This window comes from Streptomyces sp. NPDC000404 (assembly GCF_040300365.1).
In the GTDB taxonomy this organism is placed as follows: Bacteria; Actinomycetota; Actinomycetes; order Streptomycetales; family Streptomycetaceae; genus Streptomyces; species Streptomyces ramulosus.
In genome coordinates this window covers 342,356-570,121 of sequence record NZ_JBEPDN010000001.1, presented here as the reverse complement: position 1 = coordinate 570,121, position 227,766 = coordinate 342,356, and the positions used below count along the sequence as shown (strand labels likewise).

At 73.9% G+C, this 227,766-nt stretch carries 201 protein-coding genes, 1 other RNA gene, 1 pseudogene and 1 riboswitch (2 of these 204 only partly in view); of the genes and pseudogenes, 100 read left to right on the top strand and 103 right to left on the bottom strand.

What is annotated here, in order from left to right:
• The 3 genes from proP to ABT345_RS02515 form a co-directional block, all read right to left on the bottom strand.
• A protein-coding gene (gene proP, locus ABT345_RS02525) for a glycine betaine/L-proline transporter ProP (protein WP_386460010.1) crosses the window boundary here: on the bottom strand, window positions 1-765 show its 5' portion. It extends 738 nt beyond the left edge of the window; the window shows 765 of its 1,503 coding nt (coding positions 1-765); the start codon lies at window positions 763-765; the stop codon falls past the left edge of the window.
• 440 nt (window positions 766-1,205) lie between these two features.
• Window positions 1,206-2,219, bottom strand: a complete 1,014-nt coding sequence (locus tag ABT345_RS02520) for a CU044_5270 family protein (protein ID WP_345083725.1) — start codon at window positions 2,217-2,219, stop codon at window positions 1,206-1,208.
• Complete coding sequence (locus tag ABT345_RS02515; RefSeq protein ID WP_345083723.1) at window positions 2,212-2,751, bottom strand: RNA polymerase sigma factor; 540 nt, start codon at window positions 2,749-2,751, stop codon at window positions 2,212-2,214. The genes ABT345_RS02520 and ABT345_RS02515 overlap by 8 nt, the downstream gene beginning before the upstream one ends.
• A 116-nt stretch (window positions 2,752-2,867) precedes the next feature.
• Here ABT345_RS02515 and ctaD (ABT345_RS02510) point away from each other — a divergent pair, with 116 nt between their 5' ends.
• Both ctaD (ABT345_RS02510) and ABT345_RS02505 read left to right on the top strand, forming a co-directional pair.
• Window positions 2,868-4,517 (top strand): aa3-type cytochrome oxidase subunit I, encoded by a 1,650-nt coding sequence (ctaD, locus tag ABT345_RS02510; RefSeq protein ID WP_386460006.1) that lies wholly within the window; start codon window positions 2,868-2,870, stop codon window positions 4,515-4,517.
• Complete coding sequence (locus ABT345_RS02505; protein WP_345083721.1) at window positions 4,514-4,861, top strand: hypothetical protein; 348 nt, start codon at window positions 4,514-4,516, stop codon at window positions 4,859-4,861. The genes ctaD (ABT345_RS02510) and ABT345_RS02505 overlap by 4 nt, the downstream gene beginning before the upstream one ends.
• Before the next feature lie 106 nt (window positions 4,862-4,967).
• On the opposite strand, the gene ABT345_RS02500 is transcribed toward ABT345_RS02505, so the two are convergent.
• From ABT345_RS02500 to ABT345_RS02485, 4 genes are all read right to left on the bottom strand, one after another.
• Window positions 4,968-5,645 carry a hypothetical protein gene (locus ABT345_RS02500; protein ID WP_345083719.1) on the bottom strand — a complete coding sequence of 226 codons (678 nt, stop codon included), beginning with the start codon at window positions 5,643-5,645 and terminating at the stop codon, window positions 4,968-4,970.
• Window positions 5,646-5,953: 308 nt separating this feature from the next.
• Window positions 5,954-6,481 carry a DUF6114 domain-containing protein gene (locus ABT345_RS02495; protein WP_345083717.1) on the bottom strand — a complete coding sequence of 176 codons (528 nt, stop codon included), beginning with the start codon at window positions 6,479-6,481 and terminating at the stop codon, window positions 5,954-5,956.
• A 1-nt stretch (window position 6,482) separates the two neighbouring features.
• Entirely contained in the window at window positions 6,483-7,100 is a 618-nt protein-coding gene (locus tag ABT345_RS02490) for a DUF6230 family protein (RefSeq protein ID WP_345083715.1), read from the bottom strand.
• A 410-nt stretch (window positions 7,101-7,510) separates the two neighbouring features.
• Window positions 7,511-8,743 (bottom strand): cytochrome P450, encoded by a 1,233-nt coding sequence (locus ABT345_RS02485; protein ID WP_345083713.1) that lies wholly within the window; start codon window positions 8,741-8,743, stop codon window positions 7,511-7,513.
• A 333-nt stretch (window positions 8,744-9,076) separates the two neighbouring features.
• Here ABT345_RS02485 and ABT345_RS02480 point away from each other — a divergent pair, with 333 nt between their 5' ends.
• The 3 genes from ABT345_RS02480 (at window position 9,077) to ABT345_RS02470 (ending at window position 12,035) form a co-directional block, all read left to right on the top strand.
• A complete protein-coding gene (locus ABT345_RS02480; RefSeq protein ID WP_345083711.1) occupies window positions 9,077-10,246 on the top strand; it encodes a steroid 3-ketoacyl-CoA thiolase in 1,170 nt (389 codons plus the stop codon).
• A gap of 67 nt (window positions 10,247-10,313) precedes the next feature.
• On the top strand, window positions 10,314-10,982 hold the full coding sequence (locus tag ABT345_RS02475; RefSeq protein WP_345083709.1) for a HEAT repeat domain-containing protein: 669 nt from the start codon (window positions 10,314-10,316) through the stop codon (window positions 10,980-10,982).
• A gap of 6 nt (window positions 10,983-10,988) precedes the next feature.
• A complete protein-coding gene (locus tag ABT345_RS02470; protein ID WP_345083707.1) occupies window positions 10,989-12,035 on the top strand; it encodes a HEAT repeat domain-containing protein in 1,047 nt (348 codons plus the stop codon).
• Window positions 12,036-12,088: 53 nt separating this feature from the next.
• On the opposite strand, the gene ABT345_RS02465 is transcribed toward ABT345_RS02470, so the two are convergent.
• From ABT345_RS02465 to ABT345_RS02440, 6 genes are all read right to left on the bottom strand, one after another.
• Entirely contained in the window at window positions 12,089-13,021 is a 933-nt protein-coding gene (locus ABT345_RS02465) for an ECF transporter S component (protein ID WP_345083704.1), read from the bottom strand.
• Window positions 13,018-14,742, bottom strand: coding sequence for an ABC transporter ATP-binding protein (locus ABT345_RS02460; RefSeq protein WP_345083702.1), 1,725 nt, complete (start codon window positions 14,740-14,742; stop codon window positions 13,018-13,020). The genes ABT345_RS02465 and ABT345_RS02460 overlap by 4 nt, the downstream gene beginning before the upstream one ends.
• Entirely contained in the window at window positions 14,739-16,115 is a 1,377-nt protein-coding gene (locus ABT345_RS02455; RefSeq protein ID WP_345083700.1) for a CbiQ family ECF transporter T component, read from the bottom strand. Before ABT345_RS02455 ends, ABT345_RS02460 begins: the two co-directional genes overlap by 4 nt.
• Window positions 16,112-16,765 (bottom strand): SCO2322 family protein, encoded by a 654-nt coding sequence (locus ABT345_RS02450; RefSeq protein ID WP_345083698.1) that lies wholly within the window; start codon window positions 16,763-16,765, stop codon window positions 16,112-16,114. Before ABT345_RS02450 ends, ABT345_RS02455 begins: the two co-directional genes overlap by 4 nt.
• The gene (locus ABT345_RS02445) at window positions 16,765-18,036 is read right to left on the bottom strand and encodes an SCO2321 family membrane protein (RefSeq protein WP_345083696.1); all 1,272 of its coding nucleotides are present in this window, start codon (window positions 18,034-18,036) and stop codon (window positions 16,765-16,767) included. The genes ABT345_RS02450 and ABT345_RS02445 overlap by 1 nt, the downstream gene beginning before the upstream one ends.
• Before the next feature lie 170 nt (window positions 18,037-18,206).
• A riboswitch (cobalamin riboswitch) is annotated at window positions 18,207-18,349 on the bottom strand.
• Between the two features lie 204 nt (window positions 18,350-18,553).
• Window positions 18,554-19,603: a Strvi_7410 family MBL fold metallo-hydrolase gene (locus tag ABT345_RS02440; RefSeq protein WP_345083694.1), complete on the bottom strand. Its 1,050-nt coding sequence runs from the start codon at window positions 19,601-19,603 to the stop codon at window positions 18,554-18,556.
• 425 nt (window positions 19,604-20,028) lie between these two features.
• Between ABT345_RS02440 and ABT345_RS02435 the strand changes: the two genes are divergently transcribed.
• From ABT345_RS02435 to ABT345_RS02425, 3 genes are all read left to right on the top strand, one after another.
• Complete coding sequence (locus ABT345_RS02435; protein ID WP_345083692.1) at window positions 20,029-21,480, top strand: aldehyde dehydrogenase; 1,452 nt, start codon at window positions 20,029-20,031, stop codon at window positions 21,478-21,480.
• On the top strand, window positions 21,480-21,740 hold the full coding sequence (locus ABT345_RS02430; protein ID WP_345083690.1) for a ferredoxin: 261 nt from the start codon (window positions 21,480-21,482) through the stop codon (window positions 21,738-21,740). Before ABT345_RS02435 ends, ABT345_RS02430 begins: the two co-directional genes overlap by 1 nt.
• A 358-nt stretch (window positions 21,741-22,098) precedes the next feature.
• Window positions 22,099-22,653: a hypothetical protein gene (locus ABT345_RS02425; protein ID WP_345083688.1), complete on the top strand. Its 555-nt coding sequence runs from the start codon at window positions 22,099-22,101 to the stop codon at window positions 22,651-22,653.
• Between the two features lie 426 nt (window positions 22,654-23,079).
• Here the strand turns inward: ABT345_RS02425 and ABT345_RS02420 are convergent, their stop codons facing one another.
• Window positions 23,080-23,739 (bottom strand): TetR family transcriptional regulator, encoded by a 660-nt coding sequence (locus tag ABT345_RS02420; protein ID WP_345083686.1) that lies wholly within the window; start codon window positions 23,737-23,739, stop codon window positions 23,080-23,082.
• A 243-nt stretch (window positions 23,740-23,982) separates the two neighbouring features.
• Between ABT345_RS02420 and ABT345_RS02415 the strand changes: the two genes are divergently transcribed.
• The 4 genes from ABT345_RS02415 to ABT345_RS02400 all read left to right on the top strand — a co-directional run bounded on the left by ABT345_RS02415 (window position 23,983) and on the right by ABT345_RS02400 (window position 28,124).
• Window positions 23,983-25,350, top strand: a complete 1,368-nt coding sequence (locus ABT345_RS02415) for a glycosyltransferase family 4 protein (RefSeq protein ID WP_345083684.1) — start codon at window positions 23,983-23,985, stop codon at window positions 25,348-25,350.
• Window positions 25,351-25,427: 77 nt separating this feature from the next.
• Window positions 25,428-26,162, top strand: coding sequence for a class I SAM-dependent methyltransferase (locus ABT345_RS02410; protein WP_345083682.1), 735 nt, complete (start codon window positions 25,428-25,430; stop codon window positions 26,160-26,162).
• Window positions 26,159-27,229 carry a prenyltransferase/squalene oxidase repeat-containing protein gene (locus ABT345_RS02405; RefSeq protein ID WP_345083680.1) on the top strand — a complete coding sequence of 357 codons (1,071 nt, stop codon included), beginning with the start codon at window positions 26,159-26,161 and terminating at the stop codon, window positions 27,227-27,229. Before ABT345_RS02410 ends, ABT345_RS02405 begins: the two co-directional genes overlap by 4 nt.
• A gap of 85 nt (window positions 27,230-27,314) precedes the next feature.
• Entirely contained in the window at window positions 27,315-28,124 is an 810-nt protein-coding gene (locus ABT345_RS02400) for a maleylpyruvate isomerase family mycothiol-dependent enzyme (protein WP_345083678.1), read from the top strand.
• A 47-nt stretch (window positions 28,125-28,171) separates the two neighbouring features.
• On the opposite strand, the gene ABT345_RS02395 is transcribed toward ABT345_RS02400, so the two are convergent.
• The 5 genes from ABT345_RS02395 to ABT345_RS02375 all read right to left on the bottom strand — a co-directional run bounded on the left by ABT345_RS02395 (window position 28,172) and on the right by ABT345_RS02375 (window position 32,581).
• A complete protein-coding gene (locus tag ABT345_RS02395; RefSeq protein WP_345083676.1) occupies window positions 28,172-29,182 on the bottom strand; it encodes an LLM class F420-dependent oxidoreductase in 1,011 nt (336 codons plus the stop codon).
• A 208-nt stretch (window positions 29,183-29,390) separates the two neighbouring features.
• On the bottom strand, window positions 29,391-30,239 hold the full coding sequence (locus ABT345_RS02390) for a hypothetical protein (protein ID WP_345083674.1): 849 nt from the start codon (window positions 30,237-30,239) through the stop codon (window positions 29,391-29,393).
• Window positions 30,240-30,437: 198 nt separating this feature from the next.
• Complete coding sequence (locus tag ABT345_RS02385) at window positions 30,438-31,331, bottom strand: N-acetylmuramoyl-L-alanine amidase (protein WP_345083672.1); 894 nt, start codon at window positions 31,329-31,331, stop codon at window positions 30,438-30,440.
• Window positions 31,332-31,350: 19 nt separating this feature from the next.
• Entirely contained in the window at window positions 31,351-32,010 is a 660-nt protein-coding gene (locus tag ABT345_RS02380; protein WP_345083670.1) for a class I SAM-dependent methyltransferase, read from the bottom strand.
• A 286-nt stretch (window positions 32,011-32,296) separates the two neighbouring features.
• Window positions 32,297-32,581, bottom strand: coding sequence for a hypothetical protein (locus ABT345_RS02375; protein ID WP_345083668.1), 285 nt, complete (start codon window positions 32,579-32,581; stop codon window positions 32,297-32,299).
• 91 nt (window positions 32,582-32,672) lie between these two features.
• On the opposite strand from ABT345_RS02375, the gene ABT345_RS02370 reads away from it, so the two are divergent.
• The 6 genes from ABT345_RS02370 (at window position 32,673) to ABT345_RS02340 (ending at window position 41,590) form a co-directional block, all read left to right on the top strand.
• Window positions 32,673-34,955 carry an acyl-CoA dehydrogenase family protein gene (locus ABT345_RS02370; protein WP_345083666.1) on the top strand — a complete coding sequence of 761 codons (2,283 nt, stop codon included), beginning with the start codon at window positions 32,673-32,675 and terminating at the stop codon, window positions 34,953-34,955.
• Window positions 34,956-35,008: 53 nt separating this feature from the next.
• Complete coding sequence (locus ABT345_RS02365; RefSeq protein WP_345083664.1) at window positions 35,009-36,202, top strand: lipid-transfer protein; 1,194 nt, start codon at window positions 35,009-35,011, stop codon at window positions 36,200-36,202.
• A gap of 162 nt (window positions 36,203-36,364) precedes the next feature.
• Entirely contained in the window at window positions 36,365-37,804 is a 1,440-nt protein-coding gene (locus tag ABT345_RS02360; RefSeq protein WP_345083662.1) for an MFS transporter, read from the top strand.
• 772 nt (window positions 37,805-38,576) lie between these two features.
• Window positions 38,577-39,461, top strand: a complete 885-nt coding sequence (locus tag ABT345_RS02350; protein ID WP_345083660.1) for a MaoC/PaaZ C-terminal domain-containing protein — start codon at window positions 38,577-38,579, stop codon at window positions 39,459-39,461.
• 40 nt (window positions 39,462-39,501) lie between these two features.
• A complete protein-coding gene (locus ABT345_RS02345; RefSeq protein ID WP_345083658.1) occupies window positions 39,502-40,578 on the top strand; it encodes a Zn-dependent alcohol dehydrogenase in 1,077 nt (358 codons plus the stop codon).
• Window positions 40,579-40,639: 61 nt separating this feature from the next.
• Window positions 40,640-41,590: a 3-oxoacyl-ACP reductase gene (locus ABT345_RS02340; RefSeq protein WP_345083656.1), complete on the top strand. Its 951-nt coding sequence runs from the start codon at window positions 40,640-40,642 to the stop codon at window positions 41,588-41,590.
• Between the two features lie 63 nt (window positions 41,591-41,653).
• On the opposite strand, the gene ABT345_RS02335 is transcribed toward ABT345_RS02340, so the two are convergent.
• Window positions 41,654-42,529, bottom strand: a complete 876-nt coding sequence (locus tag ABT345_RS02335) for a Rossmann-fold NAD(P)-binding domain-containing protein (protein WP_345083654.1) — start codon at window positions 42,527-42,529, stop codon at window positions 41,654-41,656.
• A gap of 54 nt (window positions 42,530-42,583) precedes the next feature.
• A complete protein-coding gene (locus ABT345_RS02330; RefSeq protein ID WP_345083652.1) occupies window positions 42,584-42,991 on the bottom strand; it encodes a nuclear transport factor 2 family protein in 408 nt (135 codons plus the stop codon).
• A gap of 102 nt (window positions 42,992-43,093) precedes the next feature.
• Here ABT345_RS02330 and ABT345_RS02325 point away from each other — a divergent pair, with 102 nt between their 5' ends.
• Window positions 43,094-43,669, top strand: coding sequence for a TetR/AcrR family transcriptional regulator (locus ABT345_RS02325; protein ID WP_345083650.1), 576 nt, complete (start codon window positions 43,094-43,096; stop codon window positions 43,667-43,669).
• Window positions 43,670-43,750: 81 nt separating this feature from the next.
• Here the strand turns inward: ABT345_RS02325 and ABT345_RS02320 are convergent, their stop codons facing one another.
• Entirely contained in the window at window positions 43,751-43,918 is a 168-nt protein-coding gene (locus ABT345_RS02320) for a hypothetical protein (protein ID WP_345083648.1), read from the bottom strand.
• 139 nt (window positions 43,919-44,057) lie between these two features.
• Window positions 44,058-45,683 (bottom strand): hypothetical protein, encoded by a 1,626-nt coding sequence (locus ABT345_RS33200; protein ID WP_386459987.1) that lies wholly within the window; start codon window positions 45,681-45,683, stop codon window positions 44,058-44,060.
• Between the two features lie 234 nt (window positions 45,684-45,917).
• On the opposite strand from ABT345_RS33200, the gene ABT345_RS02310 reads away from it, so the two are divergent.
• The 4 genes from ABT345_RS02310 (at window position 45,918) to ABT345_RS02295 (ending at window position 49,865) form a co-directional block, all read left to right on the top strand.
• A complete protein-coding gene (locus ABT345_RS02310; RefSeq protein ID WP_345085077.1) occupies window positions 45,918-46,949 on the top strand; it encodes an ABC transporter substrate-binding protein in 1,032 nt (343 codons plus the stop codon).
• A 160-nt stretch (window positions 46,950-47,109) separates the two neighbouring features.
• Window positions 47,110-47,982: a Nif3-like dinuclear metal center hexameric protein gene (locus ABT345_RS02305; protein WP_345083646.1), complete on the top strand. Its 873-nt coding sequence runs from the start codon at window positions 47,110-47,112 to the stop codon at window positions 47,980-47,982.
• Entirely contained in the window at window positions 47,979-48,722 is a 744-nt protein-coding gene (locus ABT345_RS02300) for a zinc ribbon domain-containing protein (protein ID WP_345085074.1), read from the top strand. The genes ABT345_RS02305 and ABT345_RS02300 overlap by 4 nt, the downstream gene beginning before the upstream one ends.
• 3 nt (window positions 48,723-48,725) lie before the next feature.
• Window positions 48,726-49,865: a bifunctional RNase H/acid phosphatase gene (locus ABT345_RS02295; protein ID WP_345083644.1), complete on the top strand. Its 1,140-nt coding sequence runs from the start codon at window positions 48,726-48,728 to the stop codon at window positions 49,863-49,865.
• Window positions 49,866-49,926: 61 nt separating this feature from the next.
• Here the strand turns inward: ABT345_RS02295 and eda are convergent, their stop codons facing one another.
• Window positions 49,927-50,577: a bifunctional 4-hydroxy-2-oxoglutarate aldolase/2-dehydro-3-deoxy-phosphogluconate aldolase gene (gene eda, locus ABT345_RS02290; RefSeq protein WP_345083642.1), complete on the bottom strand. Its 651-nt coding sequence runs from the start codon at window positions 50,575-50,577 to the stop codon at window positions 49,927-49,929.
• A gap of 71 nt (window positions 50,578-50,648) precedes the next feature.
• Window positions 50,649-51,446, bottom strand: coding sequence for a peroxide stress protein YaaA (gene yaaA / locus ABT345_RS02285; protein ID WP_345085071.1), 798 nt, complete (start codon window positions 51,444-51,446; stop codon window positions 50,649-50,651).
• Window positions 51,447-51,938: 492 nt separating this feature from the next.
• Here yaaA and ABT345_RS02280 point away from each other — a divergent pair, with 492 nt between their 5' ends.
• Both ABT345_RS02280 and rnpB read left to right on the top strand, forming a co-directional pair.
• The gene (locus ABT345_RS02280; protein ID WP_345083640.1) at window positions 51,939-53,450 is read left to right on the top strand and encodes an RNB domain-containing ribonuclease; all 1,512 of its coding nucleotides are present in this window, start codon (window positions 51,939-51,941) and stop codon (window positions 53,448-53,450) included.
• 39 nt (window positions 53,451-53,489) lie between these two features.
• Window positions 53,490-53,890: RNase P RNA component class A (rnpB, locus tag ABT345_RS02275), an RNA gene on the top strand.
• A 339-nt stretch (window positions 53,891-54,229) separates the two neighbouring features.
• On the opposite strand, the gene ABT345_RS02270 is transcribed toward rnpB, so the two are convergent.
• Entirely contained in the window at window positions 54,230-55,351 is a 1,122-nt protein-coding gene (locus tag ABT345_RS02270; RefSeq protein WP_345083638.1) for a pentapeptide repeat-containing protein, read from the bottom strand.
• Window positions 55,352-55,909: 558 nt separating this feature from the next.
• Here ABT345_RS02270 and ABT345_RS02265 point away from each other — a divergent pair.
• Window positions 55,910-56,245 (top strand): hypothetical protein, encoded by a 336-nt coding sequence (locus ABT345_RS02265; RefSeq protein WP_345083636.1) that lies wholly within the window; start codon window positions 55,910-55,912, stop codon window positions 56,243-56,245.
• Between the two features lie 504 nt (window positions 56,246-56,749).
• Here ABT345_RS02265 and ABT345_RS02260 read toward each other — a convergent pair.
• Window positions 56,750-57,397, bottom strand: coding sequence for a hypothetical protein (locus ABT345_RS02260; protein ID WP_345083634.1), 648 nt, complete (start codon window positions 57,395-57,397; stop codon window positions 56,750-56,752).
• 415 nt (window positions 57,398-57,812) lie between these two features.
• Here ABT345_RS02260 and ABT345_RS02255 point away from each other — a divergent pair, with 415 nt between their 5' ends.
• Window positions 57,813-58,211, top strand: coding sequence for a hypothetical protein (locus ABT345_RS02255; protein WP_345083632.1), 399 nt, complete (start codon window positions 57,813-57,815; stop codon window positions 58,209-58,211).
• A gap of 184 nt (window positions 58,212-58,395) precedes the next feature.
• Here ABT345_RS02255 and ABT345_RS02250 read toward each other — a convergent pair whose 3' ends face one another.
• From ABT345_RS02250 to ABT345_RS02235, 4 genes are all read right to left on the bottom strand, one after another.
• Entirely contained in the window at window positions 58,396-59,763 is a 1,368-nt protein-coding gene (locus tag ABT345_RS02250; protein ID WP_386460113.1) for a hypothetical protein, read from the bottom strand.
• 409 nt (window positions 59,764-60,172) lie between these two features.
• A complete protein-coding gene (locus ABT345_RS02245; protein ID WP_345083630.1) occupies window positions 60,173-61,117 on the bottom strand; it encodes a PhzF family phenazine biosynthesis isomerase in 945 nt (314 codons plus the stop codon).
• Between the two features lie 167 nt (window positions 61,118-61,284).
• Complete coding sequence (locus tag ABT345_RS02240; protein WP_345083628.1) at window positions 61,285-62,118, bottom strand: SDR family oxidoreductase; 834 nt, start codon at window positions 62,116-62,118, stop codon at window positions 61,285-61,287.
• Between the two features lie 321 nt (window positions 62,119-62,439).
• Complete coding sequence (locus ABT345_RS02235) at window positions 62,440-63,339, bottom strand: DUF4429 domain-containing protein (RefSeq protein ID WP_345083626.1); 900 nt, start codon at window positions 63,337-63,339, stop codon at window positions 62,440-62,442.
• Between the two features lie 293 nt (window positions 63,340-63,632).
• Here ABT345_RS02235 and ABT345_RS02230 point away from each other — a divergent pair, with 293 nt between their 5' ends.
• From ABT345_RS02230 to ABT345_RS02205, 6 genes are all read left to right on the top strand, one after another.
• On the top strand, window positions 63,633-65,285 hold the full coding sequence (locus ABT345_RS02230; RefSeq protein ID WP_345083624.1) for an alkaline phosphatase D family protein: 1,653 nt from the start codon (window positions 63,633-63,635) through the stop codon (window positions 65,283-65,285).
• A 159-nt stretch (window positions 65,286-65,444) separates the two neighbouring features.
• Window positions 65,445-66,767 (top strand): multidrug effflux MFS transporter, encoded by a 1,323-nt coding sequence (locus ABT345_RS02225; RefSeq protein ID WP_345083622.1) that lies wholly within the window; start codon window positions 65,445-65,447, stop codon window positions 66,765-66,767.
• A 35-nt stretch (window positions 66,768-66,802) separates the two neighbouring features.
• Window positions 66,803-67,942 carry a serine hydrolase domain-containing protein gene (locus tag ABT345_RS02220; protein ID WP_386459978.1) on the top strand — a complete coding sequence of 380 codons (1,140 nt, stop codon included), beginning with the start codon at window positions 66,803-66,805 and terminating at the stop codon, window positions 67,940-67,942.
• 386 nt (window positions 67,943-68,328) lie between these two features.
• Window positions 68,329-69,288, top strand: a complete 960-nt coding sequence (locus tag ABT345_RS02215) for a small ribosomal subunit Rsm22 family protein (protein WP_345083620.1) — start codon at window positions 68,329-68,331, stop codon at window positions 69,286-69,288.
• Between the two features lie 67 nt (window positions 69,289-69,355).
• Window positions 69,356-69,952, top strand: a complete 597-nt coding sequence (locus tag ABT345_RS02210) for a TetR/AcrR family transcriptional regulator (RefSeq protein ID WP_345083618.1) — start codon at window positions 69,356-69,358, stop codon at window positions 69,950-69,952.
• A gap of 149 nt (window positions 69,953-70,101) precedes the next feature.
• Entirely contained in the window at window positions 70,102-70,845 is a 744-nt protein-coding gene (locus ABT345_RS02205) for a bifunctional DNA primase/polymerase (protein WP_345083616.1), read from the top strand.
• 60 nt (window positions 70,846-70,905) lie between these two features.
• Here the strand turns inward: ABT345_RS02205 and ABT345_RS02200 are convergent, their stop codons facing one another.
• From ABT345_RS02200 to ABT345_RS02180, 5 genes are all read right to left on the bottom strand, one after another.
• Window positions 70,906-71,868 (bottom strand): SCO2278 family lipoprotein, encoded by a 963-nt coding sequence (locus ABT345_RS02200; RefSeq protein ID WP_465270456.1) that lies wholly within the window; start codon window positions 71,866-71,868, stop codon window positions 70,906-70,908.
• Entirely contained in the window at window positions 71,765-72,757 is a 993-nt protein-coding gene (gene efeU / locus ABT345_RS02195) for an iron uptake transporter permease EfeU (protein WP_345083612.1), read from the bottom strand. The genes ABT345_RS02200 and efeU overlap by 104 nt, the downstream gene beginning before the upstream one ends.
• A gap of 60 nt (window positions 72,758-72,817) precedes the next feature.
• Window positions 72,818-74,128 carry an iron uptake transporter deferrochelatase/peroxidase subunit gene (gene efeB / locus ABT345_RS02190; RefSeq protein ID WP_345083610.1) on the bottom strand — a complete coding sequence of 437 codons (1,311 nt, stop codon included), beginning with the start codon at window positions 74,126-74,128 and terminating at the stop codon, window positions 72,818-72,820.
• Window positions 74,125-75,273 carry an iron uptake system protein EfeO gene (efeO, locus tag ABT345_RS02185; RefSeq protein WP_345083608.1) on the bottom strand — a complete coding sequence of 383 codons (1,149 nt, stop codon included), beginning with the start codon at window positions 75,271-75,273 and terminating at the stop codon, window positions 74,125-74,127. Before efeO ends, efeB begins: the two co-directional genes overlap by 4 nt.
• 451 nt (window positions 75,274-75,724) lie before the next feature.
• Entirely contained in the window at window positions 75,725-76,036 is a 312-nt protein-coding gene (locus tag ABT345_RS02180; protein WP_345083606.1) for a hypothetical protein, read from the bottom strand.
• Between the two features lie 147 nt (window positions 76,037-76,183).
• Between ABT345_RS02180 and ABT345_RS02175 the strand changes: the two genes are divergently transcribed.
• Entirely contained in the window at window positions 76,184-76,843 is a 660-nt protein-coding gene (locus ABT345_RS02175; protein WP_345083604.1) for a PhzF family phenazine biosynthesis protein, read from the top strand.
• Between the two features lie 48 nt (window positions 76,844-76,891).
• On the opposite strand, the gene ABT345_RS02170 is transcribed toward ABT345_RS02175, so the two are convergent.
• Both ABT345_RS02170 and map read right to left on the bottom strand, forming a co-directional pair.
• Window positions 76,892-77,569: a biliverdin-producing heme oxygenase gene (locus tag ABT345_RS02170; RefSeq protein ID WP_345083602.1), complete on the bottom strand. Its 678-nt coding sequence runs from the start codon at window positions 77,567-77,569 to the stop codon at window positions 76,892-76,894.
• A gap of 132 nt (window positions 77,570-77,701) precedes the next feature.
• On the bottom strand, window positions 77,702-78,559 hold the full coding sequence (map, locus tag ABT345_RS02165; protein WP_345083600.1) for a type I methionyl aminopeptidase: 858 nt from the start codon (window positions 78,557-78,559) through the stop codon (window positions 77,702-77,704).
• A 67-nt stretch (window positions 78,560-78,626) separates the two neighbouring features.
• Here map and ABT345_RS02160 point away from each other — a divergent pair, with 67 nt between their 5' ends.
• Entirely contained in the window at window positions 78,627-78,857 is a 231-nt protein-coding gene (locus ABT345_RS02160; RefSeq protein ID WP_143940444.1) for a hypothetical protein, read from the top strand.
• A 184-nt stretch (window positions 78,858-79,041) separates the two neighbouring features.
• Complete coding sequence (locus ABT345_RS02155; RefSeq protein ID WP_345083596.1) at window positions 79,042-80,118, top strand: substrate-binding domain-containing protein; 1,077 nt, start codon at window positions 79,042-79,044, stop codon at window positions 80,116-80,118.
• Between the two features lie 30 nt (window positions 80,119-80,148).
• Here the strand turns inward: ABT345_RS02155 and ABT345_RS02150 are convergent, their stop codons facing one another.
• Genes ABT345_RS02150 through ABT345_RS02140 form a run of 3 tightly spaced genes read right to left on the bottom strand, consistent with a single transcriptional unit; the run spans window position 80,149 to window position 83,347 of the window.
• Window positions 80,149-80,772 carry a hypothetical protein gene (locus ABT345_RS02150; protein ID WP_345083594.1) on the bottom strand — a complete coding sequence of 208 codons (624 nt, stop codon included), beginning with the start codon at window positions 80,770-80,772 and terminating at the stop codon, window positions 80,149-80,151.
• A 52-nt stretch (window positions 80,773-80,824) separates the two neighbouring features.
• Complete coding sequence (locus ABT345_RS02145) at window positions 80,825-82,336, bottom strand: sialate:H+ symport family MFS transporter (protein ID WP_345083592.1); 1,512 nt, start codon at window positions 82,334-82,336, stop codon at window positions 80,825-80,827.
• A gap of 51 nt (window positions 82,337-82,387) precedes the next feature.
• The gene (locus ABT345_RS02140; RefSeq protein ID WP_345083590.1) at window positions 82,388-83,347 is read right to left on the bottom strand and encodes a dihydrodipicolinate synthase family protein; all 960 of its coding nucleotides are present in this window, start codon (window positions 83,345-83,347) and stop codon (window positions 82,388-82,390) included.
• A gap of 179 nt (window positions 83,348-83,526) precedes the next feature.
• Here ABT345_RS02140 and ABT345_RS02135 point away from each other — a divergent pair, with 179 nt between their 5' ends.
• The 7 genes from ABT345_RS02135 (at window position 83,527) to ABT345_RS02105 (ending at window position 90,212) form a co-directional block, all read left to right on the top strand.
• Window positions 83,527-84,210, top strand: coding sequence for a FadR/GntR family transcriptional regulator (locus ABT345_RS02135; RefSeq protein ID WP_345083587.1), 684 nt, complete (start codon window positions 83,527-83,529; stop codon window positions 84,208-84,210).
• Between the two features lie 472 nt (window positions 84,211-84,682).
• Window positions 84,683-85,774: a sialidase family protein gene (locus ABT345_RS02130; RefSeq protein WP_345083585.1), complete on the top strand. Its 1,092-nt coding sequence runs from the start codon at window positions 84,683-84,685 to the stop codon at window positions 85,772-85,774.
• The gene (locus ABT345_RS02125; RefSeq protein WP_345083583.1) at window positions 85,771-87,099 is read left to right on the top strand and encodes an ABC transporter substrate-binding protein; all 1,329 of its coding nucleotides are present in this window, start codon (window positions 85,771-85,773) and stop codon (window positions 87,097-87,099) included. The genes ABT345_RS02130 and ABT345_RS02125 overlap by 4 nt, the downstream gene beginning before the upstream one ends.
• The gene (locus ABT345_RS02120) at window positions 87,096-88,079 is read left to right on the top strand and encodes a carbohydrate ABC transporter permease (protein ID WP_345083581.1); all 984 of its coding nucleotides are present in this window, start codon (window positions 87,096-87,098) and stop codon (window positions 88,077-88,079) included. Before ABT345_RS02125 ends, ABT345_RS02120 begins: the two co-directional genes overlap by 4 nt.
• Window positions 88,076-88,921: a carbohydrate ABC transporter permease gene (locus ABT345_RS02115; RefSeq protein ID WP_345083579.1), complete on the top strand. Its 846-nt coding sequence runs from the start codon at window positions 88,076-88,078 to the stop codon at window positions 88,919-88,921. The genes ABT345_RS02120 and ABT345_RS02115 overlap by 4 nt, the downstream gene beginning before the upstream one ends.
• Before the next feature lie 91 nt (window positions 88,922-89,012).
• Window positions 89,013-89,762 (top strand): NADPH-dependent F420 reductase, encoded by a 750-nt coding sequence (gene npdG, locus ABT345_RS02110; RefSeq protein WP_345083577.1) that lies wholly within the window; start codon window positions 89,013-89,015, stop codon window positions 89,760-89,762.
• A gap of 225 nt (window positions 89,763-89,987) precedes the next feature.
• The gene (locus tag ABT345_RS02105) at window positions 89,988-90,212 is read left to right on the top strand and encodes a hypothetical protein (RefSeq protein WP_345083575.1); all 225 of its coding nucleotides are present in this window, start codon (window positions 89,988-89,990) and stop codon (window positions 90,210-90,212) included.
• A 94-nt stretch (window positions 90,213-90,306) separates the two neighbouring features.
• Here the strand turns inward: ABT345_RS02105 and ABT345_RS02100 are convergent, their stop codons facing one another.
• Together ABT345_RS02100 and ABT345_RS02095 are read right to left on the bottom strand one after the other, a co-directional pair.
• On the bottom strand, window positions 90,307-90,930 hold the full coding sequence (locus ABT345_RS02100) for a hypothetical protein (protein WP_345083573.1): 624 nt from the start codon (window positions 90,928-90,930) through the stop codon (window positions 90,307-90,309).
• 52 nt (window positions 90,931-90,982) lie between these two features.
• Window positions 90,983-91,777, bottom strand: a complete 795-nt coding sequence (locus tag ABT345_RS02095) for a site-2 protease family protein (protein ID WP_345083571.1) — start codon at window positions 91,775-91,777, stop codon at window positions 90,983-90,985.
• 500 nt (window positions 91,778-92,277) lie between these two features.
• Between ABT345_RS02095 and ABT345_RS02090 the strand changes: the two genes are divergently transcribed.
• On the top strand, window positions 92,278-95,775 hold the full coding sequence (locus ABT345_RS02090; protein WP_345083569.1) for an AfsR/SARP family transcriptional regulator: 3,498 nt from the start codon (window positions 92,278-92,280) through the stop codon (window positions 95,773-95,775).
• A 46-nt stretch (window positions 95,776-95,821) separates the two neighbouring features.
• Here the strand turns inward: ABT345_RS02090 and ABT345_RS02085 are convergent, their stop codons facing one another.
• From ABT345_RS02085 to panB, 3 genes are all read right to left on the bottom strand, one after another.
• On the bottom strand, window positions 95,822-96,652 hold the full coding sequence (locus ABT345_RS02085) for an ABC transporter permease (RefSeq protein ID WP_345083567.1): 831 nt from the start codon (window positions 96,650-96,652) through the stop codon (window positions 95,822-95,824).
• Window positions 96,649-97,677 carry an ATP-binding cassette domain-containing protein gene (locus ABT345_RS02080; protein ID WP_345083565.1) on the bottom strand — a complete coding sequence of 343 codons (1,029 nt, stop codon included), beginning with the start codon at window positions 97,675-97,677 and terminating at the stop codon, window positions 96,649-96,651. Before ABT345_RS02080 ends, ABT345_RS02085 begins: the two co-directional genes overlap by 4 nt.
• A 121-nt stretch (window positions 97,678-97,798) precedes the next feature.
• Complete coding sequence (panB, locus tag ABT345_RS02075; RefSeq protein ID WP_345083563.1) at window positions 97,799-98,692, bottom strand: 3-methyl-2-oxobutanoate hydroxymethyltransferase; 894 nt, start codon at window positions 98,690-98,692, stop codon at window positions 97,799-97,801.
• Between the two features lie 189 nt (window positions 98,693-98,881).
• Between panB and ABT345_RS02070 the strand changes: the two genes are divergently transcribed.
• The 4 genes from ABT345_RS02070 to ABT345_RS02055 all read left to right on the top strand — a co-directional run bounded on the left by ABT345_RS02070 (window position 98,882) and on the right by ABT345_RS02055 (window position 103,940).
• Entirely contained in the window at window positions 98,882-100,501 is a 1,620-nt protein-coding gene (locus ABT345_RS02070) for a DHA2 family efflux MFS transporter permease subunit (protein ID WP_345083561.1), read from the top strand.
• Window positions 100,498-101,133 carry a TetR/AcrR family transcriptional regulator gene (locus ABT345_RS02065; RefSeq protein WP_345083559.1) on the top strand — a complete coding sequence of 212 codons (636 nt, stop codon included), beginning with the start codon at window positions 100,498-100,500 and terminating at the stop codon, window positions 101,131-101,133. The genes ABT345_RS02070 and ABT345_RS02065 overlap by 4 nt, the downstream gene beginning before the upstream one ends.
• 323 nt (window positions 101,134-101,456) lie before the next feature.
• Window positions 101,457-102,389 (top strand): endonuclease/exonuclease/phosphatase family protein, encoded by a 933-nt coding sequence (locus tag ABT345_RS02060; protein WP_386460110.1) that lies wholly within the window; start codon window positions 101,457-101,459, stop codon window positions 102,387-102,389.
• 321 nt (window positions 102,390-102,710) lie between these two features.
• Window positions 102,711-103,940: an MFS transporter gene (locus ABT345_RS02055; protein WP_345083555.1), complete on the top strand. Its 1,230-nt coding sequence runs from the start codon at window positions 102,711-102,713 to the stop codon at window positions 103,938-103,940.
• A gap of 1 nt (window position 103,941) precedes the next feature.
• Here the strand turns inward: ABT345_RS02055 and ABT345_RS02050 are convergent, their stop codons facing one another.
• Window positions 103,942-105,696: an NAD+ synthase gene (locus tag ABT345_RS02050; protein ID WP_345083553.1), complete on the bottom strand. Its 1,755-nt coding sequence runs from the start codon at window positions 105,694-105,696 to the stop codon at window positions 103,942-103,944.
• Between the two features lie 162 nt (window positions 105,697-105,858).
• On the bottom strand, window positions 105,859-107,457 hold the full coding sequence (locus ABT345_RS02045; RefSeq protein ID WP_345083551.1) for a multicopper oxidase family protein: 1,599 nt from the start codon (window positions 107,455-107,457) through the stop codon (window positions 105,859-105,861).
• A 672-nt stretch (window positions 107,458-108,129) separates the two neighbouring features.
• Here ABT345_RS02045 and ABT345_RS02040 point away from each other — a divergent pair.
• From ABT345_RS02040 to ABT345_RS02030, 3 genes are all read left to right on the top strand, one after another.
• Complete coding sequence (locus tag ABT345_RS02040; RefSeq protein ID WP_345085061.1) at window positions 108,130-108,951, top strand: alpha/beta fold hydrolase; 822 nt, start codon at window positions 108,130-108,132, stop codon at window positions 108,949-108,951.
• Window positions 108,952-109,263: 312 nt separating this feature from the next.
• On the top strand, window positions 109,264-110,625 hold the full coding sequence (glnA2, locus tag ABT345_RS02035) for a gamma-glutamylpolyamine synthetase GlnA2 (protein ID WP_345083548.1): 1,362 nt from the start codon (window positions 109,264-109,266) through the stop codon (window positions 110,623-110,625).
• A 58-nt stretch (window positions 110,626-110,683) separates the two neighbouring features.
• On the top strand, window positions 110,684-113,707 hold the full coding sequence (locus ABT345_RS02030) for a bifunctional [glutamine synthetase] adenylyltransferase/[glutamine synthetase]-adenylyl-L-tyrosine phosphorylase (protein WP_345083546.1): 3,024 nt from the start codon (window positions 110,684-110,686) through the stop codon (window positions 113,705-113,707).
• Window positions 113,708-113,788: 81 nt separating this feature from the next.
• Here ABT345_RS02030 and ABT345_RS02025 read toward each other — a convergent pair whose 3' ends face one another.
• From ABT345_RS02025 to ABT345_RS02010, 4 genes are all read right to left on the bottom strand, one after another.
• Window positions 113,789-114,802 carry an aldo/keto reductase gene (locus tag ABT345_RS02025; RefSeq protein ID WP_345083544.1) on the bottom strand — a complete coding sequence of 338 codons (1,014 nt, stop codon included), beginning with the start codon at window positions 114,800-114,802 and terminating at the stop codon, window positions 113,789-113,791.
• 236 nt (window positions 114,803-115,038) lie between these two features.
• Entirely contained in the window at window positions 115,039-115,833 is a 795-nt protein-coding gene (locus ABT345_RS02020) for an SDR family NAD(P)-dependent oxidoreductase (RefSeq protein ID WP_345083542.1), read from the bottom strand.
• 98 nt (window positions 115,834-115,931) lie between these two features.
• Window positions 115,932-116,756 (bottom strand): aldo/keto reductase, encoded by an 825-nt coding sequence (locus tag ABT345_RS02015; protein ID WP_345083540.1) that lies wholly within the window; start codon window positions 116,754-116,756, stop codon window positions 115,932-115,934.
• Window positions 116,757-116,858: 102 nt separating this feature from the next.
• Window positions 116,859-118,082 (bottom strand): MFS transporter, encoded by a 1,224-nt coding sequence (locus ABT345_RS02010; protein WP_345083538.1) that lies wholly within the window; start codon window positions 118,080-118,082, stop codon window positions 116,859-116,861.
• 193 nt (window positions 118,083-118,275) lie between these two features.
• On the opposite strand from ABT345_RS02010, the gene ABT345_RS02005 reads away from it, so the two are divergent.
• Entirely contained in the window at window positions 118,276-118,743 is a 468-nt protein-coding gene (locus ABT345_RS02005) for a MarR family winged helix-turn-helix transcriptional regulator (protein ID WP_345083536.1), read from the top strand.
• A gap of 82 nt (window positions 118,744-118,825) precedes the next feature.
• On the opposite strand, the gene ABT345_RS02000 is transcribed toward ABT345_RS02005, so the two are convergent.
• Window positions 118,826-119,452, bottom strand: a complete 627-nt coding sequence (locus ABT345_RS02000; protein ID WP_345083534.1) for a TetR/AcrR family transcriptional regulator C-terminal domain-containing protein — start codon at window positions 119,450-119,452, stop codon at window positions 118,826-118,828.
• Between the two features lie 165 nt (window positions 119,453-119,617).
• On the opposite strand from ABT345_RS02000, the gene ABT345_RS01995 reads away from it, so the two are divergent.
• Complete coding sequence (locus ABT345_RS01995) at window positions 119,618-121,150, top strand: APC family permease (RefSeq protein WP_345083532.1); 1,533 nt, start codon at window positions 119,618-119,620, stop codon at window positions 121,148-121,150.
• Between the two features lie 58 nt (window positions 121,151-121,208).
• Entirely contained in the window at window positions 121,209-122,822 is a 1,614-nt protein-coding gene (locus tag ABT345_RS01990; RefSeq protein ID WP_345085058.1) for an amidohydrolase, read from the top strand.
• Between the two features lie 37 nt (window positions 122,823-122,859).
• Here the strand turns inward: ABT345_RS01990 and ABT345_RS01985 are convergent, their stop codons facing one another.
• Genes ABT345_RS01985 through ABT345_RS01975 form a run of 3 tightly spaced genes read right to left on the bottom strand, consistent with a single transcriptional unit; the run spans window position 122,860 to window position 126,588 of the window.
• Complete coding sequence (locus tag ABT345_RS01985; RefSeq protein WP_345083530.1) at window positions 122,860-123,717, bottom strand: phosphatase PAP2 family protein; 858 nt, start codon at window positions 123,715-123,717, stop codon at window positions 122,860-122,862.
• A gap of 36 nt (window positions 123,718-123,753) precedes the next feature.
• Window positions 123,754-124,947, bottom strand: coding sequence for a LacI family DNA-binding transcriptional regulator (locus ABT345_RS01980; RefSeq protein WP_345083528.1), 1,194 nt, complete (start codon window positions 124,945-124,947; stop codon window positions 123,754-123,756).
• Between the two features lie 24 nt (window positions 124,948-124,971).
• Window positions 124,972-126,588, bottom strand: coding sequence for a glycoside hydrolase family 13 protein (locus ABT345_RS01975; protein WP_345083526.1), 1,617 nt, complete (start codon window positions 126,586-126,588; stop codon window positions 124,972-124,974).
• A 261-nt stretch (window positions 126,589-126,849) separates the two neighbouring features.
• Here ABT345_RS01975 and ABT345_RS01970 point away from each other — a divergent pair, with 261 nt between their 5' ends.
• Genes ABT345_RS01970 through ABT345_RS01950 form a run of 5 tightly spaced genes read left to right on the top strand, consistent with a single transcriptional unit; the run spans window position 126,850 to window position 132,568 of the window.
• Complete coding sequence (locus ABT345_RS01970; RefSeq protein ID WP_345083525.1) at window positions 126,850-128,124, top strand: extracellular solute-binding protein; 1,275 nt, start codon at window positions 126,850-126,852, stop codon at window positions 128,122-128,124.
• On the top strand, window positions 128,121-129,056 hold the full coding sequence (locus tag ABT345_RS01965) for a carbohydrate ABC transporter permease (protein ID WP_345083523.1): 936 nt from the start codon (window positions 128,121-128,123) through the stop codon (window positions 129,054-129,056). The genes ABT345_RS01970 and ABT345_RS01965 overlap by 4 nt, the downstream gene beginning before the upstream one ends.
• A complete protein-coding gene (locus ABT345_RS01960) occupies window positions 129,053-129,913 on the top strand; it encodes a sugar ABC transporter permease (RefSeq protein WP_425584425.1) in 861 nt (286 codons plus the stop codon). The genes ABT345_RS01965 and ABT345_RS01960 overlap by 4 nt, the downstream gene beginning before the upstream one ends.
• A 1-nt stretch (window position 129,914) precedes the next feature.
• Window positions 129,915-131,534 (top strand): glycoside hydrolase family 13 protein, encoded by a 1,620-nt coding sequence (locus ABT345_RS01955; RefSeq protein ID WP_345083519.1) that lies wholly within the window; start codon window positions 129,915-129,917, stop codon window positions 131,532-131,534.
• Window positions 131,531-132,568, top strand: coding sequence for a LacI family DNA-binding transcriptional regulator (locus tag ABT345_RS01950; protein WP_345083517.1), 1,038 nt, complete (start codon window positions 131,531-131,533; stop codon window positions 132,566-132,568). The genes ABT345_RS01955 and ABT345_RS01950 overlap by 4 nt, the downstream gene beginning before the upstream one ends.
• Window positions 132,569-132,587: 19 nt before the next feature.
• Here ABT345_RS01950 and ABT345_RS01945 read toward each other — a convergent pair whose 3' ends face one another.
• Window positions 132,588-133,445: a maleylpyruvate isomerase family mycothiol-dependent enzyme gene (locus ABT345_RS01945; RefSeq protein ID WP_345083515.1), complete on the bottom strand. Its 858-nt coding sequence runs from the start codon at window positions 133,443-133,445 to the stop codon at window positions 132,588-132,590.
• Window positions 133,446-133,603: 158 nt separating this feature from the next.
• On the opposite strand from ABT345_RS01945, the gene ABT345_RS01940 reads away from it, so the two are divergent.
• Complete coding sequence (locus tag ABT345_RS01940) at window positions 133,604-134,086, top strand: GNAT family N-acetyltransferase (protein WP_345083513.1); 483 nt, start codon at window positions 133,604-133,606, stop codon at window positions 134,084-134,086.
• 60 nt (window positions 134,087-134,146) lie between these two features.
• On the opposite strand, the gene ABT345_RS01935 is transcribed toward ABT345_RS01940, so the two are convergent.
• Both ABT345_RS01935 and ABT345_RS01930 read right to left on the bottom strand, forming a co-directional pair.
• Window positions 134,147-134,335 carry a DUF397 domain-containing protein gene (locus tag ABT345_RS01935; protein WP_345083511.1) on the bottom strand — a complete coding sequence of 63 codons (189 nt, stop codon included), beginning with the start codon at window positions 134,333-134,335 and terminating at the stop codon, window positions 134,147-134,149.
• Window positions 134,332-135,162, bottom strand: a complete 831-nt coding sequence (locus ABT345_RS01930) for a helix-turn-helix domain-containing protein (RefSeq protein ID WP_345083509.1) — start codon at window positions 135,160-135,162, stop codon at window positions 134,332-134,334. The genes ABT345_RS01935 and ABT345_RS01930 overlap by 4 nt, the downstream gene beginning before the upstream one ends.
• Before the next feature lie 154 nt (window positions 135,163-135,316).
• Between ABT345_RS01930 and ABT345_RS01925 the strand changes: the two genes are divergently transcribed.
• From ABT345_RS01925 to ABT345_RS01900, 6 genes are all read left to right on the top strand, one after another.
• The gene (locus ABT345_RS01925) at window positions 135,317-135,781 is read left to right on the top strand and encodes an ATP-binding protein (RefSeq protein WP_345083506.1); all 465 of its coding nucleotides are present in this window, start codon (window positions 135,317-135,319) and stop codon (window positions 135,779-135,781) included.
• A gap of 97 nt (window positions 135,782-135,878) precedes the next feature.
• Window positions 135,879-136,319: a hypothetical protein gene (locus ABT345_RS01920; protein WP_345083504.1), complete on the top strand. Its 441-nt coding sequence runs from the start codon at window positions 135,879-135,881 to the stop codon at window positions 136,317-136,319.
• 109 nt (window positions 136,320-136,428) lie between these two features.
• Window positions 136,429-136,896, top strand: a complete 468-nt coding sequence (locus ABT345_RS01915; protein ID WP_345083502.1) for a DUF3995 domain-containing protein — start codon at window positions 136,429-136,431, stop codon at window positions 136,894-136,896.
• 122 nt (window positions 136,897-137,018) lie between these two features.
• The gene (locus ABT345_RS01910) at window positions 137,019-137,303 is read left to right on the top strand and encodes a hypothetical protein (protein WP_345083500.1); all 285 of its coding nucleotides are present in this window, start codon (window positions 137,019-137,021) and stop codon (window positions 137,301-137,303) included.
• A 102-nt stretch (window positions 137,304-137,405) separates the two neighbouring features.
• Window positions 137,406-137,888, top strand: a complete 483-nt coding sequence (locus ABT345_RS01905; RefSeq protein ID WP_345083498.1) for a GreA/GreB family elongation factor — start codon at window positions 137,406-137,408, stop codon at window positions 137,886-137,888.
• 97 nt (window positions 137,889-137,985) lie between these two features.
• The gene (locus ABT345_RS01900; RefSeq protein WP_345083496.1) at window positions 137,986-138,618 is read left to right on the top strand and encodes a M15 family metallopeptidase; all 633 of its coding nucleotides are present in this window, start codon (window positions 137,986-137,988) and stop codon (window positions 138,616-138,618) included.
• Between the two features lie 216 nt (window positions 138,619-138,834).
• Here ABT345_RS01900 and ABT345_RS01895 read toward each other — a convergent pair whose 3' ends face one another.
• The 3 genes from ABT345_RS01895 to ABT345_RS01885 form a co-directional block, all read right to left on the bottom strand.
• Entirely contained in the window at window positions 138,835-139,977 is a 1,143-nt protein-coding gene (locus tag ABT345_RS01895) for a serine hydrolase domain-containing protein (RefSeq protein WP_345083494.1), read from the bottom strand.
• 263 nt (window positions 139,978-140,240) lie between these two features.
• Window positions 140,241-140,750: a GNAT family N-acetyltransferase gene (locus ABT345_RS01890; RefSeq protein ID WP_345083492.1), complete on the bottom strand. Its 510-nt coding sequence runs from the start codon at window positions 140,748-140,750 to the stop codon at window positions 140,241-140,243.
• Window positions 140,751-140,909: 159 nt separating this feature from the next.
• Complete coding sequence (locus ABT345_RS01885) at window positions 140,910-141,983, bottom strand: GNAT family N-acetyltransferase (protein WP_345083490.1); 1,074 nt, start codon at window positions 141,981-141,983, stop codon at window positions 140,910-140,912.
• Window positions 141,984-143,122: 1,139 nt separating this feature from the next.
• On the opposite strand from ABT345_RS01885, the gene ABT345_RS01880 reads away from it, so the two are divergent.
• Window positions 143,123-143,953 (top strand): thioesterase family protein, encoded by an 831-nt coding sequence (locus ABT345_RS01880; RefSeq protein ID WP_345083488.1) that lies wholly within the window; start codon window positions 143,123-143,125, stop codon window positions 143,951-143,953.
• Window positions 143,954-144,037: 84 nt separating this feature from the next.
• On the opposite strand, the gene ABT345_RS01875 is transcribed toward ABT345_RS01880, so the two are convergent.
• On the bottom strand, window positions 144,038-144,169 hold the full coding sequence (locus tag ABT345_RS01875) for a hypothetical protein (RefSeq protein ID WP_345083486.1): 132 nt from the start codon (window positions 144,167-144,169) through the stop codon (window positions 144,038-144,040).
• A 4-nt stretch (window positions 144,170-144,173) separates the two neighbouring features.
• On the opposite strand from ABT345_RS01875, the gene ABT345_RS01870 reads away from it, so the two are divergent.
• Window positions 144,174-144,425, top strand: a complete 252-nt coding sequence (locus tag ABT345_RS01870) for a hypothetical protein (protein ID WP_345083484.1) — start codon at window positions 144,174-144,176, stop codon at window positions 144,423-144,425.
• Window positions 144,426-144,476: 51 nt separating this feature from the next.
• Here the strand turns inward: ABT345_RS01870 and ABT345_RS01865 are convergent, their stop codons facing one another.
• From ABT345_RS01865 to ABT345_RS01855, 3 genes are all read right to left on the bottom strand, one after another.
• A complete protein-coding gene (locus ABT345_RS01865) occupies window positions 144,477-144,695 on the bottom strand; it encodes a helix-turn-helix domain-containing protein (protein ID WP_345083482.1) in 219 nt (72 codons plus the stop codon).
• On the bottom strand, window positions 144,695-145,192 hold the full coding sequence (locus ABT345_RS01860; RefSeq protein WP_345083480.1) for a DUF2975 domain-containing protein: 498 nt from the start codon (window positions 145,190-145,192) through the stop codon (window positions 144,695-144,697). The genes ABT345_RS01865 and ABT345_RS01860 overlap by 1 nt, the downstream gene beginning before the upstream one ends.
• Window positions 145,193-145,273: 81 nt before the next feature.
• Window positions 145,274-145,888: a TetR/AcrR family transcriptional regulator gene (locus ABT345_RS01855; RefSeq protein WP_345083478.1), complete on the bottom strand. Its 615-nt coding sequence runs from the start codon at window positions 145,886-145,888 to the stop codon at window positions 145,274-145,276.
• Window positions 145,889-146,005: 117 nt separating this feature from the next.
• Between ABT345_RS01855 and ABT345_RS01850 the strand changes: the two genes are divergently transcribed.
• On the top strand, window positions 146,006-146,971 hold the full coding sequence (locus ABT345_RS01850) for an alpha/beta fold hydrolase (protein WP_345083476.1): 966 nt from the start codon (window positions 146,006-146,008) through the stop codon (window positions 146,969-146,971).
• A 96-nt stretch (window positions 146,972-147,067) separates the two neighbouring features.
• On the opposite strand, the gene ABT345_RS01845 is transcribed toward ABT345_RS01850, so the two are convergent.
• From ABT345_RS01845 to ABT345_RS01820, 6 genes are all read right to left on the bottom strand, one after another.
• The gene (locus tag ABT345_RS01845) at window positions 147,068-147,766 is read right to left on the bottom strand and encodes a TetR/AcrR family transcriptional regulator (protein ID WP_345083474.1); all 699 of its coding nucleotides are present in this window, start codon (window positions 147,764-147,766) and stop codon (window positions 147,068-147,070) included.
• Between the two features lie 36 nt (window positions 147,767-147,802).
• Complete coding sequence (locus tag ABT345_RS01840) at window positions 147,803-148,927, bottom strand: PDR/VanB family oxidoreductase (RefSeq protein ID WP_345083472.1); 1,125 nt, start codon at window positions 148,925-148,927, stop codon at window positions 147,803-147,805.
• A gap of 1 nt (window position 148,928) precedes the next feature.
• A complete protein-coding gene (locus ABT345_RS01835) occupies window positions 148,929-149,843 on the bottom strand; it encodes a metal-dependent hydrolase (RefSeq protein ID WP_345083470.1) in 915 nt (304 codons plus the stop codon).
• A gap of 110 nt (window positions 149,844-149,953) precedes the next feature.
• Window positions 149,954-151,924: a hypothetical protein gene (locus ABT345_RS01830; RefSeq protein ID WP_386459937.1), complete on the bottom strand. Its 1,971-nt coding sequence runs from the start codon at window positions 151,922-151,924 to the stop codon at window positions 149,954-149,956.
• A gap of 113 nt (window positions 151,925-152,037) precedes the next feature.
• A complete protein-coding gene (locus ABT345_RS01825; RefSeq protein ID WP_345083468.1) occupies window positions 152,038-152,322 on the bottom strand; it encodes a DUF397 domain-containing protein in 285 nt (94 codons plus the stop codon).
• Between the two features lie 58 nt (window positions 152,323-152,380).
• On the bottom strand, window positions 152,381-155,521 hold the full coding sequence (locus ABT345_RS01820; protein ID WP_345083466.1) for an alpha-N-acetylglucosaminidase: 3,141 nt from the start codon (window positions 155,519-155,521) through the stop codon (window positions 152,381-152,383).
• 542 nt (window positions 155,522-156,063) lie between these two features.
• Here ABT345_RS01820 and ABT345_RS01815 point away from each other — a divergent pair.
• Complete coding sequence (locus ABT345_RS01815) at window positions 156,064-156,837, top strand: GNAT family N-acetyltransferase (RefSeq protein ID WP_345083464.1); 774 nt, start codon at window positions 156,064-156,066, stop codon at window positions 156,835-156,837.
• Window positions 156,834-157,646, top strand: a complete 813-nt coding sequence (locus ABT345_RS01810) for a lysophospholipid acyltransferase family protein (protein WP_345083462.1) — start codon at window positions 156,834-156,836, stop codon at window positions 157,644-157,646. Before ABT345_RS01815 ends, ABT345_RS01810 begins: the two co-directional genes overlap by 4 nt.
• Window positions 157,647-157,710: 64 nt before the next feature.
• Here ABT345_RS01810 and ABT345_RS01805 read toward each other — a convergent pair whose 3' ends face one another.
• Complete coding sequence (locus ABT345_RS01805; protein ID WP_345083460.1) at window positions 157,711-158,361, bottom strand: winged helix-turn-helix domain-containing protein; 651 nt, start codon at window positions 158,359-158,361, stop codon at window positions 157,711-157,713.
• Window positions 158,362-158,938: 577 nt separating this feature from the next.
• On the opposite strand from ABT345_RS01805, the gene ABT345_RS01800 reads away from it, so the two are divergent.
• The 4 genes from ABT345_RS01800 to ABT345_RS01785 all read left to right on the top strand — a co-directional run bounded on the left by ABT345_RS01800 (window position 158,939) and on the right by ABT345_RS01785 (window position 163,191).
• Window positions 158,939-159,826: a Gfo/Idh/MocA family protein gene (locus ABT345_RS01800; RefSeq protein ID WP_345083458.1), complete on the top strand. Its 888-nt coding sequence runs from the start codon at window positions 158,939-158,941 to the stop codon at window positions 159,824-159,826.
• Between the two features lie 125 nt (window positions 159,827-159,951).
• Entirely contained in the window at window positions 159,952-161,538 is a 1,587-nt protein-coding gene (locus ABT345_RS01795; protein ID WP_345083456.1) for an AMP-binding protein, read from the top strand.
• 113 nt (window positions 161,539-161,651) lie between these two features.
• Window positions 161,652-161,924 (top strand): hypothetical protein, encoded by a 273-nt coding sequence (locus ABT345_RS01790; protein ID WP_345083454.1) that lies wholly within the window; start codon window positions 161,652-161,654, stop codon window positions 161,922-161,924.
• Between the two features lie 346 nt (window positions 161,925-162,270).
• Entirely contained in the window at window positions 162,271-163,191 is a 921-nt protein-coding gene (locus ABT345_RS01785; RefSeq protein WP_345083452.1) for a LysR family transcriptional regulator, read from the top strand.
• Between the two features lie 319 nt (window positions 163,192-163,510).
• Here the strand turns inward: ABT345_RS01785 and ABT345_RS01780 are convergent.
• Both ABT345_RS01780 and ABT345_RS01775 read right to left on the bottom strand, forming a co-directional pair.
• Window positions 163,511-164,047 (bottom strand): annotated as a pseudogene (locus tag ABT345_RS01780) (PadR family transcriptional regulator); the annotation flags it as partial.
• Window positions 164,048-164,245: 198 nt separating this feature from the next.
• Window positions 164,246-166,273 (bottom strand): oxidoreductase, encoded by a 2,028-nt coding sequence (locus ABT345_RS01775; protein ID WP_345083448.1) that lies wholly within the window; start codon window positions 166,271-166,273, stop codon window positions 164,246-164,248.
• Between the two features lie 350 nt (window positions 166,274-166,623).
• On the opposite strand from ABT345_RS01775, the gene ABT345_RS01770 reads away from it, so the two are divergent.
• Window positions 166,624-167,496, top strand: coding sequence for a HalD/BesD family halogenase (locus ABT345_RS01770; protein WP_345083446.1), 873 nt, complete (start codon window positions 166,624-166,626; stop codon window positions 167,494-167,496).
• A gap of 70 nt (window positions 167,497-167,566) precedes the next feature.
• On the top strand, window positions 167,567-169,402 hold the full coding sequence (locus ABT345_RS01765; protein ID WP_345083444.1) for a choline/carnitine O-acyltransferase: 1,836 nt from the start codon (window positions 167,567-167,569) through the stop codon (window positions 169,400-169,402).
• Window positions 169,403-169,764: 362 nt separating this feature from the next.
• Here ABT345_RS01765 and ABT345_RS01760 read toward each other — a convergent pair whose 3' ends face one another.
• Both ABT345_RS01760 and glnA read right to left on the bottom strand, forming a co-directional pair.
• The gene (locus ABT345_RS01760) at window positions 169,765-170,625 is read right to left on the bottom strand and encodes an Fpg/Nei family DNA glycosylase (protein WP_345083442.1); all 861 of its coding nucleotides are present in this window, start codon (window positions 170,623-170,625) and stop codon (window positions 169,765-169,767) included.
• A 179-nt stretch (window positions 170,626-170,804) separates the two neighbouring features.
• On the bottom strand, window positions 170,805-172,214 hold the full coding sequence (gene glnA / locus ABT345_RS01755; protein WP_345083441.1) for a type I glutamate--ammonia ligase: 1,410 nt from the start codon (window positions 172,212-172,214) through the stop codon (window positions 170,805-170,807).
• A 245-nt stretch (window positions 172,215-172,459) separates the two neighbouring features.
• Between glnA and ABT345_RS01750 the strand changes: the two genes are divergently transcribed.
• Complete coding sequence (locus tag ABT345_RS01750) at window positions 172,460-172,927, top strand: RDD family protein (RefSeq protein ID WP_211266141.1); 468 nt, start codon at window positions 172,460-172,462, stop codon at window positions 172,925-172,927.
• 176 nt (window positions 172,928-173,103) lie between these two features.
• Here ABT345_RS01750 and ABT345_RS01745 read toward each other — a convergent pair whose 3' ends face one another.
• The 4 genes from ABT345_RS01745 to lipB all read right to left on the bottom strand — a co-directional run bounded on the left by ABT345_RS01745 (window position 173,104) and on the right by lipB (window position 176,140).
• Window positions 173,104-173,799 carry a DUF4191 domain-containing protein gene (locus tag ABT345_RS01745; RefSeq protein WP_345083438.1) on the bottom strand — a complete coding sequence of 232 codons (696 nt, stop codon included), beginning with the start codon at window positions 173,797-173,799 and terminating at the stop codon, window positions 173,104-173,106.
• Window positions 173,800-173,809: 10 nt separating this feature from the next.
• Window positions 173,810-174,025, bottom strand: coding sequence for an SCO2195 family GlnR-regulated protein (locus tag ABT345_RS01740; protein ID WP_345083436.1), 216 nt, complete (start codon window positions 174,023-174,025; stop codon window positions 173,810-173,812).
• A 215-nt stretch (window positions 174,026-174,240) separates the two neighbouring features.
• Complete coding sequence (gene lipA, locus ABT345_RS01735) at window positions 174,241-175,191, bottom strand: lipoyl synthase (protein WP_345083434.1); 951 nt, start codon at window positions 175,189-175,191, stop codon at window positions 174,241-174,243.
• Window positions 175,192-175,315: 124 nt separating this feature from the next.
• The gene (gene lipB, locus ABT345_RS01730; protein WP_345083432.1) at window positions 175,316-176,140 is read right to left on the bottom strand and encodes a lipoyl(octanoyl) transferase LipB; all 825 of its coding nucleotides are present in this window, start codon (window positions 176,138-176,140) and stop codon (window positions 175,316-175,318) included.
• Between the two features lie 394 nt (window positions 176,141-176,534).
• On the opposite strand from lipB, the gene ABT345_RS01725 reads away from it, so the two are divergent.
• Entirely contained in the window at window positions 176,535-177,989 is a 1,455-nt protein-coding gene (locus tag ABT345_RS01725) for an NsdA family TPR-like regulatory protein (RefSeq protein ID WP_345083431.1), read from the top strand.
• Between the two features lie 75 nt (window positions 177,990-178,064).
• Here ABT345_RS01725 and ABT345_RS01720 read toward each other — a convergent pair whose 3' ends face one another.
• From ABT345_RS01720 to ABT345_RS01710, 3 genes are all read right to left on the bottom strand, one after another.
• Window positions 178,065-179,354 carry an FAD-dependent oxidoreductase gene (locus tag ABT345_RS01720; RefSeq protein WP_345083430.1) on the bottom strand — a complete coding sequence of 430 codons (1,290 nt, stop codon included), beginning with the start codon at window positions 179,352-179,354 and terminating at the stop codon, window positions 178,065-178,067.
• Window positions 179,355-179,769: 415 nt separating this feature from the next.
• Window positions 179,770-180,651: a TIGR01777 family oxidoreductase gene (locus tag ABT345_RS01715; RefSeq protein WP_345083428.1), complete on the bottom strand. Its 882-nt coding sequence runs from the start codon at window positions 180,649-180,651 to the stop codon at window positions 179,770-179,772.
• Between the two features lie 37 nt (window positions 180,652-180,688).
• Complete coding sequence (locus tag ABT345_RS01710) at window positions 180,689-181,207, bottom strand: DUF4240 domain-containing protein (RefSeq protein ID WP_345083426.1); 519 nt, start codon at window positions 181,205-181,207, stop codon at window positions 180,689-180,691.
• Between the two features lie 149 nt (window positions 181,208-181,356).
• Between ABT345_RS01710 and tnpA the strand changes: the two genes are divergently transcribed.
• From tnpA to ABT345_RS01690, 4 genes are all read left to right on the top strand, one after another.
• A complete protein-coding gene (gene tnpA / locus ABT345_RS01705) occupies window positions 181,357-181,791 on the top strand; it encodes an IS200/IS605 family transposase (RefSeq protein ID WP_386459922.1) in 435 nt (144 codons plus the stop codon).
• Window positions 181,788-183,146, top strand: a complete 1,359-nt coding sequence (locus tag ABT345_RS01700) for an RNA-guided endonuclease InsQ/TnpB family protein (RefSeq protein WP_345083424.1) — start codon at window positions 181,788-181,790, stop codon at window positions 183,144-183,146. The genes tnpA and ABT345_RS01700 overlap by 4 nt, the downstream gene beginning before the upstream one ends.
• 158 nt (window positions 183,147-183,304) lie before the next feature.
• On the top strand, window positions 183,305-185,197 hold the full coding sequence (locus ABT345_RS01695) for a hypothetical protein (protein ID WP_345083422.1): 1,893 nt from the start codon (window positions 183,305-183,307) through the stop codon (window positions 185,195-185,197).
• A gap of 153 nt (window positions 185,198-185,350) precedes the next feature.
• Entirely contained in the window at window positions 185,351-186,292 is a 942-nt protein-coding gene (locus ABT345_RS01690) for an SDR family oxidoreductase (protein WP_345083420.1), read from the top strand.
• Window positions 186,293-186,493: 201 nt separating this feature from the next.
• Here ABT345_RS01690 and ABT345_RS01685 read toward each other — a convergent pair whose 3' ends face one another.
• The 11 genes from ABT345_RS01685 to ABT345_RS01635 form a co-directional block, all read right to left on the bottom strand.
• Complete coding sequence (locus ABT345_RS01685; RefSeq protein WP_345083419.1) at window positions 186,494-187,543, bottom strand: helix-turn-helix transcriptional regulator; 1,050 nt, start codon at window positions 187,541-187,543, stop codon at window positions 186,494-186,496.
• A gap of 327 nt (window positions 187,544-187,870) precedes the next feature.
• Window positions 187,871-190,534, bottom strand: coding sequence for a pyruvate dehydrogenase (acetyl-transferring), homodimeric type (aceE, locus tag ABT345_RS01680; protein WP_345083417.1), 2,664 nt, complete (start codon window positions 190,532-190,534; stop codon window positions 187,871-187,873).
• Between the two features lie 231 nt (window positions 190,535-190,765).
• On the bottom strand, window positions 190,766-191,389 hold the full coding sequence (locus tag ABT345_RS01675; protein ID WP_345083416.1) for a GntR family transcriptional regulator: 624 nt from the start codon (window positions 191,387-191,389) through the stop codon (window positions 190,766-190,768).
• A 200-nt stretch (window positions 191,390-191,589) separates the two neighbouring features.
• On the bottom strand, window positions 191,590-193,311 hold the full coding sequence (gene sucB / locus ABT345_RS01670) for a 2-oxoglutarate dehydrogenase, E2 component, dihydrolipoamide succinyltransferase (protein ID WP_345083414.1): 1,722 nt from the start codon (window positions 193,309-193,311) through the stop codon (window positions 191,590-191,592).
• An 89-nt stretch (window positions 193,312-193,400) separates the two neighbouring features.
• A complete protein-coding gene (gene lpdA, locus ABT345_RS01665; RefSeq protein ID WP_345083412.1) occupies window positions 193,401-194,789 on the bottom strand; it encodes a dihydrolipoyl dehydrogenase in 1,389 nt (462 codons plus the stop codon).
• A 379-nt stretch (window positions 194,790-195,168) separates the two neighbouring features.
• A complete protein-coding gene (locus ABT345_RS01660) occupies window positions 195,169-196,716 on the bottom strand; it encodes a leucyl aminopeptidase (RefSeq protein ID WP_345083410.1) in 1,548 nt (515 codons plus the stop codon).
• Between the two features lie 369 nt (window positions 196,717-197,085).
• Entirely contained in the window at window positions 197,086-197,925 is an 840-nt protein-coding gene (locus ABT345_RS01655) for an adenosylcobinamide-GDP ribazoletransferase (protein WP_345083408.1), read from the bottom strand.
• A gap of 44 nt (window positions 197,926-197,969) precedes the next feature.
• Window positions 197,970-198,686 (bottom strand): hypothetical protein, encoded by a 717-nt coding sequence (locus tag ABT345_RS01650; protein WP_345083406.1) that lies wholly within the window; start codon window positions 198,684-198,686, stop codon window positions 197,970-197,972.
• A 256-nt stretch (window positions 198,687-198,942) separates the two neighbouring features.
• Window positions 198,943-199,989 carry a nicotinate-nucleotide--dimethylbenzimidazole phosphoribosyltransferase gene (cobT, locus tag ABT345_RS01645; protein WP_345083404.1) on the bottom strand — a complete coding sequence of 349 codons (1,047 nt, stop codon included), beginning with the start codon at window positions 199,987-199,989 and terminating at the stop codon, window positions 198,943-198,945.
• 226 nt (window positions 199,990-200,215) lie between these two features.
• A complete protein-coding gene (locus ABT345_RS01640; RefSeq protein WP_345083402.1) occupies window positions 200,216-201,022 on the bottom strand; it encodes a class I SAM-dependent methyltransferase in 807 nt (268 codons plus the stop codon).
• A 62-nt stretch (window positions 201,023-201,084) separates the two neighbouring features.
• A complete protein-coding gene (locus tag ABT345_RS01635; protein ID WP_345083400.1) occupies window positions 201,085-202,431 on the bottom strand; it encodes a bifunctional adenosylcobinamide kinase/adenosylcobinamide-phosphate guanylyltransferase in 1,347 nt (448 codons plus the stop codon).
• A 177-nt stretch (window positions 202,432-202,608) separates the two neighbouring features.
• On the opposite strand from ABT345_RS01635, the gene ABT345_RS01630 reads away from it, so the two are divergent.
• Window positions 202,609-202,821, top strand: coding sequence for a hypothetical protein (locus tag ABT345_RS01630; protein ID WP_345083398.1), 213 nt, complete (start codon window positions 202,609-202,611; stop codon window positions 202,819-202,821).
• Window positions 202,822-202,899: 78 nt separating this feature from the next.
• Here the strand turns inward: ABT345_RS01630 and ABT345_RS01625 are convergent, their stop codons facing one another.
• Window positions 202,900-203,616, bottom strand: coding sequence for a class I SAM-dependent methyltransferase (locus ABT345_RS01625; RefSeq protein ID WP_345085049.1), 717 nt, complete (start codon window positions 203,614-203,616; stop codon window positions 202,900-202,902).
• Between the two features lie 158 nt (window positions 203,617-203,774).
• Window positions 203,775-204,371 carry a DUF3043 domain-containing protein gene (locus tag ABT345_RS01620; RefSeq protein ID WP_345083396.1) on the bottom strand — a complete coding sequence of 199 codons (597 nt, stop codon included), beginning with the start codon at window positions 204,369-204,371 and terminating at the stop codon, window positions 203,775-203,777.
• A 285-nt stretch (window positions 204,372-204,656) separates the two neighbouring features.
• Between ABT345_RS01620 and ABT345_RS01615 the strand changes: the two genes are divergently transcribed.
• From ABT345_RS01615 to ABT345_RS01595, 5 genes are all read left to right on the top strand, one after another.
• Window positions 204,657-205,454, top strand: a complete 798-nt coding sequence (locus tag ABT345_RS01615) for a PspA/IM30 family protein (protein WP_345083394.1) — start codon at window positions 204,657-204,659, stop codon at window positions 205,452-205,454.
• A gap of 57 nt (window positions 205,455-205,511) precedes the next feature.
• Complete coding sequence (pspAA, locus tag ABT345_RS01610) at window positions 205,512-205,790, top strand: PspA-associated protein PspAA (protein WP_345083392.1); 279 nt, start codon at window positions 205,512-205,514, stop codon at window positions 205,788-205,790.
• An 88-nt stretch (window positions 205,791-205,878) separates the two neighbouring features.
• Window positions 205,879-207,153, top strand: coding sequence for a sensor histidine kinase (locus ABT345_RS01605; protein ID WP_345083390.1), 1,275 nt, complete (start codon window positions 205,879-205,881; stop codon window positions 207,151-207,153).
• The gene (locus tag ABT345_RS01600) at window positions 207,150-207,839 is read left to right on the top strand and encodes a response regulator (RefSeq protein WP_345083388.1); all 690 of its coding nucleotides are present in this window, start codon (window positions 207,150-207,152) and stop codon (window positions 207,837-207,839) included. Before ABT345_RS01605 ends, ABT345_RS01600 begins: the two co-directional genes overlap by 4 nt.
• A gap of 221 nt (window positions 207,840-208,060) precedes the next feature.
• Entirely contained in the window at window positions 208,061-211,237 is a 3,177-nt protein-coding gene (locus ABT345_RS01595) for an efflux RND transporter permease subunit (RefSeq protein WP_345083386.1), read from the top strand.
• A 103-nt stretch (window positions 211,238-211,340) separates the two neighbouring features.
• Here ABT345_RS01595 and ABT345_RS01590 read toward each other — a convergent pair whose 3' ends face one another.
• Window positions 211,341-212,228 carry an MBL fold metallo-hydrolase gene (locus tag ABT345_RS01590; protein WP_345083384.1) on the bottom strand — a complete coding sequence of 296 codons (888 nt, stop codon included), beginning with the start codon at window positions 212,226-212,228 and terminating at the stop codon, window positions 211,341-211,343.
• 213 nt (window positions 212,229-212,441) lie between these two features.
• On the opposite strand from ABT345_RS01590, the gene ABT345_RS01585 reads away from it, so the two are divergent.
• On the top strand, window positions 212,442-212,603 hold the full coding sequence (locus ABT345_RS01585) for a hypothetical protein (RefSeq protein ID WP_345083382.1): 162 nt from the start codon (window positions 212,442-212,444) through the stop codon (window positions 212,601-212,603).
• A 90-nt stretch (window positions 212,604-212,693) separates the two neighbouring features.
• On the opposite strand, the gene nadA is transcribed toward ABT345_RS01585, so the two are convergent.
• Entirely contained in the window at window positions 212,694-213,884 is a 1,191-nt protein-coding gene (gene nadA, locus ABT345_RS01580; protein ID WP_345083380.1) for a quinolinate synthase NadA, read from the bottom strand.
• A 357-nt stretch (window positions 213,885-214,241) separates the two neighbouring features.
• On the opposite strand from nadA, the gene ABT345_RS01575 reads away from it, so the two are divergent.
• On the top strand, window positions 214,242-214,598 hold the full coding sequence (locus tag ABT345_RS01575; protein ID WP_345083378.1) for a HesB/IscA family protein: 357 nt from the start codon (window positions 214,242-214,244) through the stop codon (window positions 214,596-214,598).
• Window positions 214,599-214,840: 242 nt separating this feature from the next.
• Here ABT345_RS01575 and ABT345_RS01570 read toward each other — a convergent pair whose 3' ends face one another.
• Window positions 214,841-216,328: a hypothetical protein gene (locus ABT345_RS01570; protein WP_345083376.1), complete on the bottom strand. Its 1,488-nt coding sequence runs from the start codon at window positions 216,326-216,328 to the stop codon at window positions 214,841-214,843.
• 201 nt (window positions 216,329-216,529) lie between these two features.
• Complete coding sequence (locus tag ABT345_RS01565) at window positions 216,530-216,754, bottom strand: hypothetical protein (protein ID WP_345083374.1); 225 nt, start codon at window positions 216,752-216,754, stop codon at window positions 216,530-216,532.
• Window positions 216,755-216,891: 137 nt separating this feature from the next.
• Between ABT345_RS01565 and ABT345_RS01560 the strand changes: the two genes are divergently transcribed.
• Window positions 216,892-217,866, top strand: coding sequence for a carbohydrate kinase family protein (locus tag ABT345_RS01560; RefSeq protein ID WP_345083372.1), 975 nt, complete (start codon window positions 216,892-216,894; stop codon window positions 217,864-217,866).
• 82 nt (window positions 217,867-217,948) lie between these two features.
• Here ABT345_RS01560 and ABT345_RS01555 read toward each other — a convergent pair whose 3' ends face one another.
• Window positions 217,949-219,340, bottom strand: coding sequence for a cysteine desulfurase/sulfurtransferase TusA family protein (locus ABT345_RS01555; protein WP_345083370.1), 1,392 nt, complete (start codon window positions 219,338-219,340; stop codon window positions 217,949-217,951).
• Window positions 219,341-219,655: 315 nt separating this feature from the next.
• Between ABT345_RS01555 and ctaC the strand changes: the two genes are divergently transcribed.
• The 4 genes from ctaC to ABT345_RS01535 all read left to right on the top strand — a co-directional run bounded on the left by ctaC (window position 219,656) and on the right by ABT345_RS01535 (window position 224,138).
• Complete coding sequence (ctaC, locus tag ABT345_RS01550) at window positions 219,656-220,624, top strand: aa3-type cytochrome oxidase subunit II (RefSeq protein ID WP_345083368.1); 969 nt, start codon at window positions 219,656-219,658, stop codon at window positions 220,622-220,624.
• On the top strand, window positions 220,621-222,357 hold the full coding sequence (ctaD, locus tag ABT345_RS01545) for an aa3-type cytochrome oxidase subunit I (RefSeq protein WP_345083366.1): 1,737 nt from the start codon (window positions 220,621-220,623) through the stop codon (window positions 222,355-222,357). The genes ctaC and ctaD (ABT345_RS01545) overlap by 4 nt, the downstream gene beginning before the upstream one ends.
• Window positions 222,354-222,752: a cytochrome c oxidase subunit 4 gene (locus ABT345_RS01540; protein ID WP_345083364.1), complete on the top strand. Its 399-nt coding sequence runs from the start codon at window positions 222,354-222,356 to the stop codon at window positions 222,750-222,752. Before ctaD (ABT345_RS01545) ends, ABT345_RS01540 begins: the two co-directional genes overlap by 4 nt.
• Before the next feature lie 114 nt (window positions 222,753-222,866).
• Window positions 222,867-224,138, top strand: coding sequence for a L,D-transpeptidase (locus tag ABT345_RS01535; RefSeq protein ID WP_345083362.1), 1,272 nt, complete (start codon window positions 222,867-222,869; stop codon window positions 224,136-224,138).
• Window positions 224,139-224,157: 19 nt separating this feature from the next.
• Here ABT345_RS01535 and ABT345_RS01530 read toward each other — a convergent pair whose 3' ends face one another.
• The gene (locus ABT345_RS01530; RefSeq protein WP_345083360.1) at window positions 224,158-224,559 is read right to left on the bottom strand and encodes a response regulator transcription factor; all 402 of its coding nucleotides are present in this window, start codon (window positions 224,557-224,559) and stop codon (window positions 224,158-224,160) included.
• A gap of 298 nt (window positions 224,560-224,857) precedes the next feature.
• Here ABT345_RS01530 and ctaE point away from each other — a divergent pair, with 298 nt between their 5' ends.
• From ctaE to qcrB, 4 genes are all read left to right on the top strand, one after another.
• Window positions 224,858-225,478 carry an aa3-type cytochrome oxidase subunit III gene (gene ctaE, locus ABT345_RS01525; protein ID WP_030281841.1) on the top strand — a complete coding sequence of 207 codons (621 nt, stop codon included), beginning with the start codon at window positions 224,858-224,860 and terminating at the stop codon, window positions 225,476-225,478.
• Window positions 225,479-225,558: 80 nt separating this feature from the next.
• Window positions 225,559-226,368, top strand: coding sequence for a cytochrome bc1 complex diheme cytochrome c subunit (gene qcrC, locus ABT345_RS01520; protein ID WP_345083355.1), 810 nt, complete (start codon window positions 225,559-225,561; stop codon window positions 226,366-226,368).
• The gene (qcrA, locus tag ABT345_RS01515; protein WP_345083353.1) at window positions 226,365-227,426 is read left to right on the top strand and encodes a cytochrome bc1 complex Rieske iron-sulfur subunit; all 1,062 of its coding nucleotides are present in this window, start codon (window positions 226,365-226,367) and stop codon (window positions 227,424-227,426) included. Before qcrC ends, qcrA begins: the two co-directional genes overlap by 4 nt.
• Window positions 227,423-227,766, top strand: partial view of a cytochrome bc1 complex cytochrome b subunit gene (qcrB, locus tag ABT345_RS01510; protein ID WP_345083351.1) — the 5' portion only. The gene runs 1,294 nt beyond the window's last position; 344 of the gene's 1,638 nt are visible here — the first part of the coding sequence; its start codon is at window positions 227,423-227,425; the stop codon falls past the right edge of the window. Before qcrA ends, qcrB begins: the two co-directional genes overlap by 4 nt.

Genomic DNA, 227,766 nt, shown 5'->3' with positions numbered 1-227,766 from the left:
CTGCGCGAAGGCCGGGGTCTCCTCCAGGCGCATCCGCAGGTAGAGGCCGATGATGCCCATCGGGCCCGCGATCAGGAACGGGATCCGCCAGCCCCAGGACAGCAGGTCGTCGGTGGAGAGCAGCGCGGTCATCAAGGTGACCAGACCGGCGCCGCCGATGTAGCCCGCCAGGGTGCCGAACTCCAGCCAGCTGCCGAGGAAGCCGCGCTTCTTGTCGGGCGCGTACTCGGCGATGAAGGTGGACGCGCCGCCGTACTCACCGCCGGTCGAGAAGCCCTGCACCAGGCGGGCGACGAGCAGCAGGATCGGGGCGCCGACGCCGATCGAGGCGTACGAGGGGATCAGGCCGATGCAGAAGGTGCCCGCCGCCATCATGATCATGGTGAGGGCGAGGACCTTCTGGCGGCCGATGCGGTCGCCGAGCGGTCCGAAGACCATGCCGCCGATCGGCCGGACCAGGAACGCCGCGGCGAATGCGCCGAACGTCGACAGCAGCTGCGCCGTCGGGTTCCCGGACGGGAAGAAGACCTTGCCGAGGGTGACGGCTATGTAGCTGTAGACGCCGAAGTCGAACCACTCCATCGCGTTGCCCAGCGCCGCGGCGGAGACCGCGCGCTTGACCATCGCCGGCTCGACGACGGTCACCTCGCCGGCTGACCCGCCGGAGGGTGTTCCCCCGGTGCGCTGTTCCGAGTCGGATGCGGCAGCCGTCCGGCTGCCGCTCTTGCCACGGGGCCCCGATGCGACGGGGGACTGCGTCGGCACGTGCTCGCTCGCCTGCGCTCTCTGGGTCGACTACAAGAAAAAGTCCCGTCACGGGTGACGGGCGAAAGTCGACCATAGGGGCAGACTCGGTCATCACGGACGGTGCACGGATGACCGCGCAAACACTCCCCTACCCGCTCCTCGCAGGGCAAACGCGGCTTCCGTCGTGGTCGTGCGGCGAGCCGTGGTGTGAGCCATATCGCGGCGAGAGCCTGCAACCGCACGCCGGGGTGACGCGGCCCACACCCCGCGCGAGCCGCCCCGGCGCGCGCCCCGCCCGCACGCCTTTCCGCGGCCCCGCCGACCCGTTCGTCTGCCCCGGACCGGGCCCGGCAAACGCGAACGGCGCGGCGGCCCGCAGGGGGCCGCCGCGCCGGGGGATCGTCGCGTCACTCAAGGATCCGCCCGTCCCGCCGGGGCCGCCACCCGGCGGCCGCCGCTCACTCCATCCACGCCTCGTACGACAGCACCGCACCGGCCTTCACCCGCGTCCCGGGAATGTCCTCCGTCGTGGTCGTCTCGCTGCCCAGGAGACGGCCGTCCGCGGGGTCGAGGATCAGCATCTGGCGGATGCCCTCCATGGCGCCCGGGCGCCCGGTGCAGACGTACGCCTGGCCGCGGCGGCCCAGCCGGTCGGTGACGGGCCCCACCGGGCGCAGCTCCCCGGCGCCGGCGAGCAGCCGCACCACGGCGGCGTTCTCCCGCGGGCCCGGCGTCCACTCCTGACGGAACGCGGACAGCGCCTGGAGCAGCTGCGGCGTCCCGCCGTCCGCCTCGCCGTACAGCGCGCCCAGCAGCCGCCGCAGCGCCTTGGGGTCCTCCGGCGGCGGGGTGCGCGACGCCAGACCGCCGCGCTGCGTCTCGGCGCCCGCCGGGTACGCCACCCGGTGCAGCACCTTCCCGTCCTCGACGGTGCTGCGGCGGCCGTCGCCGGTGGTGTGGATCACCGGGCGCCCCGGGTGGCGCGGATCGGTCGCCACCACCAGTTCGGTGCCGCTGCCGTCGGCGTTCCACCGGGTCAGCCGCTCCTCGGGCACGGTCACCGGCGGCGCGTCCGCGGTGCCGGTGCGGCGGTCCAGGTACCAGCTCTGCAGATGGCTGCCCCGGTGCGGCCCGGCCCCGGGGTCCGCCGCGGCGGCGTACGCCTCGGCGCGCCGCGCCAGCTCGGCCAGCGGCACGGACGGCGCACCGGAGCGCACCTGGAGGGCGGCCGGCACCGCGGCGGCGGGCGTGGAGCCGGGCCCGGAGAGGGTGTAGGCGAGCACCGCGAAGAGGGCCAGCGCCGCCGCCTCGGCGCGGAGCACCAGCCGCCGGCCGATCTTCCGGCGGCGGTTGCGGTACAGCAGCTGGTTCAGCGCCCGCTCGGCCCGGTGGTCGAGGGGCTGATCCCGCCAGGGGCCGGTGTGCGCCGGCGCGGGATCGGCCGTGCGCAGCAGCTCCAGTTCGTCATCCATCGCACTCGCCTCCTGCTCGCGCGGACACCGGTGTCCGCATCCGGTCGATCTGGGTACGGAGCCGGGCCCGCGCCCGGTGGAGCCGCATCGCCGCCGCGCTCCGGCCGCAGCCGAGGGTGACGGCGAGTTCGTCGACGGTCAGCTCCTCCCATGCCGTCAGCCGCAGCACCTCCTGGTCGGCGGGGGAGAGCCGGGCGAGCGCCTCGTGCACCCAGGAGCCGGGCCGCTCGGCGTCCGGGCTCTCCACCGTCCCCCTGCGGTGCGCGATCTCGTGGTTGCCCAGGCGGTGCAGGAGGCGGCGGTAGCGGCCCTTGCCGCGCACCGTGTTGGCCAGGCAGTTGCGGGCCACCCCGTACAGCCAGGGCAGCGGCGCGTCGGGGAGGTCCGCGCGGCGGCGCCACGCGGTGGAGAAGACCTCCGCGACTATTTCCTCGACCTCGTCCGCCTGCCCGTCCAGCCGCCGCGCCACGAAACGGCTGACCGCCCAGTAGTGGGCGCGGTAGGCAGCGGCGAAGGCATCGTCCGTGCTCATGATCGGTTGGTGTCCGGCACGCCCCCGATCGTCACACCCCGCCACGGTGATCCATCCCACGGCCCCCGCGGGCGCGCGGCGGTGACACCGGACGGGCCGCCGGACACCTACCGGACATGAGAACTCCCGTGAAGTGGCTGACGACCACGGACCACAAGGCGATCGGCACGCTCTATCTCGTCACCGCGTTCGCGTTCTTCTGCATCGGCGGGGTGATGGCGCTGCTCATGCGTGCCGAACTGGCCCGGCCCGGCCTGCAGATCCTCTCGAACGAGCAGTTCAACCAGGCGTTCACGATGCACGGCACGATCATGCTGCTGATGTTCGCGACGCCGCTGTTCGCCGGGTTCGCCAACTGGATCATGCCGCTGCAGATCGGCGCGCCGGACGTCGCCTTCCCGCGGCTCAACATGCTGTCGTACTGGCTCTATCTGTTCGGGTCCCTGATCGCGGTCGGCGGGTTCCTCACGCCGCAGGGGGCGGCGGACTTCGGCTGGTTCGCCTACTCCCCGCTGTCCGGCGTCGTCCGGACGCCGGGTGTCGGCGCCGACATGTGGATCATGGGGCTGGCGCTGTCCGGCTTCGGCACGATCCTCGGTTCGGTCAACTTCATCACCACGATCATCTGCATGCGCGCCCCCGGCATGACGATGTTCCGCATGCCGATCTTCACCTGGAACGTCCTGCTGACCGGCGTCCTCGTGCTGCTCGCCTTTCCGGTGCTCGCCGCCGCGCTGTTCGCCCTGGAGGCGGACCGGAAATTCGGGGCCCACATCTTCGACGCGGCGAACGGCGGGGCGCTGCTGTGGCAGCACCTTTTCTGGTTCTTCGGGCATCCGGAGGTCTACATCATCGCGCTGCCGTTCTTCGGCATCATCTCCGAGGTCATTCCGGTCTTCTCCCGCAAGCCGATGTTCGGCTACATCGGTCTGATCGCCGCGACGATCTCCATCGCGGGCCTTTCGGTGACGGTCTGGGCACACCACATGTACGCCACCGGCGGCGTCCTCCTGCCGTTCTTCTCCTTCATGACCTTCCTCATCGCGGTGCCGACCGGAGTGAAGTTCTTCAACTGGATCGGCACCATGTGGAAGGGCTCGCTCTCCTTCGAAACCCCGATGCTCTGGGCGATGGGCTTCCTCGTCACCTTCGTCTTCGGCGGGCTGACCGGCGTCCTCCTCGCCTCGCCGCCCCTCGACTTCCACGTCACCGACTCGTACTTCGTGGTGGCCCACTTCCACTACGTCATCTTCGGCACGGTCGTCTTCGCGATGTTCTCCGGATTCCACTTCTGGTGGCCGAAGTTCACCGGCAAGATGCTGGACGAACGGCTCGGGAAAATCACCTTCTGGACGCTGTTCATCGGCTTCCACGGCACCTTCCTCGTCCAGCACTGGCTGGGCGCGGAAGGCATGCTGCGCCGCATCCCGGACTATCTGGCGGCCGACGGATTCACCGCGCTGAACACCATATCGACGATTTTCTCGTTCCTCCTCGGCCTCTCCGTCCTGCCGTTCTTCCACAATGTCTGGAGGACCGCGAAATACGGAAAGAAGGTCGAGTCGGACGATCCGTGGGGCTACGGCCGCTCCCTGGAATGGGTGACCTCCTGCCCGCCGCCGCGCCACAATTTCCTGACCCTGCCGCGTATCCGCTCCGAATCCCCGGCGTTCGATCTGCACCATCCGGAGATAGCCGCCGAGGACGATGCGCTGCGGAGCGGGGAGCGGGCGGCGCTGGTGCCCGAGCGGAGCGGACGGGCATGAGCGAGACGACCGGCGGCATGCGGACCGACGCGGCGATCAACGAGATCGAGGGCTTCCTGCTGTGGGAGGCGGAGAAGCGCCGGGCGCGGAGCCGGGCCGAGGAGTTCTGCGCCGGGCTGCCCTGGCTCACCGGGACCCAGCGCGCGGAGGTCGCCCGCCACTACTGCCGCGACCAGGCGGAGCTGTCGCGGGACACCCTGGAGCGCATCGCCGCCCGCGCCACCGAGCTGCGCGCCGAGTACGCGGGCGTCCACCGGGCGCTGCGGCGGCGGTTGTTGACCGGGTACGCGGCGGGCACGGTCGCGCTGGCGGCGGCGGTGGGGTTCGCCCTGGCCGGCAGATGAGGCGCCGCCGCTCCCGGCGGTGCCGCCGGTGGCCGTGGGGGAGCGGCCACCGGCGGCGGGACCGGTGCGGTGCGTGGGCCGACCGGTGCGTGGGCGGTGCGGTGGATCAGCTGCCGACGGTGATCTGGGACGCCGCGTCGGTGGTGTCGCTGACGTTGTAGGTGGCGTTGAACTTCGAGCTGGTCGCGGTCGTCGGGCAGCCGAAGCCGCCCTCGACCTTCACCGGCACCGCCGCATCGGTGAACTTCAGGGTGGACGGCGCGCCGTTGGTCCAGGTGCCGTTGACGGTCGCCGCCGCCGTCGGCGCGGCGGTCACCGTACAGCTGGCCAGACCGCTGGTCTTCAGTACGAACCCGCCCGACGGCATGGTGAGCCCGGCGGTCACCGGGGAGCCGTTCTGCAGGGCGACGGTCCAGTCGCCGGTCGTGGTGACGGTGGCGCTGACGCCCGGCATGCTCGTGGTGCAGGAGCTGTAGGTGGGCGCGGAGACGGCGCTGCTCACCGGCCCGGAGGCGTTGGTGTTGCCGGGCGCGGCGGGCACCGAACCGGTGGCGGCGGAGGCGGTGCAGGTCACCGTCACCGAACCGGCGGCGAACGTCGCGGAGCCGGAGAGCTTCGCGCCGAAGGCGTGCCCGGCTGGTGTGACGGTGGTGGACGCGGCGGCGGTGCCCGCGGTGGGGGCGGGCTCGGCGGTCGCCGGCCCGGTCACGGCGAGCGTCAGCCCGAGGGCCGCCGCGATACCGGCCGACGCGGTGAGCACGGTGCGGGGCAGGTGCTGGGTCATCACTGGACTCCTTCGTACGGGAGGGTGCCCGGGGGCCCGGGCCGTGAGGGGGAGTGCGGTGGTGCGGGCGCGCACGGCGGCGCGGGGGCGCGCGGCCGCGCGGCGTCAGGGCGCGCACGGCAGCGCCGCGCGCGGGGTGAGGACAGCCGTACGGGGCCGGTAGGCCGAGGGGGGTGCCGTACGGAAGACGGGGACGGACTCGGGTGACGGACTCCGGGGACGGACTCCGGGGCGGGCGGGGGCTACCGCGTCACGGAAGACGGTTCACGAAAGACGGTTCACGGCAGGCGGCGGCACGGGAGGTGACGTCACGGCAGGCGGCTTTCGACGGCCGTATCCGGTGCGCCGGGCGTCCCGGGCGGGGCCGTGGCGACGTCCGGCGGGCCGGAGGCCGCAGCCGTATCCGATGCGCCGGGCGCCTCGGCCGCGCCGGGCGCCTCGGCCCGGTCCCCGTCCGCGTTCCCGTCCGGTGCCGGCCCGCTTCCCACCGGCTGCCAGGCGAAGATCATGGCGCCGCCGAGGATGCCGAGGAGGGTGCCGAGCAGGAAGCCGCCGAGGTTGGACATGACGAGCGCGGCCATCGCGCCGAGCACGGTCAGGACGCCGGCCAGGGTCCGGTGCTGCGGGGTGAACCACGCCGACAGGCCCATCAGGACCATCACCAGCCCCATCAGCACCGACGGGACTCCGGCGATGCCCTGCTGGAGCATGATCTTCAGCGGGGCCAGCGGCAGGGCGCAGATCTCCGCCCCGGCCAGCACCGCCGCCAGCCCGCCCCAGAAGGGACGGCCCCGGCGCCAGCGCCGCCAGCGGGCCCGCGCTCGGGCGGCGCCCATCTCAGAAGCATTCCTTCGTGCCCTTGGACACCTTCATGCTGAGCCCGGAGAGCTTGAACGTCCCGGCGTTGGTGGACCAGGCGGTCTGCCGCAGATGGTTGATGGCGACGTCGTCGGCCTGCTGCGCGAAGAGATCCTGGAGGCCCTTGGCGTCGTCCGGGCCCTTGTCGAGCGTCGAGGCGTCCCGCCCGATCTCGATGCGGTGGAAGGAGGCGTCACCGGCGAGCTGGGTGGCGTCGACGAACAGGTTGGTGGCCTGTACGGGCTTGTCGGCGCCGGCCGTCAGGTTGAGCGAGATGTCGCCGAGGACCGGCAGGTGGGTGACGACGGACTGGCACAGATGGTGCAGTTCGGCGGTCTTGATGGCGGTGACGGCGACCGGCAGCAGGTCGCCCCTGGCGTTGGTGTCCACGCTGCCGTACTGGGCGAATCCGTCGCCGGTGAGGCGGTCCGCGGACACCTTGAACTGCTGCCCCGAGACGGCGAACGAGGCCGCGAGCGCCCCGTTGGCGAGGGCGATGCCCAAGGCGGCGGTGCCGGCGACGGCCGGGACGGTCAGCACGGCGAACCGCCGCCAGCTGATGCGTCCCGTGACGTGTCTGCCGTGTGCGTCCTTCACGACGTGTCCCCTTCGAAGAGTGCGGTGGGTCGCGCTGTCGAACGTGTGGGGGCGTGCCAGGTGCGGGGGTGCGCGGCGTACGGTCCGGGCGTCGCGGCCGGCGGGCGGCGTGGGGCGCGGGCGGGCACGGTGGCCGTGCGGCGGTACGGGAGCGGACGGCAGGCGCTACGGACGGCGCGCTGCCGATGGCGCTGAACTACCGGTGTTACCACGGGTGTTACCGGCGAGTTGAATGTAATTCCGCCGCTGTCCGCTGGCAAGGACACGCGTGCGACGGTTTTCGGCCGACTGCGCGGCCGGTGGCGTGGCCCGGCGGCGCGGTCCGGTGGGCGCGCGGCCCCGCCGCCCCCGGGCGCGCACGAAAGCCCGCCGCCCCGGAGGCGACGGGCCCGTCCCGTACGGCGGCGGGGCTACACGTACCGCACCCGCATCTCCTTCACGCCGTTGAGCCACGACGAGCGCAGCCGGCGGGGCGCGTCGGTGAGGGTGATGTCCGGCAGGGCGTCGGCGATGGCCTGGAAGATCAGGTTGATCTCCAGGACGGCGAGGGACTTGCCGAGGCAGAAGTGCGGTCCGCCGCCGCCGAAGCCGAGGTGCGGATTGGGGTCGCGGGTGATGTCGAAGACCTCGGGGTGGTCGAAGACGTCCGGGTCGTTGTTGGCGGAGGCGTAGAAGACGCCGACCCGCTGGCCCTCCCGTATGCGCGCGCCGCCCAGGGTGGTGTCCTGGGTGGCGGTGCGCTGGAAGGAGACCACCGGCGTCGCCCAGCGCACGATCTCCTCGGCGGCGGTGGCGGGCCGCTCCCGCTTGTACAGCTCCCACTGCTCGGGGTGGGTGAGGAAGGCGTGCATGCCGTGGGTGATGGCGTTGCGGGTCGTCTCGTTGCCCGCCACCGCCAGCAGCAGCACGAAGAACCCGAACTCGTCGGAGCCGAGGTTGCCGTCGTCCTCCGCGGCGACCAGCTTGCTGACGATGTCCTTGGCCGGGCACGCCTTGCGGTCGGCGGCGAGGTTCATCGCGTACGAGATCAGCTCCATCGCGGCGGTGGTGCCGACCTCTTCGGTGATGGCGAGTTCCGGGTCGTCGTAGGCGATCATCTTGTTCGACCAGTCGAAGATGCGCGCCCGGTCCGCCTGGGGGACGCCGATCAGCTCCGCGATGGCCTGGAGGGGCAGTTCGCAGGCGATGTCGGTGACGAAGTCGCCGGTGCCGGAGCGGCGCGCGCCCTCGACGATCGCCCCGGCGCGCTCGCGCAGCGCGTCCTCCAGCGCCCGCACCGCGCGCGGGGTGAAGCCGCGCTGCACGATCTGCCGGACCCGGGTGTGCTCGGGCGGGTCCATGTTCAGCATGATCAGCTTCTGGACGTCGATCTGGTCGCGGGTCATGGAGTCGTTGAAGCGGATGATCGACGTGTTGCGGTGCGCGGAGAAGATGTCCGGTTTGGTGGACACCTCCTTGACGTCCTCGTGGCGGGTCACCACCCAGTAGCCGTCGTCGCCGAAACCGGCGATGTTGTGCGGCTGGGCGCACCACCACACCGGCGCGGTCTCCCGCAGCCGGGCGAACTCGGGGAGCGGGACGCGGGACTGGTAGACATCGGGGTCGGTGAAGTCGAAACCCTCGGGCAGCGCGGGGCATGGCATCGGCGGCTCCTGATCCGGTCCGTCGCGGCCCGGCGACCGGCCGTCGCGGGCCGGGTGGCGCCGGCGCCACCACTGGTTCTGACGAGTCATCAGATGTCGCGGCGAAGGTAGTAACGAGTTCTACAAGTGGCAAGGGCTGCGGCGTCATTCGCCCGTCGGCAAGGGCGCCCCGGCGGCCAACTCCGGCGCGCGGGACGCCGATACCGCGGCTGCATGCCCCTTGCGCCCCCGGGGTACGGCTCATGAGACTGACCGCAGAACTAGAACGCGTACTAGTTCTTCTTCCGTGGGTGCCGGGACGCCCCGCGGACGCGAGGAGAGGACGAGTCAGTCATGGCCGCGGAACCCGTCATCGTCGAAGCCGTACGCACCCCCATCGGCAAGCGCCAGGGCGCGCTCGCCAACCTCCACCCCGCCTACCTCCTGGGCGAGACGTACCGCGAACTCCTCGGCCGTACGGGCCTCCAGCCCGACTGCGTCGAGCAGATCGTCGGGGGCACCGTCACCCACGCCGGCGAGCAGTCGATGAACCCGGCCCGCAACGCCTGGCTCACCATGGGACTGCCCTACGAGACCGCCGCCACCACCGTCGACTGTCAGTGCGGCTCCTCGCAGCAGGCCAACCACATGGTCGCCAACATGATCGCGTCCGGCGTGATCGACATCGGCATCGGCTGCGGCGTCGAGGCGATGTCCCGGGTGCCGCTCGGCAGCGGCTCCAAGCACGGCCCCGGCAAGCCCTGGCCCGACGAGTGGCACGTCGACCTGCCCAACCAGTTCGAGGCCGCCGAACGCATCGCCCGCCGCCGCGGGCTGACCCGCGAACGCGTCGACGCGCTCGGCCTCCTCTCCCAGCAGCGCGCCCAGCAGGCCTGGGCCGAGGAGCGCTTCAAGCGGGAGACCTTCGCCGTCCAGGTCCCCACCACCGAGGAGGAACAGGCCGCGGGCCAGGGCATGTGGCGGCTGGTCGACCGCGACGAGGGGCTGCGCGACACCACCATGGCGGCGCTCGGCGGCCTCAAGCCCGTCATGCCGCAGGCCGTCCACACCGCCGGCAACTCCTCGCAGATCTCCGACGGCGCCGCCGCCGTGCTGTGGGCCTCCAAGCGCATGGCCCGCGCCCTCAAACTCAAGCCGCGCGCCCGCATCGTGGCGCAGGCGCTGGTCGGCGCCGATCCGCACTTCCACCTCGACGGGCCGGTCGACGCCACCCGCACCGTCCTCGGCAAGGCCGGGATGACCCTCAAGGACATCGACCTCGTCGAGATCAACGAGGCGTTCGCCTCCGTCGTCCTGTCCTGGGCGCAGGTCTTCGACCAGGACCTGGAGAAGGTCAACGTCAACGGCGGCGCCATCGCGCTGGGCCACCCCGTCGGCGCCACCGGCGCCCGCCTGATCACCACCGCCCTGCACGAACTGGAACGCCGCGACAAGGAGTTCGCACTGATCACGATGTGCGCGGGCGGGGCGCTGGCGACGGGGACGATCATCCAGCGGCTGTGACGGGACGGAATCCGGCTTGACCTTCACACGGTGCGAAGGTCTTCGCTGAGCCCCGGAGGTGGTCGAGATGACCCTGCCGGACAAGGACACACCCACCACGCGCGCGCTCCGGGCGCTGGCGCACGGCGACGCGTCGGTACGGCTGCGGGCCGCGCTCGCGGTCGGCACGGACCCGGGGTCGCCGTGCGTGGCGCCGCTCATCGAACGGTGCGCGATCGAGCCGGAGTTCTCCGTACGGGAGATGCTGACGTGGGCGCTCACCCGGCACCCGTCGGACGCGACGCTCCCCGGGCTCCTCGGTGAGCTGCGCTCGCCGCGCGCGCAGGCCCGCAGCCAGGCGCTGCACACCCTGTCCAAGATCGGGGACCGGCGGGCGTGGCCGGCGCTCACCCGCGCCCTGCTGACCGACGCCGACGACGAGGTGGCCCGCAGCGCCTGGCGCGCGGCGGTCGTCCTCGTACCGGAGGAGGAAGCAGCGGAGCTGGCCGCGGCGCTGGCCACGCAGCTCGGGCGCGGCGGGCGGGAGACGCAGCTGAGCCTGAGCCGGGCGCTGATCGCGCTCGGCGCGGCGAGCACACCGGTCGTGGACGCCGCGACGCACGACCGCGACCCGGGCAGACGCCGCCATGCGCTCGCCACGGAGCGGCTGCGGCGGGACCCGGACGCCGGGTTCGATTGCGCGATCGAGGAGGCGAAGCGCATCGTGGCTCTCGGCACGGCCGGCCGGGAGGGGTGAGCGACGGTGCTGATCGGCGAGGTGGCGCGGCGCTCCGGGGTCACCGCCCGGATGCTGCGGCACTACGACACGCTCGGCCTGGTGCGGCCGACGGGCCGCAGCGGCTCCGGGTACCGCGAGTACTCCGGCGACGACCTGCGGCGCCTCTTCCACGTCGAGAGCCTGCGGTCGCTGGGGCTGTCGCTGCGGGAGGTCGGGCGCGCGCTGGACGGCCCCGGCTTCGCGCCCGCCGCGCTCGTCGACGACCTCATCCGGCAGACCCGGGAGCGCATCGCCGCGGAGACGGCGCTGCTCACCCGGCTCCGCCGGATCGGCGCCGCGGAGCCCGCCGACTGGCCGGACGTCCTCCAGACCGTCGCCCTCCTCCAGGAGCTGGGGTCGCCGAGCGCCGGACGCCGCCAGCGCGCCGCCCTGGCCGCGGCGGCGGACGGCCCGGCACCGGTGGAAGCCCTGGTCGAGGCGGTGCTGAGCGAGCGGGAGCCGAACGTCGCCGGCGCCCTGAAATGGGCCCTGGCCCGCTCCGGGGACGGCGCGCCGCAACTGCTGGCCGAGGCCCTCGACGCCCCCGCCGCCGCGGTCCGCCGGCGCGCCGTACAGGCCCTCGCCGCGCTCCCGGACGACGCGGCGCGGGCCCCGCTGCGCGCCGCCCTCGCCCACCCCGACACCGCGGTCCGCCGGGACGCGGCCCTGACGCTCGGCGCCCGGGGCCTGACCGAGGCGGTCCCCACCCTCGTCGGGATGGTCGCCGAGGGCGCCAACGACGTCGACGCGGCCGATGCGCTGAGCACCCTGGCGGGCGACCCGGCGGTCGCGGAGGAGATCGCCGCCAGCCTTACCGCCCGCCTCACCCCGGGCCCCGCGGGCGCCCCCGCCCGCCGGCGCCTCGCCCAGGCACTGGCCGGCGTCCCCGGCCCCACGGCGTCCCGCGCCCTCACGGAACTGGCACGGGACGAGGACCCCGGCGTGGCGGTGACTGCGGGGTACGTCCGCATGCTGCGGGAGGCGGAGGCGGAGGCGGCGCCGGGCGGGGGCGGCGGGGTGCGGGGTTCCTGAGGGTTGCGGCGTGCGGGCGTTGGCCCGGTGGGTGGGTGCAGGGTTGCTGCCGGTTACGGCTCGCGGGCCGCGCCCCGGCCGGACGCCGCACGGGAGCCCGGCCCGCTCGGCGACGGCTCCACCGGTACCGGCGGCTCCGGCTCCGCCTCCGGCGCCGCGAACTCCACCGGTGCGTCGAACGCCGCCCGCCGGGTCGCCCGTCGCAGCGCCTTCAGCAGGGGGCCGCCGACGGTCAGCGTGAGGACCACCGTGACCGCCGCGCGCGGCAGGTCCCAGCCGAGCGAGGTCGCCAGGCAGTACGCCAGGTAGCGGGCCAGGTTGTCGGCGAGCGGGTCGCCGGGCACGAAGGAGACGCCCGAGGCCAGGCCGGCGATGTACGGCCAGCCCTGGAGGTTCATCACCAGGCCGTAGCCGACCGCGGCCACCGCCCCGTACCCGGCGAGCAGCGCCAGCTCGCGGCGACCGCGCAGCCGGTCGGCGCCGGGCAGCAGTCCGGCGCCCATCGACACCCAGCCCATCGACAGCATCTGGAACGGCATCCACGGCCCGACGCCGCCGGTCAGCAGCGCCGACGCGAACATCGCCACCGACCCGAGGACGAACCCGAAGCCGGGGCCCAGCACCCGTCCGGCCAGCACCATCAGGAAGAACATCGGCTCGATGCCCGCGGTGCCCGCGCCGAGCGGGCGCAGCGCGGCGCCCGCCGCGGCCAGCACGCCGAGCATCGCGATGGCCTTGGCGTCCAGACCCGAGTCCCCGATCGTCGCGACGACCACGGCCAGCAGCATCGGCAGCAGCGCGGCGAACAGCCACGGCGCGTCCGCGGAGTGCGCGAGCCCGGAGGCGGAGGCGGCCAGCAGCGGCCAGCCGAACGCCATCACGCCCGTCGCCGAGACGAGCGCCAGCGCGACGACGGACCGGGGCCCGAGCCGCACCGCCCGCGCCTGCCGTCCCGCGCCCGTGGCCGGCTCCCGTACGGCCGTCACGGCGTGGCCTCCAGGGCGCGGGCCACCTGCGGCACCGTCAGCCACGGCAGCGGCGCGAGGATCTTCGCGACCTGCGGGGCGAACGCGGGCGAGGACACCACGACCTCCTCGGTCGGCCCGTCGGCGACGATCTCCCCGCCGGCCAGGATGACGACCCGCCGGGCGAGTTCGGCGGCGAGTTCCACGTCGTGGGTGGCGAGGAGGATGCCGTGCCCCTGCGTCGCCAGCTCCCGCAACACCTCGATCAGCCGCGCCTTGGCCGCGTAGTCCAGACCGCGCGTCGGCTCGTCGAGCAGCAGCAGCGGCGGCCGCGCGGTCAACACCACGGCCAGCGCCAGCGTCAGCCGCTGGCCCTCGGACAGGTCCCGCGGATGCGTCGCGTCCGAGACGCCCGGCAGCAGCCGTGCGACCAGCGTGCGGCAGGTGCCCGGCGCGGCGTCCGCGTCCCGGTCGGCGGCGGCGCACTCGGCGGCGACGGTGTCCGCGTACAGCAGGTCCTGCGGCTCCTGCGGCACCAGTCCGACGTGCCGGACCAGCGTGCCGGGCGCGGTGCGGTGCGGCACGGCGCCGCCGACGGCGACCGACCCGGACGCCGGTTCGTGCAGCCCCACCAGCGCGCCAAGCAGCGTCGACTTCCCGGCGCCGTTACGGCCCATCAGCGCCACTGTCTCCCCGGCGCCGACGGTCAGATCGACGGCGCGCAGCGCCTCGGTCCGGCCCCGGCGGACGGCCAGCCGCCGCACCTCGGCGAGCGGCGCCCCGGGCACGGCACCCTCCGGCGCGCCCCGCCCGGCGCCGCGGCGCCGCAGCAGACCGGACCGCTTCGGACGCCGCGTACGGGCCGGGGGAGCGGGCGCGGCGCCCTCGGGCGGCGGTTCCGGGGCGTCCGGCCGAGACGGCTCGGCAGTGCCCAGCCGGGCGCGGAGTTCGGGGGCCCGGCGGCGGGCGTCGCGTACCGACAGCGGCAGCGGCGACCAGCCGGCCAGCGCCCCGAGGTCGACGACCGGCGGCCGCACGGGGGAGTGCGCCATCATCGCGGCGGGCGGGCCCTGCCGCGGCGCGGCGCCCGGCCCCGGCATCAGGATGACCTGGTCCGCGTACTGCACCACCCGCTCCAGGCGGTGCTCGGCCAGCAGCACCGTCGTCCCCAGATCGTGGACGAGGCGCTGGAGCACGGCGAGAACCTCCTCGGCGGCGGCCGGGTCCAGTGCGGACGTCGGCTCGTCGAGGACCAGCACCTTGGGGTGGGCGGTCAGCACCGACCCGATGGCCACCCGCTGCTGCTGCCCGCCGGAGAGCGTGGTCAGCGCACGGTCGCGCAGCCCGGCGAGCCCCAGCAGGTCCAGCGTCTCCTCGACCCGGCGCCGCATCACGTCCGGTGCGAGCCCCAGCGACTCCATGCCGTACGCCAGCTCGTCCTCGACGGTGTCGGTGACGAACCGGTCCAGCGGGTCCTGGCCGACCGTGCCGACCACATCGGCCAGTTCGCGCGGCGGGTGGGTGCGGGTGTCGCGCCCGGCGACGGTGACGCGGCCGCGGAGCGTGCCGCCGGTGAAGTGCGGCACCAGCCCGCACACCGCGTTCAGCAGCGTCGACTTGCCGACACCGGACGGGCCGACGAGGAGGCACAGCTCCCCTTCGGCGACGGTCAGGTCGACCCCCTGCACGGCGGGCGCGGACGCCTCGTCGTAGGCGACCGAGACCTGCTCGAACCGGATCACTGCGCGGGCTCCTTCGTGGGGCGGGCGGGGGAAGAGGCGTGGGAGGCGGGGCGCTCCCGGCGGGCGGGCGCCCGGCCGATGAGCCGTTCCCGGCCGATGAGCCGTTCCCGGCCGGTGGGCCGTTCCCGGCCGGCGCCCGGCCCCGCGCCGACGGCGGCGCGCCCGGGAGACTCCTGGCCGGCGGGCGACCGGTCGGCGGGCGCCGGGCGTCCGGCCCGTGCCCGCCCGGTGGCCCGCGCCCGCCCGCCGCCGTCCGGCCCCGCACCGGGGCCGTCGCCGTCCCGCCCGGTCAGGTCCGCCGGGCGCGGCGCCACCCACGCCGGGAGCAGCCCGACGAGGACGGAGAGCGCCGGCCACAGCGGCAGCCGCGGCGCGGTCAGCGGCACCGCCGGCGGGTGTAGCGCCTCGGGCGCGTAGCCGCCCGCCGCGATCAGCAGCGCCGCCACCGCCACGCCCGCGCCCGCCACCAGCCAGGCCCGTACGCCCCACCGCTCGGGCCGGTACCGGGTCCGCACCGCGCGGCGGCCGCCCAGCCACAGCCCGGCCAGCGCCGCCACCAGCCCCGCGAGCAGCAGCGGCAGCCCGAGGCCCGCGCCCGCCTGCGCCAGCAGACCGTACGTCCCGGCGCACACGCCCAGCAGACCGCCGAGCGTCAGCGCCGCCGTGATCCGCCGCACCGCGCGCGGCACCTCGGCGCGGCGCCCGTAACCGCGCGCGTCCATCGCCCCGGCCAGCGCCACCGAACGCTCCAACGCGCCCTCCAGCACCGGCAGCCCCACCTGGAGCAGCGCCGCGAACCCGCGGTCCGGGCGGCCGCGCAGCCGCCGCGCCGCCCGCAGCCGCCGCACATCGGCGACCAGATGCGGCGCGAACGTCATCGCCACCACCACCGCCACACCAGCCTCGTACAGCGCCCCCGGCAGCGACTTCAGCAGCCGCGCCGGGCTCGCCAGGGCGTTCGCGGCGCCCACGCAGATCAGCAAGGTGGCCAGCTTCAGCCCGTCGTAGAGCGCGAAGACCAGGCCCTCGGCGGTGACCTTGCCGCCGACCCGGACGCCCTGCGCCCAGTCGGGCAGCGGCAACTCCGGCAGCGTCACCAGCGTGTGCGTCCCGGGGATCGGCGACCCCAGCAGGAACGCGAAGACCAGCCGGATGCCCAGCACCAGCAGCCCCAGCTTCACGAACGCGCCGTACGACCGGGCCCACGGCGCATCCGTCCGGCGCGCCGCCACCACATACCCGGCCACCGCGATCAGCAGCCCCAGCAGCAGCGGATTGGTCGTCCGCGACGCCGCCGCGGCCAGCCCCAGCGCCCACAGCCACCAGGCGCCCGCGTGCAGCGCCGTGCTCCGGGTGGCCCGCGGCGCCCTCATCCGCGACGGCGACGGGCCTGCCACACCGCCGCCGCCCCCAGCACCACGACCACCGCGCCGCCACCGATCAGCCCGGCCGACGGTCCGCCGTCGCCGTCCGCCGCGGCCGACGGCCGCCCCGACGCCTTCGGCTCCGCGGCGCCCGCACCGCTCACCTGCTCCGCGCAGCCCGCCTCCGGATACCCGGCGACCCCGCACAGCATCCCCTGCGCGTCGTACCGCAGCGGCTTCACCACCGCGGCCAGCGCCTCAGCGGCCGACGCGTCCTCGGGCACCCGCGCACACGCGGTCCGCTCCGCCGGCGGCCGCTCACCGTCCGGCGCGTCCGCCGCCGACCCGAAGTCGACGACCACGCCGACCCGCTTCGTCCCGGACTTCTCGGGCGTACCGGAGCACAGCTTCCCGAAATCGGCCGCGGCCCGCGGCCGGTCCACCGCCGAGGACTCCGCGCTCACCGTGAACCGGAACCCGGCCACCGCACCGTCCGCGGGCCGCAGCGTCGCCGGGCCCTGCGTCGCGTACGCCCACTTCCCGGCCGCGCCGTCCCAGAACGACCAGTACCGGTACTCCTGCGCCTGCGCCGGGCCCGCGACCGACACCGATATCGCCCCGGCCAGCGCCAGCGCACCGGCCCACCGCGCACCCCGCATCACTTGCCGCGCTTCCGTCGGCCGCTCATCAGGAACCCGATGCCCGCGCCCGCGGCGAGCCCCACCGGCACCAGCCACCAGGCGCTGATCGACCCGGTGCCCTTCTCCTCCGGCACCGGCTTCCGCGCGCCCTGAGACGGCTTCGGGCCGGTCGCGTTCAACGCCGCCACCAGGTCCGTACCGCCGAAGTCCCGCGGATCGGCGCCCGCGGCGTGCGCCGCGAGCACCAGCTGCGCATACGCCGCCGGACCGGCCGGCTTCGCCCACGCCGGGCCGTTCCTCTCCAGCCACGCCAGCGGCTTGGCCGCCGCCGCGCCGTGCCCGCCGGCGGCCAGCGCCACCACCGCGTCCGCGGTGTTCCCGACGTCCGGCTGCGGCTTCGCGCCCGGCATCGCCGACATCAGATGCTGCCCGTTGGCGTCCATCTCCTTCACCAGGTACGCGCTCGCCCCCGAAGCGGCCTGCTTCAGCGCGGCGGCATCCGCCCCGGACGGCTCCTTCTTCCCGTCGCCGCACTCCGGCGCGGCCACCGGCGTGTCCGCGTCCTTGCCCGCCGCCGGGACGACGAAGCCCTTGCCGAGCGCACCGGTCGCCGCGGCGGCCGAGGCGTCCGCGTTGGCCGCGGCGCCCTTGAGCTGGAAGGTGAACGCACCCCGCTCGGCGGGCTTCGCGGCGCACCCGAGCCGGAACGTCAGCAGCCCCTCGTACGGCGTGTGGCCCTTCGGCGACTTGACCTTCGCCGGGTCCTGGCCCGCCGCGGTGAGCGCGCCGATGACCACCGCGGTGGAGTTGGCGTCGCTCGGCGACCCCGGCATCGACGGCCAGCCGCCGTCGTCGTTCTGCACCGACGTCAGCCAGCGCACCGCCTTCTCCACCGTCGCGCCGTGCCCGCCGAGCGCCGCCAGCGCCTGCACCGCCGCGCCCGTCTGGTTGGTGTCCCGCATCGTCGAGGCGCCGCACGCCTTCGACGCATCGGCGCGGTACGCGGTGAACGCGCCGTCGGCGCACTGCTGACCGGTCAGCCAGTCCACGGCCCCGGCGGCGGGCGTGACCTGCACGGTGTGCTGGGCGAGCAGCGCCAGCGACTGCCGCCACACGCCGTCGTACTGCGGGTCGCCGGAGCCGTACAGGCCCGCGGGCAGCTTCCCGGGGGACGGCGCCGGGGCGGCGGACGCGGCGGGCGCGGTCGCCGCCAGCGGTACGAGCGCCGCGGCGCACACCACGGCGGCGCGGCGCAGCAGCGCGGCGCGGGAAGGGGCCAGGGGGGCCATCGTCGGTGCCTCTCAGTCGGATCGCTCGGGGCGTCGCGGGGTGGGTGGCCACGCTCGGCCGTCCACCTGCGCGGGCGGCCGGGGCCGTGCGCGAGGGCACCGGGCTCAGCTCCGTATACCTCGACGGTGCCGCCGTCCGTCCGGCCGCGGCATGCGGCCCGCCGGCGGCGGGAGCCTGTCGTGCCCACTCGGGTGTTCCGGCTCGGACGGGGCGCGCACATGCGCACGTCCGCCCTGACGGTTGCGGGTCAGCGCCGGATTTTCACCGGCTTCCCCCGATCGGGCACGCATGGAGTTGTCCGCACATTTTAGCGGCCACCCCACCGAAGCGACCGGGGACGGGGCAGCGGCCACCGCCTCCCGGGGGACGGCGGGGCCCGGCGCCCGGCCGCGCACGACCGCCACCGGGGCGCGGCGGACACCGCCGTACGGCGGCGAACGGGCCCGCCGCCACCGGAGCGGGGCGGCCACCGCCGTCCCCGGTGGCCGCCCCGCCGTGTCGTACGCGCCGTACGCCTCACACCGCCCGGTACGTCACCGGATTCGACCCCGGCACCGCCGCCGCCCGGCCCAGCACCATCAGCCGCCGCAGATGCGCCTCGGCCTCCGCCACCGCGATGGTCCGCGAGGCGTACGGGATCCGCTCCCACGGGCGGTTCCACTCCATCGCCACCGTCAGCTGCCACAGCGTCAACGGCTCCGCCAGCAGCCGCACCAGCCCGCCGAGCCGCGCCTCGTGGTGCGCGAGCAGCGCCCGGGCGCGGCCCGCCGCATCGGTGAACGGATGCTGATGGGCGGGCAGCACCTCCGCCGGGTCGAGCCGCGCGACCCGCTCCAGCGACGCGAGGTAGTCGCCCAGCGGATCGGCCGGCGCCTCGTCCGGCCCCTCGTACACCCCGATGTGCGGGCTGATCCCCGGCAGCAGATGATCACCGGAGAACAGCCGCCCGAACCCGGCGCCCACCTCGTCGCCGCGCGCCCCCGGCGCCCGTCCCGGATGCGCCTCCTCCAGATGCAGACAGACATGGCCGGGCGTGTGGCCCGGCGTCCAGACGGCGCGCAGCCGGCGACCGGGCAGATCCAGCAGTTCGCCCGGGGCGATGTGCCGGTCCGGCACCGCCGCCCGCTGCCCGGGCAGTTCCCCGCCGCGCGCTGTCCGCAACGGCGCGAGGTGCTCCTCGGGTGCCCCGGCGGCGGCCAGCCGCGCGGCCAGCTGCGCCCGCCACGCGGCGGGCCGGGCCTGCCGGGTGCGCCGGACGACCTCGGCGTCCGCCGCGTGCATCGCGATCCACGCACCGGACGCCTCCCGCACCGCGGCGGACAGCCCGTGGTGGTCGGGGTGGTGGTGGGTGAGCAGCACGCCGTGGATGTCGGCGACGGCGAAGCCGCAGGCGGTGATCCCGGCGGTCAGCGCGTCCCAGGAGGCGGGGTCGTCCCAGCCGGTGTCGATGAGCACCGGCCCGCGGCCGGTCTCCAGCAGATGGACGAGGGTGTGGCCGAGCGGATTGCCGGGGAGCGGCACGGAGATGCTCCACACCCCGCCCCGGTGGTCGGTCACCTGCGTCATCCCGGTCCCCTCTCGGTGTGCCGCCCGTCGGGTTCGCGCCGTCCGCATGCACCGGACCACCGCCGTGGGCCGGGACGCCACGTCACTATAACTAGAACGAGTTTCAACGGAGTTCCGCTCGGGGAGGCGATGTCGGTGCAGGCCCCGCCGCCGGTTCCCGGGGCCCTGTGGACTCCTGCTCCGGCAGGTGGTATCAGTTCAACGACCCATAACTGACGCGCCGTCAGAACCAGCCGAGTGACGCTCCATCGACATCCCTTCGGCACCCATTCGGTGCCCCTTCGGCACGGCTCCGGTGCCGCCCCGCCCACCCCGGCGGACGGCCCGGGACGGCGCGCCCCACACGCTCGACGCGCAGGCAGTTGACGGAAGTTACCGCCCGACCCGGACACCCGGCGGGCGGCCGACCGCGGGAGGCGGCAGCCATGAGCGACCTCGTCGAACACGGCAAGCTCTACATAGGCGGTGCGCTCGTCGACCCCGCCGGACCCGACACCCTCGACGTGATCTCCCCGCACACCGAACAACTCATCGGCCGCGTCCCGCACGCCACCCGCACCGACGTCGACCGCGCCGTCACCGCCGCCCGCGCCTCCTTCGACTCCGGCGTCTGGGCCGACGCCCCGCTGGACGAACGGATCGCGGTCATCACCCGCATCAAGGACGCCTTCGCCGTCCGCAGCGAGGAGATCGCCAAGGTCATCAGCGCCGAGAACGGCACCCCCTACACCTCCGGCGTGATGGTCCAGGCGCTCGCCGCGATGCTGGTCTGGGACGCCGCACTCACCGTCGCCCGCGACTTCCCCTTCGAGGAACGCCGCACCGGCATCCTCGGCCCGCTGATCGTCCGCCGCGAGCCCGCCGGCGTCGTCGCCGCGGTCGTCCCCTGGAACGTCCCGCAGTTCACCGCCGCCGCCAAACTCGCCCCCGCCCTCCTCGCCGGCTGCTCCGTCGTCCTCAAGGTCTCGCCCGAGACCCCGCTCGACGCGTACCTCCTCGCCGACATCGCGACGGAGGCGGGCCTGCCGCCGGGCGTCCTGTCGATCCTCCCCGCCGACCGCGAGGTCAGCGAATACCTGGTCGGACACCCCGGCGTCGACAAGGTGTCGTTCACCGGCTCCGTCGCCGCCGGCAAACGCGTCATGGAGGTCGCCGCCCGCAACCTCACCCGCGTCACCCTGGAACTGGGCGGCAAGTCCGCCGCGGTGATCCTGCCCGACGCCGACCTCGACACGGCGGTCGCCGGGATCACCCCGTTCGCCTGGATGATCAACGGCCAGGCGTGCGTCGCCCAGACCCGCATCCTCGCCCCGCGCTCCCGCTACGACGAGATCGCCGAGCGGTTCGCCGCCGCCGCGAACGCCCTGACCGTCGGCGACCCCCTCGACCCCGCCACCGAACTGGGCCCCCTCGTCGCCCGCCGCCAGCAGCAACGCTCCCTCGACTACATCGCCCTCGGCCGCCAGGAGGGCGCCAAGCTCCTCGCCGGCGGCGGCATCCCGGCCGACCGGCCCACCGGCTGGTACGTCGAACCCACCCTCTTCGGCGACGTCACCCCCGCCATGCGCATCGCCCGCGAGGAAATCTTCGGCCCGGTGATCTGCCTGCTCCCGTACGAGGACGAGGCGGAGGCGGTGCGTATCGCCAACGACTCGGAGTACGGCCTGTCCGGCTCCGTGTGGACCGCCGACACCGACCACGGCGTCGACCTCGCCCGCCGCGTCCGCACCGGCACGTACTCCGTGAACACCTTCAGCATCGACATGCTCGGCCCGTTCGGCGGCTACAAGAACTCCGGCATCGGCCGCGAATTCGGCCCCGAGGGCTTCGGCGAATACCTGGAGCACAAGATGATCCACCTCCCGGCAGGTGCGTGATGGGCGACCGCTGGCAGGTCGACGTCGACCGCGGCGTCTGCATCGGCTCCGGCCTGTGCGCCGCCACCGCCCCCGGCCACTTCCGCCTCGACAGCGCCCGCCAGTCCCATCCGTCGGCGCCGGAGACGGACGCGGCCGAGCCCGTTCTGGCGGCGGCCGAGGGCTGCCCGGTGGAGGCGATCGCCATCACGCTGGCGAGCAGCGGAGAAGCGGTCTTTCCACCGGGGGAGGGAGAGGTGGAGGGAGAGGGGGAGGGGTAGGCGGAGGCGGGGGAGGCCAGGGCGCGGGGGTGTTCAGACGGGGTGTGAGGCGTCGGGGCGGGCGCGCGGCCCGAGGGCGTGGAAGGGGTAAGTCCGCCGCGGCTGCGGGTAGTTGGCCCGCAAGGGGGCCTCCCGACCCTTACGGGATCTTCCCTACGGGCCCCCGCCACCGCCCCCACCCCCGACCCCCACCCCGTAGCCCCCTCCCACCAGACGTCAGCGGAGCGTTACCGGTACGTCGGTGAAGCATCAGCGGCGGTCGGCAGTCTTGTTCTCAGAAGCCGGAACACCCCTCGCAGAGAACGGGAAGAACGTGTCGCACCCCACCCGCCGCTACGCTCGTAAGGCCGCTGCCGCCATGGTGATCACGATCGCCGCATTCGGGCTCACCGCCTGCCAGGACGGCGGCACCGACACCTCGTCCTCGTCCTCCGCGGTGTCCCCCGCGGGCAGCGCCAAGTCCTCCGAGAACAAGGCCCCCCAGGGCTCCGCCGGCGGCGCGGCGGCCGACACCCCCAACAAGTCCGGCGTGAAGTGCACGGACCAGATCAACTACGCGGGCGACCCGCGGTCCAACGCCGAGATCAACTCCATCGGCGAGCGGACCGGCCACTGCCCGGCGCCGGAGAAGGGCACCAAGCCGGTGGGCACGCCCAAGAAGCCGGGCACGAAGTGCACCGACCAGATCAACTACGCCGGCGACCCGCGCTCCAACGCCGAGATCAACTCGATCGGCGAGCGGAGCGGCCAGTGCCCGGCGCCGGAGAAGAAGAGCGCCGAGCCGGCGGGTACGCCGAAGAAGCCGGGCGTGAAGTGCACGGACCAGATCGACTACGCGGGCGACCCGCGCCCCAACGCCGAGATCAACTCCGTCGGCGAGGAGAGCGGTTACTGCCCGCCGATCCAGAAGTGAGCAGGTAGCACGCGCCACGGGGCGGGGGATACGCACCGCACACAGGGCCCGACGCGAACGGCGTCGGGCCCTGCGGCGTGGTGCGGAGCTGTACGGGAGCTGTACGGCGGAGCTGTACGAAGAGGACGCGTGGTCGCTGTGCGTCCGGCGGGCGGGCTTGGCGCTGACCCGTAGGGAACATCCCGTAAGGGTCGAAAAGGCCCCCTCGCGGGCCAACTACCCCTGCCCCCACCGGAAGGAACCCCTCCCGCCCCGCCGGGGCGAAACCCCCGCCCCCACCGAGGCAATGCGCCCGGCCCCCCATCAAGGCAAAGCCCCCGCTCGCACCAGGGCGAAACCTCCCACCCCACCGAGGCGCCCCCCCCGCTCCAGCCGGGGTACCCCCACGCCCCGCCCCACCGAAGTCGGATCACCCCCGAAGTCAACTCACCCCGTCACTGCTCCCGCCCCGCTCCCATCCCCGTCCGCCCCCGCCGCCACTCCGATCAGCCGGCAGGCCATCTCGATGTCGATCTTCACCTGGGCGATGGACGCCCGTCCCGACAGCCAGGTGATCAGCGCGGAGTGCCAGGTGTGTTCGATGACGCGGACGGCGGAGAGCTGTTCGGGGGTGGGCGGGCCGTCGAGGCCCATGGCGTCGAGGATGATCGTGGTGGTGAGGCGGGAGACGGTGTCGACCTCGGGGCTGACGGAGCGGTCGGCGAAGGTGAGGGCGCGCACCATGGCGTCGGCCAGGTGGGGTTCGCGCTGGAGGGCGCGGAAGGCCCGCATGAGGGTCTGGGCGACGCGGGCGCCGGGGTCCTCGTCGGACGGCGGGCGTTTGCGGAGCGTGGTGTGCAGGTGTTGCAGCTGGTCCTGCATGGTGGCGACCAGCAGGTGCACCTTGGACGGGAAGTAGCGGTAGAGGGTGCCGAGGGCGACGCCGGAGGATTCGGCGACCTCGCGCATCTGGACGGCGTCGAAGCCGCCGCGGCCGGCCAGCCGGGCGCTGGTGTGCAGGATGCGTCGGCGCCGCGCCTCCTGACGTTCGGTCAGGGGTGGACTCGCGGGAAGTGCCGGCCTGGCCGCCCTGGATTCCGTAGTCATATGTCCCATTCCATGGCATTTCGTCCGCGATGCGGTGCTGTGCCGGTGGTGCGATCGGCACAGCATGGCAGGGGCCCCGGCCGTGGCGCGAATCACCCGATGCGGCTCCTCGCGCTCCGCGACCGGCCGGTAGATTCAACAGCTCGTGAACTGATCAGTAGCTCTTCAGTTCTGAAACTTGTTCTAGATTACCGCCAGCGGTTACGCTCCGGCGGACGTCCAGTGAGGAAAAGGGGGCCGCGCGTGACCGCAGAGGCCGTCCAGGCAGCGACGCCACGCCCCGGTGGCGCTCCCTCCACCACCGCCCGGCCGCACGGCGACGACCCCCTGCGCATCGCGATGCTGACGTACAAGGGGAACCCGTTCTGCGGCGGACAGGGCGTCTACGTCCGCCACCTCTCCCGCGAACTGGCCCGCCTCGGACACACCGTCGAGGTCATCGGTGCCCAGCCCTATCCGGTGCTCGACGAGGGCGTCCCGCTCACCGAGCTGCCCAGCCTCGATCTCTACCGTCAGCCCGACCCGTTCCGCACGCCGAAGCGCGGCGAGTACCGCGACTGGATCGACGCGCTGGAGGTCGCCACCATGTGGACCGGCGGCTTCCCCGAGCCGCTCACCTTCTCCCTGCGGGCCCGGCGTCACCTCGCCGCCCGCCGCGGCGAGTTCGACGTCGTCCACGACAACCAGACCCTCGGCTACGGCCTGCTCGGCGGCCCCGGTGCGCTCGGCGCCCCGCTGGTCACCACCATCCACCACCCCATCACCGTCGACCGGCGCCTCGACCTCGCCGCCGCCGGCGGAACGGCCCGCCGCCTCTCCGTCCGCCGCTGGTACGGCTTCACCCGGATGCAAAAGCGCGTCGCCCGCCGCCTGCCGTCCGTCCTCACCGTCTCCGGCTCCTCGCGCCAGGAGATCATCGACGACCTCGGCGTCCGCCGCGACCGCATCCACGTCGTGCCCATCGGCGCCGACACTGACCTCTTCGCCCCGGACCCGTCCGTCCCCGAGGTGCCCGGCCGCATCGTCACCACCTCCAGCGCCGACGTCCCCCTCAAGGGCCTGGTCCACCTCGTCGAGGCGCTCGGCAAGGTCCGCACGGAGCACCCCGACGCGCACCTCGTCGTCGTCGGCAAACGCGCCGACGACGGGCCGGTCGCCGCCGCCGTCGAACGCCTCGGCCTCTCCGGCGCCATCGAGTTCGTCAAGGGCATCACCGACGCCGAACTGGTCGACCTGGTGCGCGGCGCCCAGATCGCCTGCGTCCCCTCCCTCTACGAAGGGTTCTCGCTGCCCGCCGCCGAGGCGATGGCCACCGGCACCCCGCTGCTCGCCACCACCGGCGGCGCCATCCCCGAGGTCGCCGGGCCCGACGGCGAGACCTGCCTCGCCGTGCCGCCGGGCGACGCCGAAGCCCTCGCCGGCGGACTGCGGCGCCTCCTCGGCGACGCGGCCCTCCGCCGCCGGCTGGGCGCCGCCGGACGCGAACGCGTCCTCGCCCGCTTCACCTGGCGGCAGGCGGCCCTCGGCACCGCCGAGCGCTACCGCGAGGCCATCGCCCGGCAGTCCGCCACCGCCCGCGCCGCCGCCCCGAGCCCCGCCGGGCGCGCCTAGCCCCGCCGGGCGAGCCCGGCCCCCGTCACCGCCCCAGAGTTCCACCGCCCCGCCCCGCCGGACGAAAGCAGAACGCCGTGCTGACCGTCGACTTCTCCCGCTTCCCGCTCGCCCCGGGCGACCGCGTGCTCGACCTGGGCTGCGGCGCCGGTCGCCACGCCTTCGAGTGCTACCGCCGCGGCGCGCAGGTCGTCGCCCTCGACCGGAACGCCGACGAGATCCGCGAGGTCGCCAAGTGGTTCGCCGCCATGGAGGAGGCGGGTGAGGCGCCCGCCGGCGCCACCGCCACCGCCATGGAGGGCGACGCACTGGCCCTGCCGTTCCCCGACGACTCCTTCGACGTCGTGATCATCTCCGAGGTCATGGAGCACATCCCCGACGACAAGGGCGTCCTCGCCGAGATGGTGCGGGTGCTGCGCCCCGGCGGCCGGATCGCCGTCACCGTCCCGCGCTACGGCCCCGAGAAGATCTGCTGGGCGCTGAGCGACGCGTACCACGAGGTCGAGGGCGGCCACATCCGCATCTACCGCGGCGACGAACTCCTCGCCAAGATGCGCGCCGCCGGGCTCAAGCCGTACGGCACCCACCACGCCCACGGACTCCACAGCCCCTACTGGTGGCTGAAGTGCGCCTTCGGGGTCGACAACGACCAGGCGCTGCCGGTCAAGGCGTTCCACAAGCTGCTGGTCTGGGACATCATGAAGAAACCGCTGGCCACCCGGGTCGCCGAGCAGGCACTCAACCCGCTCATCGGCAAGAGCTTCGTCGCCTACGCCACCAAGCCGCACCTGCCCGAGGCGGCCGCCAAGTGACCAGCCCCGGCCGCACCGAACGCCTCGTCCTCCCCGGGGTGCTCACCGCCGAACAGGCCGCCCGTACGGTCGCCGGCATCCTCGCCACCCAGCGCACCGACGGCGCCATCCCCTGGTTCCGCGGTCACCACCTCGACCCGTGGGACCACACCGAGGCGGCCATGGCGCTCGACGCCGCCGGCGAGCACGAGCGCGCTGCGGCGGCGTACGAGTGGCTGCGCCGTCACCAGAACCCCGACGGCTCCTGGTACGCGGCCTACGCCGACGGCGACGCGGACGAGCCCACCGACCGCGGCCGGGAGACCAACTTCTGCGCCTACCTCGCGGTCGGCGTCTGGCACCACTTCCTGTCCACCGGCGACGAGACGTTCCTCGACCGCATGTGGCCCGCCGTCTACGCCGCGACCGAGTTCGTCCTCGCGCTTCAGCAGCCCGGCGGCGAGATCGGCTGGAAGCGGGAGGACGACGGCACGCCCGTCAACGAGGCGCTGCTGACCGGCTCCTCCTCCGTCCACCACGCGCTGCGGTGCGCGCTGGCCATGGCCGAGCAGCGGGAGGAGCCGCAGCCCGACTGGGAGCTGGCGCTCGGCCGCCTCGGCCACGCGCTGCGCGAGCACCCCGAACGCTTCCTCGACAAGTCCCGCTACTCCATGGACTGGTACTACCCGATCCTCGGCGGCGCGGTCCGCGGCGCCGAGGCCCGGGAGCGGATCGACGCCCGATGGGACGCGTTCGTCGTCCCCGGGCTCGGCGTGCGCTGCGTGCTGCCCAACCCGTGGGTCACCGGCGGCGAGAGCGCCGAACTGGCCCTCGCGCTGTGGGCGATGGGCGAGTCCGACCGCGCCGTGCAGATCCTCTCCTGGATCCAGCACCTGCGCGCCGACGACGGCATGTACTGGACCGGGTACGTCTTCGACGACGAGACGATCTGGCCACGGGAGCGGACCTCCTGGACCGCCGGTTCGCTGCTGCTCGCGGTGGCGGCGCTCGGCGGCGACGAGGCCACGACGTCGGTCTTCGGCGGCGAGAACCTGCCCATCGGCCTCGCCCCGGACTGCTGCCGCTGACGCCGCGCCCGGCGGCGAAAACGGCTCGCCAGCGCGTTCGGGAAAATCCGGCGCGTCCCGGAAGCCGCCGCGTTACGGTGCGCCCATGACACTCCAAGGATCACTCAGCCACGAGCGGTACTGTGCCGAACTCCTCGCGGAGGCCGAGGCGTTCCGGGACGCCGTGCGCGGCGCGGACCTCACCGCCACCGTGCCGACGTGCCCGGACTGGAAGCTCGTCGACCTGATCCGGCACGTCGGCGGCGCGCACCGCTGGGCCGGGGCGATGGTCGCCCGCCGCGCCACCGAAGCCGTCCCGTTCGCCGATATCCCGGACATCCAGGGCCCCGAGGGTGACGACCCGGACGCCCTGGACCGCTGGCTCGCCGAGGGCGCCGAGGAGACCGTACGGGCGCTGCGGGAGGCCGGGCCGGAGGGCGCGGTGTGGACGTGGACGCCGGAGCGGCGGGCCGGGTTCTGGTCGCGGCGGATGGTCCACGAGACGGTCGTGCACCGCGCCGACGCCGCGCTGACCGCCGGTGTGCCCTTCGAGGTCGCCCCGGAGGTGGCGGCGGACTGCCTGGAGGAGTGGTTCCAGCTGGGCGCGCTGCCCGAGGTCGCGGCGCGGCTGGCCGACCGCGAGGGCGTCACGTCGCCGTTCGCGCCCGGCCGTTCGGTCCATCTGCACGCCACCGACGCCCCGCCGGAGCTGACCGCCGAGTGGCTCCTCGACCTCTCCGGTGACCGCGTCGTCCACCGCCGCGCCCACGAGAAGGCCGCCGTGGCGGTCCGCGGCCCGCTGACCGACCTGCTCCTGCTCGCCTTCCAGCGGCTGCCCGCCGACAGCGACCGCGTCGAGATCATCGGCGAGCGCGAGGTGCTCGACGACTGGCTGACGTACGCGACGTTCGGCTGAGCGGGCGAGCGGGCGGCCGGGCCGCAGCCGCGCCGGTCCGCGGGCCGCTAAGCCGTCAGCTCCGCCAGCACCCGCAGCGTGTGCGGATCGGGCGCGGTCACCAGCAGATCGGTGACCGGGCCCGTCCGCCACAGCGCCAGCCGCTCCGCGATCCGCTCCCGCGGCCCCACCAGCGAGATCTCGTCCGCGAACGCGTCCGGCACGGCCGCCATCGCCTCGTCCCGGCGGCCCGTCAGGAAGAGTTCCTGGATCCGGTGCGCCTCCTCGGCGAACCCCATCCGGGCCATCAGCCGGGCGTGGAAGTTCTTCGCGGCGTGCCCCATGCCGCCGATGTAGAAGCCGAGCATCGCCTTGACCGGCCACAGCCCCTCGGCGACGTCGTCGCAGACCACGGCCCGTACCAGCGGCGCGATCCGGAAGCCCGCCGGCGCCGCGCGCAGCGACTGTTCGTACACGCCGGTGCGCAGCGGCGACCAGTACAGCGGCAGCCAGCCGTCCGCGATCCGGGTGGTCTGCGCGATGTTCTTGGGACCCTCGGCGCCGAGCAGCACCGGCAGGTCGGGGCGGAGCGGGTGGGTGATCGGTTTGAGCGGCTTGCCGAGCCCGGTGGCGCCGGCGCCGCGGTAGGGCAGCGGGTGGTACGGCCCGTCCGACGTCACCGGGGCGCCGCGCCGCAGCACCTGCCGGACGATGTCGACGTATTCGCGGGTCGCGGTCAGCGGGCTCGCCGGGAACGGCCGCCCGTACCAGCCCTCGACGACCTGCGGCCCGGACAGCCCCAGGCCCAGCAGCAGCCGCCCGCCGGAGAGATGGTCGAGGGTGAGCGCCTGCATCGCGGTGGCCGTCGGGGTGCGCGCGGCCATCTGCGCGATGCCGGTGCCCAGGGCGATCCGGGAGGTGTGCGCGGCGATCCAGGTGAGCGCGGTGAACGCGTCCGAGCCCCAGGACTCCGCGGTCCACACCGAGGCGTAGCCGAGCCGTTCGGCCTCCCGGGCCAGCTCCAGATGGCGGGGATCGGGGCCGCGGCCCCAGTAGCCGAGCGCCAGCCCCAGTCGCATGCCCGCCCCTCCCGCCGCCGGAAACCGCAGAGCCCGCACCAGAACTGACGTAGCGTCAGGAACGGTCGGGTGGGCGCACTGTACGGCGCGGTGCCGGGCGGTGCAACGGTCCCTCGTCCGGCGCGAGACGCCCCGCCCGCCCCCGGACAGCACGAAGGCCCCCTGCCGGAAGGCGAGGGGGCCGTCGTACGGCGGTGACGCGAAGGCGTCAGCCGCGCTGGATGCCGGTGGTGTCCTGCAGGACGCCGCGGCGGCCGTCCTGCGTCTGCGCGATCAGGGCCTGACCGCGCTGCTCCACCGCGAGGTACCAGGTGCCGGGCGCCAGCTCCGCGATCGGCGACGGCGAACCGTCCTCGCCGTACAGCGGACGCGCCACCGGCACCGCGAACCAGAACGCCGCGAACTCCGCGGGCGCCGCCGCGCCCTGCGCGCCGCCGACCGTGCCGCCGGCCGCCGCGGGCTGCTGGCCGCCGTAGCTCTGCTGCGCCGGATCGGGCTGCTGCTGACCGCCGGGGTAGCCGTATCCCTGGCCCTGCGGCTGCTGCTGCGCGCCCGGGTAGCCGTAGCCCGGCTGCGGACCGGCGCCGTACGGAGCGGCCGCGGCCTGCGGCTTCGGGGCGCCGAGCAGCGGCGCGCTCAGGGCCGGGACCAGCGGCGTGGCGATGGCCCCCGCGGCCAGCACCAGCGCGGCGATCAGGCCGAGGATGTGGCCCGCCGAGGCACCGCTGCCGTTGACGATCCACCAGAACTCGGTCCAGACGACGAACACCGACAGCACGACGCCGATCTGGCCCAGCTCCAGACCGAGGACCTTCGGGGGCTGCGGCAGCGCCCGCGCCAGCACGATCAGGGCCGCGGCGATGACGCCCGCGAGGTACACGCACATCAGCAGCGGCAGCGCGTCCCAGGCGTTGGGGCCCGAGGACGGCGCCGGGCAGTACTTGCCGACACAGTCGGAAGCGCCGGTCGAATAGAGGGGGAGGAACGAGGCGATGAACAGCAACACCGCTGCTCCGGTCACCACGCCGTCACCTCGACTGAGGGAGCGGATGTTCACGTAAAGGTCCTTTGTCGGTTTCGGGTTCGGATCGTCGCTGTCGCTCGGTGCGCGGCGGGAGGCGCGGCGGTGGCCCCCCATCGTAAAGGCGAACCTATCGCCCGGGCGGGCGGGCCGTCCTGCCGGTCGATGCACCGTAGGGGAACACCGGGAGCCCGCGGGGGCGCATTCCGTGCCCGGCGTTCCGGGAGGTCCGTCTCAATCCTCCAAGAAGTCCGTAATGCCCTCGGCGATGCCGCGCGCGGCCTTTTGCCGCCACTGCGGATCGGTCAATTGCGCGGCGTCCTTCGGATCGCGCATATTGCCGCACTCGATGAAGACCTTCGGCACCTTCGAAAGGTTGAGACCGCCGAGATCGGAACGGACGTCGAGGCCCGTTCCGTCGCCGAGGTAATTGGACGGGGCGCTGCCCGTCACGGCCCCGAAGCGCGCGGCCAGTTGCGTGCCGAGCGCCCGCGACGGCGCCACGATCGCGGAGGTGTCCGCCTTGCCCGCGGTGACCCGCGCCGGGAGGATCACATGGAATCCGCGGTTGCCCACGGCCGAACCGTCCGCGTGCACCGACACCGCGGCATCGGCGTGCGCGGAGTTGCCCAGCGCCGCCCGCTCGTCGACACAGGGCCCGTACGGCCGGTCGCCGTCCTGCGTGAACACCACCTTCGCGCCCTCCTTGTGGAGCAGCTCCCGCGCCCGCCGCGCGACATCCAGCGTGTACGACGCCTCGGCGTAGCCGTCGTCGGTCGACGTGCCGGTGGTGTCGCACTCCTTGCGGGCGTTGCCGACGTCCACCGGGCGGGCGATCTTTGCGGTGTGGTCGCGGTTGCGCAGGTTGTGCCCCGGATCGAGGAGGACGACCTTGCCGGTCAGCCTGGCGTGCCCCGAGGGGGCGTGGCCCGCGCCGTGCCCGGTGGGGGCGTGCGACGGGGCGGGCGCGCCGTGCGGCGCCGCCGCCGGCGGCTCGCCGTCGGCCGACCGCCGGAGGAACCAGCCCGCCGCCCCGGCGGCGACCACCGCCACCAGCAGAACGGCGACGAGGACGCCGCGCCTGCGACGACGGGGCTCGGGGTGCGGGGAGGAGGGGCCGGAGAACACGTCGGTGATGGTAGCCCGCTCAGATTCCGGGGCCGGTGCGCCGCAGTACGTGCAGGGAACGGCAGGACGAGATCTCGGTGAACGCACCGGACTCCAGCGCCCGCCGGTAGATCCGGTACGGCGCCTGCCCGCCGTCCGCCGGGTCCGCGAACACGTCGTGGATGACCAGCAGCCCGCCCTCCGCGAGGTGCGGCGCCCAGCCCTCGTAGTCGGCGGTGGCGTGCTCGTCGGTGTGCCCGCCGTCCACGAAGACCAGCCCGACCGGCGCCCCCCACACCGCCGCGACCTGCGGCGACCGCCCGACCAGCGCGATCACGTGGTCCTCCAGACCGGCCGCGTGCAGGGTGCGGCGGAACGTCGGCAGGGTGTCCATCCGGCCCACCTCCGGGTCGACCACCGACGGGTCGTGGTACTCCCAGCCCGGCTGCTGCTCCTCGCTGCCCCGGTGGTGGTCGACCGTGAGCGCCGTCACGCCCGCCGCCCGCGCCGCGTCGGCGAGCAGGATCGTGGACCGCCCGCAGTACGTGCCGACCTCCAGCAGCGGCAGCCCGAGCGCCGCCGCCTCCACCGCGGCGGCGTGCAGCGCCCGCCCCTCGTCCACGGGCATGAACCCCTTGGCCGCCTCGAAGGCGGCGAGGGTCTGCGGCGCGATCTGAACGTCGGCGGGCACGGCGGCCATGGCGTCCTCCTGGTCGTACGGTCCGATGGGATTCCGCCCGGGGCGGGCCCGGTGGGTCATGGTGCCGTACGGGGGAGAGCGGGGAGCGGGTGGGGGCCGGTGCCGGACGGAAATCCGGAAAGAGGAGCCGCGGATCCGTATTCCGGAGAGCGCTATCCGGGCGTTCCGGGGGCGGGGGTACGACGGCCATTCCGGATTACCGGCAATTCGCCGGTCGGCGTACGGGAATCGGGGCCGGGAAAAGGGAGAGCGGAATGCGGGACGGAATCGGCCGTGGCGGTGGCGTTCACCCGCCTCGGGCCTCGTTCTCGTACGCGGACGGGGGATCGGCCAGTTCGGGGTGACGGTGCCAGTAGCCCTCGCCGTGCAGCGTCAGCATCGCCCAGTGCCACGCCTCGTCGTGGAAGATGAGCCCGCGCAGCGGCGCACCGGCCGGTTCGTACGGGTAGCGCCCGAGCGCCGCGGCCCGCGCCTCCTGCGGGGTGCGGTCGCCGTACCGGCACAGCACCCAGGCGTAGAGACGGCGCTCCTCCTCCAGGTAGGCGCGGTACTCGGTCTCGGTCCAGGTCATGCGGGGAGCCTAGGCGCGCCCGCCGCCGGAGCCGTCATCCGGCCCACATCTGACCTTCCGTCAGATTGAAACGTGTTCTACTCTGCCCGCCATGGGCATCGGAATCACGCAGGACCAACGTGACCTGGCCGAGGCGGTGCGGGGCTGGGCCGCACGGGCCGTACCCCCCGAGGCGGTGCGCGCGACGGTCGACGCGGGGGAGACCGGGAAGGCGTCCCGGGAACGGCCCGCTCACTGGGGCGAGTTGGCCGCGCAGGGGCTGCTCGGGCTGCACCTTCCGGAGCGCGCGGGCGGGGGCGGCGGCACCGCACTCGACCTCGCGGTCGCGCTGGAGGAGCTGGGCGCGGCGCTGTTCCCCGGGCCGTATCCCGGCAGCGTCCTCGCCGCCGAGCTGCTGCACCGCGGCGGCGCGGACGACCTCGCGGCGGCGCTCGCCACCGGCGACCGGATCGGCGCCGTCGCCCTCGGCCCCGGTAGCCTCACCGCCACCGCCACCCCCGGCGGCTACGTCCTCGACGGCACCGCGCCCCCGGTCGTGGGCGGCGGCCCCGCCGACCTGATCCTGCTGGCCGCCCGGGACGCCACGGCGACGGAAGGCGCCGGGGAGGCGCCGGACCCGGCGGCCACCGGGGAATCCCTGGCCATCGGGGATGCCGGGTCCGCCGGGGATGGCCGGCCCGCGCCCCTCTGGTTCGCCGTCGACGCCGCCGCCCTCTCCGTCCGCGTCCAGCGCTCCGCCGACCCCACCCGCCCCACCGCCGAGGTGCGGGCCGACACAGTGACCGTGCCCGCCTCCCGGCGGCTCGCCGTCGACTCCGCGCTCGTCCGGGACCTCGCCGGGGTGCTGTACGCCGCCGAGAGCTGCGGCACCGCCGCCCGCACGCTGCGCACCGCCACCGAACACGCCGCCGTACGCGTCCAGTTCGGGCGGCCCATCGGGCAGTTCCAGGCGGTCAAGCACCTGTGCGCCACCATGCTGATCCGCTGCGAGACGGCCCGGGCGCTGGTCTGGGACGCGGCGCGGGCGCTCGATGCGCCGCCCGCCGAACGCGGACTCGCCGCCGCCCTCGCCACCGCCACCGCCCTCGACGCCGCCTTCGACAACGCCAAGGACTGCATCCAGATCCTCGGCGGCACCGGCTTCACCTGGGAACACGACGCCCATCTGCATCTGCGCCGGGCCACCGCCACCCGCCAGCTCCTCGGCCCCGGCGACAGCCACCGGCAGCGCGCCGCCCGCCTCGCCGCCGACGGCGCCCGCCGCGCCCTGAACCTCGAACTGCCGCCCGCCGCCGAGGAGTTCCGCCGCCGGGCCCGGACCGCGCTCGGCGCCGCCCGCGGCCTCGACCCGGCCGCCGCCCGCCGGGCGCTGGCCCCCTCCGGGTACGCCGCCCCGCACCTGCCGCCCCCGTACGGACTCGGCGCCGGGCCCGTCCAGCAGCTCGCCATCCAGCAGGAGACGGCCGCCGCCGGGATCGTGATCTCCGGCCTGTCCATCGCCACCTGGGTCGTCCCCGCCCTCCTCACCCACGGCACCGAGGAGCAGCGCGCCCGCTATCTGCCGCCCACCCTCCGCGGCGACCTCGCCTGGTGCCAGCTCTTCTCCGAACCCGAGGCCGGATCCGACCTGGCGTCGCTGCGCACCCGCGCCGAGCGGACCGCCGGCGGCTGGCGGATCACCGGCCAGAAGGTGTGGACCTCCGCCGCCCGCGAGGCCGACCACGGCATCCTCCTCGCCCGCACCGACCCCGACGCCCCCAAACACCGCGGCCTGACCTTCTTCGTCGTCGACATGCGCGCCCTGGGCATCACCGTCCGCCCGCTGCGCGAGATCACCGGCGACGCCCTCTTCAACGAGGTGTTCCTCGACGGGGTGGAGCTGCCCGCCGATGCGGTGGTCGGCGCCGTCGGCGACGGCTGGAAGGTCGCCCGCACCACCCTGGGCAACGAACGCGTCCACATGGCCGACCAGATGACGTTCGACACCGGTCTCGCCACCCTCCTCGACCACGCCGCCCGCCGCGACGGCGCCGTCCGCGCCCGCGCCGGGGCGCTCGCCGCCGAGGCGCACGCCCTCGGCTGCCTCGCCCTGCGCACCACCCTCCAGCAGGTCGCCGGCGAGGAACCGGGCGCCGGGGCCAGCATCCGCAAGCTCGTCCAGACCGCCCACCAGCAAAAGAGCGCCGAACTGGCCCTGGAACTCCTCGGCCCCGGCGGCGCCCTCGACGAGGGGCCGGGCGCCCGCGCGCTGCACGGCTTCCTGATGTCGCGCTGCCTGACCATCGCCGGCGGCACCACCCAGGTCCAGCTCAACGTCGTCGCCGAACGGCTCCTCGGCCTGCCCCGCGACCCCGAACCGCGCCCCCTCATCTGACCCGCATCCGGCCCGCGCCCCCGGGGCGCGGCCGCCGACGCCCAGGAGGCACCGTGACCGGCAAGGCGTACATCGTCGGCGTCGGAATGACGCCCTTCACCAAACCCGAGACCGGCGACCGGCAGTACGCGGACCTCGCCGCGGAGGCGGGCGGCAACGCCCTCGCCGACGCGGGGATCGGCTACGACGCCGTCGAACAGGTCCCCGTCGGCTACTGCCACCAGCCCTCCACCGCAGGTCAGCGCGCCGTCTACGGGCTGGGCATGACCGGCGTGCCCGTCTACAACGTCAACAACAACTGCGCGACCGGCGCCACCGCCCTGATGCTGGCCCGCCAGTTCGTCGAGGCCGGCGTCAACGACTGCGTGCTCGCCCTCGGCTTCGAGCAGATGCGGCGCGGCGCGCTCGGCGCGGGCGCCGGCAGCGGCGACTTCGCCGCCTCGCCCGTCGCCCGCCACTACGGTGTGATGGCCGCCACCCACGGCTTCGGGAAAACCCCGCCCACCGCCCAGCTCTTCGGCAACGCCGCCCGCGAGCACATGGACCGCCACGGCACCACCGCCGAACAGCTCGCCGCCGTCGGCGCCAAGAACCACCGCCACTCCGCGCACAACCCGTACGCGCAGTTCCGGGACGTCTACACGGTCGAGGAGATCCTCGCCGCCCCCGTCGTCCACGCACCGCTGACCCGGCTCCAGTGCTCCCCGACCTCGGACGGCGCGGCCGCCGCCGTCGTCGCCTCCGAACGGTTCGTCGCCGCCCACGGCCTCGCCGACCGCGCCGTCGAGATCGCCGCGCAGGCCATGACCACCGACACCGAGGAGAGCTTCGCCTCCGGCACCTGCACCGACGTCGTCGGCACCCCGCTGACCCGCGCCGCCGCCCGCCAGGTCTACGAGGAGAGCGGCCTCGGCATCGAGGACGTCGACGTCATCGAGCTGCACGACTGCTTCTCCGTTAACGAACTCCTCACCTACGAGGCGCTGGGCATGTGCGCCGAGGGCGCGTCCGGCGCGCTCGTCGCCGACGGCGCGACGACCTACGGCGGCCGCTGGGTGGTCAATCCGTCCGGCGGGCTGATCTCCAAGGGCCACCCGCTGGGCGCCACCGGCCTCGCCCAGGCCGCCGAGCTGGTGTGGCAGCTGCGCGGCACGGCCGGTGAACGGCAGGTGACCGGGGCCCGGACCGGCCTCGCCCACAACATCGGCCTCGGCGGCGCCGCGGTGGTGACCCTGCTCCGCAAGTGACCCCGGAGAAACGGGAGTTGGGAGGCGTGCGGGCCCCGAACCGGGCCGCCCCGGGGCAGCATCGGTCGTAAGTCCTAGGACCCTGCCCGCGACCTGCGACGGGTCCGGGACCAGGCCGATATCCGATACCTGTTCGGTCCGCCGGGTGCGACCATTGACCTCATGCCGTCTGCTGCCACGTCCACCGCCCTGCCCGCACCCCCACGCCCCGGAAGAACCGCACCCGGCTGGCTCGTCACGCTGCTCGTCTGCGCCGGCCAGTTCCTCGTCATCCTGGACGTCTCCGTCGTCAACGTCGCACTGCCCGCCATGCGGTCGGGCCTGGGCCTGAGCGAGCTGGGCCTGCAGTGGATCGTCAACGCCTACGTCATCACTTTCGCCGGCTTCATGCTCCTCGGCGGGCGCGCCGCCGATCTCTTCGGCCGTAAGCGGATATTCGTCCTCGGGCTGGCGCTCTTCACCGTCGCCAGCCTCGCCGGGGGAGTGGCGCAGCAGCCCTGGCAGCTGATCGTGGCCCGCTCCCTCCAGGGCATCGGCGCGGCCGTGCTCTCCCCCGCCACCCTCACGATCTTGACCACCTCCTTCCCGACCGGCCCCGCCCGCACCCGGGCCATCGCCACCTGGACCGCGGTCGGCGCCGGCGGCGGCGCGGTCGGCGGCCTGGTCGGCGGGGTGCTCACGCAGTACCTGTCCTGGCGCTGGGTGCTGCTGATCAACGTCCCCGTCGGCGCGCTGGTGCTGCTCGGCGCCGTGCTCTGGCTCACCGAGAGCCGCCAGGCCACCGCCCGGCGCCTCGACATACCCGGCGCGCTGCTGGCCACCGCCGGTCTGGGCCTGGTGGCCTACGGCATCGTGCGGACCGAGACGGCCGGCTGGGGCTCCGCCGCCGCGCTGCTGCCGCTCTTCGCCGGGCTGGCGGTCATCGCCGCCTTCCTCGCCGTCGAGGCGCGCGCCAAGGCGCCGCTGATGCCGCTCGGCATGTTCCGGATGCGGGCGGTCTCCTCGGCCAACGCCGCGATGCTGCTCTCCGGCGCCGCGATGTTCTCCATGTGGTACTTCCTCTCCCTCTACATGCAGAACGTCCTCGGCTACTCCCCGCTGCGGGCCGGGCTCTCCTTCATCCCGCACTCGCTGAGCATCGTCATCGGCTCCAAGCTCGCTCCGCGGCTGATGCACAAGATGGGCGCCAAGACCCTCGCGGTGTGCGGTGCGGCGCTCTCCGCGTGCGGCATGCTCTGGCAGGGCACCATGGGCGTCGATGGCACCTACCTCGGCACGCTGCTCGGCCCCGGCATCCTGATGGCGTTCGGCGCCGGACTGTCCGCCACCCCGGTCGCCGCCATCGCGACCTCCGGCGCCGCCCCCGGCGAGCAGGGCCTGGTCTCCGGGCTGATCAACACCTCCCGGCAGATGGGTGGCGCGCTGGGCCTGTCCGTCCTCTCCACCGTCGCCGCCGCCCACGCCCTGACCGGCGACGGCCCCGCGGCCCTGGCGAGCGGCTACGGCCTGGCCTTCCACGTCGGCGCGCTGGTGCTGGTGGTGGCCATCGCCTTGATGCTCACCGCCCTGCCGCGCCGCCGGGAGGACGCGACCCGCGGCTGATCACAGGGCGGGGCGGGGGCCGGCGCGGTCCGGGCGGCAGGCCTGTTCGCGGGCGCCGGGCCCCGGGCCGCCGCGGACGGTCCTCGCGCCGCCGCGTCCGGCCTCGGGCCGCCCCGCCGCGTCCGGCCCCGGGGCGATCACCCGCTCCACGGCGGCCCCGCCCGGCCGTGGCCCCCGCCCCTCGCCCGGCGCAGACCCCCGGGCCGTTTCCGAAGGCAGTCAGGGCAACCACCCTGCACGACGGCAGCCGGGTCCGCAGATCGGCGACCACATCCGGTCCGCTGCCGCCCGGCGGCTCGAAGCCGAGCAGCGCCACGTCCGGCCACGGCGAGGAAGCGGGAAACGAGAGGCCGCCCCTCCGGCACATGTCACCGGTGGCGCCCGAGGCTCTATAACTGACGCACCGTCAGAGGGGTTCCGGGCGCCGGGCGGATCGGCTATACAGGAGCCCATCGGCTAGAACGCGTTCTAAAAGCGCGGGCGCGCCCCGGAGCCACCGGACGCGCACCGGCCCCACCCGCCCCGAAGCCACCGGGCGCGCACCGGGACCACCGCCCGCCACCGGCCCGAGCCACCCAGGTCCGGGCCGCCCGACCCCGGGCCGCCGCCCCGGAGAGCGCCCGCACGCCCGGAGCCACCGGGCGCCCCGCTCCCCGGCAGGCCCGGCCCCGCGCCGCCGGACGCGTCCCGGCCGAACCGGTACGGCCCCGGCCCGTCGACGGTGCGGACGGCGGGCCGGGGTCCTCACACCCCTAAGGAGCGAGACAGCCCGATGCCCATCGACGTCGCCAAGGCCACCGCCGCCCCGCCCCGGACCACCGAACTCGCCTGGGACCACAAGGACGTTCAGCTCTACCACCTCGGCATCGGCGCCGGCGCGCCCACCCCGGAGAAGGAACACCCCGCCACCGACCCCGACGAGCTGCGCTACACCCTGGAGAGCGGGCTGCACGTGCTGCCCAGCTTCGCCACCGTCGCCGGCGGAGGCATGGCCGTCGCCGGGGGACTCTCCGCCCCGGGCATCGACGTCGACCTCGCCGCCGTGCTCCACGGCGGCCAGACCGTCACCGTCCACCGCCCCCTCCCGGTCAGCGGCCGCGCCACCCAGACCTCCACCGTGCCCGCGGTCCACGACAAGACCAAGGCGGCGGTCATCGTGCTGCGCTCCGAGGTCGCCGACGACGACGGGCCGCTGTGGACCTGCGACACCCAGATCTTCGTCCGCGGCGAGGGCGGCTTCGGCGGCGACCGCGGCCCGTCCGCCCGCATCGAGGTGCCCGAACGCGCCCCCGACCTCACCACCGAACGCCGCATCCGCGAGGACCAGGCCCTCCTCTACCGCCTCTCCGGCGACTGGAACCCGCTCCACGCCGACCCGTCGTTCGCGAAGCTCGCCGGGTTCGACCGGCCCATCCTGCACGGCCTGTGCTCGTACGGCGTCGCCCTCAAGGCCGTCGTCGACACCGCGCTCGGCGGCGACGTCTCCCGGGTGCGCGCCTACACCACCCGCTTCGCCGGGGTCGTCTTCCCCGGCGAGACGCTGCGCCTGCGGCTGTGGCGCGACGCCCCGGCGCCCGGCCGCATCCAGGTGCTGGTCACCGCCGCCGACCGCGACGACGCCCCGGTCCTCGCCGACACCGTCGTCGACCACACCTGACCCACCCGCACCGCCCGTTCGTACGAGAAGGAGCCGCACCGTGCGCGCAGCCGTACAGCACGAGACAGGACAGGACACCCTCGACGTCCTCGACGACGTCGAAGCGGTGGGCTTCGGTCCCGGCAAGGTCAGGATGCGGGTGCGGGCCACCGGCCTGTGCCACTCCGACCTCTCCGCGATGAGCGGGGTGCTGCCGCAGCCCGCGCCGTTCGTCCCCGGCCACGAGGGCGCCGGCGAGATCACCGACGTCGGCGACGGCGTCACCGCCCTGTCGCCCGGCGACCGCGTCCTGATGTGCTGGCTGCCCGCCTGCGGCGCCTGTCCGTCCTGCAAGCGCGGCCAGAGCCATCTGTGCCTCGCCGGTTTCATGAACGCCGGGACGCCCAACTTCAAACGGCCCGGCGGCGACGTCTTCGGCTTCGCCGGGACCGGCACCTTCGCCGAGGAGGTCGTCGTCCCCGCGCACTGCGCCGTCCCCATCCCCGACGACGTGCCGTACGACATCGCCGCCCTCATCGGCTGCGGCGTCACCACCGGCCTCGGCGCCGCCGTCAACACCGCGAAGGTGGAGGCCGGATCGTCCGTCGCGGTCATCGGCTGCGGCGGCGTCGGCATCTCCGTCATCCAGGGCGCCCGGGCCTGCGGCGCCGCCCACATCACCGCCGTCGACCCGGTGCCCGCCCGCCGCGAGGCCGCCCTCCGCTTCGGCGCCACCGAGGCACTGGCGCCCGATGCCCTCGCCGACGCCAAGGCCAAGGTCACCGCCGGCGAGGGCTACGACTACGTCTTCGAGGTCGTCGGCAAGTCCGCCACCGCCCGCACCGCCTACGAGACCACCCGCCGCGGCGGCACCCTCTGCATCGTCGGCGCGGGCGCCCTCGACGACACCTTCCAGGTCAACATGTTCGAGCTGTTCTTCGACGAGAAGCGCATCCTGCCCTCCCTCTACGGCGGCGGCGACGTCCTGCGCTCCTACGAACGCGCCATCGCCCTGTGGCGGGCCGGCCGCATCGACCTCGAAGGGCTGATCACCCACCGCGTCCGCCTCGACGACATCAACGACGCCCTCGACCAGATGCGCACCGGCGCCGCCCTGCGCACCTGCATCGAGCTGTGACCGCCCGGGCCCGGGCCGCGTCCCGCGTGCCCGCCCGCCCCCGCGACCGAGAGGAACGGCATTGACCGGCACCGCACTTCCCCTGGACGGCCGCACCGCCGTCGTCACCGGCGCGGGCCGCGGCCTGGGCCGCGCCGAGGCCCTGGAGCTGGCCCGGCTCGGCGCCGCCGTCGTCGTCAACGACTTCGGCGCACCGGGCCGCGACGGCTCCGGCGAGGCGTCCGCCGCCCCCGCCGCACAGGTCGTCGCCGAGATCACGGCGGCCGGCGGCCGGGCCGTCGCCCACACCGGCGACGTCGCCGACCACGCTCAGGCCCGCGAGCTGATCGAGCTGACCGTCGCGACCTTCGGCGGCCTCGACATCCTGGTCAACAACGCGGGCATCCTCCGCGACCGGATGATCTTCTCCATGACCGAGGACGAATGGGACTCGGTCATCCGCGTCCACCTCAAGGGCCACTTCAACACCACCCACTTCGCCGCCGCCCACTGGCGCGCACAGGCCAAGGCGTCCGGCGCGCCCGCCTACGGCCGGATCGTCAACACCTCCTCCGAGGCGTTCCTCGCCGGCTCGGCGGGCCAGCCCAACTACGCCGCGGCCAAGGGCGGCATCGTCGGCCTGACTACCTCCACCGCGCTGGCGCTCGCCAAGTACGGCGTCACCGCCAACGCCATCTGCCCGCGCGCCCGCACCCGCATGACCGAGGACGTCTTCGCCGGGTTCGCCGAACCCACCGACGGCGGCCTCGACCCGCTGGCGCCGGAACACGTCGCCCCGCTCGTCGGCTACCTCGCCTCCCCGGCCGCCGCCCGCGTCAACGGACAGCTGCTGGTCGTCCACGGCGGCATGGTCGCCGTCGCCGAACGCCCGCGGATCGCCGCGCAGTTCGACAGTGCGAAGGAGACCTTCACCTACGACGAACTGGACGCCCGGCTCACCCCGTACTACGCGGAGCGCCCGGCGGGGGAGACCTTCGCCGCCACCGAGGTGCTGGGGCTCAAACGGGCCTGAGTGCGGGCGGCGCGGGGCGTGTGGCCGCGGGGGCGCCCGGCCGCCGGCCCCGCGCCTGCGCGGTCACGGCCGCGCGCCGGGCGTGAAAGCCGCGGCGTGCGCCGCCGCGAACTCGGCGAACGCGCGGGGCGGACGGCCGGTGATCCGCTGCACGGCGGGCGTGACCCGGTCCTCCGCCCCGTCCGCGATCCGCGCGTCCAAAGCGGCGAGCACCGCGGCGAACTCCTCGGGCACCTCCGCCGCGAACCGCTCCCGCATCCGCGCCGCGGAGACCGCCTCGTGCCGCACCGGGCGGCCCGTCACCGCGCCGATCACCGCCGCCACGTCCGCGTAGCTCAGCGCCTGCGGGCCGGTGAGCACCGGGGCGTCGTCGAGCGGGCGCACGGCGGTGAGGGCGTGCACGGCGACCGCCGCGATGTCGTCCGCGTCGATGAACGCCACCCGGCCCGCACCGGTGGCGGTGGTGAGCACCCCGTCCGCCCGGACGCTCCGGGCGTGCTGGTGGTCGCCGGTGAAGTTCTGCATGAACCACGAGGGCCGCAGCACCGCCCACTCGGGGAACAGTCCCGGCAGCGCCGCGTGCACCGCGCCCGTCCCCGGATCGTCCGCCCCGATCTGCGACGAGCTGAGCAGCACCGCACGGACGGCGCCCGCCTCCCGGGCCCGCCGCAGGAACGGCAGCATCACCGCCGCCGGATCGGCCGCACCGACCGGCGGGACGAGGTACAGGCCGCGCACCCCCGCCAGCGCCGCGTCGTGGGTGCCCGGCTCGTACCAGTCGAACCGGACGCCGCCCGGGTGCTCCGGGACCCGCCGCGCGGCCGCCCGGACCGGCACGCCCCGCCGGATCAGGCCGTCCGCCACCCGGCTCCCGGTGGTGCCGGTGGCTCCGGTCACCAGCGTGAGCGGCGCGGCGGACGGACGGGGTGCAGCGGACATGACGGCTCCTCATGAACGGCGGGATGCGGGAAAGGGCGGGACGGGCGCGGCGGTTCACGGCCGCAGCGAGGCGGGCGCGTTCAGGGGGTTCCAGTAGTCCCGGTAGCGGACGATGCGGCCGTCCCGGACGGTGACGACGGCGATGTAGTCCATCGCGAACGGCTCGTCCTCCACCACCGCCCGGCCCCGTGCGGCCATCTCCACCACGATCGTCTCCGGGTCCCGGGTCTCGTGGATCTCCAGGCGGGGGAAGGCGTGCAGCGCGATATGGGCGGGATAGTCGCGCATATAGGCGGCGACGGCGGCGCGGCCCTCCAGCCGGGCCGGGGCGCCGGGCGGCGCGAACGGGAACTCGAAGACCCCGTCCTCGTCCCAGAGCGCGACCCAGCCGTCGATGTCCGCGGCCAACAGCAGCCGCAGACCGTGGCGGTAGAGATCTGCGGGGGAGCGGTGGGTGAGCATCACAGGGCCTCCGGGCGTGCGGCGGCAGCGGACCGCTAGAATGCGGACCGCCGGTCCGCTTCAATTTACGGACCGACGGTCCGCTTTGTAAAGGGAGACCCCGTGCCGCCACGCAAGCCCCGCTCGGACGCGGCCCGCAACCGCGAGGCCGCCCTCACCGCCGCGGAGACGCTCTTCGCGCGGGAGGAGGACGCCGCCCGCGTCACCATGGACGCCGTCGCCGCGGCGGCGGGGGTCGGCAAGGGCACGCTCTTCCGCGCCTTCACCGACCGCGACGGCCTCATCCTGGCGCTCGTCGACCGCCGCTCCGACGCGTTGCGCGCCCGGGTCGAGGGCGACGAACCGCCCCTGGGCCGCGCCGCCCCGCCCCGCGAACGGGTGGTGGCGCTGCTGGACGCGCTGGTCACCTTCAAGCTCGACAACCGCCGGCTCGTCCTCGCCCTCGAACAGGGCGGCGCGGCCAGCCCGTTCCGCTCCCCGGCGTACGGCTGGTGGCACGGTGCGCTGACCGATGCCTGGCGGGAGCTGGGTGACCCGGATGATGCGCCGTTCCTCGCGCATCTGATGCTCGCCGCCGTCCGCGCCGACCTCATCGAGCATCTGACGACCGCCGAGGGCCGCCCGCCCGCCGAGATCCGCGACCGCCTGACCCGCTACGCCCGCTCCCTCATGCCGTGACGCCCCGGAACGGCGACGGCCCCCGCCGCCCTTCCGGAGAAGGGGGCGGGGGCCGTGACAGGCTCCGGGGCGCCTGGGGACTCAGGCGTTCTGGGGCTGCTTGGCGCGGCGGTGACGGCCGTTGGCGGCCGCCTTGGCCTCCTCCGTCGCTGCCGGTCCGCGGTGCCTGCCGGAGCCTTGGGCCTCGGCGGCCTGGGCGGATGCCTCCTGGGGGCGCGCCTCGGTCGTGTCGGTCTGGGCTTCGGGCATGAAAAGTGTCACTCCGTCGGATCGCTTACGGCTGTACGCGTCGGGACCGCCGCGGTGTCGCCGCCGATGGGCCGGGTCGACCAGCTGCGCGGGGGACGTCCCGCGCTCCGTGAAGAGTGAACAGAACAGGGCGACCCCCTTAGCCCCGCTGAATCCTAACGGGGCGGGTGATCACGCTCCACCGGGCCTCCCCGGCCGACAGCGGCGCCTCCTGCAACGGCACCGGCCGGTGCTGAGAAGGATGCGCGGGGCCCGCGTACGGTTCCCGGAGCGGGGCGTCCGGTTGGGGGGATGGCGTGGAGGAACCGCCGTCCCGGGGCGGCGGGAACGCCGCGCCGACCGGGGCGATCCGGGTGCGCTCCTGCCACCGCCGGACGGCGTCCAGGTTGTTGCGCACCGGCAGCGGCGGGCGGGTGGTGCGCAGCCCCTGCATCGTCCGCACCGCCTGCGGCAGCCGCGGCCGCTCCGCGTCCGGCGTCTGCACGGTGGCCCCCACCGGCGATGCGGGCGCGGCGGCCGGAACCGGCGGGACGGATGCGCCGGCCGGAACCGGCGGCACCGGCCCGGGCTCCGGCGCCCGCGCCGCGGGCAGTACCGGCGCCGGGGCGGGCGCCGGGAGCAGCGCCGCCACCGGCGCCGCGACGGGCGCCGCCGGGCCCGGCGTCACGTCGGACAGCGCCTCCGGCAGCACCTCCGGCATCGGCTCCGGCTCCGGTGCGGGCTCCGCCGTGCGTGGCCACGGCCCGTCGGACGGCTCCAACGGCACGGCCATCCGCGCCAGACCGCACGCGACGGCGTCCGTGACGTACGGCAGCAGCAGTTCGCCGTCCGCGCTCCAGCGGCCCGCGCCGGACAACCAGCCGTCGGGGGCCGGGAATTGGCGCAGGCCCTTGGCGGCGGGACGCCAGACGCCGAGACGCTCGCCGCCGGCGTCCTCGATGCGCCACGCCACCGCGCACTGCTCCGGCGTCAGCATCTGCCCGGGCTGGACGGCGAACGGGGTGAGCGCCGCGCCCGGTGGCCGCAGGCAGGAGGGGAACCGCACCGGGAGCGCGCTGCCCAGGACGCCCCAGCCCAGCCGGTCCTCACCCGGTGCGTCGGAGCGGACCAGCAGCAGTCCGCTGTGCGGATCGGCCAGCAGCAGCCGGTCGTTGCTCTCCTCGGTGATCTGGAGCAGGAGTGTCGTTTCGCCGTCACGGGTCAGGTCGACGGCGACGGTCTTCGTCCGCCCGTCCAACTCCTGGTCGACGGCGAGCAGCTGCCCGGAGCGGTCCAGCCAGGCGCCGCCGGTGCACCGCCCGGGCAGTTCCGCGAGGTGTTCGGGGCCGTCCGGACCGCCGTGCAGCAGCCACAGGGAGGTGGAGGTGTCACCCGGTGTCAGCGCGTGCGCGCTGCGGCCGCCCGGCGCCGGGGGCAGCAGCGTCAGCTCCGGCGCCTCGATGGTGCCGAGCGGCAGCTCACCGGTGCCCGGACCCGTCGGGTACAGCAGCGCGAGGGCGAAGCCGTCCTCGACCGGCCGCCGGATCAGCACCCGGCCGTCCGCCAGCGGCAGCAGCGCGCTGTCCGGCGCCTCGGGGGCGTCGCCGGGCAGCGGCACGGCGTAGGGCTCCGGCCCGCTCAGCGTCCAGCGCTCCGGGAACCAGCCGTTCCCTGTGCCGTCCTGACGCACCAACCGGGCCGCGTACGAGCCGTCGGCGGCGATCGTCAGCGGCGCGCGGGGCGGACGTCCGAGCGCCGAACTGTCTTTCCTGATACGGACCGTCATCGGATGGTCACCTCCAGTCATCATGCCGAAGGTAGTTTTCGGACTTCCGGCCGATCAATGTGTGTGGTGAGGGTTCACGCATAAGGGTGGCGAAAGTCCGGTTCGCCGGTCTTGACGGGGGTCTCTGTGCTGCGAGTTTCAAGCATGCGTAAAGTAAGGGCTGCCTAACCTCACGTTGCGCCGGGTGTGCCGCCTGCCGTGGACCGCCCGCAGTCCGACCCCCTGGAGTACGCGATGTCCCTTCGCCGCCGCGGCACCGCCGCCGCAGCCCTCGCCGCCGCCGGTGCCCTCGCCCTCGCGGCCTGCGGTTCCGCAGACGGGGGCGGCAAGAGCGACAACGGCGCCGGTTCCAAGTCCGTCGCCCAGGGCGGCAAGGACTTCGCCAAGGCGGCCGAGGAGACGGCCAAGATGGGGACCGACGCCAAGGCCGGTCAGTTCCCCCGCACCATCGAGCACGCCATGGGCACCACCAAGCTCGACGCCGCCCCCAAGCGCGTCATCGTCCTCGACGTCGGCGAGCTGGACAACGTCGTCTCCCTCGGCATCAAGCCCGTCGGCTACGCCCCCACCGAGGGCGACGAGTCCCTCCCGGACTACCTGAAGAAGGACGCCGGCGACCCCAAGAGCGTCGGCACCATCAACGGCCTCAACCTGGAGGCCATCAACAAGCTCAAGCCCGACCTGATCCTCGGCAGCAAGCTCCGCGCCGAGAAGCAGTACGCGCAGCTCGCGAAGATCGCCCCGACCGTCTTCTCCATCCGCCCCGGCTTCACCTGGAAGGAGAACTACCTCCTCAACGCCGCCGCGCTCGACAAGACGGCCGAGGCCGAGGCGAAGCTCGCCGCGTACCGGGAGAAGGCGAAGAAGCTCGGCGAGGACATCGGCCCGAAGAAGCCGACCGTCACCATGCTGCGCTACATGCCGCAGTTCACCCGCCTCTACGCCCAGCAGTCCTTCATCGGCACCCTCCTCAAGGACGTCGGACTGCCCCGCCCGAAGAACCAGCAGGTCGACGATCTCGCCACCGAGGTCAGCCCGGAGAACATCAACCAGGCGGACGCCGACTGGATCTTCACCGGCGTCTACGGCGACCCGAAGGCCACCAAGCGGGACACCGCCGAGTCCAACCCGCTGTGGAAGAACCTCAAGGCGGTCAAGGACGGCCACGCCAAGAACGTCAAGGACGAGACCTGGTACCTCGGCCTCGGCGTCACCGCCGCCGACAGCGTCCTCGACGACCTGCGCGGATACCTCGTCAAGAAGTGACGCCCGGGTGTATGGATCACGAGCGTCGCCGACACCCGTGATCCATGCACCCGGTCCCGGCGGCGCGGCGCCGCACCCCGCCGCCGCACCGCCGGGCACCCGCCGCCGCCCGCCGGGGACGCGGGACGCCGGGCCCTGCGTGGGAGGTAACCTTCCACCCGTGCCCGCACTGTCTGAAGTCCTCACCGCTCTCGACGCCCTCTGGCCCGCCGAGCGGGCCGAAGGCTGGGACGCCGTCGGCACCGTCTGCGGCGACCCCGCGGCGCAGGTCGAGCGCGTCCTGTTCGCCGTCGACCCCGTCCAGGCGATCGCCGACGAAGCGGTCTCCCTCGGCGCCGACCTCCTCGTCACCCACCACCCGCTCTATCTGCGCGGGACGACGACGGTCGCGGCGTCCACCGTCAAGGGCAAGGTCGTCCACACCCTCATCCGCGGCGGCATCGCCCTGCACGTCGCGCACACCAACGCCGACACCGCCGACCCGGGAGTCTCCGACGCCCTGGCCGGCGCCCTCGACCTGCGGATCACCGGCCCGCTGGTGCCGGACGCCACCGATCCGCACGGCCGCCGCGGCCTGGGCCGGATCTGCGAACTGCCGCACCCGATGACCCTCGCCGAGCTGACCGCGCACGCCGCGGCCCGGCTGCCGGCCACCGCGCAGGGCATCCGCGCGGCCGGCGACCCGGAGCGCGTCATCCGTACGCTCGCCGTCTCCGGCGGCTCGGGCGACAGCCTCTTCGACGCGGTGCGGGCCGCCGGTGTGGACGCCTTCCTCACCGCGGACCTGCGCCACCACCCGGCCTCCGAGGCCACCCAGAGCGTGGGCGCCGTCCCCCCGGCGCTGCTCGACGCCGCGCACTGGGCCACCGAGTGGCCCTGGTGCGAGCAGGCCGCCGCCCAGCTCGACGCCGTCTCCGACCGCCACGGCTGGGGCCTGCGCACGCACGTCTCCCGTACGGTCACCGACCCCTGGACCGCCCACGCGGCGTCCGTCCCTCCCACCCCGACCCACACCACAGGAGCCCCCCGCTGAACGCCGCGCCCGCCGACCAGATCCGCCTCCTCGACGTCCAGTCCCTGGACGTCCGCCTCACCCAGCTCGCGCACAAGCGCAGCACCCTCCCCGAGCTGGCCGAGCTGTCCGCCCTGGAGGCCGAACTCACCCAGCAGCGCGACCTGCTCGTCGCCGCGCAGACCGAGGAGAGCGACACCACCCGCGAGCAGACCAAGGCCGAGCAGGACGTGGACCAGGTGCGCCAGCGCGCCGCCCGCGACCAGAAGCGCCTGGACTCCGGCGCCGTCACCTCGCCCAAGGACCTGGAGTCCCTCCAGCGCGAACTGGCCTCCCTCGCCAAGCGCCAGGGTGACCTGGAGGACATCGTCCTGGAGGTCATGGAGCGCCGTGAGGCCGCCCAGGCGCGCGCCGCCGAGCTGGACGGCCGCGTCCAGGCCGTCCAGGCCAAGGTCGACGACGCCACCGCCCGCCGCGACGCCGCCTGCACCGAGATCGACGCCGAGGTCGAGACGGTCACCAAGGAGCGCGAGCTGACCGTCGCCGACATCCCCGCCGACCTGCTGAAGCTCTACGACCGGCTGCGCGAGAAGCACGGCGGCGTCGGCGCGGCCCGCCTCTACCAGCGGCGCTGCGAGGGCTGCCGCCTGGAGCTGGACCTCACCGAGCTGAACGACGTCCGCTCGGCCGCCGCCGACGCCGTCGTGCGCTGCGAGAACTGCAGCCGCATCCTGGTCCGCACGCCCGACTCCGGTCTGTAGGCCGTGGCCCGCACCCTGATCGTCGAGGCCGACGGCGGCTCCCGGGGCAACCCGGGCCCGGCCGGTTACGGCGCCGTCGTCCTCGACGCGGCCACCGGCGAAGCCCTCGCCGAGGCCGCCGAGTTCCTCGGCACCGTCACCAACAACGTCGCCGAGTACCGCGGTCTCGTCGCCGGGCTGCGGGCGGCGCACGCCCTCGACCCGGCGGCCCGGATCCGGGTGCGGATGGACTCCAAGCTCGTCGTCGAGCAGATGTCGGGCCGCTGGCAGATCAAGCACCCCGACATGAAGCCGCTCGCCGCCGAGGCGGCCGCCGCCCACCCGGCGGACCTGGTCTCGTACGAGTGGATCCCCCGGGCGCGGAACAAGCACGCCGACCGGCTCGCCAACGAGGCGATGGACGCCGGGCGCGACGGCCGGCAGTGGCGGCCCGCGGACTCCCGCGCCGCGCTCGACACCCCGGCGCGCACCGGCAAGGACACGACCGAGGCGGCCGCCCCCGGCTGGGGCGACGCGGACCTCGGCAAGCCCGCCACCCTCGTCCTGCTGCGCCACGGCGAGACGGCGCTGACCCCGCAGAAGCGCTTCTCGGGCAGCGGCGGCAGCGACCCGGAGCTCTCCCCGGCCGGACTGCGGCAGGTCGAGGCGGCCGCCGCCGCGCTGGCCGCCCGCGGCACGATCGAGGAGGTCGTCAGCTCCCCGCTGCGCCGCTGCCGGCAGACCGCCGCCACCGTCGCCGACCGGCTCGGCCTCGACGTCCGCATCGAGGACGGGCTGCGCGAGACGGACTTCGGCGCCTGGGAGGGCCTGACGTTCGGCGAGGTCCGCGAGCGCTACCCGGACGACCTCGACGCCTGGCTGGGCTCCACCCGGGTGGCGCCGACCGGCGGCGAGGCGTTCGCGACGGTGGCCCGCCGGGTCGCCGCCGCCCGCGACGCGCTGACCGCCCGCTACGCGGGCCGCACCGTCCTCGTGGTCACCCACGTCACGCCGATCAAGACGCTGGTCCGGCTGGCGCTCGGCGCGCCGCCCGAGGCGCTGTACCGCATGGAGCTGTCCGCCGCGTCGCTCTCCGCCGTCGCGTACTACGCCGACGGCAACGCCTCGCTGCGGCTGCTGAACGACACCTCGCACCTGCGCTGACGCGGTACGACGACGGGCCCGGCACCCTCCGCAGGTGCCGGGCCCGTCGTCGTACCGCGGATCAGCGGGCCAACGCGGCCGCCCCGCGGGCGAGTTCGGTGACCCGGCCCCAGTCCTTGGCGGCCAGCGCGTCGGCCGGGAGCATCCAGGTGCCGCCGACGCAGCCGACGTTGGGCAGCGCGAGGTAGGACGGCGCGGAGGCGGCGCCGATGCCGCCGGTCGGGCAGAACCGGGCCTGCGGCAGCGGCGCGGCCAGCGACTTCAGATACGGGGTGCCGCCCGCGGCCTCGGCGGGGAAGAACTTCATCTCCGTCACGCCCCGCTCCAGCAGCGTCACCACCTCCGACGCCGTCGAGACGCCGGGCAGGAACGGCACCCCGGCGTCCTGCATCGCGGCCAGCAGCCGCGGCGACCACCCGGGGCTCACCAGGAACCGCGCACCGGCGCCGCACACCGCCGTGACCTGCTCGGGCGTCAGCAGGGTGCCCGCGCCGACCACCGCGTCCGGGACCTCGGCGGCGATGGCGGCCAGCGCGTCGAGCGCGGCGGGCGTCCGCAGCGTCACCTCGATCGCGGGCAGCCCGCCGTCCACCAGGGCACGGGCGAGCGGCACGGCGTCGGCGACGTCCTGGATCACGACGACCGGAATGACGGGGGCGAGGCCCAGCACGGAGGCGGGCACATCGGGCGCGGGGGAGGGAGCAGCGTGCATCACGCGCCCATACTGCGCCTGACTCTGCACACTTCGCAACGAGTGTTGCGCACCATGCAACGCGCTCGTTCTCAGACCTCCGTGACGACCACATCCACCGCCCACGGCCGGCCCGCCCGCGCCGGAGCCTCGGCCTCCACCGTGTACCCGAGCGCCCGCAACGCCTCCACCAGCTCCGCCGGGCCCTTGGGATCCGCTCCGGAGGTCAGCAGATCGCGGACCATCCGCCCCTTCGTCGCCTTGTTGAAGTGGCTGACCACCGACCGCTTCTCCACCCCGTCCACGATCTTCGACTGGAGCACCCGCACCGTCGCCGTCCGCCCCGCGACCTCGCCCTTCGGCTTCCACGCCGTCGCATACGCCGCCGACCGCAGATCCAGCACCGGCCCGGACGCCGCGACCTCCGGCAACACCCGCGCCATCGGCTCCCGCCAGTACACCCCGAGCGCCCCCAGACCCGGCAGCTTCACCCCCATCGAGCAACGGTAGGAGGGGATCGCGTCACCGGGCCGCACCGCGCCCCACAGCCCCGAGAACACCAGCAGCGACCGGTCGGCCCGCTCCCGCGCCGCCGCGTCCAGCGTCGTCAGCCCCAGCGCGTCGTAGAGCACCCCGGTGTAGACCTCCGCGGCCGGGCGGGTGCCCGCCGTCCGCAGCGCCGCGTTCTTCGCGACCTCGCCCCGCAGCCCCACGCCGATGCCCAGCGTCTCGCGCGCCTTGTCCTCGTCACCCGAGCAGAGCGCGATCAGCTCCGCCAGCACCGCCTCCCGCGCGGCCCCGAGCCCCGGCAGCGACAACCCGGCCACCTCCAGCGGCGCCCCCTCGCCCCCCGCGGCCTTCCCCTCGGACGGCGGCAACAGCACCAGCACGGTCTTCTCCTTCACGCGGCAAAAGCTGTACGAGGCCCCCGGCGCAGCTGCCCGGCAGGCCCCGCCAAAGGGTAGATCCTGCCGAGGGTCACGACGGAACCGCAGCTCAGGGCCGCGAGCCCGGTCTTGCACCCGGCCGGCTTCCGCCGGGCCCGCCACCCCGCGCCCAAGGCCGGGCCCGCCACTCCGCGCCCAAGGCCGGGCCCGCCACTCCGCGCCCAAGGCCGGGCCTGCCACTCCGCGCCCAAGGCCGGGCCCTTCCGTCCACCCCGCCACGGAACCGCAGCTCACGCCCGTGAGAGCCGCCCCGCACCCGACCGGCCCCCGCTCGGCTTCCGCCGACCCTCGCCACCCCGCACCCAAGGCCGAGCCCTGCCACCCATCGCGCCACGGAACCGCAGCTCACGACCGCCATACCGGCCGCACCCGACCGGCCCCGGACCGCCCCGCCGTACCGCGCCGGGCCCGCCGCACCGCCCTACGCTCGGTGCCATGCCCCGCCGCCCCATGCACGTGACCGACGCCGCGCAGGACCCGCTGCGCGCCGCGCTGCGCGGACTGCGCTGGCGGCTGGAGATCCCTGAACACTTCCCGCCCACCGCCCAGGCGGAGGCCGACAGCGCCGCCCTCGCCCCGCGCATCCCCACCGCCACCGGCGACGTGGCCACCGCCCACAGCCTCGCCGACGCCACCGACCTGCCGCTCTTCACCCTCGAACCGCCCGGCGCCCCGGACCTCGACCGCGCGATGTTCCTCGCCCGCCGCCCCGCCGGACGCGGCTTCCGCCTCCACTACGCCGTCGCCGACGTCGCCTCCTTCGTCACCCCCGGCGGCGCCCTCGACGCCGAGGCCCACCACCGCGTCACCACCCTCCACTTCCCCGACGCACGCGTCCCCCTCCACCCGTACGCCCTCAGCGAGCGGGCCGCAGGCCTCCTGCCCGACGAGGACCGCCCGGCCGTCCTGTGGCAGCTCGACCTCGATGCGGACGGCGCGCTCGCCACCGCCTCCGTACGCCGCGCCCGCGTCCGCTCCCGCGCCCGCCTCGACCACCCCGCCGTCCAGCGCATCCTCGACGACGGCACCGCCGAGGAACCCCTCGCCCTGCTCCGTGAGACCGGTCTGCTGCGCGAGGCCCGCGAACGCGCCCGTGGCGGAGCCTCCCTGTACGTCCCCGAGGCCCGGCTCACCGCCCACGACGGCCGCTACGCCCTCGCCTACCGCGCCCCGCTGCCCGTCGAACGGTTCACCGCCCAGCTCGCGCAGCTCGTCGGCGTGGCCGCCGCCGACCTCATGCTCGCCGCCGGCACCGGCATCCTGCGCACCCTGCCCACCGCACCGGACGGCTCCGTCGCCCGCCTGCGCCGCACCGCCCACGCCCTCGGGGTCGACTGGCCGCACCACACGTCGTACGCCGCGCTCGTCCGCGGCCTCGACCCGCACCGCGCCTCGCACGCCGCGTTCCTCCAGGAGTGCGCCACCGTGCTGCGCGGTGGCGGCTACCTCGCCTTCGACGGCAGCCCTCCGCCGCCGTCCGCCGCGGTGCACGCCGCCGTCGCCCTGCCGTACGCCCACGCCACCGCCCCGCTGAGCCGCCTCGTCGACCGCTACACCTCCGAACTCTGCCTGGCCGCCTCCGCCGGCATCGCCCCGCCGCCCTGGGTCCGCTCCGTCCTGACCGGCCTGCCCGCCACCATGGCGGCCGGCGCCCGCCGCGCCGACGCCGCGGAGGAGGAGTGCGTCGCCCTCGTCGCCGCCGCCCTGCTGCGCGACCGGATCGGCGAGACCTTCGACGCCGTCGTCACCGACACCGACACCGAAGCCGCTCCCGGTACCGGCACCGACGCTCCCGCCGGGGCCACCGTCCACCTCCGCACCCCCGCCGTCACCGGCCACCTCACCGCCCCGCCCGACGCCCCCGCCCCGCGCCCCGGCGACGCCCTCCGCGTCCGCCTCACCGCCGCCGAACCGGGCAGCGACCCCGTCCGCTTCACCCCGGCCTGACCGCCGGGTCCGGCCGGGTAGCATGGTCACCACGGCGGACGAGCCGGCCGGGCGGCCGCGTGAGGATCTTCGGACCCTCCCGAGGAACGTCCGGGCTCCACAGGGCAGGGTGGTGGGTAACGCCCACCCGGGGTGACCCGCGGGACAGTGCCACAGAGAACAGACCGCCGGCGCCGCAAGGCACCGGTAAGGGTGAAACGGTGGTGTAAGAGACCACCAGCCTCCGAGGTGACTCGGAGGGCTCGGTAAACCCCACCCGGAGCAAGGTCAAGAGGGGGCGCCCCGGCGCTCCTGCGCGGACGATCGAGGGCTGCCCGCCCGAGTCCGCGGGTAGACCGCACGAGGCTGCCGGCAACGGCAGCCCTAGATGGATGGCCGCCTCCCCTCGGCCCGCAAGGACCGGGGGAGACAGAACCCGGCGTACAGGCCGGTCTCGTCCGCCGGCTAGCTGGGGAAGGGCCCCTGACCTGGAATTTTGCCAGGTCAGGGGCCCTTTTCGTGCGCTGTGAGGGCGGAGCGCGATGGTCACTGTTAGTGAGCATTTCGGGGTGTTTCTCAGTGCTGTGTGGCGATCGTGTGGCGGTGAAGGGGCAGCGGTTGCGGTCCTGCTGGGCCTCCCGGAGAGGCCGGAGCACTCCTTGGGGCACGGAGTGAGAGAACCCCAGAACGGACGTGCGTGCCCCTTCGCGCTCGGGACGGGGAAAGTTCAGTAAAGTCGGGCCGCGATGTGGCTGCGCCGGAGTGCCGACGTGTTTGGGCGGGGTCGGATCCTCTTTCGATCACGGCACATTCGGCGGAATCACCGGGAACGGTCCCCAATCGATGCTGGACGCACTCGCGACCCGCACACCATTGAAGGTGACTGTGCCGCCTGTGAACTCCGCGCCGTTGAAGGTGACTGTGCCGCCTGTGAACTGCGCCGTGTTGAAGGTGACCTCGCCGCCTGTGAACTCCGCGCCGCCGAAGCCGACCGCGCCGCTGAAGCTGACTGTGCCGCCTGTGAACCGCGCGGCGTTGAAGGTGACCTCGCCGCCTGTGAACCCCGCGTATCCGAAGTGGACCTCGCCACCTCTGAACTCCGCGGCTCTGAAGTCGACCTCGCCGCCTGTGAACTGCGCCGTGTTGAAGGTGACCTCGCTGCCTCTGAACTTCGCGCCGAAGAAGGAGACCCTGCAGCCTGTGAACTGGGCGGCTCTGAAGTCGATCCCGCCGCCTCTGAACTGCGCGTATCCGAAGTCGACCTCGCCGCCAGCGAACTGCGCGCCGAAGAAGGCGACCCTGCCGCTAGTGAATTTCGCGCCGAAGAAGGTGACCTCGCTGCCTCTGAACTTCGCGCCGCTGAAGTCCCCGCCGTCGAAGGTGGCCCCGGTGAAGTCCAGATTGAGCCCGCACCACGTCGTTGGTGCCTCTGGATCTCGTAGGTGGTCGCGGATCACGCGGATGATGGTGTGCCGAACCTCCCGCTCGCCTGTCTTGAAGCCATTTGCGTCGCGGTTGGTCTCGTAGGGCATACGCAGGTACGCACATAGCACGTCGATGCACACCTGCCGCTGTTCCGGCCAGTCATCCGCAAGCCGCGCCATCGCGTACACACCAGCGAGTCGAACGGCGGCCTGCTCATGACCCAGCTGTTCTGCTGCGGTCGAGTACCGGTCGGCGAGCTGGCTGGCATCCGCCCGGCGTGAGTCGCCTTCGGTAAGGCGTTGCTTGCGGTAGGCGTAGACGCCTGCGAGGACGGCGCCGATGAGGGTGATGACGGTGACGGCGGTCTTGATGACGTCGTTGACGTCGACCGGCTTCCCCGTCTTGTTCTTCGCGATGAGCAGTGCGTCCGCGCCTTGGAAGAGGCCGTAGGCGAGCACTCCCACGACGGCTAGGGCGAGAGGCGCGACGATCCACACCGACCACAGGCGTGGGGTGTGACGTCCTTGTGGCAGCTGGCGTTTTAACGGGTTGGGCATGGTGCCGAGCATGAACGAGACAGCGGTCGTTACGCGGCCTGTTTGATCAATCCGTCCTGGCTGCCTGCCATGCCGCTGATCGCTGTGCGTGAGAGCCGGCCTGTCGGGGAGCCGGCGCAGCTGTGTGTCGACACCCTGGCATCGTCGGGCCAGGCTCACCAGACGGGATTCCCCATGCGAAGGCTTGCGAGCTACCCGAGGGGTTGGCGGGCGGCGTCATCGGGTGGCGGCGGCCGTTCCTACTTATCAAACGAGGATTTCGGCCTGCCTTGTGCATGCCGACGTTTCCGTTGTCCGGAATGGTAACGGCCGATTCCGCCGACGCGAGACCGGAGTGTGAGGATCCGCGGATACGGCTGGAATTACCGGAATTGAAAATTCTCGGACTGGCCTGAATGCGCCTGTCAGGCGGTCTTGGCCGGCGACTAGCGTGTCCGCGCCCGACAGACGAATGCCGCGTCTGCCGACGGGGGAGGCGCGGCTGTCGACAGGAGGATCATGCACCACCGCAGCAAAATCGCGGCGCTCGGGGCAGCGGCAGCAGCAGTCATCGCACTCGGCGCCGGGCCTGCCGATGCCGCCTCTGCATCGGTTCCCTCGATCCAGAAGATGCACCGCGGGACCAGTCACTGCTTCCGCTACTCGTGGGCCGACGGAACCGTCACGACCACTGTCTACTGGCACAACACCTGCAAATCGTCGCACTTCCTCCGCATAAGGTTCGGAGGCGACGGGCGCTGCTTCCAGACCCCGGGGCGCTCGAAGCGTCAGGCGACATTCTTTGGGCCGCCCGCCAGTATCAAGGACACCGGCACCAAAGGGTGCTTTCTATGAGGGCACCTCTCGATCGCTCGGGATCCGCACTGTTGCCTGAATTCTGAGGAATGGAGAGACGCTCTCGGTTCGAGCGGTGCCTGCGCGACAGGGAAGAGGAAGGCCCCTGCCGTCCCCTCGTGGGATGGCGGGGGCCTTTCTCTCTGCGGCCTCACCGGGCCGGTCCTGAGCGGTCCGCAACCTCCCCCTTCCTTGCCGCGCCGCATACGCGGTCCGGCGTGCGAAGTCGGTGGCGCCCGCCGCCCGGCGACTGCTTCTCCAGCGGTATCGGCCCTCGTGGATAACGGGGGCAGGCAAAGGCGAGCTGCTCGTGCAGGCCGCTGGGTACGACGAGATGTCGAACCTGGTGGCGCTTGGCGACCGAGGTGCGGGTGCAGAGGTGAGTGGGGACCTGGTCGCCGGACTTGAACGGGCGAAGCCTGGGCGCTTCGGCCCGGCACCGCGCCCCCCTTATGGCGGGGCCCTCTGCCTTACTGAGCGGAGTGCGGGGAACGAACTGACGCCTTACCAGTCAGTGAGGTCCATTACGTGGGAGCAGTGCGGATCTGTGTCATCCGCCGTCATGCGTTCCTTTTCGGTAATCAGGGTCGGCAGGGCAGAAATCAAAGAAGAGAGGGTACCTGAAGGCCGTACGTCGGCGGCGATCACCCCGGGGGTACTCTCGGTTTCGAGGTAGATCCGCAACCGGTCCTGGTCGCGGAAGAGAAAACCGCGCAGAAGCGGCTGTGGCGCTTCCTCGGGAAGAGGAAGCGCCAAGCAGTGCAGGATCTTCAGTGCATTGTCGTTCGGTGTGGCTGGGGACGGTTTCACGTTCGCAAGGTCCACGCGAACGAGGCTCATCCCCATCACGCTGCTGATGAGGTCGCTGGAGTAGAAGTGAGTTCCGGTCAGTAGAGCGCGCACAATGCCGATGATGTCGTACGCGTTCAGCAAATCATCCTTCACGCGGATGGGGATCTCATAGGTGATCAACTCGTCTGGTGTGAAGGCGGTAATGGAGCCGGTGACGATCCGGATGGCCTCGGCGGGTGCCGGCGGAGGCAGAACACCCCGGATGTGCGTGGCGCCGACGAGGGGCGCATGGATGTGGTGGAGCAGCAAGCGGATGATCTCTGCCTGCCGTTCCGTGATCTCTTGGTACTCAGATGTCATTGATTTACTCAATTGGGGCACTTGTTCATGCCCTTGCGGTAGGCGGTGATGACGGTGTTGTTGACGAAATTACCCTTCCGGAAAGGCGAAGCCGGTGAGGAGGGCAGCGGTGGAGAGGCCTGCTGTCGGCAGCGATGAGGTCTTCTTCGTGATCCAGCTGTGGCATGCGGCGTGCCCCGGTGTCGCGATGTTTTTTCGCCCGGCTCGGCCATGAATTCCCGCGATCTGCTGGGGTTCATTCGGAGGTCCGGCCTCGGCCTGGACAACGTTGAGCCTCCTGCGGTGCCTCGTGTGTTCGGGTCGGACGGTGTCGCCGGACAGCTTGCCGACACCGCAGAACTCGCCCGCGCACGACCCGTGTGACACACTCCGCGCCGAGCATCTGAGGGCGGGGGAGAGGATCACCATGCGGCCAGTGAAGCGTGGCCAGGACGGGCGCGTGGGTAACGGCCTGTATGGGCAGTCCGGTCAGCGGCCCGATCTGCTGCCTGATGACCCGCCCGAAGAACCGATGCCGCGGATGCACGTGGGCTGGGCTTTCAGTGATGATCCGTACAAGGCGTTTCCCGCCGGCCTCACCCACACCCAGCGTGTACTGGCCGTTCGTATCCACAACAGCACCAGGGCCTTCGTTCAGTGCCTGATCTTCGGTGGTGCGTTCCTTGTTTTCGGTGCCGCCTACCGTAAGTTCGACGTCACCATCGCTGCCGTGGGGGCGCTCGTAGGAGTCGGTTTGGTTGCCTTCGGGGTGCGGTCGCTGGTCAAGTCTTTCGGGTTTCGGCGGGAGTTGCGGCGCGTCAATCAGGGCGGCTGACCACGAAGCCGCCGGTGTCCAGAGCCCGCACATCACGGATAACCAGAGCAGCAGCCGGCCCAGCCCGCGGATGGTGCCGGTCGTCACCGAAAAGCGGCCGGCACCCGGTCCGTACGCACCGGGTGCCGCCTCGTACGTACCGGGTGCCGCCCCGCACGGCCCGGGAGTCGGCCCCCGGTCCCGGCTACCGCCCGCCCTTCGCCCCCACCGGGAACCACGTCGCGCGGGACTTCTTCCACTCGTCGTGTGGGAGGTCCTTGGCCTCGGTGCCGTCGCCGTAGAGGTCGGCGGAGCCGTCGTCGGTGATCAGTTGGGCGCGGGCGTCCGGGGCGGAGAGGTCGGGGACGTCCACCACGGCTTCCCAGCCGCCGGGGTCCTTCGTCGGCAGGTCCTGCGACTTGACCGGCGCGTGCCCGGGGACGCCGTCCCAGGTGTAGAGGGCGTACGGGGCGCTGTTGTCCTCGGCGGACCAGGAACCGGCGACGATCAGGTACTGGTCGGCGGCGTTCTTGCGGATGTCGCGGACGGAGAGACCGCCGAGGTCCAGTTCGACGGGGGTGCCGATGATGGCACGGGCGCCGTCGGCGACGACCTTGTCGAAGTTGGTGACCGGCACCAGCAGCGCCTTGCCGCCCTCCTTCGGCGGCACCAGCGGCGCCCGGAAGCCGATGTACGCGGTGCTGGTGGAGCCGGGCGCGAACTCCAGGCCCTCCACGTTGAACCCGTCGATCTGCTTGGGCACCTGCCCCTCGGCCGTACCGGCGGCGAAGCCGTACCTGTCGTCGTGCTTCTCGTCCCAGGCCACCAGGTCGTCGCGGAGTTTCTTGTACGAGCCGCCGAGGGTCAGGCGGGTGCCGGCGCCGGAGCCGCTGACCTCGGTGGTGAAGACGGTGGCGCGGTCGGGCTGGAACTTGCCCTTCTTGCTGTTGCCCAGCGAACCGGTCCAGTAGATCGTGTCGCCGACCCGGGCCGCCGCCTCGATGTCGATCTCCTTGGAGACACCCAACTCGTCGCTGAAGTCCCAGGTCTTCACCGGTGCGCCGCCGGCCCGCCGGTCGTACAGGCGCAGCACGTTCGACTCGTCGTCGGCGATGACGACGTAACCGCCGCCGGCGTCCACGGCGGCCGAGGCGTCGCTGGAGCCGGTGAAGTAGCGGGTGTCCGCGGCGTGCTGGACGGCGGCGGACGCCGCGTAGTGCAGCGTGGCGGTGGCCGAGCCGCCGTCGCCGTCGGTGACCTTGATCTTCAGGTCGGTGTAGCCGGTGCCGCGGGCGGTGACGGTGAGGGTGCGGGTGGCGCCGTCGCCGCCGATGTGGACGTCGCCGGTGCGGGCGACGGACGTGTCGGAGCTGGACTGCGCCGACACCTTCAGCGCCGAGGCGTCGCCGCCCGACAGCTTGACGGTCACCGACGGATCGCCGGTGGCGCCCACCGCGCCGGAGAGGTAGCCGGACGACAGGGAGATGCCCGGCCCGCCGGAGGCGGCGGCGAGCGCGGGCCCGCCCAGCCCGGCGGCGGTGAGGCCGAGGGCCGCGCCGAGGACGAGGGGTATCCGGCGGTGGGCCGGGCGGGGGGACGGGGAAAGACGACTGCGCACGGGTGTGCCCTTCGACGGCTCCGGTGTCGCGAACAATGTCCAACGCCGCCGCCAACGGCGGCCGCACCCCCGGGCGTACGCGGGGTGAACAGCGGTCGGCGGCGCGGGCAACACCCTACGGAGCGACGGGCGTTCACGACCATGGTCCGGACCATGCCTAATCCGGCCATGTGCGGAACGCCCCCCGTCGTGCTCCGCCATGCCCCGGATTCCTTGCGCCGCCGGGCCGTTCGGTTCGCTACGTCCCCGGTCGTTCGGGCTCAACTCCCTTACCCTGTCGGGTTGTTCGGTTCGCTACGTCACTCGGCCGTTCGCGGCTGAACTCCCTTACGCCGCCGGGTCGTTCACCCTCCGTGTCATCCAGTCATCCAGTCGGCCGGGCCTCCGGCAGGGCGGTGGCGGTGCCGCCGACGTGGGCGCGGGGGTCGCCGTCGCGCAGCTCGACGGTGAGCAGACCGGGGCGGCCCAGGTCGTGGCCCTGGTGGAGGGTGAGGGTGGTGGGGGCGGTGACGAGGCCGAGGGTGCGGGCGTAGGCGCCGAGGGCGGCGGCCGCGGCGCCGGTGGCCGGATCCTCGACGACGCCGCCGACCGGGAACGGATCGCGGACGTGGAAGACCGATTCGCTCTCCCGCCAGGCGAGTTGGAGCGTGGTGAGGTCCAGCCGCCGCATCAGCGCGGCCAGGCGCGGGAAGTCGTAGTCGAGGTCGGCGAGGCGGGCGCGGGTCGCGGCGCCCAGCACCAGATGGCGGGCCCCGGCGTAGGCGATGCGGGGCGGCAGCGCCGGGTCGAGGTCGGCGGCGGGCCAGCCCAGCGCGGCCAGTGCTTCGGCGAGATCGCCCGGGGCGATGTCGGTGACGTACGGCTCGACGCTGCTGAGGGTGGCGACGAGGCGGCCGCCCGTCTCGCGGACGGTGACCGGGACGGTGCCGGCGCGGGTGGCGAAGGTCAGCTCACCGGGGCCGAGGCGCTCGGCGAGGGCGACCGCGGTGGCGACCGTGGCGTGGCCGCAGAACGAGACCTCGGCGAGCGGGCTGAAGTACCGGATGGTGAAGGCGCGTCCCGGTGTGCCCAGGCCCTCGGGCGGGGCGGTGAGGAATGCCGTCTCGGAGTAGCCGAGCCGGGCGGCGACGGCGAGCCGGGCCGCGTCGTCGAGCCCCGAGGCGTCCAGGACGACACCGGCCGGATTGCCGCCCGCGGGGTCGTCGGAGAAGGCGGTGTAGCGCAGGATCTCGGGGGAGCCGGCCGGGTCCGCCGCCGTCGTGACGCCCGTCGGGCCGGTGCCGGTCGTGGAGGTGTCGTCGCGTGTCATGGCGGCGAGAACCTGCTGCCGCGGTGAGCTATTCCCGAGGGGTGCCCACCCGGGGAGGGGTGGTTTGGGGGGCCGGTGTCCCCGGGGCGCGCTGCTTCACGCGGGACGGTCCCGGGCGCGCCCGGCGGGCGCCGGTGCGGCCCCCGGGGACCGTCATGCCGCGCCGCTCAGCCCCGGCCGATGTACGGCATGTTCGTCGCCATCACCGTCGCGAACTGCACATTCGCCTCCAGCGGCAGCGCCGCCATGTGCGCCACCGTCCGGGCCACGTCCGCCGCGTCCATGACGGGTTCGGGGGCGGTGGTGCCGTTGGCCTGGAGGATGCCGGTCTGCATGCGGCCGGTCATCTCGGTGGCGGCGTTGCCGATGTCGATCTGCCCGCAGGCGATGCGGTACGGACGGCCGTCCAGGGAGAGGGACTTGGTCAGCCCGGTCAGGGCGTGCTTCGTCGCGGTGTACGCGACGGAGTGCGGGCGCGGGGTGTGCGCGGAGACCGAACCGTTGTTGATGATCCGGCCGCCCTGCGGGTCCTGCGCCTTCATGGTCCGGAACGCGGCCTGGGCGCAGAGGAACGCGCCGGTGAGGTTGGTGTCGACGACCGTCCGCCAGTCGTCGGCGGACAGTTCGTCGAGGGGGACGGCGGGGCCGAAGGTCCCGGCGTTGTTGAACAGCAGGTCGACGCGGCCGCAGCGGGCGCGGACGGCGGCGAAGAGGGCGTCCACCTCGGCGGGCCGGGTGACATCGGTGGGCAGGGCGAGGGGCGGTGGGCCCGGGGGCGCGGTCGCCGCGGTCTGCGCGAGGGCGTCGGCGCGCCGCCCGGCGAGCGCCACCCGCCAGCCCCCGGCGGTCAGGGCGTGCGCCACGGCCCGGCCGATGCCGGAGCCCGCACCGGTGACCACCGCGACGGGCGCCGCGCCCGCGGCCGCGCCGTCCGCTCCCCCCGCTTCGTACGCTTCCGGCCCGGGTCCGGCCGGTGAGTGCTGTGCCTGTGCCTGTGCCATGGCGGCAGGGTAGGGGGCGGGGGCGCGGGGTGCCGGGGTGTCTCAGGGGGCGGTCCGGGCGGGGAGGGCTCTCGGGGGCGGAAGCGCTCCGTGCCCTTGCGGGGCGCGCCCTTTCCTCTCCTGCGGGAAAACCTCCGGGTCTTCCCGTCCCCTACGGGAAACCTCCGGGTCTTCCCGCCCCCTACGGGAAACCTCCGGGATTTCCCGGGGATCGCCCGCGGTCCCTCGCCCCGGCGGCCGGGCAGGGGCACACCCGGGGGCCCACCCACCCCCTAGGGAACAACCCCGACCCCACCCGCACCCCGATCCCCCGCCCCCACCTCACCCCGCCCCGTTGAACCGCTCCAGCACCGCCGCCTTCGCCACCTCGAACTCGCTCTCGGAGAGGATTCCGTCGCGCCGCAGATCGCCCAGTTCGCGCAGCCGGCGCAGCAGGGTGTCGTGGTCGTCGGCGGGTGCCGCCGGTGCCGGTTCGGCGGGCCGGCCCGCGGGTTTGGTCAGGGCGGGGCGCCGGGCGGGGGCCTTGGGGTGCGGGAGGCGGGCGGTGATCGCCGCGGCGAGCAGGACGGTGCCGCTCTCCTTCTTGAAGCCCCACAGCTCGATGGCGTGCGGGTCGTGCTCCGGTGAGCCGGGCAGCTTCACGCCGTGCGGGCGGAAGCGCAGGAAGCCCGACTCCAGACCGGCCGGCGGCTGCCACTCCACCGCCTCCAGCGCGCCGATCGCGAACTCCTGGGGCCCGGCGTGCTTCTTGTGCTCATTGGTGTTCCACCGCCAGCTGACCGCGACCCGCTCCCCGTCGAACGTCGCGGTGCCGTCGACGCCCGCCCCCGACACGGGCAGCGGCGGACCGGGCAGCAGATAGCGGTCGCAGGGTCCCTCCGGGATCTCCTCCAGCGTCAGCGACCGCCGGACCTCGTCGACGAAGTACTCGGCGACGCCGGAGCGGTTCGCCTCGACCGCCAGGTGGTACGGGCTCGCCTCGTCCGGCAGGCGGCCGCCGGTGGCCTGCAGCAGCGGATCGGCGCCGTCGCGCAGCCGCAGCCGCAACCGGCCGCCCTTGCGGCCCGGTTCGTAGGAGATGCTCGCGACGGCCTCCAGCGGGACGGTCTGCTCGCCCAGTTCCTGCCGCAGCCGGTGCACCCCGCGCTCGCTGCCCGGCACGATGCGGACGGCCTCGCCGTCGAAGGTCCAGTTGCCGTCCCGCGTCATCAGTTCTGCCATGCCCAGGAGCCTAATGAGCCGCCGGTGCGGCGGGCCCCGAGCCGGCGCGTACGATCCCGGAATCGCGCGCCGGGGAGCGCCCGTGCCGGGGAACGCCCCCCGTTCCCGGAGCCGGTTCGGGGGCGCCCGGTCCCGTTGCACGCGCCCCGCCCGTACGCCCCCCTTTGCCCCGCCGCGCCCGTTGCGGGACGAGTTCTCACCGAGCTGTCATGTATGCGACGGGCACGGGACAGCGGCCCGCCGTCCCCGGCCCCTGCAATCACCGGTGACAACCACCGTCAGGGGAGGGGCAGATGACCCAGCACGCAGCGCACGAGCAGGGAACGGCCGCGCACGACCGGGAGCTGCGGGACGCCGCCGCGCACCTCGGGCGGCGCCGCTTCCTCACCGTCACCGGCGCGGCCGCGGCGCTCGCCTTCGCCACCAACCTGCCGCGCCCCGGCGCCGCCCACGCCGCCGAGGCCGACCCGCAGCGGATCACCGAGAACCCGTTCACCCTCGGCGTGGCCTCCGGCGACCCGCAGCCCGGCTCCGTCGTCCTGTGGACCCGCCTCGCACCGCGCCCCTACGAGCCCGGCAACGGCATGCCCGCCGCCCGCGTCCCGGTCCGCTGGGAAGTCGCCTACGACGAGAAGTTCACCAGGCTCGCCGGCCGCGGCCGCGCCGACGCCCACCCGGAGTTCAACCACTCCGTCCACATCGAGCCCACCGGCCTCGCCCCGGACCGCGTCTACTACTACCGCTTCCGCGCCGGGAGCTGGATCAGCCCCGTCGGCCGCACCCGCACCGCCCCCGCCCACGGCGCCCGCAACACCGCGCTGCGGCTCGGCGCCGTCTCCTGCCAGGCGTACCACGACGGCTACTTCACCGCCTACCGCCACCTCGCCGAGGAGGACCTCGCCGTCGTCTTCCACCTCGGCGACTACCTCTACGAGTACGCCGTCCCCGCCAACGGCGGCGCCCGCGGCTACACCGACCGCACCCTGCCCGCCCACTTCAACCACGAGACCGTCACGCTGGAGGACTACCGGCTGCGCTACGCCCTCTACAAGTCCGACCCCGACCTCCAGGCCGCACACGCCGCGCACCCGTTCATCGTCACCTGGGACGACCACGAGGTGGAGAACAACTACGCCGCCGACATCAGCGAGGACGACGCCCCGCGCGCGCAGTTCCTCGCCCGCCGCGCCGCCGCCTACCGCGCCTACTGGGAGAACCAGCCGCTGCGCCGCCCCCAGCTCCCGAACGGCGCCGACGCCCAGCTCTACCGCCGCATCCGCTACGGGCAGCTCGCCCAGTTCGACATCCTCGACACCCGCCAGTACCGCTCCGACCAGGCCTACGGCGACGGCTGGCACGCCCCCGGCCCGGACTCCGCCGACCCGGCGCGCACCCTCACCGGCGCCGCCCAGGAACGCTGGCTGCTCGACGGCTGGCGCAACTCCACCGCCCGCTGGAACGTCCTGCCCCAGCAGGTCACCTTCTCCGAACGCCGCTCCACCACCGGCGAGGCGTACAAGGTGAGCATGGACAGCTGGGACGGCTACCCCGCCTCCCGGGAGCGGCTGCTGGCCGGCGCCGAGGCGGCGGGCGCCGACAACCTGGTGGTGCTCACCGGCGACGTCCACGTCCACTACGCCTTCGACATCAAGCGCGACTTCGCCCGCCCCGACTCGCGCACCATGGGCGTCGAGTTCGTCACCACCTCCATCACCAGCGGCAAGGACGGCGCGGACAAGCCCGCCAACTGGGACGCGTACATGGCCGCCAACCCGCACATGAAGTTCTACAACGGCCGCCGCGGCTACGTGACCGTCGCCCTGGACCACGACACGGTGCGCGCCGACTACCGCACGGTGTCCGCCGTCACCACCCAGAACGCCCCGGTACGCACCGCCGCCTCCTTCGTCTCCGAGGCGGGCGCCCCCGGACTGCGGAACGCCTGACCGGCCCCGGGGGCGGGCGGGCGCCGGGCCCGTCCGCCCCCGCACCGGGCCGCCTCTGCGACCTGGGACGTAGGTCCGACGACCTCGGGCGAAGCGGTCGGAAAGGGGCCGCTGCATGACACGATGGTCCGCGGCCATCAACAAAAACTGGAGACGCTCATGACGGACGCCGCGCCCGGCACGGCAGAGAATCAGGACCTTCCCCCCATACCCGGGCGGGGCCCGGCGGCACCGCCGTCCGCGTCCCGCCGCACCGGGCTCCTCCTCACTCTCGTCCTCGGCGGCCTCACCGCCGTCCCGCCGCTCTCCATGGACATGTACCTCCCGGCCCTCCCGGAGGTCACCCAGGCACTGCACAGCCCCGCCGCCACCGTCCAGCTCACCCTGACCACCTGCCTCACCGGCATGGCGCTGGGGCAGCTGGTCGTCGGCCCGATGAGCGACAAGTGGGGCCGCCGCCGCCCGCTGCTCACCGGCATGGTCATCTACGTCCTCGCCACCGCGCTCTGCGCCTTCGCCCCCAACGCCGAGATCCTCATCGCCTTCCGGCTGCTCCAGGGCCTGGCGGGCGCCGCCGGCATCGTCATCGCCCGGGCCGTCGTCCGCGACCTCTACGACGGCGTCGCGATGGCCCGGTTCTTCTCCACCCTGATGCTGATCTCCGGCGTCGCCCCCGTCGTCGCCCCGCTGATCGGCGGGCAGATCCTGCGGATCACCGACTGGCGCGGCGTGTTCGTGGTGCTCACCGCCGTCGGCCTGGTGCTGACCTGCGTCGTGTGGCGCACCCTGCACGAGACGCTGCCGCCGGAGCGGCGTCACGCCGGTGGCCTCGGCGAGACCCTGCGCACCATGCGCGACCTCCTCGCCGACCGGGCGTTCTCCGGCTATCTGCTGGTCGGCGCCTTCGGCTTCGCCGCCCTCTTCGCGTACATCTCCGCCTCGCCCTTCGTCGTCCAGGAGATCTACGGCGCCTCCCCGCAGACCTTCAGCCTGCTCTTCGGCGTCAACTCCGTGGGGCTGGTGCTGGTCGGCCAGATCAACGGCAAGATCCTCGTCGGCCGGGTGCCGCTCACCAAGGTGCTCGGCTGCGGCCTCACGCTGATCGCGCTGGCCGCCGCGGCGCTGCTGGCGATGTCCGCGGGCGTCTTCGGCCCGGTCGGGCTGTGGCCGATCGCGTCCGGGCTCTTCGTGCTGATGGCGTCGATGGGCCTGGTCATGCCCAGCACCAACACCCTGGCGCTGCTGCGCACCCCGCACGCCGCCGGTTCCGCCTCCGCGCTGCTGGGCACCTCGACCTTCCTGCTCGGCTCCGTCGCCTCCCCGCTGGTCGGTATCGCCGGTGAGCACACCGCCGTCCCGATGGCCGTCGTACAGCTCGGATGCGCCGTTCTGGCGCTGGCGTCCTTCCTCGGCCTGTGCCGCCCGTGGCAGCGTGGGGAGGGCACACACGGGGGCACCGCCGACGGAAGGGCCACGCTCTGAACACACCGAAGCCACCGCACCCCCCGGGCGCCCCGGTGCTCCGGCCGGGCACCCCGGCCGACGCCGGGCTCGCCCCCGGCTGGACCACGCGGCTGACCGACGGCGTCCGGGCGCTGCCGCACGGCCGCGACCCGTGGTGCGCGGGCGCCGTCGTCCTCGCCGGACGCGGCCCGGTCGTCGCCGTCGAGGAGGCCACCGGGTGGGCGGTCCGCTACCGCGCCCACGACCCGGCGACCGACCGCGGCGTCCCGCTGCCCCGCGACGCCTGGGAGCCGATGCGCCCCACGACCGTCTTCGACCTGGCGTCGGTCAGCAAGCTCTTCACCGCGCTCGTCGCCCTCCAGCACGTCGAACGCGGCGCCCTCACCCTCGACGAGGAGGTCCGCGCCACCCTCCCCGCCTTCGCCCCCGGCATCACCGTCCGCCACCTCCTCACCCACACCTCGGGCCTGCGCCCCGAACTCCCGCTGTACGAACACCGCGGCCGGGAGCGGCAGTTGGCGCTGCTGTGGGAGCACGCCGCCGCGCCCGACGACCGCCCCGGCAGCGGCCCCCGCTACTCCGACCTGAACCTCCTCACCCTCCAACTCCTCCTGGAGCGCCGCACCGGCCGGGGCCTGGCCACCCTGGTGCGCGACGGCCTCACCGCCCCGCTGGGCCTGCACTCCACCGCGTACGGGCCGCTGGCGCCGCAGGGCGTGGCGGCGACGGAGGACCAGCGGCGGCCGTGGGCGAAGGCGGACCGCGGCATGGTGCGCGGCGAGGTGCACGACGAGAACGCCTGGGCGCTGGGCGGCGTCGCCGGACACGCGGGCCTCTTCTCCACCGCCCAGGACCTCGCGGTCCTCGCCCGGACGCTGCTCAACGGCGGGGCGTACGGGGCGGTGCGGGTGCTGCGGCCGGAGACCGTCGCCGCCCTCCTCGACCCGCCGGGCCTCGGCTTCGCCGTCGACCAGCCGTACTTCATGGGCGAACTGGCGGGCCGCGGCGCCGCCGGGCACTGCGGCTTCACCGGCACCAGCCTGGTCCTGGACCGCGCCACCGACACCTTCCTCGTCCTGCTGGCCACCACCGTCCACCCCCGCCGCCGCACCGCGGGCAGCGCACCCCGCGCGGCGGCCGCGACGTGCCTGGCACGGGCGGTGGCGGGGTGGGACGGGGTGCGCGGGGGGTGAGGGGCGGGCGGGGGCCCCGGGGGCGGTGCTCGCGTTCCGGCTGTCCGACCGGGCCCGGCGTCGGGGTTGTTCCCTAGGGGGTGGGTGGGCCCCCGGACTTGGCCCTACCCGCCGGGCAGGGCCAGGGACCACGGGCGATCCCCGGGAAGCCCCGGAGGTTTCCCGTAGGGGAGGGGGAAGCGTGCCCGCAGGGAAGGGCGGCGCGCCCGCAGAGGCACAGGGGCGGGCACGCACCCGGCGCACCGGATCGCGAGACCCCGGGCCTCATCGCATCGCCAGGCGCCGGGCCGCACCGGATCGCGAGGCCCCGGCCGCCACCGAACCGCGAGCCCCCGGGCCCCCGCACAAGGTCCGTCGCCCCCGCCCCGCCCCGTAAACTTGGCCCAATGCACGACGAACTGCGCGCCGCCCTGGCCGGCCTGCTCGACGGCCTGCCGCCCACGCAGGCCGCGCGGGCCGTCGACCGGCTGATCAGCCACTACCGCGGCACCACACCCACCGACGCCCCGGTGCTCCGCGACCGCGCCGACGTCGCCGCCTACGCCGCGTACCGCATGCCCGCCACCTTCGAGGCCGTCCGGTCCGCGCTGGCCGCGTTCGCCGAGCGGGTGCCGCAGTTCGCGCCGCGCACCCATCTCGACATCGGCGGCGGCACCGGCGCCGCCACCTGGGCCGCCGCCGCGACCTGGGACGGCCACCGCTCCACCGTCGTGGACTGGGCGCAGCCCGCCCTGGACCTGGGCCGGGAGCTGGCCGGGGCCGCGCTGCCCGGCACCGAGTGGCGCCGCGGCGTCATCGGCGACGGCCTCACCGTCCCGGCGGGCACCGACCTGGTGACCGTCTCGTACGTCCTGGGCGAGCTGCGGCCCGAGGCCCGCCGCGCCGTGGTCGGCGCCGCGGCCACCGCCGGCGCCGTCGTCCTGATCGAACCGGGCACCCCCGACGGCTACCTCCGCATCCGCGAGGCCCGCGAGCAGCTGACCGCCGCCGGGCTGCGGATCGTCGCGCCCTGCCCGCACGGCGCCGCCTGCCCGATCGTGCCCGGCGAGGACTGGTGCCACTTCTCCGCGCGGGTCAGCCGCTCCTCCCTGCACCGCCAGGTCAAGGGCGGCTCGCTGGCGTACGAGGACGAGAAGTTCTCCTACGTCGCGGCGGTCCGGCCCGCCGCGGCGCCCGACGCCCCCGGCGCGGCCCGCATCGTCCGCAAACCGCAGCTGCGCAAGGGCCAGGTGCTGCTGGACCTGTGCACCGCCGAGGAGGGGCTGCGCCGTACGACGGTGACCAAGCGCCACGGCGCGCAGTACCGCGCGGCCCGGGACGCCGCCTGGGGCGACACCTGGGAGTGACGGCCGGGCCCCGACGTATACGAGACGACCCGTCTCGTCCGAGGGCTCCGCTCGGTACGATCGCGCCATGCCCACCACCCCCTCGCCCAACGCCGCACGCCGCAGCGAGCGCTCCCGCCGCGCGATCTTCGACGCCGCCCTCGCCCTGGTCGGCGAGGTCGGCTACCCGCGCCTGACCATCGAGGGCATCGCCGCCCGCGCCGGCGTCGGCAAGCAGACGATCTACCGCTGGTGGCCCTCGAAGGCCGCGGTGCTGCTCGACGCGTTCACCGAGGGCGCCGAGGGCTACGGAGAGGCGCTGCCCGACACCGGTGACCTCGCCGCCGACCTGAAGTACGTGCTGCGGGCCACCTGCGACGAGTTCAACAGCCCGGCCTTCCAGGCGCCCTACCGCGCGCTCGCCGCCGCGGGCGCCGCCGACGAGGAACTGTCCGGCGCCTTCGTCGCCCGTCTGATGGAACCGGGTTTCGCCGTCTACGGGGACCGGTTGCGCGCGGCTCAGGAGGCCGGGCAGATCGACCCGGACGCCGACCCCCGCATCCTCACCGAGATGCTGCTGAGTCCCTTCTCACAGCGCTGGCTGATGCGCACCGGCGAACTCACCCACGCCTACACCGACACCCTCGTCGACCTGGTACTCCGCGCGGTGCGCACCGGCGACTGAACCGTGCGCCCGGCGTGCGCTCCCTCGTACGGGACGGCAAATGCCCGCTTCGTCCGTCCCGTACGGGCCCCGGATCCTGACACGGGTCACCCGGAGCGCCAGATGGTGGCAGCATTGTTCCCAGACCACCGCTCGAATTGAGGGGATAGATGGAACGCAAGAGCAGGTTCTCCCAGTGGCTGCGCCGGCCGAAGAGCGGATCGGACGGCGATGAGACGGACACGGGATCGGCGGCCGCACGCGGCCGCGAGGACCTGCTGCTGGCGGCGGTCGACGCCGGCTTCCCCATCGCCCCCGCCGCCCACCCGTCCGGCTACGGTTGCTCCTGCGAACGCATCGGCTGTCCCACCCCCGGCCGCCACCCGGTCTCCTTCGGCTGGCAGACCGTCGCCACCACCGACCGCGACAAGGTCGCCGCCTGGGTCCGCACCCTCCCGCAGGCCAACTTCATCACCGCCACCGGCATCGCCCACGACGTCCTCGACGTCCCCGCCGAGGCCGGCCGGACCGCCCTGGAACGCCTGGAGGCCGCCTCCGTCGAGCTGGGCCCGGTCTCGCTGAGCGGCGCCGGCATCGGCGACGGCCGGATGCTCTTCTACACCGCCACCCGCGGCACCCCGGACGACGAGGACGAATGGTGGCCGTGCGAGCTGGACTGCCACCCCGAGACGCTGGACGAGCATCCGGGCCTGCGCTGGCACTGCCGCGGCAGCTACGTCCTGCTGCCGCCCTCCCGCCTCCCCGGTGACCGGCCCGCCGTCTCCTGGCTGCGCGGCCCCGAGCGCCCGCTGCCCGACCCGCTGACGCTGCTGGAAACCCTCACCGACGCCTGCGCCGAGTTCATCGGCCGCACCCCGGACCACGAGACCACCGCCTGGCCGATCGGCCGCTGACCCGGGGCCCGCCGGGACGCCCGGCGGGCCACCCGCCGGACCACGTCGCCCGGGTGCCGCCTACGGCACCTTCGCCGACGTCCGCGACTCGATGTAATTGAGCACCGCGACCTTGCCGCCCGCGCTCTTCGCCGGGACCTTCACGACCTGCGCCGACAGATTGGTCAGCGTGATCTTCTGGGCCTGCTCCACCGGCTTGTCCATGACGCCCTGCACCTGCGGCGACACCTGCATCATCGAGCCCTCGGACACCGTCTTCTGCTGGTGGTAGTAGCTCGCGAAGAACACCAGCGCGCCGCCGTCCGCCGTCCGCAGCGCCACCGGCGCGAACCGCGCCGGCTGGTCCACGTACTGGATCTGCGAGCCGAGCGTGCGGGACTTCGCGTCCCGGTCGCGGCGCCAGGCGTCGGTGCGCGGACCCGGCGCGAAGAGATCGCCCTTACCGGTCCGCAGATAGTCCGTGTACGCCTTGCTCAGCCCCGCCGGATCCACCACCAGGCCGCTGCCGTCGCCGGGCACCGGCTCCGCGAACCCGTCCGCGTCCGTCCGGAACCGCGGCACCTGGTCGCCGGCGAGCGACGCCAGATACACCGCCCGCCACGGGGCGTCCGGGGCGGAGCGGCTGAACACCAGGAACCAGCGGGCGTCCTGCCCGCGGCGGTCCTGGCGGTTGGTGACCGCGTCGGCCAGGAAGAAACGCGGCCAGCCCGCCTGCTTCGGGACCGTGAAATGCGGGTCACTGAAGGTCAGCGGGCGGGCGTTGGGGTTGCCCTGCGGATTCGCCGCCCGGGAGGCCTTCAGGCCCGCCCGGTCGATCGTCAGCAGCGCATCCGACTCGTACGAGGGCGTGACGGCCGGGTCCAGCGTGCGGTTGGCCTTGTTGAAGCCGTTGGTGAACTGCTTCAGCGCCTTGGCGGCGTCAGCCTTCGTCACCGCCGGGACGATCTCCCGCTCGCCGTGCACCGTCACGCATCCGGTCAGCGTCGCCAGTGCCGCCGCTGCCGACGTCAGTGCGAGCGCCACCCGGAACGGCGACCTGCGTGTCATGGGACTCGGGCTCCTTCGGGGCGACCGGGGCGGACGCGGACGCCGCCGGGGTGGCAGGATTCGGCGCCACCCTACCGGGGGAGAGGAACACCGCGAGCGTGGGGACCAGATACGCCGCCCACACCACGACCTGAAGCACCGTCGGATCCGGCTGGAAGTTGAAGATGCCCTTCAGCAGCGTGCCGTACCAACTGTCCGCCGGGATCTGCTCGCTGACGTCGAACGCCAGGGTCGACAGCCCCGGCAGCCAGCCCGCCTCCTGCAGATCGTGGAAGCCGTACGCGAGGACGCCCGCCGCGACGATCACCAGCATCCCGCCGGTCCAGGTGAAGAACTTCGCGAGGTTGATCCGGACCGCGCCGCGGTAGAACAGCCAGCCCAGCACCACCGACGTGGCCAGGCCCAACAGCGCGCCGACCAGCGGCCGTACGCCGTCCTGTGCCGACTGCGCCGCCGTCCAGATGAACAGCGCGGTCTCCAGGCCCTCGCGCCCCACCGACAGGAACGCGGTCACCACCAGCGCCGTGGTGCCCATCGCCAGCGCCGCGTCCAGCTTCCCGTGCAGCTCCTTCTTCAGATGCCGCGCGGTGCGCCGCATCCAGAACACCATCCACGTCACCAGGCAGACCGCGATGACCGACAGCGAGCCGCCCAGCGCCTCCTGCGCCTGGAACGTCAGCGTCTGCGAACCGAACTGCAGCGCCGCGCCGAACCCGAACGACAGCAGCACCGCGAGCGCGATGCCCGCCCACACCGGACGCAGCGCCTCGCGCCGCCCCGTCTTGACCAGATAGGCGATGAGGATGCAGACGACGAGGCTGGCCTCCAGGCCCTCGCGCAGACCGATCAGATAGTTGCCGAACACGTCGGTCCCTTCTCTTCCTTCATGGCGTTCGTGGCGTACGGCGGTGGTGGCGCGGACGGTTCAGGCGGACGTGAACAGCGCCCGGCCCCACCAGTCGGCGGCGTCCCGGACGCCCGGCGGCACCGCGAACACCGCGGAGCCGACGTGCTGGATGTACTCGTTGAGCGCGTCGTGCCGCGCCAGCTTCCGCTGCAACGGCACGAACCCGTGCCGCACATCGCGCTGGTAGGCGAGGAAGAACAGCCCCGCGTCCAGCCGGCCCAGCCCGTCGGTGCCGTCGGTGAAGGAGTAGCCGCGGCGCAGGATGCGGATGCCGCCGTTGCTGTCGGGGTGCGCGAGGCGGACGTGCGCGGTCGGCAGCATCGACGGCAGATGCGCCGCGTCCCGCTCGTGGCTGCGGCCCGCCGGGGCGCCCTCGGCCTTGTCCCGCCCGAAGACGTCCTCCTGCTCCTTGAGGGAGGTGCGGTCCCAGGTCTCGATGTGCATCCGGATGCGCCGCGCGACGAGGTACGAACCGCCGGCCATCCACGCCGCGTCGCCCTTCGCCTCCGACGCGGGCACCCATACATGCTTGTCCAGCGACTTGGGGTCGTCGCCCGCGACGTTCTCGGTGCCGTCCTTGAAGCCGAACATGTTCCGCGGCGTCTGCGCGTCCGGCGTCGTCGACGAGGTCTTGCCGAAGCCCAGCTGCGACCAGCGGATGGCGACCTTGCCGAAGCCGATCCGGGCGAGGTTGCGGATGGCGTGCACCGCGACCTGCGGATCGTCCGCACACGCCTGGACGCACAGGTCGCCGCCGCTGCGCGCCTTGTCGAGGTTGTCGCCGGGGAACTGAGGCAGATCGATCAGCGCGTCCGGCCGCCGGTCCTTGATCCCGAAGCGGTCCTTGCCGTCCTTGCTGAAGAGCGTGGGGCCGACGCCGAACGTCAGCGTCAGCCGGGACGGCGGCAGCCCGAGCGCCTCGCCGGTGTCGTCCGGCGGCGCCTCGGCGAGCCCGCCGACCGCACCGTCACCGACCGCGTCGCCCGCCGTCATCGCGGCAGCCGCCTTCGTCCACTCCTTGAGCAGCGAGATCAGCGCCTCGCGGTCGTCGGTGGTGACGTCGAACGCCGCGAAGTGCAGCCGGTCCTGGACGGCGGTGGCGATACCCGCCTGATGAGCGCCGTGGAACGGCACGGCCGCGCCGGCGGCGGCGTCCGCGTCCGCCGGTGCGGCGCCGCCGGAGCGCACCGCGGCGGCGGTGCCGCCCGCCGCGACGGCGCCGAGCGCCAGCCCCGCACCGCCCCAGCCCAGCAGCTTCCGCCGCGAGGGCGCGGTCTTCTCCGCGGCGGGCGCCTCCTGCGCGGGCGTCTCGTCCACCGGCTCGCTCACTTGGTCACCGCCACGGCGGCGGCCAGCTTCGACAGCGGCTCGGCCAGCGCGTTCACGCTGTCCGACAGCTTCTTGCGGGCGTCCTTGCCGACCGTGTCGTACGAGACGAAACCGTCGGCCGAGCCCTTGTCGCGGTGGTCGTCGAGCTGGGTGTGGATGGCCTTGAACTGCCGGTCCAGCTCCTTCGCCAGCTCCGGGTCGTTCTTCGACACCACCGGCTTCAGCAGGTCGTAGGCCTTCTGGGCGCCCTCGACGTTGCCCTGGAAGTCGACCAGGTCGGTGTGGCTGTAGCGCTCCTCCTCACCGGTGACCTTGCCGGTGGCGACCTCGTCGAGGAGTTCCTTGGCGCCGTTGGCCATGCTGGTCGGGGTGATGTCGGCGGTGCCGACGCGCTTTTGCCAGTCCTTCAGGTCGGTCATCAGCTGCGCGGCGAGCTTCTTGTCGTCCGCGGAGATCTTCTTCTCCTGCCAGAGCGACTTCTCCAGCCGGTGCCAGCCGGTCCACTTCTGACCGTCCTCCAGCCCGTCCGCCCGCACGTCGACCTTGGGGTCGATGTCCCCGAACGACTCGGCGACCGGCTCGGTCCGCTCCCAGCCGACGCGGGAGAGGGCGTACGTCTTCTTCGCCTCCTCGACGTCCCCGGCGCGCACCGCGTCGGCGAACTTCTGCGCGGCGGGCAGGGTGCGGTCCGCCTCCTGCTGGACGTAGGTGCGGTACGCGGCGACCGCGGCGTCGAGGCGGGGGTCGCGCTTGGCGTCGGCGCCCTTGCCGTCGGCCGTCACCTTCTGGCGGATGCCGCTGCCCTTCATCCCGGGCTTGCAGGCGACCTCGTAGTGGCCCGGCTTGATCTCCGCGGTGATCTCCGCGCTGGTGCCGGGGCCGATGTTCTCCCGCTCGGTGACGATGCGGTCGCCGGGCGCGTAGACGTAGACCTCGGTGACCTTGGAGCCCTTGTTCTGCACGGCGAAGCGGACGTGGCCGGCGGGGAACGTGTCGGTGGACAGCTCGCAGGCGCTGTCGCTCGCCGTCACCTCGATCACCCCCTTGCCGCCCTTGCCGTCGCTCTTGGCCGCGCAGCCGGAGACGACGGTCAGGGCCGCGACCACGGCGACGGCGGCGACGACGGGGGAGCGGAGGGCTCGCATGCGGGCTCCAGTGGAGGCGAGAAACGGTAAGGGGCGCTAAGGCAGACCTAAGTTATCTGAGGCTTACCTGAAAGAAGCCCCCGTACGCCCGTGATCCGGCTCTCATGGGACACGGCTCGATGACGGAATGGCCGGAATTACGTCACGGAAAAGTCATCAAAATGCCAAGTAAGGGGCGTGGCGGCAGGGCAGCCATGACGTCCCGCCCGCGGATCGGACGGCCTCGGACCTCCTCTTTCGGCCACCGCCCGCACGCCGGTCCGGCCTCGCTCCCGCACGTCGCTCCGGCCTCGCGCCCGTACGCGACGGAGCCGGGCGGCCACCCGTCATCGGGGTGACCGCCCGGCTCCACAGCCGTGCCGAGAGGCGCCGCCCGTCCCGTGCGGCCGCGGTTCCGCACGGGACGAGGCGGTGTCATCGGGCCCGGGGTGCTACCCGGCCCGGGTGCCGGTTACAGCGGGCGCGCCCACAGGTCCCACTGGAGGCCGCCGCCGTCGCAGAACGGGTCCGCCCACTTGCCGCTGGACACCAGGTCCGTGCCGGCCTCCTGGCAGCCGCTGAGCGTCCAGAACTTCTTGCCCGTCCAGACGGTTCCGGGCGGGCCGTCCATCGGCTTGTACTGCGGGGCGGCGTGGGCGGCCGGGGCGGCGGCCTTCGCCTCGGTGACGGTCGCGGCGCCGGCGGCCGACTGCGTCGCCCCCAGAGCGGCCACCGTCAGCGCGACGGTCGCGAGCGCGCCGCCGAGGATTCGCCTGTTACGCATCGTGTGCTTCCTTTCCCCGTTTCGCGGGGCCCCGTTGCGGCCCCGTCCCCCTGCACACGGATCCGGCGGCCGTCCCGTATGACACCGTCGTGCGTGACCTGCGTCACATGTTCATCGCGGGGTCGCCCGGCTCCCCAGAATGGCCCGATGACCGACATCGAAGTGCTCCGGGTGTTCTGCGGCGACGACGGTGCGGGCGGCAATCCGCTGGGCGTCGTCCGCGACGGCGCCACCCTGCCGGACCGCGCCGCGCGCGCCGCCCTCGCCGCCGAACTCGGCTACAGCGAAACGGTGTTCCTCGAAGACCCGGCCCGCGCCACCGTCGACATCCACACCCCCTCCGTCCGCCTGCCGTTCGCCGGCCACCCCCTCGTCGGCCTCGCCTGGCTGCTGCGCGACCTCGGCCGCCCGCCCGCCGTCCTGCGCCCGCCGGCCGGGGCGGCGGCCGTCCTCTACGAGGGCGACACGGTCTGGGTGCGCGGCCGCGCCGACTGGGTCACCGAGCGCCGCTGCGTGCGCTACGGCTCGCCGGCCGAGGTCGACGCGCTGCCCGCACCGCCACCCGGCGAGGGCTGGCTGTACGCCTGGGCCTGGCGGGACGAGGCCGCCGGCACCGTGCGCGCCCGCGGCTTCCCCCGGCGCGGCGACTCGGTCACCGAGGACGAGGCGACCGGCGCCGCCGCCCTCCTCCTCGCCGATCAGCTCGGCCGCCCCCTCGACATCCACCAGGGCGTGGCCTCCCGCATCCTGGCCCGGCCCGGACCGGACGGCACCGTCGAGATCGGCGGCCGGGTGCGCCGGGCCTGACGGCGGCGGGGCGCGCCGCCCACCGCGCCGCGCCCCGTGGCCCCGCCCCTACGCGCTCAACGGGAACCGCTCGCTCAGCGCCCGGAACACCGCGTCGTTCAGTGCGAAGGCCCGCTTGCACTCGTCGGTGATCCGCTGCTTCTCCAGATCGTCCGCCGGGAGGGCGTCCAGCAGCCCGCGGTACTCCCGCTTGAAGGCGGCGGGGTTGGCGATGCCCTCGAAGACGTAGAAGCGCACCCCGTCGCCCTTGGGCGCGAACCCCCACTCCTTCTCGGCGGTGGCGCGCAGCACCTGGCCGCCCGAGAGATCACCGAGATAGCGGGTGTAGTGGTGCGCGACGTAGCCGCCGGGCCAGTGGCGCGCGCAGTGCCGGATGCGGTCGGTGTACGCCGCCGTCTGCGGCAGCGGCGCCACCCGGCTGCGCCAGGACGGGCCGTGGAAATGGGCCAGATCCCGCGCCAGCTCCGGCGTGCGGGTCAGCTCGGGGCGGACGAACGGGCCGGCGACCGGGTCCTGCGCCAGCCGCTCCGCCTCCTCCTCCAGCGCGTCGTAGACGCACCACAGCTGCTCGGTGTAGCAGCGGAAGGCGGGCACGCCGTGCCGGGCGCCGATGAGGTCGGCCAGGAAGGAATCGCCCGAGGTGGCGTCGTGCTGCGGGCGCGAGGCGGTGCGCAGCTGCGTCGAGAAGGGGGCGGGCGCCGGCGAGGCCGTGCTGCTCGGGTCCAAGGCTGACCTCCGGGAACGGGTCTACTTAGGTAACCCTGAGTAGACCCGCGGCGGAGGCCCGGGTCAACCCGTTCCCGACGATCTGTCGGTAAATATTCGGTGCGCGCGGGCGCCGCGGTGCGCGGCCCCTGGTCAGGGCAGCGTCAGGATCTCCGCGCCGGTGTCCGTGACCACCAGCGTGTGCTCGAACTGCGCGGTCCGCCTGCGATCCTTCGTCACGACCGTCCAGCCGTCCTCCCACATGTCGTACTCGTACGACCCCAGCGTCAGCATCGGCTCGATGGTGAACGTCATGCCGGGCACGATGTCCGTCGTGTGGTGCGGGCTGTCGTAGTGCGGCACGATCAGACCGGAGTGGAAGGACGTGTTGATGCCGTGCCCGGTGAAGTCCCGCACGACGCCGTAGCCGAACCGCTTGGCGTACGACTCGATGACCCGGCCGATGATGTTGATCTGCCGGCCCGGCTTGACGGCCTTGATCGCGCGGTTCAGCGCCTCCCGCGTCCGCTCCACCAGCAGCTTCGACTCCTCGTCGACATCGCCGCACAGATACGTGGCGTTGTTGTCGCCGTGCACGCCGTTGATGAACGCGGTCACGTCGAGGTTGACGATGTCGCCGTCCTTGAGGACGGTCGAGTCGGGGATGCCGTGGCAGATGACCTCGTTGAGCGAGGAGCACAGCGACTTGGGGAAGCCGCGGTAGCCGAGCGTGGACGGGTAGGCGCCGTGGTCGCACATGAACTCATGGGCCACCCGGTCGAGTTCGTCGGTGGTCACGCCGGGGGCGATCAGCTTGGCGGCCTCCTCCATCGCCTGCGCGGCGATCCGGCCGGCGATCCGCATCCGCTCGATCGTTTCGGCGTCCTGGACCTCGGGACCGCTGTACGGGGTGGGCGCGTCCTTCCCGACGTACTCGGGCCGCGGGATCGAGGCGGGGACGGGGCGGGTGGGGGAGATCTTCCCCGGGACAAGAAGCGACTGGCCAGACATGCCAGCGAGTGTATCGGCGGGCCATCGGGCAGGATGGCGGCACGGAAACGGACCACAGGAGGCGGCGATGGCGCTGTTCAAGAGGCGGACCGAGGGCAGGCCCGGAGAGTGGTTCTACTGCCTGCGGCACCAGAAGGTCGAGGAGGGGCCCGAATGCCGGGCCGCCGACCGCTTCGGGCCGTACGCCACCCGTGAGGAGGCGGCGCACGCCATGGAGACGGCCCGCGAACGCAATCTGGAGTGGGAGACCGACCCCCGCTGGCACGACAGCGGCAAGAAGGACGACCCGGAGTCCTGACCTGCGGCCCGCGACGGGCCGGAATCCGGCGACGGACGAAGAAGTCCTGACGAAGAAGGGCGTTCCGGAGCCCTCCCTGCATTCCATGTGATTCCATATCGTTACTCTCCCGATTCTTGACGTTACGACCGGTAGTGGCGTTCACTTCAGCCGTTCCAGAACGGCCCACGGGGGAGATTTCGAAATGACCGCACAATCGCGCAGATTCCTCATCGGCGCATTGACTCTTTCCCTGGCCCTGCCGTTGGCCGCCTGCGGAAGCCAGCAGCCGAAGAAGCCGGACGACAACACGTCCATCGGATTGCTGCTGCCGGACAAAGCCGAGCGTTACGAGGACTTCGACCGCCGCATCATGGCCTCGAAGATCGCTTCCCGCTGCCTGGACTGCAAGCTCAGATACCAAAACGCCGCGGGCGACGTGGAGACGCAGCGGCGCCAGTTCGAGGAGATGGTCAACGACGGCGTCCGCGTCATCGTGCTCGACGCGGTCGACTCCCGGGCCGCGGGCCCGTGGGTGGACGCCGCCGCGAAGAAGGGCGTCAAGGTCGTCGCCTACGACCGGCTCGCCGAGGGCGCCGTCGCCGCCTACGTCTCCTACGACAACGAGAAGATCGGAAAGCTGCAGGCAGAGGGGTTGGTCGCCGCCCTCGGGGCGCGCGCCGCCACCGCCCGGGTGGTGATGCTGAACGGCTCGCCCTCCGACCCCAACGCCGTCGCCTTCAAGAAGGGCGCCCACGCCGTCCTCGACCGCAAGGTCGGCCGGATCGTCTACGAGAAGGACATCCCCGGCTGGTCCGTGCCGCTGGCCCGGAAGAAGATCACCGAAGCGCTGAACACCCTCGGCCCGACCGGATTCGACGCGGTCCACGCCGCCAACGACGGAATGGCGGGCGCCGCGGCCGACGCATTGGAGAAGGCCGGCCTGCAGCTGCCGCTCGGCGGCCAGGATGCCGAACTCACCGCGCTGCAAAGGCTGGTGAAGGGTACTCAGACCTTCACTGTTTACAAGGAAGTCCGGCCCGAGGCGCAAACCGCCGGGGAAATTGCCGTCGATCTGCTCCAGGGAAAGCACACCCGTTCCCTGACCCCGGCAACGGTCGACAGCAAGACCCATTCGCATATTCCCGCCAAGCTCTTCAACGCCCGGATCGTCACCCGGAAAAACATGGCGGACACCGTGATCCGCGACGGCGCGGTCCGCACCGATCTCATCTGCACCAAGGACCTCAAGGCCGAATGCGCGGCGCTCGGCCTCGACTGATCCGGCCGCCGGCCCCGGCGCCTTCGCCCCTCACCACCGGGGCGGCGGCGGTGACGTCAGCGCGTCGGCCAGCCGGGAGAGCCGGTCGCGGAAGCGGCGGCCACCGCGCGGAGCCGGCGGGCCGTTCTCCCCGGCGGCCGCGCTGACCAGGTGCTGCACCGTCTCCAGATCGAGCGGTGAGGCGTCGGCGCCCGCCGCGTCCGCCGACGGCGGCGCCGCCAGCGCCTCGTGCGCCAGCGCGTGCAGCTCGGTGTCCCCGCCGTCCAGCGCCAGCACCGTGGCGCCGCCGCGCCGCGCGTCGTCCACCCGCTCCAGCAGCCCGGCGCCCGGCGCCCACGGCGAGACGACCAGCAGCGTGTCACCGCGCCCGGCCGCCGCCAGCCGCTCCGTGGAGACCGCCAGATGCGCCGGGCTCCCGGCGGGCACCCGGTGCCGCACCAGCGTCGGCGACAGCTCCGGCAGCCCCGACCAGGCCGCCTCGTCGTCCAGATGCGCCGCCAGATGCCACGGTTCGTACGCCTCGCCGCCCACCAGCAGCAGCCCGCCGTGCGGGGTGACCGAGGAGCGCAGCGCCCCGGCGAAGCGGCGGGTGGCGGTCAGCCACTCCGTCCCGGCGAGAACGTCGCGCAGCAACGCGACCCGTACGGCATCCATGGCCCGGCATCCTCGCGCAGCCCCCGCCGCCCCGGGCCGCCCAGGCCGCACTTCACCCGAAAGGGGGTGCGGCCCCCGGGGCGGCCCCCTCCGCCGCCCCGGGAGCCGGCGCTTCGCCCGCGGCGGTGTCCGGCTCCCCGGCGAGATGATCGCGCGGCGCGCCCGGGTTCCGCAGCCGGTGCAGCCGCCCCGGTACGTCGCAGCCGACCAGCACCACCACCAGCAGCGTCCCGGCGAACGTCAGCCCCGCCAGCGCCCCGCCCAGCGACCGGCCCTCGGCGAGCCGCGCCCCCAGCACCGGCGCCACCGCCCCGCCCAGCGCCCCCACGTTGTACGTGAACCCCAGCCCGGCGCCGCGGCTCCCGGTCGGGAAGTGCCCGCCGAGATAGCGGGGCAGCAGCCCGGAGACTCCGGTGCTCAGCCCCTGGAGGACGAAGAGCAACACCCCGAGCAGCACCAGATGGTCCGCGACCGCGAAGACCGGGAAGACGAACACCAGCGACACCAGCAGCGTGTACGCGTACGCCCGCCGCGCCCCGAACCGGTCCCCGGCGAACCCCGCCAGCCAGCAGCCCGCCATCGTGCCGAACCCCGCGAAGTACAGGACGTCGGTCACCTGCCCCGCGTCGTAGTGCAGCTCCGTCTTCAGATACGTCGGCAACAGCGCCTGCAGCGGCCAGCTGTAGAGGAACGCGGTGAACACCGTGGCGCTCAGCGCGAGGTACAGCACCCAGCCGCGGGCGCCGCCCAGCTGCACCGCCAGCGCGACGAGGGCCAGCCCGCCGGCCACCGCCAACTGCGGCACCGCGCCCGCGCCGACCGGCGTGAACACCCCGAACAGCGCCGCCGTCGCCACCGCCGCCACCACGGTGTTCACCGCCGCCCGCGGCGCCGTCGCGAACAGCGGCTTGAGCGGGTTCGGCGCGGCCGCCCGCTCACCCGCGGCCGCCCGCCACTCGGCCGTCTCCGGCAGCGACCGCCGCACCCACAGCGCCACCGTCAGCGGCGCCAGCCCCAGGTAGAACATCCAGCGCCAGCCCAGGGCCGGGACGACCCACTTGTAGCACTCGGCGGCGGCCACCGAACCGAGGGAGAACCCGGAGATCAGAAAGCCGCTGGCCCGGCCGCGGAACCGGGCCGGCCAGCTCTCCAGGACATACGTCGCGCTCGCGCCGTACTCTCCGGCCATGCCCATGCCGATCAGCAGCCGGGCGGTGAACAGGCTGGTGTAGTCCCAGGCGAAGCCGCAGGCGAAGGTGGCGCCCGCGTACAGCGCGATCGACGCGATCATCGACACCTTCCGCCCGAAGCGGTCCCCGACCGCCCCCAGCACCGCGCCGCCCAGCCACCGGGTGATGAACGCCCCCGACACCAGACCGGCCGCCGCCACCGTGTCCAGCCCGAACTCGTCGCCGATCTCGGTCAGCACGAGCGTGATGAGGACGAAGTCGAAACCGTCGAGGACATAGCCGAGCCAGGCCGCGAGGAACGCCTTCCACCGGGCGCGGCCCACCTCCCGGTACCACGGAACGGCGGCCCGGGACGGCTGCTGCGGAGTGGGCACGGTGCCTCCAGGGGAGCCGGGCGTGCGCGGTCTACGAGGGGCGTGCGGGTGTCAGCGCGCCGGGGGCAGTCCGGCGGCGGCCAGCAGCTGGCCGACCTCGGCGACGGCCGCCGCGTCCAGCGGCAGCTGCGGTGCGGCGGTCGTCCCGTGCGCGAGGACGCCGCGCAGCGCCAGCGCCGCCTTGAACGCCCCGAGCCCCGACGAACTGCGCCCCATCTCGGACTCCGGGCCGACGTCCACCATGGCGAACAGCGCCGCCAGCCGCTCCTGTTCGGCGGCGGCCGCCGCCCAGTCCCCGGCCCGCGCCGCGTCGTGGAGGCGGACGTACCCGGCCGGATCGACGTTGCCGAGGCCGGGCACCACCCCGTCCGCGCCCGCCAGCAGCGCGGCGTCCACGGTCAGTTCGGAGCCGGTCAGCACCGTGAAACCGGGCGCCGGGCCGGTGCGGCGCCCGGTGCGCCCGCCCAGGGCGACCAGGAGCCGCCGCAGCCCGGCCTCGTCGCCGCTGCTGTCCTTGAGCCCGGCCAGCGTGGCGTCCGCCGCCAGCTCCCGCACCAGCGCGGCCGGCAGCTTGGTGTGCACGGCCACCGGGATGTCGTACGCGAAGAGCGGCAGGTCGACGGCGGCGCGGAGGCGGCGGAAGTGCGCGGCGATCTCGCGGGGGTGGGTGCGGGTGTAGAACGGCGCGGTGGCGACGAGGGCGTCGGCGCCCAGATGGGCGGCGGCGCGGGCGTGGGCGAGGACGCGGGGGGTGGTGGTGTCGATGACGCCGGCGAGCACCGGGACGCGGCCGTCCGCCGCCCGGACGACGGTGCCGAGCACCTGCGCCCGCTGATCGTCCGTGAGGTAGGCGACCTCGCCGGTCGAGCCCAGCGCGAACAGCCCGTGGACGCCGCCGTCGAGCAGATGGCGGACCAGACGGGTCAGGGAGGCGGTGTCGACCTCGCCGCGCGGGTCGAGCGGGGTGCAGACCGGGGGGACGACGCCGTGCAGCGGTGCGGGCAGTGCCATGGGCTCTCCAGCGGTGGTGCGTGGGGCGGGCGGGCGTACCGTCCTGCGGGACATCGGACATGGGATGTCCTATGTCTGGGTCACAATAGCCAGGTGGACACGCGGTCGGTCAAGGGTGCCGTGCCCCGTACGGGGCGGGTCGCCCACCGTCGCACGGCAGACGCGGGAGAGGGAGATTCATGGCGCGAGGCACGCTGTCCGAGGACGTCCAGGCGCAGATCAAGCAGCTCATCCTGGAGCGCAGGCTCACCCCGGGCGACCCGCTGCCCACCGAGGCCGAACTGGTCGCCCTCCTCGACGTCAGCCGCAACTCCGTCCGCGAGGCGCTCAAGGCGCTCCAGGCCATGCGGATCGTCGAGATCCGGCACGGCTTCGGCACCTACGTCGGCCCGCTCACCCTCGAACCGTTCGTCGAGGGCGTCGCCTTCCGCGCCGCCGTCCGCCACCACCAGGGCGAATCCAGCCTCTACGAGCTGATGGAGGTCCGCGAGGCGCTGGAGTCCGGCCTCATCGCCACCGTCGCCCGCGATCTGCCCCCCGAGGACCTCGCCGTCCTCAAGGGCCTCGTCGACCGCATGGGGGAGGAGGCCGCCGCCGGGCGGGTCGACCGTTCCACCGACCGCGCCTTCCATCTCGCGCTCTACCGCTCCCTCGGCAACCAGCTCCTCAGCGACGTCCTCGACGCCTTCTGGGACGCGCTCCGCCGCGTCAGCGACGACCTCGCCGACGGCCCCCGGGATCCGAAGGTGACCCACAGCCAGCACGCCGAGATCGTCGCCGCGCTGGAGGACGGCGACGGCGACCGGGCCGTCGAGTCGATGCACCGGCACTTCGGGGACATCCGGCGGCGGCTGGCGGAGTGAGGGCGGGGCGCGGTGCGCCCGGGGTGCCGCTTCGGGCGGGCCGGCTCATGCTTCGGGCGGTCGGCCCGAGGGGGGCGGGCGCCCGGGTGGTGGGCCTCGGGTGCCCGGGAGCGGGCGGCTTCGAAGTGCCCCCCGGCGGCCGGATCCGGCGCGCGCCCCGGAGGTGCTTGGCTTCCGCTCCGACCCGGAGGCCGCGCGGAGGTCGCCCGGTCCCGCGCGGAGGTCGCCCGGTCCGGTCCGGAGATCGCCCGATCCCGCCCGGCCCCGCCCGCCCCCTTCCTGCCGGTGACCTGGCCTCTCGTACCGGCAACCCACCCCGATTCACCAGAAATTAACGTCCCGTCAGCTCCGCCTTCTCCCGCCCCCGCGACACGAAACCGGGACATGTCCGGTCTCTTGACGCTCTGTTGGGTGCTCCTTATGGTCACCGCAGGACGAGGGACGTCCTACGTCCGGCCGATGGGGGTGCCCCGTGGCATACGAGACGTCGGTGCCGTACCGCGCCGGGGACGACGGCTACGCCGCCTTCCGGATCCCCGCCGTCGTCCGTGCCCGCTCCGGTGACCTCCTCGCCTTCGCCGAGGGGCGCCGCCACTCCGCCGCCGACTCCGGCACCATCCACCTCGTCCTCAAACGCTCCGCCGACGGCGGCCGCACCTGGGGCCCGCTCCAGGTCGTCGCCCGCAACGGCACCGGCACCGCCGGGAACCCCGCCCCCGTCGTCCTCGCCACCGGCCGCATCCTGCTCCTCCAGGTCCACAACGCCGCCGACGCCACCGAGGACCGCATCCGCCGCGGCCTCGTCACCCCCGCCGACGGCCGCCGCGTCCACCTCCAGCACAGCGACGACTCCGGCGCCACCTGGAGCGCGCCCCGCGACCTCACCGACCAGGTGAAACACCCCTCCTGGCGCTGGTACGCCACCGGCCCCGGCCACGCCCTCCGGCTCCGCCGCGGCCCGCACGCCGGACGGCTCGTCGTCCCCGCCAACCACTCCGTGCCGCCCAACGCCCCGGACGGCAACGGCACCGAGCCCGCCTGCGACCGCGCCCACACCCTCCTCAGCGACGACTCCGGCGCCACCTGGCGCATCGGCCTCACCGATGGCGGCCACCACGCTTCCGTCGCGCCCAACGAGACCGCCGCCGCCGAACTCCCCGACGGCACGCTCCACTTCGTCACCCGCAATCAGGCAGCCGCCCCCTGGCGCCACGCCGACGCCCGCTCCACCGACGGCGGCGCCCGCCTCACCGCCCCGTTCCGCCCGCAGGCCGGTCTCACCGGACCCGCCTGCCAGGGCAGCCTCCTCCACCTCGCCGGCCACGGCACCCTGCTGTACTCCGGGCCCGCCGACCCGGGTGCCCGCGCCCTGATGACCGTCCGCGCCAGCCGCGACCACGGCCGTACCTGGCGCCCCGCACACACCGTCTCCGGCCGCCCCGCCGCCTACGGCGACCTCGTCCGCGTCGACCCCGAAACCGTCGGACTCCTCCACGAGACCGGCGACTTCAGCGCGTACACCACGCTCACCTTCCGCCGCATCCCCGTGGAGGACCTGCTGTGATCCACCGCCCGCTGCGCCGCAGAACGGTCCTCGCCGCGGCGGCCGCCGCGGCCGCCGCCGCCCTCGCCGGCTGCTCCGGCGCCGCCGACCGGCCCGCCGCGCCCCGCCGCCGCAAGAAGGGCGAGAAGATCCGCCTCAGTTTCTGGTCGTGGGTCCCCGGCATCGACAAACCCGTCGACCTCTGGAACCGCACGCACCCCGACGTCCACGTCACCGTCGAAAAGGTCTCTGCGGTCAACGGCCAGCAGTACGCCAAAATGCACGCGGCCATCAAAGCCGGAAATCCGCCGGACCTCGCCCAGATCGAATACCCGGTCATCCCCAGCTTCCTTCTCGACAACGGTCTCTACGACCTCGCCACCCTCGGCGCCGCCCGGCACCGGAACCGATTCATCGGCTGGCAGTGGCAGCAATCCGTCTTCGGCGACGGCATCTACGCCATTCCCCAGGCCTCGGGCCCCATGGGCCTCTTCTACCGGCACGATCTCTTCGATAAATGGGGCCTGAAGCCACCGGAAACCTGGGACGCGTACGAGAAAGCCGCCGCCGTCATCCGCGAGAAAGGCGCCTGGATCGACACCTTCGCGCCCACCAACGGCAACCGCTTCGCCGGTCTCGCCTGGCAGGCGGGCGCCGCCTGGTACAGCGCCCGCGGCGAGACCTGGACCGTCCGCCTCGACGACGCCCCCACCCGCCGCGTCGCCGACTACTGGCAATCCCTCGTCGAAAGGAAACTCGTCAAGACGATCCCGGACCGCCAGAACGCCTGGTACAAGGACATCCAGACCGGCGCCGTACCCGCCTGGATCGGCGCCAGTTGGGGAGACGCCCTGCTCGCCGGAAACGCGCCCGCGACCGCCGGGAAATGGCGGGTGGCCCCCCTTCCCCAATGGCAGAAGGGCACCGACGCGCAGGCGAATTGGGGCGGCTCCGCCACCGCCGTGCTCGCCGCCGCCTCCTATCCCGAGGACGCCCTGGAATTCGCGCTCTGGCTCAACACCGACCCGCGGTCCATCGCCCTCCTCATCGACGGCGGATACGGCTTTCCGGGCGCGGTGAAGGGCTATGCCACCACCGATCTCGATGTCGACCGTGAATTCTTCGGCGGCCAGGAATACAGCAAGGTCTTCGCCGACGCCGGCGCCCATGTCGACACCGCCTGGAAATGGGGCCCCGGCGTCGACACGCTCTACCAGCGCCTCGGCGACGCCTTCACCCGCGCCCTCGCCGACGGCACACCGTTCCGCGCCGTCCTCGCCGACGTCCAGCGCGCCACCGTCACCGATCTGCGGAACAAGGGTCTCGACGCGGTGAGCGGCACATGAGCCGCACCGCCCTCACCCGCCCGCGCGCCCCCCGCGCACGCGTTCGCCCCGCACGCCCCCCGCGCGGCCGCCGCCCGAGCCGCACCCGGACCCGGCACACCCGCGCCGCCGCCGTCCTCCTGCTGCCGTTCCTCGCCCTCTTCGCCCTCTGCTTCCTCGCCCCGCTCGGATACGCGGTGTACCAGAGCGTCCACCGCACCCACCGCACCGGACCGCTGGGCCTGGGCGGCCACCCGACCCAGACCTTCGCCGGGCTCGACAACTACGCCCAGGCGCTTGCCGATCCCACCTTCCTCGCCGGCTTCGGCCGCGTCCTGCTCTTCGGCGCCGTCCAGATCCCGCTGATGATCGTCCTCGCCACCGCCCTCGCCCTCCTCCTGGAGAGCGCGAGCGCCCGCGGCGTCCCCTTCTTCCGGACCGCCTTCTTCCTCCCGTACGGCGTCCCCGGCGTCATCGCCTCGCTCCTGTGGGGCTTCCTCTACGTCCCCGGCATCAGCCCGCTCGTCGAGATCGCCGGCCATCTGGGCGTCCAGGTCGACTTCCTCGCCCGCGACACCGTCCTGTGGTCCCTCGCCAACATCGTGACCTGGCAGTTCACCGGCTACAACATGCTCGTCCTGATCGCCCAGCTCAAGGCCGTACCCCCGGAGCTGTACGAGGCCGCCCGCATCGACGGCGCGAACGCCTGGCACCTCGCCCGGCACATCAAGATCCCGCTGATCCGCCCCGCGCTCGTCCTCACCGGCGTCTTCAGCATCATCGGCACCCTGCAACTCTTCGCCGAACCGATGGTCCTGCGCCCCCTCGCCTCCGCCATCGACTCCGGCTACACCCCCAACCTGCACGCCTACAGCGAGGCGTTCACCGGCGACAACCCGCACCTCGCCGCCGCCGAGGCGGTCCTGCTCGCGCTCGTCGCCTGCGTCCTCTCCTTCGGCTTCCTGCGGCTGACCGCCGGACGCGGAACGGACCGCCGATGACCACCCCGCCGCTGCGCCACCGCATCCTGACCGCCTCCCTCCTGACCGTCGCCGCCCTCTACTTCCTCATCCCCGTCTACTGGCTCGCCGTCTCCGCCACCAAGAACACCGCCGACCTCTTCGGCACCTTCGGCTTCTGGTTCGCCCACCCGCACCCGCTCGACCGCCTCGGCGCCGTCCTCGCCCACGACCACGGCGTCTACGTCCGCTGGTTCGCCAACTCCCTGCTCTACGCCGGGATCGGCGCCACCGCCGCCACCCTGCTGTCCGCCGCCGCGGGCTTCGCCCTCGCCAAATACCCCTTCCGCGGCCGCGAGACGGTCTTCCGCGTGGTCCTCGCCGGGGTCCTGCTCCCGGGCACCGCCCTCGCCCTCCCGCTGTACTTCCTCTTCAGCGACCTGGGCCTGGCCGACACCTACTGGGCGGTCCTGCTGCCCGGCACGGTCAGCCCGTTCGGCGTCTACCTCTGCCGCATCTACGCCACCGCCGCCGTCCCCGACGCGCTCTTGGAGGCGGCCCGGATCGACGGCGCGGGCGAGACCCGGATCTTCGCCACGCTCGGCCTGCGGCTGATGACGCCCGCGCTCGTCACCGTCTTCCTGTTCCAGTTCGTGCACATCTGGAACAACTACTTCCTGCCGCTGGTCATGCTCTCCGACTCGCGCCTCTACCCCGTCCAGCTCGGCCTCACCACCTGGACCGGCTACGCCGACCGCAACCCCGTCCTCTACCAGTACACGGTCGGCGGCGCGCTCCTCTCCGTCATCCCGCTGATGATCTTGATGACGGTCCTTCAGCGGTACTGGCGTACGGGCCTGGCGGACGGCGGTCTCAAGGCGTGACGGCGGCGCTCCCGCGGCACCCCCGACCAAGATCGACAAGGTTGTCCACAGGCCGATCCGCGTCCCCGCCACCCATGGCACCATCACTGCCATGACTACTGCTGACCAGACCCCCGCCGCCGATCCCGCCCACTCCGAGAACGCCGCCACCCGCGCCAAGGCCGCCCTCAAGCGCGATCCGTGGGATCTGCCCGATGTCTCCGGGCTCACCGTCGGCGTCCTCGGCGGCACCGGCGACCAGGGCCGCGGCCTCGCCTACCGCCTCGCCAAGGCCGGGCAGAAGGTGATCATCGGCTCCCGCGCCGCCGACCGCGCGCAGAGCGCCGCCGCCGAACTCGGCCACGGCGTCGAGGGCGCCGACAACGCCGAGTGCGCCCGCCGCAGCGACATCGTCATCGTCGCGGTGCCCTGGGACGGCCACGCCAAGACCCTCGAATCCCTCCGCGAGGAGCTGACCGGCAAGCTGGTCGTCGACTGCGTCAACCCCCTCGGCTTCGACAAGAAGGGCGCCTACGCCCTCAAGCCCGAGGAGGGCAGCGCCGCCGAACAGGCCGCCGCCCTGCTGCCCGGCTCCCGCGTCACCGCCGCCTTCCACCACCTCTCCGCCGTCCTCCTCCAGGACCCGGAGATCCACGAGATCGACACCGATGTGATGGTCCTCGGCGAGTCCCGCGCCGACACCGACGTGGTCCAGGCCCTGGCCGGCCGCATCCCCGGCATGCGCGGCGTCTTCGCCGGCCGCCTGCGCAACGCCCACCAGGTCGAGTCCTTCGTCGCCAACCTGATCTCCGTCAACCGCCGCTACAAGGCCCACGCCGGGGTGCGCCTGACGGACGTGTGAGCCGCGCACGGGGAACGCCCGGCGGGGACGGCACGGCGGGGAACCGCCCGCCCGGGGACGGCCCGGCGGGGAGGCGGCCCGGCGGGGAGGCGGCCCGGAGCCGGAGCCGGGGACGGCCCGGCCTGGCGCCGGGGGCGGCCCCGGGCGCCCGACCCCCGCCGGGCGCCCGAAACCCATGGGGGACACTGGGAGGGACCACACCATTCCCGACAGGAGCCGACCCCCATGCCCTCCGTTCCCTCGTCCCGCCCGGCCCCCCGACTGGCCGTCTTCGCCGTCGTGGTCTGCGTCCTCGCCGTCGCCGCCGCCGTCGTCTCGTTCGTCCAGGGCAGCTGGCTCGGCATCGTCTGGATCCTGATGGCCGGCATCTCCAGCAACATGGCGTGGTTCTACGTCCGCCGCGACCGGATGGCCCGGGCGACGGAGGGGGAGGCGGCGCCTACGGCGTGACGGGTGCGGGCGCCGTCGCCCCACCGGAATCGCGACGGGCCCGGAAGGGCCTCCGGCCCCGCTTCGTCAACGACGGGCGGTTGACCGCACCGCGTCATGCACCGCCGACGCGCGCCCCGGCGGCCCGCGCCCGGGCACGGGCCTCGGCGCTCACCCCACGGCTGCGCGGGGACATCCGCGAGTCCAACGCCTCGCGCTGCGCCACCCGCAGCAGATTCCCGGGGCCGGGCGTCGCCACCACCGCGACATACCGCGGGTCGCCCGCGAACCACGCCGTCGTGCACCGCCCGGACCGCGCGGCGCGGACCCAGAAGTGGCGCCCCGTACCGATCACCCCGCCGTGGCCCAGGCGCACCGCCTTCCCCACTCGCTCCGGATCCGCCACCGTGAACCGTGCACCGCGGCCCTTCCCCACCGAGACCTCCGCCCCGTCGGCCTGCCACGGGTACACCCGCAGCACGCGGCGCACACCGGGCAGCGTCGCGGCGACGCTCGCGGCCAGCAGCGTGTACCACAGGCCCGCACACAGCACCGGCAGCCAGAGCACGAGCAGCCACGCGGGCGTCGTGACGACGGCGAACAGCCACGCGCAGAGCCCGAGCAGGCAGCACACCAGGACGGCACAGCGGAAACAGACGGTGCGTCGCCAGGCCCGCCGCGTGGCCGGTTCGTCCCAGGCGCGGCCGGTCCGCACGGCGGCCCTCGCTTCGTTCTCCACGGTTCTCCGATCGTCGGCCGGCCGCGGTCGGCAGCAGGCGGCCACTCGCCCCCTACCCCACCGGAACCTGCGGCTCGCCCTGCCAGAAGCGGAAGAATTCCTGGCCCCAGTAGGAGTCCCAGCGGGTGACGCCCAGGGTGTCGAGGAGCGTGTCCACGAGCTGGAAGAAGACGTGGTTGATCTCCGGGACCCACAGCAGGCCGAAGACGGCCAGCAGGCCGAACGGGGCGAACGGCTCCACCTGGCGGCGCAGGCCGGGGGAGAGCCAGGGCTCGAGGACGCCGTAGCCGTCCAGGCCCGGGACGGGGAGGAGGTTGAGGATCGCCGCGGTCACCTGGAGCAGGGCCAGGAAGGCCAGGGCGTAGCGGAACGGGTCGGGGACGCCGTCCAGGGCGTGCAGCCAGAAGGGGGCGGTGACGACGGCGGCGAAGAGGATGTTGGTCAGCGGGCCGGCGGCCGAGATCAGGCTGTGGCGCCAGCGGCCGCGGATGCGGCCCCGTTCGATGAAGACCGCGCCGCCGGGCAGGCCGATCCCGCCCATGATCACGAAGATCACCGGCAGCACGATGCTCAGCAGCGCATGGGTGTACCGGAGCGGGTTCAGCGTCAGATAGCCCTTGGTGCCCACCGAGACGTCGCCGCTGTGCAGCGCCGTCCTGGCGTGTGCGTACTCGTGGAGGCAGAGCGAGACCACCCAGCCGGAGACGATGAACAAGAACACCGCGAAGCCGGTGCTCGCGGCGAGCTGTCCGCTCCAGACGGCCCACCCCGAGACCGCCATCACCGCGACGAGTGAGAGAAAGACCGGGCTGATGCGGCGCTCGGCGTGCCGTATGGCGGTGGTCATCGTGCGGGGCTCCCAGGTGCGGACGGCGGTGGACGGTGCGTACGCGGTGTGGCCGGGCCGCACGGTACGGGTGACGGTAGCCCCGACCGTATCGGCGGCGGGGCGGTCCGCGCACGGGGCGGGGGCGGAACCGTCGGGCGGGGCGCGCGCCGCCCCGCGTGCGCCCCGCGGCGTGCCTGGCGCCGACCGGTGCCGCCCCGCGCCGCCTCGGACGCACCTGGCGCCGACCGGTGCCGCGCCGCGTGCACCCCGCGCCGCCTCGGACACGCCCGCCGCCGCCCGGTGCCCGCGGCCGCACCCCTCCCGCCCGCGTGCCCCGGCCGCTCCACCCCAGGCCCCCGCGTCCCGGCCCCGCTTCCCGGCCCCCGCGCCCCCGGCCGCTCCGCCCCGCCCCCGTACCTCGGCAGGCAATCCGGTGGTCGCGGGGCGGGCGCCCGGGAGAAGGTGGGGCGGGCCCGTGCCGGGGGCGGCGGGCCGTATGGGGAGGAAGGGGGCGGATCGTGACCGACAATGTTCGGGTGCGGTACGGAATTCTGGGCACGACGCAGGCACTGAGGGCGGACGGGACGGCCGTGCCCCTCGGGGGCGCCCGGCTGCGGGCGCTGCTGGCGGCGCTCGCGCTGCGGCCCGGCCGGGCGCTGCCCACCGACGCGCTGATCGCCGACATCTGGGGGATGGACCCGCCGGCGGATGCGAACGGCGCGCTCCAGGCGCTGGTCGGACGGTTGCGGCGGGCGTTGGGACATGCGGCCGTGGCCTCCGCCGACGGCACGTACCGGCTGTGTGCGGAGCCCGACGCGGTGGATCTGCCGCGGTTCGAGCGGCTGACCGCGAACGGCGCCGCGGCGCTCGGCGGCGGCGACCCGCAGCGGGCCGCCGCGGCGTTGGACGAGGCGCTGGCGCTGTGGCGGGGCCCGGCCCTCGTCGACCTCCCGGCGGCCCGTGCGGACGCGGTCCGGGCCGAGCGGCGGCGGCTGGACGCCCGCCGGATGCGGTTCGCCGCCGACCTCGCCCTCGGGCGCGCCGAGGAGGCGCTGCCGGGGCTGGACGCGCTGTGCCGGGAGCATCCGCTGGACGAGCCGTTGCAGGCGCTGCGGCTGCGGGCGCTGCGCGCGGCGGGCCGCACCGCGCAGGCGCTCGCCGCCTACGAGGAGATCCGGCGGGACGTCGCCGACCGGCTCGGCGTGGACCCCGGGCCGGAACTCCGCGAGCTGTACGGGGAGTTGCTGAGACCCGGCGGGGCGCCGGCCGGGCAGGCCATCGGGGGTGCCGGGCCCGTTTCCCCGGGGCCGGCCACCGGTCCGGGCGCGGCCGCGCCGCCCGCCGGGCCCGCCGTCCCCGCCACGGTGGACGGTTCCGCACCGGCGGCCGCACCGGCCGCACCGGCCGCACCCGTACCGGCGCGCCCGGCCCCGTCCGCCGGGTCCGCTCCGCCCCCGGCGGCCCCCGCCGCCCGGCTCCCCGGCAATCTCCGCGCCCGCCGGACCTCCTTCGTCGGCCGGGACGGCGAGCTGGCGGGGCTGCGGGCCGATCTCGCCGCGCACCGGCTGGTCACGCTGCTGGGGCCCGGTGGCGCGGGCAAGACGCGGCTGTCGCAGGAGGGGGCGGAGGCGGCCGCCGCCGGTCTGCCGGGGGCCTGGCCGCAGGGGGTGTGGCTGGTGGAGCTGGCGCCGGTCGACGATCCGGCGACGGTGCCGGAGACCGTCCTCACCGCCCTCGGCGCCCGCGAGACGGTGGTCCGCGGCTCCACCGCCGAGGGACTGCGCGCCGCCAACGACCCCACGGCGCTCGACCCGCTGGGCCGCCTCACCGAGCACTGCGCCGACCACCGCATGCTGCTGATCCTCGACAACTGCGAACACGTCGTCGGCGCCGCCGCCGCGCTCGCCGAGCGGCTGCTGACCGACTGCCCCGGTGTGACGGTCCTGGCGACGAGCCGGGAGCCGCTGGCCGTCCCCGGCGAGGTGCTGCGCCCGGTGGAGCCGCTGCCCGACCCGGTGGCGCTGCGGCTCCTCGCCGACCGGGGCGCCGCCGCCCGGCCCGGTTTCCGCGCCGAGGACGACCCGGCGGCGTGCGCCGAGATCTGCCGCCGCCTCGACGGGCTGCCGCTCGCCGTCGAACTGGCCGCCGCCCGGCTGCGGATGCTCTCCCCGCGGCAGATCGCCGACCGCCTCGACGACCGCTTCCGGCTGCTGACCAGCGGCAGCCGTACCGCACTGCCCCGCCAGCAGACGCTGCGCGCCGTCGTCGACTGGTCCTGGGACCTCCTCGACGCGCCCGAACGCGCCGTGCTGCGGCGGCTGTCCGTCTTCGCCGGGGGCTGGGACCCGGAGCTGGCCGAGGAGGTCTGCGCGGGCGACGGCGTCGATCGGCGGGAGGTCGCGGCCGTCCTCGGCTCGCTGATCGACAAGTCGCTGGTGGTCGCCGCCCCGGTGGCGGACGGCCGGATGCGCCACCGCCTCCTGGAGACGGTCGCCGAGTACGCGGGCGAGCGGCTGGACGAGGCGGGTGAGCGCGCCGCCACCGAGCGCCGCCACCTCGTCGCCCACCGCGAACTGGCCCGCGCCGCCGACCCGTTGCTGCGCGGCCCCGGCCAGCGGGCCTGGCTGGAGCGGCTGGAGCTGGAGCACGACAACCTGCGCACCGCGCTGCGCCGCGCCGTCGCCGCCCGCGACGAGCACGAGGCGCTCTGCCTGGTGCTGTCGCTCCAGTGGTTCTGGATGCTGCGCGACCACCGGGTGGACGCCCGTACGTGGTCGCGGGCGGCGGGGGCGCTGGGCACCAACCCGTTCCTGCCGCCCGTCGCCCCCGCCCCGGACCTCCACGACCGGCCGATCGACGCGCCGCCGCCGATGGGCGCGGAACAGCTGGTGGAGGCCCGCCGGCAGGTGCGGCTGGTGGAGCTGTCGTGTGCGGAGACGTACACGGAGGTGTTCACCGGTCCGGAGCGGAAGGAGGAGATGGCCGGGGTCCTCGCCGCGTACCGCCGGGGCGTGCCGCAGACCTGCCGGGTGCCGGGCGTGTTCTGGTTCTACCCGGTGCTGCTCTCCGGGGGGCAGAAGGACCTGCTCACCCTCGTCGACCGGGGCGTGGCCGCCTGCCGGGCGCTGGGCTACGACTGGGAGCTGGCGTACGTCCTCCAGCTGCGCGCGAAGATCCTCCACGACCGGCCCGGCGGTCTGGAGCAGGCGGACCGGGACGCCGATGAGGCGCTGCGGCTGTTCCTGGAGATCGGTGACGACTGGGGCGTCGCCGAGGCGATGGCCGGGCGCGGCGAGGCGCGGGAGACCCGCGGCAGGTACGCGCTGGCCGCCGACGACTACCGCGCCGCGATGCGGTACGCCGGTGACCTGGGCGCCCACGGCCAGACGCTGATCCTGCGGACCCGGCTGGGCGGGGTGCTCATCGAGGACGGGCGGGCGGAGGAGGGGGAGCGGCTGCTGCGCGAGGTGCTGGCGCGGACCGAGGACCTGGCCGCCGGCCGGGACGCGGTGCCGTTCGCCCGGCTGACGCTGGCGACGCATCTGCTGGTGACGGGCCGGCCGGCGGCGGCGCGCGAGCATCTGCTGCTGGTCCGGGGCGAGTCGGCCTCGTGGGGGCCGGAGCTTTTCGTCGGGATGGTGGACGCGGCGCTGGTCGCCGTGGACATCGAGACGGGCTGCTTCGACGGGCTGCTGGAGCGGCTGCGCTCGGCCCTCGCCAAGATGCAGGACGAGCTGACCCGGATGGTCGCCCCCGATCTGCCGGTGGCCCAGCTGCTCACCGGCGCACGGGCGCTGATCGCGGTGCGCGGCGCACCGGCCGGGCGGGACGCGGCGCGGCTGGTGGGGGCGTACGACGCCCTGTGGCAGCCGGGGCACGCCCCGCCGCGCGCCATCCGGCACCTGCGACGGGCGGCGGAGGAGGCCGTCCGCGCGGCGGTCGGCGACGCGGCGTACGCCCGCGGCTACGCCGAGGGCGGCGGCCTCTCCCTGAAGGAGGCCACCGCCCTCATCTGACGCGAGCCGGGCGAAGGTCTCCCGGAAGCCGCGGCCCCCGGGCGCGTCAGGTCTTGCTGCGGAACTTCCGGACCGCCAGCGGCATGGTGACGGCTGTGATGGCGACCGCCCAGCCGAGGGTGATCAGGGCCGGATGGGCCACCCCGCCCTGGCCGTTGATCAGTGCGCGGGCCGCGTCCGCCAGCTGGGAGAGCGGATTGACCTCGGTGAAGCTCTGCAGCCAGCCGGGCATCTTGTCCGTCGGCGTGAAGATCGACGAGCCGAACTGCAACGGCATCAGCACCAGCATCGCCATGCCCTGCACCGCCTGCGGCGTCTGCACCGACAGCCCCAGCAGGATGAAGATCCACATCAGCGCGGCGCCGAAAGCCGTGGACAGCAGGATCGCGGTGACGAACTCCAGGGCGCTGCCGCGGATTTCGAGGCCGAGCAGGAACCCCATGGCCAGCAGGATCGTGGTGGCGATCAGCATCCGGCCGATCTCGACGACGATCTTGGCGATCAGCACCGATGAGCGGGCTATCGGCATGGTCCGGAAGCGGTCCATGACGCCCTTGCGGAAGTCCTCGTTGACGCCGGTGCCCACCGCCATGGCGATGTTCATGCCCATCATCGCCATCATGCCGGGCACCAGGTGCTGGACGTACTCCTGCTGGTGGCCCTTGCCGGCGATGGCCCCGCCGAAGACGTAGACGAACAGCAGGATGAAGATGATCGGCATCAGCAGGACGTCGAACATCGACTCGGGGTCCTGCTTGATCTGGAGGGCGTTGCGCCGCGCCAGCGCGGTGATGTGGCGCAGGTTGGCGCGCAGCCCGATCCGGCCCTCGTCGGCGCCCGGCTTCGCCGCCGGCGCCGTCAGTGTGGCGGCACTCATGCCGATACCTCCGCGTACTGCTGATCCGATGCGTCCTCGGGGGCGCCCGCGTCGGAGGTCTTCTGGCCGGTGATGGCCAAGAACACCTCGTCCAGGCTGGGCAGATGGGTGCTGATGCCGGCGAGGGCGATGCCCCGCGTCCCCAGCAGGCCGATCACCGCGGTCAGTTGCTCGTCGCTGACGATGGGGACGTTGACGACGCCCTCGGCGGGGTCGGGCGTGGCGCCGCCGAGGCCGTCGAGCCCGGCGCCCGCCAGGGCCGCGGCCACCGCGTCCAGGGCGGTGGGGTCGGCGGGGCGGATCTGCAGCGTGCGGCCGCCGACCTTGGCCTTCAGCTCGTCGACGAGGCCCTCGGCGATGACCCGGCCGCGGTCGATCACCGTCAGCTCGTTCGCCAGCTGCTCGGCCTCCTCCATGTACTGCGTGGTCAGCAGCACCGTGGCGCCCTCGCGGACCATCCGCTGCACCTCATCCCACACCTCGTTGCGGGTGCGCGGGTCGAGGCCGGTGGTCGGCTCGTCCAGGTAGAGGACGGCGGGCTGCCCGATCATGGAGGCGGCCAGGTCCAGGCGGCGGCGCATGCCGCCGGAGTACTTCGCGGCCGGCCGCTTGGCGGCGTCGGTGAGCGAGAACCGCTCCAGCATCTCGTCGGCGCGGCGCCGGGCGTCCTTGCGGGAGAGGTCGAGCAGCCGGCCGATCATGTAGAGGTTCTCGTAGCCGGAGAGCTTCTCGTCGACCGAGGCGTACTGGCCGGTCAGGCCGATCGTGCGGCGCAGCGCGCGCGGCTGGCGCACCACGTCGTACCCGGCCACCACGGCGCTCCCGGCGTCCGGGACGAGCAGCGTGGACAGGCAGCGGACGAGCGTGGTCTTACCGGCGCCGTTCGGTCCGAGTACGCCGAGCACGGTGCCTTCGCGCACGTCCAGGTCCACCCCGTCGACGGCTTTCACGTCGCCGAAGTGCTTGACCAGACCGCGCACCTCCACGGCGTTGCCGCCCCGAGGGGTCTTCGTCTGTCGTGTCATGTCCCCCACGGTGCCGGGCCCCGCCGACACCGCACCGACATTCCGCCGACACGGGGCGGACGGCGGCCGGCGACCGCCGGCACGGGGGCCGCCGCGCGCACGCACCGGCCCCCGCCGCACCTCAGTGGAAGGTGTGCCGCTCCTCGGGGAACGTCCCCGCGACGACCTCCTCGGCGAACTGCTTCGCCGCCCCGCCCAGCAGCTCCCGCAGCGCGAGGTACTGCTTGACGAACTTCGGCACCCGGCCGGCCGTCATCCCGGCCATGTCCGTCCACACCAGCACCTGTGCGTCGCACTCCACCCCGGCGCCGATGCCGACCGTCGGGATGTGCAGCGACCGGGTGACCTCCGCGGCAAGCTCCGCGGGCACCGCCTCCAGGACCACCGCGAACGCGCCCGCGTCCTGCACCGCCTTGGCGTCCCGCAGCAGCTGCTGCGCGGCCTCCTCACCGCGGCCCTGGACCGGGTAGCCGCCGAACGCGTGGACCGACTGCGGGGTCAGCCCGACGTGCGCCATGACGGGGATGCCGGCCGACACCAGCAGCTCCACCTGGTGCGCGGAGCGCTCCCCGCCCTCCAGCTTCACGGCCCCGGCGCCGGCCTCCTTGACCAGCCGGGTGGCGTTGCGCAGCGCCTGCACGGGGCCCTCCTGGTACGCGCCGAACGGCAGGTCGGCGACGATCAGGGCGCGCTCGGTGCCGCGGACCACGGCGGCGGACAGCAGGGTGATCTCGTCCATCGTGACCGGCACGGTCGACTCGTAGCCGAGATGGCAGTTGCCCATCGAGTCGCCGACGAGGAGGACGGGGATCCCGGCCTCGTCGAAGACCGATGCGGTCATCGCGTCGTAGGCGGTCAGCATCGGCCATTTCTCCCCGCGCTCCTTGGCGGCGGCGATGTCACGGACGGTGACCCGGCGGGAGCGGGTACCGCCGTAGAGGGACTTGCCGGGCTCGGCGGGCGGCGTCGCTGCGGGCTCCGCGGCCGGTTTCCGGGCAGGCAAAAGCTGCGTCATGGTGACGGCTCCTGTTCTCATCTCGAAGCGCCCTGACGGCGTCTCCGGACTCCCCTCCATGCTGGCACGGCCCGGCCGGGCCGGGGAAGGGGGACGCCTTCCGGCCCGGCCGGGGCGCCGCACCCGGGGTGCCCGACCCGGCCCCGCGATACGGAACGGTTCCGTATCGAAAGGCGTACGCTGACGGACATGGCCCCCTCCCCGAGCCGCTCCGGCGACCCGCGCCCCGGCCGCACCGACGCGACCGTGCACCGCCGCCGCTGGGTGATCCTCTCCGTGCTCATGCTCAGCCTGCTGATCGTGGTGCTGGACAACTCCATCCTCAACGTCGCGATGAAGACCATCGCGACCCCCGCGCCCGCCGGTCTGGGCGCCACCCAGAGCGAGCTGGAGTGGGCGATCAACGCCTACACGCTGGTCTTCGCCGGGCTGCTGTTCACCTCGGGGCTGCTCGGCGACCGCCTCGGCCGCAAGAAGGTGCTGCTGTTCGGCCTCGCGGTGTTCGGCGCCGGGTCGGTGCTCGCCGCGTTCGCCGCCACCCCCGTCGAGCTGATCGCCTTCCGCGCGCTGATGGGCCTGGGCGGCGCCTTCGTGATGCCCGCGACCCTCGCCATCTTGATGAACGTCTTCGAGCGCGAGGAGCAGCCCAGGGCGATCGGGATCTGGGCGGGCGGCGTGGGCCTGGCCATCGCCGTCGGGCCGATCGCCGGCGGCCTGCTGCTCGACCGCTTCTGGTGGGGCTCGGTCTTCCTGATCAACGTCCCCGTGGTGCTGATCGCCCTGGTCGCGATGGTCTTCCTGGTGCCCGACTCCCGCGACCCGGCGCCCGGCCGCCTCGACCCGGTCGGCGTCGCGCTCTCCGTCGTCGGCCTGGTCCTGCTGATCTACGGCATCATCAAGGGCGGCCAGCTCGCCGACTTCACCGCCCCCGAGGTGGTCTCCACCGTCCTCGGCGGTCTCGCCGTCCTCGCGGCCTTCGTCGTCCACCAAAAGCGCAGCGACCACCCGTCCATCGACATCGGCTACTTCCGCAACCCGGCCTTCTCCGCCGCCGTCACCGCCATGGCGCTGGTCTTCTTCGCGCTGACGGGCGTCACCTTCTTCATCGTCTTCTACGTGCAGAGCGTGCGCGGCTACTCCCCGCTGGAGTCGGGGACGCTGATCCTGCCGCTGGCCGCCGCGCAGGTGATCTTCGCGCCGCGCGCCCGGCACGTCGTCGCCCGCTTCGGCGCCCGCGCGGTGTGCACCGCCGGGATGCTCACCGTCGCCGTCACCATGGCCGGACTGCTGGTGCTCGACGTCTCCACCCCGATGTGGCTGATGGAAGTGATCTTCTTCCTCCAGGGCACCGGCATGGCGCACATCATGCCGCCGGTCACCGTCTCGGTCATGCAGGCGCTGCCCCGCGAGAAGGCCGGCTCCGGATCGGCGCTCAACAACACCTTCCGGCAGGTCGGCGGCACCCTCGGCGTCGCGGTCCTCGGCTCGGTGCTCTCCACCACCTACCGCGACGCCGTCAAGGGCGCCCTCGACGCCGTCCCCGCTCTCCCCGGGCCGGTGCGGCACGCCGCCGGCGAGTCCATCGAGGCCACCCTCGGCGTCGCCGCCCGGCTGGGCCCCGCCGGACAGCCCCTGGTGAGTGCCGCGCAGGACGCCTTCGTCCACGCCATGCACCTCACCGCGCTCGTCGCGTCCGGCATCGCGCTGATCGGCGCCGTGATGGTCGCGGTGTTCCTGCCCGGCCGCCCGGCGACCGCCGCACCCGTCGCCGCCCCGCGCCCGGACGAGACCGAACGGGCCCCGAAATGACCGGCCCGAGCGCGCCCGGCGGCCCGTCCGTCCCGGAGGCGGCGGGGGACGGGCGCCGCGGCCGGCCCCGCTCCGCCGCGGCGGACACCGCCATCGTCGAGGCGGTGCTGCGCCTGATCGAGGAGGGCGCCTCCATCGGCGAGCTGTCCATGGAGGGCATCGCGCGCGCCGCCGGCGTCGGCAAGGCCACGCTCTACCGCCGCTGGCCCGGCAAGAACGCCCTGCTCCTGGACGTCGTCCGGTCCCTGGACGACGACCTCCCCCCGGCGCCCGGCGTCTCGGTCCGCGACGACCTCGTCGCCCTGCTGGAGCATCTGCGCCGCCGCGGCCTGGCCAAGCGCCACTCCGCGGTGCTGCGCACCGTCCTCACCCACGTCCAGGCGCAGCCGGACGTCTGGCGCGAGTACCACGAGACGGTCATACGGGCCCGCCGCGAGGCGGTGCACGCCGTGCTGCGGCGCGGGATGGCGCGGGGCGAGATCCGCGCCGACCGCGAGGTCGAGGTGCTCGCCGATCTCTTCGTCGGCCCGATGCTGGCGCGCGCCCTGATCGACGAGCGCACGGCGCTGCCCGAGGGGCTCGCCGAGCAGATCGTCGACACGGTGCTCGAAGGGGTGCGCCCGCGCCCCTGACGACGGCGCCCGGACCGCGCGGGGGCGCCCGGAGCGGTGCCGCGCGCCGGGGCGGACGGCCGCATGTGCCCGTTGTGTCACAGGATGCGGTGCGGCGGCCGCGGCCGGAACTTTCCGCCGTGGGCACCTCGTCACTAGGGGTGGAAAGGCACCGCCCCGCGATCACCTAGGGTCGGTGGGCGGAGTCGAGGCCGCGGCGGATTCAGAGCAGTGAGGGAAGCGGAATGGCGCAGGCGTACATGACGGAGCCGGAGCAGGGGCCGGGCCCTGAACGGACCGGTTCCCGGGCCGAGCGTCTGCGCAGATGGTGGGGGCCGGAGCGGATGTGGCGGCGCGGCATCGTCCTCGGGGTGCTGGCCGTGGCGCTCGGCCTGCTGATGCTGCTGCACGCCAAGGTCCCCAACTCCGTGGGCAACCTCGGCAGCCTGCTGGAGACGTTCCTGCCGTGGGCGGGCCTGGGCATCCCGCTGCTGCTCCTGCTGGCGGTCCTGCGCCGCTCGGCGACCGCGCTGGTCGCCCTGGTGCTGCCGGTCTTCGCCTGGGCCAACCTCTTCGGCGGCCAGCTCACGAGCAAGGCGGGCACCGGCGGCGACCTGACGTTCGTCACCCACAACGTCGACGCGGCCAACCCGGACCCCGCGGGCACCGCCCGCGACCTCGTCGCCGCCGACGCGGACGTCATCGCCCTGGAGGAGGTCACGGCCAAGGCGCTGCCCGCCTACACCAAGGGCCTGGCGGCGGCGTATCCGTACCACGCGGTCAAGGGCACCGTCGGCCTGTGGAGCAAGCGGCCGCTGTCCGACGCGGCGTCGGTGCCGATCAAGATGGGGTGGACGCGGGCGCTGCGCGCCACGCTCACCGCCCCGGACGGCGAGAAGATCGCGGTGTACGTCGCGCATCTGCCCTCGGTGCGGGTCAAGGTCAAGGCGGGCTTCACCGCCAGCCAGCGCGACGCCAGCGCCGCCGCGCTCGGCAAGGCCGTCTCGGAGGAGCCGCTGAGCCGCGTGGTCCTCCTCGGCGACCTCAACGGCACGATGAACGACCGGTCGCTGGCGCCGGTCACCTCCCAGATGCGCTCGGCGCAGGGCGCGGCGGGCGACGGCTTCGGCTTCACCTGGCCGCAGTCGTTCCCGATGGCCCGCATCGACCAGATCATGACCCGGGGCCTGGAGCCGGTGGCCGCCTGGACGCTGCCCGCCACCGGAAGCGACCACCTGCCGATCGCCGCCTCGCTCAACCTCACGGGCGGCTCCTGACTCAACCGGCCGACCGGCCACCGGAGCGGGCGGAACGGCGACGTTCCGCCCGCTCCGGCGTGTCCGGGGCCCTGCGGGAGCGCGGGGCACGGCGGACAGCCCGGGCCCCGTGTTCCCGTACGGGACGGCTCCGCGGCGCCCTTCCGCCGTGCGCAACGGCACACCCCGAGGTCACACCGTCGTCACCCGGCGGAATTCCGGACCTGCCAGACTTTGTTCCGTCCTCGAACATAGGGCGGCGGCGCCGAGGCGACCCGGCGGCGCCCGCACGGACACCCCGCACCCGTCGCCCGCCTCGCGCATCGCTCCGAAAGGTCTCCCATGCCCTTGGCTCTGCTCGCGCTCGCGATCTCGGCCTTCGGAATAGGCACCACAGAGTTCGTGATGATGGGCCTGCTGCCCAACGTCGCGGACGATCTGGGCACCTCCGTGCCCACCGCCGGCTACCTCGTCTCCGCCTATGCGCTCGGCGTCGTGATCGGCGCCCCGCTGCTGACCGCGCTCGGCTCCCGCGTCCCCCGCAAGCCGATGCTGGTGGCGCTGATGGCGCTCTTCACCGCCGGCAACCTCGCCTCCGCGCTCGCCACCGACTTCCCGCTGCTGGTCGCCGGGCGGCTGCTCGCGGGGCTGCCGCACGGCGCGTTCTTCGGCGTCGGCGCGGTGGTCGCCGCCCGGCTGGTGCGCGAGGGGCGGCAGGCGCGCGCCGTCGCCACGATGTTCCTCGGCCTGACCGTCGCCAACATCGTGGGCGTGCCCGCCGCGACCCTCCTCGGCCAGCACCTCGGCTGGCGCGCCACCTTCCTCGTCGTCGCGGGCATCGGCCTCGTCGCGATGGCCGCGCTGGCCCGGCTGGTGCCGCCGCTGCCCGCCGGGGAGCGCACCGGGCTCGGCCGCGAGCTGCGCGCCCTCGCCGGGCGGCAGGTGCTGCTCGGCCTGCTCACCACGGTCCTCGGCTTCGCCGGCGTCTTCGCCTTCTACAGCTATCTCGCCTCGGTGCTGACCAAGGTCACCGGCTTCTCCGAGACCTCCGTGACCGTCGTCCTCGCCCTCTTCGGAATCGGCATGACGCTCGGCGCCCTCGCCGCCGGACCGCTCACCGACCGCGCGCTGCGCCCCACCCTCTACGGTTCGCTGGCCGCCCTCGCCGCAGTCCTCGCGCTCTTCCCGCTGGCCGCGCCGCACAAGCCGCTGGTGCTGGCCGCCGTTGTCCTGATCGGCGCCGTCGGCTTCATGACCACCACACCGCTCCAGATGCTGGTGATGGAGAAGGCGCAGGGCGCGCCGACGCTGGCCGCCGCGTCCAACCAGTCGGCGTTCAACCTCGCCAACGCCGGCGGCGCCTGGGCCGGCGGCCTGGCCCTGTCGGCGCGCTGGGGCTGGACGTCGCCCGCCCTCGTCGGCGCGGTGCTGGCCGCCGCGGGCCTGGCCGTCGCCGTCACCGCCGGACTCCTGGACCGTACGGAGGGCGACGCCTCCCGGGTGGTGGCCCGCGGCGGCGCCCCGGAGGAGCGGTCGGCGCAGGCAGCGGCTCCCGCCGACCGTCAGGGCTGACTCAGGCGCCCTCCCGCCACAGGTTGGTGACCGGCAGCCGGCGGTCCTTGCCGAAGCCCTTCGCGGAGATCTTGGTGCCCGGCGGGTACTGCCGCCGCTTGTACTCCGCCGCGTCCACCATCCGCAGCACCCGCACCACGAGATCGTCGTCGAACCCCTCGGCGACGATCTCGGCCCGCCCCCGGTCCCCGTCGACGTAGAGCGCGAGAATCCGGTCGAGGACGGCGTAGTCGGGCAGCGTGTCGGTGTCGAGCTGGCCGGGGCGCAGTTCGGCGCTGGGCGGTTTGGTGAGGGTGTGCTCCGGGATCGGCGGGGCCGTGCCGCGGTCCGCGGCGGCGGCGTTGCGCCAGCGGGCCAGCGCGTAGACGTCGCTCTTGTAGACGTCCTTGATCGGCCCGAACGCGCCGACGGAGTCGCCGTAGAGCGTGGAGTAGCCGCAGGCCAGCTCGGATTTGTTGCCGGGCGCCAGCACGAGGTGGCCCTCCTGGTTGGCGAGCGCCATCAGCGTGGTGCCGCGCACCCGCGACTGGAGGTTCTCCTCGGCCGTCCCGGTCAGCTCCAGCGCGCTCATGTACGCGTCGACCATCGGCCCGATCGGCACCGTACGGAACGCCAGCCCGGTGCGGCGGGCCAGCTCGGCGGCGTCGGTGAGCGAGTGCTCGGAGGAGTACGCGGACGGCATCGCGATGCCGTGGACGTGGCGGGCGCCCAGCGCGTCGCAGGCGAGCGCGGCCACCAGCGCCGAGTCGATACCGCCGGACAGTCCCAGCACCACGCTGCGGAAACCGTTCTTGGTGACGTACGCCCGCACCCCGGTGACCAGCGCGGTGTAGATCTCCGCCAGATCCTCCAGCCGGTCCGCCGCACCGCCCGCCGGCTGCGGGGGATAGGCGGGCAGCGGGTCGGCGGAGAGCGTGACGTGGTCGATGCGCAGCCCGTCGTCGACGGTGCCGGAGGGCGGCTCGGCGGCGGCCGCGGGCAGTTCCAGATCGACCAGGAGACACTCCTCGGCGAACTGCGCGGCCCGCGCCAGGACCCGGCCGCCGGCGGTGACGACCAGCGAGTCGCCGTCGAAGACCAGCTCGTCCTGGCCGCCGGTCATCGCCAGGTACGCGGTGGTGCACCCGGCCTCCCGGGCCCGGCGGCGCACCAGCTCCAGGCGGGTGTCGTCCTTGTGCCGCTCGTAGGGGGAGGCGTTGAGGGAGAGCAGCAGTCCGGCTCCGGCGGCGCGGGCGGCGGGGACCCGGCCGCCGTCCTGCCAGAGGTCCTCGCAGATCGCCAGCGCCACATCGACGCCGTGCACCCGCACGACGGGCAGCGTGTCGCCGGGCACGAAGTACCGGAACTCGTCGAAGACGCCGTAGTTGGGCAGATGGTGCTTGGCGAAGCGCAGCGCGACGCGGCCGCGGTGCAGCACCGCCGCCGCGTTCTGCGGCGCCCCGGCGGGCCGTCCGTAGCGCGGCGCCTCCTGCGCGCCGCGGTCGAGGTACCCGACGACGACGGGGAGTTCGCCCAGCCCCTCGGCGGCCAGCCGCCCGGCCAGCTCCGCCAGCGCCGCCCGGCTCGCCTCGACGAACGACGGGCGCAGCGCGAGGTCCTCGACGGGGTAGCCGGTCAGCGCCATCTCGGGGAAGGCGACGAGGTGCGCGCCCTGCCGCGCGGCGTCCCGGGTCCGGCGGAGCAGCGCCTCGGCGTTGCGCGTGAGCGCGCCGACACAGGTGTCGATCTGGTTCAGGGCGACCCGGAGCTGAGGCACCCCACCATTTTATTCGTCCGCCGGGCGCGGCAGGGGTCGGGAAAGTTACGGATCCGGCGCCCGCGTTACGGGCGGATGACGGGGCGAGGACGCCCCGCCCGGCGGGGCGGCGGCGCCCCGTGCCCGCGCGGCCGCCGCCCCCAACTCCCTTACATCCAGGGGCTATTCGCGGTATCCGAGCACCGTCATCATCCCGCTCTCCGAGTGGTACACGTTGTGGCAGTGCAGCATCCACAGGCCCGGGTTGTCGGCGTCCAGATGGACCCGCACGGTGTGGCCCGGGCGCACGATGACGGTGTCCTTGCGCGCCCCGCCGTACGTCAGCTCGAAGGGGTGGCCGTGCAGATGCATCGGGTGCCACATCGGGGAGTGGTTGCGGAACACCAGCTCCACCCGCTCGCCCTCCCGGACGGGATAGCGCTGCGAGGACGTGTACGGCTTGCGGTTGATCGCCCAGTCGAAGCGGCGCATCGACCCGGTCAGCACCAGCTGATGGCGGCGGTCGACCTCGCGGTCGGGCAGCCGCGCCGACTCCCCGCAGTCCAGATCGAACGCGGTGACCAGCTTCCCGTCCAGCTCCCGGGGGCGGGCGCCGGGCCCGGGAGCCGCGCCGCCGCCGGTCCGCAGCAGGGCCTGGGCCAGGTGCTTCTTGCCCTCGGCGAGCGCGGTGAGCGGGAAGACGCCGTCCTTGGCGGTGACCAGCACGTCGTAGCGCTCGCTCATCCCGATCAGCAGCGTGTCGGTGTCGGCGTGCTCGACGGGGTGGCCGTCGGTGTGGGTGATGGTCATGGTGTGTCCGCCGAGCGCCACCCGGTAGGCGGTGTCGCCGCCCGCGTTGATGATGCGGATCCGGATGCGGTCGCCGGGCGCGGCGGCGAAGGTCTCCGGGTCGTCCGCGGTCCGCCCGTTGATCAGGTGGAGCGGGTAGTCGACGTTGCCCGCCTCGCCGCCGAGCAGATCGCTGTGGGAGCGCTCCAGCATCCGCGGCGGACCCTTCGGCTCCGGCGCGGCGGCCCGCATCTCGTGGCCGCTGCTCATGCCGTGGTTCAGCTCCTTGAGGATCGCGTCCGGATCCGAGCCGTCGACCCCGTCGACCCAGTCGTCGAGGACGACCACCCACTCCCTGTCGTACGCGAGCGGCTCCCGGGGATCCTCGATGATCAGCGGTCCGTACAGACCGCGGTCCTGCTGCACGCCGACGTGCGGGTGGTAGTAGTACGTGCCCGGCCGCTGCGTCATGAAGCGGTACGCGAAGGACTCCCCGGGCGCCACCGCGTCCTGGGTGATGCCGGGCACCCCGTCCATGTCGTTGCGCAGGGTCAGGCCGTGCCAGTGGACGGTGGTGGCGTGCGGCAGGTCGTTGGCGAAGTCGACCGCCAGCATGTCGCCGGCGCTCACCCGGATCTCCGGTCCGGTCAGCGCGCCTTCGTACGTCCAGGTGTTGACGGTGCGGGCGCCGAGCCGGACGGGGGCGGGCGTGGCGAGCAGGGACATCTGCCGCACCGGGCCGTTGCCCCGCCGCCGCTCCGTGTCGCGGACCCGGGAGCCGCCGGGGGTGACGTAGCCGGGCGGGACGCCGTCGGCGGCGGCCGCGGCGCCCTTGCCGTCGGCGCGCGCAGGGCGGGCGGCGGCGGTGTCGCCCGAGCCGAGCAGCCCGGCGGCGACGGCGGCGGCTCCCGCGCCGAGCAGTGCCCGCCGCCCGGGCTCGGCGGGGCGGGCGGACGGTTCGGTCTGGGGGCGGGAGGGGCGCTCAGGTCGCATGAAGTACCTCGGGGTGTCGGTGGGCGCACGGCCGGAGTGGCGGACGGGGACGGGACGGGGAGAGGCGTGCCGCAAAAGCGAATGAATGCGGACAAATCGCCGCCGGGAGGGTGGACGGAAGGACGGTGGGCGGGGTGTCGGGTGGGGGCCGGTGACGGCGCGCGGCGGGTCCGGCGGTCGGGTGGTGCCTCGCGGGGCACCTTACGACCTGGGGGGCGGGAATCCGCGGCGTCACGGCGCCCGCCACGGGCACCGCTCCTTCCTCCGGGGCTATCCGCCACTCCGGGTCGTTACCCCCACGGGGTATCGGCCGTTCGGTGGCGGTGCCGTACGGCGGCGAGGCCCGGAGCGGCCCGCGGGCTCCCCCGGGCACCGCCGCCGGACGGGCGGGAGAAACTCCGGGTGCGGCGGGCGGGGGAAACTCCCTGCCGGGCGGGCGGGAGAATCGGTGCCGGGCGGGAAGAAACCGAGCAGGGCGCGGCCGGGGGCGGTGCGAGACGGATGAGCGGGAGGCCGCGGATGAACCGCAGCAGGGGCAGCAGTCAGGGCAGCGGCAGCCGGGGGAGCGGCGGCCGCGGCGACACGTTCCCCGGCGGCGCGGACCGCGCGCCGGCCCGGCCCCGCGGCGCGGACCCCGCGGACGGCCCGGGCCCCGGCGCGCCGCCCGGCCGGATGCTGCGCGTCGACGGCGTGCCGCTGCACGTCCTCCAGGAGGGCACGGGCCCCGTCGTGGTGCTCTGCGGCGGCCTCGGCATGGCCTGGTTCGACTGGGAGGCGGTGGTGGCGCTGCTCGCCCCCGACCGCACCGTCGTCCGCTTCGACCGCCCGGGCCTGGGCCTGAGCGCGCCCGCACCGGGCCCGCCGACCGCCGCCGCCGAGGCCGACCGGATCGCCCATGTCCTCGATGCGCTCGGCCACCCGGGCCCGGCCACCGTCGTCGGCCACTCCATGGCCGCCTTCCACGCCGAGGCCTTCGCCCGGCTCCACCCGCACCGCTGCGCGGGCCTGGTCCTCGCCGACGGCAGCCTCGCCGACCCGGCCCGCCCGCTGCTGCCGCGCGCGGTCCGGCACGCCTGGGCGGGCGGTGTGGCGGGCGCCGCCTCCGCCGCCGGACTGCCCCGCGTCCTCGGCCCGGCCGGCCGCCGCCTCATCTCCCGCGCCGGGGCGCTCGGCCCGCACCCCGCGCACCCCTGGGAGCGCCCCACGTACCGCACCAGCCGGGTCGTGCGCGCCTGCGCGCTGGAGAACGCCGCCCACCCCTACCAGGCGGCGGAGGTGGCGGCGTTGCGCCCGGAGCGTGCGCTGCCACCCGTACCGGTGACGGTCCTCGCGGCGTACGGCGGCGGGGAGACGCCCCGTGAGCTGCGGTGGCTGGAGCGGCAGCGCGCGCTCGCCGCCGAGCTGGGTGGCCGGTTCGTGGTGGCCGCACCCGCCGGGCATCTGCTGATGGCCGATGCCCCGGACACCGTCGCCCGCGCCGTGCGCGAACTGTGACGGGGCGCGCCCCCGGCACCCCATGGGCGGGTCAACGGCGCCTTTCGGGGAGGTCAGGAGTGCGCCAAGCCGCCGGTTTGCCGTGCCGCGGCCCGTGACAGACGGCGCCCGCGCGCCCCACGCTGACCATGGCGGGCCCCTCGGGCGCGCCCCGGACGAGGCGGGCGACGGCCCGAGGACACGGCCGGGCGGTTCTGAATCAGGCCAAGGGTGCGTAATGTGACGGTAACCCCCGCGCGTGATACTGGTGTGCCACACGATGTGATCCCACATGTGTGGACGGGCTGATTGACCTGCAAGGATTGGTGAACCATGGACAAGCAGCAGGAGTTTGTGCTCCGCACGCTGGAGGAGCGTGACATCCGTTTCGTACGGCTGTGGTTCACCGATGTGCTCGGGTTCCTGAAGTCCGTGGCCGTCGCGCCCGCCGAGCTGGAGCAGGCCTTCGACGAGGGCATCGGCTTCGACGGCTCCGCCATCGAGGGCTTCGCCCGGGTCTACGAGTCCGACATGATCGCCAAGCCGGATCCGGGCACCTTCCAGATCCTGCCCTGGCGCGCCGAAGGCCCCGGCACCGCCCGGATGTTCTGCGACATCCTGATGCCCGACGGCTCTCCCTCGTACGCCGACCCGCGCTATGTCCTCAAGCGCATCCTGGCGAAGACCTCCGACCTCGGCTTCACCTTCTACACCCACCCCGAGATCGAGTTCTTCCTGCTCAAGGACAAGCCGGTGGACGGCCGCCGGCCCACCCCCGGCGACTCCTCCGGCTACTTCGACCACACCCCGCAGAACGTCGGCATGGACTTCCGCCGGCAGGCGATCACGATGCTCGAATCGATGGGCATCTCCGTGGAGTTCAGCCACCACGAGGGCGCCCCGGGCCAGCAGGAGATCGACCTGCGGTACGCCGACGCGCTGTCGACCGCCGACAACATCATGACGTTCCGGCTGGTCATGAAGCAGGTGGCGCTGGAGCAGGGCGTGCAGGCGACGTTCATGCCCAAGCCGTTCTCCGAGTACCCCGGCTCCGGCATGCACACCCACCTCTCCCTCTTCGAGGGCGACCGCAACGCCTTCCACGAGTCCGGCGCCGAGTACCAACTCTCCAAGGTCGGCCGGTCGTTCATCGCCGGACTGCTCCGCCACGCCGGGGAGATCTCCGCCGTCACCAACCAGTGGGTCAACTCCTACAAGCGCATCTGGGGCGGCACCAACCGCACCGCGGGCGCCGGCGGCGAGGCCCCCTCGTACATCTGCTGGGGCCACAACAACCGCTCCGCGCTGATCCGGGTGCCGATGTACAAGCCCGGCAAGATGGGCTCCACCCGCGTCGAGGTCCGCTCCATCGACTCCGGCGCCAACCCGTATCTGACCTACGCGGTCCTCCTCGCCGCCGGACTCAAGGGCATCGAGGAGGGCTACGAGCTGCCGCCCGGCGCCGACGACGACGTCTGGGCGCTGACCGACGCCGAGCGCCGCGCGATGGGCATCGAGCCGCTGCCGCAGAACCTCGGCGAGGCCATCGACCTGATGGAGCGCAGCGAACTGGTCGCCGAGACCCTCGGCGAGCACGTCTTCGACTTCTTCCTGCGCAACAAGAAGCAGGAGTGGGAGGAGTACCGCTCCGAGGTCACCGCCTTCGAGCTGCGCAAGATGCTGCCGGTCCTGTAACCCGAATCCCGCCGTCGCCCGGCCCGGCGGCCGGGCGACCCTTGAGAGGCGCCCGCCCATGGCACAACCCGCTCCGCAGGGCCGGCGGAGCAGCACCCTCACCCGGCTGCTGCGACACGGTTTCACCGATCCGTCGGCCGCCGCCCGGCTGCTGCAGACGCCCGAACTCGCCCCCGTGCACGAGGACCCGGTGCTGCTGGAGGCGTTCGCCGCCGTCGCCGACCCGGATCAGGCGCTGCTCGGGCTGGTCCGGCTCGTCGAGGCGCAGGACGAGGCGGAGCGGCAGCGGCTGCTGGCCACGCTGGTCACCGCGAAGCCGCTGCGGGACCGGCTGCTGGGCGTCATGGGCACCTCCGAGGCGCTCGCCGACCACCTCGCCCGCCACCCCCGCGACTGGCGGTCGCTCACCGCGTACGAGGCGGCGGACCTGCACCCGGCCACCCCGGAGTTCGAGGAGGCGCTGGCCGAGGGCGTCTGGGGCGAGGAAGGCTGTGCGCTGCCGCGGCCGGACGCGCTGCGGATCGCCTACCGCCGCTGCCTGCTGGGCATCGCCGCGCGCGATGTGTGCGGCACCACCGACGTCAGCGAGGCCGCGGCGGAGCTGGCCGACCTGGCGACGGCGACCCTGCGCGCCGCCCTGCAGATCGCCTCCGAGGAGGCGCCGGGCGACGCCGCCGTCTGCCGGCTCGCCGTCATCGCGATGGGCAAGTGCGGCGGCCGGGAGCTGAACTACGTCTCGGACGTCGACGTCGTCTTCGTCGCGGAGGCCAAGGAGGGCACCGAGGAGGCGGCGGCGCTCCAGGCCGCGACCCGGCTGGCGGCGCGGCTGATGCGGGTCTGCTCGGACGTCACCGCCGAGGGCACCATCTGGCCGGTCGACGCCAACCTCCGGCCCGAGGGCCGCAACGGCCCGCTGGTCCGCACCCTCAGCAGCCACCTCGCCTACTACCAGCGCTGGGCCAAGACCTGGGAGTTCCAGGCGCTGCTCAAGGCCCGGCCGACGGCGGGCGACCCGGAGCTGGGCAAGGCGTACGTCGAAACCCTCGCCCCGCTGGTGTGGCAGGCGGCCGAGCGGGAGAACTTCGTCACCGACGTCCGGCAGATGCGGCGCCGGGTGGTCGCGGGCATCCCCGTCGCCGAGGTCGACCGGGAGCTGAAGCTCGGCCCCGGCGGGCTGCGGGACGTGGAGTTCGCCGTCCAGCTCCTCCAGCTGGTGCACGGCCGCAGCGACGCGACGCTGCGCAGCCCCACCACCCTCGACGCGCTGGCCGCGCTCGCCGCCGGCGGCTACGTCGGCCGCCAGGACGCCGCCGCCCTCGACGCCGCCTACCGCTTCCTGCGCACCCTGGAGCACCGCATCCAGCTCCAGCGGATGCGCCGCACCCATCTGATGCCCGAGGACGACGCCGACCTGCGGCGCCTGGCCCGCTCCCTGGGGCTGCGCACCGAGCCGGTCGACGCGCTGCGCGCCCAGTGGAAGTGGCACGCCCGCGAGGTGCGGCGGCTGCACGAGAAGCTGTTCTACCGGCCGCTGCTGGACGCCGTCGCCCATCTGGAGCCCGGCGAGACCCGGCTGTCGGCGAAGGCCGCGGGCCAGCGTCTGGAGGCGCTCGGCTACGCGGATCCGGTCGGGGCGCTGCGCCACATGGAGGCGCTGGCGTCCGGCGTGACCCGCAAGGCGGCGATCCAGCGGACGCTGCTGCCGGTGCTGCTCGGCTGGTTCGCCGACTCCGCCGACCCGGACGCCGGACTGCTGGGCTTCCGCAAGGTCTCCGACGCGCTCGGCAAGACCCCGTGGTACCTGCGGCTGCTGCGCGACGAGGGCGCCGCGGCCGAGAACCTCGCCCGGGTGCTGTCCGGCGGCCGCCTCGCCCCCGATCTGCTGCTGCGCGCGCCGGAGGCGGTGGCGCTGCTCGGCGCCCCGGACGGGCTGCGCCCGCGTGGCCGCCTCGCGCTGGAGCAGGAGGTGCTGGCGGCGGTCGGCCGCGCGGACGGCGCGGAGGCGGCGGTGGCCGCGGCCCGCGGGGTGCGCCGCCGCGAGCTGTTCCGCACCGCCGCCGCCGATCTGATCGGCGCGTACGGCACGGAGGACCACCCGGCCGAGGAGGACCACGGGCGGCTGCTGGACGCGGTGGGCTCCGCGGTCTCCGATCTGAACGCCGCGACGCTCGCCGGCGCGCTGCGCGCCGCCGTCCGCGAGAGCTGGGGCGACACCCTGCCGACCCGCTTCGCGGTGATCGGCATGGGCCGTTTCGGCGGCCACGAGCTGAGTTACGGCTCGGACGCCGATGTGCTCTTCGTCCACGAACCGCGCGAGGGCGCCGACGAGCAGGAGGCTGCCAAGGCCGCCCGCGCCGTCGCCAACGAGATGCGCCGGCTGCTCCAGCTCCCCTCCGCCGACCCGCCGTTGCCCATCGACGCGGACCTGCGCCCGGAGGGCCGCTCCGGTCCGCTGGTGCGCACCCTCGCCTCGTACGCGGCGTACTACCGGCGCTGGTCGCTGACGTGGGAGGCGCAGGCGCTGCTGCGCGCCGAACCGGTCGCCGGCGACGCCGAGCTGGGCCGCCGCTTCATCGAGCTGATCGATCCGCTGCGCTACCCGGTCGAGGGGCTGGGGGAGGACGCGGTCCGGGAGATCCGGCGGCTCAAGGCCCGGATGGAGTCCGAGCGGCTGCCCCGCGGCGCCGATCCGACCACCCACGCCAAGCTGGGCCGCGGCGGCCTGAGCGATGTGGAGTGGACGGTGCAGCTCTTCCAGCTGCAGCACGGCTGGGAGCTGCCGGGCCTGCGCACCACCCGCACCCGCGAGGCCCTGGCCGCGGCCCATCAGGCCGGACTGATCGGCACCGAGGAGGCCCAGATCCTGGACGAGGCGTGGGTGCTCGCCGCCCGCGTCCGCAACGGCGTGATGCTGGTCCGCGGCCGCCCCGGCGACACCTTCCCCGCCGACGCCCGCGAACTGGCCGCCGTCGGCCGCTACCTCGGCTACGAGGAGGGCCACGTCGGCGACATGCTCGACGACTACCGCCGCATCACCCGCCGCGCCCGCGCGGTGGTGGAGGAGGTCTTCTACGGGGCGTGAGCCTTGCGCGCGCCGCCGTGCGGGCAAGGGAAGGCCCCGGCCCGCACGCCGGAACGCGTGCGGGCCAGGGCCTCTGGCCGGTCAGGCGCCGGCCGGGAGCGGGGCCGCCGGGTCGAGCAGACCGGCCGCGCGCAGGTCGTGCCAGAACGCGGCGGGGATCTCCTCGCGCAGGGCGCCGAGGTCCTCGGCGATGCGGGAGGGGCGGGAGGCGCCGGGGATCGCGGCGGCGGTCACCGGGTGGGCGAGGACGAACTGCAGCGCCGCGGCCTTGATGGACACGCCGTGCCGGTCGGTCAGCTCCCGGATGCGCCGGACGGCCTCCACGATGTGCGCCGGGGCTTTCTGGTACTCGAAGTGGGTACCGCCGGCCAGCACACCGGAGCTGTACGGGCCGCCGACGATCATCTCGACGCCCTGCTCCCGTGCGGCGGGCAGCAGCCGCTGGAGCGCCTGGCCGTGGTCGAGCAGGGTGTAGCGCCCGGCCAGCAGGAAGCCGTCGGGGCGCGGCTCGTCCAGGGCGAGGGTCAGCTCGACGGGCTCGACGCGGTTGACGCCCAGGCCCCAGGCCTTGATGACGCCCTGGTCGCGCAGGTCGTCCAGGACGCGGAAGGCGCCGGTGCGGGCCTCCTCGAACTTCTCCAGCCACCCGTCGCCGTGGAAGTCCTGGGCGATGTCGTGGACCCAGACGATGTCGAGCCGGTCGGTGTTCAGCCGCTTGAGGCTGTCCTCGACGGAGCGCTTGGTGGCGTCGGCGGTGTAGTCGTCGGTCATCTTGTTGGGGCGGCCGTGTTCGAACAGGCCGGTCTTCTCGCCCATCTCGCGGGCGGCGGGGTCCTCGATCTCGTCGTGGATGACCCGGCCCACCTTCGTGGACAGCACGTAGGAGTCCCGCGGCTGCTGCGACAGCATCCGGCCGAGGCGGATCTCGGCCAGGCCCGCGCCGTAGGAGGGCGCGCTGTCGTAGTAGCGGATGCCCTGGTCCCAGGCGGCCTGGAGGGTGGCCTGCGCGTCGTCCTCGGGGATGGCGCGGAACATGTTGCCCATGGGGGCGGTGCCGAAGCCCAGCGAACCGGGCAGCAGGTGGGTGAGGCTCATCGGGAGCTCCCTTTCGTGCGGTCGTGCGTGGTGGCGAGCCGTTGGGCGCCTCCCCGTTTCACGCTTCCACGGACTTGCTTGCATACGAAGTTACTTGCATACGCTGGATAATGCAAGGGCGGGTTATGCGCGCCTTGCGGGCAGGCTTCGCGGCCGGGCTCCGCGGCCGGGAAACGCCCGCGGCCGGCCCTCCTCCCTTCGGAGGCGGACCGGCCGCGGGCCAGGGAAGCGCGTCCCTAGGGCAGGATCGAGTCCACGTAGCCGCCGTCGACGCGCAGCGCGCCGCCGGTGGTGGCGGAGGCGTACGGCGACGCGAGGTAGACCACCATGTGGGCGATCTCCTCGGGCTCGATGAGCCGCTGGATCAGGGACTGCGGGCGGTACTTGACCATGAACTCGCGCTGCGCCTCGTCCCAGGGCAGCTCGTCGCCGACCAGCTCGCGGACGAAGCCCTCGACGCCGCCGGTGTGGGTCGGCCCGGCGATGACGGAGTTGACGGTGACGCCGGTGCCCGCGGCGTCCTTGGCGAAGCCGCGGCCCACCGCGAGCAGCGAGGTCTTCGTCATCCCGTAGTGGATCATCTCGGCGGGGATCACCACGGCCGAGTCGCTGGCGAGGTTGAGGACGCGCCCCCAGCCCCGCTCCTTCATCCCCGGCAGGTACGCGCGGATGAGCCGGACCGCGGAGAGGACGTTGACCTCGAAGTAGCGGCGCCACTCGGCGTCGTCGATCTCCAGGGGCGGCGCGGAGCCGAAGATGCCCAGGTTGTTGACGAGGATGTCCACGTCCGGCGCGCTCGCCAGCACGGCCTTGGCGCCCTCCTCCGTGGCCAGGTCGCCGACGGCGCCGGTGACGTCGTCGCTGCCGGACTCGTCCTGCACGCTGCGGACGGCCTCGGCGACGCGCTCCGCGCCGCGCCCGTTGACGACGACGCTCGCTCCCGCGCGGGCGAGGCCGACGGCGATGGCGTGGCCGATGCCCTGGGTGGAGCCGGTGACCAGCGCGGTGCGGTCGGACAGATCGATCTGCATGAGGCGTTCCCCTCGTCGAGGTGGTGGAACTGCTGGGATCGGGTGGGCGCCCGGCAGCGCCCGTCCGCGGGGGACGGGCGCTGCCGGGCGGCGCCGGGTCAGTTGAGGGTGTCGGGGTCCGGGCCGGTGCGCAGGCCCCGGTCGAGCCCGGCGAGGTCGGCCATCTCGGCGTCGGTCAGCGTGAAGCCGAAGACGTCGAGGTTCTGCCGGATGCGCGCGGGGGTGACGGACTTGGGGATCACGATGTTGCCGAGCTGGAGGTGCCAGCGCAGCACGGTCTGGGCCGGGGTTACGCCGTGTGCCGCGGCGATTCGCACGATCGCCTCGTCCTGGAGGACCGCGCCCTGGGCGAGCGGGCTCCACGCCTCGGTGGCGATGGAGTGCTCGGCGTGGAAGGCGCGCAGCTCGGCCTGCTGGAGGCCGGGGTGCAGCTCCACCTGGTTGACCGCCGGGGTGATGCCGGTGCGCTCCATGAGCCGCTGCAGGTGCGGGACCTGGAAGTTCGAGACGCCGATGGCCCGGGCGCGCCCGCTCGCCAGGATCTTCTCCAGCGCCTGGTAGGTCTCCACGTACAGGTCACGGGCCGGGGTGGGCCAGTGGATGAGGTAGAGGTCGACGTCGTCGAGGCCCAGCTTGTCCAGCGAGGCGTCGAACGCGGCCGGGGCGCGGCCCGCGCCCTGGTCCTCGTTCCACAGCTTGGTGGTGACGAACAGCTCCTCGCGGGCGAGGCCGGAGGCGGCCAGCGCCTTGCCGGTGCCGCGCTCGTTGCCGTAGATCGCGGCGGTGTCGATGCTGCGGTAGCCGGCCTCAAGGGCGGACGAGACCGCGGCGGTGGTCGCCTCGTCGGGGACCTGGAAGACGCCGAAGCCCAGCTGCGGCATGGTCACGCCGTTGTTGAGCGTCACGTTCGGGACGGAGGTCATCAGGGGTTCCTTTCGTGGGTGCCGTGGTGGCGGTGGGGGTGGTCGGCGGCGCGCCGGTGGCGGCCGCCGGCCGGGGGAGGGCCCGCGGGTGCGGGCACGGGGTCAGGAGCGGGCGGATCCCGCCGGGACCGGCTCGGCCGCCGCGTCGGGGCGCGCCGGGGCGGCGGCCGCCTTGGCGTCGGGGGAGCGCAGCTCCAGCCGGTGCGAGACGACGGCCAGCACCAGGGCGGCGGCGGCCAGGACGGCGCCGACGGCGTTGGGCGCCGCGTAGCCGAGGTGGGCGGAGATCACCAGGCCGCCGAGCCAGGCGGCGAGGGCGTTGCCCAGGTTGAAGGCGCCGATGTTGGCGGCCGAGGCGAGCGTCGGGGCGCCGTGGGCGTGGTCCAGGACGCGCTTTTGCAGCGGCGGGACGGTGGCGAAGCCGAGCGCGCCGATGAGGAAGACCGCCACGACGGCCGCGACCTTGCCGGAGGCCAGGAAGGTGAAGAGCAGCAGGACCACCGCCAGGCCGCCCAGCGCGGTGTAGAGCATCGGCATCAGCCTGCGGTCCGCGAACCGGCCGCCGAGGAGGTTGCCCACGACCATGCCGACGCCGAAGACCACCATCAGCCAGGTCACGGAGGACTCCGCGAAGCCGCTGACCTCGGTCATCATCGGTGCGATGTAGGTGATCGCGGCGAACACGCCGCCGAAGCCCAGGACCGTCATCGCCATCGCCAGGATGACCTGGCCGTTCTTGAAGGCGGCGACCTCGTGCCGCAGCCGCACGCCTTCCGGCTTGGGCACGTCGGGGACGAGCTTGGCCACGCCGGCCAGGCCCAGGACGCCGAGTGCGGCGACGAGCAGGAAGGTCACGCGCCAGCCGGCGCTCTGGCCGACGAAGGTGCCCACGGGCACGCCGACGACGTTGGCCACGGTCAGACCGGTGAACATCATGGAGATGGCGCCCGCCTTCTTCTCCGGCGCCACCAGCTCGGCGGCGACGACGGAGCCGATACCGAAGAACGCGCCGTGGGCCAGCGAGGCCACCACCCGGCCGATCAGCATGACGGCGAAGACCGGGGCGACGGCGGAGATCACGTTGCCGATGATGAACAGGCCCATCAGCAGCATGAGCATGTTCTTGCGGGAGATCTTGGTGCCGAGGACGGTCATGAGCGGCGCGCCGATCATGACACCGAGGGCGTAGCCGGTGACCAGGAATCCGGCCGTCGGCACCGAGACCCCGAGGTCCGCGCCGACCTGGGGCAGCAGCCCCATGATGACGAATTCCGTGGTGCCGATTCCGAAGGCCCCTATGGCCAGGGCCAGAAGTGCGAGCGGCATGACGAGGGTCCTTTGAGGTGCGGAGGGGAAAGCCGGGGAGGAGGCGCCGGAAGATGCGCGAGCGCCTTACATGCACTGACAATAGTTGCATGCGATGGCTAATGGCAAACGCGGGTATAGTGAAGTACGTGATACGGCGGCAGGCACCCTGCCGTCGCCTCCGCCCCGGACGACCCGACTGAGGGAGCTGCCCATGACCGCCACCGATCCGGCGATGACCGCACTGGCGCACAGCTGGTCGGCGCTCTCGCTGCTGCACGGACGTATCGAGAGCAGCGTCGAGCGGGCGCTGCAGGCCGAGCACCGGCTCAGCGCCCGTGAGTACTCGCTGCTGGACGTGTTGAGCCGCCAGCACGACGGTGAGGGCGGCCACCTCCAGATGCGGCAGGTCGCCGACGCCGTGGTGCTCAGCCAGAGCGCGACCACCCGGCTGGTGACCCGGCTGGAGGACCGCGGGCTGCTGGCGCGGTTCCTGTGCCCCACCGACCGCCGCGGCATCTACACCGACGTCAGCGAGGCCGGTCTGCGACTGCTGGAGGAGGCCCGCCCCACTCACAACACGGCGCTGCGGGAGGCCTTGGACCGGGCCGCCGGCGAGCCCGCGCTCGCCCCGTTGGTGACCGCCGTCGAGGAGCTGCAGGGCGAGGCCCGCCCGGTGTGACCCGCCGGGGCGCCCGGGCGTCCCGCGCGGCGGTCGATGCCGCCAACTTCCGTCATCGCGACGGGAGTTGGCGGCGTTTTCGTTATGCCGTCCCCTCCTGCGCGCCTGCCGCGCGCAGCGCCCGGACCCGGTCCATCACGCCCGTCAGGGAGAGTTCGAAGGCGGTGTCGGCGCGGTGCGGGCCCGCGTGGGCGACGGCGGCGGCGAGGCGCGGGGTGCCGGCCGGGTCGGCGACCTCCCACATCGTCTCGGGGGCGGCCAGGTCGAGGGCGGAGCCGAGGACGACGTTCTCCACGGCGACGATCACCGGGATCACCTCGGACGCGGCGAACCCGGCGGCCAGCAGCACCCCGCAGGCCCGCTCGTAGAGGGCCAGTACGCGCGGGGTGCGGACGGGGGAGGCGGTCAGCAGCGGGATGGTGCGCGGGTGGGCGGCGAACGCGGCGCGGTAGCTGCGGGCCCAGGCCTCCAGGGCCGCGTCCCACGGTGTGATCTCCAGCGCGGCGGCGTCGATGGCGGCGGCGACGTGCTCGCGCAGCAGCTCGATGACCCCGGCCCGGCCGTCCACGTGGTGGTAGACGGAGGCGGTGCGCACCCCCAGCTCCCGGGCGATCTGCGGCACGCTGAAATCGCCCTGTTCGTCCACGAGCCGCAGCGCCGTCCCGCCGATCCGTGCCCGGTCCAGCAGCGGTGTCCGCGGCCTCGCCATGTCGTCTTCTCCCGCCCGTGAGGTCTTCCCGAATCGTACGGGCGGGGGTTACGGTGCAAAAACCGAAAGGCTTTAGGTTAAATCCTTGCGGTCCCGTTGCCGTGCCCACCCCTCCCGCGCACCGGGCCGCCCTCCTCCTCCGCCGCAGAAGGGCACCCGCACGCCATGGCCGCACCCGCCACCACCCCGCCCCGCCCCGCACCACCCGGCGCCCCGGAGCCGGCGCTGCGCCGCGGCAGCCTCTCCGCCGCCGACATCGCCTTCTTCGTCATCTCCGCCGCCGCCCCGCTCACCGTCATGGCCGGGACCTCGCCCGTCGCCCTCGGCGCCGGCGGTCTCGGCGCCCCCGTCGGCTACCTCCTGGCCGGCGCCACCCTCGCCCTCTTCGCCGTCGGCTTCACCACCATGGCCCGGCACGTCCGCCACGGCGGCGGCTTCTACGCCTTCATCACCCGCGGCCTGGGCCGCCCCGCCGGATTCGGCGCCGCCACCCTCGCCCTCCTCGCGTACAACGGCATGCAGATCGGCGTCCACGGCCTGTTCGCCACCGCCACCCGGGACGCCCTGGAAGCCTTCTGGGGCGTGCACGTGCCCTGGCCGCCGCTGGCCTTCGCCGGGATCGCCGTCGTCTGGTACCTCGGCTTCCGCAGCATCGACTTCGGCGCCAAGGTCCTCGGCGTGCTGCTGGTCGCCGAGACCGGCATCCTCGTGCTGCTGGCCGGCGGCGTCCTGCTGCACGGCGGCGCGGCCGGCCTCGCCGCCGACTCCTTCACCCCCGCGCACGTCCTGGTGCCCGGCACCGGCGCCGTCCTCGCCTTCGCGTTCGCCGCCTTCACCGGCTTCGAGTCGACCGCGATCTACCGCCGCGAGGCCCGCGACCCGGCCCGCACCATCCCCCGCGCCACCTACGTCGCGGTCGCCTTCCTCGGCCTCTTCTACGCCTTCATCATCTGGATCATCGTCCAGGCGTACGGCCCCGGCCGCATCGTCGCCGCCGCCCTGCACGACCCGGCCGGTCTCTTCTTCTCCGCCACCACCCGCTACGTCGGCGCCTGGGCCGCCGACCTGATGCACGTCTTCATCGTGACCAGCATCGTCGCCTCCCAACTCGCCTTCCACAACGCCATCAACCGCTACGCGCTCTCCCTCGCCCAGGAGGGCGTGCTGCCCGCCGCCCTCGGCCGCGTCCACCCGCGCCACCGCTCCCCGTACGTCGCCGGAGACGCGCAGAGCGCCCTCGCCGTCCTCGTCGTCGCGGGGTTCGCGGTGGCCGGCGCCGATCCGTACCGGCAGCTGCTGCTCTGGATGAACACCCCCGGCATGCTGGGCCTGCTCGCCCTCCAGGCGCTCACCGCCGCCGCGGTGCCGCTCTTCTTCCGCCGCCGCACGCACGGCGAGGGCGTCTGGCGCACCCGCGTCGCGCCCCTCGCCGCCGCGGTCTTGATGACCGGCGCCCTCGGCCTCGTCATCTCCAAGATCGACCTGATGACGACCGCCCCGCTCGCCACCAACACCGTCCTGGTCCTCCTCGTCCCCGCCGCCTTCCTCCTCGGCCTGGCCCTCGCCCGCCGCCTGCGGCGCAGCCGCCCCGCCGTCTACGAAGGGTTCGCCGCCGAGCCCGCGCAGGACGGCGACGAGGACGCGGACGGCGCGGCGCCGGCCGCCCCCGCGACGGCCTCCGGAACCACCCGCCCCTGACACCCCCTCACCCACCCACCACCGAGGAGGCCCCGTGCCCACCGTTTCCCCCGCCCCGCTGACCGCCGCCGACACCGTGCTGACCGGCGCCCGGGTGCGCACCCTCGACCCGCGACGCCCCTGGGCGGGCGCCGTCGCCGTCAAGGACGGCCGGATCGCGGCGGTCGGCGAGGACGCCGACGTACGGGAGTGGCGCGGCGCCGCCACCGAGGTCGTCGACCTGGGCGGCGCCACCCTCACCCCGGGCCTCGTCGACGGCCACAGCCACCCCGTCTGGGGCGTCGACATGTCCGCCGGCACCGACCTCTCCGCCGTCCGCGACCTCGGACAGCTCCGCGCCGCCCTCGCCGCCGCCGCCCGCGACCTGCCGCCCGGCGGCTGGGTCACCGGCTGGGGCCTCGACCACAACGCCTTCGGCGACCACCCCGTCCACCGCGCCCTGATCGAGGACGCCCTCGGCGGCGCCCCCGCCTTCCTGCGGCTCTACGACGGCCACTCCGCGCTGGCCAGCGGCGCGGCACTGGCCGCCGCCCAGGTCACCGGACCGCGCACCTTCGCCCAGCGCGCCAGCGTCGTCTGCGACGCAAACGGTCCCACCGGGCACCTGATCGAACACGCCGCGATGGAACTCCTCGCGGACGTCGTCCCGCTGCCCGACCCCGCACAGCGCCGCGCCCGGCTGCTCGCCTCGCTGCACGACATGGCCGCCGCCGGACTGACCGGCGCCCATGTGATGGACATGCAGAGCCCCGGCGTCCCCGAACTCCTCGACGCCGTCGAAGCCGACGGCCACCTCCCCGTCCGCCTCCGCCTCGCCCCCTGGTGCATGCCCGGCATCGACACCGAAGGCCTCGACCGCCTCATCGCCCTCCAGCGACTGCACGGCCGTCAGTGGCGGGTCGGCGGCGTGAAGTTCTTCATGGACGGCACCGTCGAGGGCGGCACCGCCTGGCTGGAGCGCCCGGACTGCCACGGCGAGTCCACCGACGCCCTCTGGCCGGACCCGGCCGCCTACACCCGCGCCGTCCACCACCTCGCCCGCGCCGGGGTCCGCACCGTCACCCACGCCATCGGCGACGCCGCGGTACGCCACGCCCTCGACACCGTCGAACTCCTCGGCGACACCGGCGCGGCGGGCCGCCACCGCCACCGCATCGAGCACATCGAGACCGTCCCCGCCGACCAGCTGCCCCGCTTCGCCGCGCTCGGCGTCGCCGCCTCCATGCAGCCGCTGCACACCGCCTACACCCGCGCCGACCACACCGACGCCTGGTCCCGCCGGGTCGGCGAGGAGCGCGCCGCCCGCGCCTGGCGCTGCCGCGATCTGCGCGACGCCGGCGCCGTCCTCGTCCTCGGCTCCGACTGGCCGATCGCCCACCACGACCCGCGCGCCACCCTCGCCACCGCCCGGCTGCGCCGCCCCGCCGGCGCCCCCGGCACCGCGCCCGTCACCCCCGAACAGGCCCTGACCGGCCTGATGGCGCTGGAGGGCTGCACCACCCACGCCGCGCTCGCCGCCGGCGAGGAACACGAGGCGGGCCGCATCGCCCCCGGCTACCGCGCCGACCTCACCGCCCTCGCCGTCGACCCGGTCACCGCCCCGGCGGACGACGTCGCCACCGCCCCCGTCCGGCTGACGATGTCCGGCGGCCGGATCACCCACCGCGGCTGAACGGGAAAAGGGCCGGGGCACCCGCCCCGGCCCTTCCTCAGACCTGCACCAGCTTCCGTTCCCGCCCCACCGCGTGCCGGGCCAGATGGTGCGGCAGCGTCCCGTACCACAGACAGGCCACCGCGAAGCCGAACAGCAGGCACAGCACGCCGCCGAAGGCGTCCAGCCAGAAGTGGTTGGCGGTGGAGACGATCACCAGCAGGGTGAGGAACGGATAGAGCAGCGCCACCGCCTTCACCCACCCCCGGCGGGCCAGCAGCGCCACCGTCAGACCGCACCACAGCGACCAGCCGATGTGCATCGACGGCATCGCCGCGTACTGGTTCGACATCGACGCGAGATTCCCGGACGCCATCGAGCCCCAGGTGTTGTGCTGGACGAGGGTGTCGACGAAGCCGCCGCCGCTCATCAGCCGCGGCGGCGCCAGCGGATAGAAGTAGTAGCCGACGAGGGCGACGCCGGTGGTCGCGAAGAGCGCCAGGCGGGCGGCGGCGTAGCGGCCCGGATGCCAGCGGTAGAGCCAGACCAGCACGCCGATCGTCGCCACGAAGTGCAAGGTGGCGTAGTAGTAGTTCATCGGCACGATCAGCCAGGTCACGGCGTTCATCGCGTGGTTGACGGTGTGTTCGACGGCGATGCCGAGGGTGTGCTCCGCCCGCCAGATCCAGTCGGCGTTGCGCAGCGCCTTCGCCTCCTGCTCGGGCACCGCGTTGCGGATCAGCGAGTACGTCCAGTAGCTGAGGGCGATGAGCAGGACCTCGAACCACAGCCGGGGGGCGCGCGGGGCCCGCAGCCGGGTCATCCGGCCCGGGCGGGGCGGGCGCTTCGCGGTCGCGCCATGAGGTGGCGAGCCGGCCGGCCGGTCGTCGACGGTCCTCACATGCGCTTCACCCATAGGCAGACAGTTTGCCAGAAAGGGGTAACCCGTCTGTCATTCTCTGGCGGGATTGGCGACGAACTGAGTACCTCTCGGGGTGGATGTCCGAACCCCGCCCACCGTAGGTGGAGTGGACGGCTCCGGGATCTTTGTCCGCTTTGCCGAGGTGGTGGGCTCCGTGCCGGCGGTGTCCGCGGCGCCGCCGGGCCACGCCGCCGCGTCCGCGTCCGCCGCCCGCGGCGCCGACGCGGTCGAGCCCCGCACCACCAGCTCCGGATGGAAGACGAACTCGCTGTGCGGCGCGGGCGTCCCGCCGATCTCCTCCAGCAGCGCCCGCACCGCGGCCTGACCCATCGCCGGGACCGGCTGCCGGATGGTGGTCAGCGGCGGGTCGGTGAACGCGATCAGCGGGGAGTCGTCGAAGCCGACGACGGAGACCTCGTGCGGCACGTCGAGCCCCCGCTGCCGGGCCGCCCGGATCGCGCCCAGCGCCATCATGTCGCTGGCGCACACCACCGCCGTCGCCCCGCGCTCCAGCAGCGCACCGGCCGCCGCCTGCCCGCCCTCCAGCGAGTACAGCGAGTGCTCGATGCACCGCTCGGCCGCCGCCGCGTCCAGCCCCAGCTGTTCGCGGACCGCCCGGACGAAGCCCTCGATCTTCCGCTGCACCGGCACGAACCGCCGCGGGCCGAGCGCCAGCCCGATGCGGCGGTGGCCGAGCGCCACGAGATGGGTGACCGCCAGGTGCACCGCCGCCCGGTCGTCGGGGGAGACGAACGGCGCCCGCACCTCGGGGGAGAAGCCGTTGATGAGGACGAACGGGACGCCCTGGCCGCGCAGCCGGGCGTAGCGCTGCATGTCGGCGGAGGTGTCCGCGTGCAGCCCGGAGACGAAGATGATGCCGGCGACCCCGCGGTCGACCAGCATCTCCGTCAGCTCGTCCTCGGTGGAGCCGCCCGGCGTCTGGGTGGCGAGCACCGGTGTGTAGCCCTGCCGCGTCAGCGCCTGGCCGATCACCTGGGCGAACGCCGGGAAGATCGGGTTCTCCAGCTCCGGGGTGATCAGCCCGACCAGCCCCGCGCTGCGCTGCCGCAGCCGCACCGGACGCTCGTAGCCGAGGACGTCGAGGGCGGCCAGCACCGATTGGCGGGTGGCCGCGGAGACGCCCGGTTTACCGTTGAGCACCCGGCTGACGGTGGCCTCGCTGACACCCGCCTGCGCTGCGATATCGGCAAGCCGGGCGGTCATGCCAGGGACTTTACCTTTCGCCCCTCAGATTGCCCACCAGGCGCAGCTGTCCCCCGGGAGCACCGCCGACGCCCCCCGGGCGGGCAGCGGCGCACTGGCCAGCAGCAGCCGTCCGGGCGCCTCCAACGCGACGTCGCCGCCCGTGGTGTTGACGGTGCACACCACCCCGGGGCGGGCGAACGCCAGTACCCCGTCGGGCGCCTCGCGCCAGGTCATCCCGCCGTCGCCCAGGCCCGGCAGCGCCCGCCGCAGCGCCAGCGCCGCCCGGTACAGCTCCAGCGTGGAGTCCACGTCGCCGGTCTGCGCCGCGACCGAGAGCCCGCCCCACGCGGCCGGCTGCGGCAGCCAGCTCCCGCCGTCGCCGAAGCCGTACGAGGGGCCGTCCGCGGTCCACGGCAGCGGCACCCGGCAGCCGTCGCGCAGCCCGTCCTGCCCGGAGGCGCCGGCCGCGGCGCCGGCGGCGCGGCGGCGGAGGAACGCCGGGTCCCGGCGGACCTCGTCGGGCAGGTCGGTGACCTCCGGCAGGCCCAACTCCTCGCCCTGGTAGAGGTAGACGGAGCCGGGCAGCGCCAGCATCAGCAAGGTCGCCGCGCGGGCGCGGGCCGGCGAGCCGAGGCGGGTGGCGTGCCGGACCACGTCGTGGTTGGAGAGCACCCAGGTGGTGGGGGCGCCGACGGAGGCGGTGGCGGCCAGCGAGGCGTCGATGACCTCGCGCAGCGCCGCCGCCTCCCAGCCGGCCGTCAGGAACTGGAAATTGAAGGCCTGGTGCAGCTCGTCGGGGCGGACGTAGAGCGCCAGCCGTTCCGGGGTGGGCGCCCAGGCCTCCGCGACGCCGATGCGGGCGCCGCCGTAGCCCTCCAGCAGGGCGCGCCAGGAGCGGTGGATGGCGTGGACGCCGTCCTGGTCGAAGAAGGGCAGCGACTGGTTGCCGATCAAGGTGGCCTGGCTGCCGCAGCCGATGTCCGGCAGGCCCGGCGCCTTGACCATGCCGTGGGCGACATCGATCCGGAAGCCGTCCACGCCGAGGTCGAGCCAGAAGCGCAAGATCGCCTCGAACTCCGCGTGCACCTCGGGGTTGTCCCAGTTCAGATCGGGCTGTTCGGGCGCGAAGAGGTGGAGGTACCAGTCGCCGCGGTCGGTGCGCGTCCAGGCGGGGCCGCCGAACACCGATTCCCAGTCGTTGGGCGGCAGCGCGCCGTCGGCGCCGCGGCCGGGCCGGAAGAGGTAGCGCTCCCGGGCCAGCTCCGGGTCGCGGAACCACGGGTGCCGGTCGGAGGTGTGGTTCGGCACGATGTCGACGATCACCCGCAGCCCGTGGCCGTGGGCCGCGCGGATCAGCGCGTCGGCGTCCTCCAGGGTGCCGAAGAGCGGGTCGACGGCGCGGTAGTCGGCGACGTCGTACCCGCCGTCGGCCTGCGGTGACGCGTAGAACGGCGTGAGCCAGACGGCGTCCACGCCCAGCTCCTTGAGGTACGGCAGCCGCTCGCGGACCCCGCGCAGATCGCCGATGCCGTCGCCGTCGCTGTCCGCGAACGACCGTACGTAGACCTGGTAGATGACGGCGTCGCGCCACCAGCCGGGCCCGGGGGCCGGTCCGGCGGCTCGGCGGGCGGGGCTGGGGGAGGTGAGCTGCTGGGTCATCTGCCGTCCCTGTTCGTGCGGGGAGGGCGGACGGCGGGCCGCCGGTGCGGCGCGGTGCCGCCGGGGCGCCGTGCGCCACCAGGAGGAGGTCGCCTGGCACCGGAAACAACGCGCGGGCGGGCGCCGGGTGACGGCCCGTACGCCTTCCCGCCGCAGACCTTTCCAGCAACCTTGCAGAAATATCCCGCAAGGTCTTTCGGTTTTCTTGCGGCGCTGTTACGTTCCACCACGCCATCTCAGGCGATTCCCAAAGGAGTTCACATGCGGCGTGGCATACGTGGCGTCACCGCCACCGCACTGGCGGCGGGCCTGGCCCTGACGGCGACGGCCTGCGGTGGCGGCGGCGGTGACGGCAAGGGCGGCGACGGAAAGATTGCCGGCACCGTCACCTTCTGGGACACCTCCAACGACGCGGAGAAGGGCACCTACCGCAAGCTTGCGGAAGGCTTCGAGAAGGAACACCCCGGCGTCCGCGTCAAGTACGTCAACGTGCCCTTCGGCGACGCCAACGCCAAGTTCAAGAACGCGGCGGGCGGCAACGCCGGCGCCCCCGACGTGATGCGCACCGAGGTCGCCTGGACCGCCGACTTCGCCCACCTCGGCTACCTCGCCCCCCTCGACGGCACCCCCGCCCTCGACGACACCGCCGACTACCTCCCGCAGGCCCTCGGCTCCACGAGGTTCGACGGCAAGACCTACGCCGCCCCGCAGGTCATCGACACCCTCGGCCTCTTCTACAACAAGGCGCTGCTGAAGAAGGCGGGCGTGGCCGTCCCCAAGACCTTCGCCGAGCTGGAGTCCGCCGCGAAGAAGATCAAGGCGAAGACCGGTGCCACCGCCCTCTACCTGCGCGGCGACGACCCGTACTGGTTCCTGCCCTACCTCTACGGCGAGGGCGGCGACATGGTCGACGCCCGCGACAAGACCATCGAGATCGACGACGACGCCGGCACCCGCGCCTTCGCCACCCTCAAGCGCCTCGTCGACTCCAAGGCGGCCGTCACCGACGCCACCGACGGCCAGGAGAACGAACTCAAGGCGCTCAAGGACGGCGACGTCGCGATGGCGATCGACGGCCCCTGGGACATCGAGGGCGCCCGCGCCGGCCAGGCCTTCGCCGACAAGGACGACCTCGGCGTCGCCCCCGTCCCCGGCGGCAGCAAGGCCCAGGGCTCCCCGCAGGGCGGCTGGAACCTCTCCGTCTACGCCGGGTCCGCCAACCTCTCCACCGCCTACGCCTTCGTCAAGTACATGAGCGGCGCCGACGTCCAGCGCAAGACCACCGAACGGCTCAGCCTGCTGCCGACCCGCAAGTCCGTCTACCGGCTCCCGTCGGTGAAGAAGAACGAGATGGTGACGTTCTTCAAGCCCGCCGTCGACGGCGCCGTCGAGCGCCCGTGGATCGCCGAGGGCAACTCCCTCTTCGAGCCGATCAAGGTCCAGATGAACAAGGTCCTGACCGGCGCCGCCACTCCGAGCCAGGCCGCCAAGGCCACCGGCGACGCCTACCGGAAGCTGCTCAAGGACTACAAGTGACCCTCGCCGCCCGCGTCCGCCGCGCGCTGGCCCCCCACTGGTACGCCTGGACGATGGTGGCGCCCGTCACCGTCGTCCTCGGCGTGATCATCGGGTTCCCGCTGGTGCGCGGCGTCCACCTCTCCCTCACCGACGCCGACGAGTCCAACGTCGCCCGCGACATCGGCATGAACCACCTTCCGGCCACGTACCACTTCACCGGCCTCGACACCTACCGCGCCATCCTCACCGACTCCGTCTTCTGGGGCCGGCTGGGCTGGACCGTGGTCTGGACGGTCGCCTGCGTCGGCCTCACCTACCTCATCGGGCTGGGCCTGGCCACGCTCCTCAACCGCCCGCTGCGCGGCCGCACCGCCTACCGCCTCGCGCTGATCCTGCCGTGGGCGCTGCCCGCCTTCGTCTCCGTCTTCACCTGGCGGATGCTCTTCAACGACCGCAACGGCCTGCTCAACTCCGTGCTGACCGGCGGCGGCATCGGCGCGGTCCCCTGGCTCAACGACCCGACGTGGGCGAAGCTCGCCGTCATCGCCGTCAACGTCTGGCTCGGCGTCCCCTTCATGCTCGTCGCCCTCCTCGGCGGCCTCCAGTCCCTCCCGGGCGAGCTGTACGAGGCGGCCGAGATGGACGGCGCCGGGCCCTGGCAGCGCTTCCGCCACATCACCCTGCCGGGCCTGCGCGCCGTCAGCTCCACGGTGATCCTGCTCTCCACCATCTGGACGTTCAACATGTTCCCGGTGATCTTCCTGCTCACCCGGGGCGGCCCCGGCGACGCCACGGAGATCCTGGTGACCTACGCCTACCGCCTCTCCTTCGTCGACAGCCCCCGCGACTTCTCCGGCTCCGCCGCCTGGGGCGTCCTGATCCTCCTGATCCTCTGCGCCGCCGCCGTCCTCCACCGCCGCGCGCTCCGCAAGCAGGGAGAGACGTGGTGACCGTGACCGCCGCTACGAAGCCCCCGCGCCGCCGCGGCGAGCGCTCCCCCCTCGCCTCCGCCGGCCTGCACGCGACGCTGCTGCTCGCCGCCGTCATCGCCGTCTTCCCGCCGCTGTGGCTGCTGATCACCTCGTTCAAACCGAAGAACGACGCCTTCACCACCGACGTCGTCTCCCACCCCACCCTCGCCAACTACCGCCACGTCCTCGGCGACACCTCCTTCCCGACCTGGTTCGGCAACTCCGTCCTGGTCGTCGCCGTCACCACCGTCGTCGGCGTCCTCCTCGCCGCCACCACCGGCTACGCGCTCAGCCGCTTCCGCTTCCCCGGGATGCGCCCGCTGCTGTGGCTGCTGCTGATCACCCAGATGTTCCCGGTGGCCGTGCTGATCGTGCCGCTCTACAACCTGATGGCGGGCCTCGGCCTCCTCAACCAGCCCGGCGGCCTGATCATCACGTACCTGACCATCGCCGTGCCGTTCTGCGCCTGGATGATGAAGGGCTACTTCGACACCATCCCCGTCGAGATCGACGAGGCGGGCCGCGTCGACGGCCTCTCGCCGTTCGGCACCTTCTGGCGCCTGGTGCTCCCGCTGGCCCGCCCCGGCCTAGCCGTCACCGGCTTCTACACCTTCGTCACCGCCTGGGCCGAGGTCGCCTACGCCTCCGCCTTCATGACCGGCGAGGAACACCTCACCCTCGCCGGCGGGCTCCAGACCTTCGTCAACCAGTACACCAACGACTGGGGCTCGATGACCGCCGCCGCCGTCCTCATCGCCGTCCCCGCCACCGCCGTCTTCGCCTTCGCCCAGCGCCACCTCGTCGCCGGACTGACCGCCGGCACCACTAAGGGATGACATGACTCAGGACACCTCCGCCCCCGCCCCGAGCCAGCCCCCCGCCCGCCCCGGCTGGTGGCGCGACGCGGTGATCTACCAGGTCTACCCCCGCAGCTTCGCCGACGCCGACGGCGACGGCATGGGCGACCTGGAAGGCATCCGCCGCCGCCTGCCCCACCTGCGCGACCTCGGCGTCGACGCCGTCTGGCTCTCCCCCTTCTACGCCTCCCCGCAGGCCGACGCCGGCTACGACGTCACCGACTACCGCGCCGTCGACCCGATGTTCGGCACCCTCGCCGACGCCGACGCGGTGCTGCGCGACGCCCACACCCTGGGCCTGCGCGTCATCGTCGACCTCGTCCCCAACCACTGCTCCGACCAGCACCCCTGGTTCCGTCAGGCCGTCGCCGAGGGCCCCACCTCCCCGCTCCGCCACCGCTTCCACTTCCGCGACGGCCGCGGCGAGAGCGGCGAACTCCCGCCCAACGACTGGGAGTCCGTCTTCGGCGGCCCCGCCTGGACCCGCCTGCCCGAGCCCGACGGCCAGTGGTACCTCCACCTCTTCGCCCCCCAGCAGCCCGACTTCAACTGGGAACACACCGTCGTCCGCGACGAGTTCCGCTCCGTGCTGCGCTTCTGGCTCGACCGCGGCGTCGACGGCTTCCGCGTCGACGTCGCCCACGGCCTGATCAAGGCCGCCGGCCTGCCGGACATCGGCCACGGCGGCCAGGCCACCTTGATCGGCAACCAGCAGCTGCCCTTCTTCGACCAGGACGGCGTCCACGAGATCTACCGCGACTGGCGCACCCTCCTCGACGAGTACCCCGGCGCCCGCATCGCCGTCGCCGAGGCCTGGGCGCCCAGCCCCGGGCGCACCGCCCGCTACGTCCGCCCCGACGAACTCCACCAGGCCTTCAACTTCCACTACCTCGGCACCGCCTGGGACGCCCCCGCCCTCCGCGAGACCATCGACGCCTCCCTCGATGCGATGCGCCCCGTCGGCGCCCCCACCACCTGGGTCCTCTCCAACCACGACGTGGTCCGCCACCGCACCCGCCTCGGCGGCACCCTCGCCCGCGCCCGCGCCGCGACCCTGCTGATGCTCGCCCTCCCCGGCTCCGCCTACCTCTACCAGGGCGAGGAACTCGGCCTCCCGGAGGTCACCGACCTGCCCGACGAGGCCCGCCAGGACCCGGCCTTCGCCCGCCGCGCCGGCGCCGCCGGCCAGGACGGACTGCGCGACGGCTGCCGCGTCCCGATTCCCTGGGAGAAGGACGGCTGCTCCTACGGCTTCGGCCCCGGCGGCAGCTGGCTCCCGATGCCGGCGGAGTGGAGCGCCCTCTCCGTCGCCGCCCAGACCGGCGACCCCGACTCCACTCTGGAGCTGTACCGCACCGCCCTCGCCCTGCGCCGCACCCACCCCGGACTCGGCGCCGGCACCGAGCTGACCTGGCTGGACGCCCCCGACGGCATCCTCGCCTTCCGCCGCCCCGGTGGCCTCGTCGCGACCGCCAACACCACCGACACCGCCGTCCGCCTCCCCGCCCCCGGCAAGCCTCTTCTCTCCTCGGGGCAACTCCCCACCTCCGACGGAGAGTTCATCCTTCCCCCCGACACCACCGTCTGGTGGGACGCGTGAGCGCACCGGCCTCCCGCGCCACCCCCCGCCTCGCCGACCTCGCAGCTCAGGCGCAGGTCAGCGAGGCGACCGCGAGCCGCGTCCTCAACGGCCGCGCGGGCGTCGCCCACGCCACCCGGCAGCGCGTCCTCGCCGCTCTCGACGTCCTCGGCTACGAACGCCCCGTCCGGCTCCGGCGCCGCAGCGCCGGGCTGGTCGGGCTGGTCCTCCCGGAGCTGACCAACCCGATCTTCCCGGCCTTCGCCCAGATCATCGAGCAGTCGCTGGCCGGCCACGGCTACACGCCGGTCCTGTGCACCCAGATGCCCGGCGGCTCCACCGAGGACGAACTCGTCGAGCAGCTGGAGGAACGCGGCGTCACCGGCATCGTCTTCCTCTCCGGACTCCACGCCGACACCGGCGCCGACCCGGCCCGCTACCTCCGCCTGCGCGACCGCGGCGTCCCGTACGTCCTGATCAACGGCCACCGCCCGGACATCCCGGCGCCCTCCGTCTCACCCGACGACGGCGCCGCCGCCCGCATGGCCGTCGACCATCTCGCCACCCTCGGCCACACCCGCATCGGCCTCGCGGTCGGCCCCGCCCGCTACGTCCCCTCGCGCCGCAAGGCGGCCGGATTCACGGCGGCGCTGACGGACCGCTTCGGCCTGCCGCCCGCCGACGCCGAACGCCGCGTCCGCCACACCCTCTTCACCGTCGAGGGCGGCCACGCGGCGGCCGACGCCCTCCTCGACGACGGCTGTACGGGCCTGGTCTGCGGCAGCGACCTGATGGCCCTCGGCGCCGTCCGCGCCGCCCGCGCCCGCGGCCTGCCGGTCCCGGGCGCGGTCTCCGTCGTCGGCTTCGACGACTCCCCGCTGATCGCCTTCACCGACCCGCCCCTGACGACGGTCCGCCAGCCCGTCCAGGCGATGGCCGCGGCGGCCGTCGACACCCTCATCGAGGAGATGCGGGGCCACCCCGTCCGCCACACGGAGTTCGTCTTCCAGCCGGAGCTGGTGGTGCGGGGGTCGACGGGGGCGGTACGGGGGTGAGCGCCCGGGGCCGCCGGTGTCAGTACACGACCGACACGATCCGGCAGGCCGCCTCGGCCAGCCGGCGGTCGCCGTCGACGCGGGCCGAGGCGAACGCGGTGGCCGGTGAGATTCCGCGGGTGCACAGCCGCCACGCGCTCTCGGCGTCCAGCCCGAGCCGGGCCGCCGGACGGCCCGTATCCGGCTCGGCCAGGGACCACCCGCCCGCGACAGCGGTGGCCGTCCAGGTACCGCCCGCCGGACCGCCGATACCCACCTGGACCTGCGTACCGGACGGCGCCGCCGTACCGCGCAGGGTGTGCGGAAGCGCCCGCAGGAAGGTGTCCAGGACGACGGAGAGGGAACGCGGATCGGGATCGGTCTCCTGCCCGGCGGCGTGCCGGATCTGCTGCCGGTGCGTCCAGAACTCGGTGAGGTCCCGCGCGCTGTCGAGCCACATGGGCGCGGGGTCGGCCCCGGCCCAGGACACCCCCAGCGACGCCCGGCCGAGATCGACGCTCCCGAAGAAGTCGGCGACCTGCCCGCCGACCAGGTCCACCGTCCCGGTGAGCGCGGCGGCGCTGACCCGGCGGTGGGCGTCCACCCACTCCTGGTTGATGCGGTGGATGAACCCCTCCAGCGTCTCGCCCGGCGCCGGAGCGGGGCCGCCTCGATGCCCGTCGCGGTCGCGGCCGAGCCGCCCGTAGAAGTCCCCGAGCAGATGCGCGACGAGATCCCGCACGCTCCAGCCCGGCACCGCCTCCCGCTCCCAGTCGCCGGGCGCCAGCCCCCGCAAGGTGTCCATCAGCGCCGCGTGCTCCGCCGCGAACAGGCCACGCGCGTCGATCGGCGGGCCGAGCCGGCGCCATCCGGGATTCGTATCGGGCTGCGATGTCATGGCGACAGCCTGCCAACCAGGTGCCCGGCCCTCCAGCGGATTCCTCGCGGAGAGCCCTCCCGTAACCGCTGGCCATGAGTCGTGAGCGGTGGGAGCCGAGGGTGTCGTGGCCTGTTGTCCGTGGACTGCCGCGCGGGTGGCGCGGCAGACTCGTGGTCATGGTGCAGCTACGGGTTCTCACGACGAGCGACTGGCCGTTGTGGCGGGCGGTCCGCCTCGCCGCGCTGAGCGAGGCACCGCACGCCTTCAAGGCCGGACTCGCGGAATGGCACAACGGCGGGGAGGCGCGGTGGCGCGAGCGCTTGGCGATGCCCGATGCCTACTGCGTCGTCGCGTTGCTGGACGGCGAAGCCGTAGGGGTGGCCGCCGGCCTTCCCGGGGACGGCGGCGCCTGCGAGCTGAGGTCGGTGTGGGTCAGCCCCCAGGCGCGGGGCCGCAGCGTCGGAAACCAGTTGATCGCGGCGGTCGAGGGATGGGCCCGGCAGCGGGGTGCCACGACCCTGAAGCTCGCGGTCCTACCGGGCAACGAGCCCGCCGCCGCGCTGTACCGCCGCAACGGTTTCGTCGATACGGGAGAATTCGGCGACCTGCTGTCCGACGGGGTGAGCAGGGAACGCCTGATGGTGAAGGCGCTGCGCTGAGAGCGCGGCGTGCGAGCGGGCGCCGTCGATCCGACGGCACACCCGCCTGCCGCCTCAAGGTCAGCCCTGAACGACCGCGTACGCGACGAAGTCCCGCCAGGCACCGGACGCGACGGCGAGCTGCGGCCCGTCCTTGTCCTTGGAGTCGCGGATGTGGATGGTGGTGGGGGAGGGGGCGATTTCTACGCAGTCGCCGTCTTCGCTGCCGCTGTAACTGCTCTTACGCCAGGCCAGTTCGGTGGTCTTCATAGTGCTCCTCGCATCCGCTGCAACAGGCTCAGTGAGTCTTCGGGGGAGAGAGCCTGTGAACGCATCCTGGCATAACGCATTTGGAGCACACTGATCTCCTTGGGGTCGGAGATAAGGGTGCCGCTTCGTTGGCCCTCGCAGTAGGCAAACCACTTGTGCTCCGGGGTTTCCGCAAGCTGCATCGGCCCCGCCAACCCAGCATGAGTTTCTCGCACTTGAGGCATGATCTGTACCTCGACGTTGCGCATCTGGGCGATTTCGATCACGTGGTCAATGAGTTCCCTGGTCACGTCCTTGCCGCCCGCACAACGCAGGAACAGGTGCTCTTCCAGGATGAAGCTGTACGCCGTGTTCGGGCGCTCCCGCAGCAAGCGCTTCCGATCCATCCTCGCCGCTAGCTGGTTCGCCATCTGTTCGTCGTCCAGGGGAGGTAGTCGGTTGGCGAACAGCGACTTCGCGTACTCCTCCGTCTGCAACATTCCAGGCACCATCCGGCACTCGTACGCGTACAGGCTCAGCGCCTTCTGCTCCAGCGCAGCCCACTGACGGAACCATGCCGCCAACCCCGGCTTCCGGGCGAGATGCGGTGCCATCGCGGCCAACACGCCGTGTGCGTCCAGTACTTCCTCTGCCTTCTCCACGAAATCCGGCTGGGGGAAGCGCCGTCCCTGCTCGATCGACGCCACTGTCTGGGCCGAGAACCCCACCAGCGGAGCGAACTCCTCCTGCGTCAGATCGGCCCGTTCCCGGAATGCCTTGACTGCTGCGCCGAACGCCTTGAGGCTGTCCGTGCACTCCGGCTCGCTACCGCCCTTTTTCTTCGCCATGTTCGGCACCTCCGCTGTGTGCGCACCCCTCTGGCTAACTCGGCCATGCTCACGGTCGGTTACCCGTACTGTCCACTCTCCGCACCCGTACGCTGACCAAGCGTACGGGCGAAGATGCTGGCCAACGCGTCGCTCAGCGCGCCAACTTGGGCATATGCATGCCCTGCCTGCTGCCGTCGCAGCTCCCACTTCCGTCACCGCGCGTGTGTTCGCACAGCGCTTCAGTGCCACCCGTCGGGGCGCCCGCCTCGCCCGTCGGCTGGCCACCGCACAGCTCGATGCCTGGGGCACCCCCTACGGCAGCGAACGGTCCGACACCGTCGCCCTGCTCGTCGCCGAACTCGCCGCCAACGCCGTCCTGCACGGCCGCGTCCCGGGGCGCGACTTCGAGCTGCGGCTCACCCTCGTAGGCGGCGCCGACGGGCGCGACCGGCTGCGGATCGAGGTCGCCGACACCCGTACCGAGGCCCGGCCGCCGGACCCGGACGGGCTGTGTCCGCCCGCCCCGGAGGCCGAATCGGGTCGCGGCCTCCTCCTCGTGGCGGCGCTCGCCGACCACTGGGAGGTCGCCGACCGTCCCGGCGTCGGCAAGATCGTCCGCGCGGAGGTGACGCTGTGATCTCCACCGGTGCGATAACCCGCCCGCAGGTCGCGCCGTTGAACAGGTTCCGTGCCGGGAAAACGGCGCGAAGTCCCTTGCGACGTAAGGAAGTTCCTTGGCGAAGACGATGGGCGACACCGGGCGGGTGTCGGTCTTTCCGCTGCTGCACATGTGGCCGGACGCGTTCGGCGTGGCGGCGTACGCGACGACCGGGCGCTTCGGCGACACGGCCGTCGTCGGCTACCTCCCGCTGCCGGAGGTGCCGGACACCTACCTGATGGACGTCGCCGCGCGCCACGCGGCGCAGCCCACGGAATGGGTGCTGTGCCTGGGCTGGAGCAGCCGGGTGGTCCCGAAGCCGGGCGGGCTCGACCTCCGCGAGGCGACCTGGTCCCTGGACGTGGACGGCATCAGCGAACCGGCGAAACCGGTCTACGGTCACAGCAAGCTGGTGGTGGGACGGCTGTCCCTCGTGGACCCGCAGGACCCCGGCGAAACCGTGGAGTACACCCGCCGCCTCGCCCGCCAGGTCCTGGCCAGCCGGGTGACGCCGTAGCGACCGGCCCGTACGCGACCGGGCACGGCGAACCGCACCGCCGTCGGCCGCCACGTCTGCATGATGTACGGGACGACGGACGACGGACGGCGCGGGGGACACGGGGGACGTGGTGACGCGGATCTGGGGACGGCTGGCGTGCGGTTGGGCGATGGCCTTCGCCGCCCTGCACTTCTACTGGGCGCTGGGCGGCAGCCGGGGGCTGGCCGTCTCCGCGGGACCGCTCGCCGCGGAACGGCCCGGCTGGTTCGTGGCGGTGGGCCTGTGGGGAGTCGGCGCGGTGTGCCTGATCGGCGCCGCGCTGGGCCGGCGGCTCACCGGTCCCCGGCCGCGGGGAACGGCCGGGCGGCTGCTCACGGCCCTGGGCTGGTGCGCCTGCGCCGTGCTGCTCGTGCGCGGCGCGGTCCTCCAGGCGCTGCTGCTCACGGGCGCCGCGGGCCCGGCGATCCAGGTGAGCGCGGAGCAGCGCCGGTGGACGCTGATGCTCTGGAACCCGTGGTTCCTGCTCGGCGGTCTCCTCTTCGGACTGGCCACGTGGGCCTTCGGCCGCGCATCGTCCCGGGACGACACCGCCTGACCTCCCGCCGTCCCGCGCCCGACATGCACCCGCCCGCCGCCCCGGCGATCCTGGGAGGAGCGCATTTCCCGAGGGGCCGGGCGCGCGACGCGGCCGGCCGCCGCAGCCGAGGAGGCGGGCGCATGGGACACCACCACCACAAGCAGAACAAGGCGGTCGAGGGCGACCCGGACGCGGGCCACGGGCGCGGCATGCCCCGGCGGCCCGACGGGCGCGAGGCCGAACGCCGCACCGAGGAGGACCGCCGCGAGGCGGGCCTGCCCGACGGCGCCGGGAAGGACGAGGCGACCCGGTACGCCGAGGAGCGGGCCGAGGTGGAACGCGAGGCCGACAGCGGCACCATGCCCCGCAGCGTCGCCTCACGGAAGCAGCGGAACCCGTTCCCGCCCTCCGACTACGAGAAGTGAGCGCGGGGCCGCCGGTCGTACGGGTGGGCCGGAGAGCCGGACGCGCGGGCCCGGCCGTCCCGCAGATCAGCCGTCCGCGCAGGTCAGAGGTGTGGAGCAGGCATGAGTGAGGAACCCGAACCGATCAGCGCCGCCGAGCGCCGCGCGCTGGAGCGGGACCGCGACGCGCTGCGCGCCGCCCGCGCCGCCGATGCCCCGGCGCCGCAGGACTCCGGCCAGGCGGGCGACCGCGGCGACGCAGCCGACCAGTCCGAACGCGTCGATGAGGCCACCCACATCGGGGTCCGCCTCGCCGAGATCACCCTGCGCCTGCACGAGGGCGAACGCGCGGGCGTGCCGCCGGTCGACGCCGTCGGCGTGGGCTCCACCGTCACCGTGCGCTTCCCGGACGGCGACCGCGCCACGCTCCACCTCGCGCGACTGGCCTCGGACCGCGACCCGACACTCGTCACCGCCGACAGCCCCCTCGGCCACGCCCTCCTCGGCCACGAGGCGGGCGACCGCGTCGAGTACGCCACCCCCGAGGGCCGCGAGACCGTCCACCTGCTGTCGGTCGGCGAACCGGGACCGGAGAACGGGCGGTAGCGGCCCGTCGGCCCGTCGGCCGGGGAGTCACTGACGTCCGCGGCACGTGCGGCGGGATGCCGTCGCAAGGCCACCACGCCCGCCTACGCTCAGGACCATGATCCTGCTGAGCGATCCCCGGGTGAGCGGCATCCCTGTGCGGGACTGCGGTGAACCCCTCGCGGAGATCGCCGCGGACCCGGCGGTGGTGCTGAGCCACCAGGAACGCGACCCCGCGGGGGCATACGGCCGGGCCCGGACCGGCGTGCTCCGGCGGCTGCGCTCGGCGTCGCGGAGCCTTCCCGACGGCATCAGGTTCCTCGTCGTGGAAGGCCATCGCGGCAGCGCCGAGCAGGCACGGCGGTTCGCCCGCCACGAGGACCGCCTGCGCCGCTCCGGCATCACCGACCCCGTCGAGCTGCGGCGCCGGACCAGTGCCTTCGTCTCGCCGGTCGAGGTGGCGCCGCACTGCGCCGGCGCGGCACTCGACCTGACGCTCATCGACGCCGACGGCACCGAGCTGGACATGGGCGGCGCCGTCAACGCTCACCGCACCGGCGACGAACGGTCCTGCCCGCTGGACGCTCCGGGACTCCCGGACGCAGCACGCGATCACCGCCGCCTCTTGGCCCGCGCCCTGCGTGGCGCCGGCTTCGTCAACTACCCCACGGAGTGGTGGCACTGGTCGTACGGGGACCGATACTGGGCGCTGATCAGCGCGGCCGGCAGCGCGATGTATGGACCGGTCTGAGCGACCGGCCCGGCGGGCCGCGCCCCGCCGCCGAAGCGCTCGGGTCTGGCCGCTCGGGCCTGGCCGCTCGGGCCTGGCGGCTCGGGCCTGGCGGCTCGGGCCTGGCGGCTCGGGCCTGGCGGCTCGGGCCTGGCGGCTCGGGCCTGGCGGCTCAGGCCCGGCCGCTCAGGCCCGGCCGCTCGGGCTGCGCCGAAGCGCTCGGGCCGCGCCGACCCCTCACCCGCCCAGACACTCCCGCACCGCCGCCACCAGCCGGTTCGCCCGCGCATCGCCGTGGCCGATCATGCGGTTGGCGACATACGCGAACCCGACGCCGAACGCATCGTCCCCGAACGCGAACTGCCCGCCCGCACCATCGCTCCCGAAACTGCGCGCACCGAGCATCGCCCGGAACGGCGAGTCCAGCAGGAACCCCGCACCCCAGCGCGCCCCGGCATCGAACCCCAGCCAGCCCGCACCCGACGACACCTCCCGCACCACATCCGTCACGGACTCCGGCGCCAGCAGCCGCGCGTGCCCGTCCAGACCGGTGACGGCCGCCGCATACAGCCCGGCGAGACCCGTCGCGGACGCCACCGCACCCGCGCCCGGCAACTCCGCGCCGAGCAGCGCCGGGTCGTTCCAGCCGTACGGCGCGTCGGTGCCGGGGAAGACCAGCGCGCCGTTCATCGTCACGATGCGGGTGAGCAGATGCTCCGGCCCCGGCATCGCGGGCCGCCCCGCCGCCTCCGCCAGCCGCGCCCGGCCCGCCATCTCCGCCTCCGGCAGCCCGATCCAGGCCCGCAGGCCCAGCGGATCGCCCACCGCCCGACGGAAATACGCACCCGGCGTGAGCCCCGTCAGCCGCCGGATCACCTCACCGAGCACGAAACCGAAGACATGCCCGTGGTACTCGTACGACGCACCCGGCTCCCACAGCGGCCGCTGCTCCTCGACGGCGCGCACCACCGGCGTCCACGCCGCGATCTCCTCGAACGTGAGCTTCTGGTCGAGGACGGGTATCCCGGCGCGGTGCCCGAGGATCATCCGGCAGGTGATCTCCTCCTTGCCGTGGCGGGCGAACTCCGGCCAGTAGCGCGCGATCGGCACGTCAAGATCCAGGAACCCTTCCTGAACGAGCAGCTGCACACACACCCCGACCAGGCCCTTGGCGCACGAGAACACCGGCACCGGGGTCTCCCGCTCCCACGGCCGCCCCGTCCGCCCGTCGGCGACCCCGCCCCACAGCTCGACGACCTTCCGCCCGCCGACGAACACCGTGACCGCCGCGCCCAGTTCCGGAAAGTCCGCGAAGTTCCGCACGAACGCCTCGGCAACCCCGCCGAAGCCCTCATCCACCTCGCCCCGACACCGCTCCACCGGTCCCCGCTCCTCCGCCTACGCGCTTCCGGCACGCGGTGACCCCGCCCGCCGCCGACCGCGCCACGGTACGGCGCCCCCTGCCCCGGCACGAACGAATTTCCGGGGGAGGGGAGGGGAGGGGTGGGCGGTTGTCGGTGGCTGCTTCAACTCGTAGTTGCGCGAAGGGAGTTGACGGGTGGAGAGCGGCATGCCGGTGCGCTCCGCCGACATCCCGCTCCCCCCTGCTCCTCCCACTCCTCCCGCCCCCGCCCTCCCGGCCGTCAGACGCCGAACGCCGCCGGATAGCGGATCGTCCCGGACGGCACGGGAGCATCCGGGACCAGCGCGAGCGCCATCATCGCCTCGTCCGGCACGTCGAACGGCGCCCGGATGCCGAACCGGGAGGCGGGCACGAACCCGAAGCGCGGGTAGTACGTGGCGTGGCCGAGGACCAGAACGAGGTTCTCGCCCAGCGCCCGGGCGGCCTCCAGCGCCGCCCGGATCGCCGCCGACCCGGCACCCTTCCGCTGCGCCGCCGGCACCACCGCACAGGGCGCGAGCGTGAGCGCCGGCCGCCCGTCCACATGGCAGCGGGTCAGCAGCGCGTACCCCACCGGCGCCCCGTCCGGCGTGAGCGCGAGGAACGACAGTCCGTCGATCCACGCCCCGGGATCGGCCCGCAACGCCTCGACGATGCGCGCCTCCTCGGGCGTGGGGAAGGCGGCGAGGTTGATGTCCCGGACGGCGGGCACGTCGGCGGGGGTTTCGGGGCGGGTGGTCCACGTGGTCATGGCATTCCAGGGGGAGTGGGTGGTCCGGCTTTCCTGACGGTCCGGCTGGTCGGGCTGGTCGGGCTGGTCGGGTTGGTCGGGTTGATCTGACGGAGCCGGCGGACCTGGTGGAACTGATGGATCCGGCTGCTCCGGTTGCTCGGTTGTTCCGGGGCGGGCTCATTCCCAGGTCATGTCGATGCGTCCCGCGAAATTCCGGTAACCGGTGCGCCGGAACGCGTTCGACATGGGGACGTTGCCGAGGTCGGTGGCGGCGCGTATCCGGGGCACGCCCTCCTCGGCCAGGACGCGGGTGCCCTCGGCGAGCAGCGCGTCGGCGTAGCCGTGGCCGCGGTGCGCGGGCACCACCCCGAGGTAGGCGATGATCGCGTGGTAGTCGTTGCGCGCCGGGATCACGAACCCGACCGGCTCACCACCGGGCAGCACCGCGACCCGCCACCACTCCCGCGGGCTGCGGTAGCGCACCAACTCCTCCTCGTACTGCAAGACCGCCGCCTCCCGCGCGGACATCCGTCCCAAATCGGCCCGGCTGTGCGCATCCAACGTGCCGTCCAGCACCGCCGTCATCAGCGTCAGCAACTCCTCCCGGTCGCGGGGCGCCCGGAAGGCGAGCGCGGCGGGCGCGTGCGCGGAGCCGGGCGAGGCGGTTGTCCGTGCGGGTGCGGGTGCGGGTGCGGGTGCGGGTGTGGGTGCGTGTACGGGCGCGGGCGAGGCGTGCCCGTCCCGCGCGGTGCCGGGTTCCGGGGCCGGTGGCGCGGCGGCGTCCCATGAGGCGTCCGGCGCGTCGTCCCGCGGCGTCCACTCCCACCGCAGCCGCTCGACGAGCAGCCGGGCACCGGTCGTCTCCAGCGCCGCCATGCGGGTCTCCACGGCGCGCCGCTCCACCGGGTCCGCACGCCAGCCGGGCGGGACGAAGCGGAGGTACTCGGGCCGCGCGCCGTCCGGCAACACGGCGGGCAACGCGGCGCGCAGCAGCCGCACCCCCGCGTCGAACGGATCGGGGCCCGCGGCGGGCGCCCCGGAGCCGTCGGGCGCGGCGCCCGCGTCATCGAGATCGAAGATGTCCATCAGCATCGGGACGGCGTCACCCGGCCGCGACCACCAGGCCACCCGCGCCAGCACACGGTCACCGTGCAGCGCCACCCACATCCACGACGGCTGCCGCCGCCCCTCCGCGAGATCGCCGGCCAACTCGTCGTTGAGGTCGTACGGAAGGCTGCGGAAGAGGCCCAACTCCTCGGGCCCGCGCAGGGCGCGCAGGACGAGGCCGTCCGCGTCGCTCGTCCCGGTCGCTTCGCCCGGACCGGTCTGTCCGTCCGGGATACCCGGGTGTCCAGGGTGGCTCAGAGGATTCCTCGCGTGGTTGCTCGGTTCGGGATTCGGACGCGGACGCTCGTTCGCGCTCGGGTGGTTCCCACTCCGGTCGTTCGTGCTCGGGTGGTTCGCGCTCCGGTCGTTCGTGCTCGGGTGGTTCGCGCTCCGGTCGTTCGTGCTCGGGTGGTTCGCGCTCCGATGGTTCGCGCTCCGGTGGTTCTCATGTGTGGTCAAGGCGCACTCCTACGAGGCGCCCGTCCCTCCGGGATCAGCGGGATTCCGTGTCCCGGGAGGACGCGGGCGCGGTGACAGCGGTGGTCATGCCTGCCTCCTCCTTCCGATGTCGCGGTCGTCGGCCACGCCTGCGGGCGGACCGGGGACACACCTAACCGAGCCGGAACACCGACCGCAAACCCTTTTCCGGCGGCCGCCCCCGCACTGTCGGCCCGCGACCGGCGGAACGCCGAGGTCGCAGGCCGTACCCGCACCGCCTGGCCGGAACCACGAACGCCCCGGCGCCCCCGTAGGCCGTACGCGCCGTACCGCCGACCAGGCGCCAGGAATGCCAGGAACGCACCGCTGCCCGCAGGGCACATACCCGCCGACGACCGGGAAGCGGGAACTGGGAACCCGACGACATCCACGGACCGGACGCGCCACGGCCTCCTCGATCCCGGTGCCGCCGCTCGTCCGAAGGCGCGCGCCGCCGGTCCGCCCGTGCCGGGCGCGTGGACCCGGGCCACGGGGCGCCCGGACCTCCGGCCGGACGGACCGGGGCTCGCCGGCGAACGTAACACCCTTGCAATCACTTGCGTAAGACCTTGCGAAGGGGCGTACGGGAGGAGAGGAGGAGTCGCTTGAGGCAGGCCGGGGCGCCTCCGGCGCAGCGTCCGTCGCGCGGCACCGGCCGCCTTGACCTGTGGAATGGATCACGGCCCCTGCCCAGGCAACACCAGGGCCTTTACCCTCCTTTGCACGGGCCGGACGGTCCGGCCGGGTCGCCTGTCCGGCCGGCTTCCCGCCCGACCGATGTCCGTCCCGCGTGAGGAGAACCGCCTGTGACCATCGCCCCCACCGGACACGAGAGCCACCGTCGGAGCAGCCGCGAGAGCTACTACGAGCGCACGGACGAGCGTCACTACAAGCCGACCCCTCATGCGCAGGGCGCCTGGAGCCTCGACGAGCAGCACTTCGGGCCGGTCTCCGGGCTCATCGCGCACGTCCTCGACCGCCATGTCGCCGAACGTCCCGGCTCCGGGCTGGCGCTGGCCCGGATCAGCTACGACATCCTCGGGCGCATCGCCTTCGAGGAGTGCGAGGTCACCGTGGAGACCGTCCGGCCGGGCCGGACCATCGAACTCCTCGAAGCCGTCCTGCGGATCGGTGGCCGCCCGGTCGTCCGCGCCCGCGCCTGGCTGCTCGCCTCGCTCGACACCGCCGCCGTCGCCGACACCCCCTTCACGCCGCTCCCGCACCCCGACACCCTCGCCCCGTGGACCATGGGCGACACCTGGGGCGGCGGCTACATCGCCTCCCTCGACGCCCGCCGGATCCCGTCGCAGCGCAAGGGGCGCAACCAGGCGTGGATCTCGTCCACCGTCGATCTGGTCGCCGACGAGCCCCGCAGCGAACTCGCCTCCTACCTCACCCTCGTGGACACCGCCAACGGCATCGCCGTCCAGCAGGACCCCGCCGCGTGGATGTTCCCCAACGTCGACCTCACCATCCATCTGCACCGCGCGCCCCGCGGCCCCTGGACCGGCCTGGACACCAGCGTCACCTTCGGCCCCTCCGGCCAGGGCGTCACCAGCAGCGTCCTGCACGACCTCGACGGCCCCGTGGGCCACGCGGAGCAGATCCTCACCGTCCGCCCGATGCCCGGCGGCTGACACCCGGGGCGCGTCGGGCCGGTCGCGGGTCCCCGCCCCGGGCCGGCCCGCAGGTCCGGGAACTCTCCTGCCCTGCCCGTGAGTTCAGGAGACATGCTGAGTGCGGGGTGGGGGCTTGCCGGGGGTGTCGGCGCACTGGTGGTCGTGGCGCTTCTCGCGGATCAGGCGCTGCTGTGGATGGAGCGTCAGGGCTTGGGTGTACTGGCGCAAACGCAAGGGCTTGTCCTCGATCGGCTTCGAGCTCGCGCAAGAGGTCACCCCCGGGGCGCGGGTGGTCAAGCAGAGCCTGGAGCAGGAGCGGGTGCGTAAGAACGTCAGGCCGGCGGAGGAGCCTCCTTTCCGGGTCGATCTGAACGCCGGAGTGGTACGCGTACGCCGCAGCGGCCCCGCCGAGGGGGAGCCCCGCAAGGGCGCCGCTGAAGCGGAACCTCACAAAGGCACTGCCGAGAGGGAGCCCCGCAAGCCGCTGTGACGCGGTGACGGTGCCATGAGCAGGGGCCGCACGCAGGCGGAGCGAGACCGCCTAGCCCTCCTCCCCATCCGGCACCCACCGCAGCACATCCCCCGGCTGGCATTCCAGCACCCGGCAGATCGCGTCGAGCGTCGTGAAGCGCACCGCTTTGGCGCGGCCGTTCTTGAGGACCGCGATGTTGGCGGGGGTGATGCCGACGGCGGCGGCGAACTCGCCCACCGAGAGGCCCCGGCGGGCGAGTTGCACATCGAGGTCGACGATGATCGCCATCAGATGACCTCGGCCATCTCGCTCTGCAGCTCCGTCGCCTTGTGCAGCAGGCCCCGCATGACGACGACCAGCATCGCGAAGGCCGCGCCCACCCCGACGGCCGCGAGGGCCGCGCCCAGGGCGCCGATGACCTCCATGCCGTCGTCGGGCGAGGGTATGGAGGCCAGCGCGAGATGCCCGGTCACCCCGGCGGCCAGCAGGGTGGCCACGAGGGAGGCGCCGATGATGACGTCGACCCAGCGGAAGGCCCGCGGGGTGAAGAGCGCGCCGCGCCGCACCATGGCGAGCAGCCGCCACACGGCGGCCAGCCCCACCTGGACGCAGGCCACCCCGGCGATGGCGATCGCCGCGTACGGCACGGCGAACGGGGCGTAGGGCGGGAAGCGGTCGACCTCTTCGGCCGCGGTCCCGGGGATGATCACGCATTGCGCGAACAGGCCGAACAGGATCGCCGCGGCGATGGCGGCCCGGAGCGCGATGATGAGGACTCGGTGCATGTATCGAATATCGATGGGTTTCCATCGAAAGTCAATCGATATGCGGGAGATAGCGAGAGGCGGAGCGTCCGCGGCTGGGGCTCAACTCGCCTTCGGCTCGCGGAAGATCCGGTTCAGCTGGTGCCGGAGTACCGCCGTGGCCGACTCCGGGGTGCGCTGACCGGTCAGAACGCTCGTGCCCAGCCCGGCGGCGAGGGCGAGCAGGGTGACCGCCTCGGTCCGCGCGTCGGCGTCCGGGGCGAGCAGTCCGGCCTCCCGGGCCTGTTCGAGCAGGCCGGTCACGGCGTCCTCGGCGGCGTCGGGGCGCTGGAGGTAGGGCTGGGCGGCGAGCGCCTCGTCGGTCACGGCGAGCAGCGCGTACGAGGTGAGGACGAGGTGGAAGGCGCGGCTCTCCTCGTCGGTGGGGAGCGAGGTCATCAGCAGTGCCTCGACGACCGTGCGCGGCCCGGGGTTCTCGCCGGCCGCCCGGACCCGCGCGGTGACCCGCTCCCCGAAGCCCTCGGTCAGCTGCTGGAGGCCGTGGAGCAGCAGGTTCTCCTTGGTGTGGAAGTAGTACTGCACCAGGCGGAGTGAGACTCCGGCCTCGGCGGCCACGTCGCGCATGCCGACGGCGTGCAGTCCCTTGCGGGCCGCGACCTGGACGAGGGCCCGGCCGATCTCGGCGCGCCGTTCGTCGTGGTCCACGCGCTTGGGCATCGGTGCTCCCCGGGGTCGGTCCGTCCGGCCGCTGCGGCCTCGGATTTTCATGGTACCGCCGTATCAACAACGTGGTACGGTCGTATCACGAAAACGAGGACCCCAGGAGGTGCCCCCGTGTCCGATACCGCCACCCGCGCCCGGGCCGACATCGGCCGCTACGTCAACGACGCCCTGCGCGACCGGTACTTCGCCGCCTGCGACGCGGTCCACGCGCTGGGCGCGCCCGCCCGCGCGGAGTACGACGTGGAGACCTCGTTCGGGACCACGCACGTCTACCGCTACGGGCCCGAGGAGGGCACCGCGGCCGCCGGCCGTGCCGCCGGGCGCACCCCCGTCGTCCTGGTGCACGGCGCGGGGGGCTGCGCCGCCATGTGGTACCCGAACACCCCGGCGCTCGCCGCGGAGCGCACCGTCTACGCGCTCGAAACCCCGGGCGACGCCAACCGCAGCGTCCACCGCGCCCCGCTCCACCAGCCCGAACGCGCCGCACAGTGGCTGGACGAGTCGCTCGCCGCGCTCGGCCTCGACCGCGTCCACCTCATCGGCACCTCGTACGGCGGCTGGCTCACCCTCAACATGGCGCACCGGCGGCCCGGACGCCTCGCCTCCGCGACGCTGCTCGACCCGGGCGGGCTGGAGAAGGTGGGCCTGCGGTTCTTCGTCTGGATCTTCCTGAGCCTCTTCGCGACCGCCGCCCCCGCGGCCCTCCGCCCGCGGCTCGCGGCCTGGCTGGAGCAGCCCGTCCTCGTCGTCCCGGAGCTGCGCGCCATGGTGCGGGCCGGGGTCCGCGCCCACCGAATCCGCCGCCCGGCCCCCAAGCCCCTCACCGACGACGAACTGCGCACCATCCGCACCCCGCTCCACCTCGTCCTCGGCCGGCGCAGCCTGCTGCTGCACCCGAAGCGGCAGGCCGAGCGCGTCCCGCGGCTGGTCCCCGGCACCCGCGCCGTCATCCTGGAGCGCACCGGCCACGGCCCGCAGATCGACCACGCCGACGAGGTCAACGCCCGGATGATCGACTACCTGGACGGCGTCGACGATCCGGCACGGGAGGGGGAGGGCGTGCCGGGGAGGGCGTGACGGCGCACCGGGTCGGCGGGGGCGCACCGGCTGTCACCGGGCGCCCCGCCGGACCGCCGCCCGCGCCCCGCCGGACCGCCGGCCGGCCGCCCCGGCTCAGGCCTGCCGCGGCGCCAGCGCCAGCAGCCGCGCCGCCAGCTCCGCGAACATCCCGTCCGGCGGCTCCTTCTCCAGGAAGGCGCGCACGACGTCCGCCATCCCGTCGTCGTACGCCGCGCTCACCGACGCCAACGCCGCGAAGTCATGGACGAGTTGCCGCTCCAGCTCGCCGCGCGGCACCCGGCGGCCGTCCAGCCACAGCAGCGCCGTGGTCTCCGCCAGCGACACCCACGAGCGCACCACCAGCGTCAGCCGCGGCGACGGCGCGGTGACCTCCAGATGCGCCAGGATCTGCTCGTACGCGGCCTGGCGCACGCTCTCGATCAGCGCACCGGTGCGGCCCGGACCGATCGCCGGACCGCCCCGCATCAACGCCGAGAACCCCGGCCCGTGCTCGTCGACGAAGTCGAAGAACCGCTCCATCACGCGCAGCAGCCGCGCCCCGAGCGGACCCTCGTGCGGCTCCTCGAAGCGCGCCGTCAGCTCATCGGCGGCGCGCCGCAACGCGGCCTCGTACAGCTGCTGTTTGCCCGGGAAGTAGTGGTAGACCAGCGGCCGCGATATCCCGGCCGCCTCGGCGATCTCGTCGATCGACACGTCCTCGGGCGAACGGTGGCTGAAATGGTCGAGCGCGACGGAGATCAGCTGCTCCCGCCGCTCCTCGACGCCCATCCTGCGGCGCGCCCGGGTCGTCATGGCGCACACCCTAACGACCCGGGGCGCACGCCCGGCTCACAGGTCCAGCGTCAGCGACGCCCCCCGCGCCCGGGACACGCAGAGCAGCATCGAATCGTCGCGTTCGGCGTCGGTCAGCAGCTCGTCGCGGTGGTCCACCTCGCCCGCCAGCACCCGCTGCTGACACGTTCCGCAGAAGCCCTGTTCGCAGGAGTACGGCAGATCCGGCAGCGCCTGCTCGCGCACGGCGCGCAGCACGCTGGTGCCGGGCTCCACCGTCACCGTGCGGCCGGTGCGGCGCAGCTCCACCTCGAACGGGGCGTCCCCGGCGGCCCCTTCGGGCGCGGCGGGCGCGAAGCGTTCGGTGTGCAGCGTCAGCCCCTCCGGCCCGTCGGGCAGCAGCGCCGCCACCGCGTCCATCAGCGGGTCCGGGCCGCAGCAGTACACCGCGGCGTACGGCGGCGTCCCGGCCAGCGCGGCCGCCAGATCGGGCCGCCCGTCGGTGTCCTCGGCCACCACCGTCAGCCGCTCGCCGTCAGCCAGCTCCGTCAGCTCCGCGAGGAACGGCATCGACGCCCGCGAGCGCCCCGCGTACACCATCCGCCACGGCACGCCCTCGGCCACCGCCTGCCGCACCATCGGCAGCAGCGGGGTGATGCCGATGCCGCCCGCCACGAAGAGGTACACCTGCGCGTCGGCCAGCGGGAAGCGGTTGCGCGGCCCGCGCACCTCCACCTCCGTGCCCTCGTGCAGCGCCTCGTGCACCTCCCGCGAACCGCCCCGCCCGTCCGCGATCAGCCGCGTCGCGACGGTGTACGAACCGGCGCCCGGCCCACCCGCGTCCGCCGGGTCCCCGCACAGCGAGTACTGCCGCACGGTGCCCGACGGCAGGACGAGATCGAGGTGCGCGCCCGGCTCCCAGGCCGGCAGCCGCTCGCCGGTCAGCCGCAGCGCCACCACGCCCTCGGCCGCCTCGGTGCGCTCCGCGACGCGCAGCCGCAGCGCCCCGGCGCCCCGGCCGCCGCCCCGGCCGGAGACCGGCTCCTGAAGCGCGGGCAGCGGCCACAGCGGCGACCGCCGGATCCGGCGGCGCAGCGCACCGCGCACCAGCAGCGCCGCCGTGGCGGCACCGCCCACCGCCAGCGCGGTCCTCACGGCACGGGGACGGGGAACGACGGACATCTCAGGCGCCTCCAGGGGATCCGGCCTCGGCGGCGACCGCGGCGGGGGACCGGGCCAGATACGCCGCGGCCTGTGCGGTGCTGCCGTAGTGGGAAGGGTGGTACGACGGGCTCAGGTACTGCGGGATGGACCGCAGCATCGCGGCGGGCTCCGGCAGCACGCCCTCCCGGCCGCCGCGCCAGAAGTCCTTCGCGGACGCCTTGCCGTCGCGCAGCGTCGGATCGTTCTCCATGAAGAAGCGCATCCCGCGCTGCCACATGAAGACCAGCGCGCCGAAGGCCAGCGCCCAGGTGCGGGCCCGGCGCCGGTAGCCGCCGTCGACGTGCAGGAAGAGTTCGTAGGCGACCGACCGGTGCTCGACCTCCTCCGCGCCGTGCCAGCGCAGCAGGTCCAGCATCACCGGGTCGGCGCCCTTCGCGTCCAGCGCCTCGGCGTTGAGGACCCAGTCGCCGAGGAACGCGGTGTAGTGCTCGATCGCCGCGATCAGCGCGATCCGCTCCCGCAGCCACCACTGACGCGCCCGCCCCGGCGGCAGCGTCCGGTCGCCGAGCAGCTTCTCGAAGAACCAGTCGACCTGCGCGGTGTACGGCTCCGGGTCCAGGCCCTGCGCCCGCAGATGCGGCAGCACCCCGTCGTGCGCCTGCGAGTGCATCGCCTCCTGCCCGATGAAGCCGAGGACGTCCTCGCGCAGCCGGGCGTCGCGGATCAGCGGCAGCGCCTGCTTGTAGACGTGGACGAACCACCGCTCGCCGGCGGGCAGCAGCAGATGCAGCACATTGATGGTGTGCGTGGTCGACGGGTCCCCGGGCACCCAGTGCAGCGGGGTGCCGGCCCAGTCGAACGCGACGTTGCGGGCCTTCAGCGGCACATGCTCCTGTGCGGCCGGTTCCGGCCGCGGCGACGCCTTGTTAGACATGGCGTCAATGTACTGGGGGGTAAAGCGCGGCGATAGTCCTCGGACAGGGAAAATCCCGGGAGCCGGCCCCCTCCGCCGCCTCCCGGGATCCGCCCGCCCGCCGCCGGGCCTCAGCCCAGCCCGTCGATCCGGCCACCGCCGCGCAGCCGGCCCGTCAGCTGCGCATGGCTGCCCGCCGGGACTGGCAGCGACAGCAACCGCCCCGCCGCACCGCCCCGTACGCCGCCGGTCGCCGCGATCGACGTCACCTCCCGGCTGCCCGCCGCCAGCAGCCACCACATGCCGTCCCCGGACTTCCACAACACCCCGGCCAGCACCCGCGGCGCCCGCGGACCGCACGCCGTACCGCCCTCGGCCGCCGCCGTCACCGCGGCCGTCGCATACGGCTGCCCGGCCGGTGCCGGAGGCTGGAACACCGACAGCGTGCGGCTGCCCGGACCCCGCCAGGTCTCCGCCCGGGCACAGAGCCACGACGCGGTCCCCGACCCGCCCGGCAGCGTCTGCCGCGCGAACGGCCAGGCGTTCACCGACGCCACGCCCCGCCCCCGCAGCAGCGGGAGCTGACACGCCGTCCGCGCCCACGCCGCCCGCCCCTCCGGACCGTCCACCGCACCCGGCGCCTGCGGCGTCCCGTACGTCAGCCGCACCGGGGTCGTCTCGCCCAGATCGGTCAGCAGCGCGCCGTCCGTCCGCAGCGCCGGCCAGGAATCGCAGCCGCCCGACGGGCCCGGCGACGGCGCCGGGGCGGTCAGCCCCTGCGCGTCCACGGCCAGCCGCTCCCCGGGCGCACCCGGCTTCAGCAGGTCCACCAGCTGGACGGAGGACGCCCAAGGGGCGGTCAGATAGCGGACGTTACGGGCCGTGCGGCCCACCGCCAGCACGGCCGCCGACGCGCCCTGCGCCCCGTCCGTCCGCGCGAAGTCCAGCGCCGCGCCCGCCCCCGTCGAACCGTCCGCCGCCTCCGCGTACCGCACCAGCCGCTGCCCGTCGTGCAGCAGCACCACCGCCGCGTGATCCACCGTCCCCGCGAACAGCAGCTGCGCGGGACCCGCCGCCGGACCCGACGCCGTGCCCGGCGTCGCCACCACCTTCACCTGCGGCCCCGGCCGCGCCCACACCGCCAGCGCCCGCCGCAGCAACGCCTTGTCACCGACCCGGTCGCCCCGCGCCGGCCAGGCCGCGAAGTCCTCCCGCGCAGCCGACTTCCACGCCGTCGGCGACGACGCCAGCAGCCGCCCCGGATCCATCGCCGCCCGCGCCGCCGCGTTCTCCGCGTACGGCGGCGCCGCCGCGCCCTGCGGCCCCCAGCCCTCGCCCGGCAACCCCAGCAGCGCCCCGCACACCACCACCGCGACCGCCGCCGCCAGCAGCGCCCGGCCGTGCTGCCGCCGCCGGATCAGATCGGTCGGCCGGGCCTGCAGCGCACACGCGTCGAACTCCGGCGACTCCAGCAGCGACCGGCCCCGCACCGCGCCCGGCGCCGTCACCTCCTCCGCCTCCACCGCCGCGACCTCCGGATCGCGCACCCCGGCGGCCTCCAGCGTCCGCAGCACCTCCGCCGGCGCCAGCCGCTCCAAGGCCCGCAGCACATACGCGGCCCGCCCCGCCGCCGACAGCTCCGCCAGCTCCCGCTCCAGCGCCGACTCCGCCGCCCCGCACGGCCGCGGCGCCAGCCGCACCCCCCACACCTGAGGCAACGGCCCCGGCCGCCGCCACCGGCCGCCCGCCACCGCCAACGCCTCCCGCAACACCTGGACCCGCAGCACCGCGTACCCGGGGCCGTCCGCCTCCAGAGGGCCGCGCGGACCGGGCAGCGGCAGGGACGCGGGGGCGGTGCGGCGGCGCGGCAGGGCACGCTGCGTGACGGCGTGCGCGGCGCGTACCCGGCGGCCGCGCCCGCCGCCGGGCGGCAGCACCAGATAGGCCAGCCGCACCAGCCGCGGATAGTGCGTGACCAGCGCTTCCTCGGCCTCTTCGACGTCCAGCGCGTCGAGGCCGTCCGGGGCCCCTCCGGCGGCGTGCGCGGCGGCGCGGTCCTCGGGGGCGCTGATCTGACGGGAGGATGTCGACTGCTTTTTCACGCTGAGTGAAACGAGCGAAAACGAGGCCGGTCACCCGCCGGCACACGGGCCGGACCGGGTGACCGGACGGATGCCCGGGCCCGGCCGCGAACGGCCGCCCGGCGCAGGGGTGTTCAGATCTCCAGGTCGAACTCGCCGTCCCGGGCGCCCAGCACGAACGCGTCCCACTCCGCCTTGGTGTAGCGCAGCACGACGTCCGGATCGGTGGAGTTACGCATCGCGACCGCACCGCGCTCCAGGAACGCGATCTCGACCGCCTCCTCGGCGTCGCCCGGGGCGCGCTGCCAGACGGCGTCCGAGATGTCGAGGCCGTACAGCCAGGTCTTCTCGGCCTCCTTCACCGCCGCCCGCTCGGCCGCTTCCCGATCGGCTGCTTCCTGCTCCGCTGCGGCGCTCATGCCGTTGTCCCCTCACTCACGTGATCCTTCCGGCTCAGCGTACGCGGTGACCGGCCGGTCACCGTACGCTCCAACGGCGGAACTCGGCCGTCCCGCGGGTCCCCGGGGCGGAGCTTGCCGCGCACTGGTGCAACCCGGTGTCCTGCGCCGCGGCCGCCCCCGGCACCCGCACCGTGCCCACCTCCCGCCACGTCGCCCCGCCGTCCACCGAACACGCGCCGGTGTACGTGCCGCCGCCCGCCTCGTCTGCGCCCCGCGCCAGCCGCAGCGTCACCGGGGCGGTCACCCCCGTCAGCCGCGCGTAGGTGTCGAGGGTGCCGTCGCCGGTCGCGTCGTAGGAGAGCACCACGCCGTTGGCCGGGGTGACGGAGAGGTTCAGGAAACCGCGCGCCCCGGCGGAACCGGGCGCCGCGGACAGCCCGTTGCGGACGATCAGGCCCGCGCGTGCCCACGGCGCCGTCGCGTCCTGGCGCACCACCTCGACCTGCGCCGACCCGCCCGCCGCGAGCGCCCCCGGCCGGTACACCGCGCCGAACTCCGCGGTGGCCCGCCACAGATCGGCGCCCCCGCCGTCGATCGCGAACCGCTCCGCCAGCTGACCGAAAACCGCCGCATTGGTGGTGACCGTCGCCAACCCCGCCGCAAGCGGCCCCGCCACCCACAGCGTGCCCTCGCGCACCGCCCGCACCCGCGCCTCGCCACGCGGCCCGTACGTGGCGGTCAGCGTGTACGGCAGCGGGCTCAGCGGGTCCTTCGGCGGGCCCGCCGGCGCCGTGACCTGCCAGCGTGCCCGGCCGGTGGCGCCCGGCCCGACGGACGGCAGCGACAGCGGACCGTCCGGCGCGGCTTCCGGCCCGCTCAGCGCGAAGTCCACCCGGCCGGTGGCGCGCAGCCCGCTGACGTTGCGCAGCGCCGCCGTGACGCGCGCCCGCCCGCCCGGCGGCAGCGCCGCGGGTTGTGCCGCGACCGTCAGCGTCCCCTGGTACGGCGCCGCCGCCAGCACGTCACGCACCCGCCGCGCGGTCCGGTACGCATCGGCGACCGGCCGCTCCGGATGCCGGTCCCGCCGTCGCGTCCACTCCTCCTCTTGCGCGTACCAGTCGAACGCCGCCGGCTCCCGCCCGGCCGCCAGCGCATCCGCCAACTCGTCGAGATACGCCCGCCACTGCGGCAGGTACACCTCGCCGATCAGCCCGTGCCAGTCGCGGTTGGCGTAGCGCGCCAGCTTCCCGCCGTCCGCCGTCGGCCGGTCCGCCCAACTGGTGATCAGCGCCCGCGCCGACCGCTCCAGCCGCGCCGCGAGCGCCGCGTCCCCGGCGGCCGCCGCCCGCGCCTCGGCCAGCCACGGCCCCAGCAGGAACCGCCGGTGCGCGCCGGTGACCTCCTCGCTCAGCTGCATCAGCCGCAGCCACAGCGCCGACAGCGCCCCGAACGCCGCCCCGTCGCCCCGCCCGTACGCCTCCTGGAGCTGCGGAATCAGCTGCCAGGAACGGTTGGCGAGCGCCTGCCGGGCCAGATCGGTCAGATCGTGCCGGTAGGTGTCGGCGCCGCGCAGCGCGGGCCGGACGTCCAGCAGCGCGGCGAACGCGGTGTCCACCGCCGCCGGATCGCAGGCCGGGGTGTGCGTGGCGTGCGCCGTGCCCGACCGCGCGGCCAGATCCGGCCGGGCCGCGAACACCGCGTCGTGCGGCCGCCCGTCGGCGCTCGCGATCTCGTACGCACTGGTGCGCAGCGCGGCGAACGCGGCCCGCGCGGCGGTGTCCGGGCCCCCGTAGCGGGTGTCGGCCCAGCCGTCGAACCAGGCGGCGCGGTCCACCGGCCGCTCGCTCCACGCCAGCTCCGCGAAGAGCGCGAACGCCGCCGGATCGCGCTCCGCCGCCTCCGGCATGTACGCCGTCCCGGCCAGCGCGCTGCCCGGCTTGTCCCGCCACACCGTGAACCGCTCCGTCCACCGGTGCGTCTTCGCGCCGATCGTGGTGCGCCCGCCGAAGTTGGGGATCGTCCCGAACGCGTACGGCGTCCCGCGCCAGTCCCGCTCCCGGTCGGCGACGGTGTCCAGATCGCTCAGCCCGTCCACGATCAGCATCCGGTCCCGGTCGACGCCGTCCAGCAGCTCCGGCCGCGGATTCTCCTGCCAGCCGAGGATCACCCACGTCGCCCCGGGGTGCGCGGTGCGCAGCGCCCGCTCCACCGCGCGCGCCGCGTCCGCCACCGGGACGTCGCCCGCATCGCCGCCCTCGTGCAGCAGATCCATCTTGAACAGACCGGCCGGGCCCAGCAGTTCGCGCTGGTGGCGGTAGAACGCGGCGGCGACGTCGGCGAACGCCCCGGTGCGCGGGTCCAGCCAGTCCGGGCGCCGCAGCCCCGCCCAGACGCCCTGCGGCACGGTCGCGGCCCCCGGGTTCCGCGCCGCGAAGTCCACCGGCACGGTCCCGAAGTAGCCCGGCAGCACCGGCCGCATCCCCAGGGCGCGCAGCCGGTCGCAGATCCGCCGGCCCAGCCGCGCCCGCCGCGCCGGCAGCGCCGGATCGATCGGCCCGCCGTAGTCGCTCATGTTCTGCAGCAGCCACCACGGCTGATGGGTGGGCTGCGGGATCCACGCCCGCGCCTCGGCGTCGGAGTAGCCGAACCCGGTCAGCAGCCGGTGGTAGACCGCCTCCGAACCGGGCGTGACCAGCACCTCGTTCACCCCGTGCAGCGCCAGCAGATCGATCAGCCGCTCCCAGCGCGGCCAGTCGGCGTACGGGGCGGTGTAGCCGTCGTGGGTGTCGTTGAGCGCGAAGCGGTGCGGCAGCCCACAGGACCGTTCGGCGGACGCGCCCGGGGCGGGCAGCCGCTCCGGCAGCGCCAGCTGGTCGCCGCCCCAGGACAGCTGGGCCCCGCAGGTGTGGCGCAGATAGTGGTGGACGCCGGTCAGCAGCGTCGCCGGGGTGGTCGCGGCGACCTCGATCCGCCCGGCCCGCCCGCCGACCCGGAACCGGTCCCCGGCGCCGTCGCCCGGGGCCAGCGGGACGAGCCGGAACTGCGCCGCGTGGTGCGGCAGCAGACGGCGCAGCGCGTCCTGCGCCGGACCGGCGTCGAACGGGAGGCCGCCGTCCGCGCGGGCCGGAGCGGGGACGGCGGCGCCCCCGCCGAGCGTGGCCCGTACCCCGAGCGCGGCGGCGGAGCCCAGCAGGGTACGACGGGTCGGACGGGTCATGGCGGCCTCCACTGCTCGGCGGTCGTACGACGACACAACGGGGACGTACAAAAGCGCGACGCGGGCGGCACTCCCGCCCCGGCACGCTAACGGGCCCCGGACGCCCCTCCAAGGAGGCGGGAGCGCGGGGAGCACACCCATCGACGGGTTCCGGCCTCGCCTGCGGCCGCCCACCCCGCGCGCCGAGGCCGGGCCCCGACTAACGCCGCACCGCCCCCGCCCCGCCCCACGCGTCCGGCGCCCACCCCGCGCCCCTCCGGTGACTGTTCCGCCGCCCCTCACCCGTTCGCTCCCTCCGCTTCACGCGACCGGGAGGCACCCGCGGGGACAGTCGGAGCGGTGGCGCGCCCCGCGGACCCGGCCACCGGGCCCGTCCGCGCACCGGGACGCGCCCCGCCCCGTGCCGCCCGTCCCCCGCTCCCCGACACCGCTCCGTCCCCGCGCACCCGTACCCCGCCGGTCGCGCCTTCGAGACCGGCGTCCGTCACCGTTCCGCGGCCTCCGCAGCCGGAGGCCGCCGCAGCCTCCCCGGAGGGTTCCCCATGCGTACGGTCCCGACCGCCCCCGCCCGCCCCGGGCCCGGCACCGCCCCGCAGCCCGGCTACACCACCGCGCTCGCCGCCACGGACGCGGAGATCCGCGCCGCGCAGCGGCTGCGGCACCGGATATTCGGCCAGGAGCTGGGCGCCGCCCTGCACACCGAACTGCCCGGCCACGACACCGACGCCCTCGACGCCCACGCCGACCACCTCGTCACCGTCCACCACCCCACCGGCGAGGTGGTCGGCACCTACCGGCTGCTGCCGCCCGGCCGCACCCGGCGGCTCTACTCCGACGGCGAGTTCGACCTCACCGCCCTGGACGCGCTGCGGCCCTCGCTGATCGAGGCGGGCCGCAGCTGCGTCCACCCCGACCACCGCGGCGGCGCCGTCATCAACCAGATGTGGGCCGCCCTCGCCCGCTACACCCTCCTCTCCGGCCACCGCTACCTCGCCGGCTGCGCCTCCGTCCCGCTCGCCGACGGCGGCACCGCCGCGGCCCACGCCTGGGCGCTGGCCCGCACCCGCCACCCCGCCCCGCCCGGCCTGCACGCCGTACCGCACCGGCCCTGGCTCCCCGCCGGACCGCTGCCCGAGCGGCCCGCCGCGGCCCAGCTGCCGCCGCTGCTCCGCGGCTATCTGCGGCTCGGCGCCTGGATCGCGGGCCCGCCCGCCCACGACCCGGAGTTCGGCGTCGCCGACTTCTTCGTCGTCCTCGACATGGACCGCCTCGGCGACCGCTACCGCCGCTACTTCCTCGGCGAGGACGCCGCATGACCGGCGGCCCCTGGGACGTCACCCCCGGCTGCGGCCGCGACTGCGCGCGGCACGCCCGGCCGCCGGTCCCGGCGCATACCACCGCGCTGCGCGGCGCCGCGTTCGCCGCCGCCGTCCGCCGCGCCCTGGCCGACGGCGGCCGCCTCGCCGACCCGGTCCGGCTGCGCGCCCACGCCCGCGCGCTGCTGTCCGCCCTCGGCGTCCGCCTGGTGGCCGACGGTCCGCTGCGCGCCCCGTCCACCGGCCCCGGCACCCTCGTCGTCGCCAACCACATCTCCTGGCTCGACATCCCGGCGCTGCTCGCCGTCGACCCGGTGGCGGTGCTCGCCAAGCGCGAGGTCGGCGGCTGGCCGGTGGTCGGCGGCCTCGCCCGCCGCGCCGGTACGCACTTCATCGACCGGACCAGCCCGCGCCGGCTCCCGCACGTGGTGGCCGGGTTGGCACAACTCCTCGCCTCCGGCCGGTCCGTCGCGGTGTTCCCGCAGGCCACCACCTGGTGCACCGCCGGCGCGGGCGTCTTCCGGCGCGCCGTCTTCCAGGCGGCCCTCGACGCCGGCGCCCCCGTCCGCCCGGTGACGCTCACCTACACCCAGGAGGCGCTGCCCACCACCGTCGCCGCGTTCTGCGGCCCGGACACCTTCCTGGCCTCGCTCCGCCGCGTCCTCGCCGCCCGCGGCCTCGCCGTACGGGTCACCGCCCACCCGGCACTGCCCCCGGGACACTGCCGGGGCCGCCGGGAACTGGCGGCCCTCGCCCAGCACGCCGCACTCGGCATGTCGCCCAACATGCCTGCGTACCACGGCAGTTGACACGCCGGACAGGCGAACGGCCGGGCGCGCACCGCGTGGTGCCCGCCCGGCCGCAGCCCAACGATCAGGCGCTGGGCACGTACTTGTACCCGACGCGCCGCACCGTGACGATCGACGCCCGGTGGTCGGAGCCGAGCTTGCGCCGCAGCCGGGCGATGTGGACGTCGACGGTCCGGCCGTCACCGACGTGCCCGTAGCCCCACACCGTCGTCACCAGCTGATCGCGGGTGTGCACCCGGTGCGGATGCGCCACCAGGTGCGCCAGCAGCTCGAATTCGAGGTACGTCAGATCCAGCAGGCGGCCCAGCACCCGCGCCGTCCGCTGCTCCGGATCGATCCGTACGACCTCGTCGCCGGTCTCCGCGGCGGGGCCCGGCGCGGGCTGCGGGGCCGGCTGCGGGGCGGGCTCGCCGGGCGGCCCGGAGGCGGCCGGTCCGGAGGCGGACGGTGCGGCGTCCGCACGGCGGCCCGCGGCGGCCGCCTGCTCGGCCGGTACGAGGACCAGATAGCCGACCATCGGCGGGCGGCCCGGCAGCACCGGCAGGCTGCTCTGCGGCGCGGGCAGCCAGGTCGCGCCCGCGGTCAGCAGCTCGGCGACCGGCGGCACCTCATCGGGTGCCACGGCGCGCAACCGCTGCCGGGGGAGGTGCGGGGACGGAGCGGAGGGGTGGGGGGCCGTCGCGGAAGTGGCAGGCAGAGGGCGGATGTTCGTCATGGGATTCAGCTCTTTCGCGCAGAGAAGCGTCAGGGGACGTCGTGCGCGCGGGCAGGGCCGACGACACCGGTCAACGGCGTCGGACTGAGGAGTGCGGGCCCGCGCTCAGTGCGCGTGGCAACACAGACGATCGAAGGCGTGCGCCTGGCGGGACGGCCAGAAGGGCTCAAGGTCGCTGCGACCTGTCGCGCTGTCAAGGAGGCTGGCCATGTCTGCCATTCAACCAGACGGTTGTTGATATGTCCTTCACAAGACCGCGGTGTGAGACGGGCCGCCCGCATCGCGGGCACCGTGCCCCGCCGTACGCCCCGTCCCCGTCACCGCGGCACCGGCCCGGCCGCACCGCCCCGGGGCCGTGCGGGCGCGGGCGGGGCGTACGGAACGACCGCGGGGGAGCGCGGGGGCGTACGCGAGCCCCCGGCGGGCGGGGCGCGCCGCCCGCCCGGACCGGCGCGGTGGCGGCACCCGGGGCCGGGGCCGGTCCGCCGCCCGGATGCGCGCGACCCCGGGTGATTCGGGACCCCGTGCCGGGCTGCGGCACCCCGGGGAGCGGGGCCCGGCGGGGCAGACTGGCCCCATGACGACCCCGCGCATCGGACTTCTCGGCACCGGCTTCTGGGCGCAGCGCGTCCACGCACCCGCCCTGGCGGCCCACCCCGGAGTGGAGCTGACCGGCGTCTGGGGGCGCCGCCCGGAGGCCGCCGAGGAGCTGGCCCACGCCCACGGCGCCCGCGCCCACACCTCCCCGGACGCGCTGTTCGCCGAGTGCGACGCCGTCGCCCTGGCGCTGCCCCCGGCCGTCCAGGCACCGCTGGCGACCCGCGCCGCCGAGGCCGGCTGCCACCTCCTCCTCGACAAGCCCGTCGCCCTCGACCCGGCCGACGCCCGGACGCTCGACGAGGCCGCCACCCGCGCGCACGTCGCCTCCGTCGTCTTCTTCACGGCCCGCTTCGGCACCCACGAGGCGGAGTGGATCGCCGGACGGGCGGAGGAGGGCGGCTGGTTCACCGCCCACGCCGACTGGCTCGGCTCCGTCTTCGCCGAGGGCAGCGACAGCCCGTACGCCGCCTCCGCCTGGCGCCGCGAGAAGGGCGCCCTGTGGGACGTCGGCCCGCACGCGCTCTCCGTCCTGCTGCCGGTCCTCGGCGACGCGGAGGACGTCACCGCCCGCCGCGGCCCGGCCGACACGGTGCTGCTGACGCTGCGCCACCGGGGCGGCGCGGCCAGCTCCGCCACCTTGAGCCTGACCGCGCCGCCCGCCGCGGCCGGCGTCGCCGTCACGCTGCGTGGCGCCGCCGGGGTCGCCGTCCTGCCGCGCCGCCAGGACGGCCCGCTGCCCGCCTACCACCGCGCCGTCGACGCCCTCCTCCTCGCCGCCCGCACCGGCCACCCGCACCCCTGCGACCTCCGCTTCGGCCGCCGCGTCACCGAGATCCTGGCGGCGGCGGAGCAGGCCCTCGACTGACCGGTCCTCCTTGGGGGTGGCGCATTCCCGCAGGTGCGGGCGGTCCCCGGTCGTAGCGTCGGCGTACCGGCGGACCGGCCGCTCCGGTGGCGGCCGCCCGCCCGACCGCGCGAAGGAGCCACCCCGTGAACACGCCCCAACCCCCCGACGCCGTCTACCCGGATCTCCTCCTCGCCGCCCTGCGCCGCGACCCCGCCCGTACGGCGCTGATCGCCGCCGACGGCACCGAGATCACCGCCGGTGAACTGGCCGCCACCGTGCACCGGACGGCCGCCGTCCTCGCCGACCGCGGCATCGGCCGCGGCGCCACCGTTGCCCTCCTCAGCGGCAACGCCCCAGCCGTGCTCGCCGCCCGCTACGCCGTCAACCACCTCGGCGCCCGCGTGGTGTTGCTCTACGACGGGCTCGCCCCCGCGGCCCTCGCCACCCTCGTCGACAGCGTGGACGCCGCCCTGCTGCTCGTCGAACCGGAGCTGGCCGCCACCGGCCGCGCCCTCCTCGGCCACCTGCGCGGGCCCCGGCCCGCCGTCCTCACCCTCGGCCCGGACCGGGACCGCGGCGACCTGCCGCCCCTGGGCGACGACCTGATGGCCGCCGCTGCCGCGCTGCCCGCCACCCCGGAGGTGCCGGGCGCAGCGCGCCCCGGGGACGACTGGTGCATCCGGCACACCGGGGGAACGACCGGCATCCCCAAGGGAGTCCGGATGACCCACGGGCCCTTCGCCCGGATGCTGACCCGCCCGGTGGCCGGCGCCGGGGACCCGCCCCGCTTCCTGGCCGCCACCTCCCTCGCCCACCTCGCGGGCATCTTCACCGACATGACGCTGGTGGCCGGCGGCACCGCCGTCCTGCGGCGCGGCTTCGAGGCGGGCGACGTCCTCGCCGCCATCGCCCGCCACCGCATCACCCACCTCTGGGTCCTCCCGCCGCTCCTCCACCGCCTCCTCGACCACCCGGACCTGCCCGCCACCGACCTCTCCTCCCTCACCCGCGTCAGCTACGGCGGCTGCCCCGCCACCCCGTCCCGGATACGGCAGGCCGCCGAGCTGCTGGGGCCCGTGCTGTACGGGGAGTACGGGTCGTCCGAGGCGCTGTCGATCACCGAGGCGGTCCCCGCCGACCTCGACGTCGCCGGTCCCGGCGGCCGGCTCACCGTCGGCCGCGCCCGCCCCGGCGTCGAGATCGCCGTACGCGACGCGGACGGCCGCACCCTGGGGGCGGGGGAGACGGGCGAGATCCACGTACGGTCCGCGGGCGTGATGACCGGCTACTGGAAGGACCCGGAGCGCTCCGCCGAGGTCCTGGTCGGCGACGGCTGGCTGCGCACCGGCGACATCGGCTTCCTGGACGAGGACGGGCGGCTCTACCTCGCCGACCGCGCCAAGGACGTGATCATCGTCGTCGGCGGCCATGTCCACCCGCTGGAGATCGAGGACCTGCTGCACACCCACCCGGACGTCGCGCAGTGCGCCGTCTACGGGGTGCGCACCGACGACGGCGAGGAGGTGCACGCCGCGGTGGTCCCGGCGCCGGGCCGCACCGTCGACCCGGAGAAGCTGCGCGCGTTGGTGGTTCACCACAAAGGCGCCCTGTACGCGCCGGTGGCGTTCCGTGTTTGGGACGCGCTGCCGCTGACACCCGTCGGCAAGCCCGACAAGGTCCGGCTGCGGGCGGCGGAGGGGCCGGCCGCGGCGGTCGCCGAGGCGCCCTGACCGGATCGGCTCAAGCCTCGTCATATCGCTGCTGGTCAGGGGCTTTTGTCAGTGGTCGGCCGTAGAATGGGAACCAGTAAGTGAGGGTTCACCCAGCACTCGGAGGTTGCCCGATGGCCCCTGCCACTCTGACGACGAAACCTCTCCCCGCCCATCCGCTGCCCAAGAAGCCGCTGCCCGCCGGCTGGCCCCGCGAGCGGTATGAATCCCACAACCGCCGCCTCAAGGCCATGCGCCTGGCGATAGCCCTGCTCGACACCGGCGTCTACCGCCCCGACCAGGCCTCCAACGGCCGTATCCGCGCGACGGCCGAGGCCATCGGCGTCCACCGCCCGTCCGACACCACCTGCCGCGTGGTGCGCGCCCTGCTCTACGACCACTGCTGATCCGAAGGAGACCCGAGGGAGCGCCGGGAACAGGAGAACGGGCCCTCGCGGGCGTCGTGCTGACGCCCGCGAGGGCCCGTTATCCCCCCGATTCCCCCGTCGGACGGTTCCGCGCCGGTGGCGCGGGGCTCGGCGGTGCGGGGCGCGTCGCCGGGGCCGAGGTGTCCGAGGGCGGCCCGCGGCGCTCGCCCCGCGGGCTACCACCGCCCGCACGGCAGCCGGGCGTCTGCTGCCCGCGCCACATCAAGCAGCCTTCCACGCCGCTCGGAAGGCCCGCAACGGCCGGCCGATGCCGTATCAACCCGCTTTGATTGCCTGGAGGTTATGAATCCTGGAGGGTGGAGCCATGACGAGGAACGGAGCGGCGCGCGACGCCAACGTCCGGCATCTGCGGGCCTTTCTGGTGCTGGCCGAGGAGCTCCACTTCGGACGCGCCGCCGCCCGGCTGTTCATCACCCAGCCCGCCCTCTCCCAGCGGATCCGCGCCCTCGAACGCGACCTCGGCGTCCGGCTCCTCGACCGCAGCACCCGCCGGGTCGGCCTGACCTGCTCCGGTGCGGAGCTGCTCCCGGCGGTGGAGGAGGCGGTGCGGGCGGCGGACCGGCTGCGGGAGCAGGCCGGGGCCCGTTCCGGCGCCGGCGGCCTGGTGATCGCCTCGTTCGAGAACATCGCGCTGATGGAGCCGGTGCCCGCGGTCATGGACGCCTTCCGGGCGGCGGCGCCCGGGGTCGGCGTGGCGTTCCGGCGGGCCGCCTTCGACACCGCCACCGTGCTCCTGGAGGGCGACGCCGACGCCGCGTTCCTCTTCCTGCCGGTGCCGGACGGAATCCAGTACCTGACGCTGGCCGAGGGCGCGCGGTGTGCGGCGCTGAGCGCGGCGGACCCGCTGGCCCGGCGCGAGGTGATCAGCCTGGCCGATCTGCGGGACCGCCCGCATCTGGGCTGGTCGCCGCGGGTGCCGAAGGTTTATCGGCAGCACTGGTCGACCGACCCGCGGCCGGACGGCAGCCCGGTGCGCTACACCGGCCACGACGTCGTCGACTACTCCGGATCGCTGCTGGCCATCGCCATGGGCGAGGGCATCCAGCTCCCGCCGGAGGCGGCCCGCCACCGCTATCCGCGGCCCGGCGTGGCCTATGTCGACGTCAAGGACCTGCCGCCCTGGTCGATGGGGCTGGCCTGGCTGCCGGGCAAACGCGATCTGCCGCACGTCCGCGCCCTGCGGGCGGCCGCACACCGGGTGACCGGGGAGCGGGAGAGGGGCTGACGGACCCGCCCGGCGCCGCCTGCCGGGCCCGGGCCCGGGGCGCTTCGCGCGACACCGGCGCGCACGCCTCCGGCCGCACCGGCGGGAACACCCCCGGCCGCACCGGCTAGGACGCGCCCTCCGCGCCGCCCGGCCGCTCCGCCCTCGTCGCCTCCGGCGCGTCCGAGGTGTCCGGGGCGTTCGAGGGGGTCGAGGGGTTGAGGGTTTCCGAGGCGTCCGAGGCCTTCGGCGCATCCGGCGCATCCGGCGCGCCCGAGGCGTCCGGCGCCCCCGTCACATCCGGCGCCCCTTCCCTCTCCGCCACCTCCGCCGCCTCCGCCGCCTCCGCCATCTCGGCCAGCTCCGCCAGCGCCGACGTCAGCCAGGTGATCCAGAACGTCTCCAGGTCGATCCCGGCCCGTACGACCAACCGCTGCAACCGCTCGCCGGGCGAGGCGGCGGCCGCGAAATCGCGTTCCTCGATCGCGGTGTACTCCGACAACTGCCGCCGGTGCAGGGCGAGATGGCGGCGCAGTTCCTCGTCGAGTCCGGTGCGTCCCACCACGGCCGCGGCCCGCATCCGCAGCAGCAACGCGTCCCGGTGCGGTTTGGGGTCCTGCGGCTCGGCGGCCCAGGCGGTCAGCGCGGCGCGGCCGGACGGCAGGACCTCGAACTCCTTCTTCTGCCCGCGGGCCGGCTGGGCCGCGGGCAGCGCCCGGATCAGTCCGGACGCCTCCAGTTTGCCCAGTTCGCGGTAGATCTGCTGATGTGTCGCCGACCAGAAATAGCCGATCGACTTGTCGAACCGCCGCGTCAGCTCCAGCCCCGACGACGGCTTCTCCAGCAGGGCGGTGAGGATGGCGTACGGCAGGGACATGGACGCATCCTAGGCCGGGCCCGCCGCCGGCCCCGGGCCCCCGGCGGCAGCCGCGAATGGCGGCAGCGGCGAACGGCGGCAGGGGCGAACGGCCCGCACCCGCCGGGGACCCGCGCCCGCCCGGGCCCCGGGGCCATCCGAGTACGGACCCGGGCGGACACACGGCCCGCCCCGCCCCGCCGCTGGCAGCCCCGCCGCTCACAACCTCGCCGCGAGCCGCGTCCCGCCGTCGATCGCCCGCTTGGCGTCCAGTTCGGCCGCCACCTCCGCGCCGCCGATCAGATGGACCGAGTGCCCGTCCTGCACGAGCACGTCGTACAGCTCGCGCCGCGGCTCCTGGCCGGTGCAGAGCACGACCGTGTCCACCGCGAGCACCTGCCGCTGCCCGTCGACGGTCAGATGCAGCCCCTCGTCGTCGATGCGGTGGTACGTGGCGCCCGCGACCGTCGTCACGCCGCGGTGGCGGAGTTCGGTGCGGTGGATCCAGCCGGTGGTCTTGCCCAGGCCCGCGCCGACCTTGGTGGTGCTGCGCTGGAGCAGATGAACCCGGCGCGGCGGTGCGCTCCGCCTCGGTGCGGTCAGTCCGCCCCGGGCGCCGTAGCCGGTGTCGACGCCCCACTGCCGGAAGAAGACCTCCGGGTCCTGGCTCGCCGGTTCGCCGCCGTCCGTGAGGAACGCCGCGACGTCGAAGCCGATGCCGCCGGCGCCGATGATCGCGACGCGCTCGCCGACCGGCGCCCCGTCCCGCAGCACGTCGAGGTAGCCGAGCACGCTCGGATGGTCGGTGCCGGGGATCGGCGGGGTGCGCGGGGTGACGCCGGTGGCCAGCACGATCTCGTCGTAACCGGCGCCCGCCAGCGCCTCCGGGGTGACCCGCGTCCCGAGCCGGACGTCGACCTGCCACCGCTCCAGGGCGTGGCGGAAGTAGCGCAGCGTCTCGTCGAACTCCTCCTTGCCGGGGATGCGGCGGGCGATGTCGAGCTGCCCGCCGATCGTCGCGGCGGCGTCGAACAGCGTGACCGAGTGGCCGCGTTCGGCCGCCGACACCGCGCAGGCCAGTCCGGCGGGGCCGGCGCCCACCACGGCGACGCGCTTGCGCAGCCGCGTCGGTGACAGCACCAGCTCCGTCTCGTGGCAGGCCCGCGGATTGACCAGACAGGACGTGATCTTGCCGCTGAAGGTGTGGTCGAGGCAGGCCTGGTTGCAGCCGATGCAGGTGTTGATGGCCTCCGGCTCGCCCCGTCCGGCCTTGGCCACGAACTCCGGGTCGGCGAGGAACGGCCGCGCCATCGCGACCATGTCGGCGGACCCGCCGGCCAGCAACTCCTCCGCGACCTCGGGGGTGTTGATGCGGTTCACGGCGACCAGCGGCAGCTTCACCGCGCCGCGCACCCGCCGCGTCACCCAGGCGTACGCGCCGCGCGGCACGGACGTCGCGATGGTCGGGATGCGCGCCTCGTGCCAGCCGATCCCGGTGTTGAGCAGCGTCGCCCCGGCCGCCTCGACCGCCTCGGCCAGCGCGATCACCTCCGGCAGCGTGGAGCCGTCCGGCACCAGGTCGAGCATGGAGAGCCGGTAGATGATCAGGAAGTCGGGCCCGGTCCGCTCCCGCACCCGCCGGACGATCTCCACCGGGAACCGCATCCGGTTCCCGTACGAGCCGCCCCACCGGTCGGTGCGCCGGTTGGTGGCGGTCACCAGGAACTCGTTGATCAGATAGCCCTCGGAGCCCATGATCTCGACGCCGTCGTACCCGGCGGACCGCGCCAGCTCCGCGGCGCGGACGAAGTCCTCGACGGTCTGCTCGACCTCGTCGTCCGTCAGCTCGTGCGGGACGAACGGGCTGATCGGCGCCTGGAGCGCGCTCGGCGCCACCAGGTCCCGGTGGTGCGCGTACCGGCCGAAGTGCAGCAGCTGGAGCGCGATCCGGCCGCCCTCGCGGTGCACCGCCCCGGTGATCTCCCGGTGCTCGGCGGCCTGCTCCTCGGTCGTCAGCGTCGCCCCGCCCTCGTAGGGCCGCCCGGCGTGGTTGGGCGCGAACCCGCCGGTGACGATCAGGCCCACGCCGCCGCGCGCCCGCTCCGCGTAGAACGCGGCCATCCGCGCGAACCCGCCGGGCGCCTCCTCCAGACCGAGGTGCATCGACCCCATCAGGACGCGGTTGGGCAGCGTCACGGAGCCCAGGTCGAGCGGGCTCATCAGATACGGATAGGGGCTCGGGCGCATCGGGGCCTCCTGGCGCAGCGGCGGTCGTCAGGGACGTTCTAGGGCACCGGAGCGGGAGTGTGCAACAAGTTGCATAAAAGAGTGACGGAGGCGACGATCCGCCTCCCCGGAGCCCAGGCCTCGCTCCTTCGCGCCCCGGCGCCCGCTCCCCGCCCGCACGCCCGCCCTCTCGGCCGACCGCGACCGGACCACCGTGGGCCGTCTCACAGCGATCTTTCCCGCCCCGCACCCCCAACTCTGTTACCTGTCAGTAGAGTTGCCGCACTCCGAGGGGTGGCCTCCGGCGCGCCCCGTACGGGAACGACGCCGCGCGCCGCGATGCCCGCCCGCCCGCACACGGAAGGGACCGCATGAGCACACCGCCCACCACGCTCACGCTCGACCACCTCGTCGACACCGACCGCTACCCCCTCGCCGACCCCGACGCCCCCGCCGCCCGCGCCGTCGTCGACCGGGCCCGCCGCGAGCTGCGCACCCACGGCTGCACCGTCCTCGCGGACTTCCTCCGCCCGCCGCAGCGCGACGCCCTGCGCGAGGAGTGCGCCGACCTCGCCCCCCGCGCCCACTTCGCCACCGAGACCGTCAACGTCTACAACATCGCCACCGACACCCCGCTGCCCGACGGCCACCCCGGGCGCCGCACCTTCCGCCGGGGCAACGCCTTCGTCCCCCGCGACCGCATCCCCGCCGACGCCCTCATCAGCCGCCTCCACACCGACCCGGACTTCCAGCGCTTCCTCGCCACCTGCTTCGGCCTGCCCCGGCTGCACCCGCTCGCCGACCCGCTCGCCGGACTCGTCCTCAACGTCGTCGAACCGGGCATGGACCACCCCTGGCACTTCGACACCAACGAGTTCACCGTCAGCATGCTCACCCAGGAGGCCACGGACGGCGGCGACTTCGAGTACTGCCCCGGCATCCGCTCCGCCGACGACGAACGCTTCGACGACGTCCGCGCCGTCCTCGACGGCCACGGCGGCCACCTGGTCCACCGCCTCCCGCTGCGCCCCGGCGACCTCCAGCTCTTCCGCGGCCGCTACGCCCTGCACCGGGTCAGCCCGGTACGCGGCACCCGGGCCCGCCACTCCGCGATCTTCGCCTACAGCGAGCGCCCCGGCGTCATCGGCTCCGTCGCCCGCACCCGCCAGCTCTTCGGCCGGGTCCTCCCCGCCCATCTCGCCGCCGCCCGCCGCACCGTCCGCGGCGACACCCTCCTGGACTGACCCAACCCCCGTACGATTCCGGCTCGTTGAGCCTGTTGTCCCGTACGCACCCGTCGAAACGAGAGCCGCCATGCCCACACCCGAGGACACCGCACCCGGCACCACCTTCGCCCACGACGACCAGCTCCCGAAGGTGCCGCTGCCCACCCTTGAGGAGAGCTGCGCCCTCTTCCTGGAGTGGTGCCGCCCGCTGCTGACCGACGCCGAACGCGCCGCCACCGAGGCCGAGGTCGCCGCCTTCCGCGCCCCCGACGGCCCCGGCCCCGTCCTGCACGCCGCCCTCGCCGCCTACGACGCGCTCCCCACCACCCACAGCTGGCTCGACACCTTCTGGCCCTACCGCTACCTCGGCCGCCGCGACCGCATTGCCCTCAACGCCAACTTCTTCTTCCTCTTCCGCGACGAGGAACCCACCGGACCCGGGAACGACCCCCAACTCCACCGCGCCGCCGGGCTGATCATGGGAGCCCTCCACCACAAGCGCCTCCTCGACGAGGAGAGCCTGCCGCCCGTCGTCCAGCGCGGCCGCCCGCAGTCGATGGACCAGCACCGCTACCTCTTCTCCACCACCCGCATCCCCGGCACCGACCAGGACACCGTCCGCGCCCCCTACTCCGACGAGTGGCCCGGCCCGTCCCGCGCCCGCCACATCGTGGTCTTCTTCCACGGCCGGATGTTCCGCCTCGACGTCCTCGGCCCCGACGGCGCCCCCTACGGGCTCGACGACCTGCGCGCCGGACTCGACGCCGTACGCAAGGCGGGCGCCGCCCCCGCCGAACCGGGCACCTCCGTCGGCCACCTCACCACCCTGGCCCGCGCCGACTGGGCCGACGCCCGCGCCGCCCTCCTCGCCGACCCCGGCAACGCCGCCGCCCTCGACTCCGTCGAAACCGCCCTCTTCTGCGTCTGCCTGGAGGACTTCGCCCCCGACGGCATCCAGGAGGCGTGCGACGAGCTGCTGTACGGCGACCGCGGCAACCGCTGGTTCGACAAGGCCGTCTCCCTCATCGTCTTCGCCGACGGCCGGGCCGGCATCAACATCGAACACTGCGAACTGGACGGCACCACCGTCCTCGCCTTCGTCGACGGCCTCCTCGCCACCACCCCCGAGGAACACGCCCGCCTCGCAGGCGCCCGCACCCAGGGCCCGCCCGAGCCGTCCCCGCTCGCCTTCACCACCGACGACGCCACCCGCGCCCGCATCCGCGCCGCCGCCGACGCCTTCACCGCGTACGGCGAGGCCACCGCCACCCGCACCGTCGCCTTCGACGACTTCGGCGCCGACACCGCCAAGGCCCTCGGCATCTCCCCGGACGCCTTCGTCCAGCTCGCCTACCAACTCGCCCACCAGCGCGCCAAGGGCCGCCTCGGCGCCACCTACGAATCGATCGCCACCCGGCAGTGGCGGCGCGGCCGCACCGAGGCGATGCGGGTGGTCACCGAGGAGATTCAGCGCTTCGTGGCCGCGATGGAGGACCCGGCCGCCGACCCCGCCACCCGCCGCGCCGCCGCCCGCACCGCCGCCGCGGCCCACGTCACCCGCGCCAAGGACTGCCAGGCGGGCCGCGCCCCCGAACAGCACCTGTGGGAACTGGAGCTGATCCAGCGCCGCCGCGGCCCCGAACTCGGCCTCCCCGACCAGCCCGCCCTCTACCGCTCCCCGGGCTGGCTGACCATGCGCGACGACTACCTCAGCACCAGCTCCGCCCCCTCCGTCCACATCCAGTACTTCGGCTTCGGCTCCACCAGCAGCCGCTGCATCGGCGTCGCCTACGTCCTCCTCCCCGACCGCTTCCACCTCTACCTCAGCACCCCGGAGCCGGTCGCGGAGCCGATGCACACGTTCGCCGAGGAACTGCGCAGGGCGGTGGGGGAGCTGCGGGAACTGCTGGGGGAGGCCAGCTGACCCGGGGCTGACGGAGTCCGGACCACTCTTCCGGCGGGCGCCGCACGCCACCGTGCGGGGCCCGCCGGGGCCGGACGGGGCCCGCCGGGGGCCGCCGGGGCCGGACGGGGCCCGCCGGGGTCCGCCGGGGCCCGCCGGGGCTGGACGGGGCCGGACTGGGGCGATCCGGGCCGGCCGGAGCCCGCCGGGTCTGATCCGGGCTGGACGGGTCCGATCCGGGCCGGACGGGGTCGGACGGGGCCCGCTGGGGCCGGACGGGTCCGAGATCCGGGCCGGACGGGGCCGAACTGGGCCCGCCGGGGCCGATCCGGGCTGACCGGGTCTGATCCGGCGCCCCGCCCCCCTCCCCCCGCGCCGGCTCTCTACTTCAACAACCGCGACATCCGCCGGTCCGCCAGCACCTTCCCGCCCGTCTGACACGTAGGGCAGTACTGCATCGACCGGTCCCGGTACACGACCTCCCGCACCACATCCCCGCACACCGGACACGCCTGACCGGCCCGCCCGTGCACCCGCATCCCGCTCTTCTTCTCCGCCTTCAGCTTCCCCGGCTCCAGCCCGCCCGACCGCGCCACCGCATCCCGCAGCGTCGTCCCGATCGCCGCGTACAACAGGCCGGCCTCCTCCTCCGACAGCGATGCCGCCGCCCTGAACGGCGACATCCGGGCGATGTGCAGAATCTCGTCCGAGTACGCGTTCCCGATCCCGGCCAGCACGCCCTGGTCCCGCAGCACCCCCTTGATCTGCCGCCGCTCCCCGGCCAGCACCGCCGCGAACGCCTCCCGCGTGAACGCCTCGTCCAGCGGATCGAGCCCCAGCCGCGCCACCCCGGGCACCTCCTGCGGATCCCGCACCACATACACCGCGACCTGCTTACGGGCCCCCGCCTCCGTCACCTCGAACCCGCCGCCCGCCACCAGCCGCACCCGCAACGCCAACGGCCCCTTCCCCGGCCGCGGCACCCCCTCCGGCACCTCCTCCCGCCACCGCACCCACCCTGACCGCCCCAGATGCATCACCAGATGCAGCCCCCCGACCTCCACATCCAGAAACTTCCCCCACCGCACCACACCCCCGCACACCCGCCCCTCCAACTCCGTCACGGCAGGCTCATACGTCTTGAGCACACTGACCGCCACCGGAAACACCCGCTCGACGGTCCGCCCGACGACACGCCCCCGCAGATACCGAACAAGCGACTCAACTTCTGGCAATTCGGGCATGGGGTCAGTGTGGCGCGGTCCGGCCGCTCCGGCACGGCCGGAGCGGCGGGCGCCACAGTCGGCGCGGAAGCCCGGGAAGCGCCGACCGCGTGCGCAAACGGCGAAGGCCGGCCACCCCCGAGAACGCTGGGGGCAACCGGCCGGCCCACCCGGCTCCCGCCGGGCGTGTGCTCCGCCTCTTACAGGTCGTAGTAAAGCTCGAACTCGTGCGGGTGCGGGCGGAGCTGGATCGGGGCGATTTCGTGGGTGCGCTTGTAGTCGATCCAGGTTTCGATCAGGTCGGAGGTGAAGACGCCGCCCTGCTGGAGGTACTCGTTGTCGGACTCCAGGGCGTCGAGGACGGCCGGGAGGGAGGTCGGGACCTGCTGGACGCCCGCGTGCTCCTCGGGGGCCAGTTCGTAGAGGTCCTTGTCGATCGGCTCGGCCGGCTCGATCTTGTTCTTGATGCCGTCGAGGCCCGCGAGGAGGAGCGCGGAGAACGCCAGGTACGGGTTGGACGACGGGTCCGGGGCGCGGAACTCGACGCGCTTGGCCTTCGGGTTGGCGCCGGTGATCGGGATGCGCATCGCGGCGGAGCGGTTGCGCTGCGAGTAGACGAGGTTGACCGGGGCCTCGAAGCCGGGGACCAGGCGGTGGTAGGAGTTCACCGTCGGGTTGGTGAAGGCCAGCAGCGACGGGGCGTGCTTGAGGATGCCGCCGATGTAGTAGCGGGCCATGTCGGAGAGGCCCGCGTAGCCCTGCTCGTCGTAGAAGAGCGGGTTGCCGCCGGACCACAGCGACTGGTGGACGTGCATACCGGAGCCGTTGTCACCGAAGATCGGCTTGGGCATGAAGGTCGCGGTCTTGCCGTTGCGCCAGGCGACGTTCTTCACGATGTACTTGAAGAGCATCAGGTCGTCGGCGGCGGCGAGCAGCGTGTTGAACTTGTAGTTGATCTCCGCCTGACCGCCGGTGCCGACCTCGTGGTGCTGGCGCTCGATCTCCAGGCCGGCGGCCTCCAGCTCCAGCGACATCTCGGCGCGCAGGTCGGCGTGGTGGTCGACCGGCGGGACGGGGAAGTAGCCGCCCTTGTAGCGGACCTTGTAGCCGCGGTTGTTCTCCTCGGAACCGGTGTTCCACGCGCCGGACTCGGCGTCGATGTGGTAGAAGGACTGGTTCGCGGAGGTGTCGAAGCGCACCGAGTCGAAGACGTAGAACTCCGCCTCGGGGCCGAAGTAGGCGGTGTCGGCGATGCCGGTGGAGGCGAGGTACGCCTCGGCCTTCTTGGCGATGTTGCGCGGGTCGCGGCTGTACTGCTCGCCGGTGATCGGGTCGTGGATGAAGAAGTTGATGTTCAGCGTCTTGTCGCGGCGGAAGGGGTCCAGCCGGGCCGTCGACAGGTCGGCGCGGAGCGACATGTCGGACTCGTGGATCGCCTGGAAGCCGCGGATCGAGGAGCCGTCGAACGCCAGCTCCTCGTCCGGGTCGAAGGCCTTCGCCGGGATCGTGACGTGCTGCATCACACCGGGCAGGTCGCAGAACCGCACGTCGATGAACTTGACGTCCTCGTCGGCGAGGTATTTCTTCGCGTCGTCGGCGTTCTGGAACATCCCTACTCCTTCTGGCCCGGTCACCGGTCGGCGGACGCGGGGCTGATGCACGGAGCGCGACCCTTGGGAGGCGCGCTTGCCCGACCATAGGCAGACGTGATTTCCCAAGCATGACCCATTTGTTTCGTCGCGGTTAACCGGGACGCGGCCTGCCTCACTTCCGATCATGCCTGGTCATGACGGTTCCGGCCGCTCGGCGGCGCCCCTCGGCCGGGGATCGCGCGCCCGCGCAGTACCGTGGACGGGTGGACAACAGGCAAGCAATCGGATCGTGGATCTCCGGCCCCCGCGCGGCCGCCGAGGACATGGGTGTCGAGTTCGGGCACCGCGGGGCGCAGCTCGGTCTGCCGGAGGAGGGGCCCGGTTCGATCGCCCGTCCGGGCCGCCGCTTCGCCGCCCTCTTCATCGACTGGGCGCTGTGCATGCTCATCGCGTACGGGCTGCTCAGCGGCGGTCGCGCGCAGTCGGCGAGCAACTGGGCGCTGGTCGTCTTCGCGGTCCTCAGCATCCTGACCGTCGGCACCGTCGGCTTCACCCCCGGCAAGCGGCTGCTGGGACTGCGGGTCGTCGCCGAGGGCGGCGGCCGCCTCTCGCTGCCGCGGGTGGTGCTGCGCACCGTCCTGCTGGTGATCGTGATCCCCGCCGTCATCTGGGACCGCGACGGCCGCGGCCTCCACGACCGCCTCAGCCGCGCGGTGCAGGTCCGCATCTGACCTCGGGCGGCCCGCGCGCCGTCCGCCGCGCGGCCCCGTACACGTATACGAAACGCCGACGGTGCCCGTACGGTCCGTGACCGGCCGGGCCCGGCCGGAGAGCGGCATGCAGAACGCCCCGGAGCCTTCGAGGCTCCGGGGCGTCGTGGTCGGTGGGGAGGCGGGCCCGGGCGGGGTCAGCGCATCTTGCCGCGCGGCGGCCGCATGTTCATCGGGCCCTTCGGCACCGGCATGTTGCTCATCAGGTCGCCGAGCGCGCGCAGCCGGTCGTTGACGGCGGTGACCTGCGCGCCGGGCAGCACCCGCGGCAGCTTCATCAGCCGGGTGCGGAGCTTCTTCAGCGGGACCTCGCCCTCGCCCTCGCCGATCACGAAGTCGTGGACCGGGGCGTCGGCGACCGTGCGCGCCATCCGCTTCTTCTCGGCGGCCAGCAGACCGCGCAGCCGGTTCGGGTTGCCCTCGCCGACCAGCACGATGCCCGCCTTGCCGACGGCGCGGTGCACCACGTCCTGGCTGCGGTTCATCGCCACCGCGGGGGTGACCGTCCAGCCGCGGACGTTCTCCAGCACCGCGGCGGCCGCGCCCGGCTGGCCCTCCATCTGCCCGAAGGCCGCCCGCTCGGCGCGGCGTCCGAAGACGATCGCCATCGCGAGGAAGGCCAGGACGAAGCCCAGGATGCCCGCGTAGACGGGGTGACCGATCGCGAAGCCGATGCCGAGGAGTACGCCGAACACGACGATGCCCACGCCAGCGACGACAAGACCGACCTTGGAGTCGACCCGACGGGTCATCTTGTAGGTCTGGGCGATCTGCTTCAGCCGCCCGGGGGTGCCGGCGCCGGCAGCGCCGTCTGTGTTTGCCTTCCTCGCCATACCAAGAAGTTTACGTGGCCCGCGGACGGCGGGTCGCCGCGGCCTCCAGTACGTCCTGCGCCTCCTGCCGCTCGCCGGCCCGGCGGCGGTCCTCCAGGACCGCGTCCCAGGCGTTGCGGCGGGCGGTGCGCTGTCCGCCGCCGAGCAGCAGCGCCTCGACGGCGCGCAGCGCACCGGTGACGGACGGGACGGGACGTGCGGTGGCGCGGAGCGGCGCGGCCTGCATGGCGGGGTTCTCCCTCGGGGAGGTCGGCGGGGCGGGCGGGCCGGGGCCCGGACGCGGTGCGTGGGTCCATCGTCACCGACGGGTGTTTCCGGCGGATGACCGGCCGGTCACGCCCCGCGACGACGAAGCGGCCCGCGCAACCCCCGGCCTGGGGGAGTGCGGGCCGCGTCCTTCCAGCATGTGCCAGGAGTCGCCGATCGGCGCGCCGGGGCGGCTCAGACCGCCTGAGTGGAGGCCTCGACCTCGCGCTGCTCGATCGCCTGCTGGTAGAGGCGGCCGGCCCGGTACGAGGAGCGGACCAGCGGGCCGGACATCACGCCGGCGTAGCCGATCTCCTCGGCCTCCTCCTTCAGCTCCACGAACTCCGCGGGCTTGACCCACCGCTCGATGGGGTGGTGGCGCACGGAAGGCCGCAGGTACTGGGTGATCGTGATCAGCTCGCAGCCCGCGTCGTGCAGGTCCTGGAGGGCCTCGCTGATCTCCTCGCGGGTCTCGCCCATGCCCAGGATCAGGTTGGACTTGGTGACCAGACCGGCCGCGCGGGATTGGGAGATGACGTCCAGCGAGCGCTCGTAGCGGAAGCCGGGGCGGATCCGCTTGAAGATCCGCGGGACCGTCTCGACGTTGTGCGCCAGTACCTCGGGGCGGGACGAGAAGACCTCGGCCAGCTGGTCGGGGACCGCGTTGAAGTCGGGGATCAGCAGCTCGACGCCGGTGTCCGGCATCGCGGCGTGGATCTGGCGGACCGTCTCGGCGTAGAGCCAGGCGCCACCGTCCTCCAGGTCGTCACGGGCGACGCCGGTGATCGTGGCGTACTTCAGGCCCATGGTCCGCACGGACTCGGCGACCCGGCGCGGCTCGTCGCGGTCGAGGGCCTGCGGCTTGCCGGTGTCGATCTGGCAGAAGTCACAGCGCCGGGTGCACTGGTCGCCGCCGATGAGGAAGGTCGCCTCGCGGTCCTCCCAGCATTCGAAGATGTTGGGGCAGCCCGCCTCCTGGCAGACCGTGTGCAGGCCCTCGCTCTTCACCAGGCCCTGCAGATGGTTGTATTCGGGGCCCATCTTCGCCCGGGTCTTGATCCACTCGGGCTTGCGCTCAATGGGGGTCTGGCTGTTCCGGACCTCCAGGCGCAGCATCTTGCGTCCGTCGGGTGCGACAGCGGACACGTCGGCGCCCCTTTCTGCTATCGCGGCATTCGATTCAGCGGCGTCCACCAGGGTACGCCCGGTATTTCGCACGTCTTTACGTGCTCGCCAACCCCGGATACGAGGCCGGCATTCCTTACGGTGCTCAGACCGCGCGGGGGAGGAGCTCGGCGCCCTCCAGGACGTCCCGCAGATGCTTCTCGACCGAGGGCAGCACCTCGGCGATGGTGATCTCGCGCCCCAGCTCGCCGGAGAGCGAGGCGACCCCGGCATCCCGGATGCCGCACGGGACGATCTTGTCGAACGAGGTGTTGTCCGGGTTCACGTTCAGCGCGAAGCCGTGCATCGTGACGCCCTTGGCGACGCGGATGCCGATCGCGGCGAGCTTGCGGTCCTCGCCGCGCTGACCGGCGTTGGACGGCGCGTACTCGGGGCCGCGCAGCCGTGCGTCGTACATCTCGTCCGCGTCCTCGCCGGGCTGCGGGGCGAGGTCGAGCTGGAGACCGCCGAGCGAGGGGCGCTCCTCGACCGGGTCGCCGAGGACCCAGACGCCGCTGCGCCCCTCGACGCGGGTGGCCTCGACGCCGAAGTCGGCGCAGACCCGGATCAGCGCCTCCTCCAGGCGGCGGACGTGCGCGACGACGTCGACCGGGCGCGGCAGCTTCTGGATCGGGTAGCCCACCAGCTGGCCCGGGCCGTGCCAGGTGATCTTGCCGCCGCGGTCCACGTCGATGACGGGGGTGCCGTCCAGCGGGCGTTCGTCGTCGGCGGTGCGGCGGCCCGCGGTGTAGACGGGCAGGTGCTCCAGCAGCAGGCAGGTGTCGGGGACCTCGTCGGCGAAGCGGGCGGCATGGATCCGCCGCTGCTCCTGCCATGCCGTCTCGTACGGCACGGCGTCGGCGCCGAAGCCCAGATGCACAAAGCGCAGCCCCTCGGGTGCGGGGGTGTCCCCCCGAGAGATCGCAGTCACGGCAGCTCCTCTTCGCACTTCTGTCGCAGCGGGCTGCGACGTTTGACGCAGTACCTCCGCATCCGTTCGATACGGGAGTCCTGCATGTCCGATGCCACTTCGCGCCCAGGCCACTGTACGGCCGGGGGGCCGGGCGGCCGGTGGCCGGGGGACCCCGCGCGCACCGGCCGGAGAACCGGCCGGCGGGTCGGGTCGGCGCGGGCGTGAGCCGGGTGAACCTCGGTGTGGCGTGCATGCGCCCTGCTCACACGATCGGATGAACGCGGTGCTCAGGCGGCCAGAAGAGCCCCGAAGGCCGTTACATTCGCGCCGTTCCACAAGGGCGACGAGCGTGCCGGACAGGGTCAGCCGGGCCCGGCGGCCCGGCCCGGAAGGCAGGAGACCGGTAAAGCTGATGACGGAACGACCCCCGCACCGCACGCCCAACCGCCGGCTGGCCGCCCTCATCGCCGAGGCAGGGTTCTCCAACGCCGGACTCGCCAGGCGCGTCGACCAGCTCGGCATCGAGCACGGCCTCGATCTGCGCTACGACAAGACCTCCGTGACCCGCTGGCTGCGCGGCCAGCAGCCGCGCGGTACGACCCCGGCGCTGATCGCCGAGGTCTTCACCCGCAAGCTGGGCCGCCGCCTGTCGGCCCAGGACCTCGGCCTGGACGCCTGCGCACCGGTCTACGCCGGGCTGGAGTTCGCCGCGACGCCCACCGAGGCCGTCGACATCGTCAGTGGTCTGTGGCGCAAGGACTCCGGCAGCCATGTCGAGCTGCGCAAGATCGCCTTCACCCCGGCGGGGCTGGTGGTGCCCAGCCGGGACTGGCTCATCGGCCGCCCCGACGAACGGGTGGCCCGCGGCGAGCTGGGCCCCGACGGCACCGGCCGGGTCCCGCTCCAGGGCCGGATCTCGGTGCCCCGCCAGCGCCGCACCGACCATCTCGACCGGGTCGGCGGCGCCCGCGTCACCGCCGGGGACATCGCGGCGCTGCGCTCCGTCGGCGAGCTGTTCCGCGCGCTGGACCACGCCTACGGCGGCGGCCACGCCCGCCAGGCCCTGGTGCGCTATCTGGAGCACGAGGCCGAGCCGATGCTGCGCGGCACCTACGGCGAGGCGACCGGCCGCAAGCTCTTCGCCGCGGCCGCCGATCTGACCCGGCTGGCCGGGTGGACGTCGTACGACATCGTGGCGCACGGCCTGGCGCAGCGGTACTTCGTCCAGGCGCTGCGGCTGGCGCAGGCGGCGGGCGATCGCGCGTACGGCTCGTACGTGCTGGTCACGATGAGCCGGCAGGCCGTCTACCTCGGGCACGGCCGGGAGGCGGTGCAGCTGGCGCGGGTGGCGCAGCAGGGCGTCGGGGCCGCGGCGCCGCCCGCCGTGCTGGCGCTGCTGCACGCGGCGGAGGCGCGCGGCCACGGCCTGCTGGGCGAGGTGCGGGCCTGCACGGCGGCGCTGTCGCGCTCCGAGCGGGCGCTGGAGGTCGCCCGGCCCGGCGACGAGACACCGCACTGGGCGCGCTTCTTCGACGAGGCGCAGCTCGCCGACGAGCTGGCGCACTGCCACCGCGATCTGCGGCAGTTCCGCGCCGCCGCCCAGCACGCCGAGCGCTCCCTGGAGCTGCGGGCACCGGGCTTCGCCCGCAGCCGCCTCTTCTGCCGGGTGGTGCTGGCCACCTCCCGGCTGGCCCTGGGCGAGCTGGAGCAGGCGTGCTCGCTCGGCGCCGAGGCGGCGCTCCAGGCGGCCGACATGCGGTCGGTGCGCGCCCATGAGTACGTCGCCGAGTTCGAGCGGCGGCTGGAGCCGTACCGCGACGCGGCGCCGGTGCGGGGGTACCGGGACCGGGTGGCGGCCCTGGGGTGAGGCGACGGGCCGCCGGGCCCCGCCCCGCCGACGGGCCCGTACCGCTCAGCGCGAGCGGTGCGGGCCCGTCGGTCTTCAGGCGGCCGTGTGCAGGGCGGCCGGTTCGGCGGCGGGCAGGCCGAGGTCGGTCAGCAGGGCGCGGGCGGCCCGGCGGCCGGAGTCCAGCGCCCCCTGGACGGTGCTGATGCCGCGGTGGTCGCCGCACACATACAGCCCGGAGAGCACCCGGACCGGCCGTTCCGGGTCGTGCGGCGCCGGCATCGCCGGGATCGCCGCCGGGGTGTGCCGCGCCGTCAGCAGCTCCCAGTCGGTGGTGGCGGTGCCGTACACCCGGGCCAGCTGCGGCCGGACCGCCGCGTCCAAGGTGGCGGCCGGCAGCGCCGCGGGGGCGCCCAGGATCACCGTCGTCAGCAGCGTCCGGCCCGCCGGGACGCGGGACGGGTCGATCGCCCCGGCCGCGTAGCTGCAGGCCAGCGGGGAGCGCGTGGTGAGCAGCAGCGGCGTCTCGCGGGGACCTGCCGGGTGCGGGCCGTGGCCGGGCGGGGTGGTGTGGTGCAGCACCGTCGCCGGGTGGAACGGCGGCACCCGCAGCCCCGGCAGCAGCGCCGCCGCGTCCCGCGCACCGGTCGCGACCACCACCGCGCGGCAGGTCACCTCGCCGTGGTCCGCGGTGGTGACGGAGGTGGTGGCGACGGCGGTGACGCGGACGCCGGTGCGGACGGTGCCGGGCGGCAGGCCCGCGGCGAGCGCGGCGGGCAGCGCGGCGGCGCCCCCGGAGGGCAGGCAGAGCCGGCCCTCCGCGAACGCCCGCAGGGCCAGCGCGGCGCCGCGGCTGGAGCCGGCCAGCCGCGGATCGCCCAGCAGCACGCCGAGCAGCGGCCGCAGGAACGCGTCGTGGGCGCGCGGTGCGAAGACCGGACGGGCGGACAGCGCGTCGGCCGCCGGGCGGTCGGGGGCCGTACGGTCGCCGAGGCGGTCGGTCCGCCGGTCCTGGGGGCGCTCCGGATGCCGGTCGGCGCGCGAAAGGGCGCGTGCGGCGGCGAGTGCGCCCCTTGTGCTCCGGAGAGCGCTGACCCGCTGCGCGCGCCGCCCGTTGTGCAGCCCGATCCACGGCGCGAACCGGCAGAGCTTCAGCGTCTCCAGGCCGGGCATCCGCAGCAGGCCGGGCGTGGCGACGAGCGGTCTGCCGCCGTGGTCCAGCAGGAAGCCGTCGACGTCGTCGGTGGCCGACCGGCCGCCGATCCGCTCGGCCGCCTCCAGCACGGTGACCGTGAGCCCGGCGGCGGTCAGTTGACGGGCGGCGGCCAGCCCCGCAGGGCCGGCCCCCACGATGACCGCGTCCACGGCCGGTGAGGTGCGCTGCACGTGCCCCTCCTCAGATCGGTCCCGCCCGCCCGCACCGGGCGGTACACGGGACGCCGGATGATGTGTGGAGGCACGGTAGGGACGGCCCGGCCGGGGCGGCCAGGGATCGCGCGGGGCGCGTCGGAGCGGGGCGGGCGCCGGTCCCCGTCCGGGGCGGGGCCGCCTCCCACGGGCGGGGTACGGGGCGCAGCCCGGCCGGTCGGCTCGCGGGACGGACGCGGGTCGCCCCCTACGGGCGGGGTGCGGGCTGCGGCACCCGGTGGGCGTGGCCGCCGCATGGGGCCCGAGCCGCCGCATGGGCCCGAGCCGCCGGGGAGCGACCGTCCGCGCGGGGCCCGAGGCCGCCGGGAGCGGCATCCGCCTGTGGCCCGAGGCCACCGGAGAGCGCCCCGTCCGCGCGGGCCCGGACGCTCCCTCACGCCGCCCGGATGGCCGCCTCGATGCCCGGATACGTGAACGTGAACCCGTCGGCCAGCAGCCGGCGCGGGATCACCCGCTGACTGCCGAGGACGTCCCCGGCGAACTCCCCGAGGACCACCTTCAGGGCCACCGCCGGCACCGGGAACGGCGTCGGGCGGTGCAGCACCCGGCCCATCGCGGCCGTCACCTCGCGGTTGGTCACCGGCTCCGGGGCGGTGAGGTTGACCGGCCCGGCGAGGTCGCCGTCGATCAGATGGCGCAGCGCGGCGACGTGGTCGTGGAGCGCGATGAAGCTCCAGTACTGGCTGCCGTCGCCCAGCCGGCCGCCCAGGCCCAGCCGGAACAGCGGGAACAGCCGCCCCCAGGCGCCGCCCGAACGGGCCACCACCAGGCCGGTGCGGGCGAAGGCCGTCCGGATGCCGGCCGCCTCGGCGGGCGCCGCCGCGCCCTCCCAGTCGACGCAGAGCTCCGGCAGGAATCCCGTACCGGCCGGTGCCGTCTCGTCCGTGCGCCGGCTGCCGGTGTCGCCGTAGTAGCCGACGGCGCTGCCGCAGACGAAGACCCGGGGCGGGGTGTCCAGCGAGGCCAGGGCGGTGGCGAGGGCGGCGGTGCCGCGCACCCGGCTGTCGTGGATCTCGCGCTTGTACGCGGCGGTCCAGCGGTGGTCGCCGACGCCCGCGCCCGCCAGGTGCACCACCGCCTCGCACCCGGCGAGCCCGGCGGTGTCCACCTCCCCGCGGCGCGGATCCCAGCGCACCTCGTCCGGCGCGGCGGGCGGGCGCCGCACCAGCCGGACGGGGGTGTGCCCGTCCGCCCGCAGCGACCGGACGAGAGCTGAGCCGATGAGACCGGTCGAGCCGGTGATCGCGATCCGCATGGCGCCATACTGCCCGCCGGGCCCCCGCGGGCGTGGTTCACGCGCGAAAGCGCTCCCACAGTCGGGGCAGCCGCTCCTCCAGCGCCGTGTCGTCGTCGACGTCGACATAGCCGCCCAGCGGTTCGGCCGGCTGCGGCGGCAGGCCGAGGTCGGGCAGCTCCGCGCCGGTCAGCTGCTCGTAGGCGTCGTCGGCGGCGTACCCCAGCTCCTCGCCGTCGCCGTCCGTCTCCTCGTCGAACTCGCCGAGCAGATCGGCGAGTTGGCCGGGATCGTGCAGCGCGCCCTCGAAGACCTCCCGGCCCTGGCCGATCAGCCAGCAGCGGAACGCGTCGAAGACGTCGTCGCTCGCGCCGTCCAGCAACACCGCCGCCGCGGCCCACAGGTCCCAGGTGTACGCGCGGTGGTAGCGGGCCTCGAAGTGGCGGGCGAAGTCCACGACGGATTCCGGGTCGCGGCCCAGCAGCCGCTCGGTCAGCGCGTCGGCCTGCTCCTCCGGATCGCCCTCGGCGTCCGCGCGGGAGGCGTCGATCAGCTCCCAGAACTCCGTCTCGTCCATCAGAGCCTGGCCAGGGGGCGCCCCGCTTCAGCGGGGTGGGGAATGGTTTTTGAGGGCCGCCCTGGCGCCAACTCGGCACACGGATCTGCCTTGTTCACCTGTGTCACCTCTCTGCCGCACTAGACTTGTCGCGTGTATATATTGGTTTCGTGGCTGTGACCAGGAAGGTTCGCCGATTCTCCGGCGGTGTGTGCGATCTCGGGCTCCATGTGGTGTGGTGTCCGAAGTACCGCCGTCCGGTCCTTGACGGCCAGGTCGCGGAACGTCTGGACGAGTTGATCCGCCAGAAGGCTGACGAGCGTGGCTGGAAGATCACCGCCCTTGAGGTGATGCCGGACCATGTACAGCTTTTCGTGAAGCACGACCCGAAGTCGTCCGCTTCGTATGTGGCGAACCAGTTCAAGGGCTTCACCTCCCGCGTTCTGCGGGAGGAGTTCCCGCACCTGAAATCGCGGATGCCCACCTTGTGGTCGTCGTCGTACTTCGCGGCCTCGCTCGGCGCCGTGAGCGCCGCGACGGTGGAGAAGTACATCAGCACCCAGTGGGAACGCCCCCGGAAGAAGGAGGAGGGGGACGCCTCGTGATACGGGCGTACAAGTTCCTCCTCCGTCCGACCGCTCGGCAGGGGCAGTCGTTGACCGAGATGCTTCGGGATCATTGCTCGCTCTACAACGGCGCTTTGCAGGAGCGCCGGGACGCCTACCGGCACAGTTCGAAGACGAGCATCAAATACGGCGACCAGTCCGCCCAGCTCAAGCAGATCCGGGCCTTCGATCCCGAGCGTCAGGGCCGCTGGTCGTTCAGCTCGCAGCAAGCCACCTTGCGTCGCCTGGACAAGGCGTTCCAAGCCTTCTTCAGGCGGGTGAAGGCCGGTCAGAAACCTGGCCACCCCCGTTTCAAGGGCGTCGGCCACTTCGACACCGTCACCTTCCCCAAGGATGGCGACGGCTGCCGCTGGGACTCCACCCCGGACGTCCGGCAGACCCGCGTGCGCCTCCAAGGCGTCGGACACGTCCGCGTCCACCAGCACCGGCCCGTCAAGGGCCGCGTCAAGACGGTCAGCATCAAGCGGGAAGGCAACCGCTGGTACGTCGTCCTCGCCTGCGACAATGTGCCCACCGAGCCCCTTCCCGCGACTGGCAGGATCGTCGGCATCGACATGGGCGTCGTGCACTTCTTCACCGACTCCAACGGGGAACACAAGGCCGCTCCGCGCTTCCTTCACCACATGGCCGAGGAGCTGGAGAAGGCGCAGCGGCACCTTTCGACCTTCCCCCAGCGCACCCGACGCCGGACGAAGAAGCACCGGGCCGCAGCGCGGAAGGTGGCCAAGCTGCACGCCAAGATCCGGCGTCGGCGTCTCGACCACCACCACAAGGCCGCGAACGAGCTGATCCGCGACAATGACGTGATCGGCCACGAGCGGCTGAACCTGGCGGGCATGACCAAAGCCCCCGCACCCAAACCCGACCCCGACAGCGACGGTGCGTTCCTCCCGAACGGCGCTGCCGCCAAGGCCGGCCTCAACAAGAGCATCCTCGACGTGGGCGTGGGACTCTTCCTGGACATACTGGCGAGCAAGGCTGAAAGTGCCGGTCGCCTGGTGGTTCCGGTGGACCCCCGCAACACCTCCCGCACCTGCCCGTCGGCCGATGGAGGCTGCGGACACATCGCCAAGGAGAACCGCGTCACCCAGGCCGAGTTCGAGTGCGTCAACTGCGGCTGGTCCGGCAACGCCGACCACGTAGGCGCGCTGAATGTCCAGCACAGGGCCGGGCTGGCCCTCTGTGGCGCTGCTTGGCCAGCGACACAGGAAGCCCGCGACTTCGGTCATGGGTGGAGTCACCACCGCTCCAGCATCGGGCCTGCCGGGGTCGCACGCATGTGGAGCGGCCCGCCGCCACCCGCGCGGCGGCGCCGTCCGCACGTGCACGCGTAATGCCCCGGATGCGGTGTACGCACCGTGCGGGCCCCGGAGTTGTTGATCAACGGCCGGGCGACCGGTGCGAGAATCACCCGTGGGAAGGCCGGCCCCGCGCCGCCCTCCCTGACCCGATCGGCAGACCCATTCCTGAAGGGCGCTTCCACGCCATGCCCATGGACGAACGAACCCGCGCCGATGTCGAGCGGGCCGAGGCGGCCATCGTCGAGCACTACCCGCGCCTGGTGCGCCTCGCCCATCTCGTTCTGCCGCCCGCGATGGGCCGCCACCGCCGGGTGCTGACGGCACACGGGATCGTCCAGCGCGCCCTGCCGTCCACGAGCCGCGAGCGGGCCCGCGCCGTCCTGCCCGGCCAGCGCCGCGGCCCCCGGCCCGAGCCCGGCTATCCGCAGGTCCGCTCGCGCGTCCTGGAGCTGGCGCTGGCCCAGGCGAAGCTGGGGCGCCGGCGGTCGCCGCTGCCCTTCGTGTGGGGGCTGCGGCTCTTCCCGCGGGCCGGCGGCGCCGATGAACTCGCCCTGGACCAGGCGCTGTCCGCCCTGACCGCCCCCGCCCGCGCCGCCGTCGGCCTCCGCCATCTGGAGGAGCTGGACGAGGACGAGGTCGTCGCGGTCCTCGGCGCGGCCGGGGTCGCCGACCCCGGGGAGGCGCAGCGCGCCGCCGCCGCGCTCGGGCCGGGGACCGCCGCGCTGCTGCACTCCGGCGAGTTCGACCCCTGCACCGTCCAGGCCCGCCCCACCGATCTGCTCCGGCGCCGTCAGGGCAGGCGGGTGGCGATCGTCGGCGCCGCGGCGTTGACGGCCGGTGCGGCGCTGCTCACCGCCGTCGGCGGGCCGGGCGGCGCCCCGGAGCCCGCCCGGCCGGACCCGGCCACCGTGCGGGCGCGGCAGGCCCTGGACCCGGAGCGGCTGGTGCGCGCCCCCGACGACGCCTGGGCCGACACCTCCCGGATGGACTTCACCGCCTGGTCGCCGCGCGGCGAGTACGCCGGGGACACGGCGCTGCTCGGGCGCGCCCTGCGGGTGTGGGGCGCGCCGGGCCGCGACGTCCGCGTCACCGCCGCCGCCGGCACCTCCACCCGGCCGCCGGACCAGCCGCCCCGGGTGCTCTACGGCGGCGTGATCGACGGCGTGACGGTGGCCGTCCTCCACGACGGCGACCGGCTGGTGCGGTACGCCGAGCCCGAAGGGGCCCCGGCGGAGCTGGAGTTCGCCCGCGCCGACAACGCCGATCTGACGACCGCCGGGGCGCTGGTCATCGGGCGCGGCACCGGCTGGATGCGCTACCTCATCGCCCCGTGGATCACCGACGCCACCACCCGCGACCTGCTGCGGCCCGGCGCCCGGGAGAAGGCGCTGCACGTCGCCCCGGACGGCGTCACCGACCGCGTCCCTCAGCCGCCCGCGGACGGCGCCGCCTGCGGACAGTGGCCGGTGACGCGGCTGCACTCCTCGGCGCGGGTCACCGCCCGGCACAGCTTCCTGCTGACCGACCTCGGCGACCTCACGCCCGTCCACCTGACGTACGGCCCGGCCACCGCCGCCGGGCCCGCCGCCGCGCCCCCGGCCGAGGCGACCACCCCCACGGCCCTGCTGAGCTGGGCCCGCACCGCCTGCTCGCTGCGCGAGGAACGGGGCGCGGGCGTCCGGTCGGTCAACAACTGGGTCTACGCCCGCCAGCGGCTGCCGGAGAGCGGCGCCGCCGCCACCTGGACGTGCAGCCGCGCCGACACCTGGCGCGGGCCGGGCCGGGTGGCCGTGCAGTTCCACCCCGCCGCCGGGGCCGCCCGGGTCGTCGGCCGCGCCCGGGACACCGCGGCGTGCAGCCCGTACGGGCCGGAGGTCGTCGGCGAGACGCGCTGGCGCGCCGGCTCCGGCCACTGGTACCTGCTCGCGGCCGGCAGTTCCGCGGTGCGCGGCCTCGACGTCACCGGCGCCGTGCACCGCACCACCCGCGCCACCACCTTCGCCGTCGCCGTCCCGGCGAACGCCCCGGTGCGGGTCGCCGGGGTGCTGGCCTCCGGGGGACTGCTGCACGCGCTGCGGCGGTGAGCCGGCGGGGCGGCGGCCGGCCCGCACCGGCCGCCGCCCCGGAGCCTCGTCCCGGACTTCCGCCACGTCCGACGGATACCTGACAGAAGATGTCCGGTATCGCTGGCACGGTCGCCGTGTACGGACAACGCACACGGCGAGGAGTGGCACGGAATGACGACGGAACACAACGGCACGGCGGGCGCGGGGAGCCTGGCGGGGCGGGTCGCGCTGGTGGCCGGGGCGACCCGGGGCGCGGGCCGGGCGATGGCCGTGGAGCTGGGCCGGGCGGGGGCGGTCGTCTACGTCACCGGCCGCACCACCCGGGACCACGTCAGCGAGGTGGGCCGCCCCGGCGAGACGATCGAGGGAACCGCGGAACGGGTCACGGCCGCGGGCGGCACCGGCATCGCCGTCCCCTGCGACCACCTCGTACCGGAGCAGGTCGCCGCACTTGTCGCCCGGATCGACCGGGAACAGGGCCGCCTGGACGTGCTGGTCAACAGCGTGTGGGGCGGCGACCACCTCCTGAAGTTCGACACCCCGCTGTGGGAGCTGGACCTCGCCGACGGCCTGCGGATGCTCCGCCTCGGCGTCGAGACGCACCTGATCACCAGCCACCACGCGCTGCCGCTGCTGCTGCGCGCCCCCGGCGGCCTGCTGGTCGAGATGACCGACGGCACCGCCGTCTTCAACCGCACCTACCGCGGCAACCTCTGCTTCGACCTCGCCAAGAACGCCCCGCACCGCATGGCCTTCGGCCTCGCCGCCGAGGTGGAGCGGTACGGCGCGACGGTCGTCTCGCTCACCCCCGGCTTCCTGCGCTCCGAGGAGATGCTGGACCACTTCGGCGTCACCGAGGAGAACTGGCGGGACGCCATCGCCCAGGAACCGCACTTCGCGGTGGCCGAATCCCCGGCGCTGGTCGGCCGCGCCGTCGCCGCCCTCGCCGCCGACCCCGACCACGCCCGCTTCACCGGCCGCTCCCTCTCCAGCGGCGGGCTCGCCAAGGTCTACGGCTTCACCGACACGGACGGCTCCCGCCCCGACGGCTTCGGCTACTTCGAGGACGTGGTCCTCGGCGGGAAGGAGGGGACGGCGGAGGACTACCGGTAGGCGGCGCCGGCGGTGCGCCGGCGTCCGGTGCGGCGGGCGGACCGGCGCACCGGACACCGGCGCACCGGCGTCACCACCGACGACCGGCGCGCCGGGGACCCGCTGCTCCTCGACGGCGGCGCGGGCTGCCGCCTCTCCCCGCGGCCGCCGCGCAGTTCCGCACGGCCCGCCACCGCGCGGCCCGGCCGGAGGCGGGCTGAGTCACCCGCCGTACACCTCGGCCATCCGGCGGGCCGCCGCCGTGAACCGGTCGCGCAGCGGCTCCGGCGCCAGCACCTCGCACTCGGGCCCCAGCCCCAGCAACTGGGCGTAGGCGACCTCGTCGTCCTCCACCGCGAGGGTGAGCGTCCACCGGCCGTCGGCGTCCGGACCCTGCGCCCGCGCCACCGCCTCCTGGGCCGCGGCGGGCTCCGTGACATACGGCAGCCGGCGTATGCCGTGCCCCGTGAGCCGGAGCACCACCTCCTCCCGCAGCAGCGACCGGGTGAACTGCACGGCCCGCTCCGCCCAGAACGCGGGCAGGTCGAAGCCCGGATCCCGGACGAAGCGGCCCTCCTCCGCCGCGGTCACGGAGACGAAGCGATCGACGCGGTAGACCCGGAACGGGGCAGCCGGCGGGGCGTCCGCGCCGGGACCGGCGGGGGCGGACGCGCGGTGCCCGGAATCCGGCGGTGCCGGGGAGGCGGGCCGCGCACGGGCCGCCAGATACCAGACCCCCGCCTTCAGCACGAGGCCGTACGGCTCCAACTCCCGCTCCACCTCGCGGTCCTTGCGCAGATAGCGGGCGCGCACCGGGCGGTCGTCCCACACCGCCTCGGCGAGGGCGGGCAGCTCGGCGGGGGTCTCCGGGCTGCGGTACCAGGCCGGGGCGTCGAGGTGGAAGCGCTGGGCGGCGCCGGACGCGGCCTCCCGCAGCTCCGGCAGGAGCGCCGCCGAGACCTTCAGCCGCGCCGCGGACGCCGCATCCGCCAGGCCCATCTCCCGCAGCGCGGACGGCACCCCGGACAGGAACAGCGTCTCCGCCTCGCTGCGGCCCAGGCCCGTCAGCCGGGTGCGGTACCCGCCGAGGAGGCGGTAGCCGCCCGCCCGGCCGCGGTCGGCGTAGACCGGCACACCGGCCTCGGAGAGCGACAGGACGTCCCGGGCGACCGTTCGCTCGCTGACCTCCAGCTCCCGCGCCAGCTCACCGGCGGTCATCGACGGCCGGGACTGGAGGAGCAGCACCATCTTGATCAGGCGGGCAGCACGCATGGAGCCATCATGCCGGGAACCACTGACAACGCCGCGCCACGCGGCGGCCGTTGGGGCCCGGAGCGCACCACGGCCCGGCCGACCGCGCCCGAAGCACCACGGCCCGGCCGGCCACGCCCGAAGGCGCGGCCGGCCGGGCCGGAGGGTTTCCCGTGCGAAGCCCGGGCGCGGTGGGTGATCTCCGCACGGGAGCGGGGGAGCGGCCCGTGGCGCCGGATGGTGCACCACGGACCGCCCGGTCCTGGGGGCGGCAGCCGGCAGAGGCCGGGCCGCCCGGAGGCGGGGCCGGGCGCCCCGCCGCTGGTCACCGGCCGTGACGGCCGCTGATCACAGGCCGTAGCGCGCCTTGGCCTCCTTGACCGTCTCCGGCTTGACCTCGCCCCGGCGGGCCAGCGCGGCCAGCGCCTGGACGGTCACCGACTGCGGGTCCACACCGAAGTGGCGGCGGGCCGCGTCGCGGGTGTCGGAGAGGCCGAACCCGTCGGTGCCGATGGAGGTCCAGTCCTGCTCGACCCACGGCGCGATCTGGTCGGGCACCGCCCGCATCCAGTCGCTGACCGCCACCACGGGACCGGGCGCGCCCTGCAGCGCACGGGTCACGTACGGGACGCGGTCCTCGCCGTCGAGCCGGGCGGCGTCGCACTCCAGCGCGTCGCGGCGCAGCTCCGTCCAGGACGGCGCCGACCACACGTCGGCCGCCACGCCCCAGTCCTCGGCGAGCAGCCGCTGGGCGTCCAGCGCCCAGTGGATGGCCGTACCGGACGCCAGCAGCTGGAGGCGCGGCGCGTCCGCGGCCGCGGACGCCGCCTCCTGGAAGCGGTACAGACCCCGCAGGATCGCCTCCTCGTCCAGCCCCTCGGGCATGGCCGGCTGCACCTTGGTCTCGTTGTAGACCGTCAGGTAGTAGAAGACGTCCTCGGCGTCGGGGCCGTACATACGGCGCAGCCCCTCCTTGACGATCACCGCGACCTCGTACGCGAACGCCGGGTCGTACGAGAGCGCCGCCGGGTTGGTGGAGGCGATCAGGTGCGAGTGGCCGTCGGCGTGCTGGAGGCCCTCACCGGTCATGGTGGTGCGGCCCGCGGTCGCGCCGATGACGAAGCCGCGGCCCAGCTGGTCGGCGAGCGCCCAGAACTGGTCGGCGGTGCGCTGCCAGCCGAACATCGAGTAGAAGATGTAGAACGGGATCATCGGCTCGCCGTGCGTCGCGTACGACGTGGCGGCGGCGGTGAAGTCCGCGAGCGAACCGGCCTCGGTGATCCCCTCGTTGAGGATCTGGCCGTCCTTCGCCTCCTTGTAGTACAGGAGCTGGTCGCGGTCGACCGGGTCGTAGGTCTGGCCCTTCGGCGAGTACAGACCGGCCGACGGGAACAGCGACTCCATGCCGAAGGTGCGGGCCTCGTCGGGCACGACCGGAACCCAGCGCTTGCCGGTCTCCTTGTCCCGCATCAGGTCCTTGACCAGCCGGACGAACGCCATGGTGGTGGCGATCTCCTGGCTTCCGGAACCCTTCTTCAGCGCGTCGAACGCCTTCTCCGACGGCATCGGCAGCGGCTTCGGCGTCACCTTGCGGGCCGGTGCGGGGCCGTCCAGGGCCGCCCGGCGCTCGCGGAGGTAGACCATCTCGGGGGAGTCCTCGGCGGGCCGCCAGTACGGAACGGTGTCGCCCTCCAGGGCGCTGTCCGGAATCGGCAGCTCCAGCAGGTCGCGCATGGCGCGGAACTCCTGCCCGGTGAGCTTCTTCATCTGGTGGTTGGCGTTGCGCGACTCGAAACCGGCGCCGAGCGTGTAGCCCTTGACGGTCTGCGCGAGGATGACGGTCGGCGCGCCCTTGTGCTCGACGGCCGCCTTGTACGCGGCGTACACCTTGCGCGGCTCGTGGCCGGCGCGGGAGGTCTGGAACAGCTCCAGCAGCTTGGCGTCGTCCAGCGAGTCGCCCAGCGCGCGCAGCCCCGGCGTGGCGCCGAAGAAGTGCTCACGGATGTAGGCGGCGTCCCGCGTGGCGTACGTCTGGAACTGCGCGTCCGGCGTCTCGCGCAGGCGGCGCACCAGCGCGCCGTCGGTGTCGAGCGCGAAGACCTCGTCCCACGCCCGGCCCCACAGCGACTTGACGACGTTCCAGCCGGCGGCGCGGAACTGCGCCTCCAGCTCCTGCACGATCTTGAAGTTCGGGCGGACCGGGCCGTCCAGACGCTGCAGGTTGCAGTTGATGACGAAGGTGAGGTTGTCCAGGCCCTCACGGCCGGCCAGCGCCAGGGCGGCGGTCGACTCGGGCTCGTCCATCTCGCCGTCGCCGAGGAACGCCCAGACATGGCTGTCCGAGGTGTCCTTGATGCCGCGGTGCTCCAGGTAGCGGTTGAAGCGCGCCTGGTAGATGGCGGAGAGCGGGCCCAGGCCCATCGAGACGGTGGGGAACTCCCACAGCCAGGGCAGGCGCCGCGGGTGCGGGTAGGACGGCAGGCCCTCGCCGCCGGCCTCCTGACGGAAGTGGTCGAGCTGCTCCTCGCTCAGCCGGCCGTCGAGGAAGGCGCGGGCGTAGATGCCGGGGGAGGCGTGGCCCTGGATGTAGAGCTGGTCGCCGCTGCCCGTGCCCTCCTTGCCGCGGAAGAAGTGCTGGAAGCCGGTCTCGTAGAGCCACGCCGCCGACGCGAAGGTGGCGATGTGGCCGCCGAGGCCGAGCTTGGAGCCCCGGGTGACCATGGCGGCCGCGTTCCAGCGGTTCCACGCCGTGATGCGGGCCTCCATCGCCTCGTCGCCGGGGAATTCCGGCTCGGCGGCGGTCGGGATGGTGTTGACGTAGTCCGTCTCCAGGGGCGCGAGCGCCGGGTCGGCGGTGTGTTCCACCGCGCGGCGCATCAGGTACGCCGCGCGGTGGGGGCCCGCCGCCGCGGTGACGGCGTCGAGCGACTCGCGCCACTCGGCCGTCTCCTCCGGATCCCGGTCCGGGAGCTGGTCGAGCTGGCTGTACGGCAGGCGCACGGGATCGGGCATGGGTGGCCCCTTTCCGGACAGAGGGGGGAATGCGTTCGGCAGGCATTCGGCAGGCAGGGGTGTCGCGCCCCGCGGGCGACGATACGCCCCTGATCGATGATCGATCAACGCTCCCCGGGAGAATCACCGCAGGTCGGCACGGGGTGCCGCATAACCGGGCACCGCGTGCCAGACAGAAAACGGGGCGGAAACGGCCCCGTACGGCCGCCCCCGCCCCGTCGTTCCCCGCGGTCAGACCCGCGGCGCGCAGCTCAGCACATGGGCCTTGAGCAGCGGGCCGATCCGCGGATCGCGGCGCCGGAACGCGTCCACGATCTCCTGGTGGTCCTGGGCGTGCGAGCGCGGCTCGGGGCTGAACCAGCGGATCGACAGCGTCGTCCACACCTCCACCCCCAGCGACTCCCAGGTGTGCAGCAGCACGCCGTTCCCGGCCGCCCGCACGATCTCGCGGTGGAACGCCACCGTGTGCCGCACCTGCGCCTCGCCGTCGCCCGTCCGGTCCGCCTCCCGCAGCCGCTCCACCTCGCGCTCCAGCGCCTCGGTGTCCTCGGCCAGCCGGCCGGCCGCCAGCTCGGCCGCGACCTGCTCCAGACCGGCGCGGACCGGGTAGCTCTCCTTGAGGTCGGCGGGGGTCAGGTCCCGCACCCGGACGCCCTTGTTCGGCGCCGACTCGATCAGCCGCAGCGACTCCAGCTCCCGCAGCGCCTCGCGCACCGGCGTCTGGCTGACCTCCAGCTCGACCGCGATCCGCCGCTCCACGATCCGTTCGCCGGGCTGCCACCTGCCGCGGACGATCCCCTCAAGGATGTGCTCGCGGATCTGCTCGCGCAGCGAATGGACGACGGGCGGGGTCATGACGGTGCTCCTCGCGGGTGGGATGGTGACGGAGACGATACGGGGCGTGGTCGTCGCCCGGCAGCGCCGCGGGACGGGGATCACACGTGGTGCTGCTCACGGCCCGCCCTCTGCGGTGCAGGTCGCGGGCGTGGGAACGCGAGCGGCCCCGCCCGGGAGAACCCGGACGGGGCCGTGTGCACGCGCTGGTCGCGCCTCGCTCAGAGACCGATCTCGGTCTCGAACTCGGCGGCTTCCAGGATCTGCTTGACCGTGGTCAGGTAACGGGCGGCATCCGCGCCGTCCACCAGACGGTGGTCGTAGGAGAGCGCCAGGTAGGTCATGTCCCGGACGGCGATGGTCTCGCCGAGGTCGGGGTGGTTGATGACCACGGGGCGCTTGACGGTGGCGCCGATACCGAGGATGCCGACCTGGTTCGGCGGCACGATCACGGTGTCGAAGAGCGCGCCGCGCGAGCCGGTGTTCGAGATGGTGAACGTGGCTCCGGCGAGGTCGTCCGGGGTGATCTTGTTGGAGCGGACCTTGCCGGCGAGGTCGGCGGTCTTCTTGGCGATACCGGTGATGTTGAGGTCGCCGGCGTCCTTGATGACCGGGGTCATCAGGCCCTTCTCCGCGTCCACCGCGATACCGACGTTCTCGGTGTCGAAGTAGGTGATCGTGCCCTCGTCCTCGTTGATCCGGGCGTTGACGACCGGGTGGGCCTTCAGCGCCTGGACGGCGGCCTTGACGAAGAACGGCATCGGGGAGAGCTTGACGCCCTCACGCTGCGCGAAGGCGTCCTTGGCCTTGTTGCGCATCCGCATGATCTTGGTGACGTCCACCTCGACCACGCTGGTGAGCTGCGCCTGGCTGTGCAGGGCCTTCATCATGTTGTCGCCGATGACCTTGCGCATCCGCGGCATCTTGATCGTCTGACCGCGCAGCGGCGACGCCTCGATGACGGGGGCGGCAGGCGTCGACGAGGCCGCGGCCGGGGCCGGGGCGGCCGGGGCCGGAGCGGCGGCCTTGGCGGCCTCCGCGGCGGCGATGACGTCCTGCTTGCGGACGCGGCCACCGACGCCGGTGCCCTTGACCGTCGCGAGGTTGACGCCGTTCTCCGCGGCGAGCTTGCGCACCAGCGGGGTGACGTACGCGCCGTCGCCCTCACCGGCGGCCGGAGCCGGGGTGACGGGGGCCGGGGCCGCGGGGGCCGGAGCGGCGGGCGCGGCCGGAGCCGGAGCCGGGGCGGCGGGCGCGGGCGCCGGAGCCGCGGGGGCGGCCGGGGCCGGAGCGGCCGGAGCCGGGGCCGGGGCAGCAGGGGCGGCGGCCGGAGCCGCGGCGGCCGAGCCGATGACGGCGAGCTTGGCGCCGACCTCGGCGGTCTCGTCCTCGGCCACCAGGATCTCCAGCAGGGTGCCGGAGACCGGCGCCGGGATCTCGGTGTCGACCTTGTCGGTGGAGACCTCCAGCAGGGGCTCGTCCTCCGAGACCTCCTCGCCGACCTCCTTCAGCCAACGGGTGACGGTGCCCTCGGTGACCGACTCGCCCAGCGCGGGCAGCGTGACGTCGGTGCCGGAGGCGCCACCGGCCGGGGCGGCGGCGGGCGCCGGGGCCTCGGCCGCGGGGGCGGCCACGGGCTCGGGCTGCGGCGCGGCGGCGGGCGCCTCGGCGGCGGCCGGGGCCGGGGCCGCGGCGGGGGCACCGGAGCCGTCGTCGATGACGGCCAGCTCGGCGCCGACCTCGACGGTCTCGTCCTCGGCGACCTTGATGGCCGACAGGATGCCGGAGACGGGGGCGGGGATCTCGGTGTCGACCTTGTCGGTCGACACCTCCAGCAGGGGCTCGTCGGCCTCGACGCGCTCACCCTCGGCCTTGAGCCAGCGGGTGACGGTGCCCTCGGTGACGCTCTCGCCGAGCGCCGGAAGGGATACGGAAACCGGCATGGTTTCTGTTGCTCCTAACGGATGGTTTCCCCGCGGGCCGGTGTCGGCTCGCGGGGAGGTGCGGATGTGGTCGCGCCCGGGACTGAGGGTCAGTCGTGGGAGTGGAGGGGCTTGCCGGCCAGCGCCAGGTGGGCCTCCCCGAGAGCTTCGTTCTGCGTCGGGTGCGCGTGAACGAGCTGCGCAACCTCGGCCGGCAGGGCTTCCCAGTTGTAGACCAGCTGGGCCTCACCGACCTGCTCGCCCATACGGTCACCGACCATGTGGACGCCGACCACGGCACCGTCCTTGACCTGGACGAGCTTGATCTCGCCCGTGGTCTTCAGGATCTTGCTCTTGCCGTTGCCCGCGAGGTTGTACTTCAGCGTGACGACCTTGTCGGCGCCGTACAGCTCCTTGGCCTTCGCCTCGGAGATGCCCACCGAGGCGACCTCGGGGTGGCAGTACGTCACGCGCGGCACGCCGTCGTAGTCGATCGGCACGGTCTTCAGACCCGCCAGCCGCTCCGCCACCAGCATGCCCTCGGCGAAGCCGACGTGCGCGAGCTGGAGCGTGGGGACGAGGTCGCCGACGGCCGAGATCGTCGGAACGTTGGTCTGCATGTACTCGTCGACCAGGACGTAGCCGCGGTCCATGGCGACGCCCTGCTCCTCGTAGCCCAGGCCCGCCGAGACCGGCCCGCGGCCGATCGCGACCAGGAGGACCTCGGCCTCGAAGGTCTTGCCGTCGGCGAGGGTCACCTTGACGCCGTCGGCGGTGTACTCGGCCTTGTCGAAGAAGGTGCCGAGGTTGAACTTGATGCCGCGCTTGCGGAAGGCGCGCTCCAGCAGCTTGGAGCTGTTCTCGTCCTCGACCGGGACGAGGTGCTTGAGGCCCTCGACGATGGTCACGTCGGTGCCGAAGGACTTCCACGCCGAGGCGAACTCGACGCCGATGACGCCGCCGCCCAGCACGATCGCGGACTTCGGCACGCGGTTCAGCTTCAGCGCGTGGTCCGAGGAGATGATGCGGTCGCCGTCGATGTTCAGGCCCGGCAGCGACTTCGGCACGGAGCCGGTCGCCAGCAGGACGTGGCGGCCCGTCACGCGCTGGCCGTTCACGTCGACGGAGGTCGGGGAGGAGAGCTTGCCCTCACCCTCGATGTACGTCACCTTGCGGGAGGCGATCAGCCCCTGCAGGCCCTTGTACAGACCGGAGATGACGTCGTCCTTGTACTTGTGGACGGCGTCGATGTCGATGCCCTCGAAGGTGGCCTTGACACCGAACTGCTCGCTCTCGCGAGCCTGGTCGGCGACCTCACCGGCGTGCAGCAGCGCCTTGGTGGGGATGCAGCCGTTGTGCAGGCAGGTACCGCCGACCTTGCCCTTCTCGATCAGGGCGACGTCCAGGCCCAGCTGCGCCCCGCGCAGGGCCGCGGCGTAACCGCCACTGCCGCCACCGAGGATCACTAGGTCGAAAACGGTGCTGGCGTCGTTCGCCACGTCACGTCCTCCATGCATGGGTACGCCGGAGCCGGTCTCCGATGACCGGTCGGCGGCTGTGGTTCGGCCGCTCTTCACGTCGGCCCTGGGTAAGGGGGGCCCTGTCCTGCCGAGAACCCATCTTCGCACTTGTTCGGGGAAGCTGGGACGGCGGGCCGGGCCTGGCGGCGGCACATGTACCGCCGCACAAGGGTTACTCGGGCGTAGGCGGCGGGGCCGTGGCGCGAAGCGCCACCTGGGAGGGGCGGCGGGGCGGCCCACGGATTTCGTTGAGGGCGAACGCCGTGCCCGAGGGGCGCCCGGATCGCGGTCACCCGCGGCGCACCGACGGCCCCGGACGGTGAAGCCCGGGGCCGTCGGACGCGCAGGGGGGCGGGGCTCAGCCCAGGTCGCCCGAGGCGGTGCGCTCGGCCAGCCGCAGCAGGGTGCGGACCGACGAGCCGGTGCCGCCCTTGTGCGTGTAGCCGTACGGCGCGCTCTCGTGGAACGCCGGGCCCGCGATGTCGAGGTGGGCCCAGGTGATGCCCTCGCCGACGAACTCCTTCAGGAACAGACCGGCGACCAGGCCGCCGCCCATCCGCTCGCCCATGTTGGCGATGTCCGCCACCGGCGAGTCCATGCCCTTGCGCAGCTCGGCGGGCATCGGCATCGGCCAGGCCTGCTCGCCGACCTCCTCCGCGATCTCGTGGATCGTGGTGCGGAAGGCGTCGTCGTTGGCCATGATCCCGAAGGTGCGGCTGCCCAGCGCCAGCATCATCGCGCCGGTCAGCGTGGCGACGTCGACGATGGCGTCCGGCTCCTCCTCCGAGGCGCGGGTCAGCGCGTCGGCGAGCACCAGCCGGCCCTCGGCGTCGGTGTTGAGCACCTCGACCGTCTTGCCGCTGTACATCGTCAGCACGTCACCGGGGCGGGTGGCGTTGCCCGAGGGCATGTTCTCGGCGAGCGCCAGCCAGCCGGTGACGTTCACCTCCAGGCCCAGGCGCGCCGCGGCGACGACGGTGGCGAACACCGCGGCGGCGCCGGCCATGTCGCACTTCATCGTCTCGTTGTGGCCGGCCGGCTTCAGCGAGATGCCGCCCGAGTCGTAGGTGATGCCCTTGCCGACCAGGGCGAGCGTCTTCGTCGCCTTGGCGTGGGTGTGCGCGATGCGCACCAGCCGCGGCGGGGTGTCCGAGCCCTGGCCGACGCCGAGCAGACCGCCGAAGCCGCCCTTCTTCAGCGCCTTCTCGTCCAGCACCTCGACCTTGAGGCCGAACTCCTTGGCCGCGGCCTGCGCCTCGGCGGCGAAGGCCTTCGGGTCCAGGGCGTTGGACGGGGTGTTGATCAGGTCGCGGGCGCGGTGGATCTCCGCCGCCAGCACCTGGGCGCGCTCGGTCGCCGCCTTGAACTCCTTGTCCCGCGGCTTGCCGCCGACCAGCGTGACCTCCGCGAGCGGCGCCGAGGAGCCGTTGCCGCCCTTCGCGCCCTTCTTCCCCTTGGCCGGGGCGGCGTCACTGCGGAACGCGGTGAAGGCGTACGCGCCGAACAGCGCGCCCTCGGCGACCGCGGCGGCCGCCTCGGCGTCCTCCAGCGGCAGCGCGAAGGCCGCCTTCTTCGTGCCGTTCAGCGCCCGCGCGGCGCTGCCCGCGGCGCGGCGCAGCGTCTCGTTGTCGTACGTCTCGCCCTTGGCCGGTGCGGCGCCGAGGCCGACCGCCAGCACGACCGGCGCCTTGAGGCCGTCGGCGGCGGGCAGCTTGGTCACCTCGCCCTCGGCACCCGTCGCGCCGAGAGTCTCCAGGACGGCGGCGAGCTTGCCGCCGAACGCCTCGTCCACGGCTTCGGCGCCGGTGGCGGGAACGGCGCCCTTGGCGCCCTTGGCCACGCCCACGACGACGGCATCCGCGCGCGCCGTTGCGGCGGAGGAAGTACTGAGGGTCAGTGCAGTCACGGTGATGAAAGTCCTGTTCCGTCCGGGAATCCGTTCGCGCTCAGGGAGCAGCGTGCGGCCGAGCCTACGCTCGGGGCGCCCGCGGGGAACGGGGAGCGGCCGGTGCGGCCCGATCCCCGCCGCCCGCACGGACCGCACCGCCGTGGCCCAACGCACCTTTCCGATCAGGGGAGTTGGGGGTTTTCCGGCCGGTACGGGCCGCCGGGGCAAAGGGGGCGAACGGCTTGTTCCGCACCCGGAATGAGAGCGGCGCCACAGTGACGGCGCGCGCGACGACGGCGCCAACGGCCCCTGAACGGGGCCCTCGGAGGCGTCCTGCCGGGCGCCGACGGCCCCACGAGGACCGGCGAGGCGCTCCCCGGCAGCGGCTCAGCCCAGCGCCAGGACCACCAGCGCGGTGAGCGCCGCGGTCTCCGCGAGCGCCCCGAACACATCGCCCGTCACCCCGCCCAGCCGCCGCCGGCAGTGCCGCAGCAGCCCCTCGGCGACGGCCACCGCGACCACCACCGCCAGCGCGCCGTGCACCGCACCGAAGGGCCCGCCCGTGGCGCCGGCCGCGGCCGCCACCGCGCAGACCAGCGCGGCGCACCCGGCCGCGGCGCCGCCCGGCACCGCCCCGGCGACCGCGGCGCCCAGCCCCTCCGGCCGCGCGGCGGGCACGCCCCGGCGGCAGGCGAGGGTCAGCGCGCAGCGCGCCGCGGTCGCGGAGAGAACGGCGGCCACGGCGCCGCGGACCCAGCCGTCGGCGTACAGCCCGGACAGCGCCGCCACCTGCGCCACCAGCGCGAACAGCAGGGTGATCACGCCGAACGGGCCGATGTCGGACTGCTTCATGATGCGCAGCGCGTCCTCGGGCGGCTTGGCGCTGCCCAGGCCGTCGGCGGTGTCCGCGAGGCCGTCGAGATGGAGGCCGCGGGTGAGCGCGGCGGGCACCGCGGCGGAGCCGGTCGCGGCGAGCAGCGGGGAGCCGCCCAGCGCGAGCAGCGCCGTGCCGGCCGCCGCCGCGCAGACGCCGACGACCAGCCCGGCCAGCGGCGCGCAGAGCATCCCGCCGCGCGCCGCCGCCCGGTCCCAGCGGTGCACCCGCACCGGCAGCACGGTCAGCGTCCCGAAGGCGAACCGCAGCGCGTCCCCGGCGCCGGCCCGTCCGCCGGGCGGCGCCGGCGCGGGTACGGGGGCGGGGGCGGCGGAATCGGGCGTGTCGGTCATCGCGGCAGGCTAACCCGGAGGCCGCGGCGGAGTGCCCGCCGCCCTCACCGCGACCGCTGCGCCGCGCCGACCCGGGCCGTCCCGGCCGCCCGGCGCCGTGCCGCCAGCTCCCAGCCCAGACAGACCAGCAGCGTCGCCGCGACCGCCGCGATGTGCTCCTTGCCCGCCAGGTTGTTCTTGACGAACACCACCTCGCCGACCATCGCCGCCACCACCAGCGCACACGTCACCCGCGCCCGCAGCCGCCAGCACACGAACACCGCCAGGCCCACCACCGCGGCCGACGGCCCGGTGTCCACCACCCAGGCGTCGCCGGGCGGCAGCCCGATCGGATTGTCCGGCCCGAGCCGGATGCCCAGCCGCGCGTAGAGCGTCCCGGCGAGCGTCGCGGTGTACGCCAGCGCCAGCGTCCGCCACCGGCCCAGCGTCACCTCCGCGATCCCGAACACCACCAGGACCTGCGCGAGCGCGCCCCACACCGGCAGATCGAGCGCCGGGACGAAGAGCGAGAGCGGGGTGCGCAGCAGCGCGAGCGGGAGCGGAGCCTCGGCGGTCGGCGCCCCGGCCGCCTGCACCGGTCCGTACCCCCAGGGCTGGTTCTGCACGATCTGCAGCATCAGCGTCAGCGTCACCGACGCCAGCGTCAGAGGGATCGCCCGCAGTCCGCGCGCCGCCAACGGCTCCCGCACGGCCCGCCACAGCGGCCCCCACTCGGCCACCGCGGCGCGGCGCACCACCCCGCCCCGGACCGGCTCGCTCATCGGTTGCTCCCTGCTGTTCACAGCGCGGCGCGCCGCCACCGCCTCTCCCGTCCGGAAGGCCGCCGCGCGGCCCTCGGGGGTGTCTTGTCGATCTTCGTGGGGCCGTGACCCGATCCCCGAAGATCGACGAGACACCCCCTCGGCGCACGCTGCCCCGAGCATGGCCCGGCCGGCCGGCGACCTGCGGCATTTCACCGGGGCGCGGACGGACGAATCGGCTCGGGGCGGACGGCGCGCCGGGGCCCGCCGGCCGCGGTCAGTCGCGGACCGGCAGCTGCGCCGCCAGATCGGCGGCCGCCCGGACCAGCGGCAACGCCAGCAGGGCGCCCGTTCCCTCGCCGGCTGTGACGCCGTGGTCGAGCAGCGGGTTGAGCGCGATCCGGTCCAGCGCCTTGGCCTGCGCCGGTTCGCCGCTGAGCTGTCCGGCCAGCCACCAGTCCGGGGCGCGGAACGCCACCCGCTGCGCCACCAGCGCACACGCCGCCGACACCACGCCGTCCAGGATCACCGGCGTCCGGCGCACCGCGCTCTGCAGCAGGAAACCGGTGATCGCCGCCAGATCGGCGCCCCCGGTGGTGGCCAGCAGCGCCAGTTGGTCGCCGAGGACCGGACGGGCCCGGCGCAGCGCATCGCGGATCGCCGCGCACTTGCGCATCCACGCCAGGTCGTCGATCCCGGCGCCGCCGCGGCCGGTCACCACCGACGCGTCGGTCCCGCAGAGCGCGGCGATCAGCGTCGAGGCCGCGGTCGTGCCGCCGACGCTCAGATCGCCCAGCACCACCAGGTCCGTCCCGGCGTCGGCCTCCTCGTCGGCGACCGCCATCCCGGCCCGGAAGGCCGCCTCGGCCTCCTCGGCGCTCAGCGCGTCCTCGATGTCGATCCGCCCCGAACCGCGCCGCACCCGGTGCCGGGTGACCTCGGCGGGCAGCTCCTCGGCATCGCAGTCCACCGCCATGTCGATCACCCGCAGCCCCGCCCCGGCGCCGCGGGCCAGCACCGCCGCCGGGCTGCTGCCCTCCAGCGCGGCCCGGACGAGGTCCTTCGTTCCCCCCGCCGGGCGCCCGGAGACGTTCAGCCGGGCCACCCCGTGGTCACCGGCGAAGAGCAGCACCCGGGCGCGCTCCAGCGGCCGCACCGGCACCTGCCGCTGGGTGGCGGCCAGCCACTCGCCCAGCTCGTCCAGGCGGCCCAGCGCCCCGGGCGGCAGGGCGAGCCGCGCCCGCCGCTCCTCGGCGTCACGGCGCGCGCCGCCGTCGGGGCGCTCGATCAGGTGGGCGAAGTCATCGAGATTCAGGGCGCTCATTCGGCGCAGATTACCGGCAACCGCGCCCCGCCGACGCGCCCGGAGCGCACCCCGTGCCACCGGAGCGGCACCGCCCGCCGCCCCGCCCCACCGCAGGCAGCAGCGGTGCCGCGCCCTCGGCCCGGCCTCCTGCGGCCGGCACGCACCGCACCCCGCGCCCCGGGCCCCGGACCGGGACGCCCGCACCCGCCGCACCCCGGGCGGCCCGCCGTCTCCCCGCCCGCCCCTACCGTGCGAACCGCACCTCGCACACCACCGGCGCCCACGAGCGCAGCACCGGGAAGCGCTGCCCGTACCCGCCCGCCGCCCCCGGCAGCGCCAACCGGCCGCCCGGCAGCGGCAGTTCCCGTACCGAGGCGATGGCCGGGTGCAGTGCGGCGAGCGCCGCCAGCTGACCGCGCTCCAGGCACCAGCGCACCGCGCCCGGCAGCGGCCCGGCGGTCAGCGCCGGGCAGCCGCGGGCCACCGCCGCCGCCCGCCGCGGCAGCGCGTCGAAGACCAGCGCCCCGCCGGGCAGCCGCTCCGCGCACGCCGCCAGCAGCGCCCGCACCTCCCCGGCCGGCTGCCGCATCAGCAGCCCCGGCGCCGTCACGATCACCCCGCGGGACGGCTCGCCCACCGCGTCCAGCCAGCCGCAACCGTGCGCCTCCCGCACCACCGTGCGGCGCCGCGCCCCGTCCGGCAGCAGCATCCGCCGCACCGCCGCGGTCTCCGGCGACAGCACCGACAGCCAGGACAACTGCCCGTTGTCCAGCCGCCAGTAGCCGGTGCCGAGCCCCTCACCGAGCGCCACCACCGTCGCCTGCGGGTGCCGCGCCACATACGCCCGCACCGCCGCGTCCACGCACCGGCCGCGCCGCCCGGACGCCCGCACCCCGGGCGGATCGACCGCCCCCAGGTCCCGCGGCGCCCGCACCGCGGTACGGGGACGGCCGTGCGGCACGCCCCGGTGGCAGGCGCCGACGGGCACGGGGGAGTCCGGCCCCGTCCGCGCGGTCGGCCCGGTCAGCTCCGTCAGCTCGGATTCGCTCACCGTTCAAGAGCACCCGCCGCCGGGCCGCCGGGCAAGCGGACACGTGCCCCGCCGGCCCCGCGTCATCCACGCAGCGCAAGCGGCTGCCCGGCGACGACCAGCAGCACCTGCTCGCACTCGGCGCCGAACGCCGCGTTCAGCCGCCCCAGTTCGTCCCGGAACCGCCGCCCGGCCGGGGTCGCCGGCACCACCCCGGACCCGACCTCGTTGCTGACCGCCACCACCTGCCTGCGCGTCGCCCGGACGGCCGCCACCAGCGCGTCCGTCCGCTCCCGCAGCGCCCGCCGCCCCCCGGCCTCCCACGCCGCGTCGTCCCACGCCCCGACCTCGTCCATGGCATGCGTCAGCCACAGCGCCAGACAGTCGATGAGCAGCGGCGACGCATCGAAGACCCGGTCGGCCGCATCGTCGCCGCCCGGCCCCGCGCGCCGCCCGGCGCCCGGCTCCCGCGCCGGTCCGAGCAGCGGCCCGCCCGCCGCGTCCCGCTCCTCACCGGTCAGCAGCGGCACCAGGTCACAGGTCTCGGCGGTACGCCACCCCGGAGGCCGCCGCTCGCGGTGCAGCGCCACCCGGTGCGCCCACTCCGCGTCGCCCTCCCGGGTGCCGCCGGTCGCCACGTACAGCACGTCCGGGAAGCTCGCCAGCCGCCGCTCGGCCTCCGCCGACTTGCCGCTGCGCGCGCCGCCCAGCACCAGCGTCCGCCGCGGCAGCTCCGGCGGCGCCCCCACCGGGAACTCCCCGGCCACCAGCGTCGTCCCGTCCGGCACCGCCCGCGCGCCCGCCGCCGCCAGCCTGCGGTGCAGCTCCGGGCCCGGCGGCACCGTGTGGTCCAGGTGGACGGCGATCACATCGGTCGCCGCGTCCACCGCGCCGCTCGACCGCAGCCGCGCCAGCGCGTCCGGCCGCCCGAGGACGTCCAGCAGCACCAGGTCGTACGGGCCGGTGCCGCCCATCGCCTCGTAACCGCCGCCCGCCGCCGCACCGTTCACCGGACCCGCGGGCGCGGCGCCCGGCGGCAGGTACAGCAGCCGCTCGCCGCCCCCGCCGCCGATCTCGTAGCCGGTCCCGGGGATGTCCACCGCGATGGCCCGCACCCGGTGCCCGTCCAGCAGCGCCAGCTCCCGCCCGTCCGCGACCCGCCCCGGCTGCGGCAGGCCCGCCGGGACCTCCATCGCCGGACCGTCGTGCGGATGCGACAGCAGCACCTGCCGCACACCCGCCAGCGACTGCCCCGCGCGGGCGGCGGCGAACGCCGGGCCGGGGGTGAGGTCGATGAGCAGCGCGCCGTCGATCAGCAGCGAGGTCGCCGCCCGCGCCTCGTCGCCGACGGCGGTGGCGCAGGCCGCGCACGGGCAGCCGGGGCGCGGCAGTCCCTGGGGGGCTCCGGTGCCGAGCAGTGTCAGTTCCACCCGGCGATTTTCCCCCGGGCCCGGCCGCACAGCGCGCCGGGGACCTCTCGACACGGCCGATAGGCTGCTGACCGGCACCACGTACGACCAGCAGGGCAACACGCCCGGCAGCACATCACGGCACGGCGGACGGGGCCCCGGCACCCGCCGCCGCGCCCAGGGACCCAGGAGGCGGACATGGCGTGGACGTGGCGGTTCGAGACGGCGGACGGTGCGGAGAAGGTGCCGTCGGTGCAGCCGGAGGAATTCACGACCCAGGGTGACGCCGAATCCTGGATCGGCGAGGAGTGGCGGGCGCTGCGCGACGGCGGCGTCGACCAGGTCCGCCTCTTCGAGGACGGCACCGAGATCTACGCGGGCCCGATGAGCCTCCACGCCGACGACGACTGACCGGCCCCTTGGGACACGACGAGGCCCGCGCCCCCCTGCACCGGGGGCCGCGGGCCTCGCGTTGTCACAGCCGGGACGTCAGCCGCCCCGTACGCCGCACAGATGCAGCAGCCCGGCGACCGTACGGTACGGATCGGTGCGCCCGGCCCGCTCCTCGGCGCTCAGCAGCAGCTCCCGCCGCCGCGCGGTGTCCGCGCCGCCCTGGGCGGGCACCTGCGGCGCCGCGCCGTCCGAGGCGTCCGTGAAGACGCCGACGCCGTACCACTCCTGGAGCGGCGCGCCGATCCCGGCCAGCGACGCGGTCAGCGCGTCCAGACCGGACCGCGCGCCCCGCTCGCCCTCCGGCGCCTCGAACGCGGCGAGCACGCCGTGCCAGTCGCCGGCGAGCCCGGGCCGCATCGCCGCGGCGCCGGTGTTGCGGACGACGAGGGAGAGCAGGCCACCGGGGGCCAGCACCCGCGCGAGGCCCGCCAGATGCGCGTCCGGGTCCCGCGCGCCGCTCAGCAGCCCGTGGCAGAGGACCACGTCGAACGAGCCCGGCAGGAAATGCGCACCGGTGTCGCGGCCGTCGCCCTCGACCAGCCGCACCCGCTCCCGGATCCCGTCCGGCTCCGCCGCGAGCGAGGCCCGCACGCCCTCCAGGGCGCCCGGGTCCTGCTCCAGCGCCGTGACGTGATGCCCGGCGCGCGCCAGCCGCAGGGCCTGCACCCCGTCACCCGTACCGGCGTCCAGCACCCGCAGCCGCTGCCCGACGGGGAACCGCCCGGCGATCTGCTCCTCGATCTGCCGTCCCAGCAGCTCCTGCCGCACGGACGGCCGCACGACGGGCGCAGGCGGCTCGACGGGCTCCACGGGCCCGGCCGGCTGGGCGGGCACGCTCACGGCGGGCGCCTCGGGAACGGGCACCACGACCGGCCCCCCGGGAGCGGCCACCGGGGCGGCGTCGGTCGCGGTCAGGGCCGCTCTCCGCGCTTGACCTGCGGCTTCGGCAGCCGCAGCCGGCGCATCTGGAGCGTGCGCATCACCGCGTACGCCTTGACGCCCCGGTGGCTCTCGTTCGGGAAGCGCTCCTTGAGCTGCTTGCCCATGCGGAACCAGATGCCGGCGGAGTCCAGCACGATCAGCACGATGATCACGAGCCAGAGCAGCAGCGCGACGTTCTGGATCTGCGGCACCCGGATCATGGTGAGCACCAGGATGATCACGGCCATCGGCAGGAAGAATTCGGCGACACACCAGCGCGAGTCGACGTAGTCACGGGCGAAACGACGCACCGGACCCTTGTCGCGCACGGGCAGATAACGCTCATCGCCGTTGGCCATGGCCTCGCGCTGCTTGGCCATGTCGGCGCGGCGCGCCTCACGCTGCGCCTTCGCCGCCTCCTTGCGGTTGGCCGGCGTGTGCGCGCGCGTACGGCGCTGCGCCTGCGCGTCGCTGCGCTTCGGCGTCGGGCGGCCCTTGGGGGCCTGCGGGTCGCGGGGCTGCTGGGGCTGGTCCGCGGTCACCTTGGCGGTCGCGGCCTGCTCATCCTTCGAACGGCTTCGGAACACAACACCCAAGGGTACGGGGTCGGCGGCGAGGACCGGCGGTACGAGGGGCACGATCCGGCAACGGTACGGACCGGCCACACCCGCCGTAACGGGACCAAGCGGACGCGGTGACGACGCCCCGTGACGCCGCCTCCACCCTGCGCCGGAGAAATCCTCGTCCTGGAGGAGGAGCACATCCGGCCCCGAACAGTGCGGTAATGGAACCAGGGCCCGTACTGTGGGGTCTGTAGGTGTGCTGGAGTCCAAGCCCGAGGTAATTCGGTCAGAAGGGGGCGCGCGAGGCCCATGAGCGGTGTCATGAAGCGGATGGGGATGATCTTCCGCGCGAAGGCCAACAAGGCCCTGGACCGGGCCGAGGACCCGCGCGAGACCCTCGACTACTCGTACCAGAAGCAGCTGGAGCTGCTCCAGAAGGTGCGCCGCGGCGTCGCCGACGTGGCGACCTCCCGCAAGCGCCTGGAGCTGCAGCTCAACCAGCTCCAGGGCCAGTCCGCCAAGCTGGAGGACCAGGGCCGCAAGGCCCTCGCGCTCGGCCGCGAGGACCTCGCCCGCGAGGCGCTCTCGCGCCGCAGCGCGGTGCAGCAGCAGGTCACCGACCTGCAGACGCAGCACCAGAACCTCCAGGGCGAGGAGGAGAAGCTGACGCTCGCCGCCCAGCGGCTGCAGGCCAAGGTCGACGCCTTCCGCACCAAGAAGGAGACGATCAAGGCGACGTACACCGCCGCCCAGGCGCAGACCCAGATCGGCGAGGCCTTCTCCGGCATCTCCGAGGAGATGGGCGACGTCGGCCTCGCCATCGAGCGCGCCGAGGACAAGACCGCGCAGATGCAGGCGCGCGCCGGTGCCATCGACGAGCTGCTCGCCTCCGGTGCCCTCGACGACCCGACCGGCATGGCCAAGGACGACATCACGGCCGAGCTGGACCGCCTCTCCGGCGGCAGCGACGTCGAGCTGGAGCTGCAGCGGATGAAGGCCGAACTGGCCGGCGGCTCCTCCGCCGGGCAGCAGGCCATCGAAGGCGGCCAGGGCGGTCAGGCGCAGCCCTCGGCCCCCAGGGACCAGCCGCGTTTCGACAAGCAGTGACCCGCCCCGGCGGATAGCCTCACAGGGATCGCCGGACCGCAGACGAGGGAGACCGTCGTGATCGTACGGATCATGGGGGAGGGCCAGGTAAAGCTGGACGACGCCCACTTCATCGAGCTGAACAAGCTGGACGACGAGCTGCTCGCCGAGATGGAGAGCGGTGACGAGGAGGGCTTCCGCCGGACCCTGGGCGCCCTGCTCGACGCCGTGCGCCGCATGGGCACCCCGCTGCCCGACGACGCCCTCGAACCGTCCGAGCTGATCCTGCCCTCGGCCGACGCCACGCTCGCCGAGGTCCGCGAGATGCTCAGCGACGACGGGCTCATCCCCGGCTGACACCGGTCGGCGCCCCCGGGCGCCCACTCCAGCGCAGACGGACGGCGCCCCGGCCCCTCATGGGACCGGGGCGCTACCGTTTGCTCTCGTGACTCCTCCCGACACCGGCCGGGAAGCCCCGCGCCCCGGCCGCTTCCGGTGGCACCGGACGCACCCCCTGGCGTTCGACGCCGCCGTCGCGGTCTGCGCCCTCGCCGCGATCCTCTTCGGTGCGGTCGCCGACCGGCACGGTCCGCACGGCCCGCGCCTCGTCCTCCACCCGCCGGCCCCCGCCACCGTCGTCCTCGCCGTCCTGGCCTGCGCCGCGCTGGTGGCGCGCCGCCGCGCCCCGCACACCGTCCTCGCGATCACCTCCGCGCTCACCCTCGTCGAGCTGGTCACCGAGACGGGCCACTCCCGCGCCCCGGTCGCCGGCGCCGCGATCCTCGCGCTCTTCACCCTCGCCGCCAGCACCGACCGCCCCACCACCTGGCGGGTCGGCGCGCTGACCGGCGTCGCGCTGACCGCCGCCGCCATGCTCTGCGGGCCCGGCCCCTGGTACTCGCAGGAGAACCTCGCGATCATCGCCTGGATGGGCATGGCCGCCGCGACCGGCGACGCGGTCCGCAGCCGCCGCGCCTACATCGACGCCATCCATGAACGCGCCGAACGCGCCGAACGCACCCGCGAGGAGGAGGCCGGCCGCCGCGTCGCCGAGGAGCGGATGCGCATCGCCCGGGAGCTGCACGACGTCGTCGCCCATCACATCGCGCTCGTCAACGTCCAGGCCGGCGTCGCCTCACACGTCATGGACACCCGGCCCGACCAGGCGAAACAGGCCCTGGCACACGTGCGGGAGGCGTCCCGCTCGGCGCTCGGTGAGCTACGGGCCACCGTCGGGCTGCTGCGCCAGTCCGACGATCCGACCGCCCCCACCGAGCCCGCGCCCGGCCTCGGCGTCCTCGACCAGCTGATCGACGGCTTCGTCCGCGCCGGGCTCCCCGTCGATCTCCAGGCACCGCCGTCCGCCCAGGGACTGCCCGCCTCCGCCGACCTCACCGTCTACCGCGTCGTCCAGGAGGCGCTGACCAACGTCCGCAAGCACGCGGGCGACGGCGCCCGGGCGACGGTCCGCATCGTCCGCACCGAGACCGCGCTGACCGTCACGGTGCTGGACGACGGCGCCGGGCGGCCCCCGGTGCCGCGCGGCCGGAGCGCGGCCGACGACGCGGCGCCGGGCGGCGGCCACGGGCTGATCGGCATGCGCGAGCGGGTCCAGGCGCTGGGCGGCACCGTCGTCACCGGGACCCGGCCCGCGGGCGGCTTCCAGGTCCGTGCCACCCTTCCCCTGCACCCCGCCCGTACGGAAGGGACCCCGCTGTGACGATCAAGGTGCTGCTCGCCGACGACCAGGCGCTGCTGCGCAGCGCGTTCCGGGTGCTGGTCGACTCGGAACCGGACATGGAGGTCGTCGGCGAGGCGTCCGACGGCGCCCAGGCGTACGAGCTGACCCGCACCACCGGGCCCGACGTGGTCTTGATGGACATCCGGATGCCCGGCACCGACGGGCTCGCCGCGACCCGCCTGATCAGCGAGGACCCGCAGCTCTCCGGCGTCCGTGTGGTGATCCTCACGACCTTCGAGGTCGACGACTACGTCGTCCAGGCGCTGCGCGCCGGGGCCGGCGGCTTCCTCGGCAAGGGCGCCGAGCCGGACGAGCTGATCGCCGCGATCCGCGTCGCCGCGGCCGGCGAGGCGCTGCTCTCCCCGGCCGCGACCAAGGGCCTGATCGCGAAGTTCCTCGCCCAGGGGGAGGACGGCCCCGCCCCCCACGCCGACCGCTCCGACGACGCACGGCGGCTCGCCACCCTCACCGGCCGCGAGCGGGAGGTCCTGGTGCTCGTCGCCGGCGGCCTGTCCAACGACGAGATCGGCGCCCGGCTGGAGGTCAGCCCGCTGACGGTGAAGACGCACGTCAACCGCGCGATGGCCAAGCTCGGTGCCCGCGACCGGGCCCAGTTGGTGGTCACCGCGTACGAAACCGGACTCGTACGCCCACGGGTGCAGTGAGCGCGCCGGGGCCGTACTCCGATCGCGGTACGCCCCGCCTGCCGAAACCGACCTGGGAGCGAGGAAAACCGGCAGCCGGGTGACCGAAGGTGTATCCGGGCCGCTTCCTGTGTGCTCCCGACGCCCGGACGGCCGGGAGCGGCAGCCCGCCGACCGCGGCTGCCGCGGCCGTCATCCGATCCGTAACGCCGCCCCCCAGAACAGAAGAAGGACCCTCACCCATGTCCTGGCTGTCCCGCATCAGCCTCGTGCAACGCGGCCTGATAGCGCTGATATCCATCGTCGCGGTCGCCTTCGGCGTCATCGCGATCCCGCAGCTCAAACAGCAGCTTCTGCCCTCCATCGACCTGCCGATGGTCTCCGTGGTCGCGCCGTACCAGGGCGCCTCGCCCGATGTCGTCGAAAAGCAGGTCGTCGAGCCGCTGGAGAATGGCATCCAGGCGGTCAACGGCATCAAGAGCGTCACCTCGACGTCGAGCGAGGGCGCCGGCGTGATCATGGCGTCGTTCGACTACGGCAACGACTCCAAGACCCTCGTCGCCGACGTCCAGCAGGCCGTCAACCGGGCCCGGGCACAGCTGCCCAAGGACGTGGACCCGCAGGTGGTCGCCGGCGGCACCGACGACCTGCCCACCGTCGTCCTCGCCGTCTCCTCCACAAAGAAGGACCAGCAGACCCTCGCCGACCAGCTGACCCGTACGGTCGTCCCGGACCTGAAGAACATCGACGGCGTCGGCCAGGTCAACATCGGCGGCGTCCAGGACCGGATCGTGGCCGTCACGCCCGACGAGCGGAAGGCGGCCGCCGCGGGCGTCAACGGCGCAGCGATCGGCCAGGCGCTCCAGGCCGGCGGCGCCTCGGTGCCCGCCGGTGCCTTCGCCGAGGACGGCCGCAGCAAGACCGTGCAGGTCGGCACCGGCTTCACCGACGTGCGGCAGATCAAGGACCTGATGGTTGCCCCGGCGGCCGGTGCGGCGGGCGGCGGCCAGGGCGGCAAGCCGGTCCGCCTCGGTGACATCGCCACCGTCGCGGAGACGTCGGCCACCCCGACCTCGATCACCCGCACCGACGGAAAGCCCAGCCTCTCCGTCACCGTGACGATGAGCCAGGACGGCTCCGCCGTCGCCATCTCCGACGCGGTCAAGGACAAGCTCGACACCATCCGCGAGGACCTGGGCACAGGCGCGCGCGTCACCATCGTCTCCGACCAGGGCCCGCAGGTCTCCAAGTCGATCGAGTCGCTGACCACCGAGGGACTGCTCGGCCTGGTCATGGCCGTGATCGTGATCCTGGTCTTCCTGCTCAGCCTGCGCTCGACGCTGGTCACCGCGGTCTCCATCCCGCTCTCCGTGGTCCTCACCCTGATCGTGCTGTGGACCGGCGACCTCTCCTTGAACATGCTCACCCTGGGCGGTCTGACCATCGCGATCGGCCGGGTCGTCGACGACTCGATCGTCGTCCTGGAGAACATCAAGCGGCACCTGGGCTACGGCGAGGAGCGCCGCGACGCGATCATCGACGCGGTCAAGGAGGTCTCCGGCGCGATCACCTCCTCCACCCTCACCACCGTCGCGGTCTTCCTCCCGATCGGCATCGTCGGCGGCATGGTCGGCGCCCTCTTCGGCTCCTTCTCGCTCACCGTCACCGTCGCCCTGCTCGCCTCGCTGCTGGTCTCGCTGACCGTGGTGCCGGTCCTGTCGTACTGGTTCCTGCGCGCCCCCGAACTCCCCGCGGGCACCGACGTCGAGCAGCTGCGCCGCGAGGCCGAGGAGAAGGAGGCGCGGAGCGCGCTGCAGCGGATGTACGTGCCGGTGCTGCGGTTCGCCACCCGCCGCCGCGCGGTCAGCGTGCTCATCGCCGTGGCGGTCCTGCTCGCCACCTTCGGCATGGCCCCGCTGCTGAAGACCACCTTCTTCGACCAGGGCCAGCAGGACACCCTGAGCATCAAGCAGGAGCTGAAGCCGGGCGCCGGCCTCGGCGCGACCGACGCCCAGGCCAAGCGGATCGAGAAGATCCTCGCCGCCGACGAGCGCGTGGCGGACTACCAGGTCACCGTCGGCTCCTCCGGGATGATGGCGGCCTTCGGTGGCGGCTCCGGCGCAAACCAGGCCATCTACCAGGTCAAACTGAAGGACGCGGCCGACTCCGACCGGGTCACCGAGGACCTCCGCGCCGATCTGGCGAAGCTCGGCCGGTCCGCCGGCACCACCTCCGTCAGCGCGGGCGGCGGCGGCTTCGGCAACCAGGACCTCAGCGTGGTCGTCAAGGCCGGTGACGCCGACGTCCTGGCGAAGGCGAGCGAGCAGGTCCGCAAGGCCGTCGCGGGCCTGGACGACGTCACCGATGTCCGCAGCGACCTCTCGCAGTCCGTCCCGCGGATCTCCGTGACGCCCAAGGACAAGGCCGCCGCGGCCGGCTACACCCAGGCCACCCTCGGCCAGGCCGTCGCCCAGGCCGTGAGCGGCACGCCCAGCGGCAAGGCCGTGCTCGACGACACCGAGCGCGACGTGGTCATCAAGTCGGCCCACCCGGCGACCACCGAGGCCGAGCTGAGGAACCTGCCGCTGCCGACCCCGTCCGGCCCGGCCCGCCTCGGCGACCTCGCCACCGTCAAGACCGTGGCCGGTCCGGTGCAGATGACCCGGATCGACGGCGCCCGCTCGGCGACCGTCACGGCCAAGCCCACCGGCGACAACACCGGCGCGGTCTCCGCGAAGCTGCAGAGCGAGATCGACGGGCTGAAGCTGCCGGCCGGCGCCACCGCGACCGTCGGCGGCGTCACGCAGGACCAGTCCGACGCGTTCGGCAAGCTGGGCCTGGCCATGCTGGCGGCCATCGCGATCGTCTTCCTGCTGCTGGTGGGGACGTTCCGCTCGATCGTCCAGCCGCTGATCCTGCTGATCTCGATCCCGTTCGCCGCCACCGGCGCGCTCGGCCTCCTGGTGATCACCGGCACCCCGATGGGCGTCCCGGCGATGATCGGCATGCTGATGCTCATCGGCATCGTCGTCACCAACGCGATCGTGCTGATCGACCTGATCAACCAGTACCGGGCACAGGGCTACGGCGTCGTCGAGGCGGTCATCGAGGGCGGCCGCCACCGGCTCCGCCCGATCCTGATGACCGCGCTCGCCACGATCATGGCGCTGCTGCCGATGGCGCTCTCGCTCACCGGCGACGGCGGCTTCATCTCCCAGCCGCTCGCGGTGGTCGTGATCGGCGGCCTGATCACCTCCACCCTGCTCACCCTCCTCCTCGTCCCGACGCTCTACGCGATCATCGAACTCCGCAAGGAGCGCCGGGCGCGGAAGAAGGCGGACAGGCGGGCCCGCAAGGACGGGAACGGGGCCGCGGCCCCGGACGCGGAGGACCGGACGCCGCAGCCGGCGGGGGTCTGACGGACCTCCGTACGGGGTGACATGTCACCCGTGACGCCATGACACAGCCCCCGCGACCGGATACGACGGTCGCGGGGGCTGCGGCGTTCGGGAAACAGAGGGCTCACCACCGCAGCGCCGTGAAGTCCACCGGACGCGGCCGCATCTCCTGTGCCCGGTCGGTCAGCTCCCGCACCCGCCGGGCCATCTCCGCCTCCGGCAGCTGCCTGCGGTCGCCGTGCCCGGGCAGCAGCCAGGAGAAGCGCAGCCGGTCCGCGGTCCGGGCCAGCGACGCGGCCAGCTCCGTGACGGAGTACCAGGTGACGCTCTCCGCGATCTCCAGGTCCCCGGTCGTCCGCGACCAGAAGAAGCTGTCGCCGCTGAAGCAGTACCGCTCGTCCGCGACGTAGAGCACGCTGCCCCGGGTGTGGCCGGGCAGCGGATGGGCGACCACCCCGTCGGCGACCGTCACCGGCTCGGTGCCGCGCAGCACCTGGTCCGCGTCGGGCGACGCGTCCAGATCGCCCTCGTGGATCCAGAGCCGGGCCCCGAACCGGTCGGCGTAGCGGCGGCCGTGGGCCGCGTGGTCCCGGTGGGTGAGCAGCACATCGGTCACCGGCCCGGCCGCCTCGAACCGGGCGGCCAGCGCCTCGGCGAACCGCGGCGTGTCGATCATCAGCTGCGTGCCGCCCGGCCGCCGCAGCAGATACGCGTTGGCCCCCGCGGTGTGCGGTGAGTTGTGCCCGCACAGGCTGACCGCGTCGTCGAGCCGGAGCGGGAACGGGTCCCGCTCCGCCGCCACCCGTTCGCCGCGCCGCCGCACCGACCGCGTCGGACAGGCGAACGCCACCGCGTCCATCTGCCGTTCCTCCGCCGCGTCGCGCGGCTGCCGGACCACCTCGGACCGCAGGCCGATCTCCTCGATCAGCTCCGGCGCCAGCTGCCGGGCCACATCGCAATTGGTGCACCGGTCGTCCACATACCAGTCCCCGCCGCCCGCCGTACCGTCCACGTCCGCCTCCTCGCCCCGGTGCCCCGTCGGCCCCTGACCTACCCGGGCCACGAGCCTTGCGCACCGCAGGGGAAAAGAGGAAGGGGGACAGGCCCTTGCCCCTGCCGGCCACAGGCTCTCTCACCCGCACGACGTTCTGGTCATGCGCACGTCATCCACGATCGTCCGCCCGCGTGCGGAAGGCCGCCGCCGGGCCGTGGCTACGATGGCGCGATGAGCGACGACACCCACCACGACACCTCCGAGAGCAGCTCCGGCGCGTCGCGCGGCTCCGGCGGGAGCCTGCCGGGCCTCGACACCCTGCGCCTCCTCGCCCGCTGGGAGCCCTGGGCGCTGCTGCTCGTCCTGGCCGTGCTGGCCTTCGTCTTCTCCTGAGCCGCCCGGCCTTCCCGGGACGGCGCGGCCCGGAACGCCGACGGGCCCCGCGGCGGAAGTCCGCGAGGCCCGGCACGTCCGCGCCCCCGGCTACGGCAGCGCCAGCATCCGCTCCAGCGCCAGCTTGGCGAAGTGCTCGGTCTCCTCGTCGACCTGGATGCGGTTGACGGTCTTCCCGGCGGCCAGCGACTCCAGCGCCCAGACGAGGTGCGGCAGGTCGATGCGGTTCATCGTCGAGCAGAAGCACACCGTCCGGTCGAGGAAGACGATCTCCTTGCCCTCGGGCGCGAAACGGTTCGCGAGGCGGCGGACGAGGTTCAGCTCGGTGCCGATCGCCCACTTCGAACCGGCCGGCGCCGCCTCCAGCGCCTTGATGATGTACTCCGTCGACCCCACCTGGTCCGCGGCGGCCACCACCTCGTGCCTGCACTCGGGGTGGACCAGCACGTTCACGCCCGGTATGCGGGCCCGGACGTCGTTCACCGACTCCAGCGAGAACCGTCCGTGCACCGAGCAGTGGCCGCGCCACAGGATCATCTTCGCGGCCCGCAGCTCCTCGGCGCTCAAGCCGCCGTTCGGCTTGTGCGGGTTGTAGACCACGCAGTCGTCCAGGGACATCCCCAGATCGCGGACGGCGGTGTTGCGGCCCAGGTGCTGGTCCGGGAGGAAGAGCACCTTGGTGGACGAGGGCTCCCCCTGCGCGAACGCCCACTCCAGCGCCCGCTTCGCGTTGGAGGAGGTGCAGATCGTCCCGCCGTGCTTCCCCGTGAACGCCTTGATGTCGGCCGAGGAGTTCATGTACGACACGGGCACGGTCCGCTCGGCCACGCCCGCCTCGGTCAGCACGTCCCAGCACTCGGCGACCTGCTCGGCGGTGGCCATGTCGGCCATCGAGCAGCCGGCGGCCAGGTCCGGCAGGATCACCTGCTGGTCGTCGCCGGTGAGGATGTCGGCGGACTCCGCCATGAAGTGCACACCGCAGAAGACGATGTACTCGGCGTCCGGCCGGGCGGCGGCGTCCCGCGCGAGCTTGAAGGAGTCACCGGTGACATCGGCGAACTCGATCACCTCGTCGCGCTGGTAGTGGTGGCCGAGCACGAACACCTTGTCCCCGAGCGCCGCCTTGGCCGCGCGGGCGCGTGCGACCAGATCCGGGTCGGACGGGGCCGGCAGGTCGCCGGGACACTCCACGCCGCGCTCGCTCTTCGGGTCGGCCTCGCGGCCGAGCAGCAGCAGCGCCAGCGGGCTCGGCGTTACGTCCAGGGGCTGGGCGGTGGTCACGACACGCACCCTCTCTTCTCCTCGGTGGGCGCGGCGGGGCCGCACCGGGGGCCTCGGCGGAGATACCGCCGGGACCCTTTTCGTCTATTTGACGTTATCTATCATATCCGCTTCACGTCACTTTGACGATGGCCATAGTGTCGATGTGACGCATCCGTACCCGCCGTTCCCCGGGCGCCACAGCGGCCCCGTGCTCAGATGTGCGAGCATGAGGAGAGAAGGTCAGCGGAGCCCGGCCGGGACGGTCCGGAAGGGCCCGACCCACCACGCGCGCAGCCGGAATTAATCCGGGACGACGCCGGTTGCAGTTGGTTGCATCCGTTGACAAGCGGTCCGTACAACCCGGGAGAGATGTAGATGAGCGTTCAGGACGAGAAGGCCGCCGTCAGTGACGGCATCATCCTGTCCGACGCGGCCGCGTCGAAGGTGAAGGCCCTGCTGGAGCAGGAGGGCCGTGACGACCTCGCGCTGCGGGTCGCCGTGCAGCCCGGTGGTTGCTCCGGTCTGCGCTACCAGCTCTTCTTCGACGAGCGCTCGCTCGACGGCGACGTGGTCAAGGACTTCGACGGCGTCAAGGTCGTCACCGACCGGATGAGCGCCCCGTACCTGGGCGGCGCCTCGATCGACTTCGTCGACACCATCGAGAAGCAGGGCTTCACGATCGACAACCCCAACGCCACCGGCTCCTGCGCCTGCGGCGACTCCTTCAGCTGACCGGCTGCGGGACGACAGACGGCGGAAGGCGGCACCCCGCACGGGTGCCGCCTTCCGCCGTTTTCGCACTCGCGGCCTCCGCGCCCGCCGTCTCCGCACTCGCCGTCCCGGCCGCCGCCGGTCCGCGCCCGCCGCCTCCGCGCCCCACGGCCCGGGACGCCGCCCGGCCCCGCCGCGCGGACCGGCCGGACGGGGAGATCCGGCCGGCCCGCACGGCCGGGGCCCGGACGGGCCGGCGCCTTCTACCGCGCCGGCACCGGCTCACCGGTCGAGGCGTCGATCACCTTCCGGCCGTCCAGCGGCTCCTCCAGCGTCACGGTCCGGCTGAACTCCTTCGCGATCTTCACGCAGACCTGACCCGGCTTCTTCTCCTTGCCGGTGATCTCCGTCCGCACCGCCTTCGCCGACTCGTGCGCCCGCACCGTGTACGTGCTGCACACCCCGCCCCAGAAATGCAGCGTCAGCTTCCGGCCGCCATCGGAGACCGCGTACGACTCCAGCGCCATCGCCCCCGGCTCCCCGGACGGCGAACCGGACCCCTTCGCGGGACCCTCGCCGGGATGCGTCAGATACTGCGGCTGCACCGCCGGATGCGCCACCGTCGCCGTCGCGTCCGGCCCCTCGCCCGCACCCGGCTGCACCACCGTGAACAGCCACGACGGCACCAGCGCCTGACCGCCCGAGACGTACTGCACCGACAGCCCGAAGACCGCGCCGGTCACCTCGGCGGGCCGCTGCGCCCGGGTCGGCGCGGGCTCGCACGGCGCGATCCCGCCCGGCTTCCCCGGCGCCGCATCCGACGACCGGCAGTCGCCCGGCGTGTGGCTCCCGTCGCGGGAGTTGAGCCGCGCCAGCGTCCGGTCCGCGCTCAGCACCGGATACTCCGCACCCTTCACCGGCCGCGCCAACTGCCCGCTGCCGCCGACCACCTGACCGTCCGCACCGACCTGCAGATCACTCTGCCAGCCGTACGTCGGCAACCCGCCGAGCACCGGATCGGCCCGCACCGTCCGCACCGCACCGGACAGCCCGTGCGCGTCCAGCCGCGCATCGGACTGGCCCAGCGCCGCCAGCACCGGCCGCACCGCCCGCTCCGCCACCCGCTGCGAGACCGCGCCCGCGCCGCTGCCGTCGTCCTGCGTCGCGGCGTCCGGCCCGCCCCGGTACGACGGACACCCCGGCCGCTCCGACGCGCCGCCGTCCGCCCCGCCCTCGGGGGAGGCGGGCAGCGCGCAGTTGGTGCCGCCGGGCGTGCCGTACGCGGAGTACGTCCAGGAGCCCGAACCGGCCTTGGAGACCTGGAGCACCGGGCCCCGGCCGTCGCGCGCCGGCCCGCCCACCTTCCACGCGGTGCCCTCCGACCGGACCTTTCCGGCCACATCCAGCGCCTTCGCCAGCCTCTTCACCGCCTCCGGCGTGACACCGCCGTGCGGCCGGTACACCGGCGCGGAACCGGGCCCGGCCGGCAGCGCCTTCACCGCGCGGTACGCCGCGCCCTGCGGATTGGGCTCACCCGCGGCGATCTGCCCACGGCCCTGATACCCGTCGAGCACCAGGGGCGGCGGCCCGCCCGCACTGCCGTGCCCCTGGCCGTCACCGGCGGCCGACGCCCAGTACGCGGCCCCGCCGCCGGCCAGCAGCACCGCCGCGGCCACCGAGACGACCGCGACCCGGCTCCGCCGCGACCGCGTGGGCTTCGCCGGTTCGGGGGTGGTGTCCTCGCTGTTCACCGCATCGCTCCTTCGGCTCCGCCGTCCGTCCTGCCGCCCTCCACGAGGAGGACACCCATGGGACGGCACGGGCGCACGGGCGGTTCCCCTCAGCCGGTGCGCCGGGCGGCACGCGGCCGGGCCCGGCACGCCCGGCGACCGCCCCGCGGCCACCGGCCCCGGGGAAGTCGCCCGGCCGTCCGGGCCCGGCCCTACCCGCTCTCAGTCGCCGTACTCCGACATCCCGTCCACCAGCGCCGCCGACGCCGGCGGCACCCGCACGCCGTGCAGCTCGGCGGCGCGGTCCGGCGCCGGGGGAGTACGGTGCGCCGCCCGCCAGCGCGGCGCCATCCGCGCGCAGTCACCGCGCAGCTGGTCCAGCGATTCGGGCTCGGCGGCGCCCGCGCGCCGGGCCGGGGATGTGAGGGGGTTCACATGCTTGGTCATACGGGAACCGTACGCATCCGGTGTCAGTCGGGAAAGCCCTACTATGCGGTAGTTTCGGCAGGTGGGAGGGGTCGGGAGAACCGGGTAGCGTGGTGCAACGCCCGCCCCTCCCTACGCCTCCACAGGAGTAGACAGCCGTGCGTATCGCAGTCACCGGCTCCATCGCCACCGACCACCTGATGACCTTCCCCGGCCGCTTCGCCGACCAGCTGGTCGCCGATCAGCTGCACACGGTCTCCCTCTCCTTCCTCGTCGACCAGCTCGACGTCCGGCGCGGCGGCGTCGCCGCCAACATCTGCTTCGGCATGGGCCAGCTCGGCGCCACGCCGATCCTGGTCGGCGCCGCGGGCAACGACTTCGAGGAGTACCGCGCCTGGCTCGACCGCCACGGCGTCGACACCCGTTCGGTCCGCATCTCCGAGGTGCTGCACACCGCCCGCTTCGTCTGCACCACCGACGCCGACCACAACCAGATCGGCTCCTTCTACACCGGCGCCATGAGCGAGGCCCGCCTGATCGAGCTGCACACCGTCGCCGAGCGGGTCGGCGGCCTCGACCTCGTCGTCATCGGCGCGGACGACCCCGAGGCGATGATCCGCCACACCGAGGAGTGCCGCACCCGCCAGATCCCGTTCGGCGCCGACTTCTCCCAGCAGATCGCCCGCATGGACGGCGAGGCCATCCGCACCCTCATGGAGGGCGCCGCCTACCTCTTCTCCAACGAGTACGAGAAGGGCCTCATCGAGTCCAAGACCGGCTGGACCGACGAGGAGATCCTCGCCAAGGTCGGCACCCGCGTCACCACCCTCGGCGCCAACGGCGTCCGCATCGAGCGCGCCGGCGAGCCGGTCATCGAGGTCGCCACCCCCGAGGAGACCACCAAGGCCGACCCGACCGGCGTCGGCGACGCCTTCCGCGCCGGCTTCCTCTCCGGCCTCTCCTGGGGCGTCGGCGCCGAGCGCGCCGCCCAGGTCGGCTGCATGCTCGCCACCCTCGTCATCGAGACCGTCGGCACCCAGGAGTACGAGCTGCAGCGCAGCCACTTCATGGACCGCTTCACCAAGGCGTACGGCCACGAGGCCGCCGCCGACATCCAGCAGCACCTGGCCTGACCGGCCCGGGGGAGACCCCGGGGCCGTCCGCGGCCCGCGCCCCCGCCCGAGGGCGCGGGGCGCGGCCGCCCGGCCCGTCCGCCTACACGCGGCGCCGCACCACGTACGCGGCGCCGCGCTCCCCTTCCAGCGGGCGCTCGCCGAGATACTCCTGACCCTGCGTCCAGCACCAGGCCGGAATGTCCAGCGCCGCCACCTCGTCGTCCGACCGGACCGTCACGGTGGCGCCCACCGGCACCCGTTCCACCGCCTTCGCCAGCTCGATCACCGGCACCGGACACCGCGCGCCCAGCGCGTCCACCACCACCGACCCGGCCTCCCCGCCCGCCGGCGCCGCGACCGCCCCCGGCGCCCCGAGCGCCGCCCGCACCTCGCGCACCGCCCCCGGCAGCACCTCCAGGAACCGCTCCACCTCGTCCGCCCCGGTCCCGCACGGCAGCGACACCCGGACGTTCCCCTCGGACAGCACCCCCATCGCCTTGAGCACATGGCTCGGCGTCAGCGTGCTGGAGGTGCACGACGAGCCGGACGACACCGAGAACCCGGCCCGGTCCAGACCGTGCAGCAGCGCCTCGCCGTCCACGTAGAGGCAGGAGAACGTCACCAGATGCGGCAACCGCCGCTCCGGATCGCCCACCACCTCCACATCCGGCACCACCGCCGCCACCCGCTCCCGCAGCCGCGCCACCAGCCCCCGCAGCCGCCCGGCCTCCGCCGCGGCCTCCGCCCGCACCGCCCGCAGCGACGCGGCCGCCGCCACGATCGCCGGGATGTTCTCGAAACCGGGCGCCCGGCCCGCCTCCCGCTCGTCCACCGGTCCCCGCGGCGCGAACCGCGTCCCCTTCCGCACCGCCAGCAGCCCCACCCCGGGCGGCCCGCCCCACTTGTGCGCACTGCCCGCCAGCACCGACCACGGACCCGCCACCGGCCCCCACGGCAGCGACTGCGCCGCGTCCACCAGCAGCGGCACCCCCGCCGCCGCACACGCCTCCGCCACCTCCGCCACCGGCTGCACCGTCCCCACCTCGTGGTTGGCCGACTGCAACGCGGCCAGCGCGGTGTCCGGCGTCAGCTCCGCCGCGAACCGGTCCGCCGCGACCCGCCCGGACCGGTCGCACCCCACCACCGCCACCGACCCGCCGTCCGCCGCGTGCACCTGAGCCGCATGCAGGACACAGGAGTGCTCCACGGCCGACCGCACCAGCCGCCGCCCGGCCCGCCGACGCCCCGCCAGCACGCCGGAGATGCCCGAATGCACCGCCTGCGTACCCGAAGGGGTGAAAACCAGCTCGTCGGCCCGGCACCCCACCGCCTCCGCCGCCGCCTCCCGCGCGGCGTCCAGCAGCATCCGCGCCCGCCGCCCCTCCCGGTGCAGCCGGGCCGGATCGGCCCAGCCCTCGTCCAGCGAGGCGAGCAGCGCCTCCCGGGCGACGGGATGCAGCGGGGCGGCGGAGGCGACGTCGAAGTACGGCATGTGCGAGACGGTAGAGGACCGCCGCCGCGGTCCGGCGGGCGGCCGCGCGCGGCCCGGCGCCCCGCCCCGGGCGGGGCGTCAGATCCCGCGGAAAGGCGGGTATTCGGGGGCGGAACGGAGGCCGCGGACCTGCGAGAACCACCCCTTCGGGGAGTGACGCGCCGCGTTGGGCACCCTCCCCGCGCACCCTCAAATAGCGTCCAGTAGGGTTTGGTCCGCATAAACATCCAAACCCCTGCCCGCGCCAGGGCCGGCGACCGACCAGCGAGACGGCCGCAGCCGGTCTCGCGGGCGAGACTCTCGGGAAGGCGCTACGTGAGTCCCAACGGCTCCGACCGCTCGTCGCGGCGCCCGATGCGGCGGAAGCTGCCGCAGGTGCTTGCTGCGGGCCTGGTCCTGGCGACCGCGACTGGTTGCACATCAAAGGACTTCCCCCGCCTCGGTATGCCGACGCCCGTCACGGACGAGGCGCCGCGGATCCTCTCTCTTTGGCAAGGCTCCTGGGCCGCCGCCCTCGCAACGGGCGTGCTGGTCTGGGGTCTGATCATTTGGAGCGTGATCTTCCACCGCCGCAGCCGGACCAAGGTGGAGGTCCCCGCACAGACCCGGTACAACATGCCGATCGAGGCGTTGTACACGATCGTTCCGTTCATCATCATCGCGGTGCTCTTCTACTTCACCGCGCGCGATGAGAGTGAACTCCTCAAGACGTCCAAGAAGCCCCAGCACGTCATCAACGTGGTGGGCTTCCAGTGGAGCTGGGCGTTCAACTACATCGAGGACGTGGACGGCAACAAGTCCACCGTCGCGAGCAAGAGCGACCAGGAACAGCTCAAGGCGATTCCTGACCGGCTGAAGAAGGGCTTCCCGGCCGGCGCGGACGGCGTTCACGACATCGGCACGCCCGCCACCCGGGACCCCGAAACCGGCAACCCCGGCCCGACCCTCTGGCTCCCCAAGGGCGAGAAGGTCCAGTTCGTCCTGACCTCGCGTGACGTCGCCCACTCCTTCTGGGTGGTGCCGTTCCTGATGAAGATGGACGTCATCCCGGGCCACACCAACGCATTCGAGGTGACCCCCAACAAGGAGGGCACCTTCCTGGGCAAGTGCGCCGAGCTCTGCGGCGTCGACCACTCCCGGATGCTCTTCAACGTCAAGGTCGTCTCCCCCGAGAAGTACCGGGAGCACCTGAAGGACCTGGCGAAGAAGGGCCAGACCGGCTATCTGCCGTCAGGCGAGGACCAGACGGATCACGCCAGGAACGCGGAGACCAAGACCAAGTGAGCATCCTCAACGAATCCCAGGGTGCCGCCGCCGATTCGGCTCCGGCAGCACCGCCCGTACGCAAGAAGCAACCAGGCATCGCCGTGGTCAAGTGGCTCACCACCACCGACCACAAGACGATCGGCACGATGTACCTGGTCACTTCGTTCGCGTTCTTCTGCATCGGCGGCGCCATGGCGCTTCTCATGCGCGCCGAGCTGGCCCGTCCGGGCACGCAGATCATGTCGAACGAGCAGTTCAACCAGGCGTTCACGATGCACGGCACGATCATGCTGCTGATGTTCGCGACGCCGCTGTTCGCCGGATTCGCCAACTGGATCATGCCGCTGCAGATCGGCGCGCCCGACGTGGCGTTCCCGCGGCTGAACATGTTCGCGTACTGGCTGTACCTCTTCGGCTCGCTGATCGCGGTGGCCGGCTTCCTCACCCCGCAGGGTGCGGCCGACTTCGGCTGGTTCGCCTACTCCCCGCTGTCCGGCGTCGTCCGGTCGCCCGGTGTCGGCGCCGACATGTGGATCATGGGTCTGGCCTTCTCCGGCTTCGGCACGATCCTCGGTTCGGTCAACTTCATCACCACGATCATCTGCATGCGCGCCCCCGGCATGACGATGTTCCGCATGCCGATCTTCACCTGGAACGTCCTGCTGACCGGTGTGCTGGTCCTGCTGGCCTTCCCGGTCCTGGCCGCCGCGCTGTTCGCCCTGGAGGCGGACCGTAAGTTCGGTGCCCATGTATTCGACGCGGCAAATGGCGGCGTACTGCTCTGGCAGCACCTCTTCTGGTTCTTCGGACACCCCGAGGTGTACATCATCGCGCTGCCGTTCTTCGGCATCATTTCCGAGGTCATTCCGGTCTTCTCCCGGAAGCCGATGTTCGGTTACATCGGTCTGATCGCCGCGACGATTTCCATCGCCGGTCTTTCGGTGACGGTCTGGGCGCACCACATGTATGTGACGGGCGGCGTGCTCTTGCCGTTCTTCTCCTTCATGACATTCCTCATCGCGGTCCCGACCGGTGTGAAGTTCTTCAACTGGATCGGCACGATGTGGAAGGGCTCGCTGTCCTTCGAAACCCCGATGCTCTGGGCGATCGGCTTCCTGATCACCTTCACCTTCGGCGGTCTGACCGGCGTCATCCTGGCGTCGCCCCCGATGGACTTCCACGTCTCCGACTCGTACTTCGTGGTGGCGCACTTCCACTACGTCATCTTCGGCACGGTCGTCTTCGCGATGTTCTCCGGATTCCACTTCTGGTGGCCGAAGTTCACCGGCAAGATGCTGGACGAGCGCCTCGGCAAGATCACGTTCTGGACGCTGTTCGTGGGCTTCCACGGCACGTTCCTCGTGCAGCACTGGCTGGGCGTCGAGGGCATGCCGCGTCGTTACGCGGACTACCTCGCGGCCGACGGCTTCACCACGCTGAACACCATCTCGACGATCGCTTCCTTCCTGCTCGGCCTGTCGATCCTGCCGTTCTTCTACAACGTCTGGAAGACCGCCAAGTACGGCAAGAAGGTCGAGGTCGACGACCCCTGGGGCTACGGCCGCTCCCTGGAGTGGGCGACGTCCTGCCCGCCCCCGCGGCACAACTTCCTCACCCTGCCGCGCATCCGGTCCGAATCCCCGGCGTTCGACCTGCACCACCCGGAGATCGCCGCGCTGGACGCCCTCCAGAACGGCCACGGTCCGGCGGATGACAAGGCCCTCGCCGGCGGCAAGGAGGCTGGCAAGTGAAGATCCAGGGCAAGATGTTCATCTGGCTCTCCGTCTTCGTCCTCGCCATCGCGATCGTCTATGGCGTCTGGTCGAAGGAGCCGGCGGGCACCACCGCGCTGTTCCTCGCGTTCGGCCTCTGCATCATGATCGGCTACTACCTGGCCTTCACGGCCCGGCGGGTCGACGCGGGTGCGCAGGACAACGAGAACGCCGAGGTCGCGGACGACGCGGGCGAACTGGGCTTCTTCAGCCCGCACAGCTGGCAGCCGCTCTCGCTGGCCGTCGGTGGCGCCCTCGCCTTCCTGGGCGTCTGCTTCGGCTGGTGGCTGATCTACTTCTCGGCACCGGTCATCTTCGTCGGCCTGTTCGGTTGGGTCTTCGAGTACTACCGCGGCGAGAACCGCACGCAGTGACCACGGCTCTCGTGCCGTGAAGGGCGGGCCCGGACACCTCAACTGGTGTCCGGGCCCGCCCCGTTTGCAGTCCTCCAGCGCGCCGCTCCCGGGATTTCTCCATATTTTTGGTACATGAGTCCCAGACCCCGAACCCGGACGGTGCTGAGCTGCGGCCTCCTGCTCGTGCCCCTCGCGGTGTCCGCCACCGCGTGCGGGGGCTCGTCGTCGGAAGCGCTCTCCGCAAACCCCTACGACGCGGCCGACCAGATCACGTCCAACACGCCGGACGGGACACGGACGGCGGACCCCAACAAGCCGCTCGAAGTGTCCGTCAAGGACGACGAGACGCGCCTGACGGACGTGACCGCCACGGACGCCTCCGGCCGCTCCATCCGCGGCGAGCTGACCGCCGACGGCAAGCACTGGCGGACCACCGTGCCGCTCGCCGCCGGCGTCCGCTACACGGTGCAGGTCAGCACCGAGGACGAGGACGGCAATCCCGGAAGCAAGACGCTGCACGTCGCCACCAAGGGCGGCGGCGACCGCCTCCAGGTCACCTTCGGCCCGGACAGCGGCGAGTACGGCGTCGGCCAGCCGGTCACCGCCAAGCTCAGCCGGGAGGTCAAGGACCCGCAGGCGCGCGCGGTCGTCGAGAGCGCCCTCAAGGTGGACTCCACGCCCCGCGTACAGGGTTCCTGGTACTGGGTCGACGGCAAGACGCTGCACTTCCGCCCCAAGGAGTACTGGCCCGCGCACGCGGCCATCGAGGTCCACAGCAACCTGGAGGGCCTGAAGATCTCCAAGGGCCTCTACGGCGGCCCAGCCAAGCCCGTGAAGCTCACCACCGGCGACAAGGTCGTCGCCGTCACCGACGCCTCCTCGCACACCATGACGGTGCTGCGCAACGGACGGCAGATCAACACGCTGCCGGTCACCACCGGCAAGCCCGGCTTCGACACCCGCAACGGCGTCAAGGTCGTCCTCGCCAAGGAGAGCTTCGTCCGGATGACCAGCGGCAGCATCGGCATCCCGGAGGGCAGCTCGGACTCCTACGACCTGCCCGTCTACTGGGCGACGCGGGTGACCACCAGCGGCGAGTACGTGCACGCCGCGCCCTGGTCCGTGGGATCGCAGGGCGCGGCCAACGTCAGCCACGGCTGCACGGGCATGTCCACCGGTGACGCCCAGTGGTTCTTCAACACCGTGCGCGTCGGCGACATCGTGAAGGTCGTCAACAGCGGCGGCGACACCATGGCGCCCTTCGGCAACGGCTTCGGCGACTGGAACATGCCCTGGCAGGAGTGGCGCGAGGGCAGCGCCCTGAGGAAGGGCGCCGCCACCACAGGGGCGGCCGAGCGGCAGCGGGAGCCCGCCGATGCGGCCCGGCTGCGCCCCGAGGTCTGAGGGCGCCTCAGACGGCCGCTCAGCTGCGTGCGAGGACCCGTCCGCGCAGCAGGGCGGCGAGCGAGCCGGCGAACGCCACCGGGTCCACCGGATGCGTCACCGCCGCGTCCGCCCGGCTCCAGGTGGCCAGCCAGGCGTCCTGCGGGCGTCCGATGAGCAGCAGCACCGGCGGGCAGGCGTAGATCTCGTCCTTGATCTGCCGGCACACGCCCATCCCGCCGGCCGGTGCGGTCTCGCCGTCCAGGACGCAGACGTCGACGCCGCCCTGCTCCAGCGCCTCCAGGACGGCGGGCAGGGTCGCGCACTCCAGGATCTCCACCGGCGGGACATCGGCCGCGGGCTGCCGTCCGGCGGCCAGCCTCACCTGCTCGCGGGTGGTGGCGTTGTCGCTGTAGACCAGCACCGTGGCAGTCGCCTGCATCGTTCCTCCACGCTTCGAAGCGGTACGGACCGGGACGGCACCTGTGCAGGGAACGCCCCCGCCGTGGGTAGGGCTCGGATGCTACTCCCGCAAGGGCCGCGGACAGGAGGGTGCGGACGCCACCAAGATCCGTCCGACGGCCCGTCAGGACTGGCCACGGTACGGCACCGAGGCGCCCCGAGGCCGCGCGCTTCCCCCCTTCGGGCGAAGCCGGAAGAGCCCCGTACGAGCAGGGCATACGGCCTTGACACACCGAACGGCACCCCCCGGAGTGAGGGCGGGATAAGCGACCGACATAATGTCGGTCGTGGCGACAGCAACGACAGTAGAAACCGGGCACGCGCACCCGTCGGTCAATCGACCGAATCTCACCAGCGTCGGAACCATCATCTGGCTGAGTTCCGAGCTGATGTTCTTCGCGGCCCTCTTCGCGATGTACTTCACCCTTCGATCGGTGACCGGTGCCGAGTATTGGAAGGAAACCTCCGATGCGCTGAACCTTCCGTTCTCCGCGACGAACACGACCATCCTGGTGCTCAGCTCGCTGACCTGCCAGCTCGGTGTTTTCGCGGCGGAGCGCGGCGATGTCAAGAAGCTCCGCACGTGGTTCGTGATCACGTTCATCATGGGCGCGATCTTCATCGGCGGTCAGGTCTTCGAGTACACCGAACTGGTCAAGGAAGAGGGCCTCTCGCTCTCGTCCGGCCCCTACGGCTCGGTGTTCTACCTGACCACCGGCTTCCACGGCCTGCACGTGACGGGCGGTCTCATCGCCTTCCTGCTGGTCCTGGGCAGGACGTACGCGGCCAAGAGGTTCACCCACGAACAGGCCACCGCGGCCATCGTCGTGTCCTACTACTGGCACTTCGTCGATGTCGTCTGGATCGGCCTCTTCGCCACGATCTACCTGATCCGGTAACCGGTACCTACCGGGAAACCGCAGTTCAGACAGACATAGCCAAAGCATCGACGCAGAAGATCCTGACACCGGGGTAATCCGTGAAAAAGCTCTCCGCACGACGGCGCCATCCGCTGGCGGCGCTCGTCGTCCTACTCTTCGCGCTGGCGGTCACTGGGGGGCTGTACGCCGCGTTCGCGCCGGCGGACAAGGCTCAGGCCGATGACACCGCCCAGTCTCTTGCCATCAAGGAGGGCAAGAAGCTCTACGCCGTCGGCTGCGCCAGCTGCCACGGCACCGGCGGTCAGGGCTCGTCCGACGGCCCGAGCCTGGTCGGTGTCGGCGCCGCAGCCGTCGACTTCCAGGTGGGCACCGGCCGTATGCCGGCCCAGCAGCCCGGCGCCCAGGTGCCGCGGAAGACGCCCATCTACAACCAGGCGCAGATCGACCAGCTGGCGGCGTACGTCGCGTCGCTGGGCGCCGGTCCCGCCGTTCCCGGCAAGGACCAGTACAGCCCGGACGGTGCCGACGTCGGCAAGGGTGGCGAGCTGTTCCGCACCAACTGCGCGCAGTGCCACAACTTCACCGGCAAGGGCGGCGCCCTGACCAACGGCAAGTTCGCACCGACGCTCGAGGGCGTGGACCCCAAGCACATCTACGAGGCCATGCAGACCGGCCCGCAGAACATGCCCTCCTTCGGTGACGGCACGCTGTCCTCGGAGAACAAGAAGGACATCGTCGCGTACCTCGGCGCCGTCAACGGCGATGACACCGCGAGCCCCGGTGGCCTGGACCTCGGTGGTCTCGGTCCGGTCAGCGAGGGTCTCTTCGGCTACATCTTCGGCCTGGGCGCGCTGGTCGCGGTCGCCATCTGGGTCGCTGCCCGGACTACGAAGGCCAAGAAGTCATGAGTGAGACTGGACGACACGCAGACGTGCCAGAAGAATCCCTTCCGAGTGAGCGCACCGCTCACGACAGTGCGCCGGCGAAGGCGGACAACCCCTTCGCCGACCCGGGTCTGCCCGCGCACGAGCATCGCATCCAGGACATCGACGAGAAGGCCGCCCGGCGCTCCGAGCGCGTCGTGGCCTACTTCTTCCTCCTGTCGATGCTCGCGACCGTCGCGTTCATCGCGTCGTATGTGATCTTCCCGATCGACAAGATCGTCTTTATCTGGCCGATCGGGCACATCAGCGCGCTGAACTTCTCCCTGGGTCTGACCCTGGGTATCGCCCTCTTCGCCATCGGCGCCGGCGCGGTCCACTGGGCCCGCACGCTGATGTCGGACGAGGAGATCGCCGACGACCGGCACCCGATCGAGGCGGAGCCCGAGGTCAAGGCCAAGGTGCTCGCCGACTTCGCGCAGGGCGCGAAGGAGTCCGGGTTCGGCCGCCGCAAGCTGATCCGTAACACGATGTTCGGTGCGCTGGCCCTGGTGCCGCTCTCCGGCGTCGTCCTGCTGCGTGACCTCGGGCCGCTGCCCGAGAAGAAGCTGCGCGGCACGGGCTGGAAGAAGGGCATCCGCCTGGTCAACCAGTCCACCAACCTCCCGCTGCGTCCCGAGGACATCGCGGTCGGCTCCCTGACGTTCGCCAAGCCCGAGGGCCTGGAGGAGGACGACGAGGAGTTCAACACCAAGATCGCCAAGGACGCCCTGATGCTCGTGCGGATCCAGCCGCAGAACATCAAGGACAAGCAGGAACTTGAGTGGTCGCACGAGGGCATCGTGGCGTACTCGAAGATCTGCACCCACGTCGGTTGCCCGATCAGCCTGTACGAGCAGCAGACGCACCACGTGCTCTGCCCGTGCCACCAGTCCACCTTCGACCTGTCCGACGGCGGTCGCGTGATCTTCGGCCCCGCGGGCCACGCCCTGCCGCAGCTGCAGATCACGGTGAAGGACGGCTACCTCGAAGCCGTCAGCGACTTCGCGGAGCCCGTCGGCCCGAGCTTCTGGGAGCGCGGATGAGTAACGAGACGAGCGCGACCACCGCGCGTCGCGGCCAGGCGCCGCGGGGCGAGCGGATCGCCGACTGGGCGGACGGCCGGCTGGGCATCTACAGCCTCGCCAAGTCCAACATGCGCAAGATCTTCCCGGACCACTGGTCCTTCATGCTGGGTGAGATCTGCCTCTACAGCTTCATCATCATCATCCTGACCGGTGTCTACCTGACGCTGTTCTTCCACCCGAGCATGGCCGAGGTCGTCTACCACGGCTCCTACGTGCCGATGCACGGGATCCGGATGACCCAGGCGTTCGAGTCGACGCTGAACATCAGCTTCGACGTCCGCGGTGGTCTGCTGATCCG

Bases quoted from the DNA above. Each gene is read 5' to 3' on its own strand.
- sucB (WP_345083414.1), bottom strand. From the start codon at position 193,311: ATGCCGGTTTCCGTATCCCTTCCGGCGCTCGGCGAGAGCGTCACCGAG.
- ABT345_RS01790 (WP_345083454.1), top strand. From the start codon at position 161,652: ATGGCCCCTGCCACTCTGACGACGAAACCTCTCCCCGCCCATCCGCTG.
- ABT345_RS01740 (WP_345083436.1), bottom strand. From the start codon at position 174,025: ATGCAGGCCGCGCCGCTCCGCGCCACCGCACGTCCCGTCCCGTCCGTC.
- ABT345_RS01925 (WP_345083506.1), top strand. From the start codon at position 135,317: ATGCATGCCCTGCCTGCTGCCGTCGCAGCTCCCACTTCCGTCACCGCG.
- ABT345_RS02520 (WP_345083725.1), bottom strand. From the start codon at position 2,219: ATGGATGACGAACTGGAGCTGCTGCGCACGGCCGATCCCGCGCCGGCG.
- ABT345_RS01845 (WP_345083474.1), bottom strand. From the start codon at position 147,766: ATGACGACCCGGGCGCGCCGCAGGATGGGCGTCGAGGAGCGGCGGGAG.
- ABT345_RS02005 (WP_345083536.1), top strand. From the start codon at position 118,276: ATGACCGCCACCGATCCGGCGATGACCGCACTGGCGCACAGCTGGTCG.
- ABT345_RS01975 (WP_345083526.1), bottom strand. From the start codon at position 126,588: ATGACCCAGCAGCTCACCTCCCCCAGCCCCGCCCGCCGAGCCGCCGGA.
- ABT345_RS01685 (WP_345083419.1), bottom strand. From the start codon at position 187,543: ATGCGTGCTGCCCGCCTGATCAAGATGGTGCTGCTCCTCCAGTCCCGG.
- panB (WP_345083563.1), bottom strand. From the start codon at position 98,692: ATGACGCAGCTTTTGCCTGCCCGGAAACCGGCCGCGGAGCCCGCAGCG.
- ABT345_RS02045 (WP_345083551.1), bottom strand. From the start codon at position 107,457: ATGCGACCTGAGCGCCCCTCCCGCCCCCAGACCGAACCGTCCGCCCGC.
- ABT345_RS02265 (WP_345083636.1), top strand. From the start codon at position 55,910: ATGCACCACCGCAGCAAAATCGCGGCGCTCGGGGCAGCGGCAGCAGCA.
- ABT345_RS02070 (WP_345083561.1), top strand. From the start codon at position 98,882: ATGGCCCCCTCCCCGAGCCGCTCCGGCGACCCGCGCCCCGGCCGCACC.
- ABT345_RS01865 (WP_345083482.1), bottom strand. From the start codon at position 144,695: ATGGCGATCATCGTCGACCTCGATGTGCAACTCGCCCGCCGGGGCCTC.
- ABT345_RS02235 (WP_345083626.1), bottom strand. From the start codon at position 63,339: ATGGCAGAACTGATGACGCGGGACGGCAACTGGACCTTCGACGGCGAG.
- npdG (WP_345083577.1), top strand. From the start codon at position 89,013: ATGACTACTGCTGACCAGACCCCCGCCGCCGATCCCGCCCACTCCGAG.
- ABT345_RS02375 (WP_345083668.1), bottom strand. From the start codon at position 32,581: ATGACCTGGACCGAGACCGAGTACCGCGCCTACCTGGAGGAGGAGCGC.
- ABT345_RS01710 (WP_345083426.1), bottom strand. From the start codon at position 181,207: ATGGACGAGACGGAGTTCTGGGAGCTGATCGACGCCTCCCGCGCGGAC.
- ABT345_RS01840 (WP_345083472.1), bottom strand. From the start codon at position 148,927: ATGTCCGTCGTTCCCCGTCCCCGTGCCGTGAGGACCGCGCTGGCGGTG.
- efeO (WP_345083608.1), bottom strand. From the start codon at position 75,273: ATGCGAGCCCTCCGCTCCCCCGTCGTCGCCGCCGTCGCCGTGGTCGCG.
- glnA2 (WP_345083548.1), top strand. From the start codon at position 109,264: ATGGACAAGCAGCAGGAGTTTGTGCTCCGCACGCTGGAGGAGCGTGAC.
- ABT345_RS02210 (WP_345083618.1), top strand. From the start codon at position 69,356: ATGCCCACCACCCCCTCGCCCAACGCCGCACGCCGCAGCGAGCGCTCC.
- ABT345_RS01690 (WP_345083420.1), top strand. From the start codon at position 185,351: ATGACGACGGAACACAACGGCACGGCGGGCGCGGGGAGCCTGGCGGGG.
- ABT345_RS02500 (WP_345083719.1), bottom strand. From the start codon at position 5,645: ATGACCCAGCACCTGCCCCGCACCGTGCTCACCGCGTCGGCCGGTATC.
- ABT345_RS02080 (WP_345083565.1), bottom strand. From the start codon at position 97,677: ATGACACGACAGACGAAGACCCCTCGGGGCGGCAACGCCGTGGAGGTG.
- eda (WP_345083642.1), bottom strand. From the start codon at position 50,577: ATGCACGCTGCTCCCTCCCCCGCGCCCGATGTGCCCGCCTCCGTGCTG.
- ABT345_RS01765 (WP_345083444.1), top strand. From the start codon at position 167,567: ATGCCCACACCCGAGGACACCGCACCCGGCACCACCTTCGCCCACGAC.
- ABT345_RS02240 (WP_345083628.1), bottom strand. From the start codon at position 62,118: ATGGCACAGGCACAGGCACAGCACTCACCGGCCGGACCCGGGCCGGAA.
- ABT345_RS01825 (WP_345083468.1), bottom strand. From the start codon at position 152,322: ATGAGCGCCGCAGCGGAGCAGGAAGCAGCCGATCGGGAAGCGGCCGAG.
- ABT345_RS02320 (WP_345083648.1), bottom strand. From the start codon at position 43,918: ATGCCCGAAGCCCAGACCGACACGACCGAGGCGCGCCCCCAGGAGGCA.
- ABT345_RS01900 (WP_345083496.1), top strand. From the start codon at position 137,986: ATGATCCTGCTGAGCGATCCCCGGGTGAGCGGCATCCCTGTGCGGGAC.
- ctaD (WP_386460006.1), top strand. From the start codon at position 2,868: ATGAGAACTCCCGTGAAGTGGCTGACGACCACGGACCACAAGGCGATC.
- ABT345_RS02455 (WP_345083700.1), bottom strand. From the start codon at position 16,115: ATGAGGGCGCCGCGGGCCACCCGGAGCACGGCGCTGCACGCGGGCGCC.
- ABT345_RS02000 (WP_345083534.1), bottom strand. From the start codon at position 119,452: ATGGCGAGGCCGCGGACACCGCTGCTGGACCGGGCACGGATCGGCGGG.
- ABT345_RS02435 (WP_345083692.1), top strand. From the start codon at position 20,029: ATGAGCGACCTCGTCGAACACGGCAAGCTCTACATAGGCGGTGCGCTC.
- ABT345_RS02015 (WP_345083540.1), bottom strand. From the start codon at position 116,756: ATGACCTCCGTCCCGAACGTGACGCTCAACAACGGCGTGACCATGCCG.
- ABT345_RS01935 (WP_345083511.1), bottom strand. From the start codon at position 134,335: ATGAAGACCACCGAACTGGCCTGGCGTAAGAGCAGTTACAGCGGCAGC.
- ABT345_RS02105 (WP_345083575.1), top strand. From the start codon at position 89,988: ATGCCCTCCGTTCCCTCGTCCCGCCCGGCCCCCCGACTGGCCGTCTTC.
- ABT345_RS02025 (WP_345083544.1), bottom strand. From the start codon at position 114,802: ATGAGCCTCACCCACCTGCTGCCCGGTTCGCTGGGCTTCGGCACCGCC.
- ABT345_RS02205 (WP_345083616.1), top strand. From the start codon at position 70,102: ATGGAACGCAAGAGCAGGTTCTCCCAGTGGCTGCGCCGGCCGAAGAGC.
- ABT345_RS02515 (WP_345083723.1), bottom strand. From the start codon at position 2,751: ATGAGCACGGACGATGCCTTCGCCGCTGCCTACCGCGCCCACTACTGG.
- ABT345_RS02095 (WP_345083571.1), bottom strand. From the start codon at position 91,777: ATGACCACCGCCATACGGCACGCCGAGCGCCGCATCAGCCCGGTCTTT.
- ABT345_RS02260 (WP_345083634.1), bottom strand. From the start codon at position 57,397: ATGACATCTGAGTACCAAGAGATCACGGAACGGCAGGCAGAGATCATC.
- ABT345_RS02445 (WP_345083696.1), bottom strand. From the start codon at position 18,036: ATGGCCCCCCTGGCCCCTTCCCGCGCCGCGCTGCTGCGCCGCGCCGCC.
- ABT345_RS01695 (WP_345083422.1), top strand. From the start codon at position 183,305: ATGGACGAACGAACCCGCGCCGATGTCGAGCGGGCCGAGGCGGCCATC.
- ABT345_RS02115 (WP_345083579.1), top strand. From the start codon at position 88,076: ATGACCACCCCGCCGCTGCGCCACCGCATCCTGACCGCCTCCCTCCTG.
- ABT345_RS01820 (WP_345083466.1), bottom strand. From the start codon at position 155,521: ATGACCCGTCCGACCCGTCGTACCCTGCTGGGCTCCGCCGCCGCGCTC.
- ABT345_RS02040 (WP_345085061.1), top strand. From the start codon at position 108,130: ATGCTGCGCGTCGACGGCGTGCCGCTGCACGTCCTCCAGGAGGGCACG.
- ABT345_RS02030 (WP_345083546.1), top strand. From the start codon at position 110,684: ATGGCACAACCCGCTCCGCAGGGCCGGCGGAGCAGCACCCTCACCCGG.
- qcrA (WP_345083353.1), top strand. From the start codon at position 226,365: ATGAGTGAGACTGGACGACACGCAGACGTGCCAGAAGAATCCCTTCCG.
- ABT345_RS02180 (WP_345083606.1), bottom strand. From the start codon at position 76,036: ATGCGTAACAGGCGAATCCTCGGCGGCGCGCTCGCGACCGTCGCGCTG.
- ABT345_RS01575 (WP_345083378.1), top strand. From the start codon at position 214,242: ATGAGCGTTCAGGACGAGAAGGCCGCCGTCAGTGACGGCATCATCCTG.
- cobT (WP_345083404.1), bottom strand. From the start codon at position 199,989: ATGAGCGCCCTGAATCTCGATGACTTCGCCCACCTGATCGAGCGCCCC.
- ABT345_RS02120 (WP_345083581.1), top strand. From the start codon at position 87,096: ATGAGCCGCACCGCCCTCACCCGCCCGCGCGCCCCCCGCGCACGCGTT.
- ABT345_RS02360 (WP_345083662.1), top strand. From the start codon at position 36,365: ATGCCGTCTGCTGCCACGTCCACCGCCCTGCCCGCACCCCCACGCCCC.
- ABT345_RS02225 (WP_345083622.1), top strand. From the start codon at position 65,445: ATGACGGACGCCGCGCCCGGCACGGCAGAGAATCAGGACCTTCCCCCC.
- ABT345_RS02155 (WP_345083596.1), top strand. From the start codon at position 79,042: ATGACCGCACAATCGCGCAGATTCCTCATCGGCGCATTGACTCTTTCC.
- ABT345_RS02495 (WP_345083717.1), bottom strand. From the start codon at position 6,481: ATGGGCGCCGCCCGAGCGCGGGCCCGCTGGCGGCGCTGGCGCCGGGGC.
- ABT345_RS01565 (WP_345083374.1), bottom strand. From the start codon at position 216,754: ATGACCAAGCATGTGAACCCCCTCACATCCCCGGCCCGGCGCGCGGGC.
- ABT345_RS01555 (WP_345083370.1), bottom strand. From the start codon at position 219,340: ATGCCGTACTTCGACGTCGCCTCCGCCGCCCCGCTGCATCCCGTCGCC.
- ABT345_RS01715 (WP_345083428.1), bottom strand. From the start codon at position 180,651: ATGCGGATCGCGATCACCGGCTCGACCGGTCTCATCGGCTCAGCTCTC.
- ABT345_RS02055 (WP_345083555.1), top strand. From the start codon at position 102,711: ATGCCCTTGGCTCTGCTCGCGCTCGCGATCTCGGCCTTCGGAATAGGC.
- ABT345_RS02150 (WP_345083594.1), bottom strand. From the start codon at position 80,772: ATGGATGCCGTACGGGTCGCGTTGCTGCGCGACGTTCTCGCCGGGACG.
- ABT345_RS01595 (WP_345083386.1), top strand. From the start codon at position 208,061: ATGTCCTGGCTGTCCCGCATCAGCCTCGTGCAACGCGGCCTGATAGCG.
- ABT345_RS02085 (WP_345083567.1), bottom strand. From the start codon at position 96,652: ATGAGTGCCGCCACACTGACGGCGCCGGCGGCGAAGCCGGGCGCCGAC.
- ABT345_RS02430 (WP_345083690.1), top strand. From the start codon at position 21,480: ATGGGCGACCGCTGGCAGGTCGACGTCGACCGCGGCGTCTGCATCGGC.
- ABT345_RS01770 (WP_345083446.1), top strand. From the start codon at position 166,624: ATGAGCACACCGCCCACCACGCTCACGCTCGACCACCTCGTCGACACC.
- ABT345_RS01835 (WP_345083470.1), bottom strand. From the start codon at position 149,843: ATGTCTAACAAGGCGTCGCCGCGGCCGGAACCGGCCGCACAGGAGCAT.
- ABT345_RS02330 (WP_345083652.1), bottom strand. From the start codon at position 42,991: ATGCTCACCCACCGCTCCCCCGCAGATCTCTACCGCCACGGTCTGCGG.
- ABT345_RS02380 (WP_345083670.1), bottom strand. From the start codon at position 32,010: ATGGCCGCCGTGCCCGCCGACGTTCAGATCGCGCCGCAGACCCTCGCC.
- ABT345_RS01760 (WP_345083442.1), bottom strand. From the start codon at position 170,625: ATGCCCGAATTGCCAGAAGTTGAGTCGCTTGTTCGGTATCTGCGGGGG.
- ABT345_RS02370 (WP_345083666.1), top strand. From the start codon at position 32,673: ATGGGCATCGGAATCACGCAGGACCAACGTGACCTGGCCGAGGCGGTG.
- ABT345_RS02350 (WP_345083660.1), top strand. From the start codon at position 38,577: ATGCCCATCGACGTCGCCAAGGCCACCGCCGCCCCGCCCCGGACCACC.
- ABT345_RS02420 (WP_345083686.1), bottom strand. From the start codon at position 23,739: ATGACTACGGAATCCAGGGCGGCCAGGCCGGCACTTCCCGCGAGTCCA.
- ABT345_RS02230 (WP_345083624.1), top strand. From the start codon at position 63,633: ATGACCCAGCACGCAGCGCACGAGCAGGGAACGGCCGCGCACGACCGG.
- ABT345_RS33200 (WP_386459987.1), bottom strand. From the start codon at position 45,683: ATGACGGTCCGTATCAGGAAAGACAGTTCGGCGCTCGGACGTCCGCCC.
- ABT345_RS01530 (WP_345083360.1), bottom strand. From the start codon at position 224,559: ATGCAGGCGACTGCCACGGTGCTGGTCTACAGCGACAACGCCACCACC.
- ABT345_RS02480 (WP_345083711.1), top strand. From the start codon at position 9,077: ATGGCCGCGGAACCCGTCATCGTCGAAGCCGTACGCACCCCCATCGGC.
- ABT345_RS01855 (WP_345083478.1), bottom strand. From the start codon at position 145,888: ATGCCCAAGCGCGTGGACCACGACGAACGGCGCGCCGAGATCGGCCGG.
- ABT345_RS01930 (WP_345083509.1), bottom strand. From the start codon at position 135,162: ATGGCGAAGAAAAAGGGCGGTAGCGAGCCGGAGTGCACGGACAGCCTC.
- ABT345_RS01940 (WP_345083513.1), top strand. From the start codon at position 133,604: ATGGTGCAGCTACGGGTTCTCACGACGAGCGACTGGCCGTTGTGGCGG.
- ABT345_RS02175 (WP_345083604.1), top strand. From the start codon at position 76,184: ATGACCGACATCGAAGTGCTCCGGGTGTTCTGCGGCGACGACGGTGCG.
- ABT345_RS01745 (WP_345083438.1), bottom strand. From the start codon at position 173,799: ATGGCGAGGAAGGCAAACACAGACGGCGCTGCCGGCGCCGGCACCCCC.
- ABT345_RS02010 (WP_345083538.1), bottom strand. From the start codon at position 118,082: ATGCCGCTCGCACTTCTGGCCCTGGCCATAGGGGCCTTCGGAATCGGC.
- ABT345_RS02395 (WP_345083676.1), bottom strand. From the start codon at position 29,182: ATGCGACTGGGGCTGGCGCTCGGCTACTGGGGCCGCGGCCCCGATCCC.
- ABT345_RS01785 (WP_345083452.1), top strand. From the start codon at position 162,271: ATGACGAGGAACGGAGCGGCGCGCGACGCCAACGTCCGGCATCTGCGG.
- aceE (WP_345083417.1), bottom strand. From the start codon at position 190,534: ATGCCCGATCCCGTGCGCCTGCCGTACAGCCAGCTCGACCAGCTCCCG.
- ABT345_RS01655 (WP_345083408.1), bottom strand. From the start codon at position 197,925: ATGACCGACACGCCCGATTCCGCCGCCCCCGCCCCCGTACCCGCGCCG.
- ABT345_RS02140 (WP_345083590.1), bottom strand. From the start codon at position 83,347: ATGGCACTGCCCGCACCGCTGCACGGCGTCGTCCCCCCGGTCTGCACC.
- ABT345_RS01800 (WP_345083458.1), top strand. From the start codon at position 158,939: ATGACGACCCCGCGCATCGGACTTCTCGGCACCGGCTTCTGGGCGCAG.
- ABT345_RS02160 (WP_143940444.1), top strand. From the start codon at position 78,627: ATGGCGCTGTTCAAGAGGCGGACCGAGGGCAGGCCCGGAGAGTGGTTC.
- ABT345_RS02060 (WP_386460110.1), top strand. From the start codon at position 101,457: ATGTGGCGGCGCGGCATCGTCCTCGGGGTGCTGGCCGTGGCGCTCGGC.
- ABT345_RS02215 (WP_345083620.1), top strand. From the start codon at position 68,329: ATGCACGACGAACTGCGCGCCGCCCTGGCCGGCCTGCTCGACGGCCTG.
- ABT345_RS01810 (WP_345083462.1), top strand. From the start codon at position 156,834: ATGACCGGCGGCCCCTGGGACGTCACCCCCGGCTGCGGCCGCGACTGC.
- ABT345_RS01970 (WP_345083525.1), top strand. From the start codon at position 126,850: ATGCGGCGTGGCATACGTGGCGTCACCGCCACCGCACTGGCGGCGGGC.
- ABT345_RS01535 (WP_345083362.1), top strand. From the start codon at position 222,867: ATGAGTCCCAGACCCCGAACCCGGACGGTGCTGAGCTGCGGCCTCCTG.
- ABT345_RS01675 (WP_345083416.1), bottom strand. From the start codon at position 191,389: ATGACCCCGCCCGTCGTCCATTCGCTGCGCGAGCAGATCCGCGAGCAC.
- ABT345_RS02475 (WP_345083709.1), top strand. From the start codon at position 10,314: ATGACCCTGCCGGACAAGGACACACCCACCACGCGCGCGCTCCGGGCG.
- ABT345_RS01985 (WP_345083530.1), bottom strand. From the start codon at position 123,717: ATGGGTGAAGCGCATGTGAGGACCGTCGACGACCGGCCGGCCGGCTCG.
- ABT345_RS01775 (WP_345083448.1), bottom strand. From the start codon at position 166,273: ATGCGCCCGAGCCCCTATCCGTATCTGATGAGCCCGCTCGACCTGGGC.
- ABT345_RS01725 (WP_345083431.1), top strand. From the start codon at position 176,535: ATGACGGAACGACCCCCGCACCGCACGCCCAACCGCCGGCTGGCCGCC.
- ABT345_RS02310 (WP_345085077.1), top strand. From the start codon at position 45,918: ATGTCCCTTCGCCGCCGCGGCACCGCCGCCGCAGCCCTCGCCGCCGCC.
- ABT345_RS01585 (WP_345083382.1), top strand. From the start codon at position 212,442: ATGAGCGACGACACCCACCACGACACCTCCGAGAGCAGCTCCGGCGCG.
- ABT345_RS01860 (WP_345083480.1), bottom strand. From the start codon at position 145,192: ATGCACCGAGTCCTCATCATCGCGCTCCGGGCCGCCATCGCCGCGGCG.
- ctaE (WP_030281841.1), top strand. From the start codon at position 224,858: ATGTCGGTCGTGGCGACAGCAACGACAGTAGAAACCGGGCACGCGCAC.
- ABT345_RS01650 (WP_345083406.1), bottom strand. From the start codon at position 198,686: ATGAGCGAGCCGGTCCGGGGCGGGGTGGTGCGCCGCGCCGCGGTGGCC.
- ABT345_RS01905 (WP_345083498.1), top strand. From the start codon at position 137,406: ATGAGTGAGGAACCCGAACCGATCAGCGCCGCCGAGCGCCGCGCGCTG.
- ABT345_RS01890 (WP_345083492.1), bottom strand. From the start codon at position 140,750: ATGACCACGTGGACCACCCGCCCCGAAACCCCCGCCGACGTGCCCGCC.
- ABT345_RS02400 (WP_345083678.1), top strand. From the start codon at position 27,315: ATGACACTCCAAGGATCACTCAGCCACGAGCGGTACTGTGCCGAACTC.
- ABT345_RS02280 (WP_345083640.1), top strand. From the start codon at position 51,939: ATGCCCCGCCGCCCCATGCACGTGACCGACGCCGCGCAGGACCCGCTG.
- ABT345_RS01980 (WP_345083528.1), bottom strand. From the start codon at position 124,947: ATGACCGCCCGGCTTGCCGATATCGCAGCGCAGGCGGGTGTCAGCGAG.
- ABT345_RS01995 (WP_345083532.1), top strand. From the start codon at position 119,618: ATGGCCGCACCCGCCACCACCCCGCCCCGCCCCGCACCACCCGGCGCC.
- ABT345_RS02245 (WP_345083630.1), bottom strand. From the start codon at position 61,117: ATGACACGCGACGACACCTCCACGACCGGCACCGGCCCGACGGGCGTC.
- ABT345_RS01945 (WP_345083515.1), bottom strand. From the start codon at position 133,445: ATGACATCGCAGCCCGATACGAATCCCGGATGGCGCCGGCTCGGCCCG.
- ABT345_RS02440 (WP_345083694.1), bottom strand. From the start codon at position 19,603: ATGACGCAGGTGACCGACCACCGGGGCGGGGTGTGGAGCATCTCCGTG.
- ABT345_RS02505 (WP_345083721.1), top strand. From the start codon at position 4,514: ATGAGCGAGACGACCGGCGGCATGCGGACCGACGCGGCGATCAACGAG.
- ABT345_RS01615 (WP_345083394.1), top strand. From the start codon at position 204,657: ATGAGCGGTGTCATGAAGCGGATGGGGATGATCTTCCGCGCGAAGGCC.
- ABT345_RS02020 (WP_345083542.1), bottom strand. From the start codon at position 115,833: ATGCAGATCGATCTGTCCGACCGCACCGCGCTGGTCACCGGCTCCACC.
- ABT345_RS01955 (WP_345083519.1), top strand. From the start codon at position 129,915: ATGACTCAGGACACCTCCGCCCCCGCCCCGAGCCAGCCCCCCGCCCGC.
- ABT345_RS01910 (WP_345083500.1), top strand. From the start codon at position 137,019: ATGGGACACCACCACCACAAGCAGAACAAGGCGGTCGAGGGCGACCCG.
- ABT345_RS02135 (WP_345083587.1), top strand. From the start codon at position 83,527: ATGGCGCGAGGCACGCTGTCCGAGGACGTCCAGGCGCAGATCAAGCAG.
- glnA (WP_345083441.1), bottom strand. From the start codon at position 172,214: ATGTTCCAGAACGCCGACGACGCGAAGAAATACCTCGCCGACGAGGAC.
- ABT345_RS02065 (WP_345083559.1), top strand. From the start codon at position 100,498: ATGACCGGCCCGAGCGCGCCCGGCGGCCCGTCCGTCCCGGAGGCGGCG.
- ABT345_RS02425 (WP_345083688.1), top strand. From the start codon at position 22,099: ATGGTGATCACGATCGCCGCATTCGGGCTCACCGCCTGCCAGGACGGC.
- ABT345_RS02335 (WP_345083654.1), bottom strand. From the start codon at position 42,529: ATGTCCGCTGCACCCCGTCCGTCCGCCGCGCCGCTCACGCTGGTGACC.
- ABT345_RS02485 (WP_345083713.1), bottom strand. From the start codon at position 8,743: ATGCCATGCCCCGCGCTGCCCGAGGGTTTCGACTTCACCGACCCCGAT.
- ABT345_RS01630 (WP_345083398.1), top strand. From the start codon at position 202,609: ATGGCGTGGACGTGGCGGTTCGAGACGGCGGACGGTGCGGAGAAGGTG.
- ABT345_RS01815 (WP_345083464.1), top strand. From the start codon at position 156,064: ATGCGTACGGTCCCGACCGCCCCCGCCCGCCCCGGGCCCGGCACCGCC.
- ABT345_RS02450 (WP_345083698.1), bottom strand. From the start codon at position 16,765: ATGCGGGGTGCGCGGTGGGCCGGTGCGCTGGCGCTGGCCGGGGCGATA.
- map (WP_345083600.1), bottom strand. From the start codon at position 78,559: ATGTCTGGCCAGTCGCTTCTTGTCCCGGGGAAGATCTCCCCCACCCGC.
- ABT345_RS01805 (WP_345083460.1), bottom strand. From the start codon at position 158,361: ATGACGAACATCCGCCCTCTGCCTGCCACTTCCGCGACGGCCCCCCAC.